Here is a 227,748-nt window from a genome sequence, read left to right on the forward strand (position 1 = left end):
GTTTGTGGTGTTGTGGCCCATGCTCTACACCGATACCGGCGAAACCTGGAAGCTCTCCAGCCACCGGCAGCGGCTGGCCGTGGCCTCGGCCGGCATCTTGACGGAACTGGCTCTCGCCGGGTTGGCCACCCTGGGCTGGGCCTTGTGTGAACCAGGGGCAATGCGCAACGGTCTGCTGTACCTGGCCACCACCAGTTGGTTGTTGTCCATCTTGCTGAACGCCAGCCCCTTCATGCGTTTCGACGGCTACTTCATCCTGTCCGATATTCTGGACTTTCCGAATTTGCACGAACGCTCCACGGCAATGGCCAAGACCTTTCTGCGGCGCGCGGTGCTGGGCTTGGCGTTGCCATGGCCGGAGCGTTTTGCGCCAGCGACCCGGCGCCTGCTCATAGGATTTGCCTTCATCACCTGGCTCTACCGTTTGACGCTGTTCCTAGGCATCGCGGTGGCGGTGTATTACCTGTTCTTCAAGCTGCTGGGTATTGCGCTATTCATGGTGGAAGTGACATGGTTCATCGCATTGCCGGTATGGCGCGAGCTGAATTTCTGGTGGCGCGCGCGCACCCAGATGCCATCGCAGCGGCGTTGGCTTTTGTGGGCGTTGCTCCTGGTTAGTTTGGTGCTGTTGATCATGCCCTTTCGAAGCCAGGTGCACGGTTACGGTGTGGCGCGGGTGCAAGACCAGTACCGAGTGTTTGCGCCGTTTGCTGCCCGCATAGAACACGTCCATGCGGCCGGCCCGGTCGCGGCCGGTGCGGTGCTGATTTCGCTGACCGAGCCCGACATCGATGCACGCTCACAAGGCAGCGCCGCCAGCATCAGCAGCTACGAAGCGCGCTTGGCAGGCATGGCAGCCGATACCGGGGCCAGCGTGGACGTTTCCGCCACTCGCCAGCGGCTCATCGCCGAATACCAGCAATCACAGGCGCTGCATACCGAGCTGAACCGGCTGACGATCACAGCACCTTTTGCTGGGCACTGGCGCGACGTCAACCCCGAGTGGCAGGCCGGCCAATGGGTGGGCAGCAAAGAAGCGCTGGGGGTTCTGTTGGACAACACCCGCTGGCAAGTGGACGCCTATATCGCGCAGGACGAGGTCCCCCGCCTTTCGGTCGGCGACAACGCCTACTTTTATGCGGACGGGCGTACCCACCGAATCCCGGGTCACATCCTCGCGATAGGCCGCACACGCATCACCGAACTCGAGCACCCTTCACTATCCTCCCGGTTTGGTGGGCCGATTTCCACCGCCACACATGGCAATGCGCTGACCCCATCTCAGGCGGTTTTCCACGTGTTGGTGCAATTAGACGAACCACCCACTCCGTTGAACGAAACCAAGGGCCAGATTCAGCTCGAAGGCGAACGCCGCAGCTGGCTGAACGTAGGTTTTGACAAACTGCTGGCGGTTCTTTTGCGGGAAGGCGGTTTCTAGCCTGCACCCTGATGCTGTTCCCGTAGAAAGGCTAAGCACAGACGAAAAAAAGCCCGCTAAAAGCGGGCTTTTTAAATCAACTTGGTTGCGCGAGAAGGATTTGAACCTCCGACCTTTGGGTTATGAGCCCAACGAGCTACCAGACTGCTCCATCGCGCGGTAGATTTAGATTATAGCACGTTATTCTGCTGCTGCGGGAGCAACTGCAGTTTCTTCGCTGCGTTCAACCAATTCAACATAGGCCATAGGCGCATTGTCGCCCACGCGGAAACCCATCTTCAAGATGCGGGTGTAACCACCTGGACGCGCCTTGAAGCGTGGGCCCAGCACGTCGAACAGCTTGGTCACGCTGTCACGATCGCGCAGGCGGTCAAACGCCAGACGACGGTTGGCAACCGTAGGCTCTTTCGCCAGGGTGATCATCGGTTCCACAACGCGACGCAGTTCCTTGGCCTTGGGCAAGGTGGTCTTGATGGCTTCGTGTTCGATCAACGAATTCATCATGTTGCGCAGCATCGCCAGGCGGTGCGAGGTGGTGCGATTAAGTTTACGAAGTCCGTGTCCGTGACGCATAGTGCTTTCCTTTCAAATATTAATACGCGCAGCCGGATCAGGTACTGCGCGTTGCACTTTCAGGCCCTTGTGCAGGGCCACTTTCAAAATTAACGCTTGTCGAGACCAGCAGGAGGCCAGCTTTCCAGCTTCATGCCCAAGGTCAGGCCGCGGGATGCGAGCACTTCCTTGATCTCGTTCAACGACTTACGACCCAGGTTCGGGGTCTTCAGCAGTTCATTTTCCGTACGTTGGATCAAATCACCAATGTAGTAAATGTTCTCTGCCTTCAAGCAGTTGGCGGAACGCACCGTCAGTTCCAACTCGTCCACAGGGCGGAGCAGAATTGGATCGAACTGGGCATTGCCACGTGGTTCTGGCGACTGGAAGATGCTCGTGAGTTCACTGCCTTCCAATTGCGCAAACACAGCCAATTGTTCAACCAGGATTTTAGCCGATGCGCGAACCGCATCTTCGGCCGTGATCGCACCATTGGTTTCGATCTCAACCACCAGCTTGTCCAGGTCGGTACGCTGTTCAACCCGTGCGCTCTCAACCGTGTAGCTCACACGCTTCACTGGAGAAAACGACGCATCCAAAACGATACGACCAATCGACTTGGTCTGTTCGTCAGCATAGCGGCGCATGTTGCCTGGCACATAACCACGGCCTTTTTCAACCTTGATTTGCATGTCCAGCTTGCCGCCTTGCGACAAATGGGCAATAACATGGTCAGGGTTGATGATTTCCACATCGTGTGGAGTCTGAATATCGGCAGCAGTGACCACGCCTTCGCCGTCCTTGCGGAGGCTCAGCGTTACTTCGTCACGATTGTGCAACTTAAAGACCACGCCCTTAAGATTCAGAAGAATGTTCACCACATCTTCTTGAACACCATCGATAGACGAGTACTCATGCAGTACACCTGCAATCGTCACTTCAGTTGCCGAATACCCCACCATGGACGACAACAAAACGCGGCGAAGCGCATTGCCGAGCGTATGCCCATATCCACGTTCAAACGGCTCCAACGCGACTTTCGCACGGTTGTTGCCAAGCTGTTCCACATTGATAGCTTTGGGTTTCAGCAAATTAGTTTGCATTCAGGCTTCCTCTCAATACCCCCAGCTCGTTACGCCGGTAAGGCTGGTGAAGGTCCTGGACTACGGTGCCCCATTCAGTCCAGGAACAAAAACGATCAAAACTCTCGAGATTAACGCGAATACAGTTCGACGATCAACGACTCGTTGATATCAGATGCGAACTCATCACGGTCAGGTACCTTCTTGAAAGTGCCTTCAGCCTTCTCAACGCTGACTTCAACCCAAGCTGGCAGGCCAACTTGCTGTGCAAGTTGCAGTGCTTCGACGATGCGGTTCTGCTTTTTGGACTTTTCGCGGATTGCGACCACGTCACCGCTCTTGACCATGAACGAAGGAATGTTCACGCTGGCGCCGTTGACCGTGATGGCACGGTGAGAAACCAGCTGACGTGCTTCAGCACGGGTAGAGCCAAAACCCATACGATAGACGACATTGTCCAGACGGGATTCCAACAAGAACAGCAAGTTCGCGCCGGTATTGCCACGGCGGCGGTCGGCTTCTTCAAAATAACGGCGGAATTGGCGTTCGAGAACACCGTACATGCGCTTTACTTTTTGCTTTTCGCGCAGTTGCAAGCCGAAATCGGAAGTGCGAGCACCAGACGTGCGGCCGTGTTGGCCTGGTTTGGAGTCAAACTTTGCTTTGTCGCTGATCGAACGACGAGCGCTCTTCAGAAAGAGGTCTGTACCCTCGCGACGGGAGAGTTTTGCCTTAGGGCCAAGATAGCGTGCCACTTGAATTTCCTTTATGTCTTCTGCCGAATTGCATATGCAAGACGGGAGCCATCGCGAATGAACGCGTGGCGGTGGGCTTAATAAAAGCGTTAACCGAGGTTAACTAAAACTTAGATGCGGCGACGCTTTTGTGGGCGGCAACCGTTGTGCGGAACTGGCGTCACGTCAGCGATAGACGTGATACGAATGCCGAGGGCGCCCAATGCACGCACCGACGATTCACGACCTGGACCAGGACCCTTGATTTCGACGTCAAGATTCTTGATACCTTGTTCCATGGCGGCGCGGCCAGCAACTTCGGATGCGACTTGAGCTGCAAACGGAGTCGACTTACGCGAGCCCTTGAAACCTTGGCCACCAGACGACGCCCAAGACAAGGCATTACCTTGACGGTCGGTGATCGTGATGATCGTGTTGTTGAACGAAGCATGAACGTGTGCCACGCCGTCAGATACGTTCTTACGAACCTTCTTGCGAACACGCTGCGATGCGTTACTAGATGGGGCTTTTGCCATAGTAATCTCTCAGTCTTTATTTCTTCAGTGACGCAGCAGCCTTACGTGGGCCCTTACGCGTCCGAGCGTTGGTACGCGTGCGCTGACCGCGCATTGGCAGACCACGACGGTGACGGAAACCGCGATAGCAACCGATGTCCATCAATCGCTTGATGTTCATGGTGGTTTCGCGACGCAAGTCACCTTCGATCGTGAACTGAGCGATTTGATCACGAATTTTTTCGAGATCGCCGTCGGTCAGGTCTTTAACCTTTTTGGAATAAGCAATGTCGCAAGCTTCGCAAATTTTGCGAGCGCGGGTGCGACCGATACCGAAAATGGCGGTCAAGCCAATTTCAGTATGCTGCTGCGGGGGAATATTGATACCAGCAATACGTGCCATATGCGTCCTCTAAATCTCTGAAATCAACCTTGGCGTTGCTTATGACGAGGATCAGTGCAAATTACACGAACCACACCCTTGCGCCGGATGACTTTACAGTTACGGCAGATTGTCTTGACCGAAGCCGAAACTCTCATTTGATTCTCCTAAAACTCTCAAATACGTCTTGAACCTACTTGGCTCGAAACACAATACGAGCCCGCGACAAGTCGTAGGGCGTCAACTCAACGGTAACTTTGTCTCCCGGAAGAATACGGATGTAGTGCATCCGCATTTTTCCAGAAATATGACCCAGTACCACGTGGCCGTTTTCCAACTTCACTCGAAAGGTCGCGTTGGGCAGGTTTTCGACCACTTCACCCTGCATCTGGATGACATCATCTTTAGACATGTCGCTCAACCGCCTGCTGAAGTTTTAAAGTTTGCCTTCTTCAGCAGCGACTCGTACTGTTGCGACATCAGGTAGTTCTGCACCTGCGCCATGAAATCCATGGTCACGACCACGATGATCAACAACGAAGTACCACCAAAATAGAATGGTACGTTGTACTTGAGGATCAAGATCTCAGGCAGCAAACACACAAACGTGATGTAGACAGCACCAGCCAAAGTCAACCGCAAAAGAATCTTATCGATGTAACGTGCAGTCTGTTCGCCAGGGCGAATACCAGGGATAAAAGCACCGCTCTTCTTCAGGTTGTCTGCAGTCTCCCGGCTGTTAAAAACAAGCGCGGTGTAGAAGAAGCAGAAGAAGACGATCGCAGCAGCGTAGATCAGCGTGTAAACCGGCTGGCCAGGACTCAGCATTCCTGCAATGTCCTTCAACCAACGCAGCGACTCCGCCGAACTAAACCAGCTAACCACCGTTGCAGGCAACAAAATAATGGAAGAAGCAAAGATGGGAGGAATCACACCTGCCATGTTCAGCTTCAGCGGCAAGTGCGAAGACTGGCCGCCATAAACCTTGTTACCAACCTGGCGCCGCGCGTAATTCACCAGAATCTTGCGCTGCCCACGCTCCACAAAAACCACGAAGTAAGTCACCAGCGCCACAACGATCACCACGATGATCGCAGCAATGATGCTCATGGATCCCGTGCGCACCAGCTCCAGCAATCCACCGATAGAACCAGGCAAGCCAGCAGCAATACCCGCAAAAATCAGAATGGAGATGCCGTTGCCGAGACCGCGTTCGGTAATTTGCTCACCCAACCACATCAGGAACATCGTTCCGGCGGTCAAGCTCACCACTGCCGTCATGCGGAATCCAAAACCTGGAGACAACACCAAACCCGCAGAACTTTCCAGCGCAACAGCAATACCCAGAGACTGGAACAAAGCCAGACCCAGCGTGCCGTAACGGGTGTACTGCGTAATCTTGCGTCGACCCGCTTCGCCCTCTTTCTTCATCTGCTCAAAAGCTGGCACCACGTAGCCCATCAACTGCATGATGATGGACGCGGAGATGTAGGGCATGATCCCCAGAGCAAACACGGTAAAGCGCGAAAGAGCCCCACCGGAGAACATATTGAACAAGTTCAATATGCCGCCTTGCTGCCCACTGAAGAGCTGCTGGAGCTGCTGAGGATCAATACCCGGTACTGGAATGTGCGCACCAATACGGTAGACAACCAACGCGAGCAGCAAAAAGACCAAGCGGCGACGCAAGTCCCCAAACTTCCCTGTTTTTGCAATTTGAGCGCTAGTTGCCACCGAATTCTTCCTTGGAGAACAAGATCACAGAATTAGACCAAGCTACCGCCAACCGCTTCAATCGCGGTTTTAGCTGCAGCCGTCGCACCGATACCGGTCAGCTTGACGGACTTCGTCAGCGAGCCAGTGGCAATGACCTTCACCACCTTGGCCAACTGACCTACCAGGCCAGCTTGCTTCAGCGTCAAAACGTCGACTTCGGCAGCACCGAGTTGCTCCAGAGCAGCCAAGGTCACTTCAGCATTGAATTTCAGCTGCTGCGACTTGAAACCGCGCTTGGGCAAGCGGCGTTGCATAGGCATTTGACCGCCTTCAAAACCAACCTTGTGGTAGCCACCGGAACGGGACTTTTGACCCTTGTGACCACGACCAGCCGTTTTACCCAGACCAGAGCCAATACCGCGACCAACGCGACGTTTGGCGTGCTTTGCACCCTCTGCGGGCTTAATGCCATTGAGTTCCATCATCATCCCTTAATCGAGGATCTTGACCAGATAACTGATCTTATTGATCATGCCGCGAACTTCGGGGGTGTCCTGCAATTCGCGAACGCTGCGAATCTTGCGCAGACCCAGACCGCGAACCGTCGCGCGATGCGATTCCTTGGTTCCGATAGGGCTGCGAACCAGCGTTACCTTGAGTGTTTGTTGCGTTGCCATGTTGTGTGGCTCCTACTTAAGCGACGATGTCTTCAACGCTCTTGCCACGCTTCGCTGCGATGTCCGCAGGAGTGGTGGAATTGCGCAAAGCGTCCAGCGTGGCACGAACCATGTTGTATGGATTCGACGAACCATGGCTCTTGGCCACGATGTCGGTGATACCCATCACTTCGAAAACAGCGCGCATTGGGCCGCCGGCAATAATGCCGGTACCCTTTGGTGCTGGAGCCATCATCACGCGTGCTGCGCCATGGTGACCTTCGACCTTGTGGAACACGGAACCGCTCTTCAGCGTAACCTTGACCATGTTGCGACGGGCTTCTTCCATCGCCTTTTGCACGGCTGCTGGCACTTCTTTCGACTTGCCCTTGCCCATGCCAACGCGGCCATCGCCGTCGCCAACCACGGTCAGTGCGGCGAAGCCCAGAATACGGCCACCCTTCACGACTTTGGTGACGCGGTTGACCGCGATCATCTTCTCGCGCAGACCGTCTTCAGGCCCTTCAGCCTTACCCTGCATTTTTCCTTGAACTTTAGCCATGATATTTTCCGATCTGCTTAGAACTGCAAGCCAGCTTCGCGGGCTGCATCGGCCAAAGCCTTGACACGGCCGTGATACGCAAAACCAGAGCGGTCAAACGCTACCTTTTCAACACCAGCAGCTTTCGCCTTTTCAGCGATCAGCTTGCCAATGGCTTGCGCAGCGGCGGTATTACCACCCTTGCCGGAACCACCCAGTTCTTTGCGCACGGCAACTTCTACCGTGGAAGCGCTGGCCAACACCTTTGCACCGTCGCCGGAAATCACGCTGGCGTAGATGTGCAGGTTGGTACGGTTCACCGTCAAGCGTGCAACACCTTGCGTCGCAATACGGATGCGTGTTTGGCGGGCGCGACGGAGACGCTGTTCTTTTTTCGTCAACATGTTGCCACTCCTTATTTCTTCTTCGTTTCTTTGATCGCAACCTTCTCATCCGAATAACGGATGCCCTTGCCCTTGTAAGGCTCAGGTGGGCGAATGGCGCGAATCTCAGCAGCCACTTGGCCAACGCGTTGACGATCAGCACCCTTGATCACGATTTCCGTGGGGGCTGGGGTCGCAACGGTAATACCAGCTGGCATATCCTTGTTCACAGGGTGCGAGTAGCCAACCGTCAGGTTCAGCTTGCTGCCTTGGGCTTGGGCCTTGTAACCCACGCCGATCAAGGTCAGCTTCTTCTCGAAGCCCTTGGTCACGCCCAACACCATGTTGTTCACCAGCTGGCGCATGGTGCCCGTCATAGCATTAGCTTCACGTGACTCGTTTGCAGGCTCGAAAGCCAGCACGCCGGCATTGTTGGACACCTTCACCAACGCGTTCAGCGTCAGGGAAAGAGCACCACCAGTGCCTTTTACATTGATTTGATTGGCCTGAACCGACACATCCACACCAGCGGGGATGGCAACAGGCGCTTTTCCTACGCGAGACATTTAATGTTTCTCCTGCTTAAGCGACGTAGCACAGCACTTCGCCGCCAACGCCAGAGGCGCGAGCCTTGCGGTCGGTCATCACGCCTTGGGGAGTCGTCACAATGGCAACACCCAAACCGTTCATAACCTGCGGAATTGCGTCACGGCCCTTGTAGACGCGCAGGCCAGGACGGCTCACGCGCTCAATGCGCTCGATCACTGGACGGCCAGCGTGGTACTTCAGGGTAATTTCCAGCTCGCTCTTGCCAGCTTCGGTATTCACCTTGAAGCCGTCAATGTAGCCTTCGTCCTTCAGCACTTGGGCAATCGCAATCTTCACCTTGGAAGATGGGATGGACACAGTCGATTTGGCCACCATTTGCGCGTTACGAATACGCGTCAGCAGGTCGGCAATTGGATCACTCATACTCATGTTTGCTTACTCCTGCCCTGCTTACCAGCTGGCCTTGGTCACGCCGGGGATGTCACCAGCGAAAGCCAATTCACGAATTTTCGCGCGCGCCAAACCGAACTGGCGGAACGTGCCACGTGGACGACCCGTGATCGCGCAACGGTTACGTTGACGCGTAGGGTTGGCGTTGCGGGGCAACTTTTGCAAAGCCAAGCGGGCAGCTGCGCGCTCTTCTTCGGTCTTGTTGACGTCGCTCGACGCCGCTTTCAGTTCAGCGTGCTTTTTTGCGTACTTGGCAACCAGTTGGTCGCGCTTCAGTTCGCGTTGAATCAGTGCTACTTTAGCCACACGTCACCTCAGTTCTTGAACGGAAAACGGAAGCCGGTGAGCAGAGCTTTGCACTCTTCGTCACTCTTGGCCGTCGTCGTGATGCTGATATTGAGACCGCGCAAGGCATCAACCTTGTCGTATTCAATTTCAGGGAAAATGATCTGTTCTTTGACGCCGATGTTGTAGTTACCACGGCCGTCAAAAGCGCGACCGGAAATACCACGGAAGTCACGAACACGGGGCAGCGCCACGGTCACGAAACGATCCAGGAATTCATACATCTGAACGCCACGCAGGGTCACCATGCAACCGATGGCCTGGCCTTCGCGGATCTTGAAACCGGCGATAGCTTTCTTGGCCTTGGTCACCACAGGCTTTTGGCCCGCAATCTTGGTCAGATCGGCAACAGCGTTGTCCATGACCTTCTTGTCGGCAACAGCTTCGCTCACACCCATGTTCAACGTGATCTTGGTGATACGTGGAACTTGCATTGGCGAGGTGTAGCCAAACTTGGCCGTCAACTCAGGAGCGATTTTTTCGCGGTAGTGTTGTTGGAGTCGTGCCATGGTCATGCCACCTTGATTTCTTCGCCGCTGGATTTGTAAACGCGCACGCGCTTACCATCAGCCAGCACCTTGATGCCAACGCGATCGGCCTTGCCGGTTGCCGCATTGAAGATCGCCACATTGGACTGGTGAATCGGCATGGTCTTTTCAACGATGCCACCGGTCGTACCCTTGAGAGGGTTCGGCTTGGCGTGCTTCTTCACCAGGTTGATACCTTCAACCACCACGTGGGAGTCATCCTTGCGCAGCGAAACCACGCCGCGCTTGCCCTTGTCGCGCCCTGCGAGCACGATCACCTCGTCGCCCTTGCGAATTTTGTTCATGTCGTGTCCTTACAGAACTTCAGGAGCCAAAGACACGATCTTCATGAACTTTTCAGTGCGCAACTCGCGCGTCACTGGTCCGAAGATGCGGGTGCCGATAGGCTCCAGCTTTGCGTTGAGCAACACTGCTGCGTTGCCGTCGAATTTAACGAGCGAACCGTCAGCGCGGCGGATGCCCTTCGCCGTACGAACCACCACCGCGCTATAGATCTCGCCTTTTTTGACGCGACCACGCGGAGCAGCTTCTTTGATGCTCACTTTGATAATGTCGCCAACACTTGCGTAGCGACGCTTGGAACCGCCCAGCACCTTGATGCAAAGAACGGACTTCGCGCCAGTGTTGTCGGCAACATCTAACCGGGATTCAGTTTGGATCATTTCAATATTTCCCAACTTGCACCAAACGCTGGAGGGCGCCTAGTCAGTCTTGGGCCCGTCAGCCGCACCACAAACCACTTGCAGTGCCTTTGATTGGGCAGAAACATCGCTTTTTAGAGCGAAGCCTTTGATTATGCAGCGGGCGGTATTTTTTGTCAACCGACTGCGAAGAAAATAAGCACACGAACCGAAATCGCCTTCGACGCGTGTTAGCAGCCGGTTTGAAGCGCGCTGGAAAACGCCTAGAAACTTCATTTTTAATAGCATGTGGCGCAGACCCACTCGATCTTTTCCCGGAAAACAATACCCATGCCCCTCCCACTCACCTTAGGCGGCCAAAAAACCGCCAGCGTCACCATTCGGCAACTGCGGGCGTTTGTGGCGGTGGCGGAAGACGGCAGCATCACACGCGCGGCGCAACGCCTGCACCTCACGCCATCGGCGTTGTCGATGTTGATCATCGGCCTGGAAGGTGAACTGTCGGTGCGGCTGTTCGAGCGCACCACACGGCGCATGGCGCTGAGCGAAGCCGGGCAGGAATTGCTGCCCGCCATTTCCAAGGTGTTTGTTGATCTGGACATTGCCTTTGATGCGCTGCGCCAGTTCTCCGACCGGCGCAGTGGCCGCTTTGCCGTGGCAACCTCGCCGTTGCTGGCCGCCACCTTGCTGCCCGGTTTGCTGGCCAGCTTTCGCGAGCGTTTTCCGGCGATTCGGGTCGACATCCTGGATTTGCCCGTCGATGGCATTGCCCAGGCCGTGCGCAGCGGGCAGGCTGATTTTGGTGTCTGCACCATCGACACCGACCCCAGCGACCTCGTCATCAGCCCGCTCTACCAGGACCGGCTGATGCTGGCCTGCCCCGAGCAACACCCGCTCGCCCAGCAGGCTTCCGTGCGCTGGAGCGACTTGACCAGCGAACCGCTGATTTGGCTGCGCTCCGGCAGCGGCCTGCGCCGCCTGGTGGAACAGGGCTTCGCGCAAGCGGGTGAGGCCGTGGCACCGGCCTTCGAGGTCGCCAACGTCACCACCGCCATGGGCTTGATTGAGGCCGGCCTGGGCATTTCCATACTGCCGGCCTACGCCTTGCGGCGCACCCGCGCCGTTGGCGTCAAGGGCGTGCCACTGACCACGCCTGTGCTGGAGCGCAGCATCGTGGCCCTGACCGCCCAGGGGCGTGCGCTGTCGGCCCCCTGCCAGAGCTTTCTGAGCCACTTTCAAAGCGGCATCGCCGCGCAGGATGCCTCCATGGCCGCGGCCGAACCCGGCGCAGCAAAAGCCACGCCCGCCAAACGCACACGCCGCAAAACGAGCTGAAGGCGCGGGGGCTCACTAAAATACCCGCACTCCCCGGTTTCCATCCCGCCACACGCGCTGCACACACCTCACAAGCGCCAACCCTGTTCTCTCACATGACCACCTTCGGCACCCCTCTCTCCCCCAACGCAACCAAAGTCATGCTCCTCGGCTCCGGCGAGCTGGGCAAAGAGGTGCTGATCGCCCTGCAGCGCCTGGGCGTGGAAACCATTGCGGTAGACCGCTACGAAAACGCGCCCGGCCAGCAGGTGGCACACCACGCGCGCACCATCACCATGAGCGACCCGGCCCAGCTCAAGGCACTGATCGAAGCCGAAAAACCCGCCATGGTGGTGCCCGAGATCGAAGCCATCGCCACGCCCATGCTCGAAGAGCTGGAAGCCGCCGGTGTGGTGCGCGTGATCCCCACCGCGCGCGCCGCACGCCTGACCATGGACCGTGAAGGCATACGCCGCCTGGCCGCCGAAACCCTGGGCCTGGCCACCAGCCCCTACGTGTTCTGCGACTCGCTGGCCGAGTTGCAGGCTGCGGTGGACAGCAAGATCGGCTACCCCTGCATCGTCAAGCCGGTGATGAGTTCGTCGGGCAAGGGCCAGAGCAAGATCAGCGGCCCGGCCGACGTGCAAAAAGCCTGGGACTACGCCATGGCCGGTGGCCGCGTCAGCCACGGCCGCGTCATCGTCGAAGGTTTTATCGACTTTGACTACGAAATCACCCAACTGACCGTGCGCGCCAAGGGCGCCAGCGGCCAGATCGAAACCCACTTCTGCGACCCCATAGGCCACATCCAGGTCAGCGGCGACTACGTGGAAAGCTGGCAGCCACACCCCATGCACCCGACCGCTCTCGAGAAGGCACGCCAGATCTCCAAAGCCGTGACCGACAACCTCGGTGGCCAGGGCCTGTTCGGCGTCGAGTTGTTCGTGAAGGGCGAAGACGTCTGGTTCAGCGAAGTCAGCCCACGTCCACACGACACCGGCATGGTCACCATGACCACGCAATGGCAGAACGAGTTTGAATTACACGCCCGCGCCATCCTTGGCCTGCCCGTCAACACCAGCCTGAAGAGCCCCGGCGCCAGCGCCGTGATCTACGGCGGCGTGGACGCCCTGGGCATAGTCTTCGACGGCGTGGCCGAAGCCCTGCAAGTGCCGAACACCGATATCCGTCTGTTCGGCAAACCCGAGAGCTTCACCAAGCGCCGCATGGGTGTGGCACTGGCATTTGATGCCGACGTGGAAGTGGCCCGCAGCAACGCCAAATTGGCCGCCTCCAAGGTGCGCCCACACACGGCGAAGTAAGCCGTTCGGCTATCAACTTTGATAGCTGCTTGCGGATATCCAGCAAGCGACCCCTGCCCATTTAGCTTCATTTCTACAACAGACGGCGCCGCCCATCCCGCTCGGGGTGGCGGCGTTTCCAGGCTCTGGGTAGGATGCAGCCATGCACAACATGGACTGGGCCGCCTTCATGCGGCTGACGGATGAGGGTTTGCTGCTCGCGCTGACGCTGGCCCTTGTGGCGGGCCTGGTCATCCACAGGGTGGGGCTGCTCGTCCTGCGCCGGGTGACGCGCACTTCGGTCACCAGCGCCAGCCTTGTCGAGGCGATCCGCGCCCCCACCCAGGTGCTGTTGCCACTGGCGGCCATCAGCGCCGTGCTGCATGGCGCGTCCAGCGACTTTCCACTGATAGGCCCGTTGCGCTACTTCTCTGAGCTGTTGCTCGTGGTCGCGGTCACCTGGCTCGGGACCAGCATCATTCGCGGTGTCACCGATGGCATCCTGCTGCACTACCCGTTGAACGGCCCGAACAGCTTTCACGCACGACGCATCCACACGCGCACGCGCGTGCTGGCCAGAACCTTGATGGTTTTGGTATGGATCATAGGCACGGCCCTGATTCTGCGCACCGTCCCCGGCGCGCGCCAGATCGGCACCAGCCTGCTGGCCTCCGCCGGTGTGGCCGGATTGGTGGTGGGCATCGCGGCACGCTCGGTCTTCTCCAATCTGCTGGCCGGACTGCAGATCGCACTGACCCAGCCGATACGCCTGGACGACGTGCTCATCGTGCAGGGTGAATGGGGCCGTGTCTCGGAAATCACCGGCACCTACGTGGTGCTGGCCATCTGGGACGAGCGCCGACTGATCATTCCGCTGCAGTGGTTCATTGAGAACCCCTTCCAGAACTGGACGCGCCACAACGCCGACCTGATAGGTTCAGTCTTCCTCTGGACCGACTTCCGCCTGCCCATGGCGCCGCTGCGCGCAGAAGCCTTGCGCATCTGCCAGTCTTCGCCGGACTGGGATGGCCGGCTGTGCAAAGTGCAGATCACCGATACCAATGAACGCGCCATGCGGGTCCGTGTGCTGGCCACATCTTCCGACTCGGACAAGAACTGGGACTTGCGCTGCGCAGTGCGCGAAGGCCTGCTGGACTTCATTCAGCGTGAATACCCGCAATGCCTGCCGCTGGTGCGCACCGAGCCGGATGAACGCACACCGCCAGCGGCCCTGGACCTGGCCTCAGGCGCGTAACACCGTCAGGCCTTCGGCCTCGAACGGCGCACAGATCTTCTCCGGAGTATCGGCCTCGACCACCAGCCCTGCGGCTTCGCGGCAAGCGGCAATCACATAAGGCGAAGCCGCGTTCAACTTCTCGGCCGAGGCCAGCACCCAGGTTTCCGCCGCCTGGGCCATCAAAGCGCGTTTCACCAAGGCCTCTTCCATATCGCCGGTACTCAGGCCCGAACTGGCACTCACCCCGGAGGCGCCCATGAAATACAGGTCGGCATGGATACGGCTGATGGCCTCGACCGTGGCCGCACCCACGGCCACCACCGAGTGTTTGTAGAAGCGCCCGCCGAGCAGTTGCACCTCGATCAGCGGGTGCTCCACCAGCGCCAGCGCAATCGTCGGGCTGTGGGTGACCACGGTGGCCCGCAAGCTGCTTGGCAATTGCAACGCCAGTTGTTGGCAACTGGTGCCGCCATCGATGAACACCACCTGCCCGGGTTGCACCAGCGCTGCCCCTGCACGGCCAATGGCTTGTTTCCCCGGCACGGCCAGCGCGCTGCGCACGGCGAAATTGCCCGCGGCAGGAGAGGCTGGCAAGGCGCCGCCGTGCACCCGCTGCAGCAGGCCCTCGGCCGCCAGGGCGCGCAGGTCGCGGCGTATGGTGTCTTCCGACAGGTTCAGGCTTTCGCTCAGGCTGGCGGCGACGATGCGGCCATCCTGGCGCAGCTTGTCGAGTATGAGTTGTTTGCGTTGCTGGGTGAGCATGGGGCGATGTTAACTTGCACGAGCTTGCATGTTTATCTTCGGATTTGCACGATTTTTCTTGTTTTGATTAAAATAGGCAAAAACGTGCAACCTGATTGAGCCAAAGGAGCAACATCATGCAAACCCAAGAACCCATTCGCATGGTCGACGTGCAGGTTTTGTCTAACGACTGGTACTTGCTGAAGAAAAACACCTTCGACCTGCGCCGCCGCGACGGCCAATGGCAGCGCCAAAGCCGCGAGACCTACGACCGTGGCAACGGCGCCACCATCCTGCTCTACAACCGCGCCCAGGGCACGGTGGTGCTGACACGCCAGTTCCGCCTGCCGGCCTACGTGAACGGCACGCCCGATGGCCGCCTGATCGAAACCTGCGCCGGCCTGCTCGACCAGGACGACCCGGAAACCTGCATCCGCCGCGAAACCGAAGAAGAAACCGGCTTTCGCATCCACGCCGTGCGCAAGGTGTTCGAGGCCTACATGAGCCCGGGTTCGGTGACCGAGCGGCTGTACTTCTTTGTGGGTGAATACAGCCATGCCGACAAGGTATCCAAGGGCGGCGGCCACGCCCATGAGGGCGAAGACATTGAAGTGCTGGAAGTGCCGCTGAACACGGCGATGGCGTGGATTACCGAGGGCAAGATCTGCGACGGCAAAACCATCATGCTGCTGCAGCACGCCAAGCTCAGCTGTTTGCTTAACCCGGCCTAAAGCGCGGCCACGGTCTCCAGATCAGAACACCACAGAACTGGCTGCGCCAGGCTGTTGGTGTTGCCCCCTGCAAGGGGGGTTGGCGTAGTGACACGAAGTGCGCGAAGACTGGGGGTGAGCCCCGCCTCCCCCTGTAAGGGGGTTGGCGCAGTGACACGCAGTGCACGAAGACTGGGGGTGAGCCTAAATGACGGTATGGCCGACGCCGCCAGCCGACAGCTCCATGCGGCCACGGCCGTTGTGCTTGGCCTGGTAAAGGGCCAAGTCGGCGCGCGCCAGCAGCCCCGCCAGCGTGCCATCGCCATCTTTCAGCACGGCCACACCGGCGCTGTAGTCCAACTCAAAACCCAGTTCCTTTTTCGACGCGTCGAGCAGGCGCGTACGCAGCCGTTGGTCAAAGCCGGTGGCAGCCGATTTGTGGGTGTTGGACAGCACGATGCAAAACTCTTCGCCGCCCAGGCGCCCCACCAAGTCTCCGGTGCGCCGCGTGACCCGCAGCATGCGCGCAAACAGGCGCAGCGCGCGGTCGCCGACCTCGTGGCCGTGGCGGTCGTTGATGCGCTTGAAATGGTCCAGGTCAAGCATGATCAGCGTCATGGGCAGGTGGTAACGCACGGCGTTGGCAAACACCCCCTCGGCGCGCTCGGTCCAGCCCCGGCGGTTCAGCAGGCCAGTCAGCCCGTCGGTCATGGCCTGGCGGCGCAGCTTGCTCTCGGCTTCTTCACGCCAGGCCACCAGCACCATCACGGTGACCAGCAGCAGGGCCACATTGCCCATCAACGCCACCACCACATTGATGGGGTGCGACATGTCCACGCTGCTTTGCAGCGCCCCTGCCTGCACGCTGAGCACCACACCGCGCACCAGTGCCAATACCGCCACCGCCAACAGGCAGCCACACAACATGCCACGCCAGCGCCGCGAGCTGCGCCGCATCGGCGCCAATGTGGCGCGCGCCACCACCAGCAGCGCAACGGCCAGGCAGCCATTGCTCCACACCGCGTTCAGCAAAGGGAAACGCAGGGTCAGCAAATATCCCAAGGGAGCCACCACCAGCAGCACGCGCAGAATCATTTCACCGCCACGTGTGCCCAGCCAGCCGTTCAGCGCACGGTGCAGCAGCCATAAGCCAGCATGCAGCAACAACACCCCCAGCGCCAGCCACCAGTGTTCAGCCCCCAGGGTGGACACGGGCACCGTGGTCCAAGCCAGGGCCTGGGCCAGCACCGCCAACTGCGCACAGCGCGCAGCCACACTGACGCCGCGGCCCATGATCAACAGCAGAGCCAGCGCCACCGCCAGCTGGTTGCAGGCGGTCACGACAAGCAGGGTGGTGACGTCAAGTTGCATGAGGGTCGTTGGGTCCGGTATTCGACGCGCGCGAAATGGCAGAAGGCTTACTGGAACGCCACTTCCGCAAAACTGCGCAACTTGCGGCTGTGCAACTGGTTGATGCCTTGGGCGCGCAACAGTTCCACCGCCCGCACTCCGATGCGCAAGTGCTGGTCCACACGCTCGCGGTAAAAGTGGTTGGCCATGCCGGGCAGCTTGATTTCGCCGTGTAGGGGTTTGTCGCTCACACACAGCAGGGTACCGTAGGGCACGCGAAAACGAAAGCCGTTGGCGGCAATGGTCGCGCTTTCCATGTCCAGCGCCACGGCGCGGCTCTGGCTGAAACGGCGTTGCGGCTGGTTGTTCGGCAGCAATTCCCAGTTGCGGTTGTCGGTGCTGGCCACGGTGCCGGTGCGCATAATGTTCTTCAGCGCCGCCCCCTGCATCTGGGTCACGTCGGCCACGGCGCTTTCCAGCGCCACCTGGATCTCGGCCAGCGCCGGGATCGGCACCCACAGCGGCAACTCTTCATCCAGCACATGGTCTTCACGCACATAACCGTGGGCCAGCACGTAGTCGCCCAACTGCTGGCTGTTGCGCAGGCCGGCACAGTGGCCCAGCATGATCCAGGCGTGCGGGCGCAGCACGGCGATGTGGTCGGTAATATTCTTGGCATTCGCCGGGCCTACGCCTATGTTCACCATGGTGATGCCGCTGCGGTCGCTGCGCACCAGGTGGTAGCCGGGCATTTGCGGCAGGCGCGGCGGCTCTACGCCGAACGCATCCACGGCCTCTGCGGCCAGCCCCACACGGCGCGTGACCACGTTGCCGGGCTCGATGAAGGCAATATATTCGCTGTTCGGGTCGGTCATGGCCTCACGGCCCATGCGCACAAACTCATCGATGTAGAACTGGTAGTTGGTGAACAACACAAAGTTCTGGAACCACTCGGGGCCGGTGCCGGTGTAGTGGCGCAGCCGGTGCAGCGAATAATCGACGCGCGGCGCGGTGAACAGCGACAGTGGCATGGGCTCGCCCGGGTGCGGCTCGTAGGTGCCATTGGCGATACCGTCGTCCATGGAGGCCAGGTCGGGCAGGTCGAACACGTCGCGCATCAGCATGCGGCGTTCGGCGGTCATGCTGCCTTCCACGTGGTCATGTTCGGCGAACGAGAAGTGCACCGGAATGGGTTGCGTGCTGGTGCCCACTTCCAGCTCCACCTGGTGGTTTTGCAACAACAGGCGGAACTGCTCCAGGTAGTAGTGCTCGTAGAGGTCGGGGCGCGTCAGCGTGGTCTCGAAACGGCCGGGGCCCGCGACAAAGCCAAAACTCAGGTGGGTGCTCTCCAGCGTCGCACTGGGCGCGCGCGCCACGGTGGTGGTGTACACCCGCACAAACGGGTAACAGGCGCGCACGTGGCCCGGCAAAGTCTCGCCAGCCACAAACTGCTGCATGGCCAGGCGCAAGTGTTCAATCTGCTGGTGGTAGATGGCCTTCACCTGCGCCAGTGCGGCGGCAGCATCGGTGAAACGCATGGGGGCAACAAAAGGCGGTAGATAGGGCATGCGCCTATTGTGCAATGGCCCCAAGACGAATTCGCAACGAATTTGCGCCCGGGGCCGCCGCGCTCTAGAGAGTTGACGGCAACACACAACACTGCCTGCTGCTGTGCCGTGTGCTCACGGCAGCGGCTCGCGCAGCGTGACGAACTCTTCGGCCAGTGTGGGATGGATGCCTATGGTCTGGTCAAACACGGCCTTGGTGGCGCCCGCCTTCAGCGCCACCGCAAACCCTTGCACGATCTCGCCCGCATCCGGCCCGACCATGTGCAGGCCCACCACGCGATCGCTGGCCTTGTCGACCAGCAGCTTCACCAGCGTGCGCTCGGTGCTGCCGCTGATGGTGTGCTTCAGCACCTTGAACTCACTGCGGTACACATCCACAGCGCCAAACTCCTCGCGCGCCTCGGCCTCGGTGAAGCCCACCGTGCCCACGTTGGGGTGCGTGAACACGGCCGTCGGAATGTATTCATAAGCCATGTGACGCACCGGTTTGCCACGCGCCGGGCCAAACAGGTCATCGACCAAGGCCATGGCCTCGCCCAAAGCCACGGGGGTGAGCTGCAGGCGGTTGGTCACGTCGCCCAGCGCAAACACCGATGGCAGGCTGCTGGCGTAGCGCGCATCCACCACCACCGCGCCGTTTTCGTCGAGTTGCACCCCCGCCTCGGCCAAGCCCATGCCGGCGCTTCTGGGCGTGCGGCCGGTGGCGTAGAGCACGGCGTCCACGGGCAGCGACACAGTATCGTCATCCGTCTTCAACTGTGCCGTCCAACTCTCGCCATGGCGGGCCAGCCCGCTCACCTGGGTGTTCAGCCGCAGTTGCACGCCGGTCTTGCGCATCTCTGCGGCCAAGAAGGTGCTGATGTCGGCATCAAACCCACGCAGCAAAGTGCCACCGCGCAGCACCTGGGTGACCTCGGCCCCCAGGCCATGGAAAATGGACGCCATTTCGCTGGCGATGTAGCCGCCGCCCACCACCAGCAGGCGGCGTGGCAGCGTGGGCAGGTCGAACATATCGTCCGACACCAGCACCTGGTCGCGCCAAGGCACATCGGGCACGCTGGGCCGGCCACCGGTGGCCAGCAGGATGTGCTGGGCGGTGAGGCGTTTACCGTCCACTTCCACCGTGTGGCCGTCGGCCAAGCTGGCCCAGCCATTGAGCACCGTGACACCGGACGATTTCAGCAAACCGGCGTAGATGCCGTTGAGCCGCGTGATCTCGACCGCGCGGTTGGCCTTGAGCCGCGCCCAGTCGAAACGCAAGCCGTCGAAGTCCCAGCCGTAGGCGCGCGATTCTTCAAATGCCGCGGCATAGTGCGCCGCATAGCTGTAGAGCTTTTTCGGGATGCAGCCGACGTTGACACAGGTGCCGCCCAGCGCGCCAACCTCGGCCAAGCCCACGCGCGCGCCACGTTGTGCGGCCATGCGCGCGGCGCGCACCCCTCCGCTGCCACCGCCGATGACAAACAGGTCATAGTCGAAATTGGGCATAAGATTCCTTTTGTTGCGCTGCGGGTGGACGGCAGAAACTAACATGCTACTTTCATCCGTTTTTCCACCTGTTTCTCAAGAGGTATTTTTTTTGAAATCAATCACTACCGCCATCGTCTCCAGCGTGCTGGCCCTCACGGCGGGCCTGGCCCAGGCGCAAGTTCCCACGGCAGCTGATGCGGCCAAAGAAGCCGGTGCCGTGGTCACGTCCAGCGGCCTGGTGTTTCGCTCGCTGAAAGACGGCCAGGGCGCCAGCCCCAAGGCCAGCGACAAGGTCAAGGTGCACTACCGTGGCACCTTCCTCGACGGCAAGGAGTTCGACAGCTCGTACAAACGCGGCGAGCCGATCTCGTTTCCGTTGAACGGCGTGATCGCCTGCTGGACCGAAGGTGTGCAGATGATGAAGATCGGCGGCAAGGCCAAACTCACCTGCCCCGCCGCCATCGCCTACGGCGCGCGCGGCGCCGGCGGCGTGATTCCGCCCAACGCCACCCTGCAGTTTGAAGTCGAATTGCTGGGCATCAACTAAGCCCCACTCTGCCGATTTTCGCTATTAAAAAAGCAGCTATCTGCGCTTGACCAGCATGCGCAGAGGCTGCTTTTCTTTTGCAGCCTTCAACGCAGTTTTGATAACACCGCCAACACCGGCTGCAGCACGCTGGCACCGAGTTTGCGCGAGCGTTCGCCATTCCAGCCCACCACCGGATCGGGCAGGTCGGCGTTGTCTTTGAAAGGCATCTCTATGGTGAAGGCCAGGCAGTCGAACTGCTGACCGACCCAGTTGGTGGCGAGGGTCTTATTGCCCTGGCCGGGCGCTGGCAGCGGATAACCGTGGGTGGTCTGGAAGTCGGGGCTGGCGGCCAGCCAGGCGGCCTTGAATTCTTTTTGCAGGCCATCGATACGCGGGCCAAAGCTGGCGCGGCCTTCGGTGCCGACCAGGAAGTTGTAGGGCAGGCCTTCGTCGCCATGCACATCCAGCGACAGGTCCACACCGGTCGCCAGCATCTTTTGCCGCACCCAGAACACTTCGGGTGAACGCTCTACCGTGGGCTCCAGCCATTCGCGGTTGAGGTTGGCGCCCACGGCATTGGTGCGCAGATTGCCGCGCACCGCGCCGTCGGGGTTCATGTGCGGCACCACGTAGAACTCGCAGCGCGCCAGCAGTGCGCGGGCCAGCGGATCGTCGACGTCGAGCAGGCGCTCCAGAAAACCTTCAATGAACCACGAGGCCATGGTTTCGCCGGGGTGTTGGCGCGCGATGAGCCAAATCTTGCGCAGCGGCGTGGCCGTGGCGTTGACCTGATCCGGCCGGCGGATGTGCAGCAGCGTCATAGGCCGGCCTTCCACCGTGTGGCCCAGGTGCTCCAGCGCGACCGCCTCGGAATGCGCCACCGAGCCCAGCAGGTCTAGCACCCGGTCGTAGGGATAGGGCTCGAAGTAGGCGAAATAGACACAGTCGGCCTCGGCCACACACTCGGCGCAAAGCTCGGTGCCGTCATAGCTGGTGGCGATGCGTGTCCATTGCTGGCGGTCGACGCTGGCCACCACCTGGTAGCCGTCCCAGCCCTTGGGGTAGGCGCACTGGCTGGCGTTCAGAAAGCGCAGGCGCAGCGATTGACCGGCCGCGCCGTACACCGCGAAATAAAACCATTGGGCGAATTCGCTGGCGTTGTCGGGGCGAATGCGCAACTGGATGTCGCGTGGGTCGTCGATACGCACCACCTCGATGGCGCCGCCGTCGAACTGGGTGTTGATGTGAAGCTGGGGAGCGTTGGTGGTCATGGGGTCGCGGTTGAGAACTGACGAAGAACAGCCGCCAGCTTACGCCCAAATCGACACAGCGTAGCGCGCTAGGCCGTCGCCAGTCCGCGCCCGCCCAGCCAGGCTTGTGCGCCCAGCGCATCCACCGGTGGCGCGTTCAAGAAGCCCTGGAAGTCGTCACAGCCCATGCCACGCAGCAGATCGGCTTGGGATTCGATTTCCACACCCTCGGCCACCGTGCGCAATTTGAGGCTGCGCGCCATCTGGATCACGGCCGAGGCGATGGCCTGGTCGTCGTTGTCGCTGTGCATTTCGCGAACAAACGAGCGGTCTATCTTGAGCTTGTCGATGGGGTAACGCTTGAGGTAGGCGAGCGACGAGTAGCCGGTGCCAAAGTCGTCTATCGTCAGCCCCACGCCCAAGCGTTTGAGCACGTGAAGGTTGTCGAGCACCAGGCTGCTGGAATCCATCAGCACCGACTCGGTCATCTCCAGCTCCAGAAACGCTGGCGCCAGCCCCGAGGTGGTGAGCGCACGCGTCACCACGCCCACCAGATCGCGCTGCTTGAACTCTATGGCCGAGAGGTTCACCGCCACCGGCACACACAGCCATCCGGCGTCGTGCCACTTTTTGATCTGGCAGCAAGCCTCCATCAGCACCCATTGGCCAATGGCCTGGATCAGACCACGCTCTTCGGCAAACGAGACAAAATCTTCAGGCCCGAGCAAGCCAAGCTCGGGGTGCTGCCAGCGCACCAGCGCCTCCACACCAACAAGCTTGTCATCCGACAGCCGCCATTGCGGCTGGTAGTGCAGCACGAATTCCTTGTTGGCAATGGCCTCACGCAACTGGTGCTCCAGATGCAGCGCACGAAAGGCGCGCTGCGACATGCTGGCGGTGTAGAACTGGTAGTTGCCGCGGCCACTGTCTTTGGCGTGGTACATGGCGGCATCGGCATGGCGGCTCAACTCGTCGACGGTGCTGCCGTCGTCGGGGAACATGGCAATGCCTATGGACGGAGACACCGAGACCTTGTGCCCTTCAAGGTGGATGACCTTTTTCACCGTGTCGAGCATCTTCGAGGCCACCTGCACGGCGCTGTCGCGGGTGCCGATGTCGGGCAGCACGATCAAAAACTCGTCGCCGCCCAGGCGCGCCACCACATCGGCCTTGCGCACACAGCCGACCAGCCGGCTGGCGACTTCACACAGCAGTTGGTCACCCGCGTGGTGGCCTAGCGAGTCGTTGACGGTCTTGAAGTTGTCCAGGTCGATGAACAACACCGCCAGCACCGACTGGTGCCGTTGCGCGGTTGCCAGAGAATGCTCCAGCCACTGGTTCAGGAAACTGCGGTTGGGCAAACCGGTGAGCGCATCGTGCAGCGCCATGTGCTCGATGCGCTGCTGCGCCTCTTTGCGCGCGGTGATGTCGCGCACCACGGCGATGCGCTGGATCTCGCCCTTGACCACCAGCGTCTTACCCACCATCTCCACCGGAATCTCGCGCCCGCTGCGGTGCAGCAGCGCGGCCTCGTAAGGCTGTTCGTTGCCCATGCGCAACTGCTCGGCCACGTGCTGGCGCCAGGCCTCGGCGATGAACTCCGCCGAGCGCCGGCCTTTGACCTCGTCCAGCGTGTAACCGACCATACGCAGCAGGGCGGCGTTCACGTCGGTGATGCCACTGTCCTGGTGGAAGACTATGCCCTCCTGCGTCACCTCGGCAAACTTGCGCATGCGCTCTTCGCTCTCGCGCAGCGCCTGCTCGGCACGCGCGTGGTGGCTGATGTCGTTCATCAGCACAAAGGCCCCACACTGCACACCGGTGGCATCGAAATGTGGCACCAGGGTGACTTCCAGCGTGACCACCAGCCCGTTGCTGCGGGTGCGCTCGCGTTGGTAGGTGACGCGTTCGCCCTGGCTGGCACGTTGCACATAGGGCTGGATCTCGGCCCAGACCTCGGGGCCCACCGTGTCGCGCACGTGTTTGCCCAAGATGTTGTCACCGGCAAAACCATGCTGCTCCGCGTAGGCGCGGTTGGCAAAGCGGCAGCACATGGAAGGGGTGTCGAAATAAGCCAGCAACGCGGGCACGGCGTCGGTCAGCAATTGCAGCATCTCGACGCGGCTGGCACCGCCCTTGTCCCCTCCCCCTGCCGCCCCTTGCGCGGGCTCAACCATGTCCGCCATGGCACATCCTTGTGGTCGTGTTTTTCATGCGATTCAACGCGATGGCGACCACCCCAAATGGCTCGCCCTGGAAGCTCGTGCCAAGGTTCCCTGGACCTTCAAGCTACGAAATGTGTAGCATGTTAACCCTGTTATGCCTATGCCACAGCACTATTTTCCCTAACATCTAGCGCGATAATCAGGCCATGTCCGCCGCTGAACACATTCCCGACCCTGCCCCCGCCCAAGCTGACAACCCGGCCTCCGCACCTGGCGCGGCCGCCCCTAGGCGGGCCAGCTCGCGCTTCATGTTCAGCCATCCGGCGCACTTCATCGCGCTGGGCCTGGGCTCCGGTTTAAGCCCCTTTGCCCCGGGCACAGCTGGCACTTTATGGGCCTGGCTGGCGTATTTGGTGATAGCGCCGTGGTTCACGCCGGCACAGTTTGGCTGGTTCCTCCTGGTCAGCCTGCTGATCGGCTGGTGGGCCTGCACGGTGTGTGCGCGCAATATGCGGGTGGCCGACCCGGGCAACATCGTCTGGGACGAAATCGTCGCCTTCTGGATCATTCTCTGGCTGGTCATGCCTACCGGCTTCCTGGGCCAGTTGATCGCCTTTGGCCTGTTTCGCTACTTCGACGCCGCCAAGCCCGGCCCCGTGGCCTGGGCCGACAAGGCCTTCAAGGGCACTGGCGCACGCGGCGGTTTTGGCATCATGTTCGACGACCTGGTGGCAGCCTTTTGCACGCTGCTGGTGTTCGCTCTTTGGAGGTTCTGGTCATGACTGAATCGCTACAAAATAACGAGCAACTTGCGCTTGCTGAATGTGCGGCTTTGGCCGATTTGCTGCAAGAAAGATCTTGGCGCATGGCCACCGCAGAAAGCTGTACCGGCGGCTTGATCGCCGGGGCCTGCACCGAGCTTTCGGGTTCCAGCAACTGGTTTGAGCGTGGTTGGGTGACGTACTCCAACGAAGCCAAGTCAGAACTTCTGGGCGTGGACCCGGCCCTCATCACAAACTACGGCGCCGTGAGTGAACAAGTGGCACGCGCCATGGCCGTGGGCGCGATTCGCCGCGCTGAGGGCTTGGCGCAGGTGGCGGTGGCGGTGACCGGGGTGGCCGGCCCCACGGGCGGCAGCGCAGAAAAACCGGTGGGCACCGTGTGGCTGGCATGGTCGGTACAAGGCCAGCTCAGCAGCGCCCTGCACCACTTCCCCGGCGACCGGCGGGCCGTGCGCCAAGCCACGCTGCTGCAGGCGTTGCGACGGCTGCGCGAGCTGGTGCAGGCCGCGCCCGCCTAGGCCGCCAGCATGGTCTCGGAATAGCAGCGAAAATAAGCCCATGAACGCCCTGAACATCGCCGAATATTCGCAAACCCTGGGTTTGCAAGCAAAACAGGCCTCCGCGCACATGGCGCGCGCGAATGCAGCTACCAAAAATATAGCCCTTCGCACCTTGGCTGGTTTGCTGCGCAGCAACGTCGACGCCTTGCAGATCGACAACGCCAAAGACATCGCCCGCGCGCAGGCCGCCGGCCTGGCAGCACCGCTGGTCGATCGCCTGAAGCTCACGCCCAAGGTTCTGGAGACCTGCGCCCTGGGCTGCGAACAATTGGCGGCCATGCCGGAATTGATAGGCGAAGTCTCGGGCCTGAAGCAGCAGCCCAGTGGCATCCGCGTCGGCCAGATGCGTGTGCCGCTAGGTGTGTTCGGCATGATTTTCGAAAGCCGGCCCAACGTCACCATCGAGGCGGCGAGCCTGTCGATCAAGAGCGGCAACGCCTGCATCCTGCGTGGCGGCTCGGAAGCGATTGAATCGAACAAGGCCCTGGCGCTGCTGGTGCAGCAGGCACTGCAAGCCGCCGGTTTGCCAGCAGAAGCGGTGCAATTGGTGCAAACCACCGACCGCGAAGTGGTGGGCCAACTCATCACCATGCCGCAATATGTCGATGTAATCATTCCGCGCGGCGGCAAGAGCCTGATAGAGCGCATCAGCCGCGATGCCAAGGTGCCCGTCATCAAACACCTGGACGGCAACTGCCACGTCTATGTGGACGACCCGTGCGACATCAGCATGGCCGTGACCGTGGCCGACAACGCCAAGACACAGAAGTACAGCCCCTGCAACGCCAGCGAAAGCCTGCTGGTGGCGCGCGGTGTGGCCGCAGAGTTTCTGCCCCGCATCGGCGCCACCTACGCGGCCAAGGGTGTGGAAATGCGCGGCTGTGCCGAATCGCTGGCCTTGCTGGCCGGCGTGCCCGGTGCCAAGCTGGCAGCCGCCACCGAGCAGGACTGGTCGGAAGAATATCTGGCACCCATCATCAGCGTGAAGCTGGTCGCCGGTGTGGATGAGGCGATTGCGCACATCAACCAGTATTCGAGCCACCACACCGATGCCATCCTCACGCGTGACCACATACATGCCCAGCGGTTCTTGCGCGAGGTGGATTCGGCCAGTGTGATGGTCAACGCCAGCACGCGTTTTGCCGATGGTTTCGAGTACGGGCTGGGTGCCGAGATCGGCATCAGCACCGACAAGTTCCACGCGCGCGGGCCGGTGGGTCTGGAGGGGCTCACCTCGCTCAAATACGTGGTGTTGGGTGAAGGCGAGATTCGCTCTTGAATAACGTTTGACCCAGGTTCTCTTCGATTAACTTTTCAACAGGGCCGTCATGCAAAGCATTTTGTGCAAACTGGGTACTTTGACGGCCCTCACCGGCGCCATGTTGTCGGCACTGCCGGCGCAAGCCGATCTGCTGGACAAAATACGCAGCAGCGGCAGCATCACACTGGCCTACCGCGATGCGTCGATTCCGTTCTCCTACCTCGATGCCCAGCAGAAGCCGATTGGTTATTCCATGGACCTGTGCCTGAAGGTGGTGGACGCACTGCGGCGCGACTTGAAGCTGGACAAGCTGGAAGTCAACTACCTGCTGGTCACGCCCGGCACACGCATGGAGGCCATGACCAGTAGCAAGGCACAACTGGAATGCGGCTCCACCACCAACAATGCCGAACGGCGCAAAACGGTGGACTTCACCATTGCGCACTTCATCTCGTCGGTACGCCTGTTGGTGCGCAGCAATGCCCAGGTGCAGAGCATCGACCAGCTGGCCGGTAAAAGTGTGGTCACCACCAAGGGCACAACGGCCGTGAGCCTGGTGCGCCGCGCCAGTGACGAACGCGGACTGAAGCTCACATTGCTAGAGGCGCCCGATCACGCACAGGCCTTCCAGACCGTGGTCGATGGCAAGGCCGCTGCGTTTGCCATGGACGACGTGCTGCTCTCCGGCCTGCGCGCCAATGCCGCCAACCCGGCCGATTACACCCTGGCTGGTAAACCCATGAGCATGGAGCCCTATGCCATCATGCTGCCGCCGAACGAGCCGGCCTTCAAGAAGCTGGTGGACCAGGAGATGCGCCGCGTCATCCTCAGCGGTGAAATCACCGGGCTGTACACCAAGTGGTTCCAGCAGCCTATCGCCCCCAAGGGCATCAACCTGGCGCTGCCCATGCCCTACCTGCTCAAGGACTCGTTCAAGTTCCCGAGCGACAAGGTCGACGCGTTCTAAGGTTGGCAAGATTCCCGGCTCCGGGTGCCGGGTGACTTATTTTTCGGCGAGCACACCCTTGTCGAATGGGCAGGGTGGCCCCAGATAACAACGCTATCGTGGTGATTCGTCCCCCTGGGTCCTAGAATCACCTCTTCCCCCATCCCGCCCAGAACACCGCATGGTCCCCCATCTTGTTACCGCCCTGACCGGGCCCATCAACGAGCTTGAGCAACGTGTGCTCGACTCCATGCCGGCCATCGAACGCTGGTTTCGCCTGGAATGGATGGAGCACACCCCGCCGTTCTACGGCGCCGTGGACATTCGCAACGCGGGCTTCAAGCTGGCCCCGGTCGACACCAGCCTGTTCCCGCGCGGCTGGAACCACCTCACGCCGCAACTGCTGCCGCTGGCCGTGCAATCGGCCATGGCGGCGATTGAAAAGATCTGCCCTGAGGCGAAGAACCTGCTGCTCATCCCCGAGAGCCATCAGACGCAGAACACCTTCTACCTGAGCAGCGTGGCGCAACTGCAGCGCATCTTCCACATGGCTGGGCTGAACGTGCGGGTGGGCTCCATCAGCCCGGACATCAAGGAGTCCACGCCTATCGCCTTGCCCAACGGCGACCGCATCGTGCTGGAGCCGGTGATCCGCAGCAAGCGCCGCCTAGGGCTGAAAGATTTCGACCCCTGCACCATACTGCTGAACAACGATTTATCGGCCGGCCCGCCGGGCATTCTGGAAGACCTGCACGAGCAATACCTGCTGCCACCGCTGCACGCCGGCTGGTCGGTGCGGCGCAAAAGCACCCACTTTCGCATCTACGAAGAAATCTCCAAGCGTTTTGGCAAGCTGCTGGGCATAGACCCCTGGTTGATCAATCCCATGTTCAACAAGTGTGGCGAGGTCAACTTCGCCGACGGCACCGGCATGGAATGCCTGACCGCCAACGTCGACGCGCTGTTGACCAAGGTACGGCGCAAATACAAGGAATACGGCATCAACGAGAAGCCGTTTGTCATCGTCAAGGCCGACGACGCCACCGACGGCATGGGCATCATGACGGTGCGTGACGTCAAGGATCTGGAAACCTTGGGCCGCAAAAGCAAAACCAAGGCAAAAGGCAGCAAAGACGGCCTGCCTCCAGTGCACGATGTGATCATCCAGGAAGGCGTGCTGACCAACGAGCGTGTGCATGACGCCGTGGCCGAGCCTGTGGTCTACACCATGGACCGTTATGTGGTCGGCGGCTTCTACCGCATCCACGCCGACCGCGGCACCGACGAAGACCTGAACATCCCCGGCTCACGCTACGTGCCGCTGGCTTTCGCCGAAAGCTCGCTGTTGCCGCAATCGGGCATGCACCCGGGCGCCAGTGCTCCGAATCGTTTCTACATGTACGGCGTGATCGCGCGTTTGGCCATGGTGGCGGCCAGTTACGAGATGGAAGCCACGGACCCGGACGCTGAGGTCTACGACTGATCCTCAGGGCTTGGAGCGGCAGCGGCGCTGCCGCGCAAGCCGCGCTCTCAAACCGCGCACTCCGGGCACACCTGCCCCGCACCCACCATGAGGTATGGGGCGAGTCCTCTACCCTCCCCCCCCTGAAGCCAGCTTTCATCTGGCCGTGGTAGATCCACATTTTGCGGACCCCGCCGTTCGGTTTGCAGATATTGGCTGCCCAGCCAAAAAAGCGCGAGATTCATATTATTTGAGAACAAATCCCGAATAATCGATTTATTCGGCAAAAGTCGCGATTCAAGAATCATTTCAGCGGTGTGCGGAACTTTCAAAAGCCCCATCGAATATATGATTCAATTTGTTGCAATTAGCTTAAGGGTGGGTTGTGTTGGGTAATCAAACTGATGTCAGAGGCCCCGAAACACTGTGGCGGCCCTTGGATCTGTCGATCATCGTTCCCACGTTCAAGGAACGAGAAAACGTCGGGGAACTGGTGCGGCGCATCTCCGCCAGCCTGCAAGACGTGCACTGGGAAGTCATCTTTGTGGATGACGACTCTCCAGACGGCACCACCGAAGCCATTCGGAAATTGGCCCAGCACGACTCCAGGGTGCGCTGCATCCAGCGTATCGGCCGACGCGGCCTGACCTCTGCTTGCATCGAAGGCATTTTGTCCAGCAGCGCCACTTATGTGGCCGTGATGGACGCCGACCTTCAGCATGACGAAACCATACTCCCGCAAATGCTGCGCACACTCCAGGCCGAACCACTGGATATTGTGGTCGGGAGCCGTTACGTTGCGGGCGGTGCAATTGGAGAGTGGGGCAAAACCCGCGCGCAAATCAGCCAATTTGCCACCCGGTTAAGCCATTTGGTCGTGCCGTCTGAACTGCATGACCCCATGAGCGGCTTTTTCATGATGCGCCGCGATGTGTTTCTGCAGTGCACGCGACACCTGTCAGGTTTGGGATTCAAAATCCTGGTGGATTTGTTCGCCTCTGCCCCAAAGCCTTTGCGCTTTAAAGAAATTCCCTTTGTTTTCAAGAATCGTTTTGCTGGAGAGAGCAAGCTCGATAACCAAGTGGCCTTGGACTACGTCATGTTGTTGCTGGACAAAATGGTGGGCCACATCGTTCCGGTACGCTTTTTTTCGTTTGCCATGATCGGCGGTTTGGGCCTGGGTGTGCATTTCGCGGTCCTGGCCGCCATGTTCAAAGGTGCGCAACTCGAATTCGTGGCAGCGCAAACCTTGGCCACCGCAGCCGCGATGGTTTTCAACTTTGCATTGAACAACGTCATCACCTACAAGGACCGCCAGCTCAAAGGCGCGGCCTGGCTGCGCGGCCTGGCCTCGTTTGTCCTGGCCTGCGGACTGGGGGCGTTTGCCAATGTGGGCATTGCCAATTACCTTTATGGCTACAACGGCGGCTGGATTCTGGCCGCGCTTTCGGGCATTTTGGTCGGGGCGGTATGGAACTACGCCGTGACCTCGGTCTACACCTGGGGCTCTTCTGCCAAACCAAGCGTCAACCGCTGAGTTTTACAAAGGTGCACAGGACAAATGTGCACCGCCCCTTTTTTAGCTTGGGCAGAACGTTCGATTCACCGACTCTGCGGCTGTGAGCGTCACTCGGCGGCAACGAATCAGACCTGCAACAGCTAACTTCCCGTTTTTTTGAGCGCTACACAGCCTTTTTCGCAGATCGGCACCAACATCTTTTGTAGTGCGGGAAACTCGGCCTCCCAGCGGCGCACCAGCTCCTTCTCGCCTGGGCGATCAGCATCGTCCAAAAACACGGCTGAATTGGCCTGCATCCGCTCATACAAAGCGGGTATCGCCGGATAACGCGCCAACTCGGCCACAAACCATGGTGGTCCGTCTATCACCATCAGTTCAATGGCCAGCTTGGCGGGCAAAACCTCATACGAATACCACTGGCCGGTCCAACTTGGCAAAACCAGGGGTTTCAGCGGCGCGTCACATACGGTGGCCCAACTCTCCAGTCCATGCAAGCGCAGCAGTTGCCTGGTTTTTTCGGCAAATTCCGGGTCGTGCTCCAAGCTGTGGACATGGCCTTGGCCGTTGAGTTGCATGCAGCGCGCCAGGACTAAGGTGCTGATACCGCTACTGCACTCCACCACGCTAGCTGGCCGCTGCGCCAGCGTATGGCTGCAGACGTTGCGCAGAAAGTCGGGAGAGGCAGCCCAGCCGCGCGTCGGTGGCAAGGCGTGTGAGAGCTTCAGTTCCTGCTGCAAATACAACAGCGCCTCGAGCTGAGCAAACACATTGCTGGCCACGTTTGTGGTTTCCCGCGTGATCTGCTCTCGCAATAGCGAAGTGCCCAGCGAAAGTTTGTGGTACATGACAAAGAGCACCACCACTAGTGGAATCACGACGGCGGCCGCGCCGAGCAGAATCAAAAACACGGGAGCCATAAGCAGCAAAGCCTCATTTGAAACCATACGGACAGGCAAACTGCAGGTCCGTGCAGTCATGGCCATTCTGACTTTCTCAAGTTTGGATCGGCAGACTTTTTGTATGAAGTTACAACATCCCCTCAAGGCCGCATGAACCACGTCAAAGAACTGGTCTTGGGTGCAATCCAACACGGCGGCCGTGTTGGTCCACACTGAAGCGCATCCAGACGCTTTAACACCAATCAGTTGCTGCGGTGCAACACCGCCCAGGGTTTCGGTGCTTCATGTGGTTGCGCAGTTTGCACGAGAGAACCCAAAGCGCAAAATACACGCCTTCCAGTTACTCGAAGCCCTTCGGCGCCGGCGGAGCCGCCCGTCGGGATCTGTTTGTGCAAAACTCAAAATCTTCGCTTGCGGCTCTGACCCTGGGCGCCATTGGTGTCGTCTACGGCGACATCGGTACCAGCGTGCTGTACGCGGTCAAAGAAGTCTTTGGCTCCGGCCATGTGCCGTTCACCCCTGAAAACGTCTATGGCGTGTTGTCCCTGTTCTTCTGGACACTCACGGTCATTGTTTCGCTGAAATACGTGGTGCTGGTGCTGCGCGCCGACAACAACGGCGAGGGCGGACTGATCGCCATGCTGGCGCTGGCCTCGCAAGCGGTCAAAGACCGCCCGGTTCTGCGCAGGCGTTTGCTGCTGGTGGGCATCTTTGGCACTTCGCTGTTTTATGGCGATGGGGTCATCACACCGGCAATTTCGGTGCTGTCTGCGGTGGAAGGCCTGGAGGTGATTTCACCGGCTTTTCACAAAGCCGTGATCCCTATGACCCTGGCCGTGTTGTTTGGTTTGTTTGCGGTGCAAAAACACGGCACGGCCGGTATCGGCAAGTTTTTCGGCCCGATCACGCTGCTGTGGTTCTGCACCATTGCCTTGCTGGGCGTGAGCCACATCGCGCACAACCCAGAGATCCTGTGGGCCTTGAGCCCGCACTACGCCCTGGGTTTCATGTTTAACAACCCGGGCACCACCTTCATCATCCTCGGCGCGATTGTGTTGTGTGTCACGGGCGCGGAAGCGCTCTACGCCGACATGGGGCATTTTGGTAAAAAACCCATTCGGCTGGCGTGGTTCTCCGTGGCCATGCCGGCGTTGACCATGAACTACTTTGGCCAGGGCGCACTGCTGTTGCGCACCCCCGAAGCCGTGAAGAACCCGTTCTACATGATGGCACCCGACTGGGCGCTGGTGCCGCTGGTGCTGCTGGCCACCCTGGCGGCGGTGATTGCTTCGCAGGCCTTGATCACCGGCGCCTTCAGCGTGACCAAACAGGTGGTGCAACTGGGCTATCTGCCGCGCCTGAACATCCAGCACACCAACGTCAAAGAAGCCGGGCAAATCTACATTCCATTCGTCAACTGGGCGCTGTTCACGGCGATTGTGCTGGCGGTGGTGATGTTCAAGTCGTCGAGCAACCTGGCCTCGGCGTATGGCATTGCGGTGTGCACCGACATGCTAATCACCACCATACTCACGTTCTACGTGGTGCGCTTTCGCTGGAACTACCCGCTGTGGCTGTGCCTGCTGGCGACAGGATGGTTCTTCCTGGTGGACTTTGCATTCTTTGCCTCCAATTTGATGAAGCTGTTTGACGGCGGCTGGTTCCCGTTGCTCATAGGCGGCGTGATCTTCATGCTGATGATCACCTGGAAACAAGGCCGCCAGCTGGTGAACGAAAAGCTGCGTTCCGACGCGCTAGACCTGCCGAGTTTTCTGGAAGCGGTCTTCGTCAGCCCGCCCGCACGGGTTGAGGGCACGGCGGTGTTTCTGACCAGCGAAGCCGGCACGGTGCCGAATGCCCTGCTGCACAACCTCAAGCACAACAAGGTGCTGCACGAGCACAACTTGTTTGTCACGGTACGCAACCACGAGGTGCCCTGGATAGGCATGGACAAACGCCTGGAAATCGAGGCCCTGGGCCACGACTGCTGGCAGGTCAAGCTGCACTACGGTTTCAAGAACGACCCCGACGTGCCCAAGGCGCTGGAGCAGATCAAGGGCCGGGGCTGCGAGCTGGAGCACATGACCACCAGCTACTTCCTGTCACGCGACACCGTCATTCCCACCATAGGCAGCGGCATGGCGCCGTGGCGCGAAAAGCTGTTTGCGCAGATGCACCGCAATGCGGGTGCAGCGGCCGACTTCCTGATGCTGCCCAGCAACTCTGTGGTCGAGTTGGGCTCGAAGATCGAGATCTAGTTTCTAGGCCGGCAGCAGTTCGGCTGTAATCCAGCCGCGCAAACTGTTGACGAACGCCAAGGCCTGCACACGTGGCAGGTCTTGCAGCGTCACCACTGCCTCCACAACACGCCCCTCCAACAAGGCCTGTGCACGGCCCACGCCGCCCAGCAAACCGCAATGCAAGGGTGGTGTGACCCAGCGGCCATCGAGCAGCAGCGCGATATTGCCGCGTGTGCATTCGGTGATTTCGCCCTCAGGGTTCCACAGCAGCGTGTCGAAGGCGCCGGGCTGCGTGGGCGCAAAAGCGTCGTAGTGTGCGCGACGCGTGGTTTTGAAGCGCACAAACTCGGTGTGGGCCTCGATCAGCGGCCGGTCTGCCAGCTGCAGTTTGACTTCAGCGGGCGAAGCTTCCAGCGCAAATGCTTCGGCCGTGGCGTGGCCTTGTGCATCGAGCAACAAGCGAATGCGCCAAGCCCCTTCCACCCGGTGCACGGCCTGCAGCGCCTGCCGTACCTGGGCGTCGTTGAATGGGCGGCCAAAGTGCGCGGCGGCAGCCGCCAGCCGCGCCAAATGGGCTTGGCCATTGCGCAGCGCGCCATCCACCAAGGCCAGCGTTTCCAGCAGCGCGAATGATGCGCTTGCACGCTGCACAAAGGCTTGTTTGTTCTGCCACTCGCGCCACTCGCCTTCCGCCGTGGCGTCGGCCGTGATGCCGCTGCCAATGCCGCAGCGCGCAGTGTCGCCCTGCAAGCTCACGGTGCGAATCGGCACATTAAAGGTCGCACGAAAACCACCTGGCCCGTCGGGTCGCACCACGCCGAGCGCGCCGCAGTACACACCACGCGGCGCGGGCTCCAGCTCGTGGATCATGCGCATGGCTTGCACCTTGGGTGCACCCGTGACGGAGCCACAGGGAAACAGCGCCGCAAACACATCCACCAGGGTACAGCCAGGCCGTGTGTGGGCGGCGACGTCGGACGTCATTTGCCACACCGTGGGCAGCGCCTCGGTCTGGAACAGCTTGGGCACGGTGACGCTGAAGGGCTGGGCCACCCGCGACATGTCGTTGCGCAGCAAGTCGACAATCATCACGTTTTCGGCACGTTCTTTGGGCGACTCGCGCAGATGTGCCGCCAGAGCAGCATCCTCCTTGGCGTCGTCGCTGCGTGGGGCCGTGCCCTTCATCGGGCGGGCGAGCAATTCACCACCACGCCAATCGAAAAACAGCTCGGGCGAGACCGACAACACGTGGTGCTCGCCGTGATCGAGCGCCATGGCATAACCACCTGGCTGCGCCTTTTGCAGGGCATCAAACAAGGCAAGCGGCTGGCCGCTGAAATGCCCAAACATGGCAGCGGTGTAGTTGACCTGGTAAAGCTCGCCGTTGCCAATCGCCTGCAGCAGCATGTCCATGGATTGATCGAACGCACTGCGTGGCAAAAAGCTCTGCCAATCGATGCGCGTGGTGTCTGCTGCGGTTGTGCCGACGCCTTCGGGCCAGGGCAATGCCGCATCAAACACCATGAACGACGCCAACGGCCCATCGGGCTGGTGCACCTGCAGCGCCGCATCAAAAGCCGGAGCGGCTTCGTAGCGCAGATAACCCACACACCACTGACCCTGCTCGGCGGCGGCCTGCACCGCGGCCAGCACCGGCTGCACCTCCGCCAGCGTGTGCGCCACCAAATGCTGGCGCGGCGCCGCAAAGGCGTGGCGCAGGCGTGGGCCGTTTGGTTGGCGAGGGTCGCTGAAGTCGATCAGCGCGCGGATGGGGTCCATGCCAGAAGTTTAGGCGGCACCGATGTGCGGCACCAGGGCCCCCACGGGCTGGCCGTTTTTCAGGGCCGCAGTGAAGGCCAGCATGCGGTCTATGGGCACACGTGCACGCAGGCCTAGGTCTGGGTTCACCAACACTTCGTTGGCGCCGGTTTCCAGCACACGCGCCACATCGGCCAGGCTGTTCATGGCCATCCACGGGCAATGTGCGCAGCTTTTGCAAGTGGCGCTGTTGCCGGCGGTGGGCGCTTCAATAAAGGTTTTGCCGGGGTTCAGGCTGCGCAGCTTGTGCATCATGCCGTTGTCGGTGGCCACGATAAAGGTGCTGGCATCCATCTCGCGTGCGGCCTTGAGCAGTGCCGAGGTTGAGCCCACGGCATCGGCCAGCGCCACCACGTCGGCGGGCGACTCGGGGTGCACCAGCACTTTGGCGTGTGGGTGCTCAAGCTTCAAGGCTTCGAGTTCAAAGGCCTTGAACTCGTCGTGCACGATACACGAGCCGCGCCAGAACACCATGTCGGCGCCGGTTTCGCGCTGGATGTAGTCGCCCAGGTGTTTGTCGGGTGCCCACAGAATCTTGTGCCCCTGCGCCTTCAGTGCGTTGACCACGTCCAGCGCGCAGCTGGAGGTGACGAGCCAGTCGGCGCGGGCCTTCACCTCGGCGCTGGTGTTGGCGTAGACCACCACGGTGCGGTCGGGGTGGGCGTCGCAGAAGGCATTAAACGCGTCTATGGGGCAACCCAGGTCGAGTGAACAATTGGCGCCAAGGTCGGGCATCAAAATACGTTTGTGTGGCGACAAAATCTTCGCCGTCTCGCCCATAAAGCGCACACCCGAGACCACCAGCGTCTGTGCGGCGTGGTCGCGGCCAAAACGTGCCATCTCCAGCGAGTCGCTGACCAAACCGCCGGTTTCTTCGGCCAGGTCTTGCAGGTCGGGGTGCACGTAGAAGTGCGACACCATCACGGCGTTCTGCTCTTTCAGCAGGCGGCGGATGCGCGCCTTCAGCGCCACACGCTGCTCTTGGCTGGGCTCTACCGGCACACGCGCCCAGGCGTGGCGCGGTGCGCAGGTGGCGCCAGTTTCTTCGGTGACGAGCACGGTGTCCGGCTGCTCGTATTCCACAGTCATCAGATCTTGCATAGTGTTCGAGAGCGGTGTGGCCAACGGCCGATCACAAGGGCGGTTAAAGGTCTTGGAAGCGCATAGAGAAATCGGTCGCCTGGATATCTTTGGTCAAGGCGCCCACCGAGATGCGGTCGACACCGGTCTGCGCCAGCGCGGGCAGGCTCTCCAGCGTGACGCCGCCCGAGATTTCAAGCACCGCACGTTGTTCGCCGCGTAATGCGTTGCGGCGCACGGCTTCAAACAGATCGGGCAGCGGCATGTTGTCGAGCAGCAGCATGTCGGCGCCTGCGGCCAGGGCTTCGTCCAGCTCGGCCAGGGTCTCGACTTCAATCTCCACAAAGCTGGCGCGTTGTGTGATGTCGGCAGACGCCGCCACCTGGCGCATCACGGCGGTGATGCCGCCGGCGGCGACAATGTGGTTTTCCTTGACCAGCACTGCGTCGAACAGGCCAATACGGTGGTTGGTGCCACCGCCCATGCGCACGGCATACTTTTGCGCCAAGCGCAGGCCGGGCAAGGTTTTGCGCGTGTCGACAATCTGCGTCTTGGTGCCTTGCACCGCCTGCACATGCAGCGCGGTGCGGCTGGCCACGGCGCTCAACAGTTGCAGGAAGTTCAGCGCCGTGCGCTCGGCGCTGAGCAGTGCACGCGCGTTGCCTTCGATCTCCAGCACCACTTGGTTGACGGCGCAGGTTTCGCCTTCACGCACGTGCCATTGCAAGCGGGCCGTGGGGTCGAGTTGGCGGACGGTGGCTTCCACCCAGGGCGCGCCGCACAACACAGCGGCTTCGCGTGCCAGTATCTTGGCGTGGGCGCGGCGCTGGGGATCTACCAGAGCGGCGGTCAGGTCGCCGGCGCCTATGTCTTCTGCGAGGGCCCGGGCCGCATCGGCCTGGGCGAGTTGTGCCACGCTGGTGGCCGATAAATCAAAAACGTTTGTCTGCGTCATATTTTTTTACAGCGTTGCGGCCTTGTTCGGCCCCGCTCATCGCGTTTCTACTCTTGACGCCTTCATCGTGCATCATCGATGAGCCATCGGGCGACTCAAGGGCCTGCATTAGACACCAGAACCAAAACCACCCCTGCAGCGCTCGGGCTTGGTGGGCCGGCAAGACAAAGCCTGCCACGGCACAATCGCGGCCATGCGATTTATCAGAGACATCAATCTGTCGGCCTTCACCGCCGGCTTTGTGGCGGTGCTGGTGGGCTTCACCAGTTCGGTCGCCATCGTGTTCCAGGCGGCACAGGCGTTCCAGGCCACGCCCGAACAAATCACCTCCTGGATGTGGGCCTTGGGCCTGGGCATGGGCTTGTGCTCGGCGCTGCCGTCGTTGTGGCTGCGCAAGCCGGTGATGGTGGCCTGGTCCACCCCCGGAGCGGCGGTTTTGGCCACGGCAGGACTGGCGGGCGGCTTCAACATGGCGCAAGCCGTGGGCGCGTTCATCGTGTGTGCGGCGTTGATCACGCTCTGCGGCGTGACCGGCTGGTTTGAACGCATCATGCGGCGCATTCCGGTGGCGCTGGCCTCGGCGCTTTTGGCTGGAGTGTTGGCGCGGTTTGGCCTGCAGGCCTTTACCGCCGCGCAGACCGCGTTGCCGCTGGTGCTGTTGATGCTGCTGGTCTACCTGGTGGGCAAACGCCTGGCGCCACGTTACGCCGTGGTGGCCACGCTGCTGGTGGGCATAGCCTACGTCGCACTGCGCGGCCAGTTGGCCAGCGGCAGCATCGTGCTGGAGTTGGCGCGGCCGGTGTTCATCTGGCCCGAATTCAGCATCAGCGCCGCCATCAGCCTGGCGCTGCCCTTGTTTGTCGTGACCATGGCCTCGCAAAACCTGCCCGGTGTGGCGGCCATCCAGGCGGCGGGTTACGGCGGGCCCGACGGCATTCCGATTTCCAAGGTGATCACACTCACCGGTGTGGCGGGTTTGCTGCTGGCACCGTTTGGCGCGTTTGCGCTGAACCTCAGCGCCATCACCGCCGCCATTTGTATGGGCCGCGAGGCGCATGAAGACACCAACAAGCGCTACAGCGCCGCCGTGGCCTGTGGCTTGATCTACGTGCTCATTGGCATTTTTGGCGCCACCGTCACGGGCCTGCTCACGGCCTTTCCCAAAGAACTGGTGGCGGCGATTGCCGGGCTGGCTTTGCTGGGCACGATTGGCAGTGGTCTGGCCCAGGCGGTGCGCGAGGAATCCACACGCGAGGCCGCGCTCATCACTTTTCTGGTCACGCTCAGCGGCGTAGTAATAGCCGGTATAGGCTCGGCCTTTTGGGGAGTGGTGGCCGGCGTGCTGGCGCTTTTTGTGCAACAGTACCGAGGTAAAACCGCGTCCAACGCGGCCTGAGCGTCTTTAACCCATTGGCTTGTTTATGAATATTCTGTTTGTCGCCGACCCGCTCGAGTCCTTCAAGATCTACAAGGACACCACCTTCTCGATGATGCGCGAAGCCCAGCGCCGCGGCCACACCATCAGTGCCTGCGAGCCACAACACATGCTGTGGCAGCGTGGCGACGTGGTGCGCGCCAAGGTGCGCGACATCCACCTCACCGGCGACGCCAACGATTGGTTCAGCGAAAGCGCAGCACTCACCGGCAACACCACCCGCGCGCTGAAAGATTTCGACGCGGTGATCATGCGCAAAGACCCGCCGTTTGATTCCGAATACTTCTACTCCACGCACCTGCTGGAGCAGGCCGAGCGCGAAGGCGCCAAGGTGTTCAACAAGCCACGTGCCTTGCGCGACCACCCCGAGAAGCTGGCCATCATGGAGTTTCCGCAGTTCATCGGCCCCACGCTGGTGACACGCAGCGCCGACGACATTCGCCGCTTCCACGCCGAGCACCAAGACATCATCCTGAAGCCGCTGGACGGCATGGGTGGCATGGGCATCTTCCGCGTCAAGGCCGATGGCTTGAACCTGGGCAGCATCATCGAGACGCTGAACAAGAACGGCCAGGAAAGTGTGATGGTGCAGAAGTTTCTGCCCGAGATCGACAAGGGCGACAAACGTGTGCTGGTGATAGGCGGCAAGCCCGTGCCCTTCTGCCTGGCGCGTATTCCCCAAGGCGGCGAAGTGCGCGGCAACCTGGCCGCGGGTGGCAAGGGTGTGGCGCAAGCACTGTCGGCGCGTGACCGCGAAATCGGCGAGGCCCTCGGCCCCATCTTGTTGGCGCGTGGTTTGTTGCTGGCCGGTGTGGACGTGATCGGCGACTATGTGACCGAGATCAACGTCACCAGCCCGACCTGCTTTCAAGAGATCCACGACCAGACAGGTTGTGATGTACCGGCGCTGTTCATCGATGCGCTGGAGCAGGCTCTGGCCTCCAAGTAAAAAGCCGCTAGCGCTTATTCCACAAGCGTAGACAGCTACAGATACAAGAGCAAAACAAAAGCCCCACGGTTTTCACACCGTGGGGCTTTTGTGCGCCCAAGGCGCGCTGGTTTATTGCGTGCGGAAGTTATCGTGGCAAGCCTTGCAGCTGGCGGCCGTGGGGCCGAAGGCGGCCTTCAGGGCATCCACGTTGCCCATCTTGGCGGCAGCCGCGAGCTTGGTGGTCTCGGCGATCAGCTTGTCGCTGTGTTCCTTGAACTTGGCCTGTTCGGTCCAGATTTCGGGCTTGGCACCGGTCTTGGCCGCCTTGTCGGTACCGGGGCCAAAAGCCGCCCATGGCAGCTTGGCCATTTCGGCCACGATGTCGGCGTTCTCTTGCGCCACCTTGGCGTCATAAGGCGTGCGGCCGTTGGCCATGGCGCCCACGCGGCCGAAGTGTTGGGCCATCACAAACAGCGCGCTTTGGCGGTATTTGATGGCGTCTTCTGGCTTGGCAAACTGGGCCGAGGCTGGCGCGCTTGCGGCCACTGCGGCGGCGGCCAATACAAACGAGGCAAGAGTCTTCATAGGCTGTCTTTCGTGGGTGGTTGATTTTTTAGACTAACGGTACGGAGTGTCTTTATCGTTAAAAGTTCTGCAGCCGAGCTAAAGCAAAGCAACGGCCTGGGACACTGCGCGCACCGCGCAATTTACCTGTATTTGAGGCAACATGCGTGCCAAAGTAACTGCCAAATTACAAGGAAATCTCCACGATGCAATACCTCGTCCGAGTGTGGGACTTGCCCACCCGTCTGTTTCATTGGTCTTTGGCCGCCTGCGTCATCGGCCTGGTGGTCACCGCCAAGGTCGGCGGCGACGCCATGAACTGGCACTTCCGCCTGGGTTATGCGGTGCTGGCACTGCTGGCGTTCCGCCTGGTCTGGGGCCTGGTGGGCGGCCACTGGTCGCGTTTCATCAACTTCATCTACTCACCCGCATCGCTGCTGCGCTACCTACGCGGCCAGGGTGAGCCGGCGCATTCGGTGGGCCACACGCCACTGGGTGCAGGCTCGGTGTTTGCGTTGCTGCTGGTGCTGGCGGTGCAGGTGGGCAGCGGCCTGATCAGCGACGATGAAATTTCGTTTGCCGGCCCGCTGACGCGTTTTGTGCCCAACGCCAGCGTAAGCCTGGCCACCTGGTACCACAAGGCCGTGGGCCAGTGGCTGGTGATTGGTCTGGTGGTGCTGCACCTGGTGGCCATTGCGTTCTACGTGTGGCGCAAGAAGCAGCTGGTCAAACCCATGCTGGTGGGCGACAAGGTGCTCGACCACCCCGAGCAATCGTCGCGCGACGACGCTGTGATGCGTATCGCCGCCGTGGTGCTCATCGGCTTGTGCGCCGCAGGCACAGCCTGGCTCGTGAGCCTGGGCGGTTGAAACACGGCAAAGCGCTGGGCTAAACTAAAACCGTTTTTTCCCGGCATAGGCGCTTTGTTGTTTTGAATACCCCGTCCGTCACCTTCCACACCCCCGCATCCGCTGAAGAAATGGCGGCCACACGCGCCATCTTCAAGGAATATGCGGCGCAACTGGCGGTAGACCTGTGTTTTCAATCCTTCGACGAAGAACTTGCCAACCTGCCCGGTGAATACGACGCCCCGCGCGGCGCCTTGCTGCTGGCCTTGGTGGACGGCGCGGTAGCCGGTTGTGTGGCACTGCGCCCGCTGGACGACGTGGACTACCCCAACGCCTGCGAGATGAAACGCCTGTACGTGCGCCAGGCCTTTCGTGGCAGCGGCCTGGGCCGCCAGTTGGCCGAAGCCATCATGGACCAGGCCCGCGCCAACGGCTACGACCGCGTGCTGCTCGACACCCTGGACGACATGGAAGCCGCGCGCGCGTTATACGACGACCTGGGCTTCGTCGACATCCCGCCCTACTATCACAACCCGATTGCCGGGGCGCATTACCTCAAGGCCGAGATCTAGATAGCGCGGGCCTGGCGCACAGCCAGGCTCACAGCCTTTTGACGATTCCACACCCGGCGTAAAACACGCTGCCAAACGGCCACACGGCTGCGCCGCCGCTGTGGTGCCGGTGCGCGCACAGTGCCAACGTCACCGACTTGGCAAATGATGAGAAAATCTATAAAACTCTTTTCGGATTGATGTCGCATGCCGTAGATGCTATTTGCGGCACGGCTTTATGAATATCGACGAATTCTTGCTGAATCATGAGTTCTATTCATTCCAAAACACCTGACATCACCGCCACGCCTAACCGCCGCCTGCCGCCGCTGAACATGCTGCGTGCGTTTGAAGCCGCCGCGCGGCTGGAAAGCGTGACACGTGCGGCGCAAGAGTTGAGCGTGACGCAAAGCGCCGTGAGCCACCAGATCAAAGCCCTGGAAGCCTGGCTGGGCGTGACGCTGGTGCAGCGCGTGGGCCGCAAGCTGGCCCTGACCGATCTGGGCGCGGCCTACCTGCCGGGTTTGAGCGATGCTTTTGAACGCATGGCGCAAGCCACGGCGCGGCTGGAGCGTTTGACGCGGCGCCATACCCTCAGCGTCAACTCCACCTCCACACTGGCCTCGCAATGGCTGATCCCCAGGCTGTCGGCGTTCTGCGCGCAGGTGCCCACGGTCGACGTGCAGTTGGTCACCACCGCCAGCCTCACCGAGTTCGACCCCGCCGCGTTCGACATTTCGATTCGCTGCTTCACGCCGGATGAACTACACAAAACCCAAAGCCGGCCCGCGTGGCGCGGCGTGCTCTGCGGCGCGTTTCTACCGGATCAACTCACGCCCGTGTGCAGCCCGGCCTGGCTCGCGGCCAACACACCCGGACCCAAGACCCCGGCCGATCTGGCCCACTACACCTTGCTGCACAGCCGCTCCAATCCGCAGGCCTGGCCGGACTGGCTGGCGGACGCCCAAGTCCAGCACCTGCGGGGCAAAAATGAACTGGTGTTCGACCACATCCACCTGGCCGTGCAGGGCGCCATCCAAGGCCTGGGCATAGGCCTGGGCAACCCGCATTTCCTCGCAGACGAACTGGCCAGCGGCCTGCTGGTCATGCCGTTTGCGGAGCGCGTCACCGACAAAAAAAGCTACCACTGGATCTTGTCGCCGCAGGCGGCGCAGCGGCCCGAAGCAGTGGCGTTCTGCGAATGGCTGGCCACGCGTTGATCACCTGGCAGCAGGCGTCAAAAGCCAGGCGCTCAGTGGTCTCAGTGGCCTCAATGGTTGTGGCGCGGCGGGGTATTTGCCACACCACGGTACTTCACCGCCAGCTCCATGCAGGCACCCGACTGCAACTGCCCCACGGTAGAGCGGTAGATTTCCTGCCACGGGGTTTGGCTGGGGCGAATGGCAATCGGCGGCTCGGCTTTGCGGGCCGCGAGAACCTCGTCCGCCACCAGCATGTCGCAACGGCCGGTGGTCAAGTCCACTCGAATGATGTCACCGGTGCGCAGCAAGGCCAGGCCACCGCCCACGGCGCTTTCGGGTGAGGCATTCAGGATGGAGGGACTGTCTGACGTGCCAGACTGGCGCCCGTCACCCAGCGTAGGCAAGCTGCTGATGCCACGCTTGAGCAATGCATCTGGCGGCTGCATGTTCACCACTTCGGCCGAGCCCGGCCAACCCACGGGGCCGGCGCCACGGATCACCAGAATGCAGTTTTCGTCGATGTTTAACGCCGGGTCGTTGATGCGTGCGTGGTAGTCGTCCGAGTCTTCAAACACGATGGCGCGGCAGTCAAACTGGTTCTCGCGGCCGGGCTGGCTCAAGTAGCGGGCGCGGAACTCGTCGGAGATCACACTGGTCTTCATGATCGCAAAGTCGAACAGGTTGCCGCTGAGCACCATAAAACCGGCCTGTATTTTCAGCGGTTGCTCAAACGTGCAAATCACCTCGCGGTTATTGGCTTCGCGCCCTTCCAGGTTCTCACGCATGGTCTTGCCCGTGACCGTGGGGCGCGCGCTGCGCAACAGCCCCACACGTTCCAGCTCACACATCACCGCCGGCACACCACCCGCGCGATGGAAGGCTTCGCCCAGGTATTTGCCGGCCGGCTGCATATTCAGCAACAGCGGCACGTTGAAACCAAACTCGGTCCAATCGCTGGGGTGCAACTCCACACCGGCATGCCGCGCCATGGCCATCAAATGCGGCTGTGCATTGGTCGAGCCGCCAATCGCGGCGTTGACCACAATCGCGTCCAGAAACGCATCGCGCGTCAAGATGGATGAGGGCCGAATGTCCTCCATCGCCAGCGCCACAATGCGTCTGCCGGTTTCATAGGCGATCTGCCCGCGTTCGCGGTAGGGCGCGGGAATGGCTGCACAGCCGGTCAACGAAAGGCCCAGCACTTCGGCGATGGCGTTCATGGTGGACGCCGTGCCCATGGTGTTGCAGTGGCCCACCGACGGCGCCGAGGCGGTGGCGATGTCGAGGAACTTGGCCTCGTTGATCTTGCCCGCGGCCAACAGCTTGCGGCTCTTCCAGATGGCCGCACCCGAGCCCACCAGTTCGCCTTCGAACCAGCCGTCCAGCATAGGCCCGCCCGACAACACCATGGCAGGCAGGTCCATGGTGGCCGCCGCCATCACTTGCGACGGTGTGGATTTGTCGCAGCCGGTGGTCAACACCACCGCATCCAGCGGATAGCCATGCAGAATTTCCACCAGGCCCATATAGGCCAGGTTGCGGTCAATCGCCGCCGTGGGGCGCCGGCAATTCTCGAACGTGGGGTGCACCGGAAACTCCATCGCAATGCCACCGGCATCACGAATGCCCTCGCGCACCCGCTTGGCCAGCTCCAGGTGCACACGGTTGCAGGGGTTCAGGTCGCTGCCCGATTGCGCAATGCCAATGATGGGCCGGCCCGAGCGCAGCTCGGCCGGGGTGATGCCGTAGTTCATGAAGCGCTCCAGGTAGAGCGCGGTCAGGTCGATGTGGTCGGGGTTGTCGAACCAGTCTTGCGAGCGAAACCGGCGAACCGGGCGGGCGTCATCTGTCATTTTTTATTCCTATTCGCCGAACCAAGCGGCGTCCACAAAGTTGTCTCTGCCAGAGCTCCAACAGGCGTGATCAAAAGCGCAAAGGGAGAAACTGCGTCATGACGGCCAAGTGCTCGGGCTCGATGCGTTCACAGGAATATTGTGCAGCCCAAGACCCGCAGCGTTAACGTTAATTTTTATATTTTTTTTACACGCTCCCGCGCAGTCTCTGCGCCGCTTTTATACCCCCAGACCTACGCTAGAGAGCCTGTTAACGCTCTAGTGGAGGCCGCGCAAATGGTGGTTCGGAATGAGATGCGAGGCGTCAAACCCAAGCCAAGGCTTCTGCCTTGGCTGGTTTGGCAACGACGCAGCTCGTCCGAAGAACCATTTGCCCTACGGGTTGGGCGCAATCGGGCGATTTGTCTGCCATAGCCCTTGCATGGGCAGGGAGCCCATGCTGCGGTCTCTGACAACCAACTCATCCCGATTGCACCTCAACGCGACCTTCACTAGAGCGTTAACAGGCTCTCAACGTTAAGTTTTAAGAAAGTGAGGCGTCTATGGACGTCGTCTGGATTGGGGCCATCGTGGCCCTGTGGGCCTTGTTGGCGTGTGGCGCCATGGCCTTGGAAAAGCTCCCTCCCCACTCTCATAGCAGCGGAGGCCAATCATGATTCACCTCGAAGTTTTGTACGGCTTCGGCGGCCTGTGCGCCATCCTGCTGCTGGCCTATCTGGTCTACGCGCTGATCTGCGCCGAGGAGTTTTGATGAACACCTCTGCCTGGCTGCTTCTGGCCTTTTTCTCGGTTGTGTTGCTGGCCGCCGCCTGGCCCGTAGGCCTGTGGCTCAAAACCCTGCTCGACGGGCGTGTGCCGCGCTGGGTGCAACGTATCGAAGCCCCGCTGTTCCGCCTGGCCGGTGTAGACCCCGCCCATAGCATGGGCTGGAAAACCTACGCGCTGGCGTTGCTGGTGTTCAGCGTGCTGGGCACGCTGTTTGTCTACGCGTTGCAGCGCATACAAGGTGTGCTGCCGCTGAACCCTGCCGGCATGCCTGGCGTGTCGCCCGACTCGGCCTTCAACTCGGCCGTCAGCTTTGTCACCAACACCAACTGGCAGGGCTACAGCGGCGAGGCGACCATGAGTTACCTCACACAAATGCTTGGGTTCACGGTGCAGAACTTCGTCTCGGCCGCCTCGGGCATTGCTGTAGCCTTTGTGTTGATTCGCGGCTTTGCCGCGCGCGCCAGCCATGGCCTGGGCAACCTGTGGGTCGACCTGACACGTATCACCTTGTGGCTGCTGCTGCCACTGTCGCTGGTGTTCGCGCTGTGCTTTGCGGCCAGCGGCGTGGTGCAGAACTTCAGCCCCTATGAAACCGTGACCACGCTGGAGTCCACCGCCTACCAGTTGCCCAAAACCGGTGCCGATGGCCAGCCCGTGCTCGATACACAAGGCAAACCCGAGATGGTGGACGCCAGCACCACCACGCAAACCCTGGCCATGGGCCCGGTGGCCTCACAGGTGGCCATCAAGTTTCTGGGCACCAACGGTGGTGGCTTCTTCAACGCCAACTCGGCACACCCATACGAGAACCCCAACGCGCTCAGCAACTTCTTGCAGATGCTGACGATCTTCCTGATTCCGGCCGCGCTGTGTTTCACCTTCGGCAGCGCCGTGGGCGATAAGCGCCAGGGCTGGGTGCTGCTGGCCGCCATGGGTGTGATGTTTGTGGTGGGTGTGCTCATCGCCACACCGGCCGAACAAGCCGGCAACCCCTTGCTCACGTCGCTGGGTGTCGACCAGTTGGCCAGTGCCGCCCAGGCCGGCGGCAACATGGAAGGCAAAGAGGTGCGTTTTGGCATCAACGCCAGCAGCCTGTTTGCGGTGATCACCACCGCCGCTTCGTGCGGCGCGGTCAACGCCATGCACGACTCCTTCACCCCCCTGGGCGGCATGGTGCCGCTGGTGATGATGCAATTGGGCGAGGTGGTGTTTGGCGGCGTGGGCACGGGCCTGTACGGCATGTTGGTGTTTGCCATTCTGGCGGTGTTCATCGCCGGCCTGATGATTGGCCGCACGCCGGAATACCTGGGCAAGAAGATAGAAGTGCGCGAGATGAAGCGCACCTCCATCACCATCCTGGTCACGCCGCTGGTGGTGTTGCTGGGCACGGCGATTGCCGTGTCGACCGAGGCGGGCCGCGCCGGCATTGCCAATCCCGGCGCCCACGGCTTCAGCGAAATCCTGTACGCCTTGACCTCGGCCGGCAACAACAACGGCAGCGCCTTCGCCGGACTCTCGGCCAACACACCGTTCTACAACGCGCTGCTGGGTGTGGTGATGTGGCTTGGCCGCTTTGGTGTGATCGTGCCGGTGCTGGCGATTGCCGGTGCGCTGGCCGCCAAGCCGCGGCTGCCGGTCACGCCGGGCACCTTGCCGACCCACGGCCCGCTGTTTGTCACGCTGCTGGTGGGCACGGTGCTGCTGGTCGGTTTGCTGAACTATGTGCCGGCACTGGCGCTTGGCCCGGTGGTGGAACACCTGATGTTGTGGACGGCGCACTGAGTCGCCACGGGAGAAATTGATGCAATCAACAACTAAAACCAGCCCTTGGGCCGCCGCGTTGCTCAAGCCTGCGCTGCTCAAGCCTGCGCTGTGGGCATCGCTCACCAAGCTCAGCCCCAATGTGCAACGGCGCAACCCGGTGATGTTTGTCGTCTATGTCGGCAGCATCCTGACCACGCTGCTGTGGGTCTATGCGTTGCAGATGCCAAACTCAGCCGACGCGCCCAACGCGGGCTTCATCTTAGGCGTGACCGTGTGGCTGTGGTTCACCGTGCTCTTCGCCAACTTTGCCGAAGCCCTGGCCGAAGGCCGCAGCAAGGCGCAAGCCGCCTCGTTGCGTGGCCTGAAAACCAGCAGCTGGGCGAAGAAGCTGCACGAACACCCTTCCACCAATATGCACTTGGCCAAGTGGCTGCCAGAGCCCGCGACCAACCTTCGCAAGGGCGACGTGGTGCTGGTCAGCGCGGGCGACATGGTGCCGCTGGACGGCGAAGTGATAGAAGGCGTGGCCTCGGTCGATGAAAGCGCCATCACCGGCGAATCGGCCCCCGTGGTGCGTGAGTCGGGCGGCGACTTCTCGGCCGTGACCGGCGGCACCACGGTGTTGTCCGACTGGCTGGTGGTGCGCATCAGCGTCAACCCCGGCGAGTCGTTTCTCGACCGCATGATCAGCATGGTCGAAGGCGCCAAGCGCCAGAAGACACCCAACGAAATCGCGCTGACGATTCTGCTGGTGGCACTGACGATTGTGTTCCTGGTGGTCACCGTCACGCTGCTGCCGTTCTCGGCCTTCAGTGTGGACGCCGCACAAGCCGGCAGCGTGGTCAGCATGACCGCCCTGGTGGCCCTGCTGGTGTGTTTGATCCCCACCACCATAGGCGGCTTGTTGTCGGCCGTGGGTGTGGCCGGCATGAGCCGCATGATGCAGGCCAACGTGATCGCCACCTCGGGCCGCGCGGTAGAAGCGGCGGGCGACGTGGACGTGTTGCTGCTCGACAAGACCGGCACCATCACCCACGGCAACCGCCAGGCCAGCGCTTTCCTGCCCGCCCCCGGCGTGTCGCTGGCGCGCCTGAGTGCCTGCGCGCTGCAAGCCTCGCTGGCCGACGAAACGCCCGAGGGCCGCAGCATCGTGACCTTGGCGCAAAAAAACGGCCAGACCGCCACGGCGGATGCCGGCACGGTCGTAATCCCCTTCACCGCGCAAACCCGCATGAGCGGCGCCGATGTGCCAGGTGTGGAAGGTTCGCTGCAGACCATACGCTCGCTGCGCAAAGGCGCGGTCGACGCCGTGCGCCAACACGTGATGCAACAAGGCGGCCACTGGCCAACCGAGGTTGCGCGCCACGCCGACGAAGTTGCACGCCGTGGCAGCACACCACTGGCCGTGTGTGAAGGCAGCAAGGTGCTGGGCATTGTCGAGCTCAAAGACGTGGTGAAGAGCGGCATCAAGCAGCGCTTTGTTGAACTGCGCCGCATGGGCATCAAGACCGTGATGATCACCGGCGACAACAAACTCACCGCCGCCGCCATCGCCGCCGAGGCCGGTGTCGACGACTTCCTGGCCGAAGCCACGCCCGAAGACAAGCTGCGCCTGATACGCCAATACCAAAGCGACGGCCATCTGGTGGCCATGACCGGCGACGGCACCAACGACGCCCCCGCCCTGGCGCAAGCCGACGTGGCCGTGGCGATGAACAGCGGCACCCAAGCCGCCAAGGAAGCCGGCAACATGGTCGACCTGGATTCCAACCCGACCAAGCTGCTCGAAGTGGTGGAGACCGGCAAGGCCTTGCTGATGACGCGCGGCTCGCTGACCACGTTCTCGATTGCCAACGACGTGGCCAAGTACTTCGCCATCATTCCGGCGATTTTTGTGTCGACCTATCCGCAGCTCGGCGCGCTGAACGTGATGGCGCTGAACAGCCCGTCGTCGGCCATCTTGTCGGCGGTGATCTTCAACGCACTGATCATCATTTTCCTGATCCCGCTGGCCCTCAAAGGCGTGCGTTACCAAGCCATTGGTGCGGCCGCCCTGCTGCGCCGCAACCTGGCCATTTACGGCCTGGGCGGTTTGCTGGTGCCTTTTATTGGCATCAAGGCGATTGATCTGTTGTTGACCGTGACCGGTCTTGTTTGAGGAGTGTTTGTCATGTCTCGTTTATCTATTCCTGCGAGCCGCCCGGCTGAACGGCCCGCCACCACGGCAACAACAGCAAGCACTAAGGCGAAGACCACTAACACGGCCAAAGCCGGCATCGTGCGCCCGGCCTTGGTGCTGCTGATGGCGCTGACCCTGGTCACCGGCGTGGCCTACCCGGTACTCGTGACGGGTGTGGCACAGGCGGTCTTTCCAGCACAGGCGAATGGCAGCCTGGTGCAGGCGGGTGGCAAGCTGGTGGGCTCGGAACTCATAGGCCAAAACTTCACCGACCCCGGCCACTTCTGGGGCCGCCCTTCGGCCACGTCGCCCATGGCCAACAACGCGCAGGCATCGAGCGGCTCGAACATGGGGCCGCTGAATCCGGCGCTGGCCGATGCCGTCAAGGCCCGTGTGGAGGCGCTGCGTGCGGCCGATCCGGGCAACACGCAGGTGGTGCCGGTGGACCTGGTGACGGCGTCTGGCAGTGGGCTGGATCCACACATCACGCCGGCGGCTGCGTTGTACCAGGCGCCACGGATTGCACGTGTGCGCGGAGTGCCAGTGGGGCAGGTGCAGGCACTGGTTTCGGAGCACACCGAGACGCCTTGGTTGGGGTTTTTTGGGGAGGCTAGGGTGAATGTGTTGGCTTTGAATCTGGCGCTCGACAAGGTTGCGCCTGCCAAGGCGTCTTGAGGTGTTGATTAGCGCTGCTGGCCGGGTCTCGCCCCGGCGGGCGAGTGGCTTTTGCAGAAATCGGCGAAGCCGATTTTCTTGTGCGCACAGGCGTGCTTTGCACGCGGGGTTTGCTCACTTCGCGAAGCGAAGTTATGCAAACACCAAAAGCCACCAAAAGAAAGCGCCCCCACTGCCTGCGTCCCTTCGCTGCGCGAAGGGCAACCTGCGGTGCTCGTGCTCAGCGGGGTCTGGCTAAACTCGCTGCGCTCAGACAACGCCAGCCCTGATCCGCTGAGCACTCCACTCCTCGGCGCATTCAGAGGGGGGGAACTGCAAATACCCAACGGGCCATTGCTGCGCTCGGCCCGCGATGCGCAGCGAGCCGGGTGGGATTTGGCATCCCCGCCCCTCTAGCTGCGCCTGCGCTGGGCGTTTTAGGCGGGATCAGTTCCGGGCATGTCTGAGCGCAGCGAGTTGCGCGGAACCCCGCCTAAAAAGTCCAGCGCAGGTCGCCCGTAGCGCAGCGAAGGGTCGCAGATCGTGGGGTCGCCTTTTCTTTGGGTACTTTCTTTTGGCGAAGCAAAAGAAAGTACCTCGCCGCCGGGCGACTCCCGGCCTCCACCCTCAAAAGAAAACACCCCAGCCAAACGAAGTCCCACAAGCAAGTGCTAACCTAACATCCACATCCAACGAGGCACCCCCTTGGCCCCAAGCCCAGCCCCCCGTCCCTCCCCCGACCAGCTGCTCCAACAACTGCAGCACGCCGAGCGCCAAGCCCAGCGCGGACGCCTGCGCATTTACTTCGGCGCGGTCGCCGGCGTTGGCAAAACCTACGCCATGCTGCAAGCCGCGCACGCCGCGCGCAAAGCCGGTGCCGATGTGGTGGTCGGCCTGCTCGAAACCCACGGCCGCAGCGACACCGCTGCGCTGCTGGCGGGACTGGACCAACTCCCTAGGCTGGAGATGGAGCACCGTGGCCACACGTTGCACGAGTTCGACCTCGACGCCGCCCTCACGCGCCACCCCGACGTGTTGCTGGTCGACGAACTGGCGCACACCAACACGCCTGGCGCACGCCACCAAAAACGCTGGCAAGACATAGAAGAACTGCTGGGCGCGGGCATAGACGTGTGGTCCACGCTCAACGTGCAGCACCTGGAAAGTTTGAACGGCACGGTGGGCGCCATCACCGGCATTCGTGTGCACGAAACCGTGCCCGACACCGTGCTCGACGCCGCCGACGAGTTGGTTCTGGTCGACGTAACGCCGGATGAACTGCTGCACCGCCTGCGCAGTGGCAAGGTCTATCTGCCGCAGCAGGCGGCACGCGCCGCGCAGAACTTCTTTCGCAAAGGCAACCTCATTGCGCTGCGCGAAATCGCCTTGCGCCGCACCGCCGAACATGTGGAAGACGACGTGCGCAGCTACCGCATCGAACAGTCGGCACAGGCCGGTGGTGGGCCATCGAGCACGCTGCCGGTGTGGGACTCTTCAGGCGCCATCCTCGCTTGCATCGGCCCGGAAACCGGTGCCGAGCAAACCGTGCGCAGCGCGGCACGGCTGGCGGGCAAGCTCAATGTGCACTGGCATGCGGCGTATGTGGAAACACCACGCCTGCAGCGGCTGGACCAGGCACAACGCGACCGTATTCTGGCGGTGATCCAGCTCGCTGAAAGCCTGGGCGCCACCAGCGCCGTGCTCACCGGCCCCGAGGTCGCCCCCGCTTTGGTGGCGCAGGCGCAAACCCTGAACTGCGCCACGCTGGTGCTGGGGCGGCACAAGTCGGGCGGCGATGCGGATCACCGTGGCTGGAAGTTCTGGACGCAACAAATACGCTGGCCTCTCCACCCATTTTCACAGCCGTTAGCTCGCCAACTCGCCACCCTCGCCCCTACGCTGGACGTGGTCGAGGTCGGCCACACCGACAGTACGCGCCGCCTGGGCCACGCCGTGCCGCCGCGCCAAAGTCTGGCCGAGCACAAGCCCCACACCTGGCAGGGCTACGCCTGGGCCATCGCCGTGTGTGTGCTGGTCACGGCGCTGGCCAATCCTCTCGCGGCGTTTTTCGACCTGACCAACATCGTCATGTTGTTCTTGCTCGGTGTGGTGCTGGTGGCCATGCGTTTTGGCCGTGGGCCGTCTGCGCTGGCGGCGTTCCTGAACGTGGCCGCGTTCGACTACTTCTTCGTCGCGCCCAAGCTGTCGTTCTCGGTCAGCGACGTGCAATACGTCGTGACCTTCATGGTGATGCTGGGTGTGGGTTTGCTGATAGGCCAGCTCACCGCGGGGCTGCAGTTCCAGGCACGTATTGCCAGCAGCCGCGAGCGGCGTGCACAAGCGCTGTTTGAACTGAGCCGCGAGTTGTCGGCCGCGTTGATGCCCGAGCAGGTGTGCACACTCGGTGCCTCGGCCGTGCAGCGCACCTTTGGCGGCCAGGCCGTGGTGTTGGCTTTGGATGAACACGACCAGCTGATCCCGCCCAGCCCACAGCCTCAAGGTTTTGACCTCAGCGTGGCCGAATGGACGCTGCGCAACAACCAGCCCGCGGGCCTGACCACCGCCACCTTGTCGGCCCACAACTGGCACTACACACCCCTTTCCGCCCCGATGCGGCTGCGCGGTGTGCTGGCCTTGCAGCCGGCCGAGGCACGCTGGCTGCTGATCCCCGAGCAGCGCCAGCAACTCGACACCCTGGCGCGGCAAGTCGCGATTGCGCTGGAGCGTGTGCACTACGTCGACATCTCGCAGAAAGCCGTGGTCGAGATGGAGTCCGAGCGGCTGCGCAATGCGCTGCTGGCCGCGCTGTCACACGACGTGCGCACACCGCTCACGGCAATGATTGGCCTGGCCGAAACCCTTCAGCAAACCCAGCCTCCGCTGCCGCTTGAGCAAGCAGAACTCGCGCGTGCCATGGCGCTTGAAGGCCACGCGCTGGCCGCGCTCGTCACCAACCTGCTGGACATGGCGCGCCTGCAAAACGGCGGTGTACATTTGCGCAGCGATTGGCAGTCGGTCGAGGAACTGGTGGGCGGCGCCATCCGTGCGGCGCGCCATGTACCCGGCGCCAGCAGCGTGCAGACACATATTCCAGCCGACCTGCCGCTGGTGGAGTTTGACGCCGCCTTGATGGAACGTGTGCTGGTGAACCTGCTGGAAAACGCCGCCAAGTACGGCGCATCACCAATCGAAGTACACGCCAGCGCGGGTGATGAGGCGCTGCACATCCGCGTGCGCGACCACGGCCCCGGCCTGCCCGAGGCGCTGCGCGGGCGCGAGGCCACCTTGTTTGAAAAGTTCACGCGCGGCGCGGTGGAGTCGGCCACGCCGGGCGTAGGCTTGGGCTTGGCGATTTGCAAAGCCGTGCTGGATGCACACCGTGGCCACATCAGCGCCCACAATGCCGATGGCGGTGGCGCAGAATTCACCATCACGCTGCCGCGCCGCACACCACCGCTGCCCGTCGAAGCCCCGCTCTAGACCCCTATGTCCCAACCCACCGCCATCATCATCGAAGACGAACCGCAGATCCGCCGCTTTGTGCGCGCGGCACTGGAGGCCGAAGGCTGGCAAGTGTTCGAGGCCGACACCGCGCAGCGCGGCCTGACCGACGCCGGCACCCGCAAACCCGATCTGCTGGTGCTCGACCTCGGCCTGCCCGATGCCGACGGCATGCGTGTGATCACCGACGTGCGCGGCTGGTCGGCCGTGCCCATCATCGTGTTGTCGGCGCGCAGCGACGAGGCCGACAAGATTGCCGCACTCGACGCGGGGGCCGACGACTATCTGACCAAACCCTTTGGCACCGGCGAACTGCTGGCCCGCGTGCGCGCCACACAACGCCGCCCGCGCGCGGCAACCAATGGTTCAACTGAAGAAGCCGAACCACTGTTCCGTTTTGGCGATGTAGAAATCGACCGCAGCGCCCGGCTGGTGCGCCGCGCCGGTGCCGAGGTGCATCTCACGCCCACCGAATACCGGCTGCTGTCGGTGCTGGCCGCCAACGTCGGCCGTGTGCTCACCCAGCGCCAGCTGCTGCGCGAGGTGTGGGGCCCGTCACACGCGGACCAAAGCCACTACCTGCGCGTCTACATGGGCCACTTGCGGCAAAAGCTGGAGGCCGATGCGGCGCAGCCCAAGCACTTGCTGACCGAGACGGCGGTGGGCTATAGGCTGGTGCGCTGAGAAGGCATTCACAAATCCGCGAAAATCGCTGGTTTTCTCTCCATCGAATTCCACAACATGACCGAAGCCGCCACCCCCGCTACCCCAGCCGACCGCCCCGCATTGCCCGACCACCTGTCGGTGGACCCACGCAGCCCGCACCATGTGGCCGCCGTGTTTGCACACGACATCGGCATACGCTTCAACGGCCAAGAGCGTGTGGACGTGGAGGAATACTGCATCAGCGAAGGCTGGGTGAAGGTGCCCGCGGGCAAGACGGTAGACCGCAAGGGCCGCCCATTGCTGATCAAGCTCAAGGGCAAGGTCGAGGCGTTTTACCTCTGATCAACCTGAGGTTTGGGCCCCAGGCTCACGCCTTTTTGCGTCAAGTCTTCCAGATACGCGGCCATGCTGCTGCACAAGCGGCGCCGCGCCTCGGCGGGCATCTCGCCCATGCTTTTCTGGTAGGTGGCGCGCAAGGCCGGCAGGCCGGCCAACTGTTTGGCTTGCTCTTCGCCGCTGGCCATGGCCTGTATCAGTTCTTCGCTTGTCCACTTGGCGTAGGGCGAGGCACGAAACGCGGCCTCGTTTTTCTCTCTCAGCTCAGGAAACTGCCACGCGCAGGCTTGGCGCTCGGCGCGGGCACCTTCCAGGGCGGCCAGCTGCAACGCCAGGGGGTCACCGCTGGAAAGTGCGAACGCGGGCGCAGCCAGGCCATACAGCATGGCCAGCGCCAGCGCAGAAAAACGTGGTGTTGTCATCCAGCTTATTCCACCACATGGCCGGTGCCCAGCACACTACGCCCTTCCAGCAGTTTGAACGCGGTGCCCACGGGCAACTTGGGCAAAGCCAGATCGGCGCGCAGAAACTGAACGGCCAAAGTCTGTGCCACCTCGGGCACAGGCTCGGCGCCAGCCGGCACACACAAACGGGCGCTGAAGGCCTCGTGGCCCACCACCAGCATGCAGGGGAACAAACCTGATCGGATGGGGCGACTCGCCGCAGGCACATCCGCCGCCAAAAGCGTAAGCGAGATCTGCGCCGAAGGCACAAAGGCACTGTCCAGCGCAAACCCAGCTTGCACCTGCTTGGGCCTGGCCGCACGCGCCACCAGCCAGGCGATGATGTTGCCTATGATGGGCAGCCACAACACCAGCAGCAGTGAGCCCATGTCGCGTGCGAGAGAGGGCTGCGGCGCCAGCCAGCGCATCAAGCCACCGATGACGGCAAAGACCAGCAGGACAACGGTGATGATTTGGCGGCGCGAAGAAATGTGGGTACTCATAGGGCTGATTAGGCACCATCTCGGCAGCAACTTTTGTGTGCGCCGGCATTTAAGCGAAAATGGCCTCCCGCGCTTGCTCCGCTAGCGCAGCCAGCTATGAACAAAATAGCATTGCGAGCCTGATATGCCTACCCCTCCCGATTCTTCCGCGCCACCACGCAAAGCACCACCGCCAACGTCCACTGGCGCCACGCCATTTCGCCGTGCGGCGCCGCCAGCGGCCTCGACCAACGAGCCCATGCGCCTGAACAAACGCATGGCCGAGCTGAACATGTGCTCGCGCCGCGAGGCTGACGAATGGATCGCCAAGGGCTGGGTCAAGGTCAACGGGCAAATCGCCGAGATGGGCGTGAAAGTGACACCCGCCGACCGCATTCAGATCGACCGCGCCGCCACCGGCCACCAGGCCAACCAGGTCACCATTTTGCTCAACAAGCCTTTGGGTTGGGTCAGCGGCCAGGCCGAAGATGGCCACGAGCCCGCCATCAAGCTGGTGCAACCGCAAAACCGCTGGGTCGACGACAACGCGCGTTTCTTCTTCCACGGCAGCCAACTGAAAAGCCTGGTCCCCGCTGGGCGCCTGGACATAGACTCCACCGGCCTGCTGGTGCTGACCCAGGACGGGCGGGTCGCGCGCCAGTTGATCGGTGAAGACTCGGTGATGGAGAAAGAGTACCTGGTGCGTGTGGCCTATACCGGCACCACCAATCCCGCCGCGGCCACCTCGGCTGCCGCCACCTACGCGGGTTTGCCATCACGCAACCAGAACGCGCAGTTGGTGCGCATTGACGACGACGACCCGGTCACCAGCGACGTGCAGAGTGTGTTTCCGCCGGCCATGCTGGCACGGCTGCGCCACGGCTTGAGCCTGGACGGGCAAGCGCTCAAACCGGCCAAGGTCAGTTGGCAAAACCCGGAGCAGTTGCGCTTCGTTTTGACCGAGGGCAAAAAACGCCAGATCCGCCGCATGTGTGAACTGGTGGGCCTGAAGGTGGTGGGGCTCAAGCGTGTGCGCGTCGGCAACGTGATGCTGGGCAATCTGCCGCTAGGGCAATGGCGCTACCTCGCGCCCCATGAAAAATTCTGAATTGGCACTTTAAGCCGTGACGGCGGATTGAAATCCCCGTCCGGCGGCGGGCGCCGTACACGTTTGAAGCGCGCAGGTCTGTTGCTCACACACGACGCTGGCCCGCCCTGGCGGCCTCACCAAGCCTGGCCCCCAGGCTCCGCGTCCCTTATGCTGCGGCACACACCCGCAATCACTGGACAGGAGCCCCGCATGCAGAACCGCCGCCGTTTTCAACATACCGCCCTGGCTTTGGCCGGCAGCCTGGCGCTGGCCTGCGCGGGAGCCCACGCCCAAAGCGGCGGCAGCGTCAACGCGCTGTGCAGCACCGACGCCTCGTGGTGCGACGCAGCCGCACAGGAGTTCACCCGCACCACCGGCATCAAGGTGAACCAGGCGCACAAAGGCACGGGCGAAATTGCGGCGCAGCTGCGTGCCGAAGCAGCCAACCCCAAGACCGACATCTGGTGGGGCGGTACCGGCGATCCGTTTCTGCAGATTGCCGAGCAAGGCCTGCTAGAAGCCTATCGCCCAGCCTACATCAACGACCTGGCCGACTGGAGCGTGCGCCAATACGCCATGTCGCAGAACCTGGTGGGCGGCTTCTACACCAGTGCCATGGGCATAGGCTGGAACACCGAGTTGCTGAAGAAAAAGAAGCTGCCCGAACCCAAGTGCTGGGCCGACCTGATCAAGCCCGAATACAAGGGCGAGGTCGAGATGTCACACCCTGGCACCAGCGGCACCGGCTACACCATCGTCGCCAGCCTGGTGCAGTTGATGGGCGAAGACCAGGCCTTCGACTACATGAAGAAGCTGCACAAGAACACCATCGCCTACACGCGCAGCGGCCAGGCGCAGGCGCCCAACGTGGCCAAGGGCGAGGTGTCGATCGGCGTGAGCTTCATCTTTGGCTTCGACAAATGGCGTTACGACAAATTTCCAGTGAAGGCCGTCGCCCCTTGCGAAGGCACGGGTTATGAGATCGGCGGCATTGCGCTGGTGAAGGGCGCACGCAACCAGGCCAACGCCAAGGCCTACTACGACTTTCTGATGAGCCCCGCAGGCCAGGCGGTGGGTGGCAAGGCCGGCAGCTTGCAGACACCGGCCAACAAGCTGGCCAAGGTCGACCCGCGTATTCCGACGAATGACGGAGTCAAGCTGATCAAGTACGACTTTGAAAAATACGGCAAGGCCGCGGAACGCCGCCGCCTGCTGGAGCGCTGGACCAAGGAGGTCGAAGGCGCGCCGCGTTAAAAGCCGAAAAACGCCGAAAAAAAAGGCCGCATACATGCGGCCTGGGAGAACGACTGAAAAGCCGTAGCTATATTGTGCGCGCTTTGCCGGCGCGCCGGCATCAGTCGTCGCTCAGCAGCAGGTTGTAGATGATGGCGCCGATGATGGCGCCAACAATCGGTGCCAGCCAGAACAGCCACAGTTGGTCGATGGCGCCGTTGTTCGTGAACAGTGCCGGGCCCGTGCTGCGCGCCGGGTTCACCGAGGTGTTAGACACTGGAATCGACACCAGGTGGATCAGCGTCAGGCACAGGCCAATGGCCAAACCGCCAAAACCGCCCGCCGCACGTTTGGCCGTGGAGCCCAGGATCACCAGCAGGAAGATGGCCGTCATCACCACTTCGCAGATCAGCACCGCCGTCAGGCTGTATTTGCCAGGCGAGAGTTCACCATAACCGTTGGTGGCGAAACCACCGACCGGCGCCGGGCCGCTGATCTTGCCCGTGGCAATCAGGTACAAAACACCGGCCGCCGCAATTGCGCCCAGCACTTGCGAAATGATGTAGCCCGGCAATTCGGCAAACGAGAAACGTTTGCCCACGGCCAGGCCAATCGACACCGCAGGGTTGAAGTGCCCACCGGAAATGGGGCCAAACGCATAAGCCCCCGTCACCACCGTCAAGCCGAAGGCCAGGGACACACCCAACAGGCCAATCCCAAGCGCATGTTCGACCCCAAAAACGGCCGCCAGCACAGCGCTGCCGCAGCCCCCAAAGGTGAGCCAAAAGGTGCCGAGAAATTCGGCTGACCATTTCTTCAGATTACTGTTCATACAAAACCCTCTCGGTTTCAAAAATCTTGCACATCTTCACGAAGACCGTCGCAAAAGGCGCCTTCACAGAGCCCAGGGCATCATCGTCGTACAGCGGTGAATCTTCAACAATTACTTCGCAAATTGAATACATCAATGGCAAAAATACAGCACTGAGTGCAATCGGACTTGCCAAAAACAGTGATTTGCGCCTTGCCTTTGGTGTTGAACAACTGCAGCGACATCGTGCCTACGGGTGCTTGAACTTGGCCCAAGAGGCCATAATTGCGGGTTGCGCCGCGTGAGCGCTGGTTTCCAGCCATCTCGCGCCCGGCCCCTCTTTATTTGTTCAACGCCCACCCATGACCAAGCAAACCCATTCATTCCAGGCCGAAGTCGCCCAGCTGTTGCACCTCGTCACACACGCGCTGTACTCCAACCCCGAGATCTTTCTGCGCGAACTGATCTCGAATGCGTCCGACGCCTGCGACAAACTGCGTTTTGAAGGCCTGAACAACGCCGCCCTGTATGAAGACGCGCCCAACCTGGAAGTGCGTGTGACCTTCGACAAGGCCGCCAAGACCGTCACCATCAGCGACAACGGCATTGGCCTGTCGGAAGCCGAAGCGATTGCCAACCTGGGCACCATCGCCAAGAGCGGCACCAAGGAGTTCATGACCAAGCTCAGCGGCGACCAGAAGTCGGACGCGCAGCTCATAGGCCAGTTCGGCGTGGGCTTCTACTCCGGCTTCATCGTGGCCGACAAGATCACCGTGGAATCGCGCCGTGCCGGCCTGGCGCACAGCGAAGGTGTGCGCTGGATCAGTGGTGGCACCGGCGACTTTGAGGTCGAGACCATTGACCGCGCGCAGCGCGGCACCAGCGTCACGCTGCACCTGCGCGCCGAAGCCGAGGAATACCTCAACACCTGGAAGCTCAAGTCTGTCATAGGCAAATACTCGGACCACATCTCCCTGCCCATCCTGATGCGCAAGGAAGAATGGAAAGAAGGCACGGACGACCAGGGCGGCGAAATGGTCACCACCGACGAGTGGGAAACCGTCAACAAGGCCAGCGCCTTGTGGACACGCGCCAAGAAAGACATCACGACCGACGAGTACAACGCGTTCTACAAGCAGATCAGCCACGACTTCGCCGACCCGCTGGCCCACACGCACAACCGTGTGGAAGGCAGCACCGAATACACGCAACTGCTGTACGTTCCGGCCAAGGCGCCTATGGACTTGTGGAACCGCGACCGCAAGGGTGGCCTCAAGCTCTACGTCAAACGCGTGTTCATCATGGACGACGCCGAAGCCCTGCTGCCCAGCTACCTGCGCTTCATCAAGGGCGTGGTCGACTCGGCCGACCTGCCACTGAACGTGAGCCGCGAACTGCTGCAAGAAAGCCGCGACGTCAAAGCCATCCGTGAAGGCTGCACCAAGCGTGTGCTGGGCATGCTGGAAGACCTGGCCAAACACGACAAGTTGCCCGAGGCCTCTGCTGACGGTGTCACCGATGTGGTGAGCGACGAAGACAAGGCATTGGTGGGCAAATACACCACGTTCTACAACGAGTTTGGTGCGGTGCTGAAAGAAGGCCTGGGCGAAGACTTCGCCAACCGCGAACGCCTGGCCAAGCTGCTGCGTTTTGCCAGCAGCACCAGCGACACCGTGAGTGTGTCTTTTGCCGACTACAAGGCACGCATGAAAGAAGGCCAGGAGGCCATCTACTACATCACCGCCGAAACCCAGGCCGCGGCCAAGAACAGCCCGCAACTCGAAGTCTTCCGCAAGAAGGGCATTGAAGTGCTGCTGATGACCGACCGCGTGGACGAGTGGGCGCTCAACTACATGCAGGACTTCGACGGCACGCCGCTGCAGTCCGTCGCCAAGGGCGCGGTCGACCTGGGCAAGCTGCTCGACGAAGACGAAAAGAAGGCCGCTGAAGAAGCCGCCGAAGCCTTCAAGCCTTTGCTGGCCAAGCTCAAAGAAGCGCTGAAAGACCAGGTCGAAGACGTGCGTGTGACCACCCGCCTGGTCGACTCGCCCGCCTGCCTGGTGGTGCAAGACGACGGCATGAGCGCCCAGTTGGCGCGCATGCTGAAGCAAGCCGGCCAGGCCACGCCTGAAGTCAAGCCCGTGCTGGAAATCAACGCCGAACATGCATTGGTGAAAAAGCTCGACGGCTCGGTGCACTTCAACGATTTGGCGCACATTCTGTTTGACCAGGCCTTGCTGGCCGAAGGCGGCATGCCGGCCGATCCAGCGGCTTACGTGAAGCGGGTGAACGCCTTGCTGGTGTAAGCTAAGAATACGCACCTCAAAAGCCGGCAAGAGCGCGTTGGGCTCTTGCCGGCTTTTTCTATCTGGAGACAAGAATGAACATTACCGTTGTCGGCGCAGGCGCCGTGGGTTGTTATTTCGGCGGCATGCTGGCACGCGCCGGGCACAAGGTCACGCTGGTGGCACGGCCCAACCATGTGGCAGCCATTCAGCGCGACGGCCTGCGCATGCAGACCACCACATTTGATGAACACGTGCGGCTCAACGCCACCAGCGACATCGCCACGGTGCAAGAAGCGCAAGTGGTTTTGTTCTGCGTGAAGTCGACCGACACCGAAAACACCGGCGCGGCGATGAAACCATTTCTGAACCCCAGCGCCACGGTGTTGAGTTTGCAAAACGGCGTGGACAACGCCGACCGTCTGCAGGCCGTGCTCGGCCAGCCGGTGTTGGCGGCGGTGGTGTATGTGGCCACCGAGATGGCCGGGCCCGGCCACGTCAAACACAACGGCCGGGGCGACCTGGTGATTTCGCCCTCCTCGAGCAGCGCCGCCATCGCCGCCGAATTGGCCGCCGCCGGTGTACCCACCGAAGTATCCGACAACGTGCGTGGTGCCTTGTGGGCCAAGCTGATCTTGAACTGCGCATACAACGCCATGTCGGCGATTGCGCAAATCCCTTACGGCCCCTTGGTGCGCGGCGAAGGTGTGAGCGCGGTAATGCAGGACGTGGTCAGTGAATGCCTGGCCGTGGCGCGTGCCGACGGTGTGCGCGTGCCGGGCAACGTGCCCGAGGCGGTGAGCAAGCTGGCGCAAAGCATGCCGGCGCAATACTCCAGCACCGCGCAGGACCTGGCGCGTGGCAAGGCCAGCGAGATCGAGCACCTGAACGGCTACGTGCTGCACCGTGGCGTGGCGCTGGGCGTGGCCACGCCGGTGAACCGGGTGTTGCACACCTTGGTCAAACTGATGGAAAACCGCACGACTTCGCCTTCCACGCCAGCCTGACATACCTTTGGAAACAGCGGCCTTTAGCCTCGGCGCTTAGCATCTGACGATGGACAAAAGCTCTGCACTCACCAATGCCCTGGATTCAAGCCGCCCCTTGCCTGAGCTGGTGGGTATCGCCCTCGCCTGCACGCTCGCAGGCTGTGCCGGTGGTGTGGGTGGCGGGGTGGGCATCGGCATTCCCATCTTCCCCGGGGTGTCGATTGGCGTGGGGGTGGGCTCAGGCGGCGTCAACGTAGGTGTCGGGGCAGGCGCTGGCCCTGTGGGTGTTGGCGTGGGTGTGAACCAAAACGGCCAGGTGACCGGTGGCGCTGGCGTAGGCGTAAGCACCGGTATAGGCAGTGGCGGCGCAAGCGTAGGGGCCGGGGTGGGCACGGGCGCCGTGCTTTATGACCCGAAGAACAAAAATTCGGCACAGAACCAAACCCAGCCGCAAGCTGCACCGCCGCCAGAACTGCTGCGCAACTAACAAGCGCCAGGTAGCGCCTCAGCAGAACATCAGCGCCAGCCAGGCCGGGTCTTCCACCACATTCAGCAGCACATAGGCGCTCGCTCGGTAGACCCAAAATTCGATCTGCGGCCGCTCAGAAAGCCATTCAACCGGCCACATCTGCAGCCGCTGGTACACGCCCAAAACCATGGTCAAACTGACTTAAACGTAGAGCGGCTCTTCGCCCATGGCTTCGATCTGCTCGGTCAGCATGTTGACCTGCCCGACCCAGTAGTCGCTGCTGCCAAACCAGGGAAAGTTGATGGGGAACGTCGGGTCGGCCCAGCGCCGCGCCAGCCAGGCGCTGTAGTGGATCAGGCGCAGTGTGCGCAGCGGCTCTATGAGCGCCAGCTCGCGCCGGTCGAAGCTGCGGAACTGTTCGTAGCCATCCAGCAGGCCGCTGAGTTGCACGGTGCGCTGGCCACGGTCACCGCTGAGCAGCATCCACAGGTCTTGCACGGCCGGGCCGCTGCGGGCGTCGTCCAGGTCAACAAAATGCGGGCCGCCGTCGGGGCGGTCGGTGGGTGTCCACAAGATGTTGCCGGGGTGGCAATCGCCGTGCAGGCGCAGCACCTTGATTTCAGCGTTTTTTGAGGCCCCGCTGCCCGTTGGAAGCGCACTGGCAGCTATCAATTCAAGAGCTTCATTACACTTGTCCCGCCACGCACCCTGCACGTCCAGCGGAATCATGTCGTGGCCCAACAGCCAGTCGCGCGAGGCCGTGCCGAAGGTCGCCAGGTCGAGCGCGGGCCGGTGGATAAACGGCGCCTTGGCGCCCACGGTGTGGATGCGCGCCAGGAAACGGCCAATCCATTCGAGTGCCTCAAAATCATCCAGCTCGGGCAGGCGGCCGCCACGGCGCGGGCTCACGCTGAACATGAAGTCGCCGAAGCGGTGCAGGGTTTTGCCGTCCAGCGTGAGCGGGCCCACGGCGGGCACTTCGGCGGCCATCAGCTCGGCGGCGAAAGCATGCTCTTCAAGGATCTGCGCCTCGCTCCAGCGCTGGGGGCGGTAGAACTTGACGACCACGGCGGGCACATCGGATGGCTCTTCCAGATGCACCTGGTAGACGCGGTTTTCGTACGAGCTGAGCGCCATGAGACGGCCATCGCCATACAGGCCCAGGCTGGCCAGGGCGTCGAGCACCACATCGGGGGTGAGGGTCTCGTAGGGATGATTCGAAGCAGGTACGGCAGTCATGCGTCGATTGTGACTGTTATCTCTGCGGCGCCACAAAGCAAACGCCCACCGGCCTTACAAGGCGGGTGGGCGTTTTTGAGGCGAACCTCAGCCGCGATTAAGCCAGCGTCAGCGTCACTTCAATGTTGCCACGCGTGGCGTTGGAATAAGGGCACACGCCGTGGGCGGTGTCGATCAGGTCTTGGGCCACGGCGCGGTCCATGCCGGGCAGGCTGATCACCAGCTTGGCGGCGATGCCAAAGCCTGCAGGGATGGGGCCGATGTCCACGCTGGCGTCAATGGCGGCATCAGCCGGCACAGCGACCTTCTTCAGGCCGGCGACGTGTTTCATGGCGCCCATGAAACAAGCCGAGTAGCCAGCGGCGAACAGTTGTTCAGGGTTGGTGCCGGCACCGGAGCCGCCCATTTCCTTGGGGGGCGACAGCTTCACGGACAGCTTGCCGTCATCGCTGGCGGACTGGCCGTCGCGGCCGCCGGTGGTGTGGGCGTGGGCGGTGTAGAGAACTTTGTCGAGTTTGGTAGCCATGGTTTTTCCTTCAGGTTGATGAGCACAGGGGGGAACGAACTAAAAATTTCTTCTGGGCAACTGCACAACTTACGCTGGACCGGCCGAGGTGAGGTTCTGGCGCAAAGCCTGCACCTGCTTCACCAAGGCCTGCAATTCGGGCAGCGAACACTGACTGGCCGCCAACATACAGGCCGGCAAATCGGCCGCCCGTATCTTCAGTTTCTGCCCGGTCGGCGTCAACGTGATGACGACCCGGCGCTCGTCTTCCGCCGCACGGGTGCGGGCCAGAAAACCGGCCGCTTCCATGCGTTTGAGCAGCGGCGTGAGCGTGCCCGAGTCGAGCGCCAGACGTGCACCAAGATCCGAAACCGTCTGCCCATCCTGCTCCCACAACACCAGCATCACCAGGTATTGCGGGTAAGTGAGGCCTAACTCGGCCAGCAGTGGCTTGTACAGCTTGGTCATCGTCAACGAGGCCGAATACAGCGCAAAACACAGCTGGTTGTCGAGCCGAAGGGCTTCATCAGCAGAGGGGAGGAGCGCAGTGTTGCTTGCCATGGGATGAATTGTAGTTCACAATTAAATTGTGTGCAACTTAATTTATCAAAGAAACCCCACCGGCAGTGGGGCTGCAGCCAGGAGGGCTTAGACGGCCTCAGGCAATGGGGCTCAGTACTTGTAAACGCCCTGCCCGGTCTTGCGGCCCAAGCGGCCTGCGGCCACCATTTCTTTCAGCAGCGGGCATGCGCGGTATTTGCTGTCGCCAAACTCCTGCAGGTAGACCTCCATCACCGCCAGGCACACGTCCAGGCCAATCATGTCGGCCAGCGCCAGCGGGCCAATCGGTTGGTTGCAGCCCAGCTTCATGCCGGCGTCAATGTCCTCTGCGCTGGCCACACCCTCGGCCAGCACAAAAAAGGCCTCGTTGATCATGGGCACCAGGATGCGGTTGACCACAAAACCCGGCGCGTTCTTCACGGTAATGGGCGTCTTGCTCAGGCGCGTGGACAAGGCGTGCACCGCGTCGTGTGTGGCGTCGCTGGTCTGCAGGCCACGGATGATTTCCACCAGCGCCATCATGGGCACGGGATTGAAGAAGTGCATGCCGATGAAGCGCTCGGCACGAGTCGTGACGGCGGCCAGCTTGGTGATGGAGATGGAAGACGTGTTCGACGCGATCAACACCTCGGGCGCCAGCAAGGCGTCGAGCTGCTTCAGGATCTTGACCTTGAGATCAAAGTTCTCGGTGGCGGCTTCCACCACCAATTGCGCGGCCTTCAGGTCGTCGTAGTTGGTCGAGCCAGTGATATGGGCCAGCGCAGCGGTCTTGTCGGCTTCGGTCAGCTTTTCCTTCTTGATCAGCCGGTCCAGGCTGCCGGCTACCGTGGCCAAGCCCTTTTGCACGGCCGCGTCGTTGATGTCGACCATGACCACCTTCACACCGACCACCGCACACGCCTGTGCGATGCCGTTACCCATGGTGCCGGCGCCCACAATGCCGACGGTGGTGATGGCCGTTGAGCCTGTTGTTTGCATGAAGCTTTCTCCTTGAAGGTTTAAAAATGAGATGGCATGTTGGGGTATGGTGTGAGCCACTTCATGCCATCATAAAACCGAGCGACACCATCACTGCCTATGTTTGACTACATCATCGTGGGTGCGGGCTCCGCAGGTTGTGTACTGGCCAGCCGGCTGAGCGAAGACCCCCAGGTGCAAGTGGCACTGCTCGAAGCCGGTGGCTCAGACGACAGCCCTCTGGTGCAGTGCCCCACCGGCCTAGCCCTGCTGGCCCGCAAGCGCAACACGCAGTGGAACTTTGCCACCGTGCCGCAACCCGGCCTCAACGGCCGCAGCGGCTACCAGCCACGCGGCAAGATGCTGGGCGGCAGCAGCGCCATCAACGCCATGATCTACACCCGTGGCCACCCCAGCGACTACGACCACTGGGCAGCGCAAGGCAACCCTGGTTGGGCCTGGGCCGATGTGCTGCCCTACTTCCAACGCGCCGAACACAATGCGCGTGGCGCCGACGCCTGGCATGGCGCTCACGGCCCGCTGCGGGTGATGGACCTGGCCCAGCCCAACCCGCACAGCCAGCACTTTGTACAAGCCGCCTTGCAGGCCGGCCACCACACCAATGCCGACTTCAACGGCGCCAGCCAGGAAGGTGTGGGCCTGTACCAGGTGACACAGCACCAAGGCGAACGCTTCAGCGCCGCCAAGGCCTATCTGGCACCACACCGTGCCCGCCCCAACCTGCACATCTTCACCGGCGCCCACGCCACACGCATCGTGCTGCAAGGCAAACGCGCCGTGGGGGTGGAATACGCCGAGGGCGATTTCATCAAGCAGATCCGTGCGCAGCGCGAGGTGCTGGTGTGCGCGGGCGCGCTGCAGTCACCGCAGTTGCTGATGCTCTCGGGCATAGGCCCGCACAAACACCTGGTGGCCAATGGCATTGCCACGCTGCACCACCTGCCGGGCGTGGGCCAACACCTGCACGACCACCCGGACGTGGTGCAGGTGGTGCACACCCCAGGCGTGCGCGACTTGCTGGGCATCTCGCCTACTGGTGTGGCGCGCCTGGCCAAGGGCGCGCTCGAATGGCGGCGCCAGCGTACCGGCATACTCACCAGCAATCTGGCCGAGGCCGGTGGTTTCATCAAAAGCCAGCCGGATGAGCCCATTCCCGATCTGCAACTGCACTTCGTCGTCGCCCAACTGGTGGACCACGGCCGTAAAACCGTGCTCGGCCACGGCTACTCCATCCACGTGTGTGTGCTGCGCCCGCACAGCCGGGGCAGCGTGAGCCTGGCCAGCAAAGACCCGTTTGCCGCGCCGCTCATCAACCCCGACTTTCTGGGTGACCGCGACGACATGGAACGCCTGATGCGCGGCTACCGCCTGGTGCGCGAGATCTCGGCGCAACCCGCGCTCGCCGCATTGGGCGGCTACGAGACCGCGCGCTCGGCCCACGCCACCAGCGACATGGCGCTGGAAAGCTTCATCCGCGACCACACCGACACCGTCTACCACCCCGTGGGCTCGTGCCGCATGGGCCCGGGACCCATGGACGTGGTGGACCATACATTGCGTGTACACGGTGTGGCGGGCCTGCGTGTGGTCGATGCGTCCATCATGCCGCGCATCGTTGGTGGCAACACCAATGCGCCGGTGATCATGGTGGCGGAGAAGGCGGCGGATTTGATTCGGGCGGAGTGATGGCGCCCTGCGTCAGTTTTCAGCCCACGATGGCACTCGCCAGATAAGCCCCATCCCCCAAGCGCGACTCCACCCGTAGCCCGGGCACATGCCGCGCCAGCAGCCGCCACGGCTGCTCCATCCCGGCCAGCGAACTCACCGAGTGCAAGGCCGCTGGCAGCACCATGAAGTTGGTCGGCCAAAAAAATGGCCCGGCCCATTTCAATCCGCAGGCCACAACCCGTGCACCCGGCTTGAGGTGGGACATCACCTTGGCCACGGCTTCTGCCTGTTGCAGGATGTCGTGGGTGAAATGGAACAAGGCGGCGTCGGCCATCACGTCGATGGGCGCTTCGGCCACGGGGGCCAGGGTCAGCGTGACGTTGCCCCAGCCTTCGCACTCTTGCCGCTGGCGCGCAATGGCCAGCATGTCGGCGCTTTGTTCTATGCCGACCACCTGGCCGCCAGGGCCTACGCCTTGGCGCAGCGGCGCCAGGCTCAGGCCGGTGCCACAGCCCACGTCGAGCACGGTGTTGCCGGGCTGCAGCGCCAGCAACTCAATCGCTTCCAGCCGTATGGGCTCCCAGGGCGCCATCTCCAAATCGTAGACGCAGGCACGGCGGCGGTACTGCTCCAGTGCTGCCGTGCTGGCAGAGGGTGGGTGGACTTGCGGCGGCACGGGGCTGGGCTTCATGCGACTTCTCCGTTAGGAACGAATACACGTTCCGAGGCTAGGCAACAGACTGCACCCATGTTACGAGCTAAGCCGCGCAACCCCAAACGGCCCTGGTCTTTGCAGGACATCAGCGGCGCCTGCCGGCCAAGCCGCTATGCAGAGGCCATAAACCTCTGAATCAAATTGGCCTTTTGAGCTGATTCAGAAAACGCAGACAGCTGCGATTTTGATAGCTACTCGATTGACTCGAACAGCGGCCAGGTTGCCTGGCTCAAAGCACTGTCGGGGTTCATCCAGTCGTTGATCACATCGAAGTGGTTGCGGCCCGGCACGTCCAGCGTGCTCACGCTGCAACCGTGCGCCTGGCACGCCGCAGCGTAATCGCTGGACTGGCGTTTGAACTCGGCGGTGTCAATGTCGGCCACGGCAATACACAGGCGTGTGCCCGCAGGCGGCAGGCGGTGCTGCGGGCTCAGCAGCGCGGCCTCTTCGGGGCTGAGATTCAGCCAGGTGTTGGGCGTGGTGTGTTGTACCGGCGCCAGGTCAAACAGGCCGCTGACCAGCACCCCGCCCTGCGCCACTTGGGCGGGCAGGCCCAGGGCTTGTTGCCAGCCTGGCGCCAGCAACATGCCGCCCAGGTGACCGCCAGCCGAGCTACCGGCCACCACGATGCGGCCCACGTCTATGCCATGGGCGCCGGCATTCTTGTAGAGCCAGGCCAGGCCGCTGCGGCATTGGTCGACCATGGTGGACAAACGCACTTCGGGGGCCAAGCCGTAGTTGATGGAGGCCACGGCGATGCCGCGCTTGGTAAAACACTCGGCCATGAACACCGAGTCTTCATTGCCCATGGAGCGCCAGTAGCCACCGTGCACAAACACAAACAATGGCGCATCGCTGCGGCCGGGCACGGGGAACAAATCTATGCGTTCGGCGGCACTTGGCCCATAGGCGATGTCGCGTACACACGGCAGTGCGTACATGGGCGCGGACAAGCTGCGGTAGTCGCGGATGAAGACCTCGGCATCGGGCACCGTGCCACGTGCGCTGTATTGGCGCGCCAGCTCGGCGGCGTCCATGTCTTGCCAGGGCAAATGGGGTTGAACGTTGGCTTCAGACACCGAGTGTCTCCTTCATCATCTCTTTGGCGTCAAGCAAGCTGGGCGAACTGCCGCTCCACACGGTGCGGCCTTTTTCCAGCACGTAATGGGTGTCGGCCAGACGCAGCAGCGGGCCTATGTTCTTGTCGATGATCAACACCGACAACTGTGTGCTCTTGAGCGTTTGCAGGCAGTCCCAGATTTCGCCGCGCACCAGGGGCGCCAGGCCTTCGGTGGCTTCATCGAGGATGAGCAAACGCGGATTGGTCATCAAGGCGCGGCCTATGGCCAGCATTTGCTGCTCGCCACCCGACAGATTGCAGCCCAGGTTGCCCGCGCGCTCCTGCAGACGCGGGAACAGCTTGTAGACACGCTCCAGCGTCCATGGTTCGCGTGCGCCCAGGCGGTTGTGCGCGGTGGCGACCAGGTTCTCGTACACCGTGAGGTTGGGGAACACCTGGCGCTGCTCGGGCACCAGGCCTATGCCCAGGCGTGCAATCTGGTACGACGGCCAGCGCGACACGTCTTGCCCCGCAAAGTGCACACGTCCGCCACGCGGGCGCATGATGCCGGTGGCGGCGCGCACGGTGGTGGTCTTGCCCATGCCGTTGCGGCCGAGCAGCGTGACAAACTCACCTTCGGCCACCGACACGGCGGCGCCAAACAGCGCCTGGGCGTCGCCGTAGCAGACTTCTAGATCCTGGATTTGCAGCAGTGCGGGTTTCATATCGGGAGCGCCTCGTCACCAAGATAGGCCGTGCGCACGTCTTCGTTGGCGCGAATTTCTTCTGGGGTGCCGCTGGCAATGATGCGGCCGTAGACCAGCACCGAAATGCGGTCGGCCAACGCAAACACGGCGTCCATGTCGTGCTCGACCAGCAGCATGGCGTATTGGCCTTTCAGGCTTTGCAGCAGCTCGACCACCTTGCCGGATTCCTGGTGGCTCATGCCGGCCATGGGTTCATCGAGCAGCAGGAGTTTGGGTTGCGCCACCAGCACCATGGCCAGCTCCAGTTGGCGGCGCTCGCCATGCGCCAGGTCGGCCACCGGCACATACGCGCGATGGGCCAAACCGGCCTGGGCCACGGCGCGCTCTGCCGGTGCGACCAGCTCAGCCTGGCGCAACACCGGTTTCCAGAAACCAAAGCTGTGGCCGCAATGCGCCTGCATGGCCAGCACCACGTTTTCCAGCACGCTGAACTCGGGAAATACCGAGGTGATCTGGTAGGAGCGTGCCAAGCCGCGCAAGGCACGCCGTGCGGGCGGCAGCGCGGTCACGTCTTCGCCATTGAAGAACACCGTGCCGCTGTCGGGCCGTACCTCACCGCCCAGTTGGCCTATGAGTGTGGTCTTGCCCGCGCCGTTGGGGCCGATGATGGCGTGCAATTCGCCCGGGGCCAGGCTCAGTTGCACATGGTCGGTGGCCAGCAGGCCGCCGTAGCGTTTCACCAACTGGTTGATTTGCAGCATGGGGGTGGTGCTCATACGCTGCGCTCCTGCAGGGAAACAACGGTTTTGGCAACAGGCTCTGCGGCAGATACACCGGCAGCTTCGTGCGAGCGCTCTTCAGCCTGCCCGCGTCGCTTCTCCCAGTCGAGCACCGAGCCATACAAGCCGCGCTTCAAGCCCAGCACCACCAACACAATCAGCGGGCCCATGATCATCATCCAATGTTCGGTCAAACCCTTGAGCAACTCTTCACTCACCAGGAAGGCCAGCGCGCCGACCAGCGGGCCCAGCACCGTGCCCATGCCGCCCAGCACCACCATCACGATCAGTTCGCCCGACACCGTCCACGCCATGTAGGCGGGCGAGGCAAAACCCGTGAGGTTGGCGTACAGCAGCCCGGCCACACCGGCCAACATGCTGGCCAGGACATAGGCCGTGAGTTTGTAGCGCAGCGTCAGAAAGCCCAGCGCGTGCATGCGCCGCTCATTGACGCGGCAGCCGCGCAACACCATGCCAAAACGGGCGTCTATGAGGCGGCGCATGGCCACCAGCGACAACAACACCAGCACCAGCGCCGTGCCATACAGCGCCAGTGGTGAACCCAGGCTGAAGCCGCTGAAATTGCTGCGTCCGGTGATGGACAAACCATCGTCGCCGCCGTATTGCTTCAAGCTCACAAACAGGTAATAAAACATCTGCGCAAACGCCAGCGTGATCATGATGAAGGCGATGCCGCTGGTGCGCAGGCAGACCACACCGGTCAGCAGGCCGATCAGCGCGCTCAACAGCAAGGTGATGGCGAGTTGTGTCCAGCCATCGGTGACGCCGTGCTGCGCCAGAATACCCACCACATAGGCGCCCAGGCCCATGTAGAGCGCATGGCCAAAACTCACCATGCCGCCAAAACCCAGCACCAGGTTGAGGCTGATGGCGGCCAGCCCGAAGATCAGCACACGGCTCATGAAGGTGAGCACAAACGGCTCTTGTGCCACGTGTGCATATACCGGCACGGCCAGGAAGAGAAGGACAACGAGCGCGGTGATGCTCGTGGAAACTTTGCTGCGCGTCATTTGTTCTTCACCGGGAAAAGGCCATTGGGTTTGGTGGCCAGCACCACCGCCATGAAGATGCAGATCAGCATAGACGCCAGCGCCGGGCCAGCGGCCTGGGCCGTGGCACGGTCGAGAAATTCACGCAGAATCATGGGCAGGAAAGCACGACCTGCAGTGTCGATGACACCAACGATAAGCGCCGAATAAAACGCGCCACGCACCGAGCCAATGCCACCGATGACGATGACAATCATCGCCATGATCAGAATCGGCTCGCCCATGCCGGGCTGCACAGAGAGTATGGGGCCGCTCATCAAACCGGCCACACCGGCGAGCGCCGCACCCAGCGCAAAAATGCAGGCGTTCAGCAGCTTGATGTTCACACCCAGCGCGGCCACGATGGTGGGGTTGGTGGAGCCCGCACGGATCAACATGCCGACGCGTGTCTTGTTGATGAGCAGGTAGCAGCCCAAGGCCACCAGCAGGCCAACCACGATGATCGCAAAGCGGTAGGCAGGGTAGGAAATGCCCAGCAGGTTGATGGCCCCGGACAAAGCCTGCGGCACGTTCATGTAATACGGCGAGGCGCCCCAGATGGTGCGCGCCAGCTCGTTGAAAAACAGAATCAGCCCAAAGGTGGCGAGCACCTGGTCAAGGTGGTCGCGGGCGTAGAGGCGCGAGGCGACGATGCGTTCCATCGCAAAACCCAGCGCGGCGCTGCCGGCGACACCCACCAGGGCGGCAATCAGAAAAGAATCGGTGCGCACATAGGCCGCCGCCGCAAAGTAGGCGCCCATCATGTACAGGCTGCCGTGCGCCAGGTTGACGAAGTTCATGATGCCGAACACCAGGGTCAAGCCGGCGGACAACATGAACAACAACACGCCCAGCTGCAAGCCGTTGAGCATTTGGACAACAAAAAGGGAAAGGCTCATGGGCTTTGGAAAAGAGACGGAGTCAGACGCGAGGCACAGCGGGTGTGCCTGGGTCTTTCTCAGAAGCTGCGCGGACCATCAACATGCGGCAAGCCCTGAGAAAGATGAATCAAGCGAACAACAAAAAGCTGTTGTTTACTTCAGTGGGCACTCTTTGTAATACGCGTCGGCGTGGTCCTTCAGCACCACACCCTTGTTCACCAGAGCCGCCTGGCCCGATGCGTCCTTGGCCACGTCCACACGGTAGTAGTCGCGGATAGGGAACTGGTTGGTGTTGAAGCGGAACGGGCCGGCCACGGACTTGAAGTCGGCGGCTTTCAGCGCGCTGCGGAAAGCTTCCTTGTTGTCGGTCTTGCCACCGGTCTTGGTCAGCGCCGAGTTCAACAGCAAGGCGGCATCGTAGCTTTGTGCGGCATACAAAGAAGGCACGCGGTTGTACTTCTTCTTGAAGTCTTCAACGAACTTCTTGTTCTGCGGATTGTCGATGTCAGCGCTGTAAGGCGAGCCGGTGACCACGCCCAGGGCGATGTCCTTCAGCGCCGGCAGCGTGGTGCCGTCGACGGTGGAGGTGGACAACACTGGCAGCTTGCCCAGCAGGCCGGCCTGCTGGTATTGCTTGACGAAGTTCACACCCATGCCGCCGGGGTAGAACACGTAGATCGCGTCGGGTTTGGCGGCCTGCAACTGGGCGATTTCGGCCGAGTAGTCGGGCTGGTTCACCTGGGTGTAGACCTCGTCCACCACCTGGCCTTTGTACAGGCGCTTGAAGCCGGAGATGGCGTCTTTGCCGGCCTGGTAGTTGGGCGCCAGCAGGTAGACCTTTTTGTAGCCCGCGTCGTTGGCGTATTGGCCCATCGATTCGTGCAGCGAGTCGTTGTTCCACGAGGTGGAGAAGTACATGGGGCTGCAGCCCTTGCCGGTGAGCGGCGTGGGGCCGGCGTTGGAGCCTATGAGCATCACGCCCGCATCGGTGATGGGCTTGTGGATGGCCATCATCACGTTGGAGAAGGTCACGCCGGTGATCAGGTTGACCTTGTCTTTCTCGATCAGCTTCTGCGCTGCCTGCACACCCACGTCGGGCTTGAGCTGGTCGTCTTCCTTGATCACTTGCACGGTGGCGCCACCGAACTTGCCGCCCATGTGCTCGATACCCAGCATAAACGCGTCGTACTGGTCTTGACCGAGTGCACCGGCCGGGCCGGAAAGCGTGCCGATAAAACCGATTTTCACGGCCTGCTGCGCCTGCACCGCCAGGCTGCACGCTGCCAGACCCAAAACCACCACCATGCTGTTCAACTTAAGTTTCATACGGCTTTCCTAGGTTAATCAATGCAAATCAAGGGCAACGCTGCACAAATGTTTATTTCTAATTAGTTTAGACATAAACCAATTGGTGTCAATACGGTGAACTCTCCCTCACCCCTGCGCCAGCGCCCGTTTTCCGTGCCAGGCCCGCCAGTCACGGCCGGGGTGCACCTCCCCACAATGGGGACAGGTACGCAAATTTGGTGCCGACTCGTAAAAGTCGGAGAACACTTTAGGCAGGTCCGAGACTATGCTTTGCAGCTGCACTTCACTCCGGTGGATCAGGGTTGTGCAGGCCGCGCAGTACCACTCAAAAGCATCCAGCACGCCGGCCGGCCGGCTACGCTCGATCACGGTGCATAAGCTGTCCGGATCGGGGCGCTGCGGCGAATGCCGCACATGCGCCGGCAGCAAAAAAATATCGCCTTCATGCAAATCAATGCGCTCAAACTTGCCGCGGTCGAGTATCAGCAGATGTGCGCTGCCTTGGAACTGGTGGAAATACTCCTCGTACGGGTCGTCGTGAAAGTCCGAACGGTGATTCGGCCCGCCCACCACGGTGACGATGAAGTCGGTATCGCGCCAGACCTGCTGGTTGCCCACCGGGGGTTTCAGCAGGTGGCGGTTTTCTTCAATCCATTTGGGAAAATTGATGGGCTTCAACATGGGCACAGATTCCTCAGGGGTTTAACGCTTTGACGGCTACTTCTTCCACGACCAGATCGACTTCTTGGCTTCGCCCTCCGGGGATTCGCCAGCGGGCACGGCATCTTCTGCCGGGCCGTTGAGCTGGGCGGCAAAACGCTGAAAGAAGTCGTCACTCATCTTGCGCACCGCAGCGTCGATCAGGCGCGAACCCATTTGCGCCAGCTTGCCGCCCACTTGGGATTCGGCTTGCCAGTCGAGTTGCGTGCTCGCACCACCGTCTTGCGGCAGCAGCTGCACCTTGGCCTCACCCTTGCCAAAACCAGCCACACCGCCCTGGCCGGAGAACTGCAAGGTGCAGCTGCTGGGCGCCACCACATCGAGCAGGTTCAGCGTGCTGGTGAAACGTGCCGACACCGGGCCTATGGCGACTTTCACCGTGCAGTTGTAGTTCAGGCCGTCCTCACCTTCGGCGCGCTCAAACTTTTCGCAGCCGGCAATACATTGGCGCAGGACCACGGGATCGAGTAACGCGGCCCAGACCTTTTCGGCCGGGTGCGCGAGTTGTTGTGTGCCTTGGTAGTTCATAACGTGGGTGTCCTTGTCTCTCTATTTCTAAGCCTGGCGATTACGCCGTTTGCAGAAGATGCTGCACTGCAGAACGGGTCAACACCAGCGCCAGGTGGGCGCGGTATTCGGCCGACGCGTGCACATCACCGGTGGCCTGCGTTTCATCGAAATGCAAGCCGTCCAGGGCCTCAGGCGACCACTGCCGGGACAAGACTTCTTCGGCTTCGCGCCACCGCGTCACACCATTGCCCAAGCCCGTCACAGCCACCCTTACCCCCTGCGTGCACTGTGCCACAGCCACGCCGGTCAAGGCAAAACGCGAGGCCGCTTGCTCAAATTTGCGGTAGTGGGCGCTGGGTGTGCGCGGGAAGCGCACACCAACAACCACCTCATCGGATTCCAGGGCGGTGGTGAACAGGCCCTGGAAGAAATCGTCGGCGGCGATTTCGCGTCTGTCGGTGCACACCGTGCCGTTTAAAGCCAGCACCCCGGCGGGCCAGCAGGCGGCGGGGTCGGCATTGGCGATGGAGCCGCCCAAGGTGCCACGGTTGCGCACCTGCTGGTCGCCAATGCCACCAGCCAGCGCGGCCAGCATGGGCACAGATTGCCGCACCAGCGTGGAGGCAGCGACCTGTGCGTGGCTGCACATGGCGCCTATCCACAAGGCGTCGCCATCCAGGTGCAGGCTGCGCAAGGCGGGCAGGCCTTGCAAGTCAATCAGCTTGGTCGGCGCCGCAAACCGCAGCTTCATCGCAGCCAGCAGGCTTTGGCCACCGGCCAGCAGCTTGGCCTCGGGGTCGTCCTGCAGCAATTGCAGCACCTCGGCCAGCGCGCTCGGGCGCAGGTATTCAAAGGTGTTCATGCCACGGCCACCTTGAGGCTGCGCATCTGCTGCAAGCCTTCACACACGGCGTTGACGATGCCGTGGTAGCCGGTGCAGCGGCACAGATTGCCGGACAAGGCACAACGCACGGCGGCGGGCTCGGCGGGCACACCTTCACCGTCCATGGCCACGGCGCGCATCACCATGCCCGGCGTGCAATAACCGCACTGCAGGCCGTGATGTTTGCCAAAAGCTTGCTGCATGGGATGCAAGCCGCCATCCGCAGGGGCCAGCCCCTCGATGGTGGTAACCGCAGCTCCGTTCACCTGCGCCACCAGCAGGTTGCACGACTTGGCCGCCGCGCCGTCCACCAGCACGGTACACGCGCCACACTGCGCGGTGTCGCAGCCCTGGTGTGTGCCGGTGAGCGCCAGGTCCTCGCGCAGGAAATCGACCAGCAAAGTCTCTGGCGACACGGTGCGCGCCACAGCCGTGCCGTTGATCTGCAGGTTCACGGAAAGTTCGGACATGTGTTCAGGCCAGCTTCAAACCACTGCGCGCAAACGCTTCACGGGTGGCGGCTTTCTCGGCTTCGGTCAGGTTCAGCAGCGGGCGGCGCACCGGGCCACCCACTTGGCCCAGCAGTTCCATCCAATATTTGGTGTAGGCCTGTGGCGTGCCGCTGGGGCGTGCCGCACGAAAGGCGGCGCGCGCTGGCTCCAGGCTGTCGCGCAGGGCGCGTGCCTCGGCATGTTGGCCGGCAAACGCCAGGCGTGTGTATTCGTTGATGCGTTGGTCCACAGCGGTCTGCAGCAAGAATGGTGGCGTGGAGCACAGGTACAGGCGCCAGTTCAGGTCGATGATGTTGTCGAGCCACTCTTCTTCAGAAGCGGTGCTCACCAGGATCTTGTCGCCCGCCAGTTCCGTCAAGCGGGTGTAGCGTGCGCGGTCCACGCTGTATTTGATGGCCACGATGTTGGGCAGCTCGGCAATACGCGCGCACAGCTCGGGGCTCATCACATAACCGCAGTCGGGGTGGTTCCACAGCGCAATGCCGATGTCGAGCTGCTCGCTCAGGTAGCGGTAATACTCGTACACCGTGGATTCGGCATCGTGGTGGAAGTGCAGCACCGGGCTGTGCACCACGATGTAGTCGGCGCCTATGTCTTGCGAGTGGCGTGCCAGCTCGAGCACCACGTCCAGATTGGTGTCTGAGCACGAGGTGACGATGCCGCAGTGGCCCGCGGCCTCTTGCACCGACCACTCAAACACGCGCTTGCGCTCGGGCACGGACATGGAGAAAAACTCGCCTTGTTTGCCACACACAAATAAGCCGCCCAGCTTCAGCGTTTGCGCCCAGTGGCGCATGTTTTGCCGGTAACCAGCCTCGTTCAGCGACAGGTCTTCATTAAACGCCGTGGCGGTGGCCGCCCACACGCCTCGGAAGTGTTCACGGGCATAGGCTTTGGCGTCGGTCTTGCTGTATTTCATGGTTTGGTGGTCTCGGTCTCGGAGGGTTTTTTCATGGCGCGCCAGAGTTGTTCGGCGGTTAAAGGGAAATGCAATTCGGCTTCGCCAAAAGGGCTCAAGGCATCGGCAGCGGCGTTGAGCAGTGCGGCGGGCACACCAATACAACCGGCCTCGCCCACACCTTTGGCGCCCAGCAGGTTCACGCTGCTGGGGATGTGCATGCTCTCCAGCTCCACATTGGGCATGTTGTCGGCGCGCGGCACGGCGTAGTCCATCAACGAGCCAGACAACAGCTGGCCGCTCTCGTCGTACACGATGCGCTCCAGCATGGCTTGGCCAAGGCCTTGCGCCAGGCCACCCAGCAATTGCCCCTCGGCCAGTTGCGGCGAGACGATGCGACCGGCGTCGTCGACCCACACCAGGCGCTCGATCTTCGGTTCACCGGTGTCACGGTCTATGGCCATGCGTGCGATCACGCAGCCGTAGCTCCAGGCTTCGCCGGGCGCGTGGTAGACCACGGTTTCGGCAATGGGCAAGTCCGCACCGGCTTCGCGCATGGCCTGCGCCTGGCGTGCGGCTTGCGCCACCGCGCTGCCGCCAATCGCCATGCTGCGGCTGGCCAGCGAGCCAATGCCAGGCGGGCAGGTGGCGGTGTCGCCGTGCTGCACCGTCACTTGTTCCGGCGCGCAGCCCAGCACTTGGGCGGCGATCGCGGCATAACTGGTTTCATGGCCCTGGCCTTGTGCCACCGAGCCGCTGGCCACCAGCACGCGGCCATCGGCCTGCAGCGTGACACGTGCGCTTTCCCAGCCCTGGCCGCAAGGCTCGATGTAGACCGCCAGGCCAATGCCCACCAGCTCACCCGCGGCGCGGCGTGTGGCTTGTTGCTGCCGCTCCTGTGCATAACCGAACTTGGCGCAGGCGCGCGCCAGGGCGGCACGGTAGTCGCCCGAGTCCAGGCTTTCACCGGTAGGTGTGGTGTATGGCAGGTCGCTGGCATGCAGCAGATTGCGCTCGCGCAGATCCACCGGGTCTATGCCGCTGGCGCGTGCGGCGCGCTCCACCAGGTGTTCCATCAGCAAAGCGGCTTCGGGCCGCCCGGCACCACGGTAGATGTTGACCGCGGCCGCATCCGCCACGCTGGCGCTGGATCGAATGTCTACGCTGGCCACGCGGTAAGGGCCCGGCAAAATGCGTGCGGCGTTGCGCATGGGCGCCACCGCGCTGAACGGCAGCCAACTGCCCAGCGGAAACTGGAACGAAGCCGTGAGTTCCGTGAAGCGGCCCTGCGCATCGAGCGACAAGCGGCCCTGCATGTGCGCGCCGCGCCCTTGGGCGGCAGACAGGAACTCTTCAGAACGCGAGGCCGTCCACTTGATCGCAGCGTTGAGCTGCCGTGCCGCAAACGCCAGCACCAGGTCCTCTGGGCAGACCGAGGCCTTGGAGCCAAACGAGCCGCCCACATCGGGCGCAATCACACGCACCTGTTCCACCGGCAAAGCCAAGGTCCGCGCCACATCGGCCCGCGCCCGCGCCGGGGCTTGGCTGGGTAGCCAGATGGTGAGGCTACGGTTGAAGTCGTCCCATTGCGCCAGTGCCGCACGCGGCTCCAGCGGCATGGCCGTCACACGAGGCTGGCGGTGCAGCATGCTGACCTGGTAGGCGGCCTCGACGCCGGCAGTTGCGCCGGATTGAAAGTGCAATTCGGCTACAGGCTTGCCGTCCCCAGCATGGTCGGTACGCGCGACTTCTGGTTCGACGTCCAGAAAAACCAACTCGGCAGCGGCCTGGGCCTGGGCCTGGGTTTGCGCCACCACCATGGCCACGGGCTGGCCTACCGAGCTCACACGCCACTCCGGCAACAGCGGCACATCCACCGTTTGCACATCGGGCACCAGCGGGTTGATGGCCGGCATGGTGCAGCCCTGCAGGTCTTCGGCGCTGAACACCGCCACCACTCCGGGAAGGCTGCGTGCCGCCTCGGCATCAAGCCGGTTGATGCGGCCAGCCGGGTACATGCTGCGCACAAACACGGCGTGCAGCATCTGAGGCAACTTGATGTCGTGAATGTATTGGCCACGCCCGGTCAGCAGCCGAAAGTCTTCCACACGCGCCAATCCATCCGGGCGCTCCGCATGGGTGAACAAGCTGTGGTTGGCAAACGAAGACATCGCAACAAACATTCAAACAAGGTGGGCGGTACGAAATTGCGCGCAAACCGTCGCAATCCATCAAGGCGCCATTACACGCGGCGTCTACGCGCACCACAAGCAAGATTTTTTGAACGATTGTTGAGCGCAGCTTGAGAGTGCGCGTGCTTCAGATTCAGCAACTCGGCCCAGAACACAAACACACAAAGTCACACAAACGTAACTTTACGCACATAGCATTTGTTTAATCAACTGAGAACTCCAGGCGCCGCTCAAAACCCTTGAATTGCGCGCGGACCCGGCAGTTCTCGGGTTGATTCAGTCCACCACGCTTACCCCTTTTTCCACAATCTGATCCATACGATGCAAGCTCCTGATGCCTCCCGCTTGACCGGCCCTGCTGGTCGCTTTCTCACGCTGCCCAGCCTGGTGCGCAGCACCGCTCTCGGTCTGACGCTGGGCCTGCTGCTCACCGCCTGTGGCGGCGGCAGTGGCGGCAGCACGCTGGCCGCCACCAGCCCCAGCACTGGCGTTGAAACACCGGCCGACCTGGGCTCGGACGGCAAGCCGCGCGAAGTGCGCTGCGCCCGCTGACAACCCGGCCGCCAACCTCGTCGCCCATCCAGCAACTTCCACAAAAACACACAACAACATGACCGTCAATCGCCGCAATTTCCTGCGCAATGCCGCAAGCCTCGCCGGCTCCTCCGCCGCGCTCTCGATGTTCCCGCCCGCCATCCAAAAAGCCTTGGCCATCCAGGCCAACGCCGTCACCGGCACCATCAAAGACGTGGAGCACATCGTGGTGCTGACACAAGAGAACCGCTCGTTCGACCACTACTTTGGCACCATGAACGGTGTGCGCGGTTTTGGCGACCGCTTTCCGATTCCGCAGGCCGTGCGCAATGGCGTGAGCGGCAAGACGGTCTGGTACCAGCCCAACGCCTCCAGCTCGGCGACGCCGCAATGGATTGCGCCGTTCCACCTCAACACCACGCAGCACTTCGAGTACATGCGGGTACAGGGCACACCACACAGCTGGTCGAACGCACAACAAGCCTGGGACCACGGCCGCATGGGCGCATGGCCAGCCGCCAAGCAAAACCACTCCATGGGTTACTTCGACAAGAGCGACCTGCCGTTCCAGTTCGCCATGGCCGACGCCTTCACGATCTGCGACGACTACCACTGCGCCATCCAGGCCGGCACCAACCCGAACCGCCTGTTCCTCTGGACCGGCACCAACGACCCGCTGCAAAAGGGCAACGGCCCGGCGATCTACAACGACTACGACTGGTTTGACGCCGACGAAGGCGATGGCGGCTACACCTGGACCACCTACCCCGAGCGCCTGCAGGCTGCGGGCATCACCTGGCAGGTGTATGAAAACATGGCCGACAACTACACCGACAACGCGCTGGCCGGCTTCCACAGCTTCCGCGATGCCTGGTATCAAAAGCCTGGCTACTCCGAGCAACTGCGCCAGCGTGGTGTGAGCACACGCGACCTCGACAAACTCAAGGAGGACGTACTCAACGGCACGCTGCCGCAAATCAGCTGGATCGTCGCCACCGCCGAAGGCTCGGAACACCCCGGCCCGTCCAGCCCGGCCCAGGGCGCCGACTACACCGCCAAGGTGCTGGACGCACTGACCGCCAATCCCGATGTGTGGAGCAAGACCGTGCTGTTCATCAACTTCGATGAAAACGATGGCTTCTTCGACCACGTGCCACCCGCCGCCGCACCGTCGTACACCAGCTGGAGCGCCGACCCGGCCACCGCCGTGCTGGCCGGCGCCTCCACCGTGAGCACCGAAGGTGAGTACCACAACAGCATCCAGGCCTATAACGATGACGCCAGCGAAGTGCAGTGGATGCACCGCCCCTACGGCATGGGTCCGCGCGTGCCCATGTATGTGCTCTCGCCATGGAGCAAGGGCGGCTGGGTGAACTCGCAAGTGTGTGACCACACCTCGGTGATACGCTTCATGGAAGCACGCTTTGGTGTGATGGAGCCCAACATCTCGGCCTGGCGCCGCGCGGTGTCGGGCGACCTGACCAGCGCCTTCAACTTTGCCGACCCGAACAACACCGAGTTCTTCAAGTCGCTGCCCGACACCAATGCACTGGCGGTACGCGCGCGCGCCCTGCCCGGACGCACCACGCCGCTGCCACCCGGCACTCCGGAGCTGCCCAGCCAAACCCAAGGCGCCCGCCCCTCGCGTGCGCTGCCTTATGAGTTGCACGTCACGGCCAGCGTGGCACTCTCAACCCAACAGGTGACGTTGAGCTTTGAGAACACCGGCAAGACCGCCGCCGTGTTCCACGTCTACGACCGGCTGCACCTCGACCGCATCCCGGCGCGCTACACCGTGGAAGCTGACAAACAGCTCAAAGGCACTTGGGCTTTGACCACGGACAATGGCCTCTACGACCTGTGGGTGCTGGGCCCCAACGGTTTCCATCGCCACTTCACCGGCAACGCCAAAACCCTGTCGGTGGGCACACAAGCCAACCCCGAAGTGCAGGTGTGTTACGACGTGGCCAACGGCGACCTCATCGTCAAGCTACACAACACCGGCAGCGCTGACTGCAACGTGAACGTGGTGGCCAATGCCTACATCAGCAGTGCACGCAGCGAAACCGTGAAACCCAACGCCGAGTTGCAAATGATCTGGCCGCTGAAAGACAATGGCTACTGGTATGACTTCACCTTGTCGGTGCCGGCACTCAAAGGCTTCACGCGCCGCTTCGCAGGCCGCCTGGAAACCGGCAAACACTCGGTCAGCGACCCGGCGATGTTTGGCACGGCCATAGGCGATCAACTTCAAATCGCGCTGTAAAGCAGCGCCCTAGAATGGCCGGCGCGGGAGACCCCCTCCCGCGCCGGCCTCTTATCATCTGCCCCGCAACACCGAGTCGCATGCTGCCAGACCAACGCTACCAACGCATCCGGGCCTTGCTGGCCAGCTTTCAGCACGTGACCAACGAGCGCATCGCCGACGACCTCAAGGTGTCGCGCGAAACCGTGCGGCGCGATGTGTCGGTTCTCGAATCGTGGGGCGAGTTGCGCCGCGTGTATGGCGGCGTCAAACGCACGGCTCCCGAGCCCGAGCCGCCCTTGCAGCAGCGCGTGAAAACCCAGCGCCCGGAAAAACGCGCCATCGCGCGGGCGGCAGCCAAACTGCTGCGGCCGGGCGACGCGGTGTTCATAGACTCCGGCAGCACCACCTCGCTGCTGGCCGAGGAGCTGGCCAGCTTGCGCGGCCTCACCGTGGTAACCAACTCCTTTGACGTGGCCCTGAAGCTCAGCGTGCCCGATACCCAGGGCCAGCAACGCCACCACGTGCACCTGCTGGGCGGCACCCCGGTGGCGCAGGCGGGGGCGAGTGTGGCCGCAAGTTATGGCGCCAGCACCGTGGCCGAGATCATGCGTTGGCGCATGGACTGGGCGATGTTGTCGCCGGTAGGGGTGTCAGCCGACCAGGGTGCCAGCGACTACGAACCATTTGAGGCGGAAGTCGCCCGCGCCATGGTGACGCAGGCGCAGCACACGGTGATACTCGCCGACCACAGCAAGATAGGCCAACGCAGCCGCACCAGCTTTTGCCCGGTGGATGGCATCTACCAACTGATCAGCGACAAGCGTGCGCGCGGCCTGCCGGCGCTGGCGGCACTCAAAGAAGCGGGTTGCAAGGTGGTGTTGGCTTAAGGCTACGCTGAACAAGTCCCAGCATGCGCGCTCGAGTCAAAAATGAGATGGATTGGCCGCCCGCGTTGTGCAGCACAGGCTCCGTGCCTGTGCAAGCTTTTCGGGTGGTCAAGACACTCATTTTTGGCCGAGCCCTTCGGGGCGTGGCTTTGCGGGCGATCTGCTTTGTCTTGATCCCAGGCAAGCCAGAAGGCTTGCCTTGGGTTTCGCGCCTAGCAGCTCATCCCGCAAAGACACGCCGCGCATGCTGCGACTTATTCAGCGTAGCCTTAAGCTTAATCCGGCAGCGTGAGGTAGCTCTCGGCCAGCGCCAGGAAATCGGCCAGTTGCGGGTCGCAGCCGTTCTCTTCTTGCAAGATGTCGGCCACCGTGGGCGCCAAAGATGCGGCCAACTTGGCATCCAGAAACAACACACGTGCGCGGCGCGCCAACACGTCTTCCACCGTGCGGGCGTACTCAAAACGTGCCGCAAAACGCACCATGGCTTCGGTCAGGCCATGGCCCAATACCCGGTCGGCGCCCGGCATGGCCAGGACACTGGCGCCTTCGGTGCCGTACATGTGTAGACCCGGCGCAGAGTGGATACCCAGGGGCAGCGGCTGGCCGTCACCTTCGCCTATGGTGTTGGTTTTGGGCGCTCCCACCAGCGGCAGTTGCACCGTGCGGCAAGGGCCTGCATTGCGCAGCAGTTGTGCCTCTTCACACTTGGCCAACACATCTTCGGCCATGGCGCGGTAGGTGGTCCATTTGCCACCGGTCACGGTCACCAGGCCGGTCTTGCTGACCAGCACGGTGTGTTCGCGGCTCAGGCCCTTGGTGTTCTCGCCTTCGTCGTCCTGCGGTTTGACCAGCGGGCGCAGGCCGACCCAGACACTCTTCACGTCGGCACGTGTGGGCGCTTTGCGCAGGTAACGCGCCGACTCGCCCAGAATGAAATCAACCTCGGCCTTGAACGGGCGCGGTTCGCGCTGCAGATCGTGGCGTGGTGTGTCGGTGGTGCCCAGAATCGTTTTACCGAGCCATGGCACGGCAAACAGCACGCGGCCGTCTTGTGTTTTGGGCACCAACAGCGCGTGGTCGGTGGGCAGGAATTCACGGTCCACCACCACGTGTACACCCTGGCTGGGCGCCACCATGGGTTTGACCACACGGCCCAGGGCCTCGCCATCTTTGCGGCGGAATTCGTCGACCCACACACCCGCTGCGTTGACCACACAGCGTGCACGCAACTGGTAGGCCTGGCCGGTTTCACGGTCTTCGCAGGCCACGCCGACCACCTTGCCGTTTTCATGCAGCAACTCGGTGGCGGCGCAATAGTTGACCAACAGAGCGCCGTGGGCGGCGGCGGTGCGCGCCAGGGCCAGGGCCAGGCGCGCGTCGTCAAACTGGCCGTCCCAGTATTTCACGCCGCCCTTCAGATGATCTGGTTGGACGGTTGGCAGGTATTGCAGGGTCTGGCCGCGGCCCAGCAACTCGGTGGCGCCAAGGCCGGCCTTGCCCGCCAGCGCGTCGTAGACCTTCAGGCCAACACCGTAAAAAGGGGTCTCCCACAGTTTGTAGGAGGGCATGACAAACGGCAGAGGTTGCGCCAGGTGTGGTGCATTGCGCAACAGCGTGGCGCGCTCATGCAAGGCTTCACGCACCAGGGCGACGTTGCCCTGTGCCAGGTAACGCACACCACCGTGCACCAGCTTGGTCGCACGCGACGAAGTGCCTTTGGCAAAGTCGTGCGATTCCAGCAGCACCACACTCAAGCCCCGTGAAGCAGCGTCCAGCGCCACGCCCAGGCCGGTGGCGCCGCCGCCTATGATGGCCAGGTCAAACACCTGGCTGGTGGACAGCTGCTGCAACCGCTCCATCAGTTCAGATCGGCGGGTGGGTGCGGGCGACAACTCGGAAGGCATATCAGGCGTGCTTCAGCAGGTTCTGTTCAAGAGGGCTTCAGACGCGATGCATCAGAAGCAAAAGAGGTGCAAAGCCAAGCTTGGCCAAGCGGGGGGGACATTCTCGCGCAGGCCAAGCTCACGTGTCGTGGCCTGCGCGAATTCACATACACCCGGGTGCGGCATCTTGCGGGCCATGCCACCTCGGGTGCACATCTCAAGGTCAGCGCACTTTGCCATCCTTCCAGGCCTTGAGCAGCGTGTCGTAGGCGATGGTTTCGCCCTTGGGTTTTTCGTTGGCCAGCTTCTTCCAAGGGGCCGACTTGTCGCTCAGCCACTTGTTCGGGTCACCCTTGGGGTTGAGCTTGGGTGCACACTTGGCCATGCCCGCGCGTTCCAGCCGCGCCATCACCTGGTCCATTTCGTCGGCCAGGGTGTCCATCGCACCTTGTGGGGTCTTCTCACCCGTGACCGCCTGGGCCACGTTCTTCCACCACAGTTGTGCCAGCTTGGGGTAGTCGGGCACGTTGGTGCCGGTAGGTGTCCAGGCCACACGCGCGGGGCTGCGGTAGAACTCCACCAGGCCGCCGAGCTTGGGCGCCATGTCGGTCATGGCTTTGGACTGGATGTCCGACTCGCGGATAGGCGTCAGCCCCATGGTGGTTTTCTTCAGGCTGGTGGTTTTGGACGTGACGAACTGCGCATAAAGCCAGGCTGCTGCCGTCTTGTCCGCATCGTGGGCGGCGAAGAAGGTCCACGAACCCACGTCCTGGTAGCCGTTTTGCATGCCTTGTTTCCAGTACGGACCATTCGGGCCAGGGGCCATGCGCCACTTCGGTGTGCCATCGGCGTTCACCACCGGCAGGCCGGGCTTCACCATGTCGGCGGTGAAGGCGGTGTACCAGAAGATCTGCTGCGCGATCTGGCCCTGGGCGGGCACGGGGCCGGCTTCACCAAAGGTCATGCCGGTGGCTTCCTTGGGCGCGTATTTCTTCATCCAGTCGACGTACTTGGTGAGTGCATAGACTGCGGCCGGCGAGTTGGTGGCACCGCCGCGCGACACCGAGGCGCCCACAGGCGTGCATTTATCGGCCGCGACACGGATGCCCCACTCATCGACCGGCATGCCGTTGGGAATGCCCACGTCTGCAGTGCCGGCCATGGACAACCAGGCATCGGTAAAGCGCCAGCCCAGCGACGGGTCTTTCTTGCCGTAATCCATGTGGCCGTAGATCGGCTTGCCATCGATGTTCTTCACGTCCTCGCTGAAGAACGCGGCGATGTCTTCGTAGGCACTCCAGTTCAGCGGCACGCCCAGGTCGTAGCCGTATTTGGCCTTGAACTTTTCCTTCAGATCAGGCCGCGCAAACAGGTCGGCACGGAACCAATACAGGTTGGCAAATTGCTGGTCGGGCAATTGGTAGAGCTTGCCATCAGGCGCGGTGGTGAAACTGGTGCCGATGAAGTCCTTGATGTCCAGCCCGGGGTTGGTCCACTCCTTGCCCTTGCCGCTCATGTAGTCGGTCAAGTTCATGATCTTGCCGTAGCGGTAGTGTGTGCCGATCAAGTCAGAGTCGCTGATCCAGCCGTCGTAAATCGACTTGCCCGACTGCATCGAGGTCTGCAGCTTTTCGACCACGTCGCCTTCCTGTATCAGGTCGTGTTTGACGGTGATGCCGGTGATCTCGGTAAACGCCTTGGCCAGTGTCTTGCTCTCATACTCGTGTGTGGTGATGGTTTCCGACACCACGGAAATCTCTTTCACGCCCTTGGCTTGCAGCTTCTTGGCCGCGTCGATGAACCACTTCATCTCGGCCATCTGTTGGTCCTTGTTCAGCGTCGACGGCTGGAACTCGCTGTCTATCCATTTCTTCGCCGCCGCTTCATCGGCCCAAGCCGAACCGGCCAACGCATAGGTGGTGGCGATCAGCCACACGGAATAACGCAACTTCATGACTTGTCTCCTGCACGGTTTATAGACATTCCCTCGCACACAAACCAGGCCCGGCCTCGGGAATGAAAGAAGCCGAATCCTCCGAACCCCTCATCCATCTCAACCCTTTTTCATCACCAGCGCCAGCAACAGCATCGACGCCACAAAACTGATCCAGATCGACGGCTCGGCCTCGAGGCCAAACCACTCGGCAAACTTGCCGCTCAGCCCCACAAAGGCCAAGTTGACGTAAGCCGCCGCCAACAAGCCAATAAACAGCCGATCGCCACGTGTCGTCTCCAACGGCAAAAACCCGCGCCGCAAGGTGGTGGGCGACTTGATCTCCCACACCGTCATGCCCAGCAACATGAGCACCACACACGCAAAAAACACCGCGACCGGCAAGGTCCAAGCCATCCACTCAAACATGACTACTCCTCAGACACAAACCAACAACACAGACGCCCCTGCCTTCACCACGGGGCACCGCAGAACTGGCTCCGCCAGGCTGCAGGTGCCGCCCCCTGCAAGGGGGTTGACGCAGCGACACGCAGTGCGCGAAGACTGGGGGTGTTTCACACCCTCCCCATCGCAAAGCCCTTGGCGATGTAGTTGCGTACGAACCAAATGACAATCGCCCCGGGCACAATCGTCAAACACCCTGCCGCCGCCAGCGTCGCCCAGTCCATGCCCGAGGCCGACACCGTGCGCGTCATCGTCGCCACAATCGGCTTGGCGTTCACACTCGTCAAGGTGCGCGCCAGCAGCAGCTCCACCCAACTGAACATGAAGCAAAAGAAGGCCGCGACGCCCACGCCGGCCTTGATCAGCGGCAGGAAAATGGTGAGAAAAAAGCGCGGAAAGCTGTAGCCGTCGATGTAGGCCGTCTCGTCGATCTCACGCGGAATACCGCTCATGAAACCTTCCAGAATCCACACCGCCAGAGGCACGTTGAACAGCAGGTGCGCCAGTGCCACGGCCAGATGGGTGTCCATCAAACCGACGGTGGTGTAGAGCTGAAAAAACGGCAGCAAAAACACGGCCGGCGGCGTCATGCGGTTGGTCAGCAGCCAGAAGAAAACGTGTTTGTCGCCCAGGAAGCTGAAGCGCGAAAACGCATAGGCCGCGGGCAGTGCCACGGTGAGCGAGATCACGGTGTTCATGCCCACGTAGATCAGGCTGTTGATGTAGCCGTCGTACCAGGACGGGTCGGTCAGGATGGTGCGGTAGTTGTCCCAGGTGAAATGCTGCGGCCACAACGAGAAGCTGGCCAGAATTTCGGAGTTGGTCTTGAACGACATGTTGACCATCCAGTAGATGGGCAACAGCGCAAAAATCAAATAGGCGATCAGGAAGATCGTGCGCTTCTGAAAACGGGGCTCATTCATGGCCGCCCTCCTTCTCTTGTGTCCCCACACGCTGCATCCAGTTGTAGAGGATGAAACACAGCAGCAAGATGATCAAAAAGTAGATCAGCGAAAACGCCGCCGCCGGACCCAGGTCAAACTGGCCCACGGCCTTCTGCGTCAGGAACTGCGACAGGAACGTGGTCGCATTACCCGGCCCGCCGCCGGTGAGTACAAAGGGCTCGGTGTAGATCATGAAGCTGTCCATGAAGCGCAGCAGCACCGCAATCATCAATACACCGCGCATCTTCGGCAGTTGGATGTAGCGGAACACGGCGAACTTGCTCGCGCCGTCGATGCGCGCGGCCTGGTAATACGCATCCGGGATGGAACGCAGACCGGCATAACCCAGCAGCGCGACCAGCGGCGTCCAATGCCACACGTCCATCAGCAGCACGGTCAGCCAGGCATGGGTCGCGTTGCCGGTGTAGCTGTAGTCAATGCCCATGCCTTGCAGTGCGGCGCCCATGAGGCCGATGTCGGCCCGGCCAAAGATCTGCCAGATGGTGCCCACCACGTTCCACGGAATCAGCAACGACAGCGACACGATGACCAACACGGCCGAGGCTTTCCAGCCGGTGGCCGGCATAGCCAGCGCCAGCAGAATGCCCAGGGGCAACTCTACGGCCAACACCGCAAGCGAGAACGTGATCTGGCGCCACAGCGCGGCGTGCAGCTCTTCATCGCGCATCACCGAGGCAAACCATTCGGTGCCGACAAATACGCGGCGCTCGGGCGAAATGATGTCTTGCACCGAGTAGTTGACTACGGTCATCAGCGGCACGATGGCTGAGAAGGCCACGCAGATCAGCACCGGCAGAATCAGCAACCAGGCTTTCTGGTTCACAGGTTTGGTGGTCGTGCTCATTGCACAATCTCCTCATTGGCATAAAAGCAGGTGTGTTCACCCAGCACCTGCAGCCACACGGTGTCGCCCACTTGCAGGCGCTCGGCGTCCTGACTCAGCCGGGCTTTGAGGCGTACATCGGGCGCGCCGCTGACCCCAGCCGTCAACATCACATGGGTGCCCACGTCCTGCAGCGTTTGCACCACCATGGGCAGGGCGCCCGGGCCATAAGGCGACACAACCCGCGCGTACTCTGGCCGCACACCCAGCTTGAGCGGACCCTTGGGCAAGGCACGCGGCAGCGGCAGGCGCGCATCAAAAATCTGCAGCGCATCACCCACCACTTCGGCCGGCAAGAAGTTCATGCCCGGGGAGCCGATGAAGTGCCCGACAAAAGTGTGGCTGGGCCGCTCGAACAGCGCATCGGCCGAGCCCATTTGCATGGCACGGCCACGGCTCATCACCACCACCTGCTGCGCGAAGGTCAGCGCCTCCACCTGGTCGTGTGTGACGTAGATCAGCGTGAGCTTCAACTCGCGGTGGATCTGCTTGAGCTTGCGCCGCAACTGCCATTTCAGGTGCGGGTCGATCACGGTCAGCGGCTCGTCGAACAACACGGCAGATACATCCGGGCGCACCAATCCGCGCCCCAGGGATATCTTTTGCTTGGCATCGGCCGCCAGGCCGGCCGCGCGTTGGTTGAGTTGGCCGCTGAGTTCCAGCATCTCGGCAATCGCGCCCACACGCTGCTTGATCTGGTCGGCGGGCACACCACGGTTGCGCAGCGGAAAAGCCAGGTTCTCGGCTACGGTCATGGTGTCGTAGATCACCGGAAACTGGAACACCTGGGCGATGTTGCGCTCCTGGGGTGTGGCGCGGGTCATGTCTTTACCGTCAAACGTCACCGTGCCGGTGGACGGCACCAACAGGCCCGACATGATGTTGAGCATGGTGGTTTTTCCACAGCCCGAGGGGCCTAGCAACGCATAGGCGCCACCGTCCTCAAACGTCATCTTCAACGGCAGCAAGGCATAGTCGCTGTCTTGCGTGGGGTTGGGCCGGTAGGCGTGCGCCAGGTCAAGCTGTATGCGGGCCATCAAGCAGCTCCCAAAACGTGCGGATGGACCAGCGGCGCGCGCAGCAATTGCTCGGCCGCATCAAACACATACACCTGCGCCGGGCTGAAGTGCAGTGTGATGTTGGCACCCAGTTCGAAGTAATGCACACCCGTGAGTTGCGCCACCAGTTCACCGGCCGGTGTGGCCACGTGCACAAAGGTGTCGGAACCCGAAATTTCGGCCAGCTCCACCTGCCCGGCCAACGACACGTCATCGGGCCGTGACTGCAGCCGCAAAGCACTGGCACGCAGACCCACCGTGACCTGCCCTTGGGCGGCCATCTCGGCGATCTGCAACTTCGGGCCCGCCTTTAACTGCACACCATCGGCCACCAGGGTGCCGGGCACCAGGTTCATAGGCGGGTCGCTGAAGGCACGCGCCACCCGCAGCGAGTTGGGCCGGTGAAACACCTCGGCCGTGGGGCCGTATTGCAGCAGTTCACCAGCATCCAGCACCGCCGTGTAGCCGCCCAGCAGCAGGGCTTCGCCAGGCTCGGTTGTGGCATAAATCACGGTGGCATTGGAAGCGGCAAACACTGCGCTGAGTTCGTCACGCAACTCTTCACGCAGCTTGTAGTCGAGGTTGACCAGGGGCTCGTCCAGCAGCATCAGCGGTGCCTCTTTGGCGAGTGCGCGGGCCAGGGCCACACGTTGTTGCTGGCCGCCAGACAACTCGGCCGGATAACGGTCGAGGAACATCTCGATGTGCAGCTTCTCGGCCAACTCCTGCACCCGCTGCTGCACATTCTTTTGCCCGCGCAACTTCAGCGGCGAAGCGATGTTGTCGCGCACCTTGAGCGAGGGGTAGTTGATGAACTGCTGGTACACCATGGCCACGTTGCGCTCGCGCACCGGCTGGCCCGTGACGTTGACGCCGTCGACCCGCACCTCGCCATGCGTGGGCACATCCAGCCCGGCCATGATGCGCATCAAGCTGGTTTTACCGGCCTGGGTCGCCCCCAGCAACACCGTGACCGCGCCCATTTGGGGCGCTAGGCTCATGTTGTAAAGCCAGGTCTGGGGACCGGCCTTTTTGACAATACCCTGCAACGACAGCTGCATCCGCGCCTCTTTTTTGTGTGATTTCGGTTATGGTCCGAGTGTTCCGGTTCTTTCGTTTTTGCAAATTATTGTTCGCATTTAGGGGGCCACTCTTGGTGACAACCCTTAATCATTTTCCTTTCTTTTCGTTTTAGAGTCACCTAGACGACATTACAGTTACAAGCTTTCCCCCACTTCAGCCCAGCCGTGAGTCCCAATCCCCGCCAGTTATTGCTTTTGCAAGCCGTCCGTAGCCAGGGTTCGGTGATGCTCGACGACCTCGCCACCACCCTCAAGGTCACGCTGCAGACCGTGCGCCGCGACGTGCAGCGCCTGGCCGATGAAGGTCTGTTGGCGCGCTTTCACGGCGGCGTGCGGGTACCCAGTTCCACCACCGAAAACATTGGCCATCAGCAGCGCGAAAGCCTCAACGCCGATGGCAAGGCGCGTATCGCCTGGGCGGTGGCGCAGGAGGTGCCCAACGACTGCTCATTGATCCTGAACATAGGCACCACCACCGAGGCGATTGCCAAGGCGCTGCTGCAGCACACCGGGCTGCGCGTCATCACCAACAACCTCAACGTGGCGCTGATCCTGAGCGCCAACCCGTCGTGCGAAGTGATAGTCGCCGGCGGCGTGCTGCGCGGGCGCGACCGGGGCGTGGTGGGCGAGGCGGCGATTGATTTCATCCGCCAGTTCAAGGTGGACATTGCGCTCATCGGCATCTCGGGCATCGAGGTCGACGGCTCGCTGCGCGACTACGATTTCCGCGAGGTGAAGGTGACCCAGGCCATCATGGCGCATGCACGCGAGGTCTGGCTGGCAGCCGACCACAGCAAGTTCAACCGCCTGGCGATGGCCCAGGTCAGCACACTCTCCAGCATCGACCGCCTGTTCACCGATGCGCCCGTGCCCGAGCCCTTTCCGGCATTGCTGCGCGACGCGCAGGTGCGCTCCCATGTTGCGGCATCATTGCCAGCAACAACACACTCATCGAAAAAGAAACCGTGACGTTCCCGCCAGGGACCGCAGCCACTGTTTGAAAGCCTGCTCATGACCTATCTTCTCGCCCTGGACCAGGGCACCTCCAGCTCGCGCAGCATTGTGTTCAACGCCGACGGCCAGATCGTCGCCCAGGCGCAGCTGGAACTGCCGCAAATTTATCCCCAGCCCGGCTGGGTAGAGCACGACCCCATGGAGATCTGGCGCACCCAGCTCGCCACCGCCAAGGAGGCCCTGCACAAGGCCCGCATCACGGCACGCGAGGTGCGCGCATTGGGCATTACCAACCAGCGCGAAACCACGGTGCTGTGGAACCGCAAAACGGGTCTGCCGATCCACCATGCCATCGTCTGGCAGGACCGCCGTGCCGAGCCGGCCTGCGCCAAGCTACGCGAAGACGGCTGGGCCGACAAGATCCAGGAAAAAACCGGCCTGCTGATCGATGCCTATTTCTCCGGCACCAAGCTGCAATGGCTGCTGGACCATGTGCCCGGTGCACGCGAGCAGGCCGAACGCGGTGAACTCGCGTTTGGCACGGTCGATAGCTGGCTGATGTGGCAACTCACCCAAGGCCGCGTGCACGTAACCGACGTGAGCAATGCTTCACGCACCATGCTGTTCAATATTCGCAAAAACGACTGGGATGACGAGTTGCTCGCGCTGCTGCGTATTCCGCGCGCGGTGTTGCCTGCGGTCAACCCTTCTAGCACCCATTTCGGCGACACCACCGCCGAGTTGCTGGGTGGCAGCATTCCGATCGGCGGTGTCGCCGGCGACCAGCAAAGCGCCCTCTTCGGCCAGGCCTGCTTCAAGGCCGGCATGGCGAAAAACACCTACGGCACCGGCTGCTTCATGCTGATGCACACCGGCAACGTGTTCCAGACCTCACGCAACGGCCTGCTCACCACCAGTGCGGCCCAGCCCAACCCCAAAACAGCCTACGCGCTGGAAGGCAGCGTGTTTGTCGGTGGCGCCGTGGTGCAGTGGCTGCGCGACGGCCTGCAAGCAATTCAGAACAGCGGCGAAGTGCAGGCCTTGGCCGAAAGCGTGCCCGACTCGGGCGGAGTGATGATGGTGCCGGCCTTCACCGGCCTGGGCGCGCCCTACTGGCAGCCCGATGCACGTGGCACCATTACCGGGCTGACACGCGGCACCACCATCGCCCACATTGCACGCGCCGCGCTGGAGAGCATCGCCTACCAGAGCGCCGCCCTGCTGCAGGCCATGAGCCGCGATGCCGTGGCCGCCGGTGCGGCGCCGGTGTCTGAGCTGCGGGTCGACGGCGGCGCCTGTGTGAACAACCTGCTGATGCAGTTCCAGGCCGACCTGCTGGGCATTCCGGTGATACGCCCCGTGATCACCGAAACCACCGCCCTGGGCGCAGCCTACCTGGCCGGACTGTCGACCGGCGTGTTCCGCGACACCGAGGCGCTGGCCGAACTCTGGCGCGCCGAGCGGCGCTTCATGCCCACACAAAGCCAGGCACGCGCCGCCGAGCGCATGGCACAGTGGGAACATGCGGTGCGCCAAGCTGCCTTACCTGCTACGACGGCATAGACTTTCGACAGAAACGGCTGCGTGGCCTGTCTAAACTGGGGGGCATGACGAATGCTCTCTGCTCCACGTTTCGGGCCACCTCCACGGTGGCGCTATGTTTGTCACTGCTGGCCTGTGCCACAGGGCAGCCCACGCCGCCCAGCACCCCACCCACCACGCCTCTCACCCTGCATTTGCGGCTGATTGGCGAAACCTCGCTGCCGCACCGCCTCAACTACCAAGGCACGACGGTGGGCGGGCTCTCGGCACTGGACTACGACCCGGTCAAGAACCTCTGGTTCGCGCTCAGCGACGACCGCTCCGATCTGCAGCCCGCGCGCTTCTACAGCATGCGCCTGGCGATCACGGCTGAGGGCATTGCGCCGCCACAACTGGTGGGCGTGACCACACTGCGCCAGGCCGATGGCCAAGCCTTCCCGAGCCGTCGCCAGGAACCCAATGGTGTGGTGCCCGACCCCGAGGGCCTGCGCTGGCGCGCACAAACCGGCACGCTGTTATGGAGCAGTGAAGGTGATATCCAACACGGCACCGACCCTTCGGTATGTGAAATGCGGCCCGACGGCACACATCTGCGCTGCTTAGACTTGCCCGCCCATTTGCGCGCCGACCGCACGGGCGCCAGCGGCCCGCGCGACAACCTCACGCTGGAAGGCCTGGCCACCACCCCAGACGGCCGTGGCGTCTGGGCCGCGATGGAAAACGCCCTGGTGCAAGACGGCCCCATGCCCACACTCAACGCGCCGGGTGGCCCCAGCCGCATCACGCTGTTCGACGTGGGCAGCGGCAAACCCGTGGCGCAGCGCGCCTACGTCACCGACGCCATTCCCGCAGCCCCCGTGCCGCCGCAAACCTTTGCCGACAATGGCATCAGCGAGATCCTGGCCATCGATGCCTTCCGCTTGCTGGTGCTCGAACGCTCCTTCACGGCCGGCGTGGGCAACAGCCTGCGCCTGTACCAGGTGGACACACGCGACGGCAGCGACACGCTGCAGCAAGACACCCTGGCGCCCGGCACCTGGCAGCCCATGCGCAAAACCCTGGTGGCCAATCTGGACGACTTTGTCGCCCTGAATGGCCAGCCGCGCCCCGGCCTGCGCCGCCTGGACAACACCGAGGGCATGGCCTGGGGGCCGCGCATCATGGGCAAAAATGGCCGCCCTGGCCCGCGTACACTCGTGTTGATCAGTGACGACAATTTCAACGCGCGTCAAACCACCCAGATCATTGCGTTCGAGTTTCTTGAGTCTGCTCCATGACCTCTACCCCTGCTTCCAACACCACCTCCACCGGCTCCTTTCTGGCCGCCAATGAAAAAATCGCCTTTATCGGCGGTGGCAATATGAGCAGCGCCATCATCGGCGGGCTGCTCAAAAGCGGCCTCATGCCCGCACAGGTGCTGGTGGTTGAACCCTGGGACGAAGCCCGCGCGCGTTTGCTCAAAGACTTTGCCATCAGCGCACAAGCGCAAGCCGATGCCAGCTTGCAAGAAGCCAGTTTGGTGGTCTGGGGCGTGAAGCCACAAACCTTCCATGAAGCCGCACAGGCCAGCGCCGCACACACCGCCTCGGCCCTGCACTTGAGCGTGGCCGCCGGCATACGCAGCGACAGCATTGCGCGCTGGCTGGGCACCGAGCGTGTGGTGCGCGCCATGCCCAACACACCCGCACTGATTGGCAAAGGCATGACCGGCCTGTACGCCGGCGGCAAAGTCGATACACAAGACCGCACACGGGTCGAACAAGTACTGGCCTCCACCGGCGGCTTGTTGTGGGTGGACGCCGAAGCCAAGCTCGACGCCGTGACCGCCGTCTCGGGCTCCGGCCCGGCCTACGTTTTCTACTTCATGGAATCCATGGTGCAAGCCGGTGTGGACATGGGTCTCACGCCTGAACAGGCCAAGACCTTGGCCCTGGGAACCTTCACGGGTGCAGCCGAGCTGGCCAGCCGCTCCAGCGAACCACTGGAAACACTGCGCCAACGCGTCACCTCCAAGGGCGGCACCACCTACGCGGCCATCAGCGCCATGGAGCAGGACGAGGTGAAGCGCCAGATCGTCAGCGCCGTGCGTGCCGCAGAAAAGCGCGCCGGTGAATTGGGCGACGAGTTCGGCAAACCCTGAGCGGCTGGCTCTGCAATGACGCTGCGTTTCCTGGACTTTGACTACAGCGAAGACGATGCCGGCAACGGCGTGTTCGATGCCTTGGCCGCCGTATGGCCGGACCAGGTCGCCACGCTGCATGCCGAAGTCACGCGTGTCCTGACCTGGGCCTACGAACAGTTTCCCGACGGCCATGGGCCTCTAGACGAGGGCGGCGAATGGGACTACGACCTCAGCGGCACACAAGAGTCCAGCGGCATACAACTGCTGACCTTCGACGTTGAAACCCAAAGCCTCAGCATCACACCGGGCCAGCCTGGAAGATTGCGCTATACGCTGAGTCTGTCGCTCAGCGGCACGCCGGCGTTCTGCGCCGCGTTGCGCGAGCAGTTTGCGATGGACGCAGACTTCTAAGGGCCGCTAAACGTCCAGTCCCTGCGGAAACAGGCTTTTGCCGCGCTGCCGCAGCAAATCGACAATGTGCGCCGCCGCTGGCGACAGATACCCCTCGCGCCGCACCGTCACCCCCAATTGGCGCCGCAGCGTGGTGTTCTTCAGCCGCACTTCTTTGAGCGTGTTGCCGCGCTGCAGCGACAGCGTGTAGCGCGACACAAAGCTCAGCAAATCGGTGCGCGCAATCATGCGCGGCAACAAGGCGATGGAGCTGGCCTCGATCTGCACGCTGGGGTTGGCCAGACCATTTTGGGCGAACGCCATGTCCAGCCACTGGCGGCTCGGGATGTTGCCGGCCGGTAGCGCCCACGGGTAGGCCAGCAGCGAAGCCATGGTGATGCGCGTTTGCTGAAACACCGGGTGTGTGCGACTCGCAGCCACCACCACCACGTCTTCGATCACCGGGTAGGAAACGGTGCTGGGGTCGCCATCCACCGTCAAGCCGATGAGCAGGTCAATCTTGCCCTCGCGCAATTGCTCACGCAGCTCAAAACTCGGGCCCACCACGATGCTGATGGTGGTCTTAAGGCCGTCGGCCAAGGCCAGGCTGCAAAGCTCGGGCAACAAGTGGTCGGCCGCCACCGGGCCACTGCCAATGCGCACGTGGCCGGCGTGGCCCTGCGCAAACTCTTGCACCTGGCGCACCGCATCTTCGGCGGACTGGCGCAACGCACGTGCGCGCGCCAGCAGCACCTCGCCCACGGGCGTGAGCTTCACACCGCGCCCCACGCGTTCAAACAGCGGGCTGCCAAACGCCTCTTCGAGCCGCTGAATGCACTTGGTCAGCGCGGGCTGGCTGCGCGCCAGATGGTCGGCGGCATTACCCAAGTGGCCCATTTCGGCCGCAGTTTCAAAATAACGCAGGTCGCGCAGGTGCAGGTCCATCTCTTCACCAAAAGTAATCGTTTGATCAACATTATCGAATAGACGGAATGAATGCAAATTTCCAGAATCGTGCCCATTGAGACAACATCAACGAAACAACGCGCCATGGCTTTCACCATTTTCGTCACCGCCCCCAAGCTGGCCGCCGCTGGCCTGCGCATACTGGAAGAGGCACATTGCCGGGTGCTGTTCATGCAAGACGGCAACTGCGTTGCCGAGGTTGAGGCCACCATGGCGCGTGAACCCATAGCCGCCGTGATTTCGCGCACAGTGGAACTCTCGGCCACGGCCATCGCCTCATGCCCCACGCTCAAGGTGATTTCCAAACACGGCGTGGGCGTGAGCAACATCGACGTGGCGGCAGCCTCGGCACGCCGCATTCCGGTCTACGTGACCCCCGGTGCCAACGCGCAATCGGTGGCTGAACTCACCCTCGGCCTGATGCTGGCCGCGGCACGCAAGATCCCCACACTTGACCGCGAGTTACACGCCGGCCGCTGGAGCCGCGCGCAAGACGGCCTGCAACTCGCCGGGCGGCGCCTGGGCCTGGTGGGCTTTGGCCAGGTGGGCCAGCGTGTGGCGCAGGTGGCGCAAGTGCTGGGCATGGAGGTGCATGCGTTTGATCCCGCACTGAACTCAACATTAAGTGGTACGAGTCCCGTGCCGGGCGTGATCTTGCATCGCACGCTGGACGCTTTGCTGCCTCTCAGCGACGTGCTGAGCCTGCACGTGCCGCTCAACAGCCACACCCGCAACCTGCTGAATGCCCAACGCCTGGCGCTACTGCCACACGGCGCGGTGCTGGTGAACACCGCCCGTGGCGAAGTGGTGGACGAACCCGCCCTGGTGGCCGCCTTGCGCTCGGGTGCGCTGTTCGCCGCCGGGCTGGACACCATGGCCGTGGAGCCGTTGCCCGCAGACAGCCCATTGGCGGCGCTGCCCAACGTCGTGCTGACCCCCCATGTCGGCGGCTCCACCGCCGCTGCCCTAGACAACATGGCCGCAGGCGCCGCACACAACGTGCTCGGCTTCTTGCGTGCTCAAGTCCCGCAGGTCTCGGCCTGCGTCAACCCCAGCGTCTTCGAACCTGTTCAAGGAATGACCGCATGAATACCGCAAAATCCTGGCCCCCGGGCTACCGCATCCACCCCCGCGCGGAAGGCCCGGCCGCCGAGATCGTGGCCGCTTTCAAAGAAATGCCCGTGGCCGCGATTGGCGATTCGATGAGCCGCAACGTCGGCACCGTGGGCCTGCGCCAGTACCACGCGCGGCTCGACAGCGTGCTGTGCGGCCCCGCCGTGACGGTGCGTGTGCGCCCCGGCGACAACCTGATGATCCACAAGGCGCTGATGATGGTGCAGCCCGGCGACGTGTTGGTGATCGACGGCGGCGGCGACGTGTCGCAAGCCCTGGTCGGCGGGCTGATGCGCACCACGTGTCTGTTCAAGAAGCTGGGCGGCCTGGTGATAGACGGCGCCATCCGCGACCTGACCGAATGGGCCGAAGATGGCATGCCGATCTTCGCCAAGGGCCACACCCACCGTGGCCCGAGCAAAGATGGCCCGGGCGAAGTCAACGTGCCGGTGTCGTGCGCCGGCCTGGTGGTGATGCCGGGCGACCTGGTGGTGGGCGATGCCGATGGTGTGATCGCCGTGCCCGCCGCCGAGGCCGCCGACGTGCTGCTCAAGACCCGCGCGCACCTGGCCAAGGAAGCCAAGATTCGCGAGACCAACCGCACCGGCACCGCCGACCCCGAACGTTTTGATGCCGTACTGCGCGAGAAGGGGCTGCCCATCTAACGCTGCCCCTTCAACCCAAACGCCCCCGCCACACAACAAAAAATCCAGGAGACATTCCATGCAACGCCGCCACTTTCTACAAGCCACCGCCACCACCTTGGCCACAGGCTTGGCCACCAGCGCCAGTTGGGCCCAAGGCCCGTCCGGCGCCTGGCCCGACAAACCGATTCGCCTGATCGTCCCCTTCCCACCCGGTGGCGGTACCGACACCACCTCGCGCCTGGTAGCGGAAAAGTTCACCACGCTGAACCAGTGGATCGTGATCGTGGATAACCGCCCCGGCGCGGCCGGCAACATTGGGCTGGACGCGGTGGCCAAGGCCGCACCCGATGGCTACACCATCGGCATGGGGCAAGCGTCCAATCTGGCCATCAACCCGGCGCTTTACACCAAGATGCCGTTTGACCCGCTGAAGGACTTCAGCCCCATCGTGCAGATTGCCGAACAACCGGTGGTGCTGGTGGTGCGGCAGGACTCGCCGTTTCGCACGCTGGCCGACTTCATCAAGGCGGCCAAGGCCAAACCCGGCGAATTCAGCGTCGGCCAAGCCGGCAGCGGCACCGTGGGCCACCTGGCGGGCGAGATGTTGGCTCGGCGCGCCGGCATTCAAGCGCTGCAGGTGCCCTACAAAGGCGCGGGGCCGGCGATGAACGACTTGCTCGGCGGGCAGATTCCGCTGTACTTTGGCAACAGCGTGTCGGTGATGTCGCCGCTCAGTGCCGGCAAGATCCGCGCGCTGGCCATCACCTCGGCCAAACGCCTGCCGGCCATGGCCGATGTGCCCACGGTGGCCGAGCAAGGCTACCCCGGCTTTGACGCCACCACCTGGCTCGGGCTGGTCGGCCCGGCGGGCATGCCCACACCCGTGGTCAACCGCATCAACAAGGAAGTGGTGGCCATGCTGGGGCGCAAAGACGTGCAAGACAAACTGGCGTTTGAGGGCAGCGTGTCGGTCACCGGCACACCGCAACAGTTTGCCGCCTTCATTCGCGCCGAGCACGCCAAGTGGGGCGGCCTGATCCGCGAAGCCAATATCAAACTCGATTGATTGCTGCACCCCCATGGACACCACCCTGCTGCCTTATGACGAACTGGTGCAAACCGTCACCAATATTTTTTCTGCCCACCTGCCCGGCGACGATGCACGCCAGGTCGCGCAGTGCCTGGTAGAGGCCGACGCACGCGGCGTGGCCTCGCACGGCATAGGCCGCATTCCGGTCTACACCCAGCGCCTGCGCTTGGGCTTGGTGAATCCCAAACCCCAATTGAAGGTGTTGGACGCTGGCAATGGTTTTGGCGCCACCGCGCATGTCGATGGCGACAACGGCATGGGCTACGTGGTGGCTCACAAGGCGATGGCCGAGGCCATCACACGTGCGCAGCAACACGGCATCAGCCTGGTGCTGGCCTCGCGCAGCAACCATTTCGGCATGTCGGCCAGCTACGTTCAGCAGGCGCTGGACGCGGGCCTGGGCGCGTTTGTGTTCACCAACGCACCGCCGCTGATGCCGGTCTGGGGCGGGCGCACGCCGTTCCTGGGCACCAGCCCATTTGCGTTCGGCGCCCCGGGCGCTACACCGCTGCTGCTCGACATGGCGACCTCGGTGGTGGCCTTCGGCAAGATCCGCCGCGCCGCGCGCCTGGGTGAAGCCATTCCGGCCGATTGGGCACTGGATGCACAAGGCCGCGCCACTACCGACCCACACGCCGCCATCGACGGCGTGGTGTTGCCCATGGGCGGCCCCAAGGGCTCGGGCCTGGGGCTGATGATGGAGTTGCTGGCAGGCGTGATGTCGGGCGCGGCGTTCGGCGGCGAGGTGCGCAACCAGAATGCCGACTTCAGTGCACCACAGAACGTGGGGCACGCGTTCATCGCGTTCAAGCCGGATGCGTTTTTATCGCCCACCGACTACCAGGCACGTGCAGCGCAACTGGTGGAACGCGCCAAGGCCTGCACACCGGCCCAGGGCTTCAGCAGCATCCACATGCCCGGCGAACGCGAGGCCGCCATGGCCACACAGGCGCGCCGCGAGGGCCTTCACGTGTCAGCACAAGACCTGGCGATGTTGCAGCACGAGCAAGCGCTGGGGTTGACTCCCGCTTAAGCCTCGGGCGCGTGGCACACGGCTTCGATGTTGTGCCCATCGGGCCCGATGACAAACGCGCCGTAATAGTTTGCGTGGTAGTGCTCGCGGATACCCGGCGGGCCGTTGTCCTTGGCACCTGCCGCCATGGCCGCCGCATAAAACTGGCGCACCTGTTCGCGGTTTTCCGCGGCAAAGGCCAGGTGCATGGGCTTTTGCACTTCCGGCCCCTGGCCAAACCAGAACTGCGGGCTACGTTCACGGCCATAACCGGCCCAGCCTTGCACCTCCATCATCAAGCTGATGTTGAGCGGCTTGAGGGCAGCGTCAAAAAAGGTTTTGCTTTTGTCGTAGTCGCTGACGGCAATGCCGATGTGGTCCAGGATCATCTCGAAACTCCTTGTTGAAAAGTTGTAGCGAGCGCCATTAGACGCCTATGACATGACCGTTTTTGTCAGTAGGCCAACACCGGCTTGATCAACGCCTTGCATGGCCTGGCCATCACCGCGCGACGGCATAACCTCCGGCCACACCAACAAACACCGCAAAGCCCAGCCAGTGGTTGAGGCGGAAGGCCTTGAAGCATCCTTCGCGTGTGCGCTCGCGGATCAGCGTCCAGTGCCACACGGCTTGTACGGCCGCGGCCAGCAAGCCAGCGTAAAAGACCCAACCCAAGTGCCTGTCGGCCAGCATCCAGGCCCAGATCAGCAGGTAGATGGCGTAGCTCAGCATGATCACCGGAACGTCCAAACGGCCCAGTGTGATGGCCGAGGTTTTCATGCCGATCTTCAGATCGTCGTCGCGGTCAACCATGGCGTATTCGGTGTCGTAGGCCAGCACCCAGAACAGGTTGCCCAGCAGCAGCACCCAGGCCAGTGGCGGCACGCTGGCCCACCAGCTGTGCAGCGAAAAGCCACTCCAGCCCGCAGCGCTGAACACCTGCCATGCGGGGCCACCATGGGTGGCGGCAAACGCCATCGGAATGCCAAAGCTGAACGCCACGCCCAGCACCGCCTGCGGCATCGAAACGTAGCGTTTGGCGTACGGGTACACCAGCGACACCGCGAGTGCCGCAAACGACCACACCACGGTAGCGGCATTGGTGGTGAGCACCAGCGCAAACGCCACCAGGGCCAGCAGCGCGCCAAACCACAGGGCGTCGCGCACCGACATACGCCCGCTGGTGATGGGGCGCTGCGCCGTGCGTTTGACATGGCGGTCGAAGTCGCGGTCGGCCACGTCGTTGACACAGCAGCCAGCGCTGCGCATGAGGATGGTGCCCAGCACAAACACCAGGATCAGGTGCCAGCCGGGGAAGCCGTCGGCCGCCACCCACAGCGCGGACAACGAGGGCCACAGCAGCAGCAGCCAGCCGGCCGGCCGGTCCCAACGGATCAGTTGAAGGTAAAGCTGGAACTTGGAGGGCGCAGAATTCATCATCAAAAAAGCTTGCAGCACTTGTTGAACAAGCGATGTAAGCTATGGATTCAGTAGCATAACAGGAAAAACCCGGGGCGCTTGCCCCGGACGGCATCACGCCATTTTCAACCGTTTTGCTGCGCTCGCGGCTGGGGCCGCCAATCCGGGGGCCGCTGCCGTTACACGCGCCTGCTGCACATGGCCCAGCTTGAACACACTCACCGCCGACGACAAACCCTCGGCCTGGTTGCTCAGCAAGCGTGCCGCCGCCACCGACTCTTCGACCAGAGCGGCGTTTTGCTGCGTGGCGTGGTCCATCTGCGTGATCGACTCGTTGACCTGCGCAATGCCCGTGCCCTGCTCGCTGCTGGCGGCGCTGATCTCGCCCACCATCTCGGTCACGCGTTTCACGCTGCTGACCACTTCGCGCATGGTCACGCCGGCCTGCTCCACCAGCGCCGTGCCCGAACCCACCTTGGCCACCGAGTCGTCGATCAGGCCCTTGATCTCCTTGGCCGCACCGGCCGAGCGTTGCGCCAGGCTGCGCACTTCGCTGGCGACCACCGCAAAGCCCCGACCTTGTTCACCGGCGCGCGCGGCTTCCACGGCGGCGTTTAACGCCAGGATATTGGTCTGGAAAGCAATGCCGTCGATCACGCTGATGATGTCGACAATCTTGCGCGACGAGGCGTTGATCGAACCCATGGTGTCGACCACCTGGTCGACCACGGCGCCGCCGCGCACCGCCACATCGGAGGCCGACTGCGCCAGGCGATTCACCTGCTGCGCGTTCTGCGCGTTTTGCTGCACGGTGGAGGTCAGCTCTTCCATGGCACTGGCGGTGTATTGCAGCGCGCTGGCCTGGGTTTCGGTGCGGTTGGCGAGGTCGTGGTTGCCGGAGGCGATTTCGGCCGAGGCTGTGGTGATGGTGTCGGTGCTTTGGCGCACCTGGGCCACCATGTCGGCCAGGTTGTCACGCATGCTCTGGATGGCAAACAGCAGGCTGCTGCGGTCTTGCGGCTGGGTCTTGACCTGCACGGTGAGGTCGCCAGCGGCAATCTGCGTCACGATGTCGGCCGCGTATTGCGGGTCACCGCCGAGTTGCTTGACCACGGCGCGCAGCATGCTCCAGGCCATGGCGGCGATGACCAGCATCAACACCCCACCAATCACCAGCAGGATGACGGTGTTGCGCCAGAAAGCCTGGTCGATGTCGTCCATGTAGTCGCCAAAACCGATGATCCAGTCCCACGGGCCGAACTTGATGATGGCGTAGAGCTTGTCGACCTCTTCCTTGGCGCCCGGGCGTGTGCCCTTGGCGATGACGGTACCGATGAGCTTGCCTTCGAGTGCGGCGCGGTAGCGCACACCGGCTTCCTTGCCGCCCTTGGCGTCGACGATGCCCACGCGTTTGGGGTTGGGGTGCACCAGGTTCACGTCGTCGCTGAAGCCGCGCACAAAGAAGTATTGGTCTTCCTTGACGAAGCTGCCAATGATGCGTTTGCCTTCTTTCTGTGCGTCTTCACGCGACAGCTTGCCGCTTTGCTCTTGCGCGTACAGCGTCTCCAGCGCCGAGTGCGCCAGGATCACCAGCTTGGACAACTGCGCCGTGCGCTCCTGCTCCATAGACTTGCGCAGCGTGGTCAAGGAGACGGCGGCAAGCACCGCCATGCTCAACAAGGCCACGCTACACAGCAACACGATGCGGGTCTGTAATTTCATGCAAGAGTCTTTCTGGTGCTGGTGAACGGGGAAAAGCGGCGGAAAAGCAGAGGAAAGAAAAAGGGCGAAACGCAGCCAAGTGCTGCGTTTCGCCCAGAGAACAATCTTTGAAGAAGCAACTGCCTGTCTTGTTATCGGCAGCTTCGTCAAAAGCTATAGATTAAATAGCAAAAAAATTTACAAACCCAATTGGCGCAAGTCCAACTTGCCTTCTTGCACCGGCGGGCACCACAGGTAGGCGCCGTTCACGGGTTTGGAAAACTTGAACAGGCTGTCGAGCAAGCCGTCTTCATAACCCGCCATACGGCGCATCTGCGCCTCAAATGAGTTGAGCGTGTGGCCAAAGGCGACGAACAACAGGCCCAGCTTGTTCGACATGGCCCAGGGCATGGAGCGACGCAGCACAAAGGCTTCGGGGTCGAAGCTTTCTTGCGCCGTGCGTTTCACGTGCGAGGTCTCGGGGGCATCTTCGAGTTCTTCGTTGTCGCTGCGGCGGCGGCCCATGGCGTTGTCCTGGTCAACTGTCGCCATGGCTTCAAACGCATTCAAGTCATGCACCCATTGCTGCACGGCAACGAAGCTGGCGCCATCCAGGCCGGCGCCCTGGCCTTGCACAAATGCGGCGGCCTCGGCGGCTTCACCCTCGGGGTTTTCGGTGCCGTCCTCATAACCGGTGAGGTCACGGCCATGTTGCGCCGAGGGTTCGCCATGGCGGAACGCATCGACCACACGGTCGAGGTGCAGCGCCGGGGCCACGGCGTTTTCCAGGCTGTGGGTCAGCAGCACCAGCGCGCCACGGTCGCTGCCACGCAGCCAGCACCACAGTGCGGTGGGGGTGCTGGGCACATCCACGCCGTGTTCGTTCAGGTGCGGCATCTCGCGCAGGCCGGGCACCGAAACACCCAGCGCGGTGGTCAACAGCGGGCCAATGCCCACAACGATCTTGTCACCATCGGCCAGGGCCTGCAAACGGCCCAAGGCTTGGCGCAGCGCTGCCGCATCAGCCTTGGGGTTGACGGAAAAAAAGGCATACCGCGCCACGGTGGGCACAGACGCCATGATGCCTGCTTGTGAATTCTTCAACGTGGACTCCCTGTTCTTTTCGATACTCAAAAAATGCTCAAGATAAGCGCTTCACGCCGGGCAATTCACATGCATAGATGGCGTTGCGCAAGGCGGCAATCGCCTCGTAACGTGTGAAGCTGCGGCGCCAGGCCAAGACCACGCGGCGCATCGGCGGCTCGCCTTCAAACGGCAGGTATTTGACGTAGATGCTGTCGTCCATGCGGCGGCGGGATTTGCTGCTGCTTTGCGCCTGCAGGGCGGATTCGGGCACGCTCAGGCGCGGCACCAGGGTGACCCCCATGCCGGCGGCGACCATGTGCTGTATGGTCTCCAGCGACGAGCCTTCAAAGCTTTTGCGAATGCCTTCGGCGTCGCTGGAGAAGCGTGCAAACTCGGGGCAGACTTCGAGCACGTGGTCGCGGAAGCAGTGGCCGGCGCCCAATAGCAGCAGGGTCTCGGCCTTCAGGGCCTCGGCCGTCACGGTGGGCTTTTGTGCCAGCGCGTGGGCGCTGGGCACGGCGGCCATAAAGGGTTCGTCGTACAGCGGGGCAATCGCCAGGCCGGTGTCGGGAAAAGGCTCGGCCATGATGGCGCAGTCGATCTCGCCGGTGCGCAGCATCTCCAGCAGTTTGACGGTGAAGTTCTCCTGCAGCATCAGCGGCATTTGCGGTGTGCGCTCTATGGTTTGGCGCACCAGCGCCGGCAGCAGGTAGGGGGCGATGGTGTAGATCACGCCCAGGCGCAAAGGGCCGGCCAGCGGGTCTTTGCCACGCTTGGCGATTTCTTTGATGTTGGCGGCCTGCTCCAGCACACTTTGCGCCTGCTGCACGATTTCTTCGCCCAGGGGGGTGACCGTGACCTCGTTGGCGCTGCGCTCGAACAGCTTCACGTCCAACTCTTCTTCGAGCTTCTTGATCGCCACCGACAAGGTGGGCTGCGACACATAACACGCGTCGGCGGCTTTGCCGAAGTGCTTCTCGCGCGCCACGGCGACGATGTATTTGAGTTCGGTCAGGGTCATGGGCGTATTTTGCCGCTCAATCGGGAATTACGGATGTAGACCTTAGGCCAGCAGGTAATCGAGCTTCTCGCCCAGCCAGCGCGTGACGTGTTGCTCGGCCAGGCGCGGGTGCCGGTCCAACATATGCGGGGCCAGTTCACGTGCCCAGGCCAGCAGTTCACCATCGGTTTCCAGATCCGCAAAACGCAGCAGTGGCGCGCCGGATTGGCGCGCGCCCAAAAATTCGCCAGGGCCACGGATCTCCAGGTCGCGGCGGGCGATCTCGAAGCCGTCATTGGTTTCGGCCATGGCCTTGAGGCGCGCGCGTGCGGTCTCGCCCAGGCGCGGCGCGTCGCCGGTGGAATACAGCAGCACACACGCCGAGGCCGCGGCGCCGCGCCCCACACGGCCACGCAACTGGTGCAACTGGCTCAGGCCAAAACGTTCGGCGTGCTCAATCACCATCAGCGAGGCGTTGGGCACGTCCACACCGACTTCGATCACCGTGGTGCTGACCAGCACACCCATCAGACCCTCGGTGAAGGCGGCCATCTGGGCCTTTTTCTCGGCCGCCGGCATGCGCGAATGCAGCAGGCCGACCAACACGCCGGGCAACTCGGCGCACAGGGTGGCGTGGGTTTCAGTGGCGTTGCGCAGGTCCAGGGTTTCGCTTTCTTCGATCAGCGGGCAGACCCAGTAGACCTGACGGCCTTGACCGAGCTGGCTTTTGATGCGCTGCACCAGCTCGTCGCGGCGGCTGTCGTGCACCACCTTGGTGACGATGGGCGTGCGGCCGGGCGGCAACTCGTCAATGCTGGACACGTCCAGGTCGGCGTAATAACTCATGGCCAGGGTGCGCGGAATGGGTGTGGCGGTCATCATCAGCAAATGCGGCTCGAGTTGGCTGGTGGCGGCCATCTTGTCGCGCAGCGCCAGGCGCTGGGCCACACCAAAGCGGTGTTGTTCGTCGATTAACGCCAGCGCCAGGCGCTGGAACACCACACGCTCCTGGATCACCGCGTGTGTGCCCACCACCAATGCAGCCTCGCCGCTGGCGATGCGCGCCAGCATGCCGTCACGCTCTTTCTTTTTTTGTCCGCCCGTGAGCCAGGCGACACTTTTGCCGCTGGGCGCCAGCAGGGGCTCAAGCCAGCCCACGAGTTTGCGAAAGTGCTGATCGGCGAGGATTTCGGTCGGCGCCATCAGCGCACATTGCCAACCGGCGTCTATACAGATGGCCGCGGCCAAGGCGGCCACCACGGTTTTGCCGGCGCCCACATCACCTTGCAGCAGGCGGTTCATGGGCACTTGGCGGGCCAGGTCGGCGGCGATCTCGCGGCCTACTTTCTGCTGTGCGGCCGTGAGCTGGAAAGGCAGCGCCGCCAGCAGTTGGTCGTGCAGCGTTTTGCTGCCGCGTTTGGCCCTGGCCACCAGGGGCGGCGCGCGCAGGCGGTCGCGTTCGCGCTTGGCCTGCAATTGCGACAGCTGCTGCGCCAGCAGCTCTTCGGCCTTGAGGCGCTGCCATGCGGGGTGGCTGCGGTCTTCCAACGCGGCCAGCGCCACATCCGGACTGGGATGGTGCAAAAACGAGAGCGCCTTGCGCAAATCCCATGCGTGCTGCAGCCGGTTTTGGCTTGAAATCTGGGCGGCGTAGTCGGGCGCGTCGTTTGGCAGGGTTTCGCGCAGGTCGGCGCGGTTTAAGCCAGAGGCCACGGCTTTGCGGATATAGCCCTGTGGCAACGCCGCCACGGTGGGGTAAACCGGTGTCAGCGCTTCGGGTAATGGGCTGCCTGCTGCGCGCACTTGCGGGTGCAGCATCTGCCGGCCCAAGAAGCCGCCGCGCACTTCACCGCGCACCCGCACGCGGGCACCAACCGTCAAGGTTTTTTGGTGGGCCGGGTAGAAGGTGAAGAAGCGCAGCGAGCAGCTGTCGGAGCCGTCGTCCACGGTCACCACCAGTTGGCGGCGCGGGCGCAGCACGATTTCACTGCTGGTGACCTCGGCCTCGATCTGTGCGTGCTCACCTTCGCGCACATCGCGCAGGCGCACGATGCGGGTTTCGTCTTCGTAACGCAGGGGCAGGTGCAGCGCCAGGTCGATATCGCGGCGCAGGCCCATCTTCAACAAGGCTTTTTGCGCGGGACTGGTGGCGGCGCTTTTAACTGCGCCTTTGGCAGCAGCCGTTGCAGCGGTAGGTGCGCGACCGGATTTCGCGGCCGGGGAGGTTTCAGGCATTGGGGGATTCTGCCTCGCCGCCGAAACTCATACACTGTTTCCACCAACGTATTTTCAATCCTACATGCCCATGCTCAAACGCATCCGCACCCAGCAACTGGCCGTTGGCATGTACATCAGTGAATTCTGCGGCTCATGGATGGAACACCCGTTCTGGCGCACGCATTTTCTGCTGAAAGACGCAAAAGACCTGCGGCGCATTCTGGACAGCAACGTTCAAGAGGTCTGGATTGACGCCAGCAAGGGGCTGGACATTGCCTCTGACGCGGATGCCATGTCTGAATCCGACTCGGCCGCCGAAGTCGAGCGCGTGATCGAGATTGCCAAAACTGCGGCGCCGACCACGACCCGTGTGTCCATCAGCGAAGAACTGGAACGCGCGACGCTCATCTGCTCCCGGGCGCGAGAGGCGGTGACGGCGATGTTCCAGGAGGCGCGGCTGGGCCATGCGGTCGATACCGCTGTGGCGCAAAAGGTGGTGCAGGAAATCACCGACTCGGTGGCGCGCAATGCCGAGGCATTGATCAGCCTGGCACGCATCAAAACGGCAGACGACTACACCTATATGCATTCGGTGGCGGTGTGCGCACTGATGGTGGCGCTGGGCCGGCGGCTGGGGCTGGATGAAAAAACCATCAGCGCCATCGGCGAAGCTGGTTTGCTGCACGATGTGGGCAAGGCCATGATCCCCTTGAGTGTGCTGAACAAACCCGGCCGGTTGACGGAGAAAGAATTTGATGTGGTGCGTGGCCATCCCGCGGCCGGCTACGAGATCCTGCGCATCAGCCCGGGTGTCAGCGCTGAAGCGCTGGACGTGTGCCTGCACCACCACGAAAAAACCGACGGTTCGGGCTACCCCAAAAGGCTGGATGCCAAGACCATCAGCCTGGCCGCGAAGATGGGCGCGGTGTGTGACGTGTACGACGCCATCACCTCCAACCGCCCCTACAAACGTGGCTGGGATCCCGCAGAGTCCATACACAAGATGGCCGGCTGGGCCGAGGGACATTTCGACATCCAGGTGTTCCAGGCGTTTGTCAAAAGCCTGGGCATCTACCCGGTGGGCTCCTTGGTCAAGCTGAGTTCCGAGCGTATTGGCGTGGTCACCGAGCAAGGGACGGGCTCCTTGCTGATGCCGCGCGTCAAGGTGTTTTTTGACACCAGATTGCACCGGCACATCCAGCCGGAGATGGTCGACCTGTCCGCCGGCGGGAACAACGAGAAGATAGAGAGCCGCGAAGATCCAGAGCAGTGGCATTTCCCGGGCCTGAATGCGCTGTGGTCGGGTCAGCCCCATCTCGCCTGAGCAGCGGATGCAACGCGCCTGAATCAATGCCCAGCGGAACGCGGCCAAGCCTGGACATCGGATGCCATTAAAAACGGCTATAAAATCAAAGGCTTAGATCAGTTTTCTGGGCGAGCCATTTCTCGCCCGCAAAACGGATAGCCATTTCCCCGGCACAATCCACGACCTATTGCAAGAGACAAGCAGGATCTAGACCCTGGCGGGCCTTGACTCCGCGCAGCGTTGAATGGGTGCCACAGCGTGCGCTCACCCGTTCTGACACGTTCTGCGCTCTTTTTTTGATTACTTGGTACGGGCCCGTCCGGCCCTCAAGCACATGACCTACACCCTTAGCGATTTCGATTTTCACCTGCCGCCGGAGTTGGTGGCGCAACACCCTGCAGCCGAGCGCAGCGCTTCGCGTCTGCTGGACGGCCGCGATCAGGCCCCCGTAGACCGCATCTTCCGCACGCTACCCTCGTTGCTGCGCGCCGGGGACTTGCTGGTGTTCAACGACACCAAGGTCATCAAGGCACGCCTCTTTGGTGAAAAGCCCAGCGGTGGCAAGGTGGAGCTGTTGGTCGAGCGTGTGTTGTCCGGCAACCAGGTGGTCGCCCACATGCGTGTGAGCAAAAAGCCGGAGCCTGGCACAACCTTGTGGATGGCTGGTGAGGGCGGCTTCAGCGCCACCTTGCTGGGCCGTTGGCCCGATGCAAACGGCACCTTGTTCCGCTTTGTGTTGTCCAACGACGCTGGCGACAACCCCTACACGCTGCTGGAGCGTTATGGCCATGTGCCGCTGCCGCCCTACATCACCCACAGCGATTCGGCCGAAGACGCCGAGCGTTACCAAACCGTATTTGCCCGCGCACCCGGCGCCGTGGCGGCCCCTACGGCGGCGCTTCACTTTGACGAAGCCTTGTTGGCGGATTTGCAAGCCCGTGGCATCAGCCGCGCAAGCGTCACGCTGCACGTGGGTGCCGGCACCTTCCAACCCGTCAAGACCGAAAACCTGGCCGAACACCAAATGCACAGCGAGTGGTATGAAGTGCCACTGGCTACCCAGCAGGCCATGGCAGAAACACGCGCACGCGGCGGGCGCATCGTCGCCGTTGGCACCACCACGGTGCGCACGCTGGAATCGTGGGCCCAGTCGGGCCAGGCCAGTGGCGACACCAGCATCTTCATCCAGCCGGGCTTTCGCTTCCAATGGGTTGACGTGCTCATCACCAATTTCCACCTGCCCAAGAGCACCCTGATGATGCTGGTGAGCGCCTTTGCCGGCTACGACCACATCAAGGCCTTGTACAGCCACGCGATTGCGCAGCAGTACCGTTTCTTCAGCTATGGCGATGCCATGCTGCTGGAACGCACCACGCCGCCGCCCGCTGCGGGATAATTGGCAGCGCTGGGCAGCGGGGCGACACTCCCCCGCCTGCCCCGAGCCCAAACGCCGCTCCACGCCCCAGGCGCTACCAGCGCCACACCGGCAACACTCTGCGCCAGCCCATGCCGCGCACCACCTTGCTCCCGGCCACGATCCGGAAACCAGATGCTGAAATTTGAACTGCTGACCACCGACGCGCCCCAAGGCAACACCCCCGGCAGCCACGCCCGCCGCGGCAGGCTGACCCTTAACCACGGCGTGGTCGAAACCCCGATCTTCATGCCCGTGGGCACCTATGGCACCGTCAAAGGTGTGATGCCGCGCAGCCTGGAGGAAATGGGCGCGCAAATCATTCTGGGCAACACCTTCCATCTGTGGATGCGTCCCGGCCAGGACATCATGAAGAGCTTTGGCGGCCTGCACGCGTTTGAGAAATGGAACAAACCCATCTTGACCGACAGCGGCGGCTTCCAGGTGTGGAGCCTGGGCGAGATGCGCAAGATCACCGAAGAAGGGGTGACCTTTGCCAGCCCGGTGAACGGCGACAAACTGTTCATGTCACCCGAGGTCAGCATGCAGATCCAGACCGGGCTCAACTCCGACATCGTGATGCAGCTCGACGAATGCACGCCTTATGAAACCAAGGGCCACATCACCACCGAGGCCGAAGCGCGCAAATCCATGGAGATGAGCATACGCTGGGCCAAACGCAGCCAGGATGAATTCCACAGGCTGGAGAACCCCAACGCGCTGTTTGGCATCGTGCAAGGCGGCATGTTTGAGAACCTGCGCCAAGAGTCGCTCGAACGTTTGCTGGAATTTGACTTCCCTGGCTACGCCGTCGGCGGCGTCAGCGTAGGTGAACCCAAAGAACAGATGTTGCAAATCATGGCGCATACGCCGCACCGTCTGCCGACGCACAAACCACGCTACCTCATGGGCGTGGGCACGCCGGAGGATTTGGTGCAGGGTGTGGCCGATGGTGTGGACATGTTCGACTGTGTGATGCCCACGCGCAACGCGCGCAACGGCACCTTGTTCACGCGTTATGGCGACCTGAAAATTCGCAACGCCCGCCACAAGACCGATCCGCAGCCCCTAGACCCGAGCTGCACCTGCCACGCCTGTGCCGGCACCTCGGCCGTGCCGTGGAACCTGGGCGGGCGCGACGGTTTCAGCCGTGCCTACCTGCACCATCTGGACCGCTGCGGCGAAATGCTTGGCCCCATGCTCACCACCATCCACAACCTGCACTACTACCTGAATCTGATGCGTGAAGTGCGCGCCGCCCTGGACGCGGGCGGATTTTCTGCTTTCCGCCAGCAGTTCGCGGCGGACAGGGCACGCGGGGTGTAGTTGTTGCACACCACAAGGTTTTGTTGATGGCCCGTGCAGCCGCTGCAGTGCTGCATAGATTGGCTACTCCGCTCCGATCAACCGTGGTCTCCAAGAGCCCGTCGCATGCGCATGACGCTTCTCCGCCAAACCGCAACTTTTGAGCCAGACACGACAGCGCATGCCACCACCTGGCGCACGCTGCTAAGCCTCTGGGCCATGATTTTTGCGGCCAGCCTATTGGGCATCGTGACCCGCCCCGAAGGTTTCTTCTCGGCGTTCTGGCCCGCCAATCCGCTGCTGCTCGGGCTGATGCTGCGCCATCCCCCCTACAGCCGCCCAGCAGGCTGGTTGGCGGCCGGCCTGGCTTATGTGGCAGCCGATCTGGCCACCGGCAGTTCACCGCTGAGCGCTTTGTGGCTCAACGGCGCCAACCTGCTGGGGGTCGCGGCCGGCTGGCTGGTGTTGCGGCGGTTGGACAAACGCGGACTGCAGTTCCGCCGCCATCGCTCGGCCTTGTATGTGTTTCTGGCGAGTGCCGCGGCCGCGTTGGTTGGCGCACTGGTGGGCGGTCCGGCGGGCCCGGTGTTGTTCCATGCGCAATATGCGACGACCACGCTGCTCTGGTTTGCCGGCGAAATGATGAACTTCATGCTGCTGCTGCCGGTGATTCTGACGGCGCCCATGCCGTGGCAAAACTTGCGCAAACAGCGTAGCGAAAATCCACGCCCGTGGTGGTTTTTGTTGCCCATGCTCAGCGTGTTTCTGGCCGAGCTGGCCAGCTTCATCGTCGGTGGTCCCGGCGCCATGACCTTCCCGGTGCCGGCCCTGCTGTGGTGCGCACTGACCTATCGCCCATTTCCCACTACGCTGCTGACCTTGGCCGTGTGTTTGCTGCACACCATGGGCATTGCCACCGGCGTCTATTTCTTTGTGCCAGACAAGGTGCATGACGTTTTCTCCTTGCGCATTGGCATCACGCTTTTGGCGCTTGGACCACTGGCGGTGGTCTGTTCACGCGCGGCCGGCGCGGAAGTTCTCAAACGCCTGCACCACGCGGTCAACTACGACTCCTTGACCGATGTGCTGGCCCGCGCGGCGCTCATGCAGCAAGGCGAGAATTTGCTGCAACGACTGGCTGATCAAGGCCAATCGGCGGCGGTTCTGATGCTCGACATCGACCATTTCAAGTCGGTCAACGACCAATACGGCCACGCGGCTGGAGACTTGTTGTTGACGGAGTTTGCGCGCACCATTGCGGCCGCACTGCGCCCTCAAGACCTTTTCGGGCGCGTGGGTGGCGAAGAGTTTGCCATCGTGCTGCCGCATATCGCAGGGGAAGAGGCACAGCTTGTGGCGCAGCGCTTGTGCGAAGCGGTGCGCCAACAGTCGTTCAGCACCGAGCGCGAGACACACTTGCGCATCACCGTCAGCATAGGCCTGCGGCACACCGTGCATCTGCAAGACGGCGACAAACTCGACGACTTGCTGCGCCACGCCGACAACGCCCTCTACCGCGCAAAAGTCGGTGGGCGCGACCGCGTCGTGATCGTTTAAGCCGGGATGGACGGCGCCATGGCGGCCGCTTTTGACGAGGCGCTTTCGCTATCAGTCTGCGCTGCAGTGCCACAGCCATGGCAAAACTTGGAGAACGCGCTTTTGCGCATTTGGCAAGCCTTGCAGTGGTCAAACAAGCCTATGCCGCAGTGTGGGCAGAAATCGATTTCTGTGTTCTTCAAATCCACGGCACGTTCACAACCCGGGCAGACATTCTTGGCCAAACGCGTCAAGGCCACGTCGTAAGGCAATTCGTCTCGCCGCACCGCGCTGGGCAAGGCCTCGACTTGTTTTTGCCGCTCCAGATAACGGTTCAGCCCCAGGATGGCGTAGCGCCCGACCAGCACGGTCAACACAATGCCGACGACGTAACGCACATAGCCACCGTAGCTCGGCAGGTAGGGCACCAGTTCGACAAAAAAGGCGAACAGCGCAAAGTAGATGAAACCCCAGACAAACGGCCAGTAGGTGCTCTTGCGCTTTTTGACAAACAACCAACCCGCGACCAACAGCAACGGCAATGTCAGTGCAAGCCTGTAGCCAAATACGCGCAGCTCCTGGCGTCGTTGTTCGGCTGTCCAGCCGATTTGCGCCGTTTCCTCCAGCGCGTTCAACCGCTGATGCGCAGCTTGCACCGATTGGCGCGCATCCAGCGCCTGCTGCTCCAGTTGCTCGATCTGCGTTTGAGCACTGCGTTCAGCCGCCTTGAGCGCGTCCAGTGCCTTGGTGCGTGCCACCAGTTCAGCATCTTGGTCGGCACGTCCGGTGGCGTGGCGCGTGGCCAGCCAATTGTCGAAAGTTTCGCGTGCCGCGGATGCGTTGGCCTGCGCGGTCTGCAGTTTCAGTCTGGCCTGCTCCAGTGCGGTATCGGCCGCTTGTTCAGCTTGCTCGCCGGCCTTCACGGCAGCGCGGGCTTGGGCTGCAGCAGGTTTGTCTATGAAGTCTTCCAGGCTGTAGCGCTGCTCCACCTGGGGCAGGTCGCCCACCACGGCGCCGCCCAGGCCAATCAAAAAGCTGGCGAACACAAAGGCCACCAGCCACAGGCCGCGGCGAAACCACTTTTCCGACAAACGCAATGCTTTGCTCATACAGGCTCCAAATCAGAGGCTTGATTACAACGCCAATTTGACGGGCGCTTGGCCCAATTGCGTGCGTTGCAGCCAATCAAATACAGAATCTACCGTCACGGTTTCAATGTGATCGCTGAAACGTTTGTCCTTAGGGTGGTCATCAAACGCCACATTGGCCCGGGTGGCGCGCCCGCCCAAGCGCGTCAGGGGCCGAATGGTCAGCACGCTAGGCTCGTAGCCTTTGAACTTCAGCCAAGCCTGGGCGCGGTCGCGGTTCGTCACGCTGGGCTCCATGGCAAGCGCCAGGGTTTCCAGCGCCCACTGGTTGGACTGCTGGTACTTGGTGGCCCAGGCGTAACTCACCATGCTGTAGGCCTTGGTGTTCAACTGCGTGGCGCGCGCCGGGTTCTGAGTGTCTTGCAACAAAGCCAGCAAACGCTCCTGCACTTCAGCTGTGGGGGAAATCCAGGTCGCCTCGTAACGCCACAAGTCATCTATAAAAAACTCACCCAATCCCTGACGGTAGACATACGCGTCGGCAGTACCACATTGGTTGAGTTTGTGCATCACCCGCCAGACGTGACCACCTTGGCCATCTGGCTGCCGGTAGGCAAAGCCGAGGTGGGAGTAACGCAGGCCGTATTTGCTCAGGTCCTGCCCGGCACGCGCCAGGATCACCACGCGGTCACCACTGGCCTCCAGCGCGGCCAAAGTGCGCTCGGCCAAAGTCAGGCCACGTTCCACCGTGCTGGCCTTGGGTGGATGCTCGGCCTCACACGAACGTCCGGCAAATGCTGGCGTTGCGAACAAAGCCGCGCCACACCACAAAAGGATTGAAAGCGTGCGGCGCATGGTCAGCTCGTCACACGTTCGTTATGCAACAAGGCTCGGCCGATGGCATTCGGGATGAACGCAATCGCCTCTCCGGCTGCAGACAACACGGTGCCCGCACCGATCACACTCACCGTCACCACCGTACCCGCCACAAGCGAAGCGCCGGCCACACCCTTGCCCACGACTTCAATGCTGGCCTTCGCGCCGTCGGACATACGCTCCAGCACGTAGACGGTGCCGCGCGCGGTCGACTCAACGGTTTTCACCACCAGCACCGCGCCAGCTGTGGACAGCACTACGGGCACCGCCACCGCGGCGCCCGCAACTGCACTGGTGCCCACCACCACCGATGCGATGGGCAGAGCGGAGACGGCACTCAAGGCCGAGGCCTCGGATTGCGCATGCGCACTAAAAGTGGCTCCGGCACAGGTGGCCAAGGCGCAGGCAGCGATCAACATTGAAGCCAATTTGTTTTTCATGATGTTCCTCCAAGAGCTATTGGGTTGGCAAGATCGCCTGAGTTCAAGCAGCGGATCCATCTTGCGTATGGGCTTCGTGCCGGTCGCGCACAGTTTTCGCCAGAGTGAAGGTGCAAGTGATGAGGTAGAGCCAACTCACACCTAAAAAGGCCTTGTATGTGTCATTTATCTCCATACGCACCAGCCCCCAGCCGGTCAGGCCCATGGCCAAAATAAAGCCACCCCATACCACCAGCTTGAACATTGGGGTGTCGGCCGCAGGGCGTGCGGTGCGGGTGTTTTCGTTGTCGCGCACAAACTTCGCCAACCCAAACGCGGCAGACAAACAGAAGAAATAGCCCATCACCATGAACGCGCGGTCAAGGTCTTGGCCGGGCAAATACGCCAAGCCCACCGCGCAGAGGAATACGGCTGCGGCAAACGACAGCCAGACCTGCAAGGTCCAGGCTTTGGAATCACGTTGAAGACGAGCGGAGGGAGTGGCGAGATCGGTTTGCATGGCATTTCTTAAAGGTTGTTGAAGGTGGCGCGATTCTGTTCGCGAGCCCATTTGCAAATCGAATATTTGATACCAGTACGCATTTTTGTATATCAAGGTATCAAATTTAAATACTTTCAGCCGTGACAATTTTTCAACACAATCCCGTACGTCATACGCAGTTGCAGAGCTTCGTGTCCAATAGCGCCCATGGATAACCCTGATGCCATCGACAACCGGCTGACCGACCTCGAAATCAAGGTCAGCTTCACCGAAGACCTGCTCGACAAACTCGACCAAGTGATCATTCGCCAGCAAGAACAAATCGACGCGCTGGTGCGTGAAGTGGTGTTGCTGCGCCAGCAGCAACCCAGCGCCGACATGGGCGCACAGCCGCGCAATCTGCGCGACGAATTACCGCCACATTACTGAAGCAGCTCAGGCCGCCACAACCCACAACAACAAATTCATGGCTCAAAACTTTTTACGCACGGCGCTCATACTCGGCCTGCTGCAGGCCATCGGTCCGTTCGCGATCGACATGTACCTGCCGGCCCTGCCTTCCATCGGCCAGAGCCTGAACGCCTCCATGAGCGCGGTGCAGGCCAGCCTGATGGCTTTTTTCATCTCGCTGGGCATAGGGCAAATCATCTACGGCCCGGTCTCCGACATGATGGGCCGCAAGCTGCCGCTGTACTTCGGGCTGGCCTTGTTTGCCGTGGGCAGCATTGGCTGCGCCTTGGCGCCCGACATCCACACACTGGTCATCCTGCGTTTCATCCAGGGCCTGGGCGCTTGCGCCGGCATGGTGATTCCGCGCGCCATCGTGCGCGACCTGCATACCGGCAACGACGCCGCGCGGCTGATGTCGCTGCTGATGCTGGTGTTCAGCGTCTCGCCCATCCTGGCGCCGCTCACCGGCAGCATCTTGATCGAAGCCTGGGGTTGGCGCAGCGTGTTCTGGGCCGTCACCATCGCCGCTGGCCTGGGTGTGTTGCTGATGGCCACCAGCCTGTCGGAAACCCGCCCGCCATCACAGCGTGTGGACAGCAGCTTTGGCAGCGCCATCCAGGCTTACCGCACGCTGCTGAAAGACCGCTACTACATGGGTTTGGTGCTCATGGGTGCGTTTGGTGTGTCGGCCTTTTTTGCCTACCTGGCCAATTCATCATTTGTGCTGATCGACCACTACGGCCTGACGCCGCGCCAATACAGCATCGCCTTTGCGGCCAATGCGGCATCGTTCATCGGCGCCTCGCAGTTCACCGCCCATCTGGGTAAAAGCATTGGCCTGGTGCGTGTGGTCAAGACGGCCGTGCTTGGCTTTGTAGCCATCATGAGCTTGCTGCTGCTGCTGCAACTGGCCGGCTTCACACAGCTGTGGCTGCTGCTGGCCTTGCTGTTCATAGGCTACGGCTTCCTGGGCCTGGTGGTGCCAACGTCTGCCGTGCTGGCACTGGACGCCCACGGCGCCATTGCGGGCACCGCATCGGCGTTGATGGGCACCACGCAGTTTGTCACCGGCGCCATCGTCATGGCCGTGGTGGGGCAGTTCCTCGACGGAACCGCGCTGCCCATGGTGGCGGGCATTGCGGGCTCGGCCATCATCACTTATCTGCTGACCATGCTGACCCTGGGCAGCCAGGGCGGCACGCGGCCGCCGCAGGCTTAAGTCAAACCTTGGCGCCGCGCTCCACCAGCAGCGCGCGCAGCACCGAGCGGTGGCAGCGCGCCTCGTCGTCGCAATAACAGCCCACCGCCAGGTTGGCATGCAGCGACATCGCCGCCAGCAAATCCAACACCCGCGCGGCCTCGCCACCCTCCAGCTCGGCGCGAAATTTACGCGTGAAGACGGCCCAGGCCTTGTCAGCGGCGACGCCTTGCAACGCCTGTGCGGCCTGGGCTTCTTTCATTAGATCGACGCTGGGCGAGAGCAAGGGCAGCCACACGTCGTAATAGTTGCGGCTGGCGAATTCAGCTTTGGGTACACCACGTGGCGGGCGACGCACGGTGCCCACACGCAGACCTTCGTTGGGCGGGCGCGGGCTGCCCAGTTGGACGATAGCGATAGCCATAAACGCTTCTTTCTTAACTCAGTGCAGCCACTTTGGCACGCAGCACCTCGGGTTGAACTTCGCTGGCGGGCAACGCGGCGCCCACGTTCAAGCCCACGCGGTTGAACATCCCCCGGCGGAACGGCCGCACCATGGCGCCGTCTTTTTCAATGCGGCTGAAATACGAGCCCCAAAGATCGGTCAGCGCCATGGGGATCACCGGCCATGACACGCCTGATGGCGCACCTTCCAGAATCTTCATGATGCCACCCTTGAACTCCTGCAAGTAGCCATCTTTGGTGATGCTGCCTTCGGGAAAGATGCCTAGCAGGCCATCGTCGGCCAGCACCTCACGCGCCTTGGCAAATGCGGCCTCGTAGGCCACCGGGTCTTCGGCGCGCGGCGCGATAGGAATCGCCTTGGCCAGACGGAACAACCAGCCCAGCACCGGCGCCTTGAAGATGCGATGGTCCATCAAAAACACGATGGGCCGGGGGCTCGCCGCCATAAGCAACACCGCATCGACAAAACTCACATGGTTGCAAACCAGGATGGCCGCACCGTGGGTGGGAATGTTTTCGTCGCCGCGCACCTTGAAGCGGTAGACCACGTGCGACAACAACCAGGCCACAAAACGCAGCAAATACTCGGGCACCAGCAGGAAGATGAAGCTCGCCACCAGCGCGTTGGCAATACCCACGGCCAGGAAGATTTGCGGAATGCTGGCCCCCGCGCCCAACATGGCGCCGGCGATGAGGGAACTGGCAATCATGAACAAGGCATTCAAGATGTTGTTGGCCGCAATGATGCGCGCGCGGTGGGTCGGCTGGCTGCGCAGCTGGATCAACGCATACATGGGCACGCTGTACAGGCCGGCAAACAGGCTCAGCAGCAGCAGATCGGCGATCACACGCCAGTGCGCGGGCTGGGCCAGGAAGGCGCCCACACCCAAGGCATTGGCGGGTGGCAGGCCACGCGAGGCAAAGTACAGGTCGATGGCAAACACACTCATGCCAATCGCGCCCAGCGGCACCAAGCCAATTTCTACGTGCCGGCGGCTCAGCACTTCACACAGCAGCGACCCAATGCCAATGCCGACGGAAAACACCACCAACAGCAAGGAGGCGACATGCTCATCACCATGCAGGACCTCTTTCGCAAAACTCGGGAACTGGCTCAGAAACACCGCGCCAAAAAACCACATCCAGCTGATGCCCAGCAGCGACCGGAACACCACCAGGTTGCCGCGTGCCAGCTTCAGGTTGCGCCAGGTCTCGGTGAAAGGGTTCCAGTTGATGCGCAGGCCCGGGTCGGTGGCCGGCAGGCGCGGAATGAACTGCGCCACCGCGCGCCCCAGCAGCGCCAGCAGCACACAGGCGATGGCCACGTGTTGCGGCCCCACACCCGGCTCGGCCACCAGCAAGCCCCCGACCACGTTGCCCAGCAGGATCGCCACGAACGTGCCCATCTCGACCATGCCGTTGCCACCGGTGAGTTCACGGTCGGACAAAACTTGCGGCAGGTAGGCGAACTTCACTGGACCAAACAAGGTGGAGTGCACGCCCATCAAGAACGTGCAGAGCAACAAGATGGGCACGTTGGCGGCGATGAAGCCCCAGGCCGCCAGTGCCATGATGGCCACCTCGATGTTCTTCACCAGATGGATCATGCGGGTCTTCTCCCACTTGTCCGACAGTTGGCCGGACGTGGCCGAGAACAGCAGGAACGGCAAGATGAACAAGGCACCAATCACCAGCCCGGCCTGTGCTGGCGGCAACCACGCCACGCTCAAGTGGTAGGTCACCATCACGGTGAAGGCAAACTTGAACAGGTTGTCGTTGGCCGCACCCGAGAACTGCGTCCAAAAGAACGGCGCAAAACGGCGTTGTTTGAGCAGCGCAAACTGGCTCGGATGCTCGTTGGCCGGTACCTCTGCTGATGGGCGGGTGTCGTGATGCATGATGTCTTCTATATTGAATAAGCCTTTAGCGCCCGCCATTCTGGCGTATGCAGCTATTAAAACGCGAGTAATGTGAAGGCTTCTACCACCCACGTTGACGCGAGATTAACGAGCAGCGCCTGTGCCGCGCCAAAGAACTGGCTGCGCCGACATGGCAACACCCGGGGTATCGCCTGGCGATACCCCGCCAGCTAGGCGGCCTGGCGCAAGGTCTCGATCAGCGCGGCAATGCTGCTGACCTGCAGCTTGTCGTAAATCACCTGGATCTGGTTGCGCACTGTCGCCGGCGAACGCTCCAAGGTCTGGGCGATTTCTTTGTGGCTTTGCCCCTTGGCGATCAGGCTGGCGATGGTGTGCTCACGCGCGGTGAGTTGGTCGGCCAGGCAGCGCGCTCTTGCCTTGAGGAAGATCAGACCCTGCTCGACCCAGTGACGCACGACCAGGGTACGCCCCAGGTAGCGAGCCTGGCCGCCAGCCATGGCGGCCAGCAGCACCTGCGGCAATTCGGGGCCGTGCCAGTCGCTCCATTCGGCCTCGGCCAACCCCCGAAATGCCGGGTCGGCGTGGTAGAGCACGCCGCGGGCATCGGCAATCGCCGAGCCGTAGGGCGACATGGCTTTGTCGACAGCGTCCAACTGCTCTAGATGCATCACGCGGTTCAGCGCCAGTGCCTGCATCACGTGGGGGGCCAGCAGCTGCAACAGCCGGCTTTCATCGGGAGTGCAATGCGCGTCTGGGTCGGCCCGATAAAGACTGACCCAATGGGCAAACCGGGTGCGCGGATGGCTGTCCGCCACGATGAGCATGTTTTCATGTTGGAAGCGCCGCAGAAACTCGCGCATGTCCGCCTGGTCCTTGCTGGCCCGCCCGCCGTACTCCTGTTCAGCATTGATCGCCACAACCGTATTGGTTTTGCCCGCCAGGCGGAATGTGGCGGTGTCCAGGTGTTTCACCGGTTCATAGGCGACCAGCATCTCTGGCGACTTTTCGTGCAGATGCACGGAGTGGATGTCTATGCCCTGGGAGGTCACGGTGCCTGTGCCCCACATTGACGAGTCGAACGGCAACAGCAACTTGATTTGCGCCAGAGCGGCATCCTGGAACTGCTGAATAGGCAACTCCTGCGCCAGTCGATAAAGCCTCAACAACAAGGTACTGAAGTCTTCCGGTGCGCTCCGGTCATTAAACATCTTGTCCCGCTGATCCATAGTGCAATTGCACCATTGTGACATTTTGTATCAATCTTGATACTTCCCCTTCACACGCATTCTGCACGCCCGTCATCAACCTGAGCCGGGGAATGCGTGGTGAAAAGACAACTAAAACGCATGCCAAAGAAGGACTCTCGATGATGCAACAGACGCCCATTCGGACCAAGCTCAGCTTCGCTATCGCCTCCGCAACACTACTCGGGCTGAGTGCCTGCGGTGGTGGCGGTGGCAGCAGCTCTTCGCCCGCCCCGGCTCCTGTGACGCCAACCGTCACCACCACGTTCAGCGGCACCGCCGCCACGGGCGCCGCCATGGCTGGCGCCACAGTCAGCATCAGCTGCGCCAGCGGTTCCGGCAGCGCCACCACGGCGGCCAATGGCAGCTACAGCAAAGACCTGAGCGACATCACCCTGCCCTGCGTACTCAAGGCCGTGAGCAGCGACGGCGCCACCACGCTTTATTCGGTAACCACCCCCAGCACCACGGCCAGCACTGCACAGGTGGCGAACATCACGCCGCTGACGCAGTTGCTCGTGGCCAGCCTGGCGGGCACCGACCCAGCCACCTTCTTCACCAACTTCAGCACCACCGCCAGCAGCGTCACCGCAGCCAACATCAGCACCGCCGAAACCGCCGTGTTGACCACGCTGAGCAACGCCGGCTTAAACGTCACCGCGTTGACCAACCTGTTGACCGGCGCCCTGGTGCCGGCCACCACCACCAGCAGCGGCAACGCCTACGACGTGGTGCTGGACGCGCTGAAGGCCCAGCTCGCCGCCAGCGGCACCACGCTGGCCACGCTCACCACCACGGTAGCCGCCGCCTCGCCAGCCGCCAGCCCCACGGTCAACGCCAGCAACGGCGCAGCCAGCCTGCCAGCCTCGCTGCTGTTGAAGGCTGCTGACAGCAATTGCACTGCTCTACGCAGCGGAGACTTTTGGGTTTTCTCCCCCACGCTGGGCACCAGCGGCAACCCAGTCACCATCGCCAACCAAGTCACCAGCGGTAGTTATGACGCCGCCAGCAAAACCATGACCAACCTGGTGGGCAGCTCCAGCGTACTCAGCGCAAGCAACACCAGTTGCCGCTACCTCGCTGCCGATGGCGTGAGCGACGTGGTGGTGTCTCAAGCCGGCGTGCTGATGGCGCGCGTGCTGAAAAACGGCGTGTACCGCCTGAGCTTTGCCATCCCCAAGCAGACCATTAGCGTGGCGGAACTGGCTGGCACCTGGAACGGCCTGGGTTTTGAGCTCAACGATGCGGGCACGGCCTATGCCACCGACATCTTCACCGCCACGGTGAACAGCAGCGGCGCCCTGAGCGACATCAACCACTGCAACGGCGCCAACAGCTCGGCCACCTGCACCAACGAAACCGCCACCATCAACTTCAGCACACACAGCGACGGTGGCTTCAACATCGCGGGCAAAGACGGCAACGACACCTGGACCGACCGCGCCTTCGCCTACCGCGCAGGCAACGGCGACCTGATGCTGGTGGAAGTTGCCGGTGACGGCAGCATCTCCACCTGGACACAAAAACGCACGCTGAGCCTGCCTGCCGTCAACTCGGTGGGGGTGGGCAACTGGTCGGTACGCACCAGCAACACCTTGGTCGCAGCCACCATGGCCGCTGATACCGGCTACACCGTCACCGCCGTCGACACGGCCACCAGCAGCGTGACCCGCCGGGTGCTCGTGGCCGCCGGTAGCTCCGACACCTACGAGCAAACGGTGGTGCTGAACACCCCACGCGCCGGCTACAACTTCCGTGCCGCCGCTACGCCCACCAGCGTGGCTGGCGTCTCCCAAACGGTGCGCGAACGCACCAGTCTGAATCTGCGCGGCATGGGTTTCTCGGTGCAGTCTGTGCCAAGCCAGGACGCATTCCAGATCAGTGTTGACCAGTAAGGCGAACGCCTTACGCTGACAAACGCCCGGGCGCCTCAGGTGCACCGGGCGTTTTTTATCGGCTCGACAAACCGCTGGACGACACGAGAACCGGCCCCTGTGCAAGCACGCACTTGTCGCTAGACTCACCCCATGTCACCCCACCAACCGCCCTTGGCCACCACATCCCGCACCGATCTGAGCTGCCACGTTCTGGTGGTGGAAGACGAACAGACCATCGCCTTAAACGTGGTGGAGTACCTGGAAGCGCAAGGCTTCGGTGTCGACATTGCCTATGACGGCAAAGCCGCGCTGGTGCAACTGGGGCAGCAAACATTTGATGTGCTGGTGCTGGATCTGGGACTGCCGCGCATGGACGGCCTGCAGGTGTTGCAGCAGGTGCGGCATCACCTGGGGCTGACGCTGCCGATTCTGATCCTGACGGCGCGCGAGGCCATCTCCAGCAAACAGGCGTGTTTCGAAGCCGGCGCAGACGACTATCTGGTGAAACCGTTTTCACTGGCCGAACTCGTACTGCGGGTGCGCGCGCTACACCGCCGCACGGTTGGCAGCGTGGTGGCCGCGCCGCTGAGCGCCGGACGCCTCAAACTGGACCGGCGCGCGCAACAGGCCTTCGTCGGCGATCAGCCGGTACACCTGTCGCCGCGCGGATTGCAAATCCTGGAAGTCCTGATGCGCGACCCTGGCCGGGTGGTATCACGCGCCGAAATCGAAGCCCAACTCTGGCCCGGCGGAGCACCCGACAGCGATGCCTTGCGCAGCCAGATCCATTTGCTCAGGAGAGCCCTCAGCCAGGCCGGATTTGCCGGTGTGGAAACCCGCCACGGCCTTGGCTGGCGCTTGCAGGCGGAGGACGCAGCATGACCCTGCGGCGCCGCGTGATGCTGGCCATGGTGGCGTTGGTGGCGCTGTTCACGGCGATTCAAGGCAGCTTGGCCGTTTTGTCCATGCACGACCAGGAAGACGATCTCGTCGACGATCTGGTGCTGGCGGAAACCCGCCGCCTGGCAAGCCGCGTCACACAGGACGGCACCGATATCCTCGACGACGACATCCACACCCTGCTGCCGGACGACTACCAGGCGTGGTGGGTGGGCCCCGATGGACGGGCTATCCCCGCGCCCTTGCCCAAATCGCTGGAAAAGCTGCCCAGCGGCCCGCACATCGACAGCGCCGAAGGCGGCGAATACCACATCATGATCATGCCCGTGGCCGGTGGCCACCTGTTTGTGCGCTACAACGCAGCGCGCAACGAAGACAAGGTGCAGTTGTTCGCCCTGCATGTGTTTTTGCTGGCCTTGGTGGTCATCGTTTTGGCGGCCTGGATTGCGCACTATCTGGCCGGGCTGTTGATCGCGCCGCTGGAAAAAGTGGCGCAGCTGCTCGACCATTGGGCCCCCGCCTCCGAGCCCGGCGCCATCTCCGCCCAGGACGAGGAGCAGCGTGTGCTGGATGCTTTTGAACGTGTGCAGGTGCGTTGGGAACATGGGCTGGCGCGTGAGCGCGAGCGCTTCGCCGACATACACCACGAAATTCGCACACCGCTGGCGGCATTGCGCACCGACCTGGAGATGCTTCAGATGCTGGACCAGCGCCGCCCCGGCCCGGCGGCGCCCCCAGGCAGCGACGCGGCATTTGGCCCGCGCCTGCAACGCGCCATGTCCACGGTCGACGCAATTGCCGGTGCGCTGGAATCCATGCATTCACTCCAGACCGGGCGCAACGCCTCGGTTGAAAACGTTCCGTTATCGGTTTGTGTGGCCGACGCCTGGGCCAGCCTGGGCGAGCTGCCCACCGCACGTGCGCTGACCCTGTCCAACGAAGTCGACGCGCAGGCTTGTGCGCTGGTCGACCGGCAGGCGCTGATGGCCATTTTGCGCAATCTTTTCCGCAATGCGGCCGAACACGCCGCACCCGCCATCCTGCTGGTGCGTTTTGAGGACGGACAGATTCTGGTGTCGGACAACGGTCCCGGCATCCCCGCGCAAGACATGCCCTTTGTGTTTGAGCGCTACTACCGGGGGCGCCTCGCCGACACCTCTGAACCCAGGCCTGCAGACAGCAGCAACGAGTACGAACGCGGCCTGGGCCTGGCCATCGCGCGCCAAGTGGCCGAGGCCAATGGCTGGCGTTTGACGGTGGGCGACGCACACCCCAAAGGCACACAATTCCGCCTTTCTTTCTAACAACCTGTTCACCATCTATTGAGGGCCGCAATAGATGGTGAACAGGCTCTGATCAGCCGCACTTTGACGAAACTTTGACGCGTTTTCGACGGGGTCATCACAGCCCTGTCTCTACGCTCGGGACTTCACTTTTGAAGTCTTGTTCTCATGTCATCCGTACGCTGGGCTCCGTGGTCACCCGACCAGGCCTTTTTTGTCAAAGTCGGCCTGGTCCTGCCACTGTTGCTGGCTGGGCTGGCGGTGTTGTTGCGCAGTTCAGGACTGGATGACCGCATCAGCGCCTATTTCTACGACGCTCAGACCCAGCAGTTTTGGCTGGACACCAATGGCTGGGCCGAACTCCTCGGGCACCGCCTGGGCAAGTCGCTGGTGCTCGTGGTCTGGTTGCTGCTGCTGGCGGCGGCAGCCGCCGCGCCGTGGCTGTCGCCGCTGAAGACACACCGCCGTTTGCTCTGGACACTGGTGCTGGCCATGGGCCTGGGCCCCAGCGTCGTCACCCTGCTCAAGGACATCAACACCCATGCCTGCCCGTGGAGCCTGAAAGAGTTCGGCGGTGCCGCCAACTACAGCGCGGAGTGGTTTGTGCCGCGTCTAGAAGCTGGGCGCTGTTTCCCCGGTGGCCACGCCTCCGGCGGTTTTTCGCTGGTGGCCATCGCTTTTGCCGGGCAGTCTCTTCAGCGCCCCAGGCTGCGTCGCCTGGGCTTGTGGCTGGGCCTGGGCGTTGGCGCCCTGTTCAGCCTGTTGCGTGTCGCCCAAGGTGCGCATTTCATGAGCCACAACCTATGGGCTGCGTCCGTCGACCTCTGGTTGGCGGCCCTGGTCTTTAGCCCGCTGCTGCTGGCCCCCTCACACCGACCAAAACTGACTGCGTCCATGGGCGCACCTCGGAGCGCTTCATGATCGATCTCGTTTTGAAACACCGCCGCCCTGTCGGCTCGGCGCAGGCATCCGCCTTGCCCGCACCACCCCAGGAAAAGACCGTCTGGTCGACAGAGGCCCTGGTACTGGCCGTGGTGGCCCTGCTGGTCGCCCTGGCCAACCTGCCCTTTTGGCGCGCCACCCTCGAAGGCCGTCTGTTCCTCGACATCAACACCTGGCGCTTCCTGCTCACCAGCATCGTGATTCTGCTCGGGCTGCACGCCGTGCCGGTGCTGCTGCTGGCCACACGTGTCACGGTGCGGCCGCTCCTGGCCTTGCTGATTGTAAGCAGCCTGGTGGCGCAGCACATGATGCAGCAGTACGGTGTTGTGCTCGACCCATCGATGCTGCGCAATGCCTTGAAGACCGACACCCACGAGGCGTCCGAGCTGATGACGGCCTCGCTGTTCATCAACATCGGTATCGGTATTGCCGCCTCGGCGCTGCTGTGGCGCGTTCCGTTGCGCAGCATCCCCTGGCGCAAGGCCTTGCTGGTGCGGGCACTCAGCGTGGCTGGTGTGTTGCTGGTCACGGTCGCCGCGCTGCTGCTGGGCTTTCAAGACTTCTCGTCAACCATGCGCAACCAAAAAGAGGTGCGCTACACCATCACACCCGGCAACGTGTTGTACTCCACCGCGCGTGCGGTGAGCGCCGATATTCAAGATGCCCGCCGCGTGGTGGAACCCTTGGCCCCTATTCACATGGCCGCCGGTGCCACAGCGGCCGGACGCAAGCCCCGTTTGCTGGTGGTGATGGTCGGCGAAACCGCGCGCTCCATGAACTTCTCGTTGAACGGCTACGAACGCACGACCAACCCGGAACTCTCGGCGCTGCCCATCATCAATTTCCCGCAGACCACCTCCTGCGGCACGTCCACCGAGGTGTCCTTGCCCTGCATGTTTTCGTCCTACGGCCGGGCCAACTACGACGAAGCGCGGATCCGCGGCAGCGAGTCGCTGATCCAACTGCTGGCGCGCTCGGGCATGCGGGTGGTGTGGCTGGACAACCAAAGCGGCTGCAAGGGTGTCTGCACAGGTGTGGAGTTTCATGACGTGACCGCAGGCACCGACCCGGCACTGTGCCCCGATGGCCATTGTTTTGACGGCGCGCTGGTGCAGGGTTTGCAGCGGGTCATAGAGCAAGACAGCACCAGCAACGCCGCAGGCCGCGACACCGTGGTGGTGCTGCACCAACTGGGCAACCACGGCCCGGCGTACTCTAAGCGTTACCCGGCAGAGTTCGCACGTTTCAAGCCCGAATGCAACAAGCTGGAACTGCGCGACTGCAGCCGCGAAGAAATCACCAACGCGTATGACAACGCCATTCTCTACACCGACCATTTGCTCGCCTCCACCATTACGCTGCTGCAAAAACAGCAGAACAAGTTTGACGTAGGTCTGGTGTATGCGTCCGACCACGGTGAATCCCTGGGTGAAAAAGGCCTGTACCTGCACGGCATGCCCTTGGCCATTGCGCCCAAAGAGCAATACACCGTGCCCATGGTCTGGTGGTTTGGCGGCACTGGCGCCAGCGGCTGGAACGGTCTTGACGCCAGTTGCCTGCGCGCACGCGCCCAGCAGCCCGCACACCACGACCATCTCTACCATTCCATCATGGGCTTGATGGGGGTGGAGACGTCCAACTACATCGCCGAGCGCGATCTGATCAGCAGATGCCGGGAGCCCAGGACAGGCGTGTGAACGAATAAACGGCGCCTGGGGCTTGCCTTAGATCGTCCGCGAAGCTGGGCACTATAAAGTAGGCCCTCTACGTTCGCACCTCCATCCCGCACGCCATGAGCACCACCGCCGACCTCGTCACCGCCCTGAAGAAAGAACTCAAACACGCCCAAATGACCTACGCCGACCTGGCGCGTGCCATGGGCATGGCCGAGTCAAGTGTCAAACGCATGTTGGCCAAGGGCGAAATGTCGCTGTCGCGGGTCGATGCGATCTGCCGGGCCCTGAAGCTGGACTTCGCCGAGCTGGCGCGCAAGGTGGCCGACAACCAACCGCTGCTCGCCGAACTCACGCAGGCCCAGGAACGCGCGGTGGTGGCAAACAAAAAACTGCTGCTGGTGGCCATCTGCGTGCTCAGCCAATGGACGCTGGAACAAATCACCAGCGCCTACCGCATCAGCCAGGCCGAGGCCATTGTGTGTCTGGCGCAGCTCGACCGCATAGGCATCATTGAACTGCGCCCGCTGAACCGTTACCGGCTCAAGCTGGCAAAAACTTTCCGCTGGCGCGCCCATGGCCCGGTGATGGAATTTTTTCGCGACGAGGTGCTGCTCGACTACTACGCCGGCGGTTTCGACGGTCCGGGCGAAGGCCTGCTGCTGGTGCACGGCGAGGTCAGCCGCAGCCTCGCGCCCGCCTTCATGGAGCGCCTGCAGCGCGTGGCCCAGGACTTTGCCCAACAGCATTTGGCTGACCAGAAACTGCCGACCAGTGAACGCGAGGGTTACACCCTGCTGCTGGCCATGCGCAGTTGGGAGTTCGCCGCGTTTGCGGCGCTGCGCCGATAACAGCCCGCTACAGGCCAGCACTGCCGCTGCTGGGCGGAAAACCGCTTCACAAAGCCACACAGCTGTGCCTACAATCGCCCCCGCAGGAGAGTGAGGGGCAAGCCGCCCCTCCACCGAAGGCGCAAACTCCCATGAACGCTCAGGTCCCGTACTGCATTCATTGAAAAAGCCGTCTGAAGAGACACCACGCGGGCAACCCGCCCAAGCCGTGGTGCACCGAAGGAGCAAACCCCCAGCGCGTGCCGGGAGTGAATCTCTCAGGTACCAAGGACAGGGGGAGCGGCAACTTGAGGCGTCGGCCTGGGTTGCTACTTTTTTATAGCCGCTCACGCTCGTCCCTCAAGCGCACAACCGCTAAAAGGTTCTCACCATGCGCGTGACTGTTCTCGGCGCCGGCTTGCTCGGCGTCAGCTCGGCTTATTTCCTCAACCAACTCGGCCACGACGTGACCGTGCTCGACCGCCAGGCCACGCCCGGCGCTGAAACCAGCTTCGCCAACGGCGGGCAAATCTCGGTCAGCCATGCCGAACCCTGGGCCAACCCCGGCGCGCCGCTGAAGCTTTTGCAATGGCTGGGCCGCGAAGATGCGCCGCTGCTGTTTCGCCTGCGGGCCGACATGCGGCAATGGCTGTGGGGCCTGCAATTCCTGCGCGAATGCACACCGGCGCGCACGCGCCACAACATCGAACAAATCGTGCGCCTGGGCAGCTACAGCCGAAGCGTGTTGCAAGGCTTGCGCCGCGACATCGGCCTGGCCTACGACGAACGCACCCAGGGCATTCTGCATTTCTACACCTCGGCCAAAGAGTTCGATGCCGCCCTGGCACCGGCCGAGCAGATGCGCGCCCTGGGCTGCGACCGGCAAGTGGTCTCGGCGGACGAGGCCGTGCGCCTGGAGCCCGCGCTGCGCCACATCCGGCCGCAACTGGCAGGCGCCACCTACACGCGTGAAGACGAATCGGGCGATGCCAACCAGTTCACCCGCGCCCTGGCGCAACGCTGCGCCAGCAACGGCGTGAAGTTCCTGATGGGCCACACCGTCACCGCTTTGCCCATGGTGGGCGGCCGCATCGACCATGTGGAGGTGACCAACCGGGAGGGCCGGTTTGAGCGCATTCAAGGCGACAGCGTGGTGCTGGCCATGGGCAGCCTGAGCCCGCTGATCGCCGCTCCGCTGGGCATTCACTTGCCTATCTACCCGGCCAAGGGTTACTCGGTCACCATGCCGGTCAAAGACGCTGCCATGGCGCACGAGGTCAGCCTGACCGACGACGAGTTCAAACTCGTGTTTTCGCGCTACACCTCGGCTGACCGGGATGTCATGCGCATCGCAGGCACGGCCGAATTCAACGGCTACAACCGCGACCTAAACAGCGTGCGCTGCGAAGCCATTGTGAAACGTGTGGAGCAACTCTTTCCCGGCGCGGGCGACACCAGCCAAGCCCAGTTCTGGACCGGCTTGCGCCCGGCCACCCCGAGCAACGTGCCCATGATTGGCAAGACCAAGGTCGCCAATCTGTTCCTGAACACCGGCCATGGCACCCTGGGCTGGACCCACGCCTGCGGCTCGGGCAAATCCGTGGCACGCATCATCAGCGGCCTGGTGCCGGAGGTGGACTTTGCGTTCACCGGTTTGGCCGACGAACGCCGCACACGCAGCATTCGCCCCGCCACGTCATAAACGCTATGGACCGCCCAGGCAAACACCGTGGAACTGGCTTTGCCAGGCCACAGGTGTTGCCCCCTGCAAGGGGGTTGGCGTAGCGACACGTAGTGCGCGAAGACTAGGGGTGTTCCAAGCCCTCCCCCCTGCAAGGGGGAAGGCGCAGCGACACGCCGTGCGCGCAGACTGGGGGTGTTCCCCCAGCTAATCGGTGAAAACCGTCAACACCCCGGTGTAGCCGTAAAGATGATGACGGGCGATTTCGCCACCCGCAAAAAAGCCCACCAAGGGCACGTCACCGAGTGCGCGGCGCACGATCTGCAGTTCGGCGCTGGGGGCGCCGAAGTGCGGGCCGCCACGGCCGGCGCAACTGACGTAGATGGCGCCCGCGATGCGCCGCGCCGGGTGTGGCGCCGATTCGGCCTCGGACGCCGCCAGCGCGGAAGCCACCTCCACGGTTTGCTCCTCGGGCTCCAGCTCTTCGCGGATTTCGGCGCAGATGCGCACCAGGTCGGCCTTGGCCGCGGCGCGGTTGCGTTGGCAAAAGGCCATGCGCATGCCCACGCTGGCGCGGTCGGCAATCGCCACCCCTTTGCGGCCCGGGTCCAGGCCTATGATGTGGCGCACCAGCACGTCGCTGCCAAAGTGGCCGCTACGGCCCACGGCATCGGTGTCGGTGCCGGCCTCGCTCAGGCCCACCAGGGTGGCGCGCACGGCAGCCAAGGCGATTTGCGGCTCATCCAGCGAAACCTTGAGGTCGCGCAGCAACACGTCGAGCGCGGGCTCGCCGTCTAGCGCCACCAGCACATTGCCATCGACTTCGGTGACCACCCGCACCGGCCCCACGGGATGCGCCCCCTGGGTCACACGCGAGATCAGGCTCACGCCTTCGGCAAACGCCACGCCACTCAGGCCGCCAACAAACACACCACCGGCCGCGCCATGGCCTTTGATGTTGCCGTTGCCGCCCACGGCAAATTGCACGGCGCGTGCGCGGCCCGAGGCCAGGCCGCCGAACACATAACCGGTGTCGGTGCGCGCCGCCATTTCGGCAATCAGTTCCACCACATCGGGCGTGCTGGCATCGGCATGCACCAGCGCGGTGTGTGCTTCAAACGCCATGCCCAAAGGCGCCACACCCGAGAACACACGGTATTGGTTCGAGGGTATGCCGCAGAGCATGACGCTGATGGCGGGCTCGTCGAAATACTCGACGTTTTGCGCCGCCACACCTACACCCACACAGCCCGACCAGTCCACCACCTCGGGCAGTTCACCGCTGATGTGGTCCAGTATGTCCTGCGCCGCGTTGGCGTAGGCATCGGTGATGTAGAGCAGGCCCAGCGTGGGCGCGCTGACGTAGTCGGGCAACGCCATGTGGGCGCGTAATTGCGCCAGCACCAGGCCGGCGGCCATGCGCCAGTCGGGGTGGGTGGCGTGGCCGTAGGGAAACAATTTCATATGGAGCTCCTCGGGCGGGCAGATGCAAAAGGGGCGGAGCTTGGGCCAAAACCTACAACTGCTTCAGCGCGCCCGCTTCCTCGCCGGTGCAGCGCCCTTTTTGGCGGGTTTGGCGGCCGTCTTGCCAGCCGCCTTGGCAGCGGGTTGACGCACGGCACCTGCAGCAGATTTTGCAGCAGGTTTAACACCGGATGCTGCGGCTTTGCCGGTCGACCTTGGGGCTGACCTGGCTACTGGCTTGCCTGCCCTGGCGGCGGCTTTGACACCTTGGCTCAAGACCTCGGCGCTCTTCATCGCTTCCTTGGCAAAACTCGCGGCCATCTGGCTGCTGTCGTCCACGGCTTTCTGCAAGGCCGACTCGCTCACGGCGCTGGCGGCAATTTGCTGGAACTGCGTGGCCAGGGCGTTCCACCAATGCAGCGGATCAATCACCCCGGCCGGTTTGCTGCCAGCGCTGGCCGCTGCTGCTGCAGGCGCAGCGGCCGCGGAGGACTCGGGTTCGGCTGCAGGGGGCGCTGCCTCAGGCTCTGGCGGCGCGGCAAATTTGGCGCTGGCGGCGGCGGCCGCTTTTTGCATTTGCTCGAACGCGCTGGCCATGCTGCTGGCACTCGGGGCTGACGCTGCGGCGGGCGCAGGTGCCGGGGGCTCGGCCACCGGTGTCTTGATCTTGAACGCATCGGCCAGGTCACCCATGCTGAAGTTCATGCCACGCAGCGTGGCCAGGGTCATTTTCTGCACCTCCAGCGCCTGGATGGTGGCCTTCAGGGCAGCGGCGTTCTGGTCGAGCCAGAACTGCACGGCCTTCAATTCTTCAATGCGTTTTTCCAGCTCTTCGACATTGATGGTGGGCGCCACCCAATGGCCCAGGTTGGGCATCTTGGGCGACTTCTGCGTGGCCTGCTCGGCCAGGTTTTGCAGGAAGTCGAAGCCGGGTACAAATTTGCTGAAATCAAAACCGGGGGTGCTGCTCATGGTGTCTCCATCATCGGTTGCGGGCTGGTGCCAGCGCCAGCGGCGCAAAACGCCGCGCGTGGCGATACCAGCTTACTCCAATGAGCGCCGCTTGGAAGGCGCTGCTCAGTGCTTGTGTGCTGCAGCGGGTGTTGCACCTGGGGCAGCCCCCGGCGCCGTCACGGCCACCGGCACCTTCAAGGCCAGGGTGCTGCGCACACCCTTGGCGTCTTCAAACGTCAGGGTCAGGGGCACCGTGGTGTCCTTGGGCAAAGCGGTCTTCAGGTCCTGCAGCATCAAGTGGTAACCACCGGGCTTGAGTTCCACCGTGGCACCGGCCGGCAGGTCCAGCACCGGCACTGCGCGCATACGCATGACGTCACCCTCCATTTTCATTTCGTGCACTTCGGCCACACCGGCCACGGGAGTGCTGACGCCCACCAGGCGAGCGCCTTCCTTGGCGGTGATCTTCATGAACCCGCCGGTGCCTTTTTGGCCCTGCACGGTGGTACGCACCCAGGCGTCCTGCACCTGGATGGCTTGCGCAAACAGCGGGCCGCTGGCCAGGGCCAGGGTTGCGGCAAAAAGTTTGAGGGAGATTTTGGTCATGGTGTGAGTCTGAAGTGGTTGCAGTGTTGGGCCGTATCAGTGTTGGTGCCCGCCGGCGGCTTCGGACGGAATGACGTCCAGCAGCACGGCGGGGCGCGCCAGGCCCTTGGTGGAGGTGCCGGTGGCGGGCACCTGCGCCCAATCCACGGCCACGCTGTCACAGGTCTGCAGCACCTTGAACCACATCGGCCCGGCCTTGTCGCCAAGACTGCCGCGCAGCACAAACTCGTCGAAGTAGGCATCGGGCAAGGCATTCGCGGGTGAGGCGGCGGTCCAGGTGATTTCGGCCACGTCGTCGGTCACGGTTTTGCCGTGGCTGGTGACGGGCTGGGCCAGGGGCGCACGCCGTACCTGAACCGTCCAGCCGGCCTTGGGCATGGGCCGTGCGCCGCTGAAGCCAGCCGGCAACTGCACACGCAATGCCGTGGTGGCGGCACCGTCACAGCCGTGGCCAACGTTGAAGACAGCTTTGTAGCCACCGTTGGCCAGCGCCGCTGGCTCGGCCAGACTGACGTGCGCAAAAGCTTGGCCTGCGCTCATGGCGGCTGCGGCAATAGCTATAAATTTAAGAGTGCTCAAAGAATTTTTCATGGTCAATAGGGTCGGAATGGCGTTGCGCCACGATGGCGCAGTGGTGTCTGACGTTCAGACAAGTCGGCCCGGCCTGGCCACAGCACAAGATGCGACACCAGCCGGGAGAGCAATCAGTAACGTCAGACCTGCGGCGGACCACGCGCCGGCAATGGCGCAGCCGCCGTGGCAACCCAGGGCGCTGAAGCCTGGCCATGCAACACGTGGCGCAGCCACGGCGGCGGTGCCAAGGGCTCGCCTGAAAGCACTGGCGGAGGTGCGCCGGACGCCATACACAGCGGGCAGTCCAGCGTGTGGCCGGCCAGCCGCGGAGCTGCACTGTCCTCAGCGTCTCCCGCCTTCTGCACCAGTTTGACCACACCGGCGCTGCTGCACACCAACTCCATGGCCTGTGGACGCACCATGGGTGAGGCCATCGCCACACCCAGAGCCAGCAGCCACCAGCAACACACCCAGCGCGCCATGCGGCGAGCGATCTGGTGGACGGCTGTGTGTTGTGGCATGCGCGCATTATGCCCAGCGGCTGGCTCCGGGCCGGGCATGCACCCGACGCACAGAGGGGATCAGCCCAGCAAGCCTTGCCGCAGAATCTTGCCGTTAAATGCACTAAGCTCGCCGCATGCAAAGCCTCTTTCACTTCGCTTTCCACGTCCGCGATCTAGACGTGGCGCGCCAGTTCTACGGCGCCGTTCTGGGCTGCACCGAAGGGCGCAGCACCGACACCTGGGTCGACTTCGACTTCTTCAGCCACCAGATTTCGCTGCACCTGGGCGAACCGTTTGCCACCACCCGCACCGGGCGTGTGGGTGAGCACCTCGTGCCCATGCCGCATTTCGGCCTAGTGCTGGCACTGCCCGACTGGCAGGCTATGGCCGCGCGCTTGCAGGCCGCCGGCACCGAGTTTGTGCTCAAGCCCCAGGTGCGTTTTGAAGGCGAGCCGGGTGAACAATGGACCATGTTCTTCTGCGATCCCTTCGGCAACCCGCTGGAGATCAAAGGGTTTCGCTCGCTTGACGCCTTGTACGCCAAGTAGGCTTCTTCGCGGCTGAACGCCCATGGGCTACACCTTCGCCTCCGCCACCATTCTGTTGCTGCTGATCACCGATCCGCTGGGCAATATTCCGGTGTTTGCCAACGCCCTGCGCAACGTGCCGCAAGAGCGCCGGGCACGCGTGATCCTGCGCGAGGTGTTGATCGCCTTCATGCTGCTGCTGGCCTTCATGTTCATGGGCGACAGGTTCTTGCGCGTCATGGGCCTGAGCCAGCTGTCACTGCAGATTGGCGGCGGTGTGGTGTTGTTCTTGATTGCCTTGCGCATGATTTTTCCGCACCCCGAGCAGGCGGACGCTGAGTCCAGCGTGGAGCCGCTGATTGTGCCGCTGGCCATTCCCATGCTGGCCGGCCCTTCGGCCCTGGCCACGGTGCTGCTGCTGGTAGCCCAGGCGCCCGAGCGGCGCCTTGAATGGGTGGCCGCACTCAGCGTGACCATGGCGGTATGCGCCGTGGTGCTGCTGTTGGCCGAGCGCATACAGCGCGTGCTGGGAGAACGTGTGGTCACCGCCTTCGAGCGGCTGATGGGCCTGGTGCTGGTGGCCGTGTCGGTGGAAATGCTGATCCGCGGCGTGAAGATGCTGGCGGCCGAAATGCCGCACTGAACTTCGTCGACAGTCCTCAAAAAAAGCCCCTGCACGGCAACACCGGCAGGGGCTTTTTGCTGGGCGGTCAGCAGCGTCAGTCGAGCTTCACACCCGTGGTCTGAATGATCGGGCCCCAGCGCTTGGCTTCGCTGCGTGCAAAGCTGTGGAACTGCTCAGGTGTGCCGCTCAGCGACTCCATGCCAAAGTCGCTCATGCGCTTTTGCACTTCGGCATTGGCCAAGGCCTTGTTGAGTTCGCCATTCAGCTTGGCGACCAGGGGCGCAGGCATGGCGGCCGGGCCAAGCAGGCCCTGGAAGGCAAAAACTTCGGAGTTGGCCACACCGGCTTCGGCCAGGGTGGGCACATTTGGCAACTGCGGCACACGTTTGGCCGAGCCAATCGCCAACACACGCACCTTGCCGCTCTTGATGATGGGCAGACCGGCGGCCAGGTCGAGGAACATACAACGCACCTGGCCACCCATCACATCTTGCATGGCGGGTGCCGCGCCGCGGTAAGGGATGTGTGTGATGAAGGTGCCGGTGCGCGCCTTGAACATTTCCATCGCCAGGTGGTGCGGCGAACCATTGCCGGGCGAGGCGTAGTTCAGGTCGCCGGGCTTGGCCTTGGCATAGGCGATGAAATCCTTGACGGTTTTGACATCGAAGTCCGGGTTCACCACCAGCGCCAACGGAAACCGGCTGATGCCGCCGATGTAGGTAAAGCTGCTGTCGGGGTTGAACGGCAGGCGGTTGAACAGGTGTTCGTTATAGGCCAGCAAGGCGTTGTCGGCGGACATCACGGTGTAACCATCGGGCTTGGCCGTGGCCACCACTTGCGCGCCTATGTTGGTCGAGGCGCCGGGACGGTTGTCCACCAGCAACGGCTGGCCCACGGAGGCGCGCATGGCTTCGGCCACCGCGCGCGCCAACACATCCGTGCCGCCACCTGCGGGGTAGGGCACGATCCAGCGAATGGCCTGGCTCGGGTATTCGTTTTGGGCGCGTGCCCAAGGTGCGGCCATACCGGCGGCCGAGGCCGCAAAGGTGGTCAAAAGGGTGCGACGTTGCATGTGTTGTCTCCTGGTTATGTTTTTAAGCCCACCGCAGCGGCGGCGGATCACACGGGGGCGGTGATTTCCTGGTCTATGGCACCAAACAGGCTTTGACCATCGGCGGTCTTCATTTCGATCTTGATGCTGTCACCAAACTTCATGAACTCGGTGCTGGGCTGGCCATCTTGAATGGTTTCAATGCAGCGCTTTTCGGCGATGCAGCTATAACCCTTGGGCCATTGCATCTTGCCTTTGACTTCCACCCCCTTGTTGCTGACCGTGCCCGAACCAACGATGCTGCCCGCACGCACGTTGCGTGTCTTGCAGATGTGCGCCACCAACTGACCGAAGTGGAAGGTCATCTCGGGGCCCGCATCGCAGTTGCCGACCTTGCGGCCATTCCAGGTGCTTTGCAAGGGCAGGTGCAGGCGGCCTTGTTGCCAGGCATCGCCGAGTTCATCCAAGGTCACAGCCACCGGGCTGAAGGCCGTGGCGGGCTTGCTTTGGAAGAAGCCAAAACCCTTGGCCAACTCGGCCGGAATCAGGTTGCGCAGGCTCACATCGTTGACCAGCATCACCAGGCGGATGGCGTCGAGCGCCTGCTCAGGTGTGGAACCCATGGCCACGTCGCCGGTCACCACGGCGATCTCGGCTTCAAAGTCTATGCCCATGGCTTCATTCGGCACCACCACCGGGTCCATGGGGCCGATGAAATCGTCGCTGCCGCCCTGGTACATCAACGGATCGGTGTAGAACGTGGCGGGCACTTCGGCGTTGCGCGCCTGGCGCACCAGTTCCACATGGTTGATGTAGGCCGAGCCATCGGCCCACTGGTAGGCGCGCGGCAGCGGGGCCATACATTGCTTGGGGTCGAACGGGAAGGCGTGGCGTGCTTTGCCCTGGTTCAGCGCGTCGTACAGGTCCTGCAACTGCGGACTGATGAAGCCCCAGTCGTCCAGCACTTGCTGCATCCGGTGGGCGATGCCAGTCGCATAATGGGCCGTGCTCAGGTCACGCGAAACCACCACGAGTTGGCCATCACGCGAGCCGTCTTTGTAGGTTGCAAGTTTCATGGGAATCAGTCTCCGATCAGTCGCTGTCTAAGGTCAGATGATGTTGCCATTGTGGCGCTGTGTCGCTTCGCCGCATGTCAGATAAATTACGAATAGTTAAATTTATTCTACTAAACGAAATTACAGGAATTCTAGTGCAAGTGGAAATTGACGAGGGCGACGGCTCCGAGAAGGCCCGTGCGGGCATTCAATCGGTAGAGGTAGGTTTTACGCTGCTGGAGGTGATGGCCCAGGCGCGTGGCCCGCTGATGCTGCGCGATCTGGCCAGCAGCGCCCAGATGAGTGCGGCCAAAGCACACCGCTACCTGGTGAGTTTCCAGCGCATGGGCTTGGTCATCCAAGACGCCCGGGACAACCGCTACGACCTGGGCCCCGCCAGCCTGCGGCTGGGTTTGGCGGCGCTCTCAAGGCTGGACGCGGTGCAACTGGCACGCGAGCGCATAGTCCAACTGACGGCAGAGATCGGCCATACGCTGGCGCTGGCGGTCTGGGGCAACCATGGGCCCACCATCGTGCATTGGCAGGAGTCGCCGGAATCGGTCACGGTGAATCTGCGGCTGGGTGATGTGATGCCGCTGCTGTCGTCGGCCACCGGCCGCTGTTTCGCGGCCTATGTTTCGCAAGAAGCGGTGGCGCCGCTGCTGGCGCACGAATTGGCGCGCGCCCAGAAAATGGGCCGCAACACCCCCTTGCCCACCAACCAGGCCGACCTGCAAACCCTGCTGGCCGAAGTACGCACACATGGCGCGGGACGGGTGGTGGGTGATTTGCTACCCGGCATTGGCGGCTTTTGCGCGCCTATCTTCGATGCCAACGGCCACCTCGCATTGGGGCTGGTCGCACTCGGTGCGTTGAGCGACTTTGACGTAGCCTGGGGCGGCGCCATCCACGCCCCACTGTGTGCAGCCGCAACCCAACTCTCACACGATCTGGGTTACAAGGCTTGAAAAAAGAAGCCGCCGCCGCCCAAGGTTCGCGTTACGGCTGGATCGGCCTGCCGATGCGGCCATTGCTATTACTGCTGGTCCTGGTGCTGTTGGTGCATTTTTTCATTCTGCGTGTCCTGCCCATGCCGTCGCTGGCATTGGCGCCGAATGCGACACGCGCCTTCAGCACACGCACGCTGACACCCCCGCCACCCGTCGCCGCGCCCGCGCCGGTTGCCGTTGCCCCGATACCCAAGCCCAAGCCAAAACCCAAACCACGCCCGGCACCGCTAAAGCCGGCACCGGTGATGGAAGACCCAAGCCCAACACCCGCCGCAGAAAGTGACAGCGCCACGGCGGCCACGGCCGTCGCAGAGGCCACCGACCCCAGCGCCGCCGGCCCGCTTGCGCTCGCCAGCGCAGCCGAATCCGCCGCGTCTGCGGCACAGGCGGCGGCCTCGGCTGCAGAAGCCGCCCAAACCGCTGCATTGGAAGCGCCGCCGCAGCATCCACCGAAAAACCGCAACACGGCGCTCGGGCCGGTCAACATCCCCGGCTCCTTGCGCATCAAATATGACGTGTTCGGCGAAGCCAAGAAACTCACCTACCGCGCGCGCTCCGAGGTGCTCTGGCAACACGATGGCAGCCACTACACACTCAAAAACACCGTCAGCGCCTTCCTCATCGGCTCACGCACCTGGAGCAGCGAGGGCGACATCACACCCGAAGGCCTGGCGCCCAGACGTTTCTCGGACAACTGGCGCAAAGAGCTGGCGGCACATTTCGAGCGCGACAAGGGCCGCGTGATCTTCAGCGCCAACACACCCGAGGCGCCATTGCTCAGCGGCGCACAAGACCGCATGAGCCTGTTGATGCAGTTGTCTGCGATGTTTGCCGGCGCATCGGCCAACTACCCGCCGGCCACCACCATCTCCATGCAAATCATTGGGCCGCGCGACGCCGAGGTCTGGCTGTTCACGGTGAACGGCCCCGAAACCCTGTCGCTGCCCAACGGCCAGATCGACACCCTCAAGGTCAGCCGCAACCCACGCAAAGAGTTTGACCAGACGGTGGAGGTGTGGTTCTCACCCTCGCAGCAGTACCTGCCGGTACGGCTGAAGATCACCCAGGCGAATGGCGACTATGTCGACCAGCGCATGCTGGAGATAGAAGCCAACTGAAATCCAGCCCGAAGTTCGGCGCAGAACCGCCTTGAAATTCGGCCGGCAGCACCAAAGTGAGGTACATCGCGGACATGAACCGCCTGTAGCGTCATAAAAGTCGCACAAATTGCGAATAAACGCAGCTTTTTGGCCACAGTTCAATACATTCACGCCTTGGCGGGAGTATCTTGGACAGGCCTTCACCACATCTGAAAGGAGCCGCCATGAACACCCTCTACGACTCGGAATCTTTTGCAGTTGTGCACATGCAGCCCAACGCCGTTGACGGCGAAGCGGCCGACATCCAACACATGAGCACCGGCCGCCCCATCGCCCCCGGGCGCGCCACGGCTCCGTACATGGAGCGCCATGGTTTTGAGATTGTCGACAAACGCTCGGGCAAAGAGGTTTACCTTGATGGTTCCTGGGCCGAGCTGTTCCAGCAGCATATTTCGGCCTGGCAGTTGAACACCCCTTCGCAGGAAGAAGTCGAAGACACGCTGGAACGTTATGCCGAACTGGCGCAAAACCCTGTAGTCGTGCACTAAGCCACAAAAGTCACAGCGCCAGACGGCGGGCAGCCCTTCCAAGGGCGCCCGCCTTTTTTACGCCTGCCGCGCCACCGCCCAGCGGTACAGCGGTTCCACCAGAATCAGCACCGCTATCAAGCGGCAAACCTGAAACGCCGTCACCACGGGCGCCCCCAGTTGCAGCACCTTGGCGGTGATCGACATCTCGGCAATGCCGCCGGGTGACGTGGCCAGCAGCATGGTTGCCGGGTGCAGGCCAGTGGCCCAGGCCATGGCCCAGCCCATGAGGGCGCATACCAGCATCATCGCCAAGGTACCCAAGGCCACGGCCCCCAGCCAACGCGGGGCGGTATGCACAAAACCCGCCGTGAAACGCACACCCAGGCTGATGCCTATGAGCAATTGCGCCGCATTCAGCATCCAGCTGGGAATGGCGGTGAGCTCTATCTCAAACATCGTCAGGCCCATACACACCAGCAATGGCCCGAGAAACCATGGGTTGGCACGCCCCAGGCGTTGCATCAGCCAGGCGCCCGCGCCCGTGCCCAGCGCCAGCCAAGCAAAGCCGCTCCACGAGACATCGCGCGGGCCGGCGGGTGTCAGCGCAATGCCGTGCAAGCCGCTGAACTGCAGCGCCAGCGGAATCAGCAAGGTCACCAACAAAATGCGCAGCGTATGGGCCGAGGCCACCAAATCGGTACGGGCACCCGCACGCTCGGCCAGCAGCGTCATCTCGGAAGCGGCGCCGATCGCGGCCGCGAAGTAATTAGTGGCGCGCGATTGAGGACTGGCAGGCACCTGCAACCCCGCCGCACGCACCCGCTGCAGCCACAAACCAAACAAGGCGCCCAGGCCCAGCGCCCAGAGAATGCCCAAGGCGATGGCCCACCACAAACTGACGACCAGGGCGGTGGTCTGTGGCGTGAAGTAAAGGCCCAATGCCGTGCCTATGAGCCACTGCCCGCCATTGCGCAACGGGCCCCAGCTCAACGTGGGCAAACCCATTACAGACGCTACGGCCGTGGCCAGCAAGGGGCCCAACATCCACGGCAATGGTGTGTGCAAAACAATGCACAACTGCGCGGCGACCCACGCCAAAGTTATAGTACCCAGCACCCGTAGCAACAACATTTTTTCCTTCAAGCGCGTCTAAAAGCGCGCTCAGCACCCAGCCAGCAAGAGTCCGATCATGCCAGCCAGTGCCATACCTTTCACAGCTATGCCACACCGCTTGACCAAATCCCTGACACTGATCGCCACTTTGGCCTTGGCCGCCTGCGGCACCATCACCACGCCAACCACCACGGCCGACGTGGCTCAACGCGTCAGCAGCCTGCTGCCAGCCGACGCGATTCTGCTGGGCGAAAAACACGACATTGCCGAACACCAACAACTGCACCAGCAAGTGACCGCCGCGCTCGCCGCACGTGGCCAGTTGGCCGCGCTGACGCTAGAGATGGCCGACCTTGGCGGCAGCACCGCCGGCCTGCCGCGCAACGCCTCCGATGCCGAGGTACAAAAAGCCCTGCGCTGGAACGACGCCGGCTGGCCGTGGAAGGCCTATGGCCCGGCCGTGATGACGGCGGTGGCCGCCGGTGTGCCGGTGCTCGGCGCCAACCTGCCGCGCAGCCAGATGCGCCAGGCCATGGGCAACAACGGGCTAGACCCGCTGTTGCCCCCCGCCCAACTGCAGGCCCAGCAAAACGCCATCCGCGCCGGCCACTGCAACCAGTTGCCCGAGAGCCAGATCGCGCCCATGACCCGCATCCAGATCGCCCGCGACCAGACCATGGCACAAACCGTTGCGGCGGCGGTGGTGCCGGGCAAAACCGTGCTGCTGTTAGCCGGTGGCGGCCACGTTGACCGCGCTCTGGGTGTGCCGCACTACCTGCCCGCCACACTCAGCGTGAAGGCCGTGGAGTTTGCGCCTGCCGGTGCCGCTCCTGCTGCTGCGCGCGGCGCGGTGTTTGATGTCGCCTGGGCCACGGCAGCAGCGCCAGAAAAAGACTACTGCGCCGAACTCAGCAAAACGCTGAAGCGGGATTGACCGGATCGGCCAGGCGCTGCCAACCAAAACGTAAAGCAACGGTTCTGGCCAGGTGCGGCAACGCCGCCAGAAACGCTTTGAGCACGCGTTAAACCACCGAGTCGAAGAACGCGCTGACCATGCGTGTGCTGCGCCGCTCCGCGAGGCACAACAAATGTGCATACGTATAAATCTTCGCATCGCTGATGCTGACCAGGTGCAAGCCCGGATCGGCGATGTACTCCACGGTAGAGACAGCGGCAATCCCAATTCCCTGCAACACCGCCTCGCGTATCACCTCGCGGCTGCCTATTTCCATCACCGCCACGGGTGTCACACCCGCCGATTGCAAGGCCAGCTCCAGCGCCTTGCGGGTGGTCGAGCCTTGTTCACGCACGATCATGCGTTCGTCCTGCAGATCGCGCAGCTTGATGCTGCGCCGTCCCGCAAAGCGGTGCTGGCTGGAGACAAAAATCGCCACCGGTTGTTTGCTGAACGGCACGGAAAGAAACCGCTCGTCGTGCACCAGTTGCGCCAGCACACCGACGTCGGCACGGTAGTCGAGCAGGCGGTCCAGCACATCGCGTGAGTTGCCGGTGCTGACACTCACCTTGATGTCGGGATAGTGCTCGTTGAAATCGGCCAGCATCTTGGTCACGTGGTAAGGGCCCACCGCCGCCACACGCAACTGCCCGGAACGCAGTTCGCCTGAGTCCTTCAGCAGGCTCACCGCATCGGCTTCAAGCGCAAAGATCTGCTGCGCCAGCTGCATCAACTGCTCGCCAAACGGCGTCAGCTGCACACGTTTTCCGCGCCGGTGAAACAGCTCCACCCGATAACTCTCTTCGAGAAAGCGCACCTGCGTGGTGACCGTGGGCTGGCTCACGTGCAGGTGTGTGGCGGCCTTGGTGAAGCTGCCGGTTTTGGCCACCGCATAAAACGAACGCAATTGAGTCAAACGCATGTTCAAGCCTGCCCAAAGATGTATTCATAAATTCTATAGAACAAGCGAAATCTTTGAATTTGTCGTTAGTTTGATAAGGTGGTGTACTGCCCTCAGAGCACTTCAGCCGTCAGCAGAATGGCAAAGCGCTTCGACCTTTTGCAGGCTTGCGCCGACTAAAGGGCACCGTTAGGCATTCACAACAAACTGGAGACAAAACCATGATGAATCGCAGGAATGTGATCGTCGGCACCGCAGCCGCCGCTGTCGCGGGGTTTACCCTGCCCGCACGTTCACAGCAAGTTTTGACCGTTGGTCTGATCCCCTCTGAAGACTCGCGCGCCATGATCGCCAACAGCCAAAAGATGATGGACATGTTGTCCAGCGCACTGGGCATGTCGGTCAAACCCTTTGTTGCGGCCGACTACAACGGTGCCATCGAGGCGCTACGCTCCAAACGCCTGGACGTGGCCTATCTCGGGCCGTTTTCCTATGTGCTTGGTGCGTCGATTGCCGACATCGAAGCCTTTGCGGTGGCTGAGACCAAAAAGGCCGGTCGCTCCTTCTACTACAGCCAGATCATGGCGCACAAAGACAGCGGCATCAAAACCGTCGCCGACCTCAAGGGCAAGACCTTTGCGTTTGTCGACCCCACCTCCACCTCTGGCCATTTGTTCCCCAAAGCCGGCTTGATCAAGGCCGGTTTCAACCCGGACAAAGATTTTGGCCGCGTGATCTTCTCCGGCTCACACGACTCCAGCGCCATTGCGGTGCAAAACAAAAAGGTCGATGCGGCCGCCATTGCCGACCGCATTCTGGATGCGGCCATCGCCAAGGGTTTGGCCAAACGCGAGGACCTGGTGCAGGTCTGGCGCTCCGATCCGATTCCGGAATCACCAACGGTGTGGCGCCGAGACCTGCCGGCCGACTTGAAGACACGCATCCAGGCCGCCTTCCTGCAGGTGAAAGACATTCCGTGGTCGGACCAGGGTTTGCTCAACGGCTTCCACCCGACGAATGATGCGGCCTACAACATCATTCGCGAGACCGCGAAGATCCTCAACCTCGATCTGAAGCAAATGAAATGATCGAGATCCGCAACCTCACCAAGCGTTACGGCGACTTTGTCGCCCTGAACGATGTCAGCCTGACCGCCAAACCCGGCGAGTTTGTCGTCATCCTCGGCGCCTCAGGCGCGGGCAAATCGACCTTGCTGCGTTGTATCAACCACCTCGCCGAACCATCGGGCGGCGAGATCCGCGTCAACGGCGAACTGTCGCGCGGCGACCGCGCCGGCCTGCGCAAGGTGCGCCGCGATGTGGCCATGATCTTCCAGCACTACAACGTGGTGCCGCGCCTGTCGGTGCTGAAGAACGTGCTCACCGGCCGCCTGGGTTCCATGCCCGCCGTGTTGTCGTGGTTCCAGTGGTTTCCGCGCGAAGACATCGCCGTGGCGCGTGAATGCCTGCGCCGTGTGGAGATGGAACACAAGGCCGACGTGCGCACCGACACCCTCTCCGGCGGGCAGAAGCAGCGCGTGGGCATTGCCCGCGCCCTGGCCCAGCGGCCCAAGGTGATCCTGGCGGACGAGCCGGTCGCCAGCCTTGACCCCAAGACCTCGCGCAAGGTACTGCGTTATCTGCAGCAGGCCAGCCTGGAGTCGGGCATCACCGTGATCTGCAACCTGCACCAGGTGGACTACGCGCGTGAGTTCGGCCAGCGTGTGATTGGTGTGGCCGGTGGCCGCATCGTCTTCGAAGGCGGCCCGGACGAGCTCACCGAAGAAGTGCTGCAACGCATCTACCCCGGTGGTCTGGAAGACGCCACCCCCGTGCCGGTTTCGGTGGCGTCCCCTCCCGCCGCCGCCAGCGCGCCCGCCGTTCCGCTGCCCACGGCAGCCCACCACCTCGCCCTGGAGCAAACATGATCAGCATAGGACGCTACAACCTGCTCGTGGCCAAGAGCAGCGGCAACGACGGATGGTGGAAGTACGCAGCCGCTTTTGTGGCCGGCGTGGCCGTCTTCTACTGGGCCGGCATTGGCAGCCAGATCAGTGTGACGGAGCTGATGAAGGGCCTTCCCTGGATCGCCGACTTCCTGGGCCGCATGTTGCCGCCACACTGGGAGTTCATGCAGCAGTTGGTGAAGCCGGCCATAGAGACCGTGCAAATTGCGCTGTGGGGCACCTTGCTTGCCTTCATCCTGGCGGTGCCGGTGTGTTTTCTGGCGGCACGCAACATCTCGCCCAACCTGGTGGTGTTTCACTTCATGCGGCAGGTGCTCAACATCGCCCGCGGCATCAACGAAATCATCCTGGCGTTGATCTTCGTCGCCGCGGTGGGGCTGGGGCCCTTCCCGGGTGTGCTGGCCCTGGGCCTGCACGGTGCGGGCATGCTCGGCAAGTTTTTTGCCGAGTCGATCGAAGACATAGACCAGGGCCCGATAGAAGCCTTGCGCTCCACCGGAGCCGGCCCCATACAGATCATCATCTTCGGCGTGTTGCCGCAGGTGGTCACCTCCTGGATTGCCGTGCTGCTGTACCGCTTTGAAACCAATCTCCGGCAGGCCACGGTGCTCGGCATGGTGGGCGCGGGCGGCATAGGCTTCGAATTGGTGGGCAGCATGAAGCTGTTCCAGTACCAGGACACCGCCACCTGCATTCTGGTGATCGTCGCCATGGTGATGGCCGCCGACTACATCTCCAGCAAGCTGCGCGCATGGATTCAACAGGGAGCACGTTAATGAAATCGGACAACTTCACTCTTTCGGTCAACGGCCGCGAATACCACAAGCCGGCGCAACCGGTGGTGGTGGTGTGTGTCGACGGCTGCGAGCCGGACTACATCACCCAGGCCATCCAGGCCGGTGTGGCGCCCTTCATGAAGAAGCTGCTGGCACAAGGCACTTCACTGCTCGGCGACTGCGTGGTGCCCAGCTTCACCAACCCCAACAACCTGTCCATCGTGACCGGCGCACCACCCTCGGTGCACGGCATCTGCGGCAACTTCTTTCTGGACACCGCAGCCGGCAAGGAAGTGATGATGAACGACCCGGCCTATCTGCGGGCCGGAACCATACTCGCGGCCTTCTCCAGGGCCGGTGCCAGCGTGGCCGTGGTCACCGCCAAAGACAAGCTGCGCACTTTGCTAGGCCATGAAATGCACGGCATCTGTTTCTCGGCCGAGAAGGCCGATCTCGCCACCGAGGCCAATGGCGGCATCGACAAGGTGTTGGAACTGGTGGGCAAACCAGTGCCCTCGGTCTACAGCGCCGACCTGAGCGAGTTTGTCTTCGCCGCCGGTGTGCGCTTGATGGAAACGCGCCGCCCCGATCTGATGTATTTGTCGACCACCGACTACGTGCAGCACAAATGTGCGCCGGGCACCGAAGGTGCAAATGCTTTCTACGCCATGATGGACGGCTATCTTGCGCAACTCGACGCGCTGGGCGCCGTCATCGCCATCACCGCCGACCACGGCATGAGCCCGAAAACCGACGCCCTCGGCAGACCCCAGGTGGTGTTTCTGCAGGAAGTGCTCGACGCCCTCGACGGCGGCACGGCCAACCGCGTGATCCTGCCCATCACCGACCCCTACGTGGTGCACCACGGTGCGCTGGGCTCATTCGCCACGGTGTACCTGGCGCCCGGTGTCGACGTGGCCGAGACCGCCGCCACCTTGCAGCGTGTGGTCGGCATAGAGCAGGTGCTCACGCGCGCCCAGGCCGCCGAGAAGTTTGAACTGCCGCCCGACCGCATTGGCGACCTGATCGTGGTGTCCGACCACCTGACGGTACTCGGCACCCGCGCCAAGGAGCACGACCTCACCGGCCTCACCGTGCCGCTGCGCTCCCACGGTGGAGTCTCGGAGCAAAAGGTGCCGCTGCTCTTCAACCGCAAGCTGCAGCAGCTGGACGCTACACGCCGCCTGCGCAACTTCGACATCTTTGACCTTGCGCTGAACCACACCGTGCGCGTCGCAGCGCCAGTGAGTGCCTAGCGCCTAGGAGCCACCATGACCGCCAACTACTACAACCCCGTACACACGGTGTACGGGGCAGGGGCTCTGTCTTCCCTGCCAAAGCTGCTGCGTGGCCGCCGCGCCGCTGTGGTCACCTTTCCCGAGGCCCGCATGCTGGGCCTGGTGAGCAGGCTGGAAGACATTCTGGGCGCGCAACTGGCCTGTGTGATAGACCGCATCCATCCCAACCCTGACGTGCAGGAACTGTCTGAAACCTATGACACTTTCTGGCGCGACCATGCCGAGGTGGAAGCCATCATCGCCGTGGGTGGTGGCAGCGCCATCGACACCGCCAAGGCCTTGATGGTGGCCAACGAAAGTGGTCGCTTCGCGCAACTGGTGGCTGGCCTCGCCGACGAACAGCCTTTTACGCCCACGCGCTTCAAAGCGCTGATCGCCGTGCCCACCACCGCCGGCACGGGCAGCGAGGTCACACCCTGGGCCACGATATGGGACCGTGCACGGCAGAAGAAACATTCGCTGCACCTGCCGCAAACCTGGCCCGAGTGTGCGTTGATAGACCCGCAGCTGATGTTGTCACTGCCCGCCTCGGTCACGCTGCAAAGCGGCCTGGATGCGTTGTCGCACGCATTGGAATGCATCTGGAATGTCAACGCCAACCCGGTTTCGGACGCGCTGGCCGTGACCGCCATCCACGAGATCCTGGAGGTGCTGCCCAAGCTGATGCAACAACTCGACGATGTGGCTTTGCGTGGCCGCATGGCGCTGGCCGCGATGCAGGCCGGACTGGCCTTCTCCAACACCAAGACCGCCCTGGCGCATTCGATCTCCTACGAGATGACTTTGCGTTATGGCCTGGCACACGGCATTGCGTGTTCGTTCTCGCTGCCCATGGTGCTGCGCAGCGCCCTGGGCCAGCGCCCGGACCGCGACGCGGTGCTCACCCGCGCGCTGGGCGCGCCCCTGGCCGAAGCCCCCGAGCGCCTCGCCGCCTTTATCGAGGGCCTGGGTGTGAAAACCAATTTTGGCGACTACGGCGTCTCGGACCAGGAAGCAAAAGAAATGGTTTTGCATGCGCAAGGCGGCGCACGCGGCAAGAACTTCATAGGCCACAAGGTTTTGCTGGAGAGCAGAATATGAACGCACGCATTCTCATCAAAGACAGCCACGACTTCCGCGCCGAAACCCTGCGCATCGGTGGTGAACGCGTGGCACGCGAACGCACGTTGAACGTGCTCAATCCCTACACCCAGGAGCGTGTGGGCACCGTGCCGCTGGCGACGCTGGAGGACGTGCGCCATGCCTACCGCCTGGCCCAGGCGTATCGCCCGCAGTTGTCGCGCTACGAACGCTCGAATATCCTGCAGCGCGCATCGACCATCCTGCGTGAGCGCACGGTCGAGGCGTCGAAGATCATCACCATGGAATCGGGCCTGTGCCGCAAGGACTCGATGTATGAGATTGGCCGCGTTGCCGACGTGCTGGTGTTCGGCGCCAACGAAGCGCTGCGCGACGACGGCCAGGTGTTTTCGTGTGATCTCACGCCGCACGGCAAAAAGCGCAAGGTCATCACCATGCGCGAGCCGCTGCAGGGCGTGATCACCGCCATCACGCCGTTCAACCACCCGATGAACCAGGTGGCGCACAAGGTGGTCCCGAGCATCGCCACCAACAACCGCATGGTGTTGAAGCCATCGGAGAAGGTGCCACTGTCAGCCTACTTTCTGGCCGACGTGTTGTACGAGGCCGGCCTGCCACCCGAGATGTTCCAGGTGCTCACCGGCGACCCGCGCGAGATCGCCGACGAGATGCTGACCAACCCGCATGTCGACCTGATCACCTTCACCGGCGGTGTGCCGATTGGCAAGTACATCGCCCAGAAAGCCGGCTACCGCCGCATCGTGCTGGAGCTGGGCGGCAACGACCCGCTGATCGTGATGGAGGACGCCGATCTGGAACGTGCCTCCGACCTCGCGGTGCAGGGCTCGTACAAGAACTCCGGGCAACGCTGCACCGCAGTGAAACGCATGCTGGTGCAACAGTCGGTGGCGGCACGTTTCACCGAACTCGTCGTCGAGAAGACACAACGCTGGAAACACGGCGACCCGGCTGACGAGGCCATGGACATGGGCACCGTGATCGACGAGGCCGCCGCACGCCAGTTCGAAGCACTGGTGGACGAAGCCGTGGCGCAAGGTGCGCGCGTGCTGACGGGCCACCACCGCGAAGGCGCCTTGTTTGCGCCCACGGTGCTCGACCGGGTGCGCCCCGAGATGACCCTGGTGCGCGAAGAAACCTTTGGCCCGGTGTCACCCATCCTGAGCTTCAAAGACATAGACGAAGCCATTCACATCTCCAACGGCACGGCCTACGGTTTGTCGTCCGGCATCTGCAGCGACCGCATGGACCACCTGACGCGTTTTGCCAAGGAGCTGAACGTGGGCACGGTGAACGTCTGGGAGGTGCCGGGCTACCGCATCGAACTCACACCCTTCGGCGGCATCAAGGACTCGGGCCTGGGCTACAAGGAAGGTGTGCAGGAGGCAATGAAATCGTTCTGCAACGGCAAGACGTTCACCATGCCGTGGTGAAGCTTGAGCATCAGCAGGCCGGGTCTTCGCGGCGCGCCGCCGCATAGGCTTGCCGTTCGAAGAAGTTGCCCATGTAGCCATCACGGCCATGGGCGACTGCCCACAAACTCGACAACGCATAGGCTGGCAAAAAGAAGATGCCCCAACGCTCGTACTGCCGCATGTGTACCTGCTCGTGGGTGCGCAGTGCAGTCAACTCGTGGTGGTTTGTGGCCAGGATCACATGGCCCAAGGTCATGGCGCCGAAACAGTAGGGGTGTGGCAACGCGGCCAAGCGCTGGCCTAGCCAGCCGCCGTGAAACTCCACGGCACCGGCCTCTATGCGCGCCTTGGCTCCCAAGCCGAGCATGACAAGCCCGAACAACAATCCGAGCAAGGTGTTTGGCGCCACCCAAACGTATAAGACGAATCGAAAATGCATACGCAAGTCAGAATCTAGAAATCCCGCGTTCAGCTCACCGGGCAACCGTGCAACGATTCATATGCTGTAAAGGCGCCGAACAATTGCACGTGTTGGCATGTGCAGGTCAAACAGTACTTCGACCCTGTCGCCGCGGGACAACAACAGCACATCCTTCGTTTTATGGACGGGCATCCATGAGGCGACCAATGCATCCTGGTGCATAAATTCAAATTCAAGCCGTCCTCTATCCTTGACCATTCGCAACCCGGTCACTTGGCCCCATGCACTTTGGCCATGGGCAAAAAGCCAGGCGATTCTTCTGTAGCGCCAAAGAAGCAAAGCCGTAAACACCACACTGGCGATACCTGCAAACCAAATGGGCAAAGGCGCCGCACCACGATGCAGGTACGGAAAGCCAAAATGGATAAGCCAAACAATCGGTATCGCAATAGACGCGGCAAGTGCAGGCCAGTCGTTCCAAACGACCTTGCGAGGGCTGGGCTTCATCACGCTCAAAATGTTTCGCTCCATGGCTGAATTACATGGCGCGAAGTACCCACGTGTGGTCCGTTCGGTTTACTCAGGCCGCAGCAGCCCGACTCAACCGATCCAGCACACCTTCCCAGCGCGCATCCTCGGGCGGTGTCTCCACCCAGATCAAGCGCACCTTCTGTGCATCTAGCGCACGCAGGTCGGCGAACAGGCGGCGGGCGGCGGCTTCGGCGTCGTCGGGCATGTACTGCAGCAGCACTTTGGGTGAGCGGCTGCGCAGCTTGGTGCGCGTGTAGATGGCGATGCTGACAGCGGGCTCGGGGCCAGCCTCATCACCCAGCAGGTCTAGCGCCTGCTGCAGCTCACCAGTCGACATCAGCCGCAGCTTGGCACTCGGGGCGTAGTGCGCCACCAGGGTGCCGGAGGCGCGTGGGTCGGGCGCGGCCACGGCATCCTTGTCGCGCAGTGCCTGGCCGCAGGCGGCTTCAATCTCGGCGCGTGTGATGGCACCGGGGCGCAGCAGCACCGGTGCACCACGCGTGCAGTCGACGATGGTGGATTCAATGCCGACGGCGCAGGGCCCGCCGTCCAGCACCAGCAAGCCTTCGGGAAACTCGCCCTGCACGTGTTCGGCCGTGGTCGGGCTGACGCGGCCAAACTGGTTGGCGCTGGGCGCGGCGACCCCCATCACACCCAGCTCGGCGCAAGCGCGCAATACCGCCTGGGCCACGGGGTGCGAAGGGCAACGCACACCAATCGAGTCCTGTCCACCGGCAGTGGCGGCACCCACTTCGGGGCGGCGCGGCAAGATCAGCGTCAGCGGGCCGGGCCAGCAGGCGCGCATCAGCCGGGCGGCGAAGTCGGGCACGCTGGCGGCGAAGTGGGAGACACCAGCCGGCGGCGCATCGGGCGTGGACGCAGGGGCCACGTGCACGATCAACGGATGGTCGCTGGGACGGCCCTTGGCGGCGAAGATTTTCGCCACGGCAGCGTCGCTGGCCGCATCGGCCGCCAGGCCGTAAACAGTTTCCGTGGGCAGGCCGAGCAAGTCGCCAGCGGCGAGGGTCTGCGCGGCTTGCGCCACGGCGGCGGGGTTGTGACCGTCCAGGATCATGCTGAGCTTTAAAAAGGCGCCAGGCCAAGCAAGGCACAAGCTTGCAAGGCGGTGGCGCGCACGGCTTCGATGCTGGCGCCGGTAACGTTGATGTGGCCCATCTTGCGGCCGGGCTTGGCCTCCAGCTTGCCGTAGAGGTGCAGGTGCACACCCGGCAGCGCCAGCACTTCGGCCCATGGCGGTGGTGTGGCGGCCGTGACCGCCTGGGCACGCACACCATTGGCGTCGAACCACAGGTCGCCCAGCAGGTTCAGCATGATGGACGGGCTGTGTTGGCGTGGCGTGGTCAGCGGCAAACCGGCGAGTGTGTGTACCTGCAGGTCGAACTGCGACAGGTCGCAGGCGTCCATGGTGTAGTGGCCGCTGTTGTGCGGGCGCGGCGCAATCTCGTTGACCACCAGCGCGCCATCGGCCAGCAGGAAGAACTCGACACACAACACACCCACGTAGTCCAAGCCATTTGCTATGGATTTCGCAGCTTCCACCGCTGTAGCAGATTGCGCTGAAGGCAGATTTCCCTCATAAACCTCGGTCACCGCCAGAATGCCTTCGCGGTGCAGGTTGCGCTGCACGGGAAAGTTGACGATCTGGCCGTCACGGCCGCGCGCCACGATGACCGAGCACTCGGCCGCCAGCGGCAGCATTTTTTCGAGCACACACGGCACGTTGCGCAGTTGCGCCCAGGCGGCGGCTAGCGCGGCACGGTCGGCCACACGCACCTGGCCCTTGCCGTCGTAACCCATGCGGCTGGTCTTCAGTATGCCGGGCAGCAGATTGGTGTCCACCGCGGCCAAGGCCTCGGCGCTGTCGATCACGGCGTAAGGCGCACAGGCCACGCCGCAGCGCACAAAGTGGGCCTTCTCTTGGCTGCGGTCTTGGGCAATCGCCACGGCCGAGGCGGCGGGCGCCACCGGGCGCTGGCGAGCCAGGGCTACGAGCGCGGGGGCCGGCACGTTTTCAAATTCGGTGGTGATGGCATCGGCCACGGCGCCGAGCTGGGCCAGGCCCTTGGCGTCGAGGTAGTCGGCCAACACATGGTGGTGGCTGACCCGGCCGGCCGGGCTGGAGACATCGGGGTCAAGCACGGCGGTGAAGTAGCCCATGCGTTGTGCGGCGTGCACAAACATGCGCCCGAGCTGGCCGCCGCCCATCACACCCAGCGTGGCGCCGGGCAATATGGGCTGGTTCTTTTGGCTGGTGTCGCTCACGCTTTGCTCTCCACCGGCGGCAGTGTCATGTTGCGCGCCACTTCGGTCTGCGCGGCGCGGAATGCTTCAAGCTGGGCACGCAGCGCCGGGTTCTGGTTGGCCAGCAGCGCCACGGCAAACAACGCCGCATTGGCCGCACCGGCGCTGCCGATGGCAAACGTGGCCACCGGAATACCCTTGGGCATTTGCACAATGCTATGCAGCGAATCCACACCTTGCAGGTGGCGGCTGGCCACAGGCACGCCGAGCACCGGCACCGGGGTCTTGGCCGCCAGCATGCCCGGCAAATGCGCCGCGCCGCCCGCGCCCGCGATGATGGCTTGCAGGCCACGGCCGGCGGCCGCTTCGGCGTAGCTGAACATGTCATCCGGCATGCGGTGCGCAGAGACCACACGCGCTTCGTGCTCAATACCGAACTGCTGGAGAATTTGTACTGCGTGCTGCATGGTGTCCCAGTCGCTGCTGGAGCCCATGACGACGCCAATTTGGATGGCCATGCGTTTTCCTATAAACGTTGAATTTTACGGTTACGCCCCCAAACTGGCATCACAACGCCCCCAACACCGACAAAATTCATTGACACAGCCGCTAACATCGGCGGCTATTCCCCTAACCAACCAAGCGTTGCCCCGGTAGCGCAGCCCCTTGCCATGATCGACGTCACGATAGAAAACTTTGAAACCGAGGTGGTTGCCGCCTCCATGCAAGTGCCTGTGCTGGTGGACTTCTGGGCGCCGTGGTGCGGCCCGTGCAAGGTCATAGGGCCGATTCTGGAGAAACTCGAAGCCGACTACGCCGGCCGCTTCAAGCTGGTGAAGATCGACTCCGACCAGGAGCAGCAACTCGCCGGTGCCTTCGGCATACGCAGCATTCCCACCTGCATTCTGGTGATGAATGGCCAGCCGGTCGATGGCTTTGCCGGTGCCATGCCCGAAGGCCAGGTGCGTGCCTTCCTCGACAAACACGTGCCCGCCGGTGACGGCCTGGAGGCCGAGCCGTCCGACACCGACGAAGCCCAGGCCCTGCTCGAATCGGGCGACACCGACGCCGCCCTGGTCAAGCTGCAGGAAGCGCTGGCCGTGAACCCGGCCAACGACGACGCGCGCTACGACTACGTCAAGCTGCTGATCGGCAACGGCTATCTAGAAGAAGCCGGTGCGGCACTGCAGCCCGCGCTGGTGCAAATCCCGGTGCAGCTGCGTTTTGAAGCCTTGCACCAATGGGCCAACGCTCTGCATTTTGTAGCTGGCGACGCTCGCCGTGAATGGTCGGCAGCCCAATTCGATGAAAAAATTGAAACCAATAAGCGCGACTTTGAAACCCGCTTCGCCAAGAGCCGTGTGCTGATGGCGCGCGGCGAATTCACCGCCGCCATGGACGAGCTGCTGGAAATCATCATGCGCGACCGCAAGTGGGAAGACGAAGCGCCGCGCAAGACCTTTGTCGCCATCCTGGAACTGCTGACCCCGCCGGCGCCAAAACCCGATGCCGATGCCTCCGGCAAAACCGCGGGCGGCATTGAACTCGCCGGCCACTCAGCCAAGGCACAAGACCCGCAGTTGGAGCTGATCTCGCGCTACCGGCGCCGCCTCAGCATGGCGCTGAACTGAAACCCGGATCAGGCTGCGTGACGGCCCGCCTGCACCATGCGTTGGGCAGGCCGTTCGCTCGCCAGCACGCGCTGCGCATTCAAGCTGCGGATGGGTATCGACGTGTCTTGCGGAATGCCGCCGGCCAATTGCAGGTCGAGGTAACGCCCGCAGCACACACGTAGAAACGAGGCGAAGTTCTCCACCGTGCCGCGCTCGTGCGATAACTCGTCATAGAGCTTGGTGCACAGCTGCGGCACACTCATGCCGTCACGCGCGGCAATCTCTTCCAGCACCTGCCAGAACAGGTTTTCCAGCTTGATGCTGGTGGCCACGCCGTGCAGGCGCACGGAGCGCGCGCGGCTGGCGTAGAGCGTGGGGTCGGCGCTGATGAAGACTTGGCACATGGCGGGTTCCCGGTGGTTCAGCCGCCATCATCGGAGGCCGACCACAACCACGTCAATGGGGTTAATGACCTTAGTGGGAGATACGCGTGCCCAGCAGGGTCAGGAACTGCGCAATCCAGGCGGGGTGCGCAGGCCAGGCCGGCGCCGTCACCAGGTTGCCATCGGTCACGGCCGCATCAATGGCGATCTCGGCGTAGCTGCCACCGGCAATTTCCACTTCCACGCGGCAGGCCGGGTAGGCCGAGCAGGTGCGGCCCTTGAGCACGCCCGCACCGGCCAGCAGCTGCGCACCGTGGCATACGGCGGCCACGGGTTTGTTGGCTTCAAAAAAATGCTTCACGGCCGAGATCACGGCCGGATAGGTGCGCAGGTATTCGGGGCCACGGCCGCCGGGGATGACGAGTGCGTCGTAGTCGTGCGGCTTGATGCTGGCGAAGGTGGCGTTCAGCGTGAAGTTGTGGCCGGGCTTTTCGCTATAGGTTTGTGCACCTTCAAAGTCGTGGATGGCGGTTTTGATGTGGTCACCGGCGACCTTGTCGGGGCACACGGCGTGGACGGTGTGGCCCACCGCCAGCAGCGCCTGGAACGGCACCATGGTTTCGTAGTCTTCGCAGTAGTCACCGCAAATCATCAAGATTTTTTTGCCAGCCATGTTTGTCTCCTGGGGGAATGAAGGAGAAAACATTGTTCCGCCGGGCTGGCCGCAGCGGGTGTTAGCCGGTTACTACATGGCGTGGCAGCAACCGGCTTTTCAGCAGCCTGTCAGGCCGTCAGGCGCTCCATGGCTTCGCGGTACTTGGCAGCGGTTTTTTCCACCACTTCACGCGGCAGGCGCGGTGCGGGCGGGGTCTTGCTCCAGGGTTTGCCGTCCACCGTGGCTTGCTCCAGCCAGTCGCGCACAAACTGCTTGTCGTAGCTCGGCGGGTTGATGCCTTCCTGGTAACTTTCCAACGGCCAGAAGCGCGACGAATCGGGTGTCAGCACTTCGTCCATCAGGTGCAGCTTGCCCTCGTTGTCCAGGCCGAATTCGAACTTGGTGTCGGCAATGATGATGCCCTTGGCCAGTGCGATTTTCGAGGCCTCTTGGTAGATGGCGATGCTGATGCTGCGGATTTGTTCGGCCAATTCGGGGCCGACGATATCGACCACCTTCTCGTAGGTGATGTTTTCGTCGTGTTCACCCATTTCGGCCTTGGCCGCAGGGGTGAAGATGGGTTCGGGCAGGCGGCTGGCGTTGCGCAGGCCAGGTGGCAGCGGCACGCCGCAGACGGCCTGGTTTTGCTGGTACTCGGCCCAGCCACTACCGGCCAGGTAACCACGCACCACGGCTTCCACGGGAATCGGCTTCAGGCGCTTGACCAGCATGGAGCGGCCACGCACTTGCGCCACTTCATCAGGGGTGACCACACTTTCGGGGTCTTCACCGGTCAGGTGATTCGGGCACAGGTGGCCGAGTTGGCCAAACCAGAACAGCGCCATTTGCGTCAGCAATTCGCCTTTGCCGGGGATGGGCTCGCCCATGATGACGTCGAAGGCGCTCAGGCGGTCGCTGGCCACCATCAGGATGCGGTCGGTGCCCACGGCGTAGTTGTCGCGCACCTTGCCGCGCGCCAGCAGGGGCAAGGACTTCAGGGAAGAGGTATGGAGGGACGGAGCGGCAGTGGTCATGTCAGTGGGGTCCGGGTTCAAATTCAAGGCCAAGGGGCTATTGTCCCTCAATGCGCAGCCAAGCAAAAAGCCACCCTGGCGGGTGGCTTTTTAGGGCGAAACAGCGAATGCTTAGTTCACCAGCTGCGCGAGTTCACCCTTGGCGTATTTGGCGGCCACAACCTGCAGGCTGTCGCCCTTGATCTTGGCGCCTTGGCCTTCGCAGCCGAATTCCAGGTAACGCGCCTTGCACACCGCCTTGGCGGCTTCACGCGCGGGCTTGAGCCATTCGCGGGCGTCGAACTTGTCGGGGTTCTCGGCCAGGAACTTGCGCACCGCGCCGGTCATGGCCAGGCGAATGTCGGTGTCGATGTTGATCTTGCGCACGCCGTACTTGATGGCTTCCTGGATTTCAGCCACGGGCACGCCATAGGTTTCCTTCATCTTGCCGCCGTACTGGTTGATGATCGCCAGCAGTTCTTGTGGCACGGAAGAAGAACCGTGCATCACCAGGTGGGTGTTGGGGATGCGTTTGTGGATTTCTTTCACGCGGCTGATGGCCAGGATGTCGCCCGTGGGTGGGCGGCTGAACTTGTAGGCGCCATGGCTGGTGCCGATGGCAATGGCCAGCGCGTCCAACTGGGTGGCCTTGACGAACTGGGCGGCTTCTTCGGGATCGGTCAGCATCTGGCTGTGGTCCAGCTTGCCTTCGGCGCCAATGCCGTCTTCTTCGCCAGCTTCGCCGGTTTCCAGGTTGCCCAGGCAGCCGAGTTCACCTTCCACGGTGACACCCACCTTGTGCGCCATGTCCACCACCTTGCGTGTCACGTCGACGTTGTAGGCGAAATCGGCTGGGGTCTTGCCGTCTTCACGCAGCGAGCCGTCCATCATCACCGAGCCAAAGCCCAGGCCGATGGCGCCTTCGCAGACCTTGGGCGTGGTGCCGTGGTCCTGGTGCATCACCAGCGGAATGTGTGGGTAGGCCTCGCAGGCGGCTTCGATCAGGTGCTTGATGAAGGGCTCACCGGCGTATTTGCGTGCGCCAGCACTGGCTTGCAGGATGACCGGGGCGCCGACTTCATCGGCGGCCATCATCACGGCCTGGACTTGTTCCAGGTTGTTCACATTAAAAGCCGGGATGCCGTAGCCGTGTTCAGCGGCGTGGTCCAGCAGTTCACGCATCGAGACGAGTGCCATGGTGCTAAGTCCTGAGAGTTAAAAAGTGGGGTCAAGCGGGGTGGGCCAGTTTTTGACAACTTGGTAACCGCTTGGTAACTCACGCGATTTTAGCCCGTCGCCGTTGACCAAGGTTTGGAAAATGTCGGGCCGCAACGTCACCAGATGTCAGCGCAAGACGCAAAAAAGCCATGCCGGGCGGCTGGCGCGGCATGGCTTTGGGGATGACTTTTGGCGCAGAACGCGCCGGTCTTGGCGTTTAACCGACCTGGCAGATCTTCAGCATATTCGTGCCGCCCGGTGCGCCCATGGGCTCGCCGCAGGTAATGGCATAGATGTCACCGCTTTGCACAATTGCGCGCTTTGTGAGGTGGCGTTCGGCTTCGACGAGTGCGGTGTCGCGGTCGGCGCTGGCATCCATCAACAAGGGGCGCACATTGCGGTACATCGCCATCTTGCGTTGCGTCGACAGGCGCGGCGTGAGTGCGTAGATCGGCACATGGATGCTGTGACGGCTCATCCACAAGGCGGTGGAGCCGCTGTCAGTCAGCGCCACAATCGCCTTCGCCCCCAGGTGGGTGGCGGTGAACAACGCGCCCATGGCGATGGACTGGTCTATGCGCTTGAAGACCTTGCCGGTGAAGTCGGCGTCCAGCTGACCGTAGTCGGCCTTCTCGGCTTCAACACAGATGTTGGCCATCTCACGCACGGTCTCCAGCGGAAACTTGCCGGCGGCGGTTTCGGCGCTCAGCATCACGGCGTCGGTGCCGTCGAGCACGGCATTGGCCACGTCGCTCACTTCGGCACGTGTCGGTACCGGGTTGGTGATCATGCTTTCCATCATCTGGGTGGCGGTGATGACGAACTTGTCGCTTTCACGCGCCATGCGGATCATGCGTTTTTGCAGCGCTGGCACGGCCGCATTGCCGACTTCAACCGCCAGGTCGCCACGCGCCACCATGATGCCGTCGCTGGCGTCCAGAATGCTTTGCAGGTGGGGAATGGCTTCGGCGCGTTCGATCTTCGCAACCAGGCCGGGCTTGTGGTTGAACTCGGCCGCCGCCACGTTGCACAACTGGCGCGCCATTTCCATGTCGGTGGCGTTTTTCGGAAAGCTCACGGCCACGTAATCGGCCTGGAAAGCCATGGCGGTTTTGATGTCGTCCATGTCTTTGGCGGTCAACGCAGGTGCGGTCAAGCCGCCGCCCTTTTTGTTGATGCCTTTGTTATTCGACAACTCGCCGCCCAGATTCACCGTGGTGTGCACGGCTTCACCGCGCACGGCGTCCACCGTCATGACGATCAGGCCGTCGTTCAGCAGCAAAACATCACCGGCCTTGACGTCGCGCGGCAGTTGCTTGTAGTCCAGACCCACGCCATCGATGTCGCCCAGTTCCGTGCGCGAGGCGTCGAGCACAAATTTCTGGCCGGGCTCGAGCATGACCTTGCCTTCGGCAAACTTGCCAACGCGGATCTTCGGGCCTTGCAGGTCGGCCATGATGGCGACTTCACGGCCGGCGCGGCGCGCGGCATCGCGCACCATGGAAGCACGGTCGATATGGTCTTGCGCCTTGCCGTGGCTGAAGTTCAGCCGTACAACGTTGACCCCATCACGGATCATCTGTTCCAGCAGCTGCGGATCGCTGGAAGCAGGGCCCAAAGTAGCAACAATCTTGGTAGCACGACGCGGCTTCATATCAACGGTCTCCATGTGAACTGTCCCCATGTAATTTAGTTTCCATTTTCACATGAAACCAAGAACATTCAGGTTACAAAATAAGCTCATTTGGCGCGCACAACACCCGGGTTTTAGCGCGGCAACCCCTGACGCCATAGGGGTGTCAGGCAAACGTGGTAAAACCAAACAGTCCAGCCACGCCTCCTATCATTGATCCGGGTCAGCCTGTGTCCCAAGGGTTACGCTTAAGATCGGCTGCACACTGGTTTTCCTGGGTCTTTGCGGCGCACAAGGCGCCGACATCTTTGAATTGAAATTTTTGACATGACGTCACAGTCCGACACGACCGCGCCGGAAGCTCCGCCGCAACCCCTGGCATTCGATGCGCCGCTGCCGCATCGCAAAGTGATACGTTCCTGGCTGCTTCCGTTGGCCCAGCGCAACACCTGGAAAGCCTTCAGCCTGCTGATTCTCGACTATGTCGTGTTGCTGGCCCTGCTGGCCGGTGTGGTTTTGTTTGAATCCGTCTGGCTGATGCTGCTGTGTGGCCTGGCCGCCGGCTTTGTGATCGGCCGCCTGTTTGTGGTGGGCCACGATGGTTGCCACCAAAGCCTGACCGAACACCGCCGCCTGAACAAGTGGCTGGGCCGCATCGCCTTTTTGCCCTCCATGACCGCCTACAGCCTATGGGACGTGGGCCACAACGTGGTGCACCATGGTTTCACCAACCTCAAGGGTGTGGACTTTGTGTGGGCGCCACTCACGCAGGAGGAATACGCCGCGCTATCACCCGCGGGCAAGCTGCTGCAGCGCATCTACCGCAGCGGCTGGGGCCCAGGCCTGTACTACATGATAGAAATCTGGTGGAAGAAGATGATGTTCCCCAGCAAATCGCAAATGGGCAACACCAACCGCGCCATCTTCACCTGGGACTGCCTATTGGTCACCGGCTTTGCCGTGATCTGGATCGCCGCCCTGGTGGGCGCCGCGTTGTACACCGACCAGTCCATCTGGCTGCTGTTGCTGCTGGGTTTTGTGGTGCCCATGTTCTTCTGGTTCAACATGATGGGCTTTGTGATCTACGGCCACCACACCCACGTCAAGGTGTCCTGGCACAACGACCGCGCCACCTGGCAGCGTGCCCAGCCGTTTGTGTCGACCACCGTGCACCTGACCTTCCCGGTGCAGATTGGCGCCATGCTGCACCACATCATGGAGCACACCGCACACCACGTGGACATGAGCATTCCGCTGTACAAGCTGAAGGCCGCACAGGCCAAGCTTGAAGAACTGCTGCCCCAACGCATCGTGGTGCAGCCGTTCTCATGGCGCTGGTACTTCGACACCGCGCGTGCCTGCAAGCTGTATGACTTCTCGCGCAACTGCTGGACCGACTTCCAGGGCCGCATGACCAGCCCACCACGGGCGGCGATGCCGGCTTAACGGCCTCGGCCCCATCCCACGGCTTAGCCGGCGACCTGCCTGCTAAGCCGTTTCGCTTTCTGGCAGGGTCAGTCTGGATGTGTGGAAGTCGTAGCCATAGACCTCGCCGTAGCGGCCCCACTCAATCGCCACTTCCAGCACGCGCTGGGCTTCTTCGGCTTCGAAAAACTCCTCCAGCAACTCCAGATAACGCTTGTCGGGCAAGGTGCCGCTAGGCTCGGACTCCAGGTCGCGCCGGATGTGCGCGGCCAGCGGCACATGCGTCAGCAGTTGCTGGCCAAACATTTCCTGCTTGCGCACCTGGTCGGCATCGACATAGTGCTGGCCCAGCGGCGTGAGGTGGATGTCGCCGTGGTCTACATGGGCCAGCCCAAGCAAAGCCAGAGCCTCGTAGGTGGGAAACAATTCTTCATCGGGCAGTTCGGCCTCTTCGGCCAGGCGCGGCAAATCGGCGTGGCCGTTGAAAGGCGCACCAGCCAACATGTCGAGCACACCTTCTATGCGGCTGACATCGGTGGCGGGCAGGCGGTAACCGGCGTGTGCCGACTCTGGCGCCCCGGCCGCAGCGGCTTGCACGGGGTGCTGCGTCATCAGGCCGTAGACCTCGTCGATCAACGCGCGCACTTCCACCGAATCGGCATTGCGCGGACGTGGCAGGCGGATGTGCACCTCGTCGCGTATACGGCCCGGGTCGCTGGCCAGGATGATGATGCGGTCGGCCATCATCACCGCCTCTTCGATGTTGTGCGACACGATCAGAATGCCCTTGGTCGGGATCTTGTCGCCGTCCCACAGCGCCAGCATGTCGTTGCGCAGGGTTTCGCCGGTCAACACGTCCAGTGCCGAAAAGGCTTCGTCCATCAGCAGGATGTCGGGGTTGGTGACCAGCGCACGCGCAATGCCCACACGCTGCTTCATGCCGCCCGACAGCTCACGCGGCAGCGCGCCGCCAAAACCAGCCAGGCCTATCAGCTCGAGCACGGCATCGGCGCGCTTCTCGCGTTCTGCGGCCGGCACACCTTGGGCCTCCAGGCCCAGCTCGACGTTTTGCTGCACCGTGAGCCACGGAAACAAGGCAAACGACTGGAACACCATGGCAATACCCGCCACCGGCCGGTGGATGGCTTGCTGGCGGTAGGCCGCCCGGCCATGGTCGGCCGGAATCAGGCCCGCAATGATGCGCAGCAGTGTGGATTTGCCCGAGCCTGACTTGCCCAGCAGCGCCACGATTTCACCATCGGCGAGTTCAAAGTCGACCGAGCTCAGCACCGTGCGGGCGGAGCCATCGGCGGCCGAGAACGACTTGGCCACCCCTTGCAGTTCAATCAGATTCATCGTTGACTCTCCGCCAGCAGATACAGCTTGCGCCAGAAAAACCGGTTCAACAGCATCACAAAAATACACATCACGCCTATGCCCAGCGCGATGCGGTGGAAGTCGCCCACATCGGTCATGTGTTTGATGTAGCTGCCCAGGCCGTTGGCCACCAGGGTGGTGTCGCCCCAGGTCACGTATTCGGCGACGATGCTGGCGTTCCACGAGCCGCCGCTGGCGGTGATGGCCCCGGTCACATAGGCCGGAAACACGGCCGGCAAATAAACACGTTTCCACTTCAGCCAGCCGCGCACACCCAGGTTGTCGGCTGCCAGGCGCAGCTCGTTGGGAATCGCCGCAGCCCCGGCCACCACGTTGAACAGGATGTACCACTGCGTGCCGAACACCATCAGCGGGCTGAGCCAGATATTCGGATTGAGCTTCCAGGTCACCAGCAGGTAGACCACCAGCGGAAACATCAGGTTGACCGGAAACGCCGCCAGGAACTGCGCCACCGCCTGCACACGCTGCGAATACGCCGGCCGCAGGCCTATCCACACCGCCACCGGCACCCACACCAGCGAAGCCAGCCCAATCAGCAGCAGCACCCGCAGCAGCGTGATGCAGCCGAGCATCACCACATGCGCCGCCTCGCCCCAGCCCACCACGGTGTGCACAAACAGCAGCAAGCAGCCAAACGCGGCCAGTGTGCCCAGCACCAGAACCACGTCCCAGACCCGCGCCCAGATGGGGTTGGCAAAGCTAGAAGGCGTGGTGGGCGCTGTATCGCTGCGCGCGCTGCTGAACCAGCCCAGCGCACCGCGCATGGCGCGCCAGAAACGCTGGGTCAGCGCACGCATCCAGTGGCTGCGGCCCATCCAGTCGAGCAGCCAGGACTGCTGCGCGGTGTCGCCCTGGGAATCCTCAAACCGGAACTTGTTGGCCCAGGCCAGCAGCGGGCGGAAGAACAACTGGTCGTACACCAGTATGCCCACCAGCATGGCGCCAATGGCGTAGGCAATTGCCATGCCGTTTTTGTCTTCGATGGCGACCGCGATGTACGAGCCTATGCCGGGCAGCTTGATGTCCTGGTTGGCCACCGAAATGGCCTCGGCCGCGACCAGGAAGAACCAGCCGCCGGACATCGACATCATCATGTTCCACAACAGCCCGGGCATGGCAAACGGCAGCTCCAGCCGCCAGAAGCGTTGCCAGGCCGAGAGGCGGAACATGCGCGAGGCCTCGTTCAGCTCGTCGGGCACGTTGCGGATCGAGGTGTACAGGCTGAACGCCATGTTCCAGGCCTGCGAGGTGAAGATGGCGAAGATGGCCGCACACTCCACGCCCAGCAAGCTGCCGGGAAACAGCGCAATGAAGGGCGCAATGGCAATCGCCTGAAAGCCCAGAATCGGCACCGACTGCAAGATGTCCAGCAGCGGAATCATGGCCTTTTCGGCGGCGCGGTACTTGGCGGCAAGGGCCGCGAAAACGAACGCGAACAGCAGCGAAAAGCCCAGCGCAATGAACATGCGCAGCGTGGTGCGCAGCAGGTAGTAGGGCAGGACCTCGGGCGAGAGCGAGATCTCCAGCGACTCGCCCATGGCAAACGGCTTGGCCATCTGCGCCGCGCCAAACGCCAGTGCCAGCAGAATCGCCAGCACCAGGGGCAAGAGGGCGAAGTCCCAACGGTTGGGCGTGGTCGCCAAAAGGCCGCCGCCGGGCAGCTTGCGCCATTTGTCCATCGTTCACCCTCCCGTCACGGCCAGTCACATGTTGTCAGGCCGGGAGTGGAACACCGTTTTGTAAAGACGGTATGAATCAATCAGCCGAAGTCACAACTTCGACCGATTGAAGGTCAAGCCGCCGCGCGTTTTTGCAGAATCTCGAACGCTGGCAGGGTCTTGCCTTCCAGGATTTCCAGGAAAGCGCCACCACCGGTGGAGATGTAGCCCACCTCTTTTTCAATGCCGTATTTGGCGATGGCGGCCAGTGTGTCACCGCCGCCCGCTATCGAAAACGCAGCACTTTCGGCGATTGCACGGGCAATGGTTTCCGTGCCGTGGGCAAACGCGTCGAACTCGAACACACCCACGGGGCCGTTCCAGACAATGGTGCCGGCCTTCTTCAATTGCGTGGCCAGGGCGGCAGCGGTTTGCGGGCCTATGTCCAGGATCAGGTCGTCATCGGCCACGTCCGTAGCGGCTTTGACGGTGGCCACGGCGTCGGCCGCGAAGGTCTTGGCAGTGACCACGTCGGTCGGGATTGGCACGGCAGCACCGCGTGCCTGCATGGCGTCGATCACGGCTTTGGCTTCGCTCACCAGATCGGCTTCGGCCAGGCTCTTGCCTATCTTCAGGCCGGCGGCCAGCATGAAGGTGTTGGCAATGCCGCCACCGACGATGAGCTGGTCCACCTTTTCGGCCAGGCTCTTCAAAATGGTCAGCTTGGTCGACACCTTGGAGCCCGCCACAATCGCCACCAGCGGGCGCTGGGGTTGGGCCAGGGCCTTGGTGATGGCGTCGATCTCGGCCGCCAGCAATGGGCCGGCACAGGCCACCTTGGCATATTCGGCGATGCCGTAGGTCGTGCCTTCGGCGCGGTGGGCGGTGCCAAAGGCGTCGTTCACGAAGATGTCGCACAGCGCGGCCATCTTTTGCGCCAACTCGGGCTTGTTCTTCTTTTCACCAACGTTGACGCGGCAGTTTTCCAACAGCACCACCTGGCCAGGAGCGACGCTCACGCCGTCGACCCAGTTGGCCACCAGCGGCACTTCGCGACCCAGCAGTTCACCCAGGCGCTTGGCCACGGGTGCGAGCGAGTCTTCGGGCTTGAACTCGCCCTCCGTGGGGCGACCCAGGTGCGAGGTCACCATCACCGCGGCGCCGGCGTCCAGCGCCTGCTGTATGCAGGGCACCGAGGCGCGGATGCGGGTGTCTTCGGTGATTTGGCCGGCATCGTCCTGGGGCACGTTCAGGTCGGCACGGATGAACACCCGTTGACCCGAGACCTTGCCCTGGGCACACAAATCGGAAAAGCGCAAAACGTTCATGGCAACTACTCGCTGAAGATGAAGAAAGAGGTGTTCCGAGCGCGGAACTTGGCGCCGATTCTAGAAGCGCCAGCGCCGCTGTGGTGCAGGTCGGGGCGCTACCAGCCCAGGCCCAGGTGTAACGGCAGGTAGACCGCCATGCCAACCACGATGGTGATCAACACATCGCGCCGCCAATAGAACGCCAGCGCCCCGACGATGGCGGCGTAAACCCGTGCGTCAAGCCACAGCGTGGCGAGGTGGCCGTTGGTGACCACGACCTCGGGCACCACGACGGCGGCCAGTGCGGCGATGGGCGCATATTGCAGGCCACGGTGCGCCCACTGCGGCAGGCTCCAGGATTTGCTGGAGATGAAGAAGAAGCTGCGGGCAATGACGGTGATGCAGGCCAAGCCGACGATGACCAGCAGCGTCCAGGCGTCGGTTTCACCCATGGTGGGGCCGAAGTTGCTGAAGCTCATGCCGTCTTACCTTTGGCCCGGTCGTTGTTGGCTGGGGTGAATTTTTCCATGCTCATACACAGCAACACCGCCGCCGCAATCGCCACCACGATGTTGAGCTTGAGCGGCAACGCATAAGCCACCACCCCGGCAACACCCGCCGTGGCTGCGGCCAGCACACGCAGGCGCGTGCTGGCCAGTGAACACAAAATGCCCACCAGGCACAGGATGCCGGCGTAACCCAGGCCCCAGGCGGTGGGAATGAAGTTGGCCAACAACACACCCAACACGCTGGCGCTGACCCAGGTGAACCAGTTGAGGAAACAGTTGCCCGCCAAGTAAGCTTCTTGCGCCTGGTGTTCGGCCAGCGTTTCGCCCACTTTGGGGTAGCGCCGGGTAAACAACACATAGGTCATGTCGGCCGTCAGATAACCGTGTGTCAGCCGCTCCCAGCGCGGCAGGTGCATGAGGTAGGGCCGCAGATGCAGGCTGAACACCACAAAACGCAGGTTCACACAAAAGCCCGTGGCCAGGATGATCCACATCGGCGCGCCGGCGATGATCAGCGGAATGGCGGCGAGTTGCGAACTGCCGGCAAACACCAGGATCGCCATAGCCAAAGCTTCGACCACGCTCATGCCCGACTTGACCATGGCCACGCCGGTCATCAAGCCCCAGGCAAAGATGCCGGGCGCTTGCGGCCACATGTCGCCCATGCCAGCTTTGAATTCGGCGTGCTCGCGCAGGCTGCGGCGTAGAAACATCAGGCGGCCTCGTGGGTCGCTGGCGCCTGCACAAAGCATTGGCCGGGTTGTAAATCAAAGCCGCGAATGAAGTCGCGCACCGGCAGGCGTTTGCCACCAGCGCGTTGGATCTCGGTGATGTTCACTACTGAATCCATAGCTGCCACCGCAATCACCTCGGGCGTCACGGCCACTATTTCTCCAATTTTTTTGCCTGCGGGCGCAGGTTCGCCGCCCACGTGGGCCGCCCAGACCTTCAGCGCTTCATCACCGTGCTGCGCCACGGCGCCGGGGAACGGGTTGAACGCACGCACACGGCGCACGATTTGCTCGGCGGCTAGCGACCAGTCTATGGCGGCCTCGTGTTTCTCGATCTTGTGCGCGTAGGTCACACCCTCGGCCGGTTGTGGCACGGGGCGCAGGCCACCACAGGCGGCCAGCTCCAGCGCTTCGACGATCATGCGGCCGCCCAGGCCGGCGAGTTTGTCGTGCAGCGTGGCGGTGGTGTCGTCCTGGATGGCGATGTTTTCGACCAGCAGCATGTCGCCGGTGTCCAGTCCCGCATCCATCTGCATGATGGTGACGCCGGTGTGGCTGTCACCGGCCTCGATCGCGCGGTGTATGGGCGCGGCACCGCGCCAGCGTGGCAGCAGCGAGGCGTGGATGTTGAGGCAGCCCAGGCGTGGCACATCCAGCACCCACTGCGGCAGGATCAGGCCGTAGGCGGCGACCACCATGGCGTCCGCCTTGGCGTCCAGAATGGCTTGCCGTGCGGCGCCGGCTTCGTCGGGAAACTTGCCGTCCAGTCGCAGGCTGCGCGGCTGGGCCACCGGCACCCCTAGCGTTTGGGCGAACTGCTTCACGGGCGAAGCCTGCAGCTTCATGCCGCGCCCAGCCGGGCGGTCGGGTTGGGTCAAGACCAGCGCAATGTCAAACCCGGCAGCGTGTAATTGCTGCAAGGCGACGCGGGCAAATTCGGGCGTACCCGCGAAGATCAGACGCATGGAAACGGTTCAGTAGCGGTTAAAAATCAAAAAGGCCGTGGCCTCTAACACTCGACTTGCGGCCCACGAATGGGGCAGCGCCAGCACACCATCCACGTGAGTGAAACGCTCAGCGCCGCTCAGGCACGTTGAGCATGTCCTGGCCTTGTTGTGTACGGCGCACGATGCCGGCGGGGTCGAAGTAAATCCAGAAAAACATGTCCCAGCCGTTGTTCCACCTATAGGTCCAGACATCGCCTTGCCAGGACGACACGTGGTCCACGCTGGCCGGGCGACCATAGGCCCACAGAATGTCGTCCGTGGTGGTCGTGCCCGAAATGTCGATGCGCGAGAACTCGTTCAGTGTCAGCGCCTGGTATGACCGGGCGACACGGCCGGTGGGCTCCAGATCGACCATCCAGGCAAACTGCCCGAACGGCTGACCAGAGTACTGCATGCGCGTGGTGGTGCCACGGGTGAGTTCGGCCGTGGGTTTGCCGTGCTCGCTCAACACCTGCTCGCGTGACAAACCTTCGGCCACCGGAAAGCTTCCGCAGCCCACGAGTGAAAGGGCCACCAGTGCTACTGCCAGAAATTGTTTACCGCGAGCCATGGCTGTCTCCTGATGTAGGTCTTCAGTTGCGCTTGTCTTTTTCGAGATCGCGCTTGACTTTGAGCATTTTGGTTTTGATACGGTTCCGCTTGAGCGGCGACAGGTATTCCACAAACACTTTGCCCAGCAGGTGGTCCATCTCGTGCTGGATGCAGATGGCCAGCAAGCCGTCGGCTTCTATGGTGCGCGACTGGCCTTCGCCGTCGAGAGCCGTCACCTTCACCTGGGTGGCGCGTTCCACGCCGTCGTAAATGCCGGGCACCGACAGGCAACCTTCGTCGTTGATCACCCGCTCAGGGCTGGCCCAAACGATTTCCGGGTTGATGAGCACCATGGGCGCATTGCGCTCTTCCGAGGTGTCGATGACGATCAGCCGTTCATGCACATTGATCTGCGTGGCGGCCAAGCCTATGCCATTGGCATCGTACATGGTTTCCAGCATGTCGGCGATCAAAGTCTGGATGCGTTCATCCACCTTCTGCACGGGGCGTGCTAAGGTGTTCAAACGAGGATCGGGGAATTGAAGAATAGGTAGTAACGACATGAAGGCTAGGCAAATGTGTGGCTATTTTCGCCACTTTTGGCCGACTGGCGTTTGAGCCTAGCCAATAATCGTTGCCCATCCAAGGGCTTGGGCGCAAAATCGTGCGTCATTTGCGGTGAGTTTTAAGCAAGTTTGCAACGCTTTTAGTGCAAAAATCTATGAAATACATGATGGCGGGAGCCAGTACACGAACGGCGATTGCCGCATGCCTGGTTTCGCTTTTCGGATTCACCCAGTCCGCTCAGGCCCAGAGCTACCCCGTCACCCCCGCGCAGCAAGCCACGGCCACCCAAGTCGCCCAACAGGGTGTGCCGATTGCCGATCTGGCCCCCAACGCCCCCGACAGCTACACCGTGAAAAGCGGCGACACGCTATGGGGCATCTCCGGCATCTTTCTGAACCGTCCGTGGCGCTGGCCCGAGTTGTGGGGCATGAACCTGCAGGACATTCGCAACCCGCACCTGATCTACCCCGGCCAACGGCTGTTTCTCGACAAACGCGACGGCCGCGCCACGCTGCGCACGGCCAGCCTGGGTGATGGCGACACCATCCGTGTGTCGCCACGCACCCGCTACGAGTCATTGGTCGACAACGCCCTGACCACGCTGCCCAGCCATTTGATCGAGGCGTTTTTGTCCGAACCTTTGATCATCGACGAGGCCACCCTGGCGATGGCGCCGCGCATTGTGGCCACGCAAGATAGCCGCGTGCTGATCAGCCGCGGAGACCGTGCCTATGCCCGGGGCTCTGCAGAAACACCACTGTCGGATGCCAAGGGCCAGCCGCGCGACTTCCGCGTGTTCCGCAACGCCGTGCCTCTGAAGGACCCGGGCACCAAGGAAATCCTGGGTTACGAAGCGGTTTATGTGGGCAAGGCCCGCCTGGTGCGGGGTGAAAGTCTTCAGCAGTCGCTTGACGTGGACAGCGATGGCAAACGCGCCCTGGAAATCGTGCCGGCGACCATAGACTTCACCAGCTCCAAGGAAGAGTCGCGTGTCGGCGACCGGCTGTTGCCCGAGCCGCCGCGCGAGTTGCTCAACTACGTGCCGCGCGCACCTTCGCAAGAGATTGATGGGCGCATTGTGTCGATCTACGGCAGCGCCGTGGCCAACGCTGCACAAAGCCAGATTGTGGTGATCAACCGTGGCACCAAGGATGGCATTGAGCGCGGTCATGTCCTCACCTTGTTGTCGGACGGCGGCATCCAGGTCGACAAGACCGACCCGTCCAAGCCCCTGATCAAGCTGCCCGATGAACGCAACGGCCTGTTGATGGTGTTTCGCCCGTTCGAGAGACTGTCCTACGGGCTGATCATGCAGATCAACAGCGGCGTGAAGATTGGCGACCGCCTGGCGACACCTCACTAGCCTGCAGCGCGGCCGGCCCGGGTGAAGCGGCATTCGCCGTTGTGACCGCATTCCTTGAACCGGAGGCTTGCAGCGAATGCAACACGATGACCTGGCGGCGTGGCTCCGCCTCAGCCTCACGCCAGGCATTGGCAACACCGCTGCGCGCCGCCTGCTGGCGGCATTTGGCCTCCCGCAAGCGGTTTTCAACCAGTCCTCTGACGCCTTGCGGCAAGTCGTCTCGGGCCCTCTGGCCGAAGCCCTGCTGAAGATTCCCACCGAGTGGCCCGCGCTGCTGGAGAGCACCTGGCAATGGCTGCGGCCGGCCGATGCCAACACCAGCGCCCACACGCCGCGCAGCATCGTCACGCTGGGCGATGCCGACTACCCGGCCAGCCTGTTGGCGATGGAAGACCCGCCACTCATGCTGTATCTGCTGGGCCGTATCGACCTTTGGCAGCAGGGGACTTTTTCGGCGCTGGCCATGGTGGGCAGCCGCAATCCCACGCCGCAGGGGGAAACCAATGCCCGCATCCTGGCCCACGGCTGCGCTGCCGCAGGGCTGACCGTGGTCTCAGGCCTGGCTTTAGGCATAGACACCGCGGCGCACGAAGGCGCGCTCGACGGGGCCGCAGCGTCTACAGACCAGTTGGCGACGGTGGCGTTTGTCGGCACGGGATTGGACCGGGTCTACCCCAAGCGCAACCTGGCGTTGGCCCACCGCATCGCCAGCCAGGGCTTGCTGGTCAGCGAGTACCCGCTGGGCACACCGCCGCTGCCCGGAAATTTCCCTAAACGCAATCGCCTCATCGCCGGCCTGAGCCAAGGCACGCTGGTGGTCGAGGCGGCGTTGAAATCCGGTTCTTTGATCACGGCAAGACTGGCCTCTGAACAAGGCAAAGAAGTGTTCGCCGTGCCAGGCTCGATACACGCTCCGCAAGCGCGCGGCTGCCATGCGCTGCTGAAGCAGGGCGCCAAACTGGTGGAAACGGTACAAGACGTCTTGGAGGAGCTGCGCCCCTTGCTTGCCGCCAAGTTGCTCACTCCGAAAAATGAAGCACTCAGCGCAGGTACAGAAAGCGTCAGTGGCACTTTTGACGATAAAGATGAAGCAAACTCTGACGACCTGGTCTTGCAGCAAATGGGCTACGACCCCGTGAGCCTGGACGCGCTGCAAGCCCGCACCGGCCTGCCCACGGCGGCGCTGCAAGCCAAGCTGCTGGAGCTGGAACTCGACGACCAGGTCGCCCGCCTGCCCGGCGGATTGTTTCAGCGCCAGGGCTTGGCCTAAAAGTCCCTCAAGACACCAGCGCCAACCCTGGGCCCAACGCGGCGACCGACGCACTCCAAAGCGCTTCTGCGCTATATTGAAGCCATGTTTGACGTGCTCGTTTTCGTCTATGAAAACTACTGGCGTGGCGACGACTGCCCAGAGCCGCAACAGCTTGGGCGCAAGCTTTCAGCCGTGGGCTTTGGCAGCGCTGAAATCTCGGCCGCGCTGTCATGGCTGGAAGGCCTGGACCTGGCCACCCACGGTACGCCGGCCGCACCTCTGGCCGATGACGCATCCAGCCCCATCGGCGACTATTTTTTTGACGACATCTCCTCCGACACCGCACTACCGCCCTGGACCAGCACAGGCCTGCGGGTGTATTCGGTGCAAGAACAAACACATCTGGGCATCGAATGCCTAGGCTTCCTGAAGTTCTTGGAGGACGCGGGCGAGTTGCCTGCGCATCTGCGGGAAGTGGTGTTAGACCGCGCCATGGCCACGCGCGACAGCCCGCTGCAGCTTGATCAGCTCAAGATCATTGTGTTGCTGGTCTACTGGAGCCTGGACCTCGAGCCCAACGCCCTGGTGCTGCACGAGTTGTGCGACGACGCCTCGCAGCGCATCGCACACTGAGCGGCGGTTTTAGCCGAGCAGCCGTTCCGGATTGGCGTCCAGTTTGGCCAGGGCATCACGCGTCGCGCGCAAGGTCAGGGCTTCCTCTTCCTGCGGCACCAGCAGACCGGCCTGCAGGTATGCGGCCAGACGGCGCATCTGGATCAGGTAGCTGCGGCCATCCATCGCTGCAAAAAGGTGCAGCTGCTTGCGCTCGCTGCGCCAGGCAAACTGAACTTGGTTGACGCGGTTGTTGTGGTCCAGCATGAACCACTGGCCCAGGGTCAAATCCTGCGCCCAAGCCATCATCGCCTCAGTGGGTTTGGAGCCGCCGTCGGTAATGACGTCCAGCGACGAAGCATCAATGCCCAGCATGAGTTCGATGTTCTCGGCATCTAGCGGCAGATCACCCATGTTTTCGTCGCTGACGAAGTCTTCCAGATTGGCCAGGCGCGCGGCCATGGTCTCGATGCGCGCGTGCGGAATGGCTTCCGTCTTCGACATAAACGCATCGGCCAGGGTGTCGCTGATGATCTTGATGTGGGCTTCCTGCGCCGAGGTTTGCAAGCCCAGCAGGCCCATGCCGTGGCGCAGGCGCTGCAGCAGGGCCGGCAGGCTCTCGATCACCTGCGCGCGCTCGGCGCGGTTGGGCTTGGCGCTGGCCGCCCAGACCAATTCAGAAGCTGCTTTTTTCAACGAAATGGTATCGGCATGCTGTGGCCCGCTGCGCACCGCCGCCATGGCCAGGACCTCGGCCCAGACCTTGAAGAGAAACTCGCGAATGTCTTCACGCACCGGCAACTCTTCGAGCATCTTGCGCAGCTCGATGGTGTATTGAATGGCCAGGGTCTCTTTCTGTTCCATCTGCTGGGCCAGGCTGACCACGCGCTGGGTGTTGCCCTTTTCCGTGAGATGGCGCGACAGGAACTGCTGGAACTCGTCGTACACCAGCTGGAACACACGACGCCCGGTTTCCGGATACTGCTCGATCACCTGCACCACACGCTTGATCTCGGTCTCCATCGCACTGCCATTGATGGCGGTGGCGTCAAAGCCCATCACACAGGCGCCCATGCGGTCTATCAGTTGGCGCGCGGGGTGGTCTAGCGTGCCAAAAAACTCGGGCTCAGCCAAGGCCACACGCAACACCGGCAGTTGCAGGCGCGCAAACCAGACCCGTATCGAGGGCGGGATCCGCTCTTCGGCCAAGATGTTCTGAAACATCAAGGCGACGATTTCGATCGTCGCCTTTTCGCCCGCCGTCGAGGCGGCCTTCTTCAGCTCTTTGGTACGCTCACGCAGCAAGCCTGCAACTTCGGTGACGGCCATGCCGTAGTCGAAGCCTGGGCCGGGCATGGTGCCATACAGGGGGTCGGTGTCACCACCGTCTTGTTTGCGCGCAATCGCACGGGCCAAACCGGGCGACACCGATTGCCGTACGGTGCGGTCAAAATCACCGATGTGGTCCGACAGCACCCGCTTGAGGTGCACCATCACCCCTTGCGCACGCCGCCGCGCACGCGCCAGCGGCGAGGCAACGGTCATCATGCGGGTTTCTTCTTCGGCCGCGCGTTCGGCGGACGTGCGTCCCCTTGCAGGCGCGATTCCGGTGCTGGCGCTGCCAGCCCCGGGCGCGCGCAATGTGGCCGCGCCGGAGCGCGCCCAGGCCGAGGCCTGCGAAGACTGTTCACGCGGCGCGGTGCTGTCGGTCCAGGTGGCAGCGTTGGTGCTGCTGCTGCCACCCTCGGAACGCTTCACCCGGCCACGCAAATCACTGGAGGCTTCAACACCATTGGCCGACAAAAATGCCAGGCTGCTGTTATAGGCATCGAGCAAATGCACGATGAACTCGCGCTGCAGCACGGGCATCACCAGCGGTAACGCGGTGCGCACCATGCCCACCGCCGTCCACTGCTCCACCACCGCCAGCATCATGGCTTCGGGACGCACGGGATCTTGGGGAATCAGCTCTTCAGTACCTTCAAGCATCTGCAGCCTAGCCACCAAATCAGCATGGGATTCGGCCGTGCGCTCCAGCACCGCTTGCCCCAGACGCGAGCTGAGAATTTTGTTCTCCACCACGTCATCACCCATGAGCTCGAAGGTGGAAGCGGTGTAGCGGGGATGCACACCTTGCCCAACCACCTGCAGGCCGGCCTGCCAGGCGGCAATGGTGGCACTCTCCCAGGCCTGGCCCTTTTGCTGAAAGGCAATCCAGGCATCGCGCCGCTCCTGCATCTCGCGCGCGTTGCTCACCTCGTCAACCAGGGCGCGAAAACGCTCCAACACGGCCGTGCGGACTTCCCCCATGGCCGTGCTGGCCTCATGGACCAAGCGCTCACGCGCACGGCGTGCGAGTGGGCGGTCAGAGGGATGGGGCGTACGCGTGGCCATAAGTGGGGTCGTTAGACTGTTGCTCCCGCATTCGGGTCGTTCGGGTCTTCGTCTTTCTTCACTGCAGTTTTCACCAAATCTTCTCGCTTGATGCCCAGCCACATGGCAATGGCAGCGGCCACGAATACCGACGAATAAATACCAAAGCAGATACCAATGGTAAGCGCCAGCGCGAAGTAGTGCAGCGTCGGGCCACCAAACAGCAACATGGACAAAACCATCGCCTGCGTTGATGCGTGGGTGATGATAGTGCGGCTGATGGTGGAGGTAATCGCGTTATCGATGATTTCGTGCGGCGTCATCTTGCGATAGCGTCGGAAGTTCTCGCGAATACGGTCAAAAATAACCACCGATTCGTTCACCGAGTAGCCCAGCACCGCCAACACCGCCGCCAGCACCGGCAGCGAGAACTCCCACTGGAAGAAGGCAAAAAAGCCCAGGATGATCACCACATCGTGCAGGTTGGCGATGATCGCCGCGACGGCGTATTTCCATTCGAAACGAATCGCCAGGTAAATGATGATGCCGCCGATCACAAACGCCAAGGCCTTGAGCCCATCGGTGGTCAACTCGTCGCCGACCTGCGGGCCGACAAACTCGGTGCGTCGCAAAATCAGATCTGCGTCTGCCGTCTTGAGAGAAGTCAGCACCTGCTCACTCTGTTGCGCCGAACTCACACCCTTCTGCGCGGGCAAACGGATCAGCACATCGCGCACCGTGCCGAAGTTTTGCACCTGCACATCGGTATAGCCCAGTGCAGACACCTGCTTGCGCACGTTGTCCAGATCGGCCGGTTGCGAATAGCTAACTTCCATCAGCGTGCCCCCCGTGAACTCGACCGACAGGTGCAAGCCACGCGAGAACAGGAAGAACACCGCCAGAAAGAACGTGGCAAACGACACCACGTTGAAAATCAGCGCATACCGCATGAACGGTATGTCGCGGCGAATTTTGAAGAACTCCATCGAACTATCCTTTGGTCAGGAATGCGGGCAGTGGCACAGGCCGTTGATCACCAGTGGGGGCCTCACAACGCCACCCCACATTCCAAATACATTCATTCTGACTTGGCAACGGTGCCACTATCCGGGCGCCACACGGTGCCGATCGACACCGTCTTGAGTTTCTTCTGCCGTCCGTACCACAGGTTCACCAGGCCACGCGAGAAAAACACTGCCGAGAACATACTCGTCGCAATGCCCAGGCAGTGCACCACCGCAAAACCCCGTACCGGGCCGGAACCAAAGGCCAGCAACGCGATACCGGCGATCAAGCTGGTGACGTTGGAATCGAGAATCGTGGCCCAAGCGCGGTCGTAACCCGCATGGATAGCCGCCTGGGGTGATGCACCGGCACGCAACTCTTCGCGCACACGTTCATTGATCAGCACGTTGGCGTCAATCGCCATACCCAGCACCAGCGCCATGGCGGCCATGCCCGGCAGCGTCAGAGTAGCCTGCAGCATGGACAACACAGCCACCAGCATCAGCAGGTTGACGGCCAGCGCAATGCTGGAGAACACGCCGAACAGCATGTAGTAAATGCACATGAACACCGCCACCGCGACAAAGCCCCAGGTCACGCTGTGGAAACCCTTGCTGATGTTCTCCGCGCCGAGGCTTGGGCCAATGGTGCGTTCTTCGATGATTTCCATGGGCGCAGCCAGCGAACCGGCGCGCAACAGCAGCGAGGTGTCGGCGGCTTCCATGGTGGTCATGCGGCCCGATATCTGTACGCGACCACCCGAGATTTCGCTACGAATGACCGGTGCCGTGACCACTTCGCCACGGCCCTTTTCAAACAGGATGATGGCCATGCGCTTGTTGATGTTCTCGCGCGTGACGTCCTTGAAGATACGTGCGCCCTTGGCATCCAGCGTCAGGTTGACGGTGGGCTCATGGTTCTGGCTGTCAAAACCAGGCTGCGCATCGGTCAGGTTTTCGCCGGTCAAGATCACCTGTTTCTTGACGATGACGGCCTGGCCGTTACGGTCCAGGTAACGCTCGGCACCAAACGGCACGGCGCCCGAGCCGGTCTCGGCGGAGCGGGCTTCGGTGCTTTCATCCACCATGCGGATTTCCAGCGTGGCGGTGCGGCCCAGAATGTCCTTGGCCTTGGCCGTGTCCTGCACACCTGGCAGTTGCACCACGATGCGGTCCAGACCCTGCTGCTGGATCACCGGCTCGGCCACGCCGAGCTCGTTGATCCGGTTGTGCAAGGTGGTGATGTTTTGCTTCAGCGCCTGGTCCTGCACCCGGCGGGCAGCTTCGGGCTTGATGGTGGCGGTGAGCTTGAAGCCGGTGCCGTCCGGTGTTTCGGTCGCTTGCAGATCAGCGAACTGGTCTTGCAGCACGGCCTTGGTGGCCGCCAGCGTGGCCGCGTCACCGAGGCGGACCTCAATGCTTTGGCCATTGCGGCTGATACCGCTGTGACGCACCGATTTTTCACGCAACGCCGTACGCAGGTCGCCGGTCAGCGACTCGACACGCTTGGTCAGTGCGGCAGGCATGTCGACCTGCAGCATGAAGTGCACGCCACCGCGCAAGTCCAGGCCCAGATACATGGGGCCGGCACGCAGGTTGGTGAGCCACTGTGGCGAGCGCGACAGCAGGTTCAGCGCCACCACGTAGGCCGGATCGTTGGCATCCGGCACCAGCGCTTTCTGGATGGCGTCCTTGGCCTTGAGTTGCTCGTCGGTGGAGTCGAAGCGCACCTTGATGGACTGTGCATCCTGGCTGATCTGGCTGGTCGGCAAGCCGGCCGCTTTCAGCGCGTCTTCCACCTTGGACAAGGCAGCCGCATCGATCTTCACATTCGCCCGTCCGGCAGAAACCTGCACGGCCGGCGACTCTCCAAAAAAATTAGGCAGGGTATAGATGGCCCCCACCAACAGCGCGATCACGATGATCGCGTACTTCCATACCGGGTAACGGTTCATGATCGCGCGATGATTTTCAGAGTCAGCTAATTACTTGATGGTGCCCTTGGGCAGCACTTGCACCACAGCGCTGCGCTGCAGTTGCACTTCCACGCCGCTGGCAACTTCGACACCAATGGTGCCTTCACCCAAGCGGGTCACTTTGCCCAGCAAGCCGCCGGCCGTGGCCACTTCGTCGCCCTTGGCCAAGGCGTCAATCATGGCGCGGTGTTCTTTTTGCTTCTTCATTTGTGGGCGGATCATCACGAAGTACAGCACCACAAACATCAGCACCAGCGGCAACATGCTGGTCAGGGAGGACATCATGTCACCACCTGCAGCGGCGGCAGGAGCGGTTTGGGCAAAAGCAGAAGAAATGAACAAGGGATAACTCCACGGGAAATTCAGAGGTAGACAGGCACGGGCGCAAGCAAAAGCGACACCATGCCGTCCGGTGAGGCGACGACGATTGTATGCGGGGCACCGCGCTCGGTGAAACTGAGCCCCTGAGAGATATAGGCGATCGCCCGCCAAACAAGCACTCCCTCTGGCGAGCCCCCGAAAAATGGGGAAAACCCTGGCTTTTTACCCGGCAGCACCGGGGTCGCCGGCAGGACTGGTGAACGCCTGGACCTCGGGCAATTGGCGCGCGATCGACTGCATAGGCAGCTTTTTCTCGGCTGCCGGGGCCAGCCCGCCCAAGGCGTTTAATGCCTCGGCCGACAAACGCCCCACCAGACGCCCCAGGTCGCTGAATCGGCAGCCCTGGCGCACCAAAAACACAATATAGGTGTGCCGCAAGGCCTGGGGCGTAATGGACTCGGGCTGGGCCAGCGCCGCATCGTGGGCCCCGGAGGTGACCATCGCTTGCACGTCTTGCGCTTGCAGCGGCGCGCCCTTGCCATCCGAGAACAGCGGCGCGTCGGGCGCGCTGGTAGGGGTGCCGAGCGACTGCAGCCACTGCGGCGGCAAAGCCAGGTCGCGCGCGGACTCACCGGTCACATGCAGGACACCGGCCTCGGGATCCACATCGGCCACGCGCAAAGCGATGACCTCATCAACCGTCAGGCCACATAGCAGGCACACCAGCACGGCCGCGTGGTCGGGGGCTGCGGCATGCAGCAGCTGCTCTCGTTCCTCCGGGTCCAGCTCGCGCGGCTGCGCCTGCGGCAGTTGCGCCAGAGGCGCCTGGTTCGCCTGGCCTGGCAGCAGTTCGTGCACCGGATTGACCGGCCCGGCCAAGCCAGCATTCACCCCGGCAAACGCGCCCGGGCCCCATGGCTGGGGAATGATCACCGTCGATGGGCCGGGAGCTGGCGGCTCCACGCGATTGAAGAACTCGACAAACCACACCGCCAAAAAGCCCAGCGCCAGCGAGCCTGCGAGGCTGATCAACGCGTCACGCGTATACAAGGGACGCCAAGCCGTGTCCGGCGGCACGGCCGATTCCACCAGTTGCACCCGGGGTCGGCGGGCGTTCTCGCTCGCCTCCAGCGACAACACCCGCTGACGTGAAGACTGGCGCATCTGCTCCAAACCCTGCAGCTCTTCCTGCATGGTTTTGTATTCGGAAAAATTGCGCGTGAAGCCCTGCACCGTCTGTTTGTCTTCCGTCATTTGTTGTTGCAGACGGCGGTTGGCGGCGCGCACGCTGGCGAGTTCGTCGCGCGCTTCGGCCAATGCGTTCTGCTGGCCCTTGCCGCGCTCGACCTCAATCTGTTGCTCCAGGCTGGTGATGCGGTTCTTCAGCGCGCGTGCGTTCGGGTCCATCGCCAGGTAGTCGGGCGTGAACTGGCGCTCCAGCGCGCGCCACTCCTCGCGCCACTGCGACAGACGCTGCGCCATGGCCGCCACATTGGGACTGTCTCTGGAGAGCTGCGGCGCCTGACCGGCCGCCGCCGCTTGCTCCAGCGCGCGCACCTTGCCTTCGGCAACGGCTTCACGGTCGGTGCCCAGGCTGAGTGCCGCGCTCTGGGCCTTCAAGCGCGCCAGCACCTGGTTTTCGTCGCGCTCTATAGAGACGATATTCGAGCGCGAGCGAAAGTCCTCCAACAGCTTTTTCTTCTCGGCCACCTTGGCATCCACCACACGCGCCTCTTCCCGCGCATCGGCCAGCAGCGCGCGCGACGATGCCTCCCCTTGGCTGGCCTGCGCTTCGCGGTAGACGTCGATCACGGTGTTGACCAGGGCCGCCACCAGGAACCGGTCTGGCCCGCGCGCCTCCACCTGGGCGACATTGGTGCCACTCACCGGGTGCACTTGCAGCATGTTCTGCAGCGCGGTTACACCTTCGGGCGAATCATCCAACGAGGTTGCGCCGTTTGCACGCAGACGCTGCACGGCTTTTTCCAGCACTGGCCGACTGGTGAAAACTTGAATCTCCACCAGAAACGATTGCGCGCCGCCAGGTTGCAGCAGAATGTCTTTGGAATCTTTGCCCGAGGGCGCCGGAGCCACAGAAGCCCCGGAAGCCGGCGTGATCTGCACCCGCGCCTGCGCCAGGTAGACCGGGTCACGCAGATAGGTGTAGGCCAGGCTGAGCAGCGCACAAAGCAGGAACACACAAGAAAACACCAGCACCCGCCGCCGCATCACGCGGCTGCGGCGCGGCGCGGGTGGTTCATCGGCAAAACCATCAACGCCGTGGGCAAACGTAGGATTTATTCGGCGTGGAAATTGCAATTGCATGACGCTGGCCCCGTAGTCTGACCCCCGGCCCGTATGCAATGTGCAGTTCGCCGGGGGAGCCCACTATAAACCTCGCGTCTGACGGTGCACAGCCCCCGTTACCAGAGGCGCCAACCGTTCGTCAGGCAACGCGTGGGCTTGCCACCGCGGGGTTTTGCACCGGCGCATGGAAAGCCGCTTCCAGCGCGGCCCACTTGGCGCGTGTGGTCGCCAGGTTGGCCTCTTTGACGTGGCCGTAACCCTTGATCAGTTCGGGCAGCCGTGCCAACTCCACCGCCGTGCCATGGTTGGCCGCGGTCAACATCGTCAGCACACCTTCTATCGTGGCGCGGTATTCACCAATCAGCGCACGTTCGGTGCGGCGCTCTTCAGTGCGGCCAAAAACATCGAACGCCGTGCCGCGCAAGCCCTTCATGCGCGCCAGCCATTTGAAGGCGGTCAGCATGCCGGGGCCAAACTTCTGCTTCTGCAACTGGCCCTTGGCATTCTTCTTGGCCAGCAATGGCGGGGCCAGGTGGTAGTGGAGCTTGAAGTCGCCTTCAAACATGTTGTTGACCTTGTCGAGGAACGCGGTGTCGGTGTGCAACCGGGCCACTTCGTATTCGTCCTTGTAGGCCATGAGTTTGAACAGGTAACGCGCCACGGCTTCACTCAGCGCGGTTTTGCCCAGCGCAGCTTCTGCCAACTCGACCTTGGCCACAAAGGCGCGGTAGTGCTCGGCGTAGGCGGCATCCTGATAGGCGGTCAGGAACTCCACACGCCGCTGCACCAGGCTGCGCGTGGTTTCACGTGGGGTGAACTGCACTACCTGCGCGGGCTGCAAACGCTGGCGCACTTCGTCTGGTCTAAGCGCGGCCTGGCGGCCCCATTCAAAGGCGGTTTTGTTGGCCTCTACCGCCACAGCGTTGAGTTCCATGGCGCGCAGCAATGAAGCATGCTCCAGCGGCACCCAGCCGCGTTGCCAGGCGTAGCCCAGGATCATGGGATTCACATAAATGGTGTCACCCATCAGCGCTTGTGCGGTGGCGTCGGCATCAAACGCGCCCAGCGCTTGTGCACCCACGGTCTCGGCAATTTGTGCGGCACAGGCATCTTGCGGGTTTTGCCAGTTGGCGTTGCGCACAAAGGCTGCGGTAGGCGCACCGTGTGTGTTCAGTGCCACATGGGTGCGGCCTTCACGCATACGCGCCATGGTCTCGGGGTTGACCGACACCAAGGGATCACAAGCCAGCACCAGATCCGCCGCCGCGGTGCCGACGCGCGTGGTGCGAATGTCTTGCTGCGTGGCGCCAATCAGCACATGGCTCCAGGTGGCGCCGCCCTTTTGCGCCAGGCCCGCCGCGTCTTGTGTGACGATGCCTTTGCCTTCGATGTGCGCCGCCATACCCAGCAGCTGGCCTATGGTGATGACACCCGTGCCACCCACACCGGCCACCACAATGCCCCAGACACCGCCCGGCGCAATGACGGGCACGCTGGGCTCGGCCAGCGCACCCAGGTCGGCCGGGGTGGCCGCCTTGCTCTTCGCCTTTTTCTTCAGCGCGCCGCCTTCGACACTTACAAAGCTGGGGCAGAAGCCTTTCAGGCAGCTCATGTCCTTGTTGCAGGTGCTTTGGTTGATGGCGCGCTTGCGGCCGAATTCGGTCTCCAGCGGCTCCACACTCAGGCAATTGCTCTGCACGCCGCAGTCGCCGCAGCCTTCACAGACCAGCTCGTTGATCACCACGCGTTTGGCCGGGTCCAGCGCCGTGCCGCGTTTGCGGCGACGGCGCTTTTCGGTGGCGCAGGTCTGGTCGTAAATGATGGCCGTTGTGCCCTGCATTTCGCGGAATTCGCGCTGCACTTCATCGAGCTTGTCGCGGTGCAGCACCTGCACATGGTCGCCGGGAATGTTGACGCCCTGGTATTTCTCGGGTTCGTCGGTCACCACCACCACTTTCTTTGCACCTTCGGCATGCAGGCTCTCGGCAATCTGCAGCACCGAATGGCCTTCGGGGCGCTCGCCCACTTGCTGGCCGCCGGTCATGGCCACGGCGTCGTTGTAGAGGATTTTGTAGGTGATGTTCACACCCGCGGCAATGCTTTGGCGAATGGCCAGCAGGCCGCTGTGGAAGTAGGTGCCGTCGCCCAGGTTGGCAAAAATATGCTGGTCGGTGGTAAACGGCTGCTGGCCAACCCAGGGCACACCTTCGCCACCCATTTGCGTGAAGCCTATGGTGGAGCGGTCCATCCATGTGGCCATGAAGTGGCAGCCAATACCGCCCATGGCGCGTGAGCCTTCGGGCACCACGGTGCTGGTGTTGTGCGGGCAACCGGAGCAGAACCAGGGCAGACGTGCATCGCCAATGCCGCCGCTGGTTTGCAGCACTTGCATGGACTTTTCCTTGGCTTCCAGAATCGCCATTTGCGCGTCTATGCGTGCCACCATGTCGGCGCCAGCGGCTTGCAGCAGGCCGAGTTTGCGCAGGCGCTGCACGATGGCCTTGGCGATCAGTGCCGGATTCAAATCGGCATTGGCACGCAGCAAGGTGTTGGCCGTGGGATTGGGCATGGCCCATTCGCCACCAGAGAAGTCGCCATCCAGCTCCTGGAACTTGCCCAGCACATTCGGGCGCACATCGGCGCGCCAGTTGTACAGCTCTTCTTTCAGTTGGTACTCGATGACCTGGCGCTTTTCTTCAACCACCAGGATTTCTTGCAGGCCGGTGGCAAATTCGCGCGTGAGCTGCGCCTCCAGCGGCCACACCACGGCGACCTTGTGCAGGCGAATGCCGAGCTGGCGGCAGGCCGCATCGTCCAAGCCCAAATCCAGCAGCGCCTGACGCGTGTCGTTGAAGGCCTTGCCGCTGGCCATGATGCCGAAGCGGTCGTTCGGCCCTTCGATCACGTTGTGGTTCAGCCGGTTGGCGCGTATGTAGGCCAGCGCGGCGTACCACTTGTAGTGCATCAACCGCGCCTCTTGTTCCAGCGCGTGGTCTGGCCAGCGGATGTGCAGGCCGCCGGGCGGCATCTGGAAGTCGGTCGGCATGACGATCTCGACCCGGTCCGGGTCTATCATGGCCGTGGCGCTGGACTCGACAATTTCCTGGATCGTCTTCATGCCCGACCAGATGCCCGCAAAGCGGCTCATCGCAAAGGCGTGTATGCCCAGGTCCAGAATCTCCTGCACATTGGTCGGGAAGAATACCGGCGTGCCACAGGCCTTGAAGATGTGGTCGCTCTGGTGCGCCGCCGTGCTGCTCTTGGAGATGTGGTCGTCACCGGCCACCGCAATCACGCCGCCCCAGGGCGTGGTGCCGGCCATATTGGCGTGTTTGAAGACGTCGGAGCAGCGGTCCACACCCGGGCCCTTGCCGTACCAAATGCCAAACACACCATCGAATCTGTTCGTGCCCGGTGGCGAAAAACCAAGCTGCTGCGTGCCCCACAGCGCGGTGGCGGCCAGCTCTTCGTTCACACCCGGCTGGAACACGATGTTCTGCGCCTTCAGGAACTTGCTGGCCTTCCACAAGGCCTGGTCGTAGCCGCCCAGCGGCGAGCCACGGTAGCCGCTGATGAAACCGGCGGTGTTCTTGCCAACTTGTTGGTCGCGCAGGCGTTGCAGCATGGGCAGCTTGACGAGGGCTTGCACGCCGCTCATGAAGGCTCGACCGTAATCGAGCGAGTACTTGTCATCTAAGGTGACGGTTTCGAGTGCTTTGCGCACGTGCTCCGGCAGTGGGGCATTCATTCTTGTGGGTCTCCATGTCTCTTTATGAACCGCCTCGTGAGCGGGTGCGTTTTTTGTCTACGCTTGGATCAAGCGCGAACGCCAAACCTTTGCAAAGTGTATGCCGCACGCACAGATATGTCTTTGCTTTCGATGCCCATTTAGGACGTTATCAAGAAAGAATCTTGCGTAAATGGATACCATCAAGAAATGTTAGATAAATTCGACCTCACCATACTGGATGAACTGCAACGTGACGGCCGGCTCACCAACGCCGAACTCGCCCAGCGTGTGGGCCTGAGCGCCGCGCCCTGTTGGCGGCGTGTGCGTGCGCTAGAAGAGGCCGGCTACATCCGCGGTTACCACGCCGACATAGATCGGCAAAAGATCGGCCTGGGCGTGCTGGCCTTTGTGCGGCTGGATGCCGACCGCAACAGCGGCGACGTGACGCGCGAACTGGAAGAGGCGATACGCAAGATCCCGGAAGTGATTTCGTGCCACTACATCAGCGGCGCGGGCACATTTGAGCTGCAGGTCGTGGCGCAAGACCTGGACGCGTTTTCCCGCCTGGCGCGCACGGTGCTGATCAATCTGCCGAACGTGAAAGACCTGCACACCAGCTTCTCGCTGGGCGAGGTGAAGGAAAGCCGCGCACTGCCGTTGGCGCATTTGAAGGCCGCGACTTAAACACGGCAATTACTATATTTTCAATAGCTGTTTGCGCTTTTCCAGTATGCGCATAAAGGCATTTTTACTTCAGAAAGAAATTCATGGGACTACTCGACAGCGTGCTCGGCAACGCTTCCAAGATCGACGCCAGCAAGATCCAGCAAGAGTTCGGCAAGATCCTGGCTCCCGGCGAAACCGTGGAACACGCCTACCAAGTCATACGCGACTATTTTGTGTTCACCAACAAGCGTTTGGTGCTGGTCGACAAACAGGGAATCACCGGTAGCAAGGTCGAGTACCACTCCATTCCGTACAAAAGCATCACACACTTCAGCATTGAAACCTCGGGCAGCTTTGACTTGGATGCCGAGTTGAAGATCTGGATTTCCAGCACAAGCGCTCCGGTGCAAAAAACCTTTAACAAGAAGCTGAGCATTTACGAAGTGCAGGCGGTGCTGGCCAGCTACGTGCTCAAGTAAGCGTATACATTCGGCCCTTCAAGTATTCCTCTACCTCGGACGGGTCTTGAGCGGCTTCAACCGGCCAACTCGGCCCGCCTCAGCCCACGCCGCCATGCACATCCCACAACTCACAGGCCCCCGCGTCGTGCTGCGCGCACTCCGCAGCAGCGATGCGCCAGCACTCGTGGCTGCCGCGGCAGACGGTGAACTCTGGAACCTGCCGTTTACCGTCGTGCCCTGCGCAGCCACCGTCGACCACTACATCCGCAGTGCGCTGGACGGCCACATGGCCGGCACCGTCATGCCGTTTGTCACCACGCTGGCCGACAGCGGCGCAGTCATTGGGTCGACGCGTTTCTGGAAGATAGACGCAGACAACCGCAAGCTGGAAATCGGCAGCACCTGGATCGCCTCAAGCCATCAAAAAAGCTTTGTCAACACCGAGGCCAAGTACCTGATGCTGCGAGCCGCGTTTGAAACCATGGGCTGTATTCGGGTGCAGTTCACCACGGATGAAATCAACACAAGATCTCGCGCCGCCATCCTACGTTTAGGGGCCAAGGAGGAAGGCATCATCCGTTACGAGCGCATCATGCCCAATGGTCGCAAGCGCAACTCGGTGCGCTTCAGCATCATCGAAGATGAATGGCCAGAAGTGAAAAGCCGTCTGGAAGCGCGGCTGGGATGCCCCACCTGACCCCGCATCGAGCCAACACATGGCCAGGCAGGCTGACAGGCAGAGCAACTTCCGAGGGCAGGGTGCAACCTTCAATACATCTGCGCGAAAAGGCACAGGAAGAAGCACCATGGCGTACTCCAGCACAACCCATACCCGACGCACACCCACACACCAGACCATGGGGCTGATAGCCTGGTTGCTGGCCAGTTTCGTGGCCGGCGGCATAGGCGCCATCGCCTCCGTCAATGCACAGGCTTTCTACGGTGAGTTGATACAACCGAACTGGGCGCCACCGGCCGGGTTGTTCGGCCCGGTGTGGACGGTGCTCTACGCCATGATGGCCGTGGCCGCGTGGCTGGTCTGGCGTTCCAAGGGTTGGCGCGGGGCGGCCCCGGCGCTGACCTTGTTCCTCATGCAATTGGCCGCGAATGCACTCTGGACCTGGCTGTTTTTCGCCTGGCATTGGGGCGCTGCGGCGATGGTGGAGATCTTGCTGTTGTGGCTATTGATTGCCGCCACGGCGGCCAGCTTCTGGCGCCACCACCGCCTGGCCAGCCTGCTGCTGCTGCCCTACCTGGCCTGGGTGAGTTTTGCCGCGACCCTGAACTTTTTCATGTGGCAACTCAATCCCTCGGTACTGGGTTCATGAACACGCACGCCATGTACATCAGAGGGCTGGGCGAACTCGCCAAAGATGCACAACGCGGCGAAGTTGTCAGCGCGCCCATCAAGCTGGCCGTGCTGAATGGCGCCGTGCGCCGCCTGGTGTTGGCGGGTTATCAGCAGGACCCGGCACCGGAAACATTCCACGAGGCCGTCAAAAACTTCCTGGGCTGCGGTTTTGACACGCTGCAAAGTGTCTCGCGCTACGTGTTCCAGCAATACCGCGACTATCTGGATGTGGATGAGCGAGACATCCACATCGCCTCCGCACAACAAGTGTGGCAACACATCCAGTTCAACAACGACCCGGTGGTGATGCGCCGCCCCTATGGCGACCGCGGCGTCTACATCTCCATCGCCTGCCACTGCCGCTGGGAGCCCGAGCATGGCCTGCAACTGGTGATGAAGAACGGCGAGCGGGTCACCAAAGTGGGGCCGTACGACGGCCACCTGACACACTCAGACGCTTACCACGACGACAGCCTGGAAGACGTCATTTACCGTTAGCCGTTGTTCACTTGGGCCAGAGCACCCACATCCGCAGGGTCTGCTTCAGGCGACCGGCCAATTCACCCGCCTGCGGCCCCCAACCGGCAAAATAATCAGCGCGCACGGCGCCCGTGATGGCGCTGCCGGTGTCTTGCGCCAGCACCAGCTTTTGCAGCGGCATGGACGGTCCGGGCGAGGCCAGCCACACCGGCGTGCCATAGGGAATGCTGCCGGGGTCGACCGCGATGGAACGGCCCGGCGTGAGCGGCACACCCTGCGCGCCGCGCGGGCCAAAGGCGGCGTCCAGCGGCGGCAAGGCTTCTTCGCGGAAGAACACCATGCGTGGATTGCTCCACAACAATTCATTCAAACGCTGCGGGTTTTGCGCGATCCAGGCCTTGATGCCGGGCCAGGTGGCGTCGCGCACCAGACCTTGGTCGAGCAGCCAGCGGCCGACGCTTTTGTACGGCTGGTCGTTGGTGCCGGCGTAGGCCAGGCGCACCAGGCGCTGGCTGCCATCGGGTTCGGTCACGCGGATACGGCCCGAGCCCTGGATTTGCAGCACCAGCGCGTCCACCGGGTCGCTGAGCCAGATGATTTCGCGCCCAGCCAGGGCGGCACGCGCCTCGGGCAGGGTTTCCATTTCCTGCCGCGTGTACCAAGGTTTGCGTTGGCCCAAGGTGGCCGGTGGCCGGTACAGCGGCACCGCGCTGCTGGCACTGGGCTGGCGCGTGCCGTCAAACAGCGGCTCGTAATAACTGGTGAGCAAACCCTCGGTGCTGCCTTGCACCGGCTCCACTCGGTAAGGCTGCAGGCGCTGCTGCAGCCAGGCACGCTGTTCCTCATTGCTGCCCAGGCTCAGGCGGCGCACGTCGCCGCACAGTGGCGCAAACGTCGGGCCGGGGCGCTCGCAGCTTTTGATCCAGGCATTCCAGGCCTCGAACAGGTTGTCATCGGCAAAACCGGGCAGTTCGGACCAGTCCACCGGCAACCAGCGGCTGCGCGGGTGTTGCGGCGACAGCCCCAGATTGCCGTAGCTGGGCACCTCCACGCCTGGCGTGGTGGTTGTCGGTGCCGTGCTGCCGGCTGGGGGCGCCGATGCTGCGCTCTTGTCCGGCGCCGAGGCGCAGCCCGCAAGAATGGCGACCAGCATGCCTAGAATGGCGCCGGTCCACAGTTTCTGGAAATTCAATTGCATGGGTCTGATTCTTCTTGAGGCGCTTGGCGCGCTGCTGCTGCTGCTGTTGATTGTCTGGTGGACGATGTTTTCGGGCCGCCAACGCGGCGAACTGCCATCCGACAAGACCGAGGCCCCGGCCCAGGAATCAAAGCCAAGAAAGCCTGAAACACCCGCCAAATAAACGCAAACAGCTACACATTGCGTAGCAAATTGGCCAATTCTACGGCCGACTTCACATCCATCTTTTCAAACACTCTTGCGCGGTGTACTTCCACCGTGCGCACGCTGATGGCCAATTGGTCGGCAATCAGCTTGTTCGGCAGGCCATCGACCACCAGGCGCATCACGTCACGCTCACGCTCGGTGAGTTCGGCCAGCTTGGCCTGCATGCCCACACGCTCGACAATCACGCGTAGTTTGTCGCGCGACTGCGCCAGCGCCTGCTCGATGCGGTCGACCAGGGCGTTATCGGAAAACGGCTTCTGGCAGAAATCGAAGGCGCCACGCTTCACCGCCTCCACGGCGGTGGGCAGGTCGGCATGGCCGGTGAGAAAAATCACCGGCAGCGCATCCGTCAACCGCTGCGCCACCACCTGCTCGAACAGCGCAATGCCACTCATGCCGGGCATACGCACGTCCAGCAGCAGGCAGCAGGCCTGGCGCGGCAGAAAACCGGGCTTCAGTTTCTGCTCGAAAAAGGCGTCGGCGCTTTCAAAGGTTTCGCTGTAGAGGCCACGCGAGCGCAGCAGCCAGGAGAGTGCATCACGCACGCCGGCATCGTCATCAACAATAAATACGGTGGCGTCTTGAGAGGGTTGCATGGGGTTCAGACAGTGAGCGCAGCGATGGTAGCCGTTGTGGCCGTGGGCGCGGCTACATCGGTCGGCAGGGTGAAGCGAAACACGGTGCCGCGGGGTTGATTGGGGCCGAATTCCAGAAAGCCGCCGTGTTGTTCAATCACGGTGCGGCACATGCTCAAGCCCAGGCCCATGCCGTCGGCGCGGGTGCTGAAAAACGGTGTGAACACGCGTTCGGCCACCAGCGGATCGATGCCAGCGCCCACGTCGGCCACCGAAAACAACAACCAGCCGCGTGGGCGGGTGCCATCCACCAGCGCAGCCGCAGGCGCGGGCTCGACCCGCATGGTGAGCGTGCGCTCGGCCACGGTGGACTCCAGCGGGCCGTCCATGGCTTGCATGGCGTTGCGCGCCAGGTTCAACAACACTTGCTCGACCATGGTGCGGTCGCACTGCACCGGCGGCAAACCTTCTGGCACTTGCAGCACCAGCCGCACGCTGGATTGCCGCGCCTGCAATTGCACCAGCGGCAAGATGGCGACGAACAACTCAATCGGATCCACCGCCTGGCGCGCATCGTTGGCGCGGCGCACAAAACGCTGCACGCTGCGGATCACGCGGCCGGCACGATCGGCTTGTTCGCTGATGCGCAGCAGGGCTTGCTCCATGTCGGCCATGTCGAGCCGCGCCACACCTTCTTCGGCACCGCCGCGCAGGCGCATCAGATTGAGCGAGCCAGTGGCATAACTGGAGATGGCGGCCAGCGGCTGGTTCAGCTCGTGGCTCAACAGCGAGGCCATTTCGCCCACGGTGGCCAGGCGCGCAGTCACCTGCAGCCGCTCTTCGCTGGCGCGCGAGAGTTCTTCCACGCGGCGCTGTTCGCTGATGTCGAGCACGGCGCTCATCCAGCCGGTCTGGAAACCGCGCTCGTTGATCAGCGGGGCTTCGATCACCAGCACCGGAAAACGGGTGCCGTCCTTGCGCAGAAACACCGACTCAAAACCTTCGCGCGGCGGCGTGGTGCCAATGATGCGCTGGTTTTGCCGCGCGGTGTATTCATCGACCAACTCGGGTGGCCAATACGGCAGCGGGCCGCGACGGCCGAGCAGGTCTTCGGCGGCCAGGCCCACCATGTCGCAGAAAGCCGGGTTGACGTAGGTGATGTGGCCATCCAGGTCACGCGCACGCAGGCCTGTGACCAACGAATCCTCCATCGCCTTGCGAAACGCCAATGCATCGGCCAGGCCACGCTCGGCCTGCAAGCGGCGGCGGGTGTCGCGCACCAGCAGCACGGTGACCGACACCAACGCAATCGACATCATGGTGACCAGCGCCGTCATCACGTTCGGGAACACATCCGGCGCGCCGTGCCAACTGTCCATGCGCAGCAGCAGTGGGTTGCCGGGCAGGTCGAGCAACTGCTGCGCGGTGAACATGCGTGTGCCGCGCCGCGCCAGGCCGTGCAGCGCCAGGCGTGTGCCATCGGCCTCGACAAACGACACCTCCTGGCTGCGCGACAACTGGTGACCCACCACGTCGGCCAAGATACCGGGCAGCGAATAGGTGGCGATCACATAACTCTCCAGGCGGCGATCCACCATCACCGGCAGGCACATCTCTATGACCTCAACCCCCAGGCCATCGAGCTGCGGCAGGTAATAGCTGCGTGAATAGGCCGGCCCCTGGAAACGCAGGGCCGCCGCGCAGGCCAGGGCCACGTCGGTGTTGGAATTGGTGCGGCCCAGAAACTCGAAGATCGAGGGGCGGTAGGGCGTGTCGACAAACGCGCGCAGATTCAGTTGCGGGTTGAGCCACTCAATGCGCAACATCTCGCGGCGTTGGTGCAGCAGCGCCTCGGCGCTTTTGCGCCACTCCTCGGCATTCGGCTTGCCCACCTGCAGCGCCACCATGTTCTGCACATTCAGCCGCAACGCGTTGCGGATGTCGGCCACGGCTTCGGCAGTGTCGACCTCCAGGCGGTTCTGCACCTGGCCGGTCTCATAGCGGCCGGTCATCCACACCAGCGTGGCCAACACCAGCACCACCAGCGCCATCAGCCAGCCCCATAGGCCCCAGCTGCGCCACAGCAGGTTGATGCGGCTCACACGCCGCCGTAGAAGACGCCCTAGACGGTTCACGACTGGCAGTTCACAACACGCGGTGTTCGAGCGCTGGCAGTTGCTGGCGGTAACGCGCCAGTTGCGCGGCATCGAGCTCGGCCACCACCACCGCTTCACCTTCAGCGTGCTGCGCCAGCACCTCGCCCCAGGGGTTCACCAGCATAGAGTGACCCCAGGTGCGGCGCGTGCTTTCGTGCACGCCGCCCTGTGCCGGCGCCACCACATAGGCCAGGTTTTCCACGGCACGCGCACGCAGCAGCAGTTCCCAATGCGCCAAGCCCGTGGGATAGGTAAAGGCGCTGGGCACCAGCAGCACATCGGCGCCCTGCCGGGCGTAGTGGCGGTACAGCTCGGGAAAGCGCAGGTCGTAACAGACGCTCAGGCCTATACGCCAGCGGCGGCCATCCCGCGCCGGCATGTCGAACAGCGCGGGCTCGGCGCCATGCTGCAGCACGCGGGCCTCGTCAAAACTTTCCACGCCGTTGTCGAAGCGGAACAGGTGGATCTTGTCGTAGCGCGCCACACAGGCGCCACTCGGGTCGAAGGCCAGGGAGCTGTTGCGCACACGGCCATCAGCGGTGCTCAGGGGCAGGGTGCCGCCAACGATCCACAGGCCCAGTTCACGCGCCGCTGTCGACAAAAAAGCCTGGATGGCGCCCGCGCCAAAAGGCTCCTGGATCTGCAGCTTGTCGGTGTCCACACGCCCCATGATGCAAAAGTATTCGGGCAACACCGCCAGCTCGGCCTGCTGGCGTGCGGCTTCTTCAAGCAACACACGCGCACGGTCGAGATTGGTCTGCAGTTGCGTGGCAGACACCATCTGGATGGCGGCGACCTTCATCGATTGGCTCCGTTTCGCGGGGTGTCTGGGTTGCTGTCTTGTTTGGCGTCTTTGTCAGCACCGGCCGGGTTTGGCGGCTCGGTGCGCGTGTCACCGGACCACAACCACTTGCGGTTGACTTTGCTGATTTTAGGGTCGGCCCAGGCGCCGTCGATATGAAACACCTGGGTGGCGGCCTCCATCAAGGGTTTGCGCAGGAAGGCCTGGGCCAGGAAGGCGCCGAGGCCAATCGCCGGATTGATCACGGTGGCCGCCAACGCGGCCGTGCCGGCGCTGATCTCGGGAATGACCACAACCGTCAGATCCTGGGTCTCTTTGGCCAGATTGACCTTGCCATCCATCAACACGGCAGCATTCACACCCTTCATCTGCAGGTTGTTCGTCGCGGCCACGCCGCGCTCCATCTTCACGTCGCCGCGGATGAAGTCAAACGCGAAACCAGCGCTGAAGATGTCGGTGAAGTCCAGCGTCAGGCGGCGCGGCAAAGCCTGCAGGCTGAGCACACCCAGCAGCTTGGCCAGGCCTGGATCGGCCTTGAGGAACTGGCCGTCCTCGAGGTTGACATTGAGCTGGCCCATCAGGCTGGGGTAGTCGAGTGCAGTGGGCGCGCCAACCCAGGCGATCTGCCCTTCCATGCGGCCTTTGCCATGACGGAACACACCCGGCATTTCGAATCTTTCCAGCAGCTTGCCGCCATCGGCCACGTCGAGCTTGAAGTTCAGCACGGTGCGCCGCGCGCCGGGCTGCGCACTTAATGCGCTCCAATTGCCCGAGGCCGTGAACGTGGCCTCGGGGTTGCTGAGCACCAGGCGGTTGAGCCGCCATTCGTTGTTGTCGGCATCGCGCTGGACAACGCTGGCGGCGCGGTTCACGGCCTCCAGCTCCAGGCGGCCGAGTTTGTTGCCATGCAGTTGGAAGTCTTCCACCACCACGTCCAGCGCGGGCACGCTGCGCGTGGCGTTTTCCAGCGCAATCTCGGTGGGGCCGATGTTGCCGCCCGTGCCGGGGCCGGTGGATCCCAGGTACAGCTTGCTCAGGCGTGCGTAGAAACGGCCGGGGCTGCTGTCAGACGAAGGGCGGTAGTCACCGGTGCCGCTGACCTCTGCAGCGTTCACGTTGGCACGCCAGACCTGGCCGGTGTGGGTCGCATCAAGCGACACCTCATGCAGGTCACGGCCGCTGAAGGTCAATGTCTTGGTGCGCAAGGCGATGCGTGTGGGCAGGTAATCGGCCATGCTGCCCAGCGGCGTCGCGCCAGCCGCCACCGGGACGGCCATGCTTGCCGCCAAAGGTGATGAGGCTGCGGCTGTGGCCGTGGCAGAAGCGGTGGCAGGCACCGCAGGGGGGGCCGTCAAAGCGCGCTCCCAGGCGTCGGTGTCGAGTGCGGCAAGTCCGACTTGCGCCGCCACGCCACTGTCCGGCAGCGGCAACGGCCCCTCGGCGCGGTCGCCCAGGCCCACAACCCCGCGCAACACGCGCGGGGCAGCACCGGAAAGATCCCGAATGTATTGCGCCGACACCAGGTTACCCAAGCTGAGGCTGATGCGGTCACGCTCTGGGCCCGGCACGGCAGCCGTGCCCGTACCTGTGCCCGTGGACGGCAGCAGCACACGCTCCAGCCGCAACGGAAGTGAGGCATCGGCCGCTTTGTTCAGCGGTGCCGGCAGGCGCACAGCCAGGCCTTGCAAGCTGCTGGTGAGGCTGATTTCTGCGCTGCCGCGGCGTATGCCCAGTTGTGCCGCATAAGTGGTGCTGCCGCTCATCTGGCTGGCGATGGCGGCCAGGCCTTGGACTTCACGCGCCTGGCGCAAGCCCTCGGCAGTGGCGGTGCCGTTGATACGGAAGCTCATGCTGGCGTCGCCGGCATTGGCTGCAACAGCAGGCGGCGCCGAGGCCGGTTTGGCGGCGCTGGCGGCGACGGGACGTGAGGTCGGCGAACCGCCTTCGAAAAATACATCGCCACCGAGCAGCCGCGCCTGCCCGCCGGTGATCGCCAGGCCGGTTTCCGAAAAGGCCACCACACCCTTTGCACGCGCCAGCATGGGTGTGCCAGGCATCAGCATCACATCGTTGCCGGCCAGCGTCACGCTGCCTTGGACTTTGCTGTTGTCGATGTCGGCAATCGGCAAGCTCAGGTTTAACTGCAATTGGCCGTTGCCGCTGGCGCTGGCCTGCTCCAGCGCCTGCTGGGTGATGGTATTCAAGGGCGAACTGCGCACCACGCCCAGCATGTCGTTCAAGCGGCCATTGGCGTCGGCCGAGACACGCACCACCGAGTGGTGAAAGTCGGCGATGTCGGCCTCGACCTTGGGCACCACAATGGCACCGTTCGGCCCCAGGCGGGCTGAGCCGCCTTTGACCTGCATGCTGTTGCGATCAAAGATCAAATTGCCCGACAGGCGTGAGAGCACCGGCCAGGGTGGCCGCCCCGCCGGGTTGATGCTCTGCGGCACGAAGGCAAAGGTCGCGTCTTTCACATCCGCGCTGATGTGGAACTCGCCCCGGCGTGGGTCGTGGTAGGGGAATTCGTGCAAATCACCTTTGACGCGGAAGCGGATGTTGGTGGCCCCACCGCCGGTGACGGCGTTGCGCACATAGTGGCGCGCGTCGGCATTCACGCCCAATGGCAGGTAGCGGTGCACCCGCGGGCCGGCGCCTCGGTCGAGCACACCATCGAGCTCCAGCACGCCTGGAAAGCGGCTTTTGCCGACCGAACGCGCGGGGTCGCTGGTGCTCCATTTAGCGCTCAGACTGCCCGCCGCATCGGCATTCGAAAACTGCGTACGGCCGACACTCACGACCCACTTCTGGCCGTCGACTTTCCAACTGACATCGGAGGAAAAGCTGTCGAACGGCACTTCGGGCTCTTCAAAAACACCCGGAAAAGTCATGCTGCCGTTCTGCAGCGCCAGCGCCATCTTGCCGCCGGCCTGGGTCAGGTCGAAATCCACCGTGGCACCACGCAAGCCCGGGTGGCCCACATGACCCTGGGCCACCGCTGCCGCAGAAAGAACCTCCGGCGCCACGTCCAGATCGGTCACCCGTCCTTTGGCCGCATAACTCACCAGCGCATCGAATGTGCCCTGCCAACGGACGTCAATGTTCTCCAGCCGCCCCTTGGGCGCCAAGCGCACCAAGCTGTCGTGCAGCGCATACGCCATCGGCAGGCGCTCGGCAATTTGTGCCAGCGCCGCCAGGTGAAGTTGGTCACCACTGAACTGCCCTTCGGGCACATTGTTCGCGCCACGCACCGAGCGCAGCAACACGTTGCCACCAGGCCACTCCAGGCCATTCGCCGCGGTGAAACGCATGCCTTCGGTGGAAAACTCAAAACCGTCAGGCGAACCCGTGGCGCCTGGCACCTGGCGCCAACCCAGCCGCCCTTGCAGCGAGGGCAACTCCAGCGGCTCCAGGCTGCTGCCAAGCCGCGCCTTGACATGGGCCAAGGCCACGTCGGCCGTGACCGCCGCCAATTGTCCCTGCCGCACATCGGCCCATAACCTGAGCCCCCCCTGCCCGGCAGCCACACCCAAGCTCAAGTCGCTGTAGAGATGCAACTGCTGCGCATCCAGCCGCGGAAGATCGGCGTACAAGGCGCCATCCCACTCACGCCAACGGCCGTTGTGCAAGGCCAGCAAGGGCTGACGTAAACGCCCCACCAGGCTCATGCGCTCACCCCATTCAGGCGGCGGGGTGGCGTCAAGACGCATCAGGTGGCTGCGGCCGCGGTTGCGCAACACCAGGCTGATGTCGGTCAACGCCACCGTGGGGGCCTGGCGTTGCGCATCGGTCCAGCGCAGCACGCCCTGGCGCACCACCACTTCCGTCTGCTCGAACAACCAATCGAGTGCCGGGCTGTCGGCCGCCGGGTCGGCAGCCCCCTGGGCGATCACTTGCCCCGCCACCAGAATGCGCCCATCGGCTTCGCGGCGCACGTCCAGTTCCAGGCCGTCCACCACCAGTTGGGTGAAGCCACGGCGCCACACAGAGGCCGGTGACAGCGCCACCGACACCTTGGGCAGGCGCACTGCGGGACGGCCTTGGGCGTCTTGCAGCACCACCTCCTGGGCTTCAAAAAGCGGCACCAAACCCTTTGACTCGGCGGACAACCGGCCGATACGCACGGGCATCCCTACAAGACGGCTTGCCTCTGCTTCCAGCCTTGGGCGAAATTCGTCGATTCGCGGCACAATGATCCCGTGCAGCAGTCCCCACGCCAGGGCCAGAAGCAGCCACGCTGTCGCGACCAGGCCTAAACACCAGGGGGCGACCGTAGCCGCAAAGTGGAGCAGTCGGGTGGGGCGGAGCTGTGATTCAGTCATTGGACTCATGGATGCAACTGGAATTATGACCCCCGGCCCGCAAGGGAATTCAATCCAAAGCGGCGATCATTTGTTAACCAAAGCAAATTCGCCGGCTTCGGGCCTGTCTTCTTATTCGCGTTTCGTGCAACGGCTTCGCCGGCGCTACGCCGCCGAGTTGCCCCTATTGCCTATGGGGGAACCGGTCCGCGCCAGCATGCAAGCCTGTCTGACCGCCGTACTGGCCAAAGGTTTCGCACTCGATGCCGCCCTGCGCATCGTGCGCCAGTTGGTCATGGAGCGGCTGGTTTCGCTGGACTGCGACGCCCAAGCGCCGCTGAGCGTCGTGACCCGGGCGGTGACGGAACTGGCCGAACTCGCGCTTGACGCGGCCGGCACCGAAGCCTGCCGCGAGCTGGACAGCCGCCACGGCAAACCCGTGGGGCCCGATGGCCAGCGCGCCGAGATGTGGGTCATTGGCATGGGCAAGCTGGGCGGGCGCGAGCTGAACGTGTCCAGCGACATCGACCTGATCTACGTCTACGACCATGACGGCGACACCGCCGGCCTGGAGGACGGCCGTGGCCGCATCAGCAACCACGAATACTTTGCCAAGGCCGTCAAACTGATGTACGGCCTGGTGGGCGACACCACCGAGCACGGCTTTGTATTCCGCGTCGACCTGATGCTGCGGCCCAATGGCAACTCCGGCCCGGCCGCGATTTCGCTCGGTGCGCTGGAGGAATACCTGCAGATCCACGGACGCGAGTGGGAGCGTTTCGCCTGGCTCAAAAGCCGCGTGGTGGCGCCGCGCAAATGCATCATCGACGCCTCGGCGCAGGAGCTGCGCGGCGTGGTGCTGCCGTTTGTGTTCCGCCGCTACCTCGACTACAACGTCTTTGATTCACTGCGCAATCTGCACAAGCAAATCCGTGACCACGCGGCCAAACGCGCCGCCGGCCACCCCGAGCGTGCCAACGACGTGAAGCTGTCGCGTGGCGGCATCCGTGAAATCGAATTCACCGTGCAGTTGCTGCAGGTGGTGCGCGGCGGCCAGTTCCCCGAACTGCGCACACGCTCCACACTCGACGCACTGCAACGCCTGGCGCGCGCCGGGCTGATGCCGCAGCCCACGGCGGATGCGCTGGCCGCGGCCTACGAATTCCTGCGCCGCGTGGAACACCGCATCCAGTACCTGGACGACCAGCAAACCCACGTCCTGCCGACGCAAGACGACGACCTGGCCTGGATCGCCCAGACCATGGGCTACAGCAATTGCTGCGCCTTCTTGAGTGACCTGGACATGCACCGCGAGTTTGTGGCGCAGGAGTTCGACACCTTGCTCGGCGGCCAGGGCCAAGGCAGTTGCCGCAAAGGCGGCGGCTGCAAAGGCCCGAACGGCGCCGCTCCGCTGGGCCCCGATCTGGACGGCCTGCTGGAGCAGCTCAGCGGCAGCTTGCGCGAACGCGTGACGCATTGGCGCCAGCACCCGCGTGTGCTGGCCCTGCGCGACGACGCACGTGCGCGCCTGGTGCGCCTGCTGCAACGCACCAACAGCTGGATCAAGGAAGAGCGCGTGACCGAAGAGGCCGCCGTACGCCTGGTCGACTGGATCGAAACCCTGCTGCGCCGCGAAAGCTACCTGGCCATGCTGCTGGAGCGCCCGAGTGTGCACGAGCGCCTGCTGCGTCTGCTGGGTGCCGCCCGCTGGCCCGCACGCTACCTGCTGCAGCACCCCGGCGTGATCGATGAGCTGGCCAGCGACGCCATGTTGGACGAACGTTTTGTCGCCGAGGCCTTCGAGGCCGAACTGGAACACCGCCGCGCCTCGCTTGCCACCACCGGCGAAGACGACGAAGAAACCCTGCTGAATCTGCTGCGCCGCGCGCACCACGCCGAGTTGTTCCGCGCCCTGGTGCGCGACATCGAAGGCCGCATGACGGTGGAGCAGGTGGCTGATGATTTAAGTGCACTGGCCGAAGTGATCTTGCGCGTGACCGCGCGCTGGAGTTGGGAACGCCTGCGCAACCGCCACACCGAAACGCCGCAGTTCGCCATCATTGGCTACGGCAAACTCGGCGGCAAGGAGCTGGGCTATGGCAGCGATCTGGACATTGTGTTTGTCTACGAAGACGCCGACGAACGCGCACCCGAAAGTTACGCCGCCTACGTGCGCAAGATGATCAACTGGCTGACGGTGAAAACCGGCGAAGGCGATCTGTTCGAGATCGACACCGCCCTGCGCCCCAACGGCAATTCCGGCCTGCTGATCACCACCTTCGACGCCTACGCCAACTACCAGCAGCAACGCGGCAGCAATACCGCCTGGACCTGGGAACACCAGGCCATGACGCGCGCGCGTTTTGTGCTCGGCTTTGAGCCGCTGCGTGCACGTTTTGACGCGGTGCGCCAAGCGGTGATCACTGCGCCGCGCGATGCCGCCGCGCTACGTGCCGAAATCGTCGCCATGCGCGACAAGGTGCGCAGCGCCCACCCGGTGCGCGGCCAGAACTTCGACGTCAAGCACAGCCCGGGCGGCATGGTTGATGCCGAGTTCGCCGTGCAATACCTGGTGCTGTCGCAGTCACAACACCACCCGGAACTGCAGGAAAACGTGGGCAATATCGCACTGCTGCAGCGCGCCGAGACAGCAGGCTTGTTGCCAACCGGCGTGGGCACCGCGGCTGCCAGCGCCTACCGCGCACTGCGCCGTGCACAACACACGGCGCGCCTGAACGAGGCGCCTACCCAGGTGGAGCCGCCGCTGCTGCAAGCAGAGCAGCAAGCCGTGATTGCCTTGTGGAAAGCCGTGTTCGGCTAAACACCGAACACGGCGGTAGCGCCCCAGGGCTACAGCGTCGAAGCGTCTTTCAAGATCCGCGGCTGGTACACCACACGGATCACACAGGCCTCGGCGCTGACCTGCAGATGCGCGGCCACATCGGCCGCGCCATCGGCCGTGACACCAAACGCATCCAGGCCATTCGGCACCGAGCCGTAGTCCAGCCCCAGGCTTTGCACCACGCTGCGAAAGGTGGCGTCTTCAACGCATGGCGCGGGCACGTTGCGCAGCTGCTCAATGCGCTCCACCTTCTGGCCGCGCAAATAAAACACGCTGTCAAAAGGCTGGCCGACCAGCGAAGTGCCCGCCAGGCGCCATTGCCCGCGCAGGCCACGCGGCGCCACCACGGGCCGCGCCAGGCGCTCCAGGCCGGGCATGGTTTCGCGCAGTTCGGCCAACGTCAGGCCCAGGGTCTGGTCGAGGCTTACGGTTCGGCCCGCACTCTGCGCATGCACAGGCGCGACGCCGCCCGCAAGACACATCGCCGTCAGCAAACCCCCAGCCCCCAACTTGACACGCAGCAGCAAAACCGACTCCCTCAGAACACAGCCAAAGCTCGCCATCATAGTCCGCCCGTGTCAAGCAATCGTGAAGCGCCATGCCGCACAAGCCTGACACCACTGGAAACACTTCAGCCAGTAGGTGAATGCTAAATAAATCAATCGTTTGATTTATATTCCACGTCCACCATGGCCCGTACGTCTGCCCCCATTTCTGCCAACAAGCCCAGCTCTCGCACACGCGCGCCGCGCAGTGACGGTGTGGAAGCCCGCACGCGGCTGCTGCGCGTGGCCCTGAGGCTGTTTGCCGAACACGGCTACGCCAAGACCTCCACCCGGCAGATTGCGCTGGAGGCGCAGGTCAACATTGCCGCCATTCGTTATTACTTCGGCGACAAAGAAGGCCTTTACCGCGCCGTGTTCACCGAGTCTTTTGGCACACCGCGCGAAATCGTGGAACACATGGCCCAGCCTGGCTTGCCGCTGCGCGAAGCCCTGACTATTTTTTTTACCGGCTACCTGGCGCCGTTGAAGCAGGGCGACATGGCGCGCCAAGCGCTGCGTCTGCATTTGCGCGAGATGCTCGAGCCCTCAAGCGTCTGGCAGGAAGAACTCGAATGCGATGTGCTCAAGCCACACGCGGCCATGGTGGCGCTGCTGGGCCAACACCTGGGCATTTGCCGCGCCGATGACGAACTGCACCGCCTGGTGCTCACCGTCACCGGCCTGGCCATGCTGCTGTTTGTGCAGCTCGAAGCCATAGAAATCATCCGCCCCTCGCTCATCAAAAAAGGCGCCGCCATAGACCGTTGGGTCAGCCGCCTGGTGGAAGACGCGCTGGCCCTGATTGAAGTGGAACGCACCCGCCGCGCCACACCCTCCGAAAAATGAAGCACCCAACCATCCCTACCTCCCTACCGCTACGCGCCGCCATCTGGGCCTTGCCTTTGCTGCTGGCGGCCTGCAGCAGCGTGCCGCCGAGCAGCGTGCCCCTCAGCCCGGCCGCGCAGTGGCAGGCACCGTTGCCGCACCATGGCTCCACGGCGCAGTTGGCCCAGTGGTGGCAGCAGTTGAACGACCCGTTATTGGTGGACTTGATCGACGCCGCCCAATCGGCCAGCCCCACCATGGCCACGGCGCGCTCGCGCGTGGCGCAGGCACGCACCACGCGGCGTGTGGCGGGTGCCGCACTCGGCCCCACGGCAGACGCCACCGGCAACGCCAGCCGGGGCTTCAACGAAACCCTGGGCACGGTGGCGACCACCGCCCAGGTAGGCTTGCAAGCCGGTTGGGAGATAGACCTGTTTGGCGCCAACGCCGCCACACGCGATGCCGCCCAGGCGCGCCTTGAAGGCGCCCAGGCCGGTTGGCATGATGCCCGTGTGGCCGTGGCCGCCGAGGTGGCACAAAGTTATGTGAGCCTGCGCAGTTGCCAGCGCCAACTGGCCGTGGCGCGGTTTGATGCCACCTCGCGCAGTGAGACCGCACGCCTGATCGACCTGGCCACCCAGGCCGGTTTTGAAACCCCGGCCAACCTGGCTTTGGCGCGCGCCAGCAGTGCCGAAGCCGCTGCCCGCGCCATCAACCAACTGGCGTTGTGCGACCTGGATGTGAAAGCCCTGGTGTATTTGAGCGCCCTGGATGAAGCGCCACTGCGCCAGCGCCTGGCGCAAACACCCGAGCCCCCCGCGCCCGAAGCCTTGTTCGCCATTCCCAGCGTGCCGGCCCAGGTGCTGGCGCAACGCCCCGATGTGTTTACCGCCGCACGCGAAGTGGCTGCGGCCAGCGCCGAAGTGGGCAACGCCGAGGCGCAACGTTACCCACGGCTCACGCTCACAGGATCGATTGGCGCGGCCTCGGTGCGCACCCAGGGCAATACCGTAGACCTGAACACCTGGGCCATAGGCCCGCTGGCAGCGACACTGCCGCTGTTTGACGGTGGCCGCCGCGTCGCCAACGTCGATGCCGCGGTGGCACGCTACGAAGAAGCCGCCGCGCTGTACCGTGCACGCGCACGCCAAGCCGTGCGCGAAGTCGAAGAAGCCCTGGTCACGCTCAACAGCGCCAGCAGCCGTGAAGCCGATGTACAAACCGCCGCCACCGGCTACCGCACGGCCTTTGAAGCCACCCAGGCGCTTTACCGCGGCGGCCTGACCAGCCTGGTGGATCTGGAAGACGCACGCCGCCGCGCCCTGGCCGCCGAGATCAACCTGCTGGCCGTGCAACGCGAACGCATGAGCGCCTGGGTGACGCTGTACCGCGCCGTGGGCGGCGGTTGGAGCGCCGCCGATGTGGCCGGCACCAACCCCGACCAAGCCGCCACCACGACGACCAATACCGCTGCAGCCTCTGCATCCAACGGCAGCTAAACACGAACTCAGGCCGCGCCCTTGGGCCGCCACCTTCAACCTCTTTTCACAGCCATGCTCAACTCTCTCACGCGCTTGCAGTCCCGCCCCGCCTTCGCTATATCTTTGGTAGCTGCCGCCGCATTGCTGGTGGGCGGTAGCGCGCTGTTTTCTTTAGGCTCGCGCGCGGCCGACCCAGCGCCCAAGGACGCCGTCAAACCCGCGTTGACGGTCAACGTGGCCGCCCCCACGCGTTTGGAATGGTCGCTGCAGTTGGGCGCCAACGGCAACGTCGCCGCCTGGCAAGAGGCGGTCATAGGTTCTGAAGCCAGTGGCCTGCGTTTGCTGGAGGTGCGCGCCAACGTGGGTGATGTGGTGCGCAAGGGCCAGCCGCTGGCCACGTTTGCGGCCGAGCCGGTGTTGGCCGACGTGGCCCAGGCCCGCGCCAACCTCGTGGAAGCCCAGGCCAACGCCAGCGACGCCGCAGGCAACGCCGAACGCGCACGCACCTTGCAAGCCACCGGCGCCTTGAGCACGCAGCAAATCAACCAGTACCAAACCAGTTCTGAAACCGCCAAGGCGCGGGTCGAAGCGGCCCGCGCCACCCTCAACGCGCAGCAGTTGCGCCTAGCGCAAACCCAGGTGCTGGCCCCCGACAACGGCGTCATCTCGGCCCGCAACGCCACCGTGGGCGCGGTGTTGGGCAGCGGCACCGAGCTGTTCCGTTTGATTCGCGGCGGCCGCCTGGAGTGGCGCGCCGAGGTCACGTCCACCGAGCTGTCGCGCATCAAGCCGGGTGACGCGGCGGTGCTCACATTGGCCAGCGGCGCAAAGGTCACCGGCAAGGTGCGCATGTTGGCGCCGACTGTCGATGCACAAACGCGCAACGCCCTGGTGTATGTGGACTTGCCCGCACACCCCGACGCACGCGCCGGCATGTTTGCGCACGGCGAGTTTCAGCTCGGCCGCCGCGCGGTGCTGACCGCGCCCGAGAGCGCGCTGGTGGTGCGTGATGGCTTCAGCTACGTATTTGAAGTCGCCGATGGCCAACACGCCAGCATGCGCCGCGTGGTCACCGGCCAACGCGTGGGCGACCGCGTGGAGATCGCCTCGGGCCTCACACCTGAAGCCAAGATTGTGGTGCGCGGTGGCGCGTTCCTCAACGATGGTGACCTGGTGAAGGTGCAGGCCACTGCCCCGGCAGCAGCCACGGCTGCCAGCCCAGCCACCGCCGCCAGCAAATAAGCCACGATCACCACAAGCCCAACCATGAATCTTTCCGCCTGGTCGATCAAGAACCCCATCCCCGCAGCCATGTTGTTTGTGCTGCTGTCGTTTGCGGGGCTGCTGTCGTTCCGCGCCATGAAGGTGCAGAACTTTCCCGACATGGACCTGCCCGTGGTGGTGGTCACCGCCTCGCTGCCCGGCGCGGCGCCGGGTCAACTGGAAAGCGATGTCGCGCGCAAGATTGAAAACGCCATCGCCACCACGCAGGGGCTGAAACACATCACCAGCACCTTGACCGATGGCACGGCCACCATCTCGGCCGAGTTCCAGTTGGAAAAGCCGGTACAGGAAGCCGTGGACGACGTGCGCTCCGCCGTGAGCCGCGTGCGCGCCGACCTGCCCGCCGACCTGCGTGACCCCATCGTCGCCAAGCTCGAATTCACCTCCCAACCTATCCTGGCCTATGCAATTGCCAGCGACAAGTTCAACGACGAAGCGCTGTCGTGGTTTGTCGACGACACGCTGGCGCGCCGCCTGCTGGCCGTGCCCGGCGTGGGGGCCGTGAACCGTGTGGGCGGCGTGACGCGTGAAGTGCGCGTGGCGCTCGACACCGCACGCATGCAGGCGCTGCAGGTGTCGGTGTCGGACATCTCGCGCCAGTTGCGCGCCGTGCAGCTCGACATTGCCGGCGGCCGCACCGACCTGGGCGACAGCGAACAGGCCATACGCACCATTGCCACGGTGCAGACCGCGCAAGAGCTGGCGCGTATGGACATTCCCTTGAGCGACGGCCGGCATGTGCGCCTGGACCAGGTGGCCACCGTGTCCGACACCGTGGCCGAGCAACGCTCTGCGGCTTTGCTCGACGGCAAGCCGGTGATTGGTTTTGAGGTATCGCGCAGCCGTGGCGCCAGCGAGGTGGACGTGGGTGCGGGTGTGCAACAGGCGCTAGACAAACTGCTGGCCGAGAACAGCCACCTCAAGCTCACGCGCACGGTGGACTTTGTGCAGATTGCCCAGGACGAATACGACAGCTCCATGCGCCTCTTGATCGAGGGCGGCATTCTGGCGGTGATTGTGGTGTGGATTTTCTTGCGCGACTGGCGCGCCACCATTGTCTCGGCCGTGGCCTTGCCGCTGTCGGTCATTCCGGCATTCATTGGCATGTATGCCTTGGGTTTTTCCATCAACATCATCACGCTGCTGGCCTTGTCGCTGGTGGTCGGCATTTTGGTGGACGACGCGATTGTCGAGGTGGAGAACATCGTGCGCCACCTGCGCATGGGCAAATCACCGTACCAGGCGGCGATGGAAGCCGCCGATGAAATTGGCCTGGCGGTTGTGGCCACCACCTTCACGCTGATTGCGGTGTTCCTGCCCACCGCGTTCATGAGCGGCATTCCGGGCCGCTTCTTCAAGCAGTTTGGCTGGACGGCGGCGCTGGCGGTGTTTGCCTCGCTGGTGGTGGCGCGTTTGCTCACGCCGATGATGGCGGCCTACATCATGAAGCCCATGCTGGCGCAGGAAAAAGAGCCACGCTGGCTGGGGGTCTACATGCGCGCCTCGGCCTGGTGTCTGAAACACCGGCTTCTGACCATGCTGGGCGCCACGGTGTTTTTCATAGGCTCGATCGCGCTGATTCCGCTGCTGCCCTCGGGCTTTATCCCGCCAGACGACAACGCGCAAACCCAGGTCACGCTGGAGCTGCCGCCCGGCAGCCGCATCGCGGACACCCACAGCTTGGTGGCCATGGCCGCCGAACGTGTGCGCAAGGTGGGCCACATCGACAGCATCTACACCACCATTGGCGGTGGTGCGGCCGGTGCCGACCCGTTTGCCGGCAATGCCGCCAGCGACCCGCGCAAGGCCACACTCACGCTGCAACTGGCCAAACGTGGCGAGCGCCCGCCCAAGCAGAAGATAGAACAAAGCCTGCGCGCCGCGCTGGAAGACATTCCCGGCGTGCGTGTGAAGGTTGGCCTGGGTGGCTCGAACGACAAATACGTTTTTGCGCTGGCCAGTGAAGATCCACAAGCCCTGGCCGATGCGGCACGTGAAGTGACGCGCGGCATTCGCACCATTCCCGGCATTGGCAACGTGGGCTCCAGCGCCAGCCTGGTACGGCCCGAGATCACCGCGCGCCCGGACCTGGCACGCGCCGCCGATCTGGGTGTGACCAGCAGCGCGATTGCCGAGACGCTGCGCCTGGCCACCGTGGGCGACTACGACCAATACCTGCCCAAGCTCAACCTGGCGCAGCGCCAGGTGCCCATCGTGGTGCGGCTGGAAAACAGCGCGCGCGAAAACCTGGCGGTGCTGGAGCGCATGACCGTGCCCGGCGCCCGTGGCCCGGTGCGTCTGGGGGAGGTGGTGCAACTGGAGATGGCCGGCGGCCCGGCCGTGATCAACCGCTACGACCGCTCGCGCAACGTCAACATCGAGATCGAACTTGGCTCGCGCGGCCTGGGTGAAGTCAACGAAGCCGTGCACGCACTGGCGGCTGTGCAACAGCTGCCCGCCAGCGTGCGCCTGGTGGAAGTGGGCGACGCCGAAATGATGGGCGAGCTGTTCGCCAGCTTCGGCCTGGCCATGCTGACCGGCGTGTTGTGTATCTACCTGGTACTGGTGCTGCTATTCCACGATTTCCTGCAGCCGGTGACGATTCTGGCCGCCTTGCCCTTGTCGCTGGGTGGCGCATTTGTGGGTTTGCTGATGGCCGACAAAAGCTTCTCCATGCCGTCGCTGATCGGCCTGGTGATGCTGATGGGCATTGCCACCAAGAACTCGATTCTGCTGGTGGAGTACGCCGTGATGGCGCGGCGCGAACACGGCATGAGTCGCTGGGATGCCTTGCTCGACGCCTGCCACAAACGCGCCCGCCCCATCATCATGACCACACTCGCCATGGGCGCCGGCATGTTGCCGATTGCGCTGAGCCTGGGCGAGGCCGACATGAGCTTTCGTTCGCCTATGGCGGTGGCGGTGATTGGCGGCTTGATCACCTCCACCGTGCTGAGCTTGCTGGTGGTGCCGGCGGTGTTCACCTACATCGACGACTTCTCGCAATGGGTGCTGCGGCTGTTTGGTCGGCGCACGCCGCCTGCGGCAGAGGCTACAAAACCCGCCGCCACCACACCGCACTAAGCCGAACCAAGACACTCTGGCAGCATGCAACTGCAGCGCGTTCACCCCGATCAAGTGCAGCAGGTTTATGACCTGCTGCGGACGCACGGCTGGGCGCATCGCGTAGAGAACATGGCTCAATTCACGCAGCTGATCGCGGCCTCACAGGTCGCCGATGTGGCAGTGATCGATAAACAAGTGGTGGGCTTTGTGCGCGGCATCAGCGATGGTTTGTCGAACGGCTACCTGTCGATGCTGGTGGTGGCCGCAGCGCAACGCCGAAAGGGCATTGGCCGGCAACTGGTGGAGCACACCATCGCCGCCAACACCTCGGTGACCTGGATGTTGCGCGCGGGCCGCGAAGGGGCGCCGGAATTCTTCGCCAAGCTCGGGTTCGTTGCATCCTCCATCGCCATGGAGCGACTGCGCACCACACCGCCTCCCTGACGCGCTGGTGAATTCAGCAGGTTGGGCCCGGAACATGGCGCCCATCACTGACACAATGCGCTCACCACCCATTTTGTAACCAATAGTGACGTTCGTGATTGCCGCCTCAGCCGAGCCTGATACACCAAGCTTCTCCCCGTATCCATGGGTGGCGCTGTGCTGCCTGCTGGCGCTGGGCAGTGTGCTGGTGTGGGCGCTGGACGCGGGTTATCAACTGGCGTGGCTCTCGGCCACCTGGCGGCAAACGCCCTGGACTTTATGGACCGCGCCGCTGCTGCATCTGTCGGCCATACACATGCTGGGCAACCTGATGGCGTTGGCGGCATTGGCGGTGCTGGGCTTGGTGATTCCGCTAGGTGCACGCGCCGCGCTGGCGCTGTTTCTGGCCTGGCCGCTGAGCACCGCCAGCCTGATGGCCTGGCCCGAGGTCACACGCTACGTGGGCCTTTCCGGCTTGATACACGCCAGCGTGGCCATTGTCTGGCTGCACGCACGGCAGGCACCGGTGGCGCAGCGCTGGTCGCCGCTGTTGCTGGCGGCGCTGCTGCTCAAGCTGGTGACGGAACAGGCCTGGCTCTACCCCGTGAGTTTCGACCCGTACTGGAACATCAACGTGGTCGCCGCCGGCCACCTGGGCGGCGCGGTGGTCGGCTTGGTCTGCGGCGCCGTTTGCTTGATCAGGCTGCGGCCTTCAGCAGCTTCTTAGCCACAGGCAAGCGCAGGCCCACACCCAGGCGGTTCCAGGCGTTCATCTGCGCGATGGAGAAGCTCAGCGCGGCGATTTCCTTGTCGTTGAAATGCGCCTTGAGGGCTTCAAAGTCGGCATCGGGGGCGTGGGTTTCGGTCAGCAGCGTCAGGCTCTCGGCCCACTGCAGCGCGGCGCGTTCACGTGGGGTGTAGAAGTCCACCTCGTGCCAGGTCACTAGGCTGTTGATGCGTTGCAGGTCTTCGCCGCCCTCCAACAAGGCGCGCACGTGCATGTCGACGCAGAAAGCGCAGGCATTGATTTGCGAGACACGGGTGTTGACCAGTTCGATCAACATGATGCCCAACACGGGTTCCAGTGCTGGTCCTACGGCGGCCATGGCGCGGTAGGCTTCGGGCAGCAGGGAGAAGGCGTTGAGGCGGGCGGCGGTGGTCATGAAAATTTCCAATTCAAAAAAGTTAAGGTCTTCAAGTGCATTGGCTGTTTTGAATTTCTGAGCCAATACCTGTAAGACGTGAGGCGCTTCGGTTTTGTGACAACCGGAGCCACTTTTTCAAAGGAAATTCAACGCCCGCGAAACATCAGCGCTTGCGCCAGCTTGTCGGGGTTGCGCTGGGTGTGGATGGCAACGATGCGCTCGCCGTCGGTCTCGATCTCCTGAATCGATTCCAGCTGTCCGTCTATGTAGCGCAGCAAGCCGGGCTGGCCGTTGATCTCGGCAATTTCCAGCCGCATGCTTTTGCCATGGCGCAAGGCCACCGCAAAGTACAGCTGCGCCAGGCGCTGCGCGCCGCGCAGGATCTTGCCGAAGTTGGCGACCTTGGCGCCGCCATCGCCCACCAGTTCGGCGTCTTCGGCCAGCAACTGCTTGATCTGCTGAAAGTCACCCTGGCTGGCGGCATCGGCAAAACGGCGCAGCAGCTGCAAATGGGTTTCACGCGACACCGTGAAACGCGGGCGCTCGGCCTTGAGCTGGGCGGCGGCACGGCTCACCAGTTGGCGGCAGGCGGCTTCAGTCTTGCCCAGCGCTTCGGCAACCTCGGCATATTCGGCGCCAAATACCTGGCGCAGCAAGAAGGCGGCGCGCTCTTCGGGCGACAAGCGCTCCAGCAGGGTGAGGAAGGCCAGCGAGATGTCTTGGGCCGTTTCCAGCGAATGTTCCGGGCTGGCGCTGGCTTCGGCTGGCACTTCTTCGGCCAGCAGCGGCTCGGGAAGCCACAGGCCGGGGTAGGCCTCGCGTTCACCACGCACCGCGCGCAGCCGGTCGATGGAAAGGCGCGTGACCACCGTCACCAGCCAAGCCTCGGGGTTGCGCAGCAGCGCCACATCCGACTCGTTCCAGCGCAGCCAGGCGTCCTGCAACACGTCTTCGGCATCGGCGCGTGAGCCGAGCATGCGGTAGGCCACGCCCATGAGGCGCGGGCGGTGTTGGTGAAAAAGGGTGGTGCGGGTGTCCATGGGATCTAGACGATTGAACACCCTGTTTTGTGACGGCGCCTGGCGATTTACCCGCCCTTGGGGGCCTGAATGCGCTTCACCAGGGCGGTGGTCGAGTAGCCGTTGACCAGCGAAATCGCCAGGGCTTTGCCGCCGTAAGACTCGACCACGCGGGTTTCGGCCAGTTTCTGCATGTCGTAGTCGCCGCCCTTGACCAGGATGTCGGGGTGCAGGGCGCTGATCAATTCCAGCGGCGTGTCTTCGTCAAACCAGGTCACCAGGCTGGTCGACTCGAGCGAAGCCATCATGATGGCCCGGTCGGCTTCGTTGTTGAGTGGCCGGTCTGGCCCTTTGCCCAGGCGGCGCGCAGAGGCGTCGCTGTTCAGGGCCACGATCAAACTGCCACCCAGCGCACGCGCCTGGGCCAAATAAGTGACATGGCCGCGGTGCAGGATGTCGAACACACCGTTGGTGAAAACCCAGGGCTTGGGCAGTGCGGCCAGGCGCGCTACAGCCTCTTCGCGGGCACAAATCTTGGATAAAAAAGCTGGAGCGGGGGCTTCATAGGTCATTTCGAGATGCTATCAGCCCCAATACAAGATAGTATTGGGTCGGGCGCTATACATTTTGCCTAAGAACCCTTTGCATAAGTCAACGCGAGGGCAGGTCGTGCGGATTGGGATGGGATGCAAGACGCGTTTTGCAGCGAATAGCCGTCGCTATTGGCCCAAAAGGCAAGGACGCAGACCGACCAATTCCGTGCGGCCATGCCCCGTGTTGATTTATGCAGAGGGCCCTTGGCCTGCACGATGCTCCGATAATTCGCATACCTATGAATCTGATCGCCATCGACCTCGAAACCATCCGCCTCGGCCATCCCTTGCCATTCGCCCTGCGCAATGAACATGGCGTGCTGTTGGCTCAGAAGGGCTACGTTATCTCTCAACGCGAAGAGATCACCTACTGGACGTCGCGCGGCATGACCCTGTGCGTGGACGTTGACGCCAATGAACAGACCCATCGCGCCTATGTCGGCAAGCTGCACGAGATGGTGCGCTCGGACAAGGCCTTGACCGACATCGTCAACGTCCACATTGCTTCCGACGATCTGACACCGGCGCAAGCGCGCGAGCGCAATGACGTGCCCGACTGGGCCGCGTTCCAGATGAAGGCGAATGCCTTGCTGCGCGATCCAGAAAGCGAAAATTTTCTGACGCGGCTGGACAAGCTCTACAACGAGCTGCACGACCTGGTGCGTTACCACCCCGACGCCACGCTATTCGCGCTGATCCACCTGGCCTCCACCGAGATGCGCGTCTACAGCGCCACCCACTCTATGCTGGTCTACGTGGTGTGCAGCCTGGCCGCGAGCGAGGTGCTGAACTGGTCGCCCAAGCTGGACGCATCGCTGGGCAAGGCCGCGCTGACCATGAACATCAGCATGACGGCGCTGCAAGACCAACTGGCGCAGCAATCGAAGTCGCTGACGGTGTCGCAAATTGAAGCGGTCGAGCAACACGCCATGCGCTCGTTCAACATGCTGTTGGCCATGGGGGTACAAGACGAAGACTGGTTGCTGGCCGTACGCCACCACCATGACCGCGGCCCCGGCGGTCTGGCGAGCAAAACCGAGGCCATGCGCATCGCACGGCTGATCCAGCGCGCCGACATGTTCACGGCCCGGCTATCACCACGCCTGGGCCGGGCCTGCCTGCCCCCGCCCATGGCCATGCAGGCCTGTTACTTCGACGAAGACAAAAAGGTCGACGAAGCCGGCGCCGCACTCATCAAGGCCGTGGGCATCTATACCCCCGGCACCTTGGTGCGTCTGGCGACCAATGAAATCGCTGCCGTGATCCGCCGCGGACTGAATACCACCATGCCGCAGGTGGCGGTGCTGATCAACCGCGAAGGCATGCCCACAGGCGAATGGATGATCCGCGACACCAGCCTGCCGCGCTACAAGATTGTTGGCCATGTCGCCAACAAAGATGTGAAGGTACAGATCAAGCTGGAGCAAATGCTGACGCTGATCTGAGAACCACGGGTTCAAGCCCTGGCCTGAGGAGGCTGCCATGTTGCACACTTTGCGGTTTCTCGCCTACAGCAGCCTGATCTGCGCCAGTGGGCTGCTGGTGCCTGGCACGGCTGCAGCGGCTGGCGACGCACAGCCCGCCTGCCCAGCATTGCTGCAGTACAGCTTTCCGCGCCTGCAGGACGAAAAGCCTCAAGCCCTGTGCCAATACAGCGGCCGAGTGGTGCTTATCGTCAACACCGCCAGCTTCTGCGGCTTCACGCCGCAGTACAAAGGCCTGGAAGCCCTTTACGCCAAGTACAAGGACCAGGGTTTCGTGGTGCTCGGGTTTCCGTCCAACGATTTTTCACAAGAGCCCTCGGCCAACGCACAAATCGCCGATTTCTGCGAAAACACTTTCGGCGTGAAGTTTCCGATGTTTGGCAAAACCGCCGTCACCGGTCCACAGGCCGCGCCGCTGTTCCAGGCATTGGCAAAACAAACCGGCACGGCACCGGGCTGGAATTTCCACAAATATCTGCTCGGTCGCGATGGCCGCGTGGTGGCACAGTACGGCAGCACGGTCTCGCCCGAAAACACAACGCTGGTGCACACGATTGAGCAGCAACTGAAGACAAAATAAGCCGATCCGGCTCTGCGTAGACAATGCCCTGCGCAGCAAAACGCCCCTCCAAAAGGGGCGTTTTGCTTCACATTAATTTACCCGGCGAAGCGCAATTTTCTGGAACTTTGGCTTGGGCGAGTGGGTCCTAAAACACATCAGCTTCGGCAACGGAGCGAAACAGTTTTATGGCAGCGAAGCCTTTCTAGTCTCGGACTAGGATGCCACCTCGGAGCGGTTCTCATCCTCCCTCCCTCTCTTGTTCGCCACGAGGCGCTTCGCAGCCCTTTTATTCCCCCGGCCCCATACTCAAACCGGTTTGGTGTCGGCGAAGCTGGGACGCAGCATCAGTTTGTCGTGCAGCTTGGCCAGGTTTGGGTGGTCGCTGCGCCACGCCAGCGTAGGAAACCGGAACACCAGATAGTCAAGCGCGCAGCCCACCGCGATATCCGACAGACTCAGGTGTATGCCGCTGCAAAACGGCTTTTCGCCCAAACCGCGGCTCATGGCTTTCAAGCTGCCTTGCACTTTGCCCATTTGCCGCTCAATCCAGGCCTGACAGCGTTGTTCATCGGTGCGGCCCGCCCACGTCGTTTCTAAGCGCGCCAGGATGGCGGCGTCCATCAGGCCATCGGCCAAGGCTTCCCAGGTTTTGACCTCCACACGTTCACGGCTTTGTGCCGGAATGAGTTTGCCCACTGGTGAAAGGGTGTCCAGGTACTCCACGATCACGCGAGAGTCGAAAATGGCTTCACCAGCTTCCATCACCAGGCAAGGCACCTTGCCCAAAGGGTTGGATTCGCTGATGACGGTATTGCCTGACCACACATCGTCCTGGACGAACTGGTAGTCGAGCTTCTTTTCGGCCATGACCACGCGCACTTTGCGCACATAAGGGCTGGAGAGTGAACCGATGAGTTTCATAAGGTGGCATTGAAGGGGGAAATCCAGGGACAGCCCCTAGCTCCGAGCGATTCTATCGATTCGGCCCAAGATAGCCTTTGCGGACCCGTCTCTGTTCAAATCTGCCTCGGCACCTACAATCCCACCTATGACTTTCTCCACCATTTCGGCCTTGTCGCCACTGGACGGCCGCTACGCCGCCAAACTCGCCCCCCTGCGCCCGCTCATGAGTGAGCTGGGTTATATGCAACGCCGCGTCCAGGTCGAAGTGGCCTGGTTCATTTCGTTGAGCGACGCAGGTTTCGCAGAATTCAAGCCCCTGAGCCCGGGCGCCCGCACCTATTTGCTGGGCCTGGTGAAGAACTTCAGCGAAGCCGATGGCCGCGCCATCAAAGAGATCGAGAAGACCACCAACCACGACGTCAAGGCCGTGGAATACTGGATCAAGTCCAAGTTTGAAGCCCGCCCAGAGCTGCAAAGCGCGGCCGAGTTCGTGCACTTTGCCTGCACCAGCGAAGACATCAACAACACCAGCCACGCACTGCAGATCAAAGGTGCGCGTGAAGTGGTGATCCTGCCCGCGATCGACGGGCTGATCAGCAAACTGCGCGAAATGGCCCACACTTACGCTGCTGTGCCTATGCTCAGCCGTACCCACGGCCAAACCGCCAGCCCCACCACGGTGGGTAAAGAGATCGCCAACGTGGTGGTGCGCCTGGTGAAGGCTCGTGAGCAAATCGCCGCCGTCAAGCTCATGGGCAAGATGAACGGCGCCGTTGGCAACTACAACGCCCACCTGTCCGCCTGGCCCGACTTCGACTGGGAAGCCTTCAGCCGCAAGGTCATCGAAACGCCGGAGCCGCTGGGCCTGGGCCTGACCTTCCAGCCGTACAGCATCCAGATCGAACCACACGACTACATGGCCGAGCTGTTTGACGCTGTGGCGCGTACCAACACCATCCTGATCGACTGGGCGCGCGACGTCTGGGGCTATGTAAGCCTGGGCTACTTCAAGCAGCGCCTGAAGGCCGGCGAAATTGGCTCCAGCACCATGCCGCACAAGGTCAACCCCATCGACTTTGAAAACGCCGAAGGCAACCTCGGCTTGGCCAACGCATTGCTGAAGCACCTGAGCGAGAAGCTACCCATCAGCCGCTGGCAGCGTGACCTGACCGACAGCACGGTGTTGCGCAACATGGGTGTGGCGTTGGGTTATGCCTCGCTGGCCTACGCCTCGCTGATGACGGGGCTGAACAAACTCGAACTCAACGAAGAAGCGTTGGCGGCAGACCTCGACGCTTCGTGGGAAGTATTGGCCGAACCGATTCAGACCGTGATGCGCCGTTTTGGCGTGCAGGGCGCCTACGAGCAGCTCAAGGACGTCACCCGTGGCAAGACCGTCACTGCCGAAGCCTTGCACGGCCTGATCCGCTCGCTGGCGATTCCCGAAGAAGAAAAGACCCGCTTGCTGGCCATGACGCCGGCGAGCTACATCGGCATTGCCGCCGAGTTGGCCCGCCGCGCTTAAATCGTTAAGCCGGGCATTGCCCATCTTGCAACACCGCGCCTGGCGCGGTGTTGCGCTTTCTACCTTCTACAAGATTGCTCCGCCGCTCATGGCCATCAAGTCCACCATCTTCAAGGCGAACCTGCAAATCGCCGACATCGACCACAACTACTACGCTGACCACTCGCTGACCTTGGCCCGCCATCCCAGCGAGACCGACGAACGCATGATGATCCGTTTGCTGGGACTGGCGCTGAACGCGCACAAACTGCAAACCGTTTGCAACGGTGACGCCACGCTGGGTTTTGGCGCCGGTCTGTCCGATCCGGACGAACCCGACGTGTGGATCCGCGACTACACCGGCCAAACCCGTTGCTGGATAGAAGCTGGCCAACCCGAAGACAAACCGCTCTCCAAGGCCTGCAACAAGGCCGACGAGGTGTTGCTGTATACGTTTGCCTATTCGGCGGAGGTGTGGTGGAAAGGAATTGAGAGCAAGCTCACACGGCTAGACAAGCTGCAGGTGTGGCGCGTTCCCACCGAGGCCTCGCAGGCCCTGGCCGGATTGGCGGAACGCAGCATGCAGCTGCAGGCCACGGTCCAGGAAGGCGCTTTGATGCTCAGCAGCAGCGCCAACACCGTGCACATCGAGTGTGTGCGCTGGAAATGACCAAGCGCCTAGCGCTCAAGCACGGCGTCGATCAGGATGCCCAACACCGAGTAGATCAGCGAGCCGATCAGCGCCGCCGTGAAGCTCTGCACGTGAAAGCCATTCAATAGGCCGGATGCGCTCCAGAACATCAAGGCATTGACCACGAACAGAAACAAGCCCAGGGTGACCAACGTCACCGGCAGCGTCAGCAGCACCAGCACCGGGCGCACGATGGTGTTGAGCAGACCCAACACCAGTGCAGCGATCAGCGCCGAGGTAAAACTGGCGACGACCACTCCGCTGTAGACATAGGCCACCACCATCAGCGCCACGGCGCTGAGTACCCATTTGAGAATTAGTTTCATGCTGCCAGCATAACGCGGCCACGGGCTGGCGCGCTACACCCGCCGTCTATTCGGCGATGCCGCCCAACAACAGCCCCACACCCAAGAGGCTGGCGACCAGCGAAAACAGGCGGTTGGCCGGCATGCCGGACACGGCCGGCACAAGCGGCTGTGGGGCCAATCCCACGCCTTTGGGGCGGCGCAGGTCCAGCACTTGCGCCTGGCCATGGGTTTGCATCAAAGCATTGGTGAACTCGGGCAACGGGCCTTCAGCCAACACTGGCGTGAAGATTTGACCACGCGCGCGCATCCAGCCACCAATCTCATCAAACAGCTTGGTCGACCAGCGCGCACGCCAATGCTCCCGCACCCGGTGACTGCCCCATTTGCTGGGACGCTGGGCCATGCGCGGTGCGCAGGCCACCAGCACCCAGTGGGTGTTGGCGGCTGGTGCCGGCTCAGCCCCCCACGCGGCCTGCAGATGGGCCGCATCGTCCACCAGAACGATGACGACGGATGCTTGCGGTGCAAGCGGCTGCAACGAGACCACGGGGTTTTGTGTCATCTTAGGAACCAACACTTTCAGTTACGGCCGAGGCGGCCTTGGCACGGCGTTGTGCCCAGGCACCAGCGCCCAGTACACCGGCCACAGCCACCACATACACAACCCAGCGATAGGCCGTGCCCATGGGGTTCTCGGGGCCAAACACCGAGACCAGCAGGGGTTCACTCACCACCATCTTGGCGGCGGTAAAGGCCAGCACAGCAGAGCCCAGTTGGATGATGATGGGGAAACGCTCCACCAGCTTCAGCACCACGGTGCTGCCGAACACAACGATTGGCACGCTGATCAACAACCCGATCACCACCAGATCCATGGCGCCATGTGCGGCACCGGCCACACCCAGCACGTTGTCCACCCCCATCAGTGCGTCAGCGACCACTATGGTTTTCATGGCGCCCCAGAAGGTGCTGGCCACAGGGCCTTGGTGCTCTTCACCTTGTTGATCGGAGAGCAGCTTGTAGGCGATCCAGACCAGCCCAAGGCCACCGACCAACATCAAACCAGGAACTTTCAACAGCCAGACCACACCCACGGTCATCACGGCGCGGACACCAATGGCGCCCACGGTTCCCCACATCACGGCTTTGCGTTGCAGGTGCGGGGGCAGGTTACGAGCGGCCAGTGCGATGACGATGGCGTTGTCGCCAGCCAGCACGAGGTCGATCAAGATGATGGCCAACAAGGCAGACCACCAGGGGGCCGAAAGAAATTCCATGAAAACTCCGAAATGTGCGTCGATTGCAGTCAAAACAATCTGGTGCCCAGGAGCCAGGGCGCCGGTGTTTGCACATCGACGGCCTCCGACCCCACCTGCCCCAGGTGTGAATCGAAGGTCTTGCCCAGCAAACGCACTCAGCGTTTGCCTGATCCACCGGAAGTCTTTCAGCAAGCCTGTGGGCGTTGCGGCGGACTACGTATTGACGGCAGATCAATGCCGGCCAGCCTGCGGTCAGCAGGTGAGGCCATTAGCGGGAGCTACTCCCCTTCAGCCTCGAATTACACCACTGCTACGGGGGTTTCTGCAAACGTAGCGACGGCGCACCCGGCAAAGCGAGCAAACCGCAGTGTTCCTGCAACCCCTGAAGCGCATAAAGCGTTTTCGCGCAAGGGCACACTGGCTGAATGCGTAAACAGCTCTTCTTTTGATAGCAAACTTCGAATGTAAAAGCAGGCGCCAAACCCGCCCACTCTTTGGGGGATTAGCGAAGCCTTTTTCGCACAGCACGCGGGCATGAAGGCCAGGGGTTCGGCGCTATGATCGGTGCCCTTCTCGCGCACATGCTCTGCATCAACCCCATGGCCGGCATCCACATCACCGACATCGAAGCCGCCATCAACCACTGGCGCGAACGCCAGCCGTCACCCGATGGCGTGACGCTGTGCGCCGAGCTGCGTGCGCTGGCCGAGGTTTACGCGCTGATGGTCTACTACCACCACGACGAGGCCGATGAAGCTAGCATGCCGGCGGCGGCACACGCGGCATGGCTGGATTGGTACCACAGCACGCCCGATACGCCTTGTATTGCCATCTGCTCCACCAGCCAGGGGGACGCCATGTGCAAAGGCTGCGGCCGTTCTTTTGAAGAGGTGCAGCATTGGCTGGGCATGACACCGGCCGAGAAACGCAGCACCTGGCGGCGCATCACCCTGCATGGTGTGGCCTGGCGCTTCAATAAATATGCCGAGCGTGCCGCCGAAGGAGCCGGGCCTGGCGACACCGACGCCAGCAGCGCCAGCCTTTAACCCAGTCCATTCACCGGGGCCAACCTTCCACCGCCTTCCCCGCCATCACCGCATTTCTTTTTCGTCCTTGGCCTGCTCCTTGAGCTTGGCCAGCACCTCGCGGGTACGGGCGTCAATGATAGAGGCCTCTATGTCGTCCACCGGCCCACTGCCCGGTGGCGGTTTGCGCACGAAGTCCTGCGCGGCCTTGAAGCGATCCAGCGCCCCAGAGTAATCTAGCCGTGCCACCTGGACTTCGGCTTCGGCACGCAGCGCACGCAGCGTTTGCCCCTGGGCATCGTAGGCGTTGGACAGCAATTGCCACGCAGCCGCATCACGTGGATGGGTGGACACCCAGGGCTGCAGCCGGGTGATCGCCTGCCGCGCTTGCCCGCTGCGAATCCGCAGTTGCGAACCGATGATCAACTCGGGGCGGCCCGGTGCATCCGCATCCACAAGGGCCGCGGCCGCCTTTACGTCGCCTGCGGCCCATTCGATCTCGGCCGCCAGCATCTTCGCCACGCGGTAGGGCTTGGGGGTTGCGGCGCTCTGCTGCAGCAGCACGCTGGCGAGACGGCGCGCGGTGTCGATCTCGCGCAACTGCAACGCACCCAGGGCGGCGGCATACAACACGCCAGCACTGGCGTAGTTCAGCTCCTTTTCTTTGGTCGCGACCAGGTTGCCGTCGGCAATCCAGGAGCGCAGTGCATCGGGGCCGGGGCGCGACAACACACGCGCACGCGCCGCCATCATGGCTTGATAGAAGTCCGGTGGTTTGGGCGGCAGGTTCTTGGGCGCATCCAGCAACTGGCGTGACTGCATGTCCGAGATCCGCTCGGTGGTAAGTGGGTGACTGCGCAGATAGGGAAACGAGCCGTTGTCGTTCAGCCGCGAAGCCTGCTGCAACTTCTCGAACATGCTGACAAATGCCTTGGGGTCGTAGCCTGCCTGGGTCATGACGCCAAAACCCACGCGATCGGCCTCACGCTCCATGTCGCGCGAAAAATTCAGTTGGTTCTGCGTAGCCACGGCCTGTCCGCCCACAATGAGCGCATTGCCCGCATCTGCGCTTTTGCCCAACACCAGAGCGCCGAGCACCAGGGCCGCCAGCATCAACGGCATTTGCTGGCTTTGCTGCGTCATCAGCCGCGAAATGTGGCGCTGGGTGACGTGGCTAAGCTCATGCGCCAACACCGAGGCGAGTTCATCCGAACTGGACACCAGGCCAATCAAGCCCAAATACACACCGAGGTAGCCACCGGGCAACGCAAAGGCGTTGATCTCGCGGTCGCGCCCTATCATGATTTCCCAGGCGAAGCGCTGCTCCAGTTCTTCGCTGAGCTCGCCACGCGCTCGTGCGGCGTCGAGTAAAGGCTGCCACAGGCTTTGAATATATTCGCTGAGCACCGCGTCATCCAGATAAGCTGGGTCGCGGTAGATCTGCCGCGCAATGCTCTCGCCTATGCGGCGTTCCGCTGCACTGGCCAGCTCGCTACTGTCACCCAGGGTCGGCAACTGCTGACGACTCTGTGCCCAGCCGGGTATCACGCCAAATGTGAGGTTGGCTAGTAGCAAAGTAGCCAACACCGCTTTCTGCACCAGCGTGACGGGCTTTTTTGATGTGTGTTTTTTCAAATTAAATCCATGTGCCGGCATCGGCAACGAAGACCACAAGCCTATCTGTATTGGTGGACAAAATCACACCACAGTTCCGCAGCTTTTCCCGGCCGCAATATTCTCATTTTGACGCGAGGCTGCGCCAAGAATTTAATCGGCCAGACTATCATCCCCGACCACCAAGACGCCCACACCCGACCTATGACTACGCTGACCCATTTTGACGCCCAAGGACAAGCCCACATGGTGGACGTCGCCGCCAAGGCCCACACCCACCGCGTGGCCGTCGCCGCAGGCCGTATTGAGATGCAGGCGGCCACATTGGCGCTGATCGAAAGTGGCAGCGCCAAGAAGGGCGACGTGCTGGGCATTGCACGCATCGCCGGCATTCAAGGCGCGAAAAAAACCAGCGACCTCATCCCGCTATGCCACCCGCTGGCCATCACCCGCGTGGCCGTGGACTTCAGCCTGTCTGTGGCCGGAGAAGCGCCAGCCGTGACCTGCACCGCCACCGTGGAAACCGTGGGACCTACGGGCGTGGAAATGGAAGCCTTGACCGCTGTGCAGGTGGCCCTGCTGACCATCTACGATATGTGCAAAGCCGCAGACCGCGGCATGACCATGACAGGCGCGCGTGTGCTGGAGAAACATGGCGGCAAATCAGGCAGCTACAAGGAGAATGCCGCCAAGTAAAACCAGGGACTGTTCACGCGATGGATGCAGGCGCGAACCATCGTGTTGACAGCCCCTAAAGCGGCAAGTGGTGGTGCGCCGCCCAGTCGGCGTGTTCTTTGGGAAACGCCGCATGGAACTGCGCCAGGCGTATGCGCACTTCGTCCCAGCGCTGCAACTGCACCGCACTCTCGATCAGAATCTCCACCACCTTGGGTTCGGGTGAAAAGTGCAGCAACTCGGTGGCCAAGCTGTATTGGTGTTCGGCGTTTTGCGGCGTCAATGTTGTGGTGGTCAACTCGGCAAACCGCACCTGGTCGCGGAAAAGCCACGAGGCACTGGCCTTGACCAGCGTGTCATCTCGGTAAGCTTCTGCGCGCCGCTCGGGCGGCAAGTAGATCTGGCTGATGCGGTGATAGTCCCAGCCCACATAGGCGCAGATCGCTATCAATAGTGCAGCTACCGACGCTTGCAGAAGCTTCAGAGAATGCCTTTTTGGCCTGTAATCAACATCCAGCAAACCTGGCCGTTTCTGGCATAGCAGCAACACGCTCAAACCAACCGCTATTTGAAACGGGCCATACCACAGCGGGTACTCCAGCAGACTGTGCAGACCTATCAGCGCCAACACGGCCCAAGCCATTTGGCGCGTGGCGTCTTTCTCGGCCCAAGGCCGCGCACGCCATACCAACAGCACCAACAGTCCACACACCGCCACCGCCACCGGTACACCCAGCTCCACCGCCAAGTGCAGCGGCAGGTTGTGCGCGTTGTCGAGAATGTCGCAAAACCGTGGGCCTGGGTACGGTGTAGAGAAGTGCGCAAAGTCCAGCTCACCCCAACCCCAGCCGGTCCATGGCCGCTGCTCAATCAGATACAGCACATTGCGCCACAAGGTCATGCGGCTGGCACACAACGAGTCACCAGCCTTCAGCCGCGCCCAGGCGCCGTTGGAGAATGGCTCCAGGCCTATCGACCACGGCAATACCCACAATGCCAACACATAGGTGACGGCGTAAACCGCGAGCACCCGGCGCACAGCAACTGAGCGCCACCCACCCCAGAGCACGGCAAGAACAGCCAGCATCGCCCATTGCACCAGGCCGGTACGGGATGAAGAAACCGCATTGCCCAAAGCCAGCAAAACCGCCAACACCAGCCACACACGATGTAGGTTAACCTGCCGCGCCACAGGCTTAAGCTGCGAGGTCCACCACAACAAGGCGGCCAAGCCGATGTTAGTCAGTGTGGAGAACTGATTGCGCTGGCGCAGATTGGCGAACGCTTCGCCCTCTTTGGTGTAGTTAACCCAGGGTGCGAATGCTGAGGCAGCCCCGTAGTACTGAACGAGCGCCAGGAGACAGCTGAGCACCGCCGCCAACAGCCAAGCGCCAGCCGCTACGCGCGGCCAGAATTCGGCCCCTGCCTTTTGGCGCCCTAGGGCAAGTAGCAGCAGAATTGCGGCAGTCGCCCCGAACGCTACCAGCCACGGAACGACGGCGGGAGAAGGGCCAAAGGTAAAAGGATTAAGCCAAGGGACTGTGTAAAGGCCAATGATAACAAACAGGCTGAGCGGAACTGGCTGCATCATCCGCGTCCAATTAAGAAATGAGGCTCATACTTATGGCAACTTTGCCTCCGGCCACGGAATGGAGGTGGCCTCTGGATATTGTTTTCCAGTCGCAACCCAGCCAGCCTTAAGTCCATCAGCAATTTCGGGTGGCAGCATCTTTTCAACTTTACGCAACCAAAGCTGTGTTTCCTCCGAGCCTCGTCGAAATGCGAGCACCTGCGCATAACGCAACATATTGCCGGAAGTGGGGAAGCTCGTCACGACACGGTATAGATGCTGCATTTCTTCCTCGGTCACTTTAGCCGGATCAAATTCGAGCCGCGCGTTGCGCATGAAATCGGCTAAGTCGTCGAGCACCAACACATCTGGCGTGTGGCCCGGCGGAAGGTTGCCAACACGGTTTATTTCCAACCGGAACACTCTAAAGTTTTCCTCCACCCGCAGGTAATCTCGCATAACGCTGAACAGCAAAATACAGCAACAAAGCCAAAGTAAGAGTGCGATCCAACGGCTCGTACGAAAAAGCACTCGTGCATGTTGCTTCTGCTCGAGCATGCCCATGACGAGCCCCGTAGGCAACAAGAAGTATGCGTGATGGAGCGGTAACTCAACCATGGCGTGAAGGCCCACCACGACTAGAAATAGCGCCATGACGATCTCCTCTGGGCTGCGCACCAGCCCAAGGCGGCGCACCATCCAGCCGACCAAGATCAGGGCGACCAAACCACCTATAGGAATTCCGTTCCAAAGAGCTAGATCTAGAAATAGGTTGTGTGAATGCTGAAATAGCCCCTGCATACTTGGATGATTTTCAGCCACTGCAAGGTGCGCTACAGCAAGGCGGTTCCAGCCATATCCAACCCAAGGGTGTTGAGCCAGCGCGTCTAAAAACATCTGATAGGCCTGAATTCGCAACCTTGACGACCCGCCACCGAACGATGCAGAGCGTATTTCATGATCTAGGTGCAGCAGATCACTCAGGTACTGCAACGAAAAGGTGCAAATCAGAAAGTATCCAAACAGTACCGTGATATACCACGGCGTGCCGCGAGGCAACCACTTCCGCCAACACCAGACCGCAGCAGTGGACACAAAAACGGCCAACATGGCCGTTCTTGACTGCGTTAATGCCAATCCAAATAAAAGATAAAACACCATGGCCAGGGCACCTACCCGGCCGATTTTGCCGCGAACCACACCCCATGCCGCCGCCAACATCCCCCAAAGAAGCAGAGTAGCCAATTGATTAGGCTGGCCGAGATTTGCAGAAGGACGGCCAGGACTGAATTCAGCCATCCAGATTTGCATGTCATCCCAGTCGGTCATCACAGCAACCCACTGACGCAATTGCAGCCCAACGGAAACGATTGCGGCAATACCAATCGCAAGGAAAAGAGCATCGGCCGCGCGGCTAGGCGATGCCGCCTCCCATTGAGCGCCTGTCAGCAGCGCTAATACCAGTCCAAATACAAAAAGACTATTGACCCAGGCTTGGCCCATGTAAGGCAACAAACCCATCGAAAACTGAATAAGAGGAACTAGAGCTAGCAACGAAAACAAAATGGTGAGCGGGCGCCACGCCACGGGCACTTGTCCACGAAGGAATACTGCAGCGCACGCCACGGCAAGCATCACGGCCACCCAGGCATCTGAGTGAAAAGTGGCCCACGGGTAGTAGTGATTCGGAAGCAGCCAGGCCAGAGCAAGTAAAGGAGCCCATAACCCAGTCCATAGCGGGGGCAACGGCGAGATAGTTTTCAATGTGAACTCACCCAAAACTCAATAAACGTATAGAACTCAAAATACCGAGACACATAAAAAAAGCCCCCCGAGGGAGGCTTTTTTGACTATCGCAATTGCGATCTTAGCTACCTTGGCAGCTTGCTGGACGATATTTATTGAGAATCGAACCAGAGCAGATCCATGTCACCTGACCATTGTCTTTAAACGTGCCGGTCAAGAGAATTGTCCCACCCGAAATTTTCGGCTCAGCACCGTTGGCCGTAGCGGTAATCGTGCCGGTAGTCGAGTTTGTGAAACTATATGCGACTCCGGACACATATTTGGAGGACTGCGAATCCACTGAGACGCTCGCAACTGCTGGCATTTGACCAAACGTTGCAGCAGCCTCAGAAATCGAAACCTTAGGCGAAGAAGCCGCCAAGATCACTTCCGTGACCTTTGCACGAATCGTGTAATCCTGGTACGCAGGCAAAGCCACAGCGGCCAAAATACCGATGATCGCCACAACGATCATCAGTTCGATCAGGGTAAAACCTTTTTGCAGGGAACGCTTCATAGCCGGAGCTCCTAGTTGAATTAGACCCGGTAGCTTCTGCATTTGTCATGCCAGGGCATAAACGGGTGGATTGCGGTGTTTCAGACCATGGTTTGCCGGTCAAACTGCCAATTTTTGGCCAATCGATACGCCAGGGTGACATTTTTGTCAGCATTTCGCCATGCTGCACTGCACCAACGCCGCTATATGTCGAACAACTGCCCCGCTTGCAACCAGCGGATGTCGTGTTTGCTGGTTTGGTCGTTCGGTTGTGGCCCGCCAAATGCAGCGATTTCGGCCATGATCAAATCCGTCTCTGATGGCTTGGTGTGCGTGATGTAAATGGGTGTTTTACGGCTGTGATCCATGTACTCCAACTCTTGCGCCAGCGCCTGCGGTGACAAATGCAGACTCAATTTGGCCAAGTCCTTTTCGCGGTTGCTGAACGCGGTCTCGATAACCAGCATGGCCGCATCCAATTGGTTGAAGCGCTTCCAAAACGCAGCATTGCGCTCTGTATCACCCGTGAACACCCAGCAACGCCCGCCATCTGACGCAGCATAGCCCACAGCAGGCACGGTATGAACGGCGGGCAAGGCCTCAATGGTCTTGCCGCTCAACTGCAAGATCTGGCCACAGGTGATTTCTTGAAAACGGATGAAGGGCGCGGCCGCAGTGGGAATGACGCTGAAATCGGGCCAGATCACGTTGTTGAATATGTGCTGCTTGAGTGCGCGGATCGTGCCTTTCAGGGCATAAATCGTGATGGGCTGGGTGCGGCGTGCAGCAATGGCGTCGACCATCAGCGGCAGGGCGGCCACGTGGTCGAGGTGTGAATGCGTGAGGAAGACATGGTCCACGGCGGCCATTTCATCCAGCGTCAGGTCTCCGACGCCGGTTCCCGCATCAATCAGTATCTGTTCATCCAGGAGGAACGAGGTGGTTCGGCAACCTTTGGCAATGGCGCCTGAACATCCCAACACGCGCACTTGCATGAGCGCCCCTTATTTGGTTTCAAAACTCGTTGCCCCATCCCAAAATGGGTCGAATGGCTGCAGCCGCATAGAGGCTACACGCTCGGCATAGAGTTGGTAAAGATATTTTGTGGGATTTTGCGCGCGCAAGCTCAGCAATTGCGTATCGCAAGCCATCCAGTCTTGTCGACGGTAAGCATTCAGAAAAGCATTCCAGGATGTCAACTCAGCCGCGTGGCGCGCGGTCAGTTGATCGGCTCTGGCCAACACACTAAAGATGTCGACGGCCACCTCTTTGCCTTTGACCCGCACACGATCGAGCTCTTGCCAGACGTACTGGTTGGCTTGTTGGCGAGTACCTTCACCCACGATCATGTCGACACCGTAAATGCCAGACAGCCCTTGCAGCCGGGCTGCCAAATTGACGGCATCGCCAATCACGGTGTAGCTACGGCGAATGTCCGAACCCATATCACCAACAAACATAGGCCCCGTGTTGAGGCCAATGCCGACGCTGATGGCGACCGAACCCGAGTAGTTCTGGGTGGTGTTCCAATCCTGCACGATTTGCATCATGTCGAGGGAAGCCGTCACCGCAAGATTGGCATGGTTGGCCAAAGGCACTGGCGCGCCCCAAAAAGCCATGACACAGTCGCCCATGTATTTATCGATGGTGCCAGCGTGGACCCGGATATTTCGACTCAAGCGCGTGAAAACATCATTCAGCAGCGCCTGTAGTTGCAGCGGCTCCAAGCGCTCAGACAGCTTGGTGAAACCCCGCATGTCGCAAAACATCACGGTCAGTTCGTGGTACGCCGCTTGCATCCGGTATTGCTGGGGCTCGCCCACCATGTCACCCACCAACTCCGGTGGGACATAGGTGCCGAACAACGTCGCCAAGTGATGCCGCGAACGGCTTTCAAAAAAGTAGCCGTAACTCATGCTCAAGGCAAACGCCACCAGTACCATGGCCACATTGGCCGCCAATGGCAACACCAAGCCGTGCGCAGCATACAACCAGAAGTTGACGCCGACGACCAGAGCCAAAACGACCGAACAGAGCAGCATCGATTGACTCGGGCGCAGGCGTGGCAACCAGAGCAGCAGAATCAGGCCGGACACCAGCATCATCACGACTTCATAACCCACGGCGTAATCGGGTGTGACGGCCACGTGGCCGTCCAACAAGCCAGACAGCAAATTGGCGTGAAGCTCGACTCCCGGAAAGGTTTCGCCCAGTGGGGTGACCCGCAAATCCAATAGCCCAGGCGCGGTCGTTCCAACCAATACGATCTTGCCCGTCAATTCGCCTGGCAGCAGCTTGTTGTCCACAACATCAGCAGCCGACACATAGCGAAACGAACCACCATTCGCCGTGCCTTTTCCGCGAAAAGGCACAAGGGCTGCACCCCGTGCATCCACAGGAATGGCAACCGCCCGACTTGGCCCCGACAGACGCACGTTTTCTAGTCGCCCAACACTAGGAGAAAGCGGACTGGCAGGCGCCAGCCCCAGAGAAACCTCCGTCGCGCCTATGATCTGCCGGTACATCGCCAAAACAAGAGACTCGTAATACTGGCCGTCATGTAGCGCGAGCAACGGCAAGGAGCGGATGAGACCATCCCTATCGGTCACAGAATTGAAAAAACCCGCAAGCGGAGCCGCTTGGGCGATTTCTGAAATATTGGAACCAAAGCCCGACCACAATGGCAACCCAGGAGCCATGCCGGCGCTCAAAGACGATGCGGGTATCACGGGCTTGGGCAACACCCCGGATTTGCGGGATTCGTGATTGCCGGTGAAGTAATAGCCCAAGACGACGGGACGATCCTGGATGGCACGCGTCAACAGTGCGTCGTGATCCAGCGAAGGTTTCAAACGCTGCAATGCTTCGTTGAAACCCGCTTGGCCGCGCAATTCATGCTGAGCCAAGCGTTGAAGCTGGAATAAACCGGAACGCTCATCAGGCCCGAGAAACACCATGTCGAAACCAGCCAAAGCAATCTTCTGCCGATCCAACAATTCCGTCATCAGATCGGCCAAGACTTTGCGGCTCCAGGGCCAGCCGAAAGTCGCCAGGCTCTTGTCATCAAAATCGACAATGACGATTCTGTCGTCCATGACATTGCGCACGGTGGCTCTGAGCCTGGCATCGTAAATGCCGTCGTCTATCTGCTGTAG

General features: G+C 62.4%; 216 protein-coding genes, 1 tRNA gene and 1 riboswitch (1 of these 218 only partly in view). Of the genes, 92 read left to right on the forward strand and 125 right to left on the reverse strand.

The annotated features are described in order from the left end of the window. On the forward strand, nt 1–1,438 hold a 1,438-nt coding region (locus ACFQ95_RS11715), incomplete at its 5' end, for an HlyD family efflux transporter periplasmic adaptor subunit (protein ID WP_422831132.1). An 82-nt stretch (nt 1,439–1,520) separates the two neighbouring features. On the opposite strand, the gene ACFQ95_RS11720 is transcribed toward ACFQ95_RS11715, so the two are convergent. The 19 genes from ACFQ95_RS11720 to rplN all read right to left on the reverse strand — a co-directional run bounded on the left by ACFQ95_RS11720 (nt 1,521) and on the right by rplN (nt 10,553). Next, a tRNA-Met gene (locus tag ACFQ95_RS11720) sits at nt 1,521–1,597 on the reverse strand. Between the two features lie 21 nt (nt 1,598–1,618). After that, a complete protein-coding gene (rplQ, locus tag ACFQ95_RS11725; protein WP_422831134.1) occupies nt 1,619–2,011 on the reverse strand; it encodes a 50S ribosomal protein L17 in 393 nt (130 codons plus the stop codon). A gap of 89 nt (nt 2,012–2,100) precedes the next feature. Beyond that, complete coding sequence (locus tag ACFQ95_RS11730; RefSeq protein WP_422831136.1) at nt 2,101–3,093, reverse strand: DNA-directed RNA polymerase subunit alpha; 993 nt, start codon at nt 3,091–3,093, stop codon at nt 2,101–2,103. Nucleotides 3,094–3,203: 110 nt separating this feature from the next. Then, nucleotides 3,204–3,827, reverse strand: coding sequence for a 30S ribosomal protein S4 (gene rpsD / locus ACFQ95_RS11735; RefSeq protein ID WP_422831138.1), 624 nt, complete (start codon nt 3,825–3,827; stop codon nt 3,204–3,206). Nucleotides 3,828–3,937: 110 nt separating this feature from the next. Continuing rightward, nucleotides 3,938–4,342 (reverse strand): 30S ribosomal protein S11, encoded by a 405-nt coding sequence (gene rpsK / locus ACFQ95_RS11740; protein ID WP_422831140.1) that lies wholly within the window; start codon nt 4,340–4,342, stop codon nt 3,938–3,940. A 16-nt stretch (nt 4,343–4,358) separates the two neighbouring features. Continuing rightward, complete coding sequence (rpsM, locus tag ACFQ95_RS11745; RefSeq protein WP_422831141.1) at nt 4,359–4,724, reverse strand: 30S ribosomal protein S13; 366 nt, start codon at nt 4,722–4,724, stop codon at nt 4,359–4,361. A 23-nt stretch (nt 4,725–4,747) separates the two neighbouring features. Then, nucleotides 4,748–4,861: a 50S ribosomal protein L36 gene (rpmJ, locus tag ACFQ95_RS11750; RefSeq protein ID WP_013544106.1), complete on the reverse strand. Its 114-nt coding sequence runs from the start codon at nt 4,859–4,861 to the stop codon at nt 4,748–4,750. Between the two features lie 35 nt (nt 4,862–4,896). Then, on the reverse strand, nt 4,897–5,115 hold the full coding sequence (gene infA / locus ACFQ95_RS11755; protein ID WP_007869286.1) for a translation initiation factor IF-1: 219 nt from the start codon (nt 5,113–5,115) through the stop codon (nt 4,897–4,899). Nucleotides 5,116–5,120: 5 nt separating this feature from the next. Next, a complete protein-coding gene (gene secY / locus ACFQ95_RS11760; protein WP_422831143.1) occupies nt 5,121–6,437 on the reverse strand; it encodes a preprotein translocase subunit SecY in 1,317 nt (438 codons plus the stop codon). A gap of 32 nt (nt 6,438–6,469) precedes the next feature. Further along, the gene (gene rplO, locus ACFQ95_RS11765) at nt 6,470–6,901 is read right to left on the reverse strand and encodes a 50S ribosomal protein L15 (RefSeq protein WP_422831455.1); all 432 of its coding nucleotides are present in this window, start codon (nt 6,899–6,901) and stop codon (nt 6,470–6,472) included. Nucleotides 6,902–6,910: 9 nt separating this feature from the next. After that, nucleotides 6,911–7,096: a 50S ribosomal protein L30 gene (gene rpmD / locus ACFQ95_RS11770; RefSeq protein WP_422831145.1), complete on the reverse strand. Its 186-nt coding sequence runs from the start codon at nt 7,094–7,096 to the stop codon at nt 6,911–6,913. A 16-nt stretch (nt 7,097–7,112) separates the two neighbouring features. Next, nucleotides 7,113–7,637 (reverse strand): 30S ribosomal protein S5, encoded by a 525-nt coding sequence (rpsE, locus tag ACFQ95_RS11775; RefSeq protein ID WP_422831146.1) that lies wholly within the window; start codon nt 7,635–7,637, stop codon nt 7,113–7,115. Between the two features lie 17 nt (nt 7,638–7,654). Further along, entirely contained in the window at nt 7,655–8,020 is a 366-nt protein-coding gene (rplR, locus tag ACFQ95_RS11780; RefSeq protein ID WP_422831147.1) for a 50S ribosomal protein L18, read from the reverse strand. Between the two features lie 11 nt (nt 8,021–8,031). After that, on the reverse strand, nt 8,032–8,565 hold the full coding sequence (rplF, locus tag ACFQ95_RS11785; protein WP_422831149.1) for a 50S ribosomal protein L6: 534 nt from the start codon (nt 8,563–8,565) through the stop codon (nt 8,032–8,034). Between the two features lie 16 nt (nt 8,566–8,581). Next, nucleotides 8,582–8,977, reverse strand: coding sequence for a 30S ribosomal protein S8 (gene rpsH, locus ACFQ95_RS11790; RefSeq protein WP_422831151.1), 396 nt, complete (start codon nt 8,975–8,977; stop codon nt 8,582–8,584). Nucleotides 8,978–8,998: 21 nt separating this feature from the next. Next, a complete protein-coding gene (rpsN, locus tag ACFQ95_RS11795; RefSeq protein ID WP_422831153.1) occupies nt 8,999–9,304 on the reverse strand; it encodes a 30S ribosomal protein S14 in 306 nt (101 codons plus the stop codon). Nucleotides 9,305–9,312: 8 nt separating this feature from the next. Further along, nucleotides 9,313–9,852 carry a 50S ribosomal protein L5 gene (gene rplE / locus ACFQ95_RS11800; protein ID WP_422831457.1) on the reverse strand — a complete coding sequence of 180 codons (540 nt, stop codon included), beginning with the start codon at nt 9,850–9,852 and terminating at the stop codon, nt 9,313–9,315. Between the two features lie 2 nt (nt 9,853–9,854). After that, entirely contained in the window at nt 9,855–10,175 is a 321-nt protein-coding gene (gene rplX / locus ACFQ95_RS11805) for a 50S ribosomal protein L24 (RefSeq protein WP_422831155.1), read from the reverse strand. Between the two features lie 9 nt (nt 10,176–10,184). Further along, nucleotides 10,185–10,553 (reverse strand): 50S ribosomal protein L14, encoded by a 369-nt coding sequence (rplN, locus tag ACFQ95_RS11810; RefSeq protein WP_315192381.1) that lies wholly within the window; start codon nt 10,551–10,553, stop codon nt 10,185–10,187. 309 nt (nt 10,554–10,862) lie between these two features. Between rplN and ACFQ95_RS11815 the strand changes: the two genes are divergently transcribed. The 3 genes from ACFQ95_RS11815 to ACFQ95_RS11825 all read left to right on the forward strand — a co-directional run bounded on the left by ACFQ95_RS11815 (nt 10,863) and on the right by ACFQ95_RS11825 (nt 14,402). Next, nucleotides 10,863–11,867, forward strand: coding sequence for a LysR family transcriptional regulator (locus ACFQ95_RS11815; RefSeq protein ID WP_422831157.1), 1,005 nt, complete (start codon nt 10,863–10,865; stop codon nt 11,865–11,867). Between the two features lie 95 nt (nt 11,868–11,962). Then, nucleotides 11,963–13,168: a formate-dependent phosphoribosylglycinamide formyltransferase gene (gene purT, locus ACFQ95_RS11820; RefSeq protein WP_422831159.1), complete on the forward strand. Its 1,206-nt coding sequence runs from the start codon at nt 11,963–11,965 to the stop codon at nt 13,166–13,168. A 142-nt stretch (nt 13,169–13,310) separates the two neighbouring features. Next, nucleotides 13,311–14,402 carry a mechanosensitive ion channel family protein gene (locus ACFQ95_RS11825; protein ID WP_422831161.1) on the forward strand — a complete coding sequence of 364 codons (1,092 nt, stop codon included), beginning with the start codon at nt 13,311–13,313 and terminating at the stop codon, nt 14,400–14,402. Here the strand turns inward: ACFQ95_RS11825 and ACFQ95_RS11830 are convergent. After that, nucleotides 14,391–15,146: a DeoR/GlpR family DNA-binding transcription regulator gene (locus ACFQ95_RS11830; RefSeq protein ID WP_422831163.1), complete on the reverse strand. Its 756-nt coding sequence runs from the start codon at nt 15,144–15,146 to the stop codon at nt 14,391–14,393. The genes ACFQ95_RS11825 and ACFQ95_RS11830 overlap by 12 nt on opposite strands. 116 nt (nt 15,147–15,262) lie before the next feature. Between ACFQ95_RS11830 and nudK the strand changes: the two genes are divergently transcribed. Then, nucleotides 15,263–15,856, forward strand: a complete 594-nt coding sequence (gene nudK, locus ACFQ95_RS11835; RefSeq protein WP_422831164.1) for a GDP-mannose pyrophosphatase NudK — start codon at nt 15,263–15,265, stop codon at nt 15,854–15,856. Nucleotides 15,857–16,039: 183 nt separating this feature from the next. Here the strand turns inward: nudK and ACFQ95_RS11840 are convergent, their stop codons facing one another. The 3 genes from ACFQ95_RS11840 to gorA form a co-directional block, all read right to left on the reverse strand. Then, entirely contained in the window at nt 16,040–17,206 is a 1,167-nt protein-coding gene (locus ACFQ95_RS11840; protein ID WP_422831165.1) for a GGDEF domain-containing protein, read from the reverse strand. A gap of 47 nt (nt 17,207–17,253) precedes the next feature. After that, entirely contained in the window at nt 17,254–18,753 is a 1,500-nt protein-coding gene (locus ACFQ95_RS11845; RefSeq protein ID WP_422831167.1) for an AMP nucleosidase, read from the reverse strand. 114 nt (nt 18,754–18,867) lie between these two features. After that, a complete protein-coding gene (gene gorA, locus ACFQ95_RS11850) occupies nt 18,868–20,241 on the reverse strand; it encodes a glutathione-disulfide reductase (protein ID WP_422831169.1) in 1,374 nt (457 codons plus the stop codon). A 91-nt stretch (nt 20,242–20,332) separates the two neighbouring features. Between gorA and ACFQ95_RS11855 the strand changes: the two genes are divergently transcribed. After that, nucleotides 20,333–20,770: an FKBP-type peptidyl-prolyl cis-trans isomerase gene (locus ACFQ95_RS11855; RefSeq protein ID WP_422831171.1), complete on the forward strand. Its 438-nt coding sequence runs from the start codon at nt 20,333–20,335 to the stop codon at nt 20,768–20,770. A gap of 86 nt (nt 20,771–20,856) precedes the next feature. Here the strand turns inward: ACFQ95_RS11855 and ACFQ95_RS11860 are convergent, their stop codons facing one another. Both ACFQ95_RS11860 and ACFQ95_RS11865 read right to left on the reverse strand, forming a co-directional pair. Beyond that, nucleotides 20,857–22,023, reverse strand: a complete 1,167-nt coding sequence (locus tag ACFQ95_RS11860; RefSeq protein WP_422831173.1) for a M14 family metallopeptidase — start codon at nt 22,021–22,023, stop codon at nt 20,857–20,859. Nucleotides 22,024–22,091: 68 nt separating this feature from the next. Next, complete coding sequence (locus ACFQ95_RS11865; RefSeq protein ID WP_422831175.1) at nt 22,092–24,188, reverse strand: putative bifunctional diguanylate cyclase/phosphodiesterase; 2,097 nt, start codon at nt 24,186–24,188, stop codon at nt 22,092–22,094. A 287-nt stretch (nt 24,189–24,475) separates the two neighbouring features. Between ACFQ95_RS11865 and ACFQ95_RS11870 the strand changes: the two genes are divergently transcribed. From ACFQ95_RS11870 to ACFQ95_RS11895, 6 genes are all read left to right on the forward strand, one after another. Next, nucleotides 24,476–24,949 carry a phosphatidylglycerophosphatase A gene (locus ACFQ95_RS11870; RefSeq protein ID WP_422831458.1) on the forward strand — a complete coding sequence of 158 codons (474 nt, stop codon included), beginning with the start codon at nt 24,476–24,478 and terminating at the stop codon, nt 24,947–24,949. Continuing rightward, on the forward strand, nt 24,946–25,467 hold the full coding sequence (locus tag ACFQ95_RS11875; RefSeq protein ID WP_422831177.1) for a CinA family protein: 522 nt from the start codon (nt 24,946–24,948) through the stop codon (nt 25,465–25,467). Before ACFQ95_RS11870 ends, ACFQ95_RS11875 begins: the two co-directional genes overlap by 4 nt. A gap of 40 nt (nt 25,468–25,507) precedes the next feature. Continuing rightward, entirely contained in the window at nt 25,508–26,788 is a 1,281-nt protein-coding gene (locus tag ACFQ95_RS11880) for a glutamate-5-semialdehyde dehydrogenase (RefSeq protein WP_422831179.1), read from the forward strand. 49 nt (nt 26,789–26,837) lie between these two features. Continuing rightward, nucleotides 26,838–27,737: an amino acid ABC transporter substrate-binding protein gene (locus ACFQ95_RS11885; protein ID WP_422831181.1), complete on the forward strand. Its 900-nt coding sequence runs from the start codon at nt 26,838–26,840 to the stop codon at nt 27,735–27,737. Between the two features lie 160 nt (nt 27,738–27,897). Next, complete coding sequence (gene gshA / locus ACFQ95_RS11890) at nt 27,898–29,199, forward strand: glutamate--cysteine ligase (RefSeq protein WP_422831183.1); 1,302 nt, start codon at nt 27,898–27,900, stop codon at nt 29,197–29,199. 415 nt (nt 29,200–29,614) lie between these two features. Continuing rightward, nucleotides 29,615–30,715 (forward strand): glycosyltransferase family 2 protein, encoded by a 1,101-nt coding sequence (locus ACFQ95_RS11895; RefSeq protein ID WP_422831184.1) that lies wholly within the window; start codon nt 29,615–29,617, stop codon nt 30,713–30,715. Nucleotides 30,716–30,837: 122 nt separating this feature from the next. Here ACFQ95_RS11895 and ACFQ95_RS11900 read toward each other — a convergent pair whose 3' ends face one another. After that, nucleotides 30,838–31,809: a class I SAM-dependent methyltransferase gene (locus ACFQ95_RS11900; RefSeq protein ID WP_422831186.1), complete on the reverse strand. Its 972-nt coding sequence runs from the start codon at nt 31,807–31,809 to the stop codon at nt 30,838–30,840. A 176-nt stretch (nt 31,810–31,985) separates the two neighbouring features. Here ACFQ95_RS11900 and ACFQ95_RS11905 point away from each other — a divergent pair, with 176 nt between their 5' ends. Then, the gene (locus ACFQ95_RS11905) at nt 31,986–33,854 is read left to right on the forward strand and encodes a potassium transporter Kup (RefSeq protein WP_422831188.1); all 1,869 of its coding nucleotides are present in this window, start codon (nt 31,986–31,988) and stop codon (nt 33,852–33,854) included. A 3-nt stretch (nt 33,855–33,857) separates the two neighbouring features. Here the strand turns inward: ACFQ95_RS11905 and pabB are convergent, their stop codons facing one another. The 3 genes from pabB to nadC are packed head-to-tail and all read right to left on the reverse strand — an operon-like array spanning nt 33,858 to nt 37,689. Beyond that, nucleotides 33,858–35,615 carry an aminodeoxychorismate synthase component I gene (pabB, locus tag ACFQ95_RS11910; protein WP_422831190.1) on the reverse strand — a complete coding sequence of 586 codons (1,758 nt, stop codon included), beginning with the start codon at nt 35,613–35,615 and terminating at the stop codon, nt 33,858–33,860. Between the two features lie 9 nt (nt 35,616–35,624). Next, complete coding sequence (gene nadA, locus ACFQ95_RS11915) at nt 35,625–36,743, reverse strand: quinolinate synthase NadA (RefSeq protein ID WP_422831192.1); 1,119 nt, start codon at nt 36,741–36,743, stop codon at nt 35,625–35,627. Nucleotides 36,744–36,798: 55 nt separating this feature from the next. After that, entirely contained in the window at nt 36,799–37,689 is an 891-nt protein-coding gene (gene nadC, locus ACFQ95_RS11920) for a carboxylating nicotinate-nucleotide diphosphorylase (protein ID WP_422831194.1), read from the reverse strand. Nucleotides 37,690–37,882: 193 nt separating this feature from the next. Here nadC and ACFQ95_RS11925 point away from each other — a divergent pair, with 193 nt between their 5' ends. Next, nucleotides 37,883–39,085, forward strand: a complete 1,203-nt coding sequence (locus ACFQ95_RS11925; protein WP_422831195.1) for a benzoate/H(+) symporter BenE family transporter — start codon at nt 37,883–37,885, stop codon at nt 39,083–39,085. Between the two features lie 25 nt (nt 39,086–39,110). Next, nucleotides 39,111–40,073 carry a glutathione synthase gene (gshB, locus tag ACFQ95_RS11930; protein WP_422831196.1) on the forward strand — a complete coding sequence of 321 codons (963 nt, stop codon included), beginning with the start codon at nt 39,111–39,113 and terminating at the stop codon, nt 40,071–40,073. Nucleotides 40,074–40,184: 111 nt separating this feature from the next. On the opposite strand, the gene ACFQ95_RS11935 is transcribed toward gshB, so the two are convergent. Beyond that, nucleotides 40,185–40,640 carry a c-type cytochrome gene (locus ACFQ95_RS11935; protein ID WP_422831198.1) on the reverse strand — a complete coding sequence of 152 codons (456 nt, stop codon included), beginning with the start codon at nt 40,638–40,640 and terminating at the stop codon, nt 40,185–40,187. 185 nt (nt 40,641–40,825) lie between these two features. Between ACFQ95_RS11935 and ACFQ95_RS11940 the strand changes: the two genes are divergently transcribed. From ACFQ95_RS11940 to gcvA, 3 genes are all read left to right on the forward strand, one after another. Beyond that, nucleotides 40,826–41,488, forward strand: coding sequence for a cytochrome b/b6 domain-containing protein (locus tag ACFQ95_RS11940; RefSeq protein WP_422831199.1), 663 nt, complete (start codon nt 40,826–40,828; stop codon nt 41,486–41,488). Between the two features lie 110 nt (nt 41,489–41,598). Then, nucleotides 41,599–42,039 carry a GNAT family N-acetyltransferase gene (locus tag ACFQ95_RS11945; protein WP_422831460.1) on the forward strand — a complete coding sequence of 147 codons (441 nt, stop codon included), beginning with the start codon at nt 41,599–41,601 and terminating at the stop codon, nt 42,037–42,039. A gap of 245 nt (nt 42,040–42,284) precedes the next feature. Beyond that, entirely contained in the window at nt 42,285–43,238 is a 954-nt protein-coding gene (gcvA, locus tag ACFQ95_RS11950; protein WP_422831200.1) for a transcriptional regulator GcvA, read from the forward strand. 50 nt (nt 43,239–43,288) lie between these two features. Here the strand turns inward: gcvA and ACFQ95_RS11955 are convergent, their stop codons facing one another. Continuing rightward, a complete protein-coding gene (locus ACFQ95_RS11955; protein WP_422831201.1) occupies nt 43,289–45,073 on the reverse strand; it encodes an IlvD/Edd family dehydratase in 1,785 nt (594 codons plus the stop codon). Between the two features lie 652 nt (nt 45,074–45,725). Here ACFQ95_RS11955 and ACFQ95_RS11960 point away from each other — a divergent pair. The 7 genes from ACFQ95_RS11960 to ACFQ95_RS11990 all read left to right on the forward strand — a co-directional run bounded on the left by ACFQ95_RS11960 (nt 45,726) and on the right by ACFQ95_RS11990 (nt 54,947). After that, nucleotides 45,726–45,824 (forward strand): potassium-transporting ATPase subunit F, encoded by a 99-nt coding sequence (locus tag ACFQ95_RS11960; RefSeq protein ID WP_422831203.1) that lies wholly within the window; start codon nt 45,726–45,728, stop codon nt 45,822–45,824. After that, on the forward strand, nt 45,824–47,623 hold the full coding sequence (gene kdpA / locus ACFQ95_RS11965; RefSeq protein WP_422831205.1) for a potassium-transporting ATPase subunit KdpA: 1,800 nt from the start codon (nt 45,824–45,826) through the stop codon (nt 47,621–47,623). The genes ACFQ95_RS11960 and kdpA overlap by 1 nt, the downstream gene beginning before the upstream one ends. 19 nt (nt 47,624–47,642) lie before the next feature. Beyond that, on the forward strand, nt 47,643–49,763 hold the full coding sequence (kdpB, locus tag ACFQ95_RS11970) for a potassium-transporting ATPase subunit KdpB (protein WP_422831206.1): 2,121 nt from the start codon (nt 47,643–47,645) through the stop codon (nt 49,761–49,763). A gap of 12 nt (nt 49,764–49,775) precedes the next feature. Continuing rightward, on the forward strand, nt 49,776–50,459 hold the full coding sequence (kdpC, locus tag ACFQ95_RS11975) for a potassium-transporting ATPase subunit KdpC (RefSeq protein ID WP_422831208.1): 684 nt from the start codon (nt 49,776–49,778) through the stop codon (nt 50,457–50,459). A gap of 684 nt (nt 50,460–51,143) precedes the next feature. Continuing rightward, nucleotides 51,144–53,918: a DUF4118 domain-containing protein gene (locus ACFQ95_RS11980; protein ID WP_422831209.1), complete on the forward strand. Its 2,775-nt coding sequence runs from the start codon at nt 51,144–51,146 to the stop codon at nt 53,916–53,918. 6 nt (nt 53,919–53,924) lie between these two features. Continuing rightward, on the forward strand, nt 53,925–54,623 hold the full coding sequence (gene kdpE / locus ACFQ95_RS11985) for a two-component system response regulator KdpE (protein ID WP_422831210.1): 699 nt from the start codon (nt 53,925–53,927) through the stop codon (nt 54,621–54,623). A 57-nt stretch (nt 54,624–54,680) separates the two neighbouring features. Beyond that, on the forward strand, nt 54,681–54,947 hold the full coding sequence (locus ACFQ95_RS11990) for a DUF3297 family protein (RefSeq protein ID WP_422831212.1): 267 nt from the start codon (nt 54,681–54,683) through the stop codon (nt 54,945–54,947). Here the strand turns inward: ACFQ95_RS11990 and ACFQ95_RS11995 are convergent. After that, complete coding sequence (locus tag ACFQ95_RS11995; RefSeq protein ID WP_422831213.1) at nt 54,938–55,363, reverse strand: hypothetical protein; 426 nt, start codon at nt 55,361–55,363, stop codon at nt 54,938–54,940. The two genes, ACFQ95_RS11990 and ACFQ95_RS11995, sit on opposite strands and share 10 nt — an antisense overlap. 5 nt (nt 55,364–55,368) lie before the next feature. Continuing rightward, nucleotides 55,369–55,887 (reverse strand): hypothetical protein, encoded by a 519-nt coding sequence (locus tag ACFQ95_RS12000; protein WP_422831214.1) that lies wholly within the window; start codon nt 55,885–55,887, stop codon nt 55,369–55,371. A 238-nt stretch (nt 55,888–56,125) separates the two neighbouring features. Here ACFQ95_RS12000 and ACFQ95_RS12005 point away from each other — a divergent pair, with 238 nt between their 5' ends. Continuing rightward, complete coding sequence (locus ACFQ95_RS12005; protein ID WP_422831462.1) at nt 56,126–56,974, forward strand: pseudouridine synthase; 849 nt, start codon at nt 56,126–56,128, stop codon at nt 56,972–56,974. 192 nt (nt 56,975–57,166) lie between these two features. Continuing rightward, complete coding sequence (locus tag ACFQ95_RS12010; protein ID WP_422831215.1) at nt 57,167–58,210, forward strand: ABC transporter substrate-binding protein; 1,044 nt, start codon at nt 57,167–57,169, stop codon at nt 58,208–58,210. Nucleotides 58,211–58,310: 100 nt separating this feature from the next. Here ACFQ95_RS12010 and aqpZ read toward each other — a convergent pair whose 3' ends face one another. Further along, complete coding sequence (aqpZ, locus tag ACFQ95_RS12015) at nt 58,311–59,021, reverse strand: aquaporin Z (protein WP_422831216.1); 711 nt, start codon at nt 59,019–59,021, stop codon at nt 58,311–58,313. 341 nt (nt 59,022–59,362) lie between these two features. Between aqpZ and htpG the strand changes: the two genes are divergently transcribed. The 3 genes from htpG (at nt 59,363) to ACFQ95_RS12030 (ending at nt 62,761) form a co-directional block, all read left to right on the forward strand. Continuing rightward, nucleotides 59,363–61,306, forward strand: coding sequence for a molecular chaperone HtpG (gene htpG, locus ACFQ95_RS12020; protein WP_422831217.1), 1,944 nt, complete (start codon nt 59,363–59,365; stop codon nt 61,304–61,306). Nucleotides 61,307–61,380: 74 nt separating this feature from the next. After that, nucleotides 61,381–62,292, forward strand: a complete 912-nt coding sequence (locus ACFQ95_RS12025) for a ketopantoate reductase family protein (RefSeq protein ID WP_422831218.1) — start codon at nt 61,381–61,383, stop codon at nt 62,290–62,292. Between the two features lie 49 nt (nt 62,293–62,341). After that, nucleotides 62,342–62,761 (forward strand): hypothetical protein, encoded by a 420-nt coding sequence (locus ACFQ95_RS12030; protein WP_422831220.1) that lies wholly within the window; start codon nt 62,342–62,344, stop codon nt 62,759–62,761. A gap of 18 nt (nt 62,762–62,779) precedes the next feature. Here ACFQ95_RS12030 and ACFQ95_RS12035 read toward each other — a convergent pair whose 3' ends face one another. From ACFQ95_RS12035 to ACFQ95_RS12055, 5 genes are all read right to left on the reverse strand, one after another. Continuing rightward, nucleotides 62,780–62,932, reverse strand: a complete 153-nt coding sequence (locus tag ACFQ95_RS12035) for a hypothetical protein (RefSeq protein ID WP_422831221.1) — start codon at nt 62,930–62,932, stop codon at nt 62,780–62,782. Nucleotides 62,933–62,944: 12 nt separating this feature from the next. Further along, nucleotides 62,945–63,982 carry a serine/threonine protein kinase gene (locus tag ACFQ95_RS12040; RefSeq protein ID WP_422831223.1) on the reverse strand — a complete coding sequence of 346 codons (1,038 nt, stop codon included), beginning with the start codon at nt 63,980–63,982 and terminating at the stop codon, nt 62,945–62,947. Nucleotides 63,983–64,079: 97 nt separating this feature from the next. Then, a complete protein-coding gene (locus ACFQ95_RS12045; RefSeq protein WP_422831225.1) occupies nt 64,080–64,508 on the reverse strand; it encodes an organic hydroperoxide resistance protein in 429 nt (142 codons plus the stop codon). Between the two features lie 69 nt (nt 64,509–64,577). After that, entirely contained in the window at nt 64,578–65,048 is a 471-nt protein-coding gene (locus ACFQ95_RS12050) for a MarR family winged helix-turn-helix transcriptional regulator (protein WP_422831226.1), read from the reverse strand. Between the two features lie 111 nt (nt 65,049–65,159). Next, complete coding sequence (locus tag ACFQ95_RS12055; RefSeq protein WP_422831227.1) at nt 65,160–66,026, reverse strand: 3-hydroxybutyryl-CoA dehydrogenase; 867 nt, start codon at nt 66,024–66,026, stop codon at nt 65,160–65,162. A 99-nt stretch (nt 66,027–66,125) separates the two neighbouring features. On the opposite strand from ACFQ95_RS12055, the gene ACFQ95_RS12060 reads away from it, so the two are divergent. Then, a complete protein-coding gene (locus tag ACFQ95_RS12060; RefSeq protein ID WP_422831228.1) occupies nt 66,126–67,712 on the forward strand; it encodes a GMC family oxidoreductase in 1,587 nt (528 codons plus the stop codon). Nucleotides 67,713–67,731: 19 nt separating this feature from the next. Here the strand turns inward: ACFQ95_RS12060 and ACFQ95_RS12065 are convergent, their stop codons facing one another. The 13 genes from ACFQ95_RS12065 to ACFQ95_RS12125 form a co-directional block, all read right to left on the reverse strand. Next, a complete protein-coding gene (locus ACFQ95_RS12065; protein WP_422831229.1) occupies nt 67,732–68,385 on the reverse strand; it encodes a class I SAM-dependent methyltransferase in 654 nt (217 codons plus the stop codon). 215 nt (nt 68,386–68,600) lie between these two features. Then, nucleotides 68,601–69,488, reverse strand: coding sequence for an alpha/beta hydrolase (locus ACFQ95_RS12070; RefSeq protein WP_422831231.1), 888 nt, complete (start codon nt 69,486–69,488; stop codon nt 68,601–68,603). After that, entirely contained in the window at nt 69,481–70,194 is a 714-nt protein-coding gene (locus ACFQ95_RS12075; RefSeq protein ID WP_422831233.1) for an ABC transporter ATP-binding protein, read from the reverse strand. Before ACFQ95_RS12075 ends, ACFQ95_RS12070 begins: the two co-directional genes overlap by 8 nt. Then, nucleotides 70,191–70,952 (reverse strand): ABC transporter ATP-binding protein, encoded by a 762-nt coding sequence (locus ACFQ95_RS12080; RefSeq protein ID WP_422831234.1) that lies wholly within the window; start codon nt 70,950–70,952, stop codon nt 70,191–70,193. Before ACFQ95_RS12080 ends, ACFQ95_RS12075 begins: the two co-directional genes overlap by 4 nt. Then, a complete protein-coding gene (locus ACFQ95_RS12085) occupies nt 70,949–71,986 on the reverse strand; it encodes a branched-chain amino acid ABC transporter permease (RefSeq protein WP_422831235.1) in 1,038 nt (345 codons plus the stop codon). The genes ACFQ95_RS12080 and ACFQ95_RS12085 overlap by 4 nt, the downstream gene beginning before the upstream one ends. Further along, on the reverse strand, nt 71,983–72,903 hold the full coding sequence (locus ACFQ95_RS12090) for a branched-chain amino acid ABC transporter permease (RefSeq protein ID WP_422831236.1): 921 nt from the start codon (nt 72,901–72,903) through the stop codon (nt 71,983–71,985). The genes ACFQ95_RS12085 and ACFQ95_RS12090 overlap by 4 nt, the downstream gene beginning before the upstream one ends. A gap of 135 nt (nt 72,904–73,038) precedes the next feature. Beyond that, on the reverse strand, nt 73,039–74,211 hold the full coding sequence (locus tag ACFQ95_RS12095) for an ABC transporter substrate-binding protein (RefSeq protein ID WP_422831238.1): 1,173 nt from the start codon (nt 74,209–74,211) through the stop codon (nt 73,039–73,041). A gap of 108 nt (nt 74,212–74,319) precedes the next feature. After that, nucleotides 74,320–74,874 (reverse strand): 3-hydroxyanthranilate 3,4-dioxygenase, encoded by a 555-nt coding sequence (locus ACFQ95_RS12100; protein WP_422831239.1) that lies wholly within the window; start codon nt 74,872–74,874, stop codon nt 74,320–74,322. Between the two features lie 36 nt (nt 74,875–74,910). Then, on the reverse strand, nt 74,911–75,441 hold the full coding sequence (locus tag ACFQ95_RS12105; protein ID WP_422831240.1) for a CoxG family protein: 531 nt from the start codon (nt 75,439–75,441) through the stop codon (nt 74,911–74,913). A gap of 40 nt (nt 75,442–75,481) precedes the next feature. Continuing rightward, nucleotides 75,482–76,285 (reverse strand): FAD binding domain-containing protein, encoded by an 804-nt coding sequence (locus ACFQ95_RS12110; RefSeq protein ID WP_422831242.1) that lies wholly within the window; start codon nt 76,283–76,285, stop codon nt 75,482–75,484. Then, complete coding sequence (locus ACFQ95_RS12115; RefSeq protein WP_422831243.1) at nt 76,282–76,776, reverse strand: (2Fe-2S)-binding protein; 495 nt, start codon at nt 76,774–76,776, stop codon at nt 76,282–76,284. Before ACFQ95_RS12115 ends, ACFQ95_RS12110 begins: the two co-directional genes overlap by 4 nt. A 4-nt stretch (nt 76,777–76,780) precedes the next feature. After that, nucleotides 76,781–77,737 carry a dihydrodipicolinate synthase family protein gene (locus ACFQ95_RS12120; protein ID WP_422831245.1) on the reverse strand — a complete coding sequence of 319 codons (957 nt, stop codon included), beginning with the start codon at nt 77,735–77,737 and terminating at the stop codon, nt 76,781–76,783. Then, nucleotides 77,734–79,887 (reverse strand): xanthine dehydrogenase family protein molybdopterin-binding subunit, encoded by a 2,154-nt coding sequence (locus tag ACFQ95_RS12125; RefSeq protein WP_422831247.1) that lies wholly within the window; start codon nt 79,885–79,887, stop codon nt 77,734–77,736. Before ACFQ95_RS12125 ends, ACFQ95_RS12120 begins: the two co-directional genes overlap by 4 nt. 342 nt (nt 79,888–80,229) lie before the next feature. Here ACFQ95_RS12125 and ACFQ95_RS12130 point away from each other — a divergent pair, with 342 nt between their 5' ends. From ACFQ95_RS12130 to ACFQ95_RS12140, 3 genes are all read left to right on the forward strand, one after another. Beyond that, nucleotides 80,230–80,460: a hypothetical protein gene (locus ACFQ95_RS12130; RefSeq protein ID WP_422831249.1), complete on the forward strand. Its 231-nt coding sequence runs from the start codon at nt 80,230–80,232 to the stop codon at nt 80,458–80,460. Between the two features lie 58 nt (nt 80,461–80,518). After that, the gene (locus ACFQ95_RS12135) at nt 80,519–82,708 is read left to right on the forward strand and encodes a phosphocholine-specific phospholipase C (RefSeq protein ID WP_422831251.1); all 2,190 of its coding nucleotides are present in this window, start codon (nt 80,519–80,521) and stop codon (nt 82,706–82,708) included. Nucleotides 82,709–82,788: 80 nt separating this feature from the next. Continuing rightward, nucleotides 82,789–83,577 carry a DeoR/GlpR family DNA-binding transcription regulator gene (locus ACFQ95_RS12140; protein WP_422831252.1) on the forward strand — a complete coding sequence of 263 codons (789 nt, stop codon included), beginning with the start codon at nt 82,789–82,791 and terminating at the stop codon, nt 83,575–83,577. Nucleotides 83,578–83,852: 275 nt separating this feature from the next. Here ACFQ95_RS12140 and ACFQ95_RS12145 read toward each other — a convergent pair whose 3' ends face one another. The 7 genes from ACFQ95_RS12145 to ACFQ95_RS12175 form a co-directional block, all read right to left on the reverse strand. Further along, nucleotides 83,853–85,481 carry an FAD-dependent oxidoreductase gene (locus ACFQ95_RS12145; protein WP_422831253.1) on the reverse strand — a complete coding sequence of 543 codons (1,629 nt, stop codon included), beginning with the start codon at nt 85,479–85,481 and terminating at the stop codon, nt 83,853–83,855. A 202-nt stretch (nt 85,482–85,683) separates the two neighbouring features. Further along, a complete protein-coding gene (locus ACFQ95_RS12150; protein ID WP_422831255.1) occupies nt 85,684–87,414 on the reverse strand; it encodes an ABC transporter substrate-binding protein in 1,731 nt (576 codons plus the stop codon). 99 nt (nt 87,415–87,513) lie between these two features. After that, the gene (locus ACFQ95_RS12155) at nt 87,514–87,822 is read right to left on the reverse strand and encodes a DUF2160 domain-containing protein (protein ID WP_422831257.1); all 309 of its coding nucleotides are present in this window, start codon (nt 87,820–87,822) and stop codon (nt 87,514–87,516) included. Nucleotides 87,823–87,968: 146 nt separating this feature from the next. Continuing rightward, the gene (locus tag ACFQ95_RS12160) at nt 87,969–88,781 is read right to left on the reverse strand and encodes a carbohydrate ABC transporter permease (RefSeq protein ID WP_422831258.1); all 813 of its coding nucleotides are present in this window, start codon (nt 88,779–88,781) and stop codon (nt 87,969–87,971) included. Beyond that, nucleotides 88,774–89,667 carry a carbohydrate ABC transporter permease gene (locus ACFQ95_RS12165; protein WP_422831259.1) on the reverse strand — a complete coding sequence of 298 codons (894 nt, stop codon included), beginning with the start codon at nt 89,665–89,667 and terminating at the stop codon, nt 88,774–88,776. The genes ACFQ95_RS12160 and ACFQ95_RS12165 overlap by 8 nt, the downstream gene beginning before the upstream one ends. Beyond that, nucleotides 89,664–90,743, reverse strand: coding sequence for an ABC transporter ATP-binding protein (locus ACFQ95_RS12170; RefSeq protein WP_422831261.1), 1,080 nt, complete (start codon nt 90,741–90,743; stop codon nt 89,664–89,666). The genes ACFQ95_RS12165 and ACFQ95_RS12170 overlap by 4 nt, the downstream gene beginning before the upstream one ends. Continuing rightward, nucleotides 90,743–91,825: an ABC transporter ATP-binding protein gene (locus ACFQ95_RS12175; RefSeq protein WP_422831263.1), complete on the reverse strand. Its 1,083-nt coding sequence runs from the start codon at nt 91,823–91,825 to the stop codon at nt 90,743–90,745. The genes ACFQ95_RS12170 and ACFQ95_RS12175 overlap by 1 nt, the downstream gene beginning before the upstream one ends. A gap of 186 nt (nt 91,826–92,011) precedes the next feature. Here ACFQ95_RS12175 and ACFQ95_RS12180 point away from each other — a divergent pair, with 186 nt between their 5' ends. The 5 genes from ACFQ95_RS12180 to ACFQ95_RS12200 are packed head-to-tail and all read left to right on the forward strand — an operon-like array spanning nt 92,012 to nt 96,875. Next, nucleotides 92,012–92,815: a DeoR/GlpR family DNA-binding transcription regulator gene (locus ACFQ95_RS12180; RefSeq protein WP_422831264.1), complete on the forward strand. Its 804-nt coding sequence runs from the start codon at nt 92,012–92,014 to the stop codon at nt 92,813–92,815. A gap of 42 nt (nt 92,816–92,857) precedes the next feature. After that, on the forward strand, nt 92,858–94,363 hold the full coding sequence (gene glpK / locus ACFQ95_RS12185; protein ID WP_422831266.1) for a glycerol kinase GlpK: 1,506 nt from the start codon (nt 92,858–92,860) through the stop codon (nt 94,361–94,363). 44 nt (nt 94,364–94,407) lie between these two features. After that, on the forward strand, nt 94,408–95,619 hold the full coding sequence (locus tag ACFQ95_RS12190) for an esterase-like activity of phytase family protein (protein WP_422831268.1): 1,212 nt from the start codon (nt 94,408–94,410) through the stop codon (nt 95,617–95,619). Then, the gene (gene proC, locus ACFQ95_RS12195; RefSeq protein WP_422831269.1) at nt 95,616–96,482 is read left to right on the forward strand and encodes a pyrroline-5-carboxylate reductase; all 867 of its coding nucleotides are present in this window, start codon (nt 95,616–95,618) and stop codon (nt 96,480–96,482) included. Before ACFQ95_RS12190 ends, proC begins: the two co-directional genes overlap by 4 nt. Nucleotides 96,483–96,497: 15 nt before the next feature. Then, nucleotides 96,498–96,875, forward strand: a complete 378-nt coding sequence (locus ACFQ95_RS12200; RefSeq protein WP_422831271.1) for a hypothetical protein — start codon at nt 96,498–96,500, stop codon at nt 96,873–96,875. Between the two features lie 6 nt (nt 96,876–96,881). Here the strand turns inward: ACFQ95_RS12200 and ACFQ95_RS12205 are convergent, their stop codons facing one another. Then, a complete protein-coding gene (locus ACFQ95_RS12205) occupies nt 96,882–97,799 on the reverse strand; it encodes a LysR family transcriptional regulator (RefSeq protein ID WP_422831272.1) in 918 nt (305 codons plus the stop codon). Between the two features lie 105 nt (nt 97,800–97,904). Between ACFQ95_RS12205 and ACFQ95_RS12210 the strand changes: the two genes are divergently transcribed. From ACFQ95_RS12210 to ACFQ95_RS12225, 4 genes are read left to right on the forward strand one after another with little or no spacing between them, the layout of a single operon-like run. Next, on the forward strand, nt 97,905–98,909 hold the full coding sequence (locus ACFQ95_RS12210) for a hydroxyacid dehydrogenase (RefSeq protein ID WP_422831274.1): 1,005 nt from the start codon (nt 97,905–97,907) through the stop codon (nt 98,907–98,909). Beyond that, nucleotides 98,906–99,598, forward strand: coding sequence for an RraA family protein (locus tag ACFQ95_RS12215; RefSeq protein WP_422831275.1), 693 nt, complete (start codon nt 98,906–98,908; stop codon nt 99,596–99,598). The genes ACFQ95_RS12210 and ACFQ95_RS12215 overlap by 4 nt, the downstream gene beginning before the upstream one ends. 58 nt (nt 99,599–99,656) lie before the next feature. Beyond that, nucleotides 99,657–100,646, forward strand: a complete 990-nt coding sequence (locus ACFQ95_RS12220; protein WP_422831277.1) for a Bug family tripartite tricarboxylate transporter substrate binding protein — start codon at nt 99,657–99,659, stop codon at nt 100,644–100,646. A 13-nt stretch (nt 100,647–100,659) separates the two neighbouring features. Then, a complete protein-coding gene (locus ACFQ95_RS12225) occupies nt 100,660–101,703 on the forward strand; it encodes an Ldh family oxidoreductase (RefSeq protein ID WP_422831278.1) in 1,044 nt (347 codons plus the stop codon). On the opposite strand, the gene ACFQ95_RS12230 is transcribed toward ACFQ95_RS12225, so the two are convergent. The 6 genes from ACFQ95_RS12230 to recG all read right to left on the reverse strand — a co-directional run bounded on the left by ACFQ95_RS12230 (nt 101,700) and on the right by recG (nt 109,123). Further along, the gene (locus tag ACFQ95_RS12230; RefSeq protein ID WP_422831464.1) at nt 101,700–102,068 is read right to left on the reverse strand and encodes a VOC family protein; all 369 of its coding nucleotides are present in this window, start codon (nt 102,066–102,068) and stop codon (nt 101,700–101,702) included. The two genes, ACFQ95_RS12225 and ACFQ95_RS12230, sit on opposite strands and share 4 nt — an antisense overlap. Nucleotides 102,069–102,183: 115 nt before the next feature. Further along, nucleotides 102,184–103,119, reverse strand: coding sequence for a 4-hydroxybenzoate octaprenyltransferase (gene ubiA, locus ACFQ95_RS12235; RefSeq protein ID WP_422831280.1), 936 nt, complete (start codon nt 103,117–103,119; stop codon nt 102,184–102,186). A gap of 96 nt (nt 103,120–103,215) precedes the next feature. Further along, nucleotides 103,216–104,823: a methyl-accepting chemotaxis protein gene (locus tag ACFQ95_RS12240; protein WP_422831282.1), complete on the reverse strand. Its 1,608-nt coding sequence runs from the start codon at nt 104,821–104,823 to the stop codon at nt 103,216–103,218. 177 nt (nt 104,824–105,000) lie between these two features. Then, nucleotides 105,001–105,906, reverse strand: a complete 906-nt coding sequence (locus ACFQ95_RS12245; protein ID WP_422831284.1) for a Dyp-type peroxidase — start codon at nt 105,904–105,906, stop codon at nt 105,001–105,003. A 37-nt stretch (nt 105,907–105,943) separates the two neighbouring features. Further along, a complete protein-coding gene (locus tag ACFQ95_RS12250; protein ID WP_422831286.1) occupies nt 105,944–106,909 on the reverse strand; it encodes a hydrogen peroxide-inducible genes activator in 966 nt (321 codons plus the stop codon). Between the two features lie 42 nt (nt 106,910–106,951). Beyond that, nucleotides 106,952–109,123 (reverse strand): ATP-dependent DNA helicase RecG, encoded by a 2,172-nt coding sequence (gene recG / locus ACFQ95_RS12255; protein WP_422831287.1) that lies wholly within the window; start codon nt 109,121–109,123, stop codon nt 106,952–106,954. A 70-nt stretch (nt 109,124–109,193) separates the two neighbouring features. On the opposite strand from recG, the gene ACFQ95_RS12260 reads away from it, so the two are divergent. The 4 genes from ACFQ95_RS12260 to ACFQ95_RS12275 all read left to right on the forward strand — a co-directional run bounded on the left by ACFQ95_RS12260 (nt 109,194) and on the right by ACFQ95_RS12275 (nt 114,687). Then, entirely contained in the window at nt 109,194–110,429 is a 1,236-nt protein-coding gene (locus ACFQ95_RS12260) for an HD-GYP domain-containing protein (RefSeq protein WP_422831289.1), read from the forward strand. A 316-nt stretch (nt 110,430–110,745) separates the two neighbouring features. After that, on the forward strand, nt 110,746–111,807 hold the full coding sequence (queA, locus tag ACFQ95_RS12265) for a tRNA preQ1(34) S-adenosylmethionine ribosyltransferase-isomerase QueA (protein WP_422831291.1): 1,062 nt from the start codon (nt 110,746–110,748) through the stop codon (nt 111,805–111,807). 153 nt (nt 111,808–111,960) lie between these two features. Continuing rightward, nucleotides 111,961–113,151, forward strand: a complete 1,191-nt coding sequence (tgt, locus tag ACFQ95_RS12270; protein WP_422831293.1) for a tRNA guanosine(34) transglycosylase Tgt — start codon at nt 111,961–111,963, stop codon at nt 113,149–113,151. A 111-nt stretch (nt 113,152–113,262) separates the two neighbouring features. Continuing rightward, the gene (locus tag ACFQ95_RS12275) at nt 113,263–114,687 is read left to right on the forward strand and encodes a diguanylate cyclase (protein ID WP_422831295.1); all 1,425 of its coding nucleotides are present in this window, start codon (nt 113,263–113,265) and stop codon (nt 114,685–114,687) included. Here ACFQ95_RS12275 and ACFQ95_RS12280 read toward each other — a convergent pair. The 4 genes from ACFQ95_RS12280 to ACFQ95_RS12295 are packed head-to-tail and all read right to left on the reverse strand — an operon-like array spanning nt 114,684 to nt 117,569. Then, complete coding sequence (locus tag ACFQ95_RS12280; protein ID WP_422831296.1) at nt 114,684–115,775, reverse strand: serine endopeptidase; 1,092 nt, start codon at nt 115,773–115,775, stop codon at nt 114,684–114,686. The genes ACFQ95_RS12275 and ACFQ95_RS12280 overlap by 4 nt on opposite strands. Nucleotides 115,776–115,799: 24 nt before the next feature. Beyond that, a complete protein-coding gene (locus ACFQ95_RS12285; RefSeq protein WP_422831298.1) occupies nt 115,800–116,609 on the reverse strand; it encodes a DUF2145 domain-containing protein in 810 nt (269 codons plus the stop codon). 2 nt (nt 116,610–116,611) lie between these two features. Then, nucleotides 116,612–117,070: a hypothetical protein gene (locus ACFQ95_RS12290; protein ID WP_422831300.1), complete on the reverse strand. Its 459-nt coding sequence runs from the start codon at nt 117,068–117,070 to the stop codon at nt 116,612–116,614. 43 nt (nt 117,071–117,113) lie between these two features. After that, the gene (locus ACFQ95_RS12295) at nt 117,114–117,569 is read right to left on the reverse strand and encodes a YiaA/YiaB family inner membrane protein (protein WP_422831466.1); all 456 of its coding nucleotides are present in this window, start codon (nt 117,567–117,569) and stop codon (nt 117,114–117,116) included. Nucleotides 117,570–117,758: 189 nt separating this feature from the next. Between ACFQ95_RS12295 and ACFQ95_RS12300 the strand changes: the two genes are divergently transcribed. Then, nucleotides 117,759–117,980: a SlyX family protein gene (locus ACFQ95_RS12300; protein ID WP_422831301.1), complete on the forward strand. Its 222-nt coding sequence runs from the start codon at nt 117,759–117,761 to the stop codon at nt 117,978–117,980. A gap of 37 nt (nt 117,981–118,017) precedes the next feature. Next, entirely contained in the window at nt 118,018–119,220 is a 1,203-nt protein-coding gene (locus tag ACFQ95_RS12305; protein ID WP_422831303.1) for a multidrug effflux MFS transporter, read from the forward strand. A gap of 1 nt (nt 119,221) precedes the next feature. Here ACFQ95_RS12305 and ACFQ95_RS12310 read toward each other — a convergent pair whose 3' ends face one another. From ACFQ95_RS12310 to ACFQ95_RS12320, 3 genes are all read right to left on the reverse strand, one after another. Next, nucleotides 119,222–119,623: a DUF488 domain-containing protein gene (locus ACFQ95_RS12310; protein WP_422831304.1), complete on the reverse strand. Its 402-nt coding sequence runs from the start codon at nt 119,621–119,623 to the stop codon at nt 119,222–119,224. A gap of 13 nt (nt 119,624–119,636) precedes the next feature. After that, nucleotides 119,637–121,562, reverse strand: coding sequence for an MFS transporter (locus ACFQ95_RS12315; RefSeq protein WP_422831306.1), 1,926 nt, complete (start codon nt 121,560–121,562; stop codon nt 119,637–119,639). Between the two features lie 191 nt (nt 121,563–121,753). Beyond that, nucleotides 121,754–122,752, reverse strand: coding sequence for a helix-turn-helix transcriptional regulator (locus ACFQ95_RS12320; protein ID WP_422831308.1), 999 nt, complete (start codon nt 122,750–122,752; stop codon nt 121,754–121,756). 158 nt (nt 122,753–122,910) lie between these two features. Between ACFQ95_RS12320 and ACFQ95_RS12325 the strand changes: the two genes are divergently transcribed. From ACFQ95_RS12325 to ACFQ95_RS12355, 7 genes are all read left to right on the forward strand, one after another. Beyond that, a complete protein-coding gene (locus ACFQ95_RS12325) occupies nt 122,911–124,683 on the forward strand; it encodes a hypothetical protein (protein WP_422831309.1) in 1,773 nt (590 codons plus the stop codon). Nucleotides 124,684–124,815: 132 nt separating this feature from the next. Then, entirely contained in the window at nt 124,816–125,547 is a 732-nt protein-coding gene (locus tag ACFQ95_RS12330; RefSeq protein WP_422831311.1) for a response regulator transcription factor, read from the forward strand. After that, nucleotides 125,544–126,869, forward strand: a complete 1,326-nt coding sequence (locus ACFQ95_RS12335; RefSeq protein WP_422831312.1) for a sensor histidine kinase — start codon at nt 125,544–125,546, stop codon at nt 126,867–126,869. Before ACFQ95_RS12330 ends, ACFQ95_RS12335 begins: the two co-directional genes overlap by 4 nt. A gap of 147 nt (nt 126,870–127,016) precedes the next feature. Further along, on the forward strand, nt 127,017–127,769 hold the full coding sequence (locus ACFQ95_RS12340; RefSeq protein WP_422831313.1) for a phosphatase PAP2 family protein: 753 nt from the start codon (nt 127,017–127,019) through the stop codon (nt 127,767–127,769). Beyond that, nucleotides 127,766–129,487 (forward strand): phosphoethanolamine transferase, encoded by a 1,722-nt coding sequence (locus tag ACFQ95_RS12345; RefSeq protein WP_422831314.1) that lies wholly within the window; start codon nt 127,766–127,768, stop codon nt 129,485–129,487. Before ACFQ95_RS12340 ends, ACFQ95_RS12345 begins: the two co-directional genes overlap by 4 nt. A gap of 95 nt (nt 129,488–129,582) precedes the next feature. Further along, nucleotides 129,583–130,314, forward strand: coding sequence for a helix-turn-helix domain-containing protein (locus tag ACFQ95_RS12350; protein WP_422831315.1), 732 nt, complete (start codon nt 129,583–129,585; stop codon nt 130,312–130,314). A gap of 163 nt (nt 130,315–130,477) precedes the next feature. Then, a riboswitch (glycine riboswitch) is annotated at nt 130,478–130,598 on the forward strand. A gap of 86 nt (nt 130,599–130,684) precedes the next feature. Further along, nucleotides 130,685–131,995, forward strand: coding sequence for a D-amino acid dehydrogenase (locus ACFQ95_RS12355; protein WP_422831317.1), 1,311 nt, complete (start codon nt 130,685–130,687; stop codon nt 131,993–131,995). A 186-nt stretch (nt 131,996–132,181) separates the two neighbouring features. Here ACFQ95_RS12355 and ACFQ95_RS12360 read toward each other — a convergent pair whose 3' ends face one another. The 5 genes from ACFQ95_RS12360 to ACFQ95_RS12380 all read right to left on the reverse strand — a co-directional run bounded on the left by ACFQ95_RS12360 (nt 132,182) and on the right by ACFQ95_RS12380 (nt 136,092). Then, nucleotides 132,182–133,438 (reverse strand): FIST signal transduction protein, encoded by a 1,257-nt coding sequence (locus ACFQ95_RS12360; RefSeq protein WP_422831319.1) that lies wholly within the window; start codon nt 133,436–133,438, stop codon nt 132,182–132,184. Nucleotides 133,439–133,501: 63 nt separating this feature from the next. Beyond that, a complete protein-coding gene (locus tag ACFQ95_RS12365; protein WP_422831321.1) occupies nt 133,502–134,410 on the reverse strand; it encodes a PhaM family polyhydroxyalkanoate granule multifunctional regulatory protein in 909 nt (302 codons plus the stop codon). 105 nt (nt 134,411–134,515) lie between these two features. After that, entirely contained in the window at nt 134,516–134,998 is a 483-nt protein-coding gene (locus ACFQ95_RS12370; RefSeq protein WP_422831322.1) for a copper chaperone PCu(A)C, read from the reverse strand. A gap of 36 nt (nt 134,999–135,034) precedes the next feature. Beyond that, nucleotides 135,035–135,589 (reverse strand): YcnI family protein, encoded by a 555-nt coding sequence (locus ACFQ95_RS12375; protein ID WP_422831323.1) that lies wholly within the window; start codon nt 135,587–135,589, stop codon nt 135,035–135,037. A 122-nt stretch (nt 135,590–135,711) separates the two neighbouring features. Further along, nucleotides 135,712–136,092, reverse strand: a complete 381-nt coding sequence (locus ACFQ95_RS12380) for a DUF2946 domain-containing protein (RefSeq protein ID WP_422831325.1) — start codon at nt 136,090–136,092, stop codon at nt 135,712–135,714. A gap of 116 nt (nt 136,093–136,208) precedes the next feature. Between ACFQ95_RS12380 and ACFQ95_RS12385 the strand changes: the two genes are divergently transcribed. Continuing rightward, nucleotides 136,209–136,622: a VOC family protein gene (locus ACFQ95_RS12385; protein WP_422831327.1), complete on the forward strand. Its 414-nt coding sequence runs from the start codon at nt 136,209–136,211 to the stop codon at nt 136,620–136,622. 22 nt (nt 136,623–136,644) lie between these two features. Continuing rightward, on the forward strand, nt 136,645–137,244 hold the full coding sequence (locus ACFQ95_RS12390; protein ID WP_422831329.1) for a MarC family protein: 600 nt from the start codon (nt 136,645–136,647) through the stop codon (nt 137,242–137,244). A gap of 76 nt (nt 137,245–137,320) precedes the next feature. On the opposite strand, the gene ACFQ95_RS12395 is transcribed toward ACFQ95_RS12390, so the two are convergent. Further along, nucleotides 137,321–138,298 carry a Bug family tripartite tricarboxylate transporter substrate binding protein gene (locus ACFQ95_RS12395; RefSeq protein ID WP_422831330.1) on the reverse strand — a complete coding sequence of 326 codons (978 nt, stop codon included), beginning with the start codon at nt 138,296–138,298 and terminating at the stop codon, nt 137,321–137,323. 47 nt (nt 138,299–138,345) lie between these two features. Next, on the reverse strand, nt 138,346–139,353 hold the full coding sequence (locus tag ACFQ95_RS12400; RefSeq protein WP_422831331.1) for a fumarylacetoacetate hydrolase family protein: 1,008 nt from the start codon (nt 139,351–139,353) through the stop codon (nt 138,346–138,348). Between the two features lie 134 nt (nt 139,354–139,487). Between ACFQ95_RS12400 and ACFQ95_RS12405 the strand changes: the two genes are divergently transcribed. The 3 genes from ACFQ95_RS12405 (at nt 139,488) to ACFQ95_RS12415 (ending at nt 141,990) form a co-directional block, all read left to right on the forward strand. Then, nucleotides 139,488–140,300, forward strand: a complete 813-nt coding sequence (locus ACFQ95_RS12405) for an IclR family transcriptional regulator (RefSeq protein WP_422831333.1) — start codon at nt 139,488–139,490, stop codon at nt 140,298–140,300. Continuing rightward, on the forward strand, nt 140,297–141,460 hold the full coding sequence (locus ACFQ95_RS12410) for a DUF3108 domain-containing protein (protein ID WP_422831334.1): 1,164 nt from the start codon (nt 140,297–140,299) through the stop codon (nt 141,458–141,460). The genes ACFQ95_RS12405 and ACFQ95_RS12410 overlap by 4 nt, the downstream gene beginning before the upstream one ends. Before the next feature lie 206 nt (nt 141,461–141,666). Further along, nucleotides 141,667–141,990, forward strand: coding sequence for a BTH_I0359 family protein (locus ACFQ95_RS12415; RefSeq protein WP_422831336.1), 324 nt, complete (start codon nt 141,667–141,669; stop codon nt 141,988–141,990). Nucleotides 141,991–142,047: 57 nt separating this feature from the next. On the opposite strand, the gene ACFQ95_RS12420 is transcribed toward ACFQ95_RS12415, so the two are convergent. Continuing rightward, nucleotides 142,048–143,103 carry an AbrB family transcriptional regulator gene (locus ACFQ95_RS12420; RefSeq protein WP_422831338.1) on the reverse strand — a complete coding sequence of 352 codons (1,056 nt, stop codon included), beginning with the start codon at nt 143,101–143,103 and terminating at the stop codon, nt 142,048–142,050. A gap of 100 nt (nt 143,104–143,203) precedes the next feature. Here ACFQ95_RS12420 and ACFQ95_RS12425 point away from each other — a divergent pair, with 100 nt between their 5' ends. Continuing rightward, on the forward strand, nt 143,204–144,019 hold the full coding sequence (locus tag ACFQ95_RS12425; protein ID WP_422831339.1) for a ChaN family lipoprotein: 816 nt from the start codon (nt 143,204–143,206) through the stop codon (nt 144,017–144,019). Between the two features lie 88 nt (nt 144,020–144,107). Here the strand turns inward: ACFQ95_RS12425 and ACFQ95_RS12430 are convergent, their stop codons facing one another. Continuing rightward, nucleotides 144,108–144,962 carry a LysR substrate-binding domain-containing protein gene (locus tag ACFQ95_RS12430; protein WP_422831341.1) on the reverse strand — a complete coding sequence of 285 codons (855 nt, stop codon included), beginning with the start codon at nt 144,960–144,962 and terminating at the stop codon, nt 144,108–144,110. 203 nt (nt 144,963–145,165) lie between these two features. On the opposite strand from ACFQ95_RS12430, the gene phnD reads away from it, so the two are divergent. From phnD to phnY, 6 genes are read left to right on the forward strand one after another with little or no spacing between them, the layout of a single operon-like run. After that, nucleotides 145,166–146,029, forward strand: a complete 864-nt coding sequence (phnD, locus tag ACFQ95_RS12435; RefSeq protein WP_422831468.1) for a phosphonate ABC transporter substrate-binding protein — start codon at nt 145,166–145,168, stop codon at nt 146,027–146,029. After that, nucleotides 146,026–146,868: a phosphonate ABC transporter ATP-binding protein gene (gene phnC, locus ACFQ95_RS12440; RefSeq protein WP_422831343.1), complete on the forward strand. Its 843-nt coding sequence runs from the start codon at nt 146,026–146,028 to the stop codon at nt 146,866–146,868. The genes phnD and phnC overlap by 4 nt, the downstream gene beginning before the upstream one ends. Then, nucleotides 146,865–147,683, forward strand: coding sequence for a phosphonate ABC transporter, permease protein PhnE (gene phnE, locus ACFQ95_RS12445; protein ID WP_422831344.1), 819 nt, complete (start codon nt 146,865–146,867; stop codon nt 147,681–147,683). Before phnC ends, phnE begins: the two co-directional genes overlap by 4 nt. Further along, complete coding sequence (gene phnA / locus ACFQ95_RS12450) at nt 147,683–148,939, forward strand: phosphonoacetate hydrolase (RefSeq protein WP_422831345.1); 1,257 nt, start codon at nt 147,683–147,685, stop codon at nt 148,937–148,939. The genes phnE and phnA overlap by 1 nt, the downstream gene beginning before the upstream one ends. A 15-nt stretch (nt 148,940–148,954) precedes the next feature. Beyond that, nucleotides 148,955–150,061 (forward strand): iron-containing alcohol dehydrogenase PsrA, encoded by a 1,107-nt coding sequence (gene psrA / locus ACFQ95_RS12455; protein ID WP_422831347.1) that lies wholly within the window; start codon nt 148,955–148,957, stop codon nt 150,059–150,061. Beyond that, nucleotides 150,058–151,512 carry a phosphonoacetaldehyde dehydrogenase gene (phnY, locus tag ACFQ95_RS12460; RefSeq protein ID WP_422831349.1) on the forward strand — a complete coding sequence of 485 codons (1,455 nt, stop codon included), beginning with the start codon at nt 150,058–150,060 and terminating at the stop codon, nt 151,510–151,512. Before psrA ends, phnY begins: the two co-directional genes overlap by 4 nt. 10 nt (nt 151,513–151,522) lie before the next feature. Here phnY and ACFQ95_RS12465 read toward each other — a convergent pair whose 3' ends face one another. From ACFQ95_RS12465 to purE, 5 genes are all read right to left on the reverse strand, one after another. Then, nucleotides 151,523–151,861: a signal peptide prediction gene (locus ACFQ95_RS12465; protein WP_422831351.1), complete on the reverse strand. Its 339-nt coding sequence runs from the start codon at nt 151,859–151,861 to the stop codon at nt 151,523–151,525. A 129-nt stretch (nt 151,862–151,990) separates the two neighbouring features. Then, a complete protein-coding gene (locus ACFQ95_RS12470; protein WP_422831353.1) occupies nt 151,991–152,446 on the reverse strand; it encodes a hypothetical protein in 456 nt (151 codons plus the stop codon). A gap of 49 nt (nt 152,447–152,495) precedes the next feature. After that, nucleotides 152,496–153,521, reverse strand: a complete 1,026-nt coding sequence (locus ACFQ95_RS12475; RefSeq protein WP_422831355.1) for an L-threonylcarbamoyladenylate synthase — start codon at nt 153,519–153,521, stop codon at nt 152,496–152,498. Nucleotides 153,522–153,529: 8 nt separating this feature from the next. After that, nucleotides 153,530–154,729: a 5-(carboxyamino)imidazole ribonucleotide synthase gene (locus ACFQ95_RS12480; protein ID WP_422831356.1), complete on the reverse strand. Its 1,200-nt coding sequence runs from the start codon at nt 154,727–154,729 to the stop codon at nt 153,530–153,532. Further along, complete coding sequence (gene purE / locus ACFQ95_RS12485; RefSeq protein ID WP_422831358.1) at nt 154,726–155,226, reverse strand: 5-(carboxyamino)imidazole ribonucleotide mutase; 501 nt, start codon at nt 155,224–155,226, stop codon at nt 154,726–154,728. The genes ACFQ95_RS12480 and purE overlap by 4 nt, the downstream gene beginning before the upstream one ends. A 153-nt stretch (nt 155,227–155,379) precedes the next feature. Between purE and trxA the strand changes: the two genes are divergently transcribed. Beyond that, the gene (gene trxA / locus ACFQ95_RS12490) at nt 155,380–156,339 is read left to right on the forward strand and encodes a thioredoxin (protein ID WP_422831359.1); all 960 of its coding nucleotides are present in this window, start codon (nt 155,380–155,382) and stop codon (nt 156,337–156,339) included. A gap of 8 nt (nt 156,340–156,347) precedes the next feature. Here the strand turns inward: trxA and ACFQ95_RS12495 are convergent, their stop codons facing one another. From ACFQ95_RS12495 to pyk, 5 genes are all read right to left on the reverse strand, one after another. Next, entirely contained in the window at nt 156,348–156,725 is a 378-nt protein-coding gene (locus ACFQ95_RS12495; RefSeq protein WP_422831361.1) for a ribbon-helix-helix domain-containing protein, read from the reverse strand. Between the two features lie 70 nt (nt 156,726–156,795). Next, a complete protein-coding gene (locus ACFQ95_RS12500; RefSeq protein ID WP_422831363.1) occupies nt 156,796–157,377 on the reverse strand; it encodes a DJ-1/PfpI family protein in 582 nt (193 codons plus the stop codon). Between the two features lie 110 nt (nt 157,378–157,487). Beyond that, a complete protein-coding gene (locus tag ACFQ95_RS12505; RefSeq protein ID WP_422831364.1) occupies nt 157,488–158,393 on the reverse strand; it encodes a phosphoribosylaminoimidazolesuccinocarboxamide synthase in 906 nt (301 codons plus the stop codon). Nucleotides 158,394–158,504: 111 nt separating this feature from the next. Beyond that, the gene (gene fba, locus ACFQ95_RS12510; RefSeq protein WP_422831366.1) at nt 158,505–159,569 is read right to left on the reverse strand and encodes a class II fructose-bisphosphate aldolase; all 1,065 of its coding nucleotides are present in this window, start codon (nt 159,567–159,569) and stop codon (nt 158,505–158,507) included. 238 nt (nt 159,570–159,807) lie between these two features. Beyond that, complete coding sequence (gene pyk / locus ACFQ95_RS12515) at nt 159,808–161,244, reverse strand: pyruvate kinase (RefSeq protein WP_422831368.1); 1,437 nt, start codon at nt 161,242–161,244, stop codon at nt 159,808–159,810. 306 nt (nt 161,245–161,550) lie between these two features. Between pyk and ACFQ95_RS12520 the strand changes: the two genes are divergently transcribed. Further along, nucleotides 161,551–162,669 (forward strand): fatty acid desaturase, encoded by a 1,119-nt coding sequence (locus tag ACFQ95_RS12520; protein ID WP_422831370.1) that lies wholly within the window; start codon nt 161,551–161,553, stop codon nt 162,667–162,669. Nucleotides 162,670–162,711: 42 nt separating this feature from the next. Here ACFQ95_RS12520 and ACFQ95_RS12525 read toward each other — a convergent pair whose 3' ends face one another. The 8 genes from ACFQ95_RS12525 to def all read right to left on the reverse strand — a co-directional run bounded on the left by ACFQ95_RS12525 (nt 162,712) and on the right by def (nt 170,355). After that, the gene (locus ACFQ95_RS12525) at nt 162,712–164,004 is read right to left on the reverse strand and encodes a nitrate/sulfonate/bicarbonate ABC transporter ATP-binding protein (RefSeq protein ID WP_422831372.1); all 1,293 of its coding nucleotides are present in this window, start codon (nt 164,002–164,004) and stop codon (nt 162,712–162,714) included. Next, a complete protein-coding gene (locus tag ACFQ95_RS12530; RefSeq protein ID WP_422831375.1) occupies nt 164,001–165,725 on the reverse strand; it encodes an ABC transporter permease in 1,725 nt (574 codons plus the stop codon). Before ACFQ95_RS12530 ends, ACFQ95_RS12525 begins: the two co-directional genes overlap by 4 nt. Before the next feature lie 113 nt (nt 165,726–165,838). Beyond that, on the reverse strand, nt 165,839–167,032 hold the full coding sequence (locus tag ACFQ95_RS12535; protein WP_422831377.1) for a phosphoglycerate kinase: 1,194 nt from the start codon (nt 167,030–167,032) through the stop codon (nt 165,839–165,841). 98 nt (nt 167,033–167,130) lie between these two features. Continuing rightward, a complete protein-coding gene (locus ACFQ95_RS12540; protein WP_422831470.1) occupies nt 167,131–167,466 on the reverse strand; it encodes an AzlD domain-containing protein in 336 nt (111 codons plus the stop codon). Nucleotides 167,467–167,489: 23 nt separating this feature from the next. Next, nucleotides 167,490–168,236 (reverse strand): AzlC family ABC transporter permease, encoded by a 747-nt coding sequence (locus ACFQ95_RS12545; protein ID WP_422831378.1) that lies wholly within the window; start codon nt 168,234–168,236, stop codon nt 167,490–167,492. Continuing rightward, entirely contained in the window at nt 168,236–169,219 is a 984-nt protein-coding gene (gene fmt / locus ACFQ95_RS12550; protein ID WP_422831380.1) for a methionyl-tRNA formyltransferase, read from the reverse strand. The genes ACFQ95_RS12545 and fmt overlap by 1 nt, the downstream gene beginning before the upstream one ends. A 109-nt stretch (nt 169,220–169,328) precedes the next feature. After that, on the reverse strand, nt 169,329–169,811 hold the full coding sequence (locus tag ACFQ95_RS12555; protein WP_422831381.1) for a hypothetical protein: 483 nt from the start codon (nt 169,809–169,811) through the stop codon (nt 169,329–169,331). Between the two features lie 22 nt (nt 169,812–169,833). Further along, on the reverse strand, nt 169,834–170,355 hold the full coding sequence (def, locus tag ACFQ95_RS12560) for a peptide deformylase (protein WP_422831382.1): 522 nt from the start codon (nt 170,353–170,355) through the stop codon (nt 169,834–169,836). Nucleotides 170,356–170,522: 167 nt separating this feature from the next. On the opposite strand from def, the gene ACFQ95_RS12565 reads away from it, so the two are divergent. The 3 genes from ACFQ95_RS12565 to ACFQ95_RS12575 all read left to right on the forward strand — a co-directional run bounded on the left by ACFQ95_RS12565 (nt 170,523) and on the right by ACFQ95_RS12575 (nt 173,607). After that, nucleotides 170,523–171,722: a LysM peptidoglycan-binding domain-containing protein gene (locus tag ACFQ95_RS12565; protein ID WP_422831472.1), complete on the forward strand. Its 1,200-nt coding sequence runs from the start codon at nt 170,523–170,525 to the stop codon at nt 171,720–171,722. A gap of 76 nt (nt 171,723–171,798) precedes the next feature. Then, entirely contained in the window at nt 171,799–172,992 is a 1,194-nt protein-coding gene (gene dprA / locus ACFQ95_RS12570; RefSeq protein WP_422831384.1) for a DNA-processing protein DprA, read from the forward strand. A gap of 84 nt (nt 172,993–173,076) precedes the next feature. Continuing rightward, on the forward strand, nt 173,077–173,607 hold the full coding sequence (locus ACFQ95_RS12575) for a DUF494 family protein (protein WP_422831385.1): 531 nt from the start codon (nt 173,077–173,079) through the stop codon (nt 173,605–173,607). Nucleotides 173,608–173,616: 9 nt separating this feature from the next. On the opposite strand, the gene ACFQ95_RS12580 is transcribed toward ACFQ95_RS12575, so the two are convergent. The 6 genes from ACFQ95_RS12580 to ACFQ95_RS12605 form a co-directional block, all read right to left on the reverse strand. Continuing rightward, nucleotides 173,617–175,980, reverse strand: a complete 2,364-nt coding sequence (locus ACFQ95_RS12580) for a DUF1631 family protein (RefSeq protein WP_422831386.1) — start codon at nt 175,978–175,980, stop codon at nt 173,617–173,619. Nucleotides 175,981–175,991: 11 nt separating this feature from the next. Beyond that, nucleotides 175,992–176,945 (reverse strand): protein translocase subunit SecF, encoded by a 954-nt coding sequence (gene secF, locus ACFQ95_RS12585; protein WP_422831387.1) that lies wholly within the window; start codon nt 176,943–176,945, stop codon nt 175,992–175,994. A 92-nt stretch (nt 176,946–177,037) separates the two neighbouring features. Next, nucleotides 177,038–178,918: a protein translocase subunit SecD gene (gene secD / locus ACFQ95_RS12590; protein ID WP_422831389.1), complete on the reverse strand. Its 1,881-nt coding sequence runs from the start codon at nt 178,916–178,918 to the stop codon at nt 177,038–177,040. A 30-nt stretch (nt 178,919–178,948) separates the two neighbouring features. Beyond that, nucleotides 178,949–179,281 (reverse strand): preprotein translocase subunit YajC, encoded by a 333-nt coding sequence (yajC, locus tag ACFQ95_RS12595; RefSeq protein ID WP_422831391.1) that lies wholly within the window; start codon nt 179,279–179,281, stop codon nt 178,949–178,951. Between the two features lie 201 nt (nt 179,282–179,482). After that, nucleotides 179,483–181,585 carry a GumC family protein gene (locus ACFQ95_RS12600; RefSeq protein ID WP_422831392.1) on the reverse strand — a complete coding sequence of 701 codons (2,103 nt, stop codon included), beginning with the start codon at nt 181,583–181,585 and terminating at the stop codon, nt 179,483–179,485. A 121-nt stretch (nt 181,586–181,706) separates the two neighbouring features. Further along, complete coding sequence (locus tag ACFQ95_RS12605) at nt 181,707–185,315, reverse strand: indolepyruvate ferredoxin oxidoreductase family protein (protein ID WP_422831394.1); 3,609 nt, start codon at nt 185,313–185,315, stop codon at nt 181,707–181,709. Nucleotides 185,316–185,504: 189 nt separating this feature from the next. On the opposite strand from ACFQ95_RS12605, the gene ACFQ95_RS12610 reads away from it, so the two are divergent. The 5 genes from ACFQ95_RS12610 to ACFQ95_RS12630 all read left to right on the forward strand — a co-directional run bounded on the left by ACFQ95_RS12610 (nt 185,505) and on the right by ACFQ95_RS12630 (nt 188,273). Next, entirely contained in the window at nt 185,505–185,981 is a 477-nt protein-coding gene (locus ACFQ95_RS12610) for an Lrp/AsnC family transcriptional regulator (protein WP_422831395.1), read from the forward strand. Nucleotides 185,982–186,064: 83 nt separating this feature from the next. Continuing rightward, nucleotides 186,065–186,442, forward strand: a complete 378-nt coding sequence (locus ACFQ95_RS12615) for a PH domain-containing protein (RefSeq protein ID WP_422831397.1) — start codon at nt 186,065–186,067, stop codon at nt 186,440–186,442. 94 nt (nt 186,443–186,536) lie between these two features. After that, nucleotides 186,537–187,121 carry a GNAT family N-acetyltransferase gene (locus ACFQ95_RS12620; protein WP_422831399.1) on the forward strand — a complete coding sequence of 195 codons (585 nt, stop codon included), beginning with the start codon at nt 186,537–186,539 and terminating at the stop codon, nt 187,119–187,121. A 109-nt stretch (nt 187,122–187,230) separates the two neighbouring features. Continuing rightward, on the forward strand, nt 187,231–187,752 hold the full coding sequence (locus ACFQ95_RS12625; protein WP_422831400.1) for a TspO/MBR family protein: 522 nt from the start codon (nt 187,231–187,233) through the stop codon (nt 187,750–187,752). After that, the gene (locus ACFQ95_RS12630; RefSeq protein ID WP_422831402.1) at nt 187,749–188,273 is read left to right on the forward strand and encodes a DUF6985 domain-containing protein; all 525 of its coding nucleotides are present in this window, start codon (nt 187,749–187,751) and stop codon (nt 188,271–188,273) included. Before ACFQ95_RS12625 ends, ACFQ95_RS12630 begins: the two co-directional genes overlap by 4 nt. Nucleotides 188,274–188,280: 7 nt before the next feature. Here ACFQ95_RS12630 and ACFQ95_RS12635 read toward each other — a convergent pair whose 3' ends face one another. Further along, nucleotides 188,281–189,519 carry a murein transglycosylase A gene (locus tag ACFQ95_RS12635; RefSeq protein WP_422831474.1) on the reverse strand — a complete coding sequence of 413 codons (1,239 nt, stop codon included), beginning with the start codon at nt 189,517–189,519 and terminating at the stop codon, nt 188,281–188,283. Here ACFQ95_RS12635 and ACFQ95_RS12640 point away from each other — a divergent pair. Continuing rightward, nucleotides 189,452–189,616 (forward strand): hypothetical protein, encoded by a 165-nt coding sequence (locus tag ACFQ95_RS12640; protein WP_422831404.1) that lies wholly within the window; start codon nt 189,452–189,454, stop codon nt 189,614–189,616. The genes ACFQ95_RS12635 and ACFQ95_RS12640 overlap by 68 nt on opposite strands. Before the next feature lie 10 nt (nt 189,617–189,626). Here the strand turns inward: ACFQ95_RS12640 and ACFQ95_RS12645 are convergent, their stop codons facing one another. The 4 genes from ACFQ95_RS12645 to ACFQ95_RS12660 all read right to left on the reverse strand — a co-directional run bounded on the left by ACFQ95_RS12645 (nt 189,627) and on the right by ACFQ95_RS12660 (nt 197,524). After that, nucleotides 189,627–190,256 carry a response regulator transcription factor gene (locus ACFQ95_RS12645; protein WP_422831406.1) on the reverse strand — a complete coding sequence of 210 codons (630 nt, stop codon included), beginning with the start codon at nt 190,254–190,256 and terminating at the stop codon, nt 189,627–189,629. Between the two features lie 5 nt (nt 190,257–190,261). Further along, on the reverse strand, nt 190,262–192,286 hold the full coding sequence (locus tag ACFQ95_RS12650; RefSeq protein WP_422831476.1) for a two-component system sensor histidine kinase NtrB: 2,025 nt from the start codon (nt 192,284–192,286) through the stop codon (nt 190,262–190,264). 94 nt (nt 192,287–192,380) lie between these two features. Beyond that, nucleotides 192,381–193,193: a carbon-nitrogen hydrolase family protein gene (locus tag ACFQ95_RS12655; RefSeq protein ID WP_422831407.1), complete on the reverse strand. Its 813-nt coding sequence runs from the start codon at nt 193,191–193,193 to the stop codon at nt 192,381–192,383. After that, on the reverse strand, nt 193,190–197,524 hold the full coding sequence (locus ACFQ95_RS12660) for a YhdP family protein (RefSeq protein WP_422831408.1): 4,335 nt from the start codon (nt 197,522–197,524) through the stop codon (nt 193,190–193,192). The genes ACFQ95_RS12655 and ACFQ95_RS12660 overlap by 4 nt, the downstream gene beginning before the upstream one ends. 16 nt (nt 197,525–197,540) lie before the next feature. Between ACFQ95_RS12660 and glnE the strand changes: the two genes are divergently transcribed. Continuing rightward, complete coding sequence (gene glnE / locus ACFQ95_RS12665; protein WP_422831410.1) at nt 197,541–200,315, forward strand: bifunctional [glutamate--ammonia ligase]-adenylyl-L-tyrosine phosphorylase/[glutamate--ammonia-ligase] adenylyltransferase; 2,775 nt, start codon at nt 197,541–197,543, stop codon at nt 200,313–200,315. Between the two features lie 29 nt (nt 200,316–200,344). Here glnE and ACFQ95_RS12670 read toward each other — a convergent pair whose 3' ends face one another. After that, nucleotides 200,345–200,863: a hypothetical protein gene (locus ACFQ95_RS12670; RefSeq protein ID WP_422831411.1), complete on the reverse strand. Its 519-nt coding sequence runs from the start codon at nt 200,861–200,863 to the stop codon at nt 200,345–200,347. 162 nt (nt 200,864–201,025) lie between these two features. On the opposite strand from ACFQ95_RS12670, the gene ACFQ95_RS12675 reads away from it, so the two are divergent. From ACFQ95_RS12675 to rrtA, 6 genes are all read left to right on the forward strand, one after another. Then, nucleotides 201,026–201,727: a CerR family C-terminal domain-containing protein gene (locus ACFQ95_RS12675; protein WP_422831412.1), complete on the forward strand. Its 702-nt coding sequence runs from the start codon at nt 201,026–201,028 to the stop codon at nt 201,725–201,727. Then, nucleotides 201,724–203,205, forward strand: a complete 1,482-nt coding sequence (locus tag ACFQ95_RS12680; protein WP_422831414.1) for an efflux transporter outer membrane subunit — start codon at nt 201,724–201,726, stop codon at nt 203,203–203,205. Before ACFQ95_RS12675 ends, ACFQ95_RS12680 begins: the two co-directional genes overlap by 4 nt. Nucleotides 203,206–203,259: 54 nt before the next feature. Next, nucleotides 203,260–204,429 carry an efflux RND transporter periplasmic adaptor subunit gene (locus tag ACFQ95_RS12685; protein ID WP_422831416.1) on the forward strand — a complete coding sequence of 390 codons (1,170 nt, stop codon included), beginning with the start codon at nt 203,260–203,262 and terminating at the stop codon, nt 204,427–204,429. 24 nt (nt 204,430–204,453) lie between these two features. After that, nucleotides 204,454–207,555, forward strand: coding sequence for an efflux RND transporter permease subunit (locus ACFQ95_RS12690; RefSeq protein WP_422831418.1), 3,102 nt, complete (start codon nt 204,454–204,456; stop codon nt 207,553–207,555). 24 nt (nt 207,556–207,579) lie between these two features. Then, nucleotides 207,580–207,981 carry a GNAT family N-acetyltransferase gene (locus ACFQ95_RS12695; protein WP_422831419.1) on the forward strand — a complete coding sequence of 134 codons (402 nt, stop codon included), beginning with the start codon at nt 207,580–207,582 and terminating at the stop codon, nt 207,979–207,981. Nucleotides 207,982–208,075: 94 nt separating this feature from the next. Beyond that, nucleotides 208,076–208,687, forward strand: a complete 612-nt coding sequence (rrtA, locus tag ACFQ95_RS12700) for a rhombosortase (RefSeq protein WP_422831421.1) — start codon at nt 208,076–208,078, stop codon at nt 208,685–208,687. Here the strand turns inward: rrtA and ACFQ95_RS12705 are convergent. The 3 genes from ACFQ95_RS12705 to rfaE2 form a co-directional block, all read right to left on the reverse strand. Next, nucleotides 208,659–209,123, reverse strand: coding sequence for a carboxymuconolactone decarboxylase family protein (locus ACFQ95_RS12705; RefSeq protein WP_422831423.1), 465 nt, complete (start codon nt 209,121–209,123; stop codon nt 208,659–208,661). The genes rrtA and ACFQ95_RS12705 overlap by 29 nt on opposite strands. Before the next feature lie 128 nt (nt 209,124–209,251). Then, on the reverse strand, nt 209,252–210,145 hold the full coding sequence (locus ACFQ95_RS12710) for an RNA polymerase sigma-70 factor (RefSeq protein ID WP_422831425.1): 894 nt from the start codon (nt 210,143–210,145) through the stop codon (nt 209,252–209,254). A gap of 47 nt (nt 210,146–210,192) precedes the next feature. After that, the gene (gene rfaE2 / locus ACFQ95_RS12715; protein WP_422831427.1) at nt 210,193–210,696 is read right to left on the reverse strand and encodes a D-glycero-beta-D-manno-heptose 1-phosphate adenylyltransferase; all 504 of its coding nucleotides are present in this window, start codon (nt 210,694–210,696) and stop codon (nt 210,193–210,195) included. A 260-nt stretch (nt 210,697–210,956) separates the two neighbouring features. Between rfaE2 and ACFQ95_RS12720 the strand changes: the two genes are divergently transcribed. Together ACFQ95_RS12720 and ACFQ95_RS12725 are read left to right on the forward strand one after the other, a co-directional pair. Continuing rightward, a complete protein-coding gene (locus ACFQ95_RS12720) occupies nt 210,957–212,162 on the forward strand; it encodes an HD-GYP domain-containing protein (protein WP_422831428.1) in 1,206 nt (401 codons plus the stop codon). A 37-nt stretch (nt 212,163–212,199) separates the two neighbouring features. Then, entirely contained in the window at nt 212,200–212,781 is a 582-nt protein-coding gene (locus tag ACFQ95_RS12725; RefSeq protein WP_422831430.1) for a glutathione peroxidase, read from the forward strand. 288 nt (nt 212,782–213,069) lie between these two features. Here the strand turns inward: ACFQ95_RS12725 and ACFQ95_RS12730 are convergent, their stop codons facing one another. Beyond that, nucleotides 213,070–213,684, reverse strand: coding sequence for a glutathione S-transferase N-terminal domain-containing protein (locus ACFQ95_RS12730; protein ID WP_422831432.1), 615 nt, complete (start codon nt 213,682–213,684; stop codon nt 213,070–213,072). A 127-nt stretch (nt 213,685–213,811) separates the two neighbouring features. Between ACFQ95_RS12730 and purB the strand changes: the two genes are divergently transcribed. Together purB and ACFQ95_RS12740 are read left to right on the forward strand one after the other, a co-directional pair. After that, a complete protein-coding gene (purB, locus tag ACFQ95_RS12735; RefSeq protein WP_422831434.1) occupies nt 213,812–215,191 on the forward strand; it encodes an adenylosuccinate lyase in 1,380 nt (459 codons plus the stop codon). Nucleotides 215,192–215,279: 88 nt separating this feature from the next. Then, a complete protein-coding gene (locus tag ACFQ95_RS12740; RefSeq protein ID WP_422831478.1) occupies nt 215,280–215,840 on the forward strand; it encodes a YaeQ family protein in 561 nt (186 codons plus the stop codon). 8 nt (nt 215,841–215,848) lie between these two features. On the opposite strand, the gene ACFQ95_RS12745 is transcribed toward ACFQ95_RS12740, so the two are convergent. The 3 genes from ACFQ95_RS12745 to ACFQ95_RS12755 are packed head-to-tail and all read right to left on the reverse strand — an operon-like array spanning nt 215,849 to nt 217,446. Beyond that, nucleotides 215,849–216,187, reverse strand: a complete 339-nt coding sequence (locus ACFQ95_RS12745; RefSeq protein WP_422831436.1) for a phage holin family protein — start codon at nt 216,185–216,187, stop codon at nt 215,849–215,851. A gap of 46 nt (nt 216,188–216,233) precedes the next feature. Continuing rightward, entirely contained in the window at nt 216,234–216,731 is a 498-nt protein-coding gene (locus tag ACFQ95_RS12750; protein WP_422831437.1) for a hypothetical protein, read from the reverse strand. A gap of 1 nt (nt 216,732) precedes the next feature. Further along, nucleotides 216,733–217,446 (reverse strand): TerC family protein, encoded by a 714-nt coding sequence (locus ACFQ95_RS12755; protein WP_422831438.1) that lies wholly within the window; start codon nt 217,444–217,446, stop codon nt 216,733–216,735. Nucleotides 217,447–218,027: 581 nt separating this feature from the next. On the opposite strand from ACFQ95_RS12755, the gene ACFQ95_RS12760 reads away from it, so the two are divergent. Beyond that, nucleotides 218,028–218,474, forward strand: coding sequence for a DUF3717 domain-containing protein (locus tag ACFQ95_RS12760; protein ID WP_422831480.1), 447 nt, complete (start codon nt 218,028–218,030; stop codon nt 218,472–218,474). A gap of 45 nt (nt 218,475–218,519) precedes the next feature. On the opposite strand, the gene ACFQ95_RS12765 is transcribed toward ACFQ95_RS12760, so the two are convergent. Then, nucleotides 218,520–220,109, reverse strand: coding sequence for a M48 family metalloprotease (locus ACFQ95_RS12765; RefSeq protein ID WP_422831440.1), 1,590 nt, complete (start codon nt 220,107–220,109; stop codon nt 218,520–218,522). 162 nt (nt 220,110–220,271) lie between these two features. On the opposite strand from ACFQ95_RS12765, the gene moaC reads away from it, so the two are divergent. Continuing rightward, nucleotides 220,272–220,763, forward strand: coding sequence for a cyclic pyranopterin monophosphate synthase MoaC (gene moaC / locus ACFQ95_RS12770; RefSeq protein WP_422831441.1), 492 nt, complete (start codon nt 220,272–220,274; stop codon nt 220,761–220,763). A gap of 55 nt (nt 220,764–220,818) precedes the next feature. Here moaC and ACFQ95_RS12775 read toward each other — a convergent pair whose 3' ends face one another. From ACFQ95_RS12775 to ACFQ95_RS12795, 5 genes are all read right to left on the reverse strand, one after another. Further along, on the reverse strand, nt 220,819–222,114 hold the full coding sequence (locus tag ACFQ95_RS12775; RefSeq protein ID WP_422831443.1) for a PglL family O-oligosaccharyltransferase: 1,296 nt from the start codon (nt 222,112–222,114) through the stop codon (nt 220,819–220,821). 249 nt (nt 222,115–222,363) lie between these two features. Further along, on the reverse strand, nt 222,364–224,076 hold the full coding sequence (locus ACFQ95_RS12780) for a Wzy polymerase domain-containing protein (protein ID WP_422831444.1): 1,713 nt from the start codon (nt 224,074–224,076) through the stop codon (nt 222,364–222,366). 103 nt (nt 224,077–224,179) lie between these two features. Beyond that, complete coding sequence (locus ACFQ95_RS12785) at nt 224,180–224,614, reverse strand: pilin (protein WP_422831446.1); 435 nt, start codon at nt 224,612–224,614, stop codon at nt 224,180–224,182. A 182-nt stretch (nt 224,615–224,796) separates the two neighbouring features. Beyond that, nucleotides 224,797–225,588: a 3',5'-cyclic-nucleotide phosphodiesterase gene (locus ACFQ95_RS12790; RefSeq protein ID WP_422831448.1), complete on the reverse strand. Its 792-nt coding sequence runs from the start codon at nt 225,586–225,588 to the stop codon at nt 224,797–224,799. Between the two features lie 9 nt (nt 225,589–225,597). Continuing rightward, nucleotides 225,598–227,748: the 3' portion of a CHASE2 domain-containing protein gene (locus ACFQ95_RS12795; RefSeq protein ID WP_422831450.1), read on the reverse strand. It continues 123 nt past the right edge of the window; only the last 2,151 of its 2,274 coding nucleotides appear in the window; its start codon lies beyond the right edge, outside the window — the gene reads right to left on this strand; the stop codon is at nt 225,598–225,600.

The sequence above is a fragment of the Variovorax sp. HJSM1_2 genome (assembly GCF_049316285.1).
Lineage (GTDB): Bacteria > Pseudomonadota > Gammaproteobacteria > Burkholderiales > Burkholderiaceae_C > Rhodoferax_B.

Coding starts and splice junctions, on each gene's coding strand:
- ACFQ95_RS12380 (WP_422831325.1), bottom strand. CDS start 136,092: ATGCCACAACACACAGCCGTCCACCAGATCGCTCGCCGCATGGCGCGC.
- ACFQ95_RS12110 (WP_422831242.1), bottom strand. CDS start 76,285: ATGAACACCTTTGAATACCTGCGCCCGAGCGCGCTGGCCGAGGTGCTG.
- ACFQ95_RS12320 (WP_422831308.1), bottom strand. CDS start 122,752: ATGTTTAATGACCGGAGCGCACCGGAAGACTTCAGTACCTTGTTGTTG.
- ACFQ95_RS12090 (WP_422831236.1), bottom strand. CDS start 72,903: ATGAGCCTTTCCCTTTTTGTTGTCCAAATGCTCAACGGCTTGCAGCTG.
- ACFQ95_RS12615 (WP_422831397.1), top strand. CDS start 186,065: ATGGGACTACTCGACAGCGTGCTCGGCAACGCTTCCAAGATCGACGCC.
- ACFQ95_RS12650 (WP_422831476.1), bottom strand. CDS start 192,286: ATGGCGCTGGTGGTGCTGGTGTTGGCCACGCTGGTGTGGATGACCGGC.
- ACFQ95_RS12675 (WP_422831412.1), top strand. CDS start 201,026: ATGGCCCGTACGTCTGCCCCCATTTCTGCCAACAAGCCCAGCTCTCGC.
- ACFQ95_RS12120 (WP_422831245.1), bottom strand. CDS start 77,737: ATGAAATACAGCAAGACCGACGCCAAAGCCTATGCCCGTGAACACTTC.
- ACFQ95_RS11990 (WP_422831212.1), top strand. CDS start 54,681: ATGACCGAAGCCGCCACCCCCGCTACCCCAGCCGACCGCCCCGCATTG.
- ACFQ95_RS11995 (WP_422831213.1), bottom strand. CDS start 55,363: ATGACAACACCACGTTTTTCTGCGCTGGCGCTGGCCATGCTGTATGGC.
- infA (WP_007869286.1), bottom strand. CDS start 5,115: ATGTCTAAAGATGATGTCATCCAGATGCAGGGTGAAGTGGTCGAAAAC.
- ACFQ95_RS12055 (WP_422831227.1), bottom strand. CDS start 66,026: ATGCAAACAACAGGCTCAACGGCCATCACCACCGTCGGCATTGTGGGC.
- ACFQ95_RS12155 (WP_422831257.1), bottom strand. CDS start 87,822: ATGTTTGAGTGGATGGCTTGGACCTTGCCGGTCGCGGTGTTTTTTGCG.
- ACFQ95_RS12740 (WP_422831478.1), top strand. CDS start 215,280: ATGGCCATCAAGTCCACCATCTTCAAGGCGAACCTGCAAATCGCCGAC.
- ACFQ95_RS11940 (WP_422831199.1), top strand. CDS start 40,826: ATGCAATACCTCGTCCGAGTGTGGGACTTGCCCACCCGTCTGTTTCAT.
- nadC (WP_422831194.1), bottom strand. CDS start 37,689: ATGACGCAGACAAACGTTTTTGATTTATCGGCCACCAGCGTGGCACAA.
- ACFQ95_RS12725 (WP_422831430.1), top strand. CDS start 212,200: ATGTTGCACACTTTGCGGTTTCTCGCCTACAGCAGCCTGATCTGCGCC.
- ubiA (WP_422831280.1), bottom strand. CDS start 103,119: ATGAATTCTGCGCCCTCCAAGTTCCAGCTTTACCTTCAACTGATCCGT.
- ACFQ95_RS12250 (WP_422831286.1), bottom strand. CDS start 106,909: ATGACCCTGACCGAACTCAAATACATCGTCGCCGTGGCGCGCGAGAAG.
- ACFQ95_RS12680 (WP_422831414.1), top strand. CDS start 201,724: ATGAAGCACCCAACCATCCCTACCTCCCTACCGCTACGCGCCGCCATC.
- ACFQ95_RS11870 (WP_422831458.1), top strand. CDS start 24,476: ATGTTCAGCCATCCGGCGCACTTCATCGCGCTGGGCCTGGGCTCCGGT.
- ACFQ95_RS12225 (WP_422831278.1), top strand. CDS start 100,660: ATGGACACCACCCTGCTGCCTTATGACGAACTGGTGCAAACCGTCACC.
- kdpB (WP_422831206.1), top strand. CDS start 47,643: ATGCAATCAACAACTAAAACCAGCCCTTGGGCCGCCGCGTTGCTCAAG.
- ACFQ95_RS11935 (WP_422831198.1), bottom strand. CDS start 40,640: ATGAAGACTCTTGCCTCGTTTGTATTGGCCGCCGCCGCAGTGGCCGCA.
- ACFQ95_RS12210 (WP_422831274.1), top strand. CDS start 97,905: ATGGCTTTCACCATTTTCGTCACCGCCCCCAAGCTGGCCGCCGCTGGC.
- ACFQ95_RS12705 (WP_422831423.1), bottom strand. CDS start 209,123: ATGACCACCGCCGCCCGCCTCAACGCCTTCTCCCTGCTGCCCGAAGCC.
- ACFQ95_RS12175 (WP_422831263.1), bottom strand. CDS start 91,825: ATGCAGCTGTCGTTGCAGGGTATTGTCAAAAAGGCCGGTCCCCAGACC.
- gshA (WP_422831183.1), top strand. CDS start 27,898: ATGGTCCCCCATCTTGTTACCGCCCTGACCGGGCCCATCAACGAGCTT.
- ACFQ95_RS12240 (WP_422831282.1), bottom strand. CDS start 104,823: ATGAAATTACAGACCCGCATCGTGTTGCTGTGTAGCGTGGCCTTGTTG.
- ACFQ95_RS12660 (WP_422831408.1), bottom strand. CDS start 197,524: ATGAGTCCAATGACTGAATCACAGCTCCGCCCCACCCGACTGCTCCAC.
- ACFQ95_RS11925 (WP_422831195.1), top strand. CDS start 37,883: ATGCGATTTATCAGAGACATCAATCTGTCGGCCTTCACCGCCGGCTTT.
- ACFQ95_RS12655 (WP_422831407.1), bottom strand. CDS start 193,193: ATGAAGGTCGCCGCCATCCAGATGGTGTCTGCCACGCAACTGCAGACC.
- ACFQ95_RS12100 (WP_422831239.1), bottom strand. CDS start 74,874: ATGTTGAAGCCCATCAATTTTCCCAAATGGATTGAAGAAAACCGCCAC.
- ACFQ95_RS12045 (WP_422831225.1), bottom strand. CDS start 64,508: ATGGCTACCAAACTCGACAAAGTTCTCTACACCGCCCACGCCCACACC.
- ACFQ95_RS12160 (WP_422831258.1), bottom strand. CDS start 88,781: ATGAATGAGCCCCGTTTTCAGAAGCGCACGATCTTCCTGATCGCCTAT.
- kdpA (WP_422831205.1), top strand. CDS start 45,824: ATGAACACCTCTGCCTGGCTGCTTCTGGCCTTTTTCTCGGTTGTGTTG.
- ACFQ95_RS12525 (WP_422831372.1), bottom strand. CDS start 164,004: ATGAATCTGATTGAACTGCAAGGGGTGGCCAAGTCGTTCTCGGCCGCC.
- ACFQ95_RS12000 (WP_422831214.1), bottom strand. CDS start 55,887: ATGAGTACCCACATTTCTTCGCGCCGCCAAATCATCACCGTTGTCCTG.
- ACFQ95_RS12385 (WP_422831327.1), top strand. CDS start 136,209: ATGCAAAGCCTCTTTCACTTCGCTTTCCACGTCCGCGATCTAGACGTG.
- aqpZ (WP_422831216.1), bottom strand. CDS start 59,021: ATGAACAGTAATCTGAAGAAATGGTCAGCCGAATTTCTCGGCACCTTT.
- ACFQ95_RS12555 (WP_422831381.1), bottom strand. CDS start 169,811: ATGGCTCGCGGTAAACAATTTCTGGCAGTAGCACTGGTGGCCCTTTCA.
- ACFQ95_RS12010 (WP_422831215.1), top strand. CDS start 57,167: ATGCAGAACCGCCGCCGTTTTCAACATACCGCCCTGGCTTTGGCCGGC.
- rplE (WP_422831457.1), bottom strand. CDS start 9,852: ATGGCACGACTCCAACAACACTACCGCGAAAAAATCGCTCCTGAGTTG.
- secF (WP_422831387.1), bottom strand. CDS start 176,945: ATGGAGTTCTTCAAAATTCGCCGCGACATACCGTTCATGCGGTATGCG.
- ACFQ95_RS12785 (WP_422831446.1), bottom strand. CDS start 224,614: ATGAAGCGTTCCCTGCAAAAAGGTTTTACCCTGATCGAACTGATGATC.
- ACFQ95_RS12365 (WP_422831321.1), bottom strand. CDS start 134,410: ATGAGCAGCACCCCCGGTTTTGATTTCAGCAAATTTGTACCCGGCTTC.
- ACFQ95_RS12305 (WP_422831303.1), top strand. CDS start 118,018: ATGGCTCAAAACTTTTTACGCACGGCGCTCATACTCGGCCTGCTGCAG.
- ACFQ95_RS12275 (WP_422831295.1), top strand. CDS start 113,263: ATGACGCTTCTCCGCCAAACCGCAACTTTTGAGCCAGACACGACAGCG.
- phnD (WP_422831468.1), top strand. CDS start 145,166: ATGAATCGCAGGAATGTGATCGTCGGCACCGCAGCCGCCGCTGTCGCG.
- proC (WP_422831269.1), top strand. CDS start 95,616: ATGACCTCTACCCCTGCTTCCAACACCACCTCCACCGGCTCCTTTCTG.
- ACFQ95_RS12605 (WP_422831394.1), bottom strand. CDS start 185,315: ATGAATGCCCCACTGCCGGAGCACGTGCGCAAAGCACTCGAAACCGTC.
- psrA (WP_422831347.1), top strand. CDS start 148,955: ATGACCGCCAACTACTACAACCCCGTACACACGGTGTACGGGGCAGGG.
- ACFQ95_RS12630 (WP_422831402.1), top strand. CDS start 187,749: ATGAACACGCACGCCATGTACATCAGAGGGCTGGGCGAACTCGCCAAA.
- pabB (WP_422831190.1), bottom strand. CDS start 35,615: ATGGACCCCATCCGCGCGCTGATCGACTTCAGCGACCCTCGCCAACCA.
- ACFQ95_RS12390 (WP_422831329.1), top strand. CDS start 136,645: ATGGGCTACACCTTCGCCTCCGCCACCATTCTGTTGCTGCTGATCACC.
- ACFQ95_RS12620 (WP_422831399.1), top strand. CDS start 186,537: ATGCACATCCCACAACTCACAGGCCCCCGCGTCGTGCTGCGCGCACTC.
- ACFQ95_RS11945 (WP_422831460.1), top strand. CDS start 41,599: ATGGCGGCCACACGCGCCATCTTCAAGGAATATGCGGCGCAACTGGCG.
- ACFQ95_RS12215 (WP_422831275.1), top strand. CDS start 98,906: ATGAATACCGCAAAATCCTGGCCCCCGGGCTACCGCATCCACCCCCGC.
- ACFQ95_RS11830 (WP_422831163.1), bottom strand. CDS start 15,146: ATGCTCACCCAGCAACGCAAACAACTCATACTCGACAAGCTGCGCCAG.
- rfaE2 (WP_422831427.1), bottom strand. CDS start 210,696: ATGACCTATGAAGCCCCCGCTCCAGCTTTTTTATCCAAGATTTGTGCC.
- gorA (WP_422831169.1), bottom strand. CDS start 20,241: ATGCCCAATTTCGACTATGACCTGTTTGTCATCGGCGGTGGCAGCGGA.
- ACFQ95_RS12575 (WP_422831385.1), top strand. CDS start 173,077: ATGTTTGACGTGCTCGTTTTCGTCTATGAAAACTACTGGCGTGGCGAC.
- ACFQ95_RS12720 (WP_422831428.1), top strand. CDS start 210,957: ATGAATCTGATCGCCATCGACCTCGAAACCATCCGCCTCGGCCATCCC.
- ACFQ95_RS12140 (WP_422831252.1), top strand. CDS start 82,789: ATGCTGCCAGACCAACGCTACCAACGCATCCGGGCCTTGCTGGCCAGC.
- rpmD (WP_422831145.1), bottom strand. CDS start 7,096: ATGGCAACGCAACAAACACTCAAGGTAACGCTGGTTCGCAGCCCTATC.
- ACFQ95_RS12035 (WP_422831221.1), bottom strand. CDS start 62,932: ATGGTTTTGGGCGTGTACCAGCGGCTGCAGATGTGGCCGGTTGAATGG.
- glpK (WP_422831266.1), top strand. CDS start 92,858: ATGACCTATCTTCTCGCCCTGGACCAGGGCACCTCCAGCTCGCGCAGC.
- nadA (WP_422831192.1), bottom strand. CDS start 36,743: ATGACTGTGGAATACGAGCAGCCGGACACCGTGCTCGTCACCGAAGAA.
- moaC (WP_422831441.1), top strand. CDS start 220,272: ATGACTACGCTGACCCATTTTGACGCCCAAGGACAAGCCCACATGGTG.
- ACFQ95_RS12415 (WP_422831336.1), top strand. CDS start 141,667: ATGAACACCCTCTACGACTCGGAATCTTTTGCAGTTGTGCACATGCAG.
- ACFQ95_RS12325 (WP_422831309.1), top strand. CDS start 122,911: ATGATGCAACAGACGCCCATTCGGACCAAGCTCAGCTTCGCTATCGCC.
- rplO (WP_422831455.1), bottom strand. CDS start 6,901: ATGGAACTCAATGGCATTAAGCCCGCAGAGGGTGCAAAGCACGCCAAA.
- dprA (WP_422831384.1), top strand. CDS start 171,799: ATGCAACACGATGACCTGGCGGCGTGGCTCCGCCTCAGCCTCACGCCA.
- glnE (WP_422831410.1), top strand. CDS start 197,541: ATGACCCCCGGCCCGCAAGGGAATTCAATCCAAAGCGGCGATCATTTG.
- ACFQ95_RS12470 (WP_422831353.1), bottom strand. CDS start 152,446: ATGGAGCGAAACATTTTGAGCGTGATGAAGCCCAGCCCTCGCAAGGTC.
- ACFQ95_RS12335 (WP_422831312.1), top strand. CDS start 125,544: ATGACCCTGCGGCGCCGCGTGATGCTGGCCATGGTGGCGTTGGTGGCG.
- ACFQ95_RS12745 (WP_422831436.1), bottom strand. CDS start 216,187: ATGAAACTAATTCTCAAATGGGTACTCAGCGCCGTGGCGCTGATGGTG.
- ACFQ95_RS11880 (WP_422831179.1), top strand. CDS start 25,508: ATGAACGCCCTGAACATCGCCGAATATTCGCAAACCCTGGGTTTGCAA.
- ACFQ95_RS12505 (WP_422831364.1), bottom strand. CDS start 158,393: ATGACCACTGCCGCTCCGTCCCTCCATACCTCTTCCCTGAAGTCCTTG.
- kdpE (WP_422831210.1), top strand. CDS start 53,925: ATGTCCCAACCCACCGCCATCATCATCGAAGACGAACCGCAGATCCGC.
- ACFQ95_RS12075 (WP_422831233.1), bottom strand. CDS start 70,194: ATGAAACCCGCACTGCTGCAAATCCAGGATCTAGAAGTCTGCTACGGC.
- ACFQ95_RS11825 (WP_422831161.1), top strand. CDS start 13,311: ATGCACAACATGGACTGGGCCGCCTTCATGCGGCTGACGGATGAGGGT.
- phnY (WP_422831349.1), top strand. CDS start 150,058: ATGAACGCACGCATTCTCATCAAAGACAGCCACGACTTCCGCGCCGAA.
- ACFQ95_RS12625 (WP_422831400.1), top strand. CDS start 187,231: ATGGCGTACTCCAGCACAACCCATACCCGACGCACACCCACACACCAG.
- ACFQ95_RS12355 (WP_422831317.1), top strand. CDS start 130,685: ATGCGCGTGACTGTTCTCGGCGCCGGCTTGCTCGGCGTCAGCTCGGCT.
- ACFQ95_RS12050 (WP_422831226.1), bottom strand. CDS start 65,048: ATGGCAAGCAACACTGCGCTCCTCCCCTCTGCTGATGAAGCCCTTCGG.
- secD (WP_422831389.1), bottom strand. CDS start 178,918: ATGAACCGTTACCCGGTATGGAAGTACGCGATCATCGTGATCGCGCTG.
- ACFQ95_RS12375 (WP_422831323.1), bottom strand. CDS start 135,589: ATGAAAAATTCTTTGAGCACTCTTAAATTTATAGCTATTGCCGCAGCC.
- ACFQ95_RS11845 (WP_422831167.1), bottom strand. CDS start 18,753: ATGCCCTATCTACCGCCTTTTGTTGCCCCCATGCGTTTCACCGATGCT.
- ACFQ95_RS12465 (WP_422831351.1), bottom strand. CDS start 151,861: ATGCTCGGCTTGGGAGCCAAGGCGCGCATAGAGGCCGGTGCCGTGGAG.
- phnC (WP_422831343.1), top strand. CDS start 146,026: ATGATCGAGATCCGCAACCTCACCAAGCGTTACGGCGACTTTGTCGCC.
- ACFQ95_RS12755 (WP_422831438.1), bottom strand. CDS start 217,446: ATGGAATTTCTTTCGGCCCCCTGGTGGTCTGCCTTGTTGGCCATCATC.
- ACFQ95_RS12340 (WP_422831313.1), top strand. CDS start 127,017: ATGTCATCCGTACGCTGGGCTCCGTGGTCACCCGACCAGGCCTTTTTT.
- ACFQ95_RS12520 (WP_422831370.1), top strand. CDS start 161,551: ATGACGTCACAGTCCGACACGACCGCGCCGGAAGCTCCGCCGCAACCC.
- ACFQ95_RS12685 (WP_422831416.1), top strand. CDS start 203,260: ATGCTCAACTCTCTCACGCGCTTGCAGTCCCGCCCCGCCTTCGCTATA.
- pyk (WP_422831368.1), bottom strand. CDS start 161,244: ATGAAGCCGCGTCGTGCTACCAAGATTGTTGCTACTTTGGGCCCTGCT.
- ACFQ95_RS11875 (WP_422831177.1), top strand. CDS start 24,946: ATGACTGAATCGCTACAAAATAACGAGCAACTTGCGCTTGCTGAATGT.
- rpsK (WP_422831140.1), bottom strand. CDS start 4,342: ATGGCAAAAGCCCCATCTAGTAACGCATCGCAGCGTGTTCGCAAGAAG.
- purT (WP_422831159.1), top strand. CDS start 11,963: ATGACCACCTTCGGCACCCCTCTCTCCCCCAACGCAACCAAAGTCATG.
- ACFQ95_RS12535 (WP_422831377.1), bottom strand. CDS start 167,032: ATGAACGTTTTGCGCTTTTCCGATTTGTGTGCCCAGGGCAAGGTCTCG.
- ACFQ95_RS12540 (WP_422831470.1), bottom strand. CDS start 167,466: ATGGGTGAAACCGACGCCTGGACGCTGCTGGTCATCGTCGGCTTGGCC.
- queA (WP_422831291.1), top strand. CDS start 110,746: ATGACCTACACCCTTAGCGATTTCGATTTTCACCTGCCGCCGGAGTTG.
- ACFQ95_RS12370 (WP_422831322.1), bottom strand. CDS start 134,998: ATGACCAAAATCTCCCTCAAACTTTTTGCCGCAACCCTGGCCCTGGCC.
- ACFQ95_RS12765 (WP_422831440.1), bottom strand. CDS start 220,109: ATGCCGGCACATGGATTTAATTTGAAAAAACACACATCAAAAAAGCCC.
- ACFQ95_RS12125 (WP_422831247.1), bottom strand. CDS start 79,887: ATGTCTTCGTTTGCCAACCACAGCTTGTTCACCCATGCGGAGCGCCCG.
- ACFQ95_RS12760 (WP_422831480.1), top strand. CDS start 218,028: ATGGCCGGCATCCACATCACCGACATCGAAGCCGCCATCAACCACTGG.
- trxA (WP_422831359.1), top strand. CDS start 155,380: ATGATCGACGTCACGATAGAAAACTTTGAAACCGAGGTGGTTGCCGCC.
- rpmJ (WP_013544106.1), bottom strand. CDS start 4,861: ATGAGAGTTTCGGCTTCGGTCAAGACAATCTGCCGTAACTGTAAAGTC.
- ACFQ95_RS12790 (WP_422831448.1), bottom strand. CDS start 225,588: ATGCAAGTGCGCGTGTTGGGATGTTCAGGCGCCATTGCCAAAGGTTGC.
- ACFQ95_RS11730 (WP_422831136.1), bottom strand. CDS start 3,093: ATGCAAACTAATTTGCTGAAACCCAAAGCTATCAATGTGGAACAGCTT.
- tgt (WP_422831293.1), top strand. CDS start 111,961: ATGCTGAAATTTGAACTGCTGACCACCGACGCGCCCCAAGGCAACACC.
- ACFQ95_RS12545 (WP_422831378.1), bottom strand. CDS start 168,236: ATGTTTCTACGCCGCAGCCTGCGCGAGCACGCCGAATTCAAAGCTGGC.
- ACFQ95_RS12145 (WP_422831253.1), bottom strand. CDS start 85,481: ATGCCTTCCGAGTTGTCGCCCGCACCCACCCGCCGATCTGAACTGATG.
- ACFQ95_RS12170 (WP_422831261.1), bottom strand. CDS start 90,743: ATGGCCCGCATACAGCTTGACCTGGCGCACGCCTACCGGCCCAACCCC.
- ACFQ95_RS11840 (WP_422831165.1), bottom strand. CDS start 17,206: ATGCAACTTGACGTCACCACCCTGCTTGTCGTGACCGCCTGCAACCAG.
- rpsM (WP_422831141.1), bottom strand. CDS start 4,724: ATGGCACGTATTGCTGGTATCAATATTCCCCCGCAGCAGCATACTGAA.
- htpG (WP_422831217.1), top strand. CDS start 59,363: ATGACCAAGCAAACCCATTCATTCCAGGCCGAAGTCGCCCAGCTGTTG.
- fmt (WP_422831380.1), bottom strand. CDS start 169,219: ATGCGTCTGATCTTCGCGGGTACGCCCGAATTTGCCCGCGTCGCCTTG.
- ACFQ95_RS12095 (WP_422831238.1), bottom strand. CDS start 74,211: ATGAAACTTAAGTTGAACAGCATGGTGGTGGTTTTGGGTCTGGCAGCG.
- ACFQ95_RS12005 (WP_422831462.1), top strand. CDS start 56,126: ATGCGCCTGAACAAACGCATGGCCGAGCTGAACATGTGCTCGCGCCGC.
- ACFQ95_RS12290 (WP_422831300.1), bottom strand. CDS start 117,070: ATGAAAAACAAATTGGCTTCAATGTTGATCGCTGCCTGCGCCTTGGCC.
- ACFQ95_RS12065 (WP_422831229.1), bottom strand. CDS start 68,385: ATGAAGCCCAGCCCCGTGCCGCCGCAAGTCCACCCACCCTCTGCCAGC.
- ACFQ95_RS12150 (WP_422831255.1), bottom strand. CDS start 87,414: ATGAAGTTGCGTTATTCCGTGTGGCTGATCGCCACCACCTATGCGTTG.
- ACFQ95_RS11865 (WP_422831175.1), bottom strand. CDS start 24,188: ATGGCGGACATGGTTGAGCCCGCGCAAGGGGCGGCAGGGGGAGGGGAC.
- rplQ (WP_422831134.1), bottom strand. CDS start 2,011: ATGCGTCACGGACACGGACTTCGTAAACTTAATCGCACCACCTCGCAC.
- ACFQ95_RS12300 (WP_422831301.1), top strand. CDS start 117,759: ATGGATAACCCTGATGCCATCGACAACCGGCTGACCGACCTCGAAATC.
- ACFQ95_RS12025 (WP_422831218.1), top strand. CDS start 61,381: ATGAACATTACCGTTGTCGGCGCAGGCGCCGTGGGTTGTTATTTCGGC.
- ACFQ95_RS11815 (WP_422831157.1), top strand. CDS start 10,863: ATGCCCCTCCCACTCACCTTAGGCGGCCAAAAAACCGCCAGCGTCACC.
- rpsH (WP_422831151.1), bottom strand. CDS start 8,977: ATGAGTATGAGTGATCCAATTGCCGACCTGCTGACGCGTATTCGTAAC.
- ACFQ95_RS12710 (WP_422831425.1), bottom strand. CDS start 210,145: ATGGACACCCGCACCACCCTTTTTCACCAACACCGCCCGCGCCTCATG.
- fba (WP_422831366.1), bottom strand. CDS start 159,569: ATGGCACTCGTCTCGATGCGTGAACTGCTGGACCACGCCGCTGAACAC.
- ACFQ95_RS12295 (WP_422831466.1), bottom strand. CDS start 117,569: ATGCAAACCGATCTCGCCACTCCCTCCGCTCGTCTTCAACGTGATTCC.
- rpsE (WP_422831146.1), bottom strand. CDS start 7,637: ATGGCTAAAGTTCAAGGAAAAATGCAGGGTAAGGCTGAAGGGCCTGAA.
- ACFQ95_RS12220 (WP_422831277.1), top strand. CDS start 99,657: ATGCAACGCCGCCACTTTCTACAAGCCACCGCCACCACCTTGGCCACA.
- rplF (WP_422831149.1), bottom strand. CDS start 8,565: ATGTCTCGCGTAGGAAAAGCGCCTGTTGCCATCCCCGCTGGTGTGGAT.
- ACFQ95_RS12750 (WP_422831437.1), bottom strand. CDS start 216,731: ATGACACAAAACCCCGTGGTCTCGTTGCAGCCGCTTGCACCGCAAGCA.
- ACFQ95_RS11885 (WP_422831181.1), top strand. CDS start 26,838: ATGCAAAGCATTTTGTGCAAACTGGGTACTTTGACGGCCCTCACCGGC.
- ACFQ95_RS12495 (WP_422831361.1), bottom strand. CDS start 156,725: ATGTGCCAAGTCTTCATCAGCGCCGACCCCACGCTCTACGCCAGCCGC.
- ACFQ95_RS12105 (WP_422831240.1), bottom strand. CDS start 75,441: ATGAACTACCAAGGCACACAACAACTCGCGCACCCGGCCGAAAAGGTC.
- ACFQ95_RS12695 (WP_422831419.1), top strand. CDS start 207,580: ATGCAACTGCAGCGCGTTCACCCCGATCAAGTGCAGCAGGTTTATGAC.
- ACFQ95_RS11860 (WP_422831173.1), bottom strand. CDS start 22,023: ATGACCACCAACGCTCCCCAGCTTCACATCAACACCCAGTTCGACGGC.
- ACFQ95_RS12400 (WP_422831331.1), bottom strand. CDS start 139,353: ATGAAACTTGCAACCTACAAAGACGGCTCGCGTGATGGCCAACTCGTG.
- ACFQ95_RS12060 (WP_422831228.1), top strand. CDS start 66,126: ATGTTTGACTACATCATCGTGGGTGCGGGCTCCGCAGGTTGTGTACTG.
- ACFQ95_RS12280 (WP_422831296.1), bottom strand. CDS start 115,775: ATGAGCAAAGCATTGCGTTTGTCGGAAAAGTGGTTTCGCCGCGGCCTG.
- ACFQ95_RS12085 (WP_422831235.1), bottom strand. CDS start 71,986: ATGACGCGCAGCAAAGTTTCCACGAGCATCACCGCGCTCGTTGTCCTT.
- ACFQ95_RS12640 (WP_422831404.1), top strand. CDS start 189,452: ATGGGTCTGATTCTTCTTGAGGCGCTTGGCGCGCTGCTGCTGCTGCTG.
- purB (WP_422831434.1), top strand. CDS start 213,812: ATGACTTTCTCCACCATTTCGGCCTTGTCGCCACTGGACGGCCGCTAC.
- rplX (WP_422831155.1), bottom strand. CDS start 10,175: ATGAACAAAATTCGCAAGGGCGACGAGGTGATCGTGCTCGCAGGGCGC.
- ACFQ95_RS12580 (WP_422831386.1), bottom strand. CDS start 175,980: ATGGCCACGCGTACGCCCCATCCCTCTGACCGCCCACTCGCACGCCGT.
- gcvA (WP_422831200.1), top strand. CDS start 42,285: ATGAGTTCTATTCATTCCAAAACACCTGACATCACCGCCACGCCTAAC.
- ACFQ95_RS11955 (WP_422831201.1), bottom strand. CDS start 45,073: ATGACAGATGACGCCCGCCCGGTTCGCCGGTTTCGCTCGCAAGACTGG.
- ACFQ95_RS12360 (WP_422831319.1), bottom strand. CDS start 133,438: ATGAAATTGTTTCCCTACGGCCACGCCACCCACCCCGACTGGCGCATG.
- ACFQ95_RS12565 (WP_422831472.1), top strand. CDS start 170,523: ATGATGGCGGGAGCCAGTACACGAACGGCGATTGCCGCATGCCTGGTT.
- ACFQ95_RS12080 (WP_422831234.1), bottom strand. CDS start 70,952: ATGAGCACCACCCCCATGCTGCAAATCAACCAGTTGGTGAAACGCTAC.
- rplN (WP_315192381.1), bottom strand. CDS start 10,553: ATGATCCAAACTGAATCCCGGTTAGATGTTGCCGACAACACTGGCGCG.
- ACFQ95_RS12200 (WP_422831271.1), top strand. CDS start 96,498: ATGACGCTGCGTTTCCTGGACTTTGACTACAGCGAAGACGATGCCGGC.
- purE (WP_422831358.1), bottom strand. CDS start 155,226: ATGGCCATCCAAATTGGCGTCGTCATGGGCTCCAGCAGCGACTGGGAC.
- ACFQ95_RS12040 (WP_422831223.1), bottom strand. CDS start 63,982: ATGACTGCCGTACCTGCTTCGAATCATCCCTACGAGACCCTCACCCCC.
- ACFQ95_RS12165 (WP_422831259.1), bottom strand. CDS start 89,667: ATGAGCACGACCACCAAACCTGTGAACCAGAAAGCCTGGTTGCTGATT.
- ACFQ95_RS12315 (WP_422831306.1), bottom strand. CDS start 121,562: ATGCATCACGACACCCGCCCATCAGCAGAGGTACCGGCCAACGAGCAT.
- ACFQ95_RS12205 (WP_422831272.1), bottom strand. CDS start 97,799: ATGGACCTGCACCTGCGCGACCTGCGTTATTTTGAAACTGCGGCCGAA.
- kdpC (WP_422831208.1), top strand. CDS start 49,776: ATGTCTCGTTTATCTATTCCTGCGAGCCGCCCGGCTGAACGGCCCGCC.
- ACFQ95_RS12190 (WP_422831268.1), top strand. CDS start 94,408: ATGACGAATGCTCTCTGCTCCACGTTTCGGGCCACCTCCACGGTGGCG.
- ACFQ95_RS12115 (WP_422831243.1), bottom strand. CDS start 76,776: ATGTCCGAACTTTCCGTGAACCTGCAGATCAACGGCACGGCTGTGGCG.
- ACFQ95_RS11960 (WP_422831203.1), top strand. CDS start 45,726: ATGATTCACCTCGAAGTTTTGTACGGCTTCGGCGGCCTGTGCGCCATC.
- ACFQ95_RS12395 (WP_422831330.1), bottom strand. CDS start 138,298: ATGCAACGTCGCACCCTTTTGACCACCTTTGCGGCCTCGGCCGCCGGT.
- ACFQ95_RS12350 (WP_422831315.1), top strand. CDS start 129,583: ATGAGCACCACCGCCGACCTCGTCACCGCCCTGAAGAAAGAACTCAAA.
- ACFQ95_RS12310 (WP_422831304.1), bottom strand. CDS start 119,623: ATGGCTATCGCTATCGTCCAACTGGGCAGCCCGCGCCCGCCCAACGAA.
- ACFQ95_RS12530 (WP_422831375.1), bottom strand. CDS start 165,725: ATGGACAAATGGCGCAAGCTGCCCGGCGGCGGCCTTTTGGCGACCACG.
- ACFQ95_RS12130 (WP_422831249.1), top strand. CDS start 80,230: ATGCAAGCTCCTGATGCCTCCCGCTTGACCGGCCCTGCTGGTCGCTTT.
- ACFQ95_RS12260 (WP_422831289.1), top strand. CDS start 109,194: ATGCTCAAACGCATCCGCACCCAGCAACTGGCCGTTGGCATGTACATC.
- ACFQ95_RS12285 (WP_422831298.1), bottom strand. CDS start 116,609: ATGCGCCGCACGCTTTCAATCCTTTTGTGGTGTGGCGCGGCTTTGTTC.
- ACFQ95_RS12500 (WP_422831363.1), bottom strand. CDS start 157,377: ATGGCTGGCAAAAAAATCTTGATGATTTGCGGTGACTACTGCGAAGAC.
- ACFQ95_RS12030 (WP_422831220.1), top strand. CDS start 62,342: ATGGACAAAAGCTCTGCACTCACCAATGCCCTGGATTCAAGCCGCCCC.
- ACFQ95_RS12600 (WP_422831392.1), bottom strand. CDS start 181,585: ATGCAATTGCAATTTCCACGCCGAATAAATCCTACGTTTGCCCACGGC.
- ACFQ95_RS12610 (WP_422831395.1), top strand. CDS start 185,505: ATGTTAGATAAATTCGACCTCACCATACTGGATGAACTGCAACGTGAC.
- ACFQ95_RS12690 (WP_422831418.1), top strand. CDS start 204,454: ATGAATCTTTCCGCCTGGTCGATCAAGAACCCCATCCCCGCAGCCATG.
- ACFQ95_RS12730 (WP_422831432.1), bottom strand. CDS start 213,684: ATGAAACTCATCGGTTCACTCTCCAGCCCTTATGTGCGCAAAGTGCGC.
- ACFQ95_RS12330 (WP_422831311.1), top strand. CDS start 124,816: ATGTCACCCCACCAACCGCCCTTGGCCACCACATCCCGCACCGATCTG.
- ACFQ95_RS12475 (WP_422831355.1), bottom strand. CDS start 153,521: ATGATCCTGGACGGTCACAACCCCGCCGCCGTGGCGCAAGCCGCGCAG.
- ACFQ95_RS12135 (WP_422831251.1), top strand. CDS start 80,519: ATGACCGTCAATCGCCGCAATTTCCTGCGCAATGCCGCAAGCCTCGCC.
- ACFQ95_RS12430 (WP_422831341.1), bottom strand. CDS start 144,962: ATGCGTTTGACTCAATTGCGTTCGTTTTATGCGGTGGCCAAAACCGGC.
- phnA (WP_422831345.1), top strand. CDS start 147,683: ATGAAATCGGACAACTTCACTCTTTCGGTCAACGGCCGCGAATACCAC.
- ACFQ95_RS12345 (WP_422831314.1), top strand. CDS start 127,766: ATGATCGATCTCGTTTTGAAACACCGCCGCCCTGTCGGCTCGGCGCAG.
- def (WP_422831382.1), bottom strand. CDS start 170,355: ATGTCGTTACTACCTATTCTTCAATTCCCCGATCCTCGTTTGAACACC.
- gshB (WP_422831196.1), top strand. CDS start 39,111: ATGAATATTCTGTTTGTCGCCGACCCGCTCGAGTCCTTCAAGATCTAC.
- nudK (WP_422831164.1), top strand. CDS start 15,263: ATGCAAACCCAAGAACCCATTCGCATGGTCGACGTGCAGGTTTTGTCT.
- rplR (WP_422831147.1), bottom strand. CDS start 8,020: ATGTTGACGAAAAAAGAACAGCGTCTCCGTCGCGCCCGCCAAACACGC.
- recG (WP_422831287.1), bottom strand. CDS start 109,123: ATGCCTGAAACCTCCCCGGCCGCGAAATCCGGTCGCGCACCTACCGCT.
- ACFQ95_RS12420 (WP_422831338.1), bottom strand. CDS start 143,103: ATGTTGTTGCTACGGGTGCTGGGTACTATAACTTTGGCGTGGGTCGCC.
- ACFQ95_RS12645 (WP_422831406.1), bottom strand. CDS start 190,256: ATGCAACCCTCTCAAGACGCCACCGTATTTATTGTTGATGACGATGCC.
- phnE (WP_422831344.1), top strand. CDS start 146,865: ATGATCAGCATAGGACGCTACAACCTGCTCGTGGCCAAGAGCAGCGGC.